We start from the raw sequence: 173298 nt of genomic DNA, 5'->3' as shown, positions 1-173298 counted from the left end.
CCACCCCCCAGGCCATGCGTTCGACAGGGGGAGAAAGTCATGCCAACTCCGGAGGCCGGGCGCCCCATTGCGGGGCCACGAAGAAGGTAATGGGGGGGGCTGTCGTGAACCCGGGGGAGCTGCTGGAGCGTTCGCTCGCGTACGCGCTGGGGAGCGTGGCCGTGGTGGGGGCCGCCGGACTCGGCCGGGCGACGCCCTGTGCCGGATGGGATCTGGGGGAGCTGCTCGAACATCTCGACGATTCCCTGGACGCCTTGCACGAGGGGCTGACCGGCGGGCGGATCGGACTGCTGCCGCAGAGCGACCGCGTGTGCGGCTTCCGTACGCGCGCGTGTGCGGTGCTCGGCGCCTGGGCGGCCGGCCCCCGTGATCTGGTCCACGTCGGAGAACGGCCGCTGGACGTACGGGTGATGGGCGCGGTCGGCGCCGTCGAGATCGCCGTGCACGGCTGGGACGTGGCGCGGTCCTGTGGACGGTCGCGGCCCTTCCCGGTCGCGCTCGCGGCCGAGTTGCTGCCCATCGCGCGGTGCGTGGTCACCGAGGAGGACCGCGGGGTGCGGTTCGCGGAGCCGGTCGCCGTCCCGTCCAGCGCGCCGCCCGACGCCCGGCTGCTGGCGTTCCTGGGGCGGCGCGATTCCTTTCCGGGATGAGTCCGCTGGGTTCTTCGGCGGCTAGGGCTCCCGGGCCGCCTGTCCCGACGGCCGCTGGCCCGCGCTCCGGGCGGGTCCACCGTTGTCGAGCGCCGGGGACCGGCCGGCGCCGGCCAGCATGCGCCGCATCGTCTCCGCGGCCCGGACGGACGCGGTGCCGCAGCAGTTGTTGAACAGGACGTGGAGCTGCTCGACCCGGTCGGCGAGCGAGCGCAACCGGGGCAGCCACTCGGCGAGTTCGTCCTCGCCGTACTCGTACCGGAAGCGGTCCTCCTTGCTCCCCGTCCCCCAGGCGGCGCTGCGACCGTGGAAGCGGACGACGGACAGCCGCGGTGAGGTGACGGGAGCCACGGGCGGGATCGAGGAGGGGAGCGTCTGGGTCATGTCGACGGCCACGGCGGACATGCCGTAGCGGGCGAGCAGCGCGCAGGTCACGTCCGCCCATTCCTTGCGCCACCAGCCGGGATGCCGGAACTCCACGGCGACCGGCCATCCGGCGGTCCGCTCGGCGCACTCCCGCAGGAACTCCCCGGCCCGCTGTCCGGGCCGGAACCACGGGGGGAACTGGAACAGCACGCTGCCGAGCCGTCCGGCCGCCCGGAGGGGCTCGATCCCCTCGGTGAACCGCGCCCACACCTCGTCCAGCACCGCCGGGTCACCGGGCTCGGCGGGCAGCCCGCCCGGCATCGCGGAACTCCGTGTCGGATGCCCGGTGAGCAGCGAGAACGCCTTCACGTCGAAGACGAAGCCCGGTGGCGTCCGCTCGGCCCACTGCCGGCTGTTGCGGGCGTCGGGCAACGCGTAGTACGCCGAGTCGACCTCGACGACCGGGAACTGCTCGGCGTAGTGCCGCAACCGTCCCTCGGCGTCCCGTCGCCCCGGCGGATACCAGCCGCTGCCGGTCAACGCCCGGTCCGTCCACGAACACGTGCCCACCAGGATCTCGCTCATGCGGTGCGGTTACCCGGGTTGTGCGATCCCATCCGGCGACTTTATAGTCGTAGTGACTATTAAAGGAACGGGGGGCGCGTGGACGCATACGACAAGTACGCCTACGAGCCCTTCGCCGTCACCGTCGATCTCGCCGTCCTCACCGTCGCCGAGGGCGCTCTGCACGTCCTGCTCGTGGAGCGCGGACAGGAGCCGTTCGCCGGCCACTGGGCCCTGCCCGGCGGCTTCGTGCAGCCCGGCGAGTCCGCCGAGACGGCCGCCCGGCGTGAACTCGCCGAGGAGACCGGGCTGTCGGATGTCTCCGGGCTGCACCTGGAGCAGCTGCGGACCTACAGCGAGCCCGACCGCGACCCCCGGATGCGCGTCGTGTCCGTCGCGTTCGCCGCGCTGCTGCCGGACCCGCCCGAGCCGCACGGCGGCAGCGACGCCGCGGACGCCCGCTGGGTGCCGTACGGCGCGGCGCGGCCGCTCGCCTTCGACCACGACCGGATCCTGGCCGACGCCCAGGAACGCGTCGGCGCCAAGCTCGAGTACACCTGCCTGGCCACCGCCTTCTGTGGGACGGAGTTCACGCTCGGCGAGCTGCAACAGGTCTACGAGACCGTGTGGGGCACCGCCCTCGACCGCCCCAACTTCCGGCGCAAGGTGCTCGCCACGCCCGGCTTCGTCGAACCGGTCCCGGGCGCCGCGCGACTGACCGGCGGCCGCGGCAAACCGGCCGCGCTCTACCGCGCGGGCACGGCCACGACGCTCCATCCGCCTCTGCTCCGAACGCCTCGGGAAGGACGTCCCGCATGACCGCCACGACCGTCAGGAAACGCGCCGCCACGGGAGCCCTGCTGGGGCTCGCCCTGGGGGACGCGCTGGGATTCCCGACCGAGTTCAACGACGTGCCGTCGATCCTCGCCAAGTGCGGGCCGTGGCGGGAGATGGAGCTGCCGAGGCCGGCGATCGTCACGGACGACACGCAGATGACGCTGGCGCTGGGGCGAGGGCTGCGCACGGCCATGGACCGCGGGCTGCTGGCGCCCAAGCGGATGGAGCGCCCGGTGCGCGAGGAGTTCGTGGACTGGTACCAGTCGCCGGAGAACAACCGCGCGCCGGGCCGGACCTGTCTCGTCGCCTGCAATCTGCTGAAGACCGAAGGGCGGCTGTGGCAGGACGCCAGCCAGATCCACTCCAAGGGCTGCGGCGCCAACATGCGTGTCGCCCCCGTCGGCCTAGCCCCGGGTCTGAGCGACGAACAGCGCTCCGGCGCCGCCCAGTTGCAGTCCGCGCTCACGCATGGGCACCCGACCGCGCTCGCCGCGTCCGACCTCACCGCGCACGCCGTACGGCTGCTCGCCCAGGGTGCCGAGCCGACCGGACTGGTCGGCCAGCTGCGGTCGTACGCCGTGGAGAACCGCACCCGGTACCACCACCGCTGGCTCGGCGACCTGTGGACCCGCAGCCAGGACCCGTCGCCCGAGCACTTCATCGCGCGCGGCTGGGACGAGTGCCTGGAGATCCTCGGGCGCCTTCAGGAGGCGGTCCGTTCGGTGTCCCCGGAGACCGATCCGTGTCTGGCGACCGGCGAGGGGTGGATCGCCGAGGAGGCGCTGGCGACCGGGCTGCTGTGCTTCCTGCTGTTCGTCGACGAGCCGGTGACGGCCCTGCGGCGGGCCGCCTGCACCGCCGGGGACTCCGACTCGATCGCCTGTCTGGCGGGGGCCTTCGCGGGGGCGTACCACGGGGCCGACGTATGGCCCGTCGAATGGGCGGACCGGATCGAGTACCAGAGCGAGTTGGCGACGCTCGGCGCCCTCTGGGACTAGGCCAGCCGGATCGAGTCGCCCTTGACCGTGATCTTCTTCTCGGCCAGCGGCTGGGTCGCCGGCGGGTTCTCCACCGAGCCGTCCGTGATGCTGAACTTGCTGCCGTGGCAGGTGCAGTTGATGGTGCCGCCGTCGACGTTGGCCACCGGGCACTGCTGGTGGGTGCAGATGTTGGTGAAGGCCTTGAACTCGCCTTCCTTCGGCTGGGTGACGACGGCCTTCTCGTCCTTGAAGATCTTGCCGCCGCCGACCGGGATCTCACCGGTCTTCGCCAGTTCCTGGCCGGCGGAGGCCTCGACGGTGTCGGACCCGGAGTCGCCCTCGTTGCCGTACTCGCCGCAGCCGACGGTGAACGCGGCGGCCCCCGTCGCCAGGAGGACCGTGCGTCGTGTCGGGCCGTGAGTCGTCATGTAGTCACTCCGAAGGTGCGGAAGAACCAGAGGGCGGAGGTCAGCCAGATGATCGTGAGCGCGGTGAAGACGAGCCCGCCGACGATCGGCAGCAGCCAGTTGGGGAGTCGCTCCGAGCGGAGCAGCAGCATCTTGGCACTGAACACTCCGAAGAAGAAACAACCCAGGAGAGAGTGCCAGAAAACGCGCGTTTCGTACGTCTGATAGCCCAACGCGTACAGACAGTGCACCGCCACCGGCACCGACACCAGGAACGCCACCCGGCCCGACCAGCGGTGCAGCACCCCTGACCAGCTCGGGCCCGGCAGCCTGCCGTACATCATCAGCGCCGAGAAGAACTGGACGACGGCGAAGAGGATCGCGACCGTCGCCATCCACGACTTCACCGCGCCCGTGCTGCTGAAACCGGCGAGGTTGAAGGCGGTCCCCGCCGGGTCGTGGACCTTGCCGTACACGCCGAGGGCGACCGCCACCGCGGCGGCGACCAGCGCGGGAACCAGATAGCGCGCCGGGCTCGGCTGCGGCTCGGCGGGCCGGGGAGAGGGGAATCCCTGGGTGGCGGCGTTCGGGTCGGCGGTCATGTCGGCTCCCTCGTACGGACTGGAGTTCAGGGGGTGACGGGGCGGGCCGTGAGCTGCTGTCCGTCGACCGTCACCACGCCGGTCTCCGGGTCGATCTCGGGTGCGGGGGAGGGCTTGCCGTCCTTCTTGAGGATGCCGACCTGGCTGCCGTCCTTCAGCACGATCCAGCCGCCGTCGAATTTCGCGTCGCGCACGGTGGCCGTCGCCCGGTACAGACCGGACGGCTTGATCGCCTTGTCGGCGGTGAAGGCGTAGTGCCCGCCGCCGATGTCGACCGTGCCGCTGATCCGCTTGCCCTCCTTGAGGGTGCCGTTCAGCTTCGAGCCGTCCTTGGCGGTGAGCTTCATGGTGCCGTCGTCCTCGACGTCACCCTTGAGCCACGACTCCTTGTCCCGGCCGTCGCAGAAGTACGCGATCGCCCGGCCGTCGCGCAGGGACACGGCGATCGCGGAGGAGTCGTCGTCGGTGCGGCCCGCGTAGTCGGCGTTCGGGACGGGCACCTTCGACGGCGAAGGGGAAGGGGACGGGGTTGTCCGCGTGGGGGCCGGACTCGGTGACGCCTTCGTGCTCGGCGACTCCCGCACCGAGGACGAGGTGGTCTTCTCGCCCGTCGTCGCATTCAGCGACAGCATGAACAGGCCTACCAGCAGACCCGCGAGAAGGGTGAACAGCGGTCCGGAACGCTTCATTACGGGCCTCCCCCGAGGCGAGCTTCCTGCCATGAGAGCGGACCCGGGGCCTTGAGTCCAGAGGCGCACGGGCGCGTTCTCACTACAAGTAGCGGAATAGGGCAATCTGGGTGACATTGGCAGAGTTCGGCGCCGGGTTCCCCCGGGCTCGGCCGACCTCGCGAAAGGCACGACCATGGCGGGTGACGACCTCGGCAGTCTTCTGGGAGGACTCCTCGGCTCGGGCAACGGTTCCAGCGGGAGCAACATCCTCGGCGCGCTGCTCTCCGCGCTCGGCAAACAGGGCGGCAACGGCAACAACCCGCTGGGCGGGCTGCTCGACACCCTCGCCAGGTCCGGCCTCGCCGAACAGAAGGACTCCTGGGTCGGCACCGGCGCCAACCAGCCCGTGACCGGCACGCAGATCCAGCACGCGCTGCCCGACGAGACCCTCCGGCAGGTCGCCGAGGAGTCGGGCGTCACCCCGGACAAGGCCGCGGACGAGCTGGCCCAGGTGCTGCCCCGGGTCGTGGACAAACTGACGCCGGACGGACAGGTGCCGGCCGGCCTCGACGAGCTCGCCAGGCAGCAGAACCTGTAGGTGTCTCAGCGGGCGGGCGGCGCACACCGGCCCGACGCGGGCTGACTAGGCTGGATGTACCAAGAGCCGTACATCAGCAAGGAGCAGAGCCGTGGCGGTACGAGCGGTCCGGGGCGCCGTCCAACTCGAACGGGACGAAGCCGGTCACATGGACGAGCAGGTCGGAGCGCTCCTCACCGCCGTCCTGGAGCGGAACGACCTCACCGCGGACGACCTGATCAGCATCTGGTTCACGGCCACTCCGGATCTGCACAGCGACTTCCCGGCGGCCGCGGCCCGCAAGCTCGGCATCGTGGACGTCCCGCTGATCTGCGCCCAGGAGCTCGACATCGAGGGCGCCATGCCCCGCGTCGTGCGGATCCTCGCGCACATAGAGTCCGACCGGTCCCGTACCGAGATCAACCACGTCTACCTGGGCACCGCGGCCGCCCTGCGCAAGGACATCGCCCAGTGAGAACCGCACTCGTCATCGGCACCGGCCTCATCGGCACGTCCGCCGCGCTGGCGCTGGTCAGCCGGGGCGTCCAGGTCCACCTGGCCGACCACGACCCCGAGCAGGCCCGCACCGCCGCCGCGCTCGGCGCCGGCACCGACGAGGAGCCCGAGGGGCCCGTCGACCTCGCGATCGTCGCCGCCCCGCCCGCCCATGTGGCCGCGGTGCTCGCCGACGCCATGCGCCGGGGCGTGGCCCGCGGCTACATCGACGTGGCGAGCGTCAAGGGCGGACCGCGCCGCGAGCTGGAGGCGCTCGGCGTCGACCTCGCCTCGTACATCGGCACGCACCCCATGTCCGGCCGCGAGAAGTCCGGCCCGCTGGCCGCGACCGGCGACCTCTTCGAGGGCCGCCCCTGGGTGCTGACGCCGACCCGGGACACCGACACCGAGGTGCTGAACCTCGCCCTGGAACTGGTCTCGCACTGCCGTGCCGTACCGGTCGTGATGGACGCCGACGCCCACGACCGCGCCGTCGCGCTGGTCTCCCACATGCCCCACCTGGTGTCGAGCATGGTCGCCGCGCGGCTGGAGAGCGCCGAGGAGGCCGCCGTACGACTGTGCGGCCAGGGCATCCGCGACGTGACCCGGATCGCCGCGTCCGACCCCCGGATGTGGATCGACATCCTCTCCGCGAACCCGGGGCCCGTCGCCGACCTGCTCACCGATGTCGGCGCCGACATCGAGGAGACGGTGCGGGCGCTGCGGTCCCTGCAGTCCTCCGACGAGGCCAAGCGCGGTGAGGGAGCCGTGGGTATCGAGGACGTGCTGCGGCGCGGGAACGCGGGCCAGGTGCGGGTACCCGGCAAGCACGGGTCCGCCCCGCGCACGTACGAGGTCGTGGCCGTCCTCATCGACGACCAGCCCGGTCAGCTGGCCCGTATCTTCGCGGACGCGGGACGGGCCGGGGTCAACATCGAGGACGTGCGCATCGAGCACGCGACCGGACAGCAGGCGGGTCTGGTGCAGCTGATGGTGGAGCCGCAGACCGCGCCGGTCCTGACGGCGGCACTGCGGGAGCGTGGCTGGGCCATCCGCCAGTAAAGAGGCCGCCGACGAGCCAGTACCCTTGTGCGGGGCCCCATCGCGCCCCGCACTCCCCACCACACCGCACCAGGAAGGTGTCCTCCCGTGGAAAACGGCGCCGCCCAGCCCGTGATCGTCGCCATCGACGGTCCCTCCGGCACCGGCAAGTCGAGCACGTCGAAGGCCGTCGCGGCGCAGCTCGGTCTGAGCTACCTGGACACCGGCGCCCAGTACCGGGCCATCACGTGGTGGATGGTGACCAACGGGATCGACATCGAGGACCCGACCGCGATCGCCGCGGTGGCCGGCAAGGCGGAGATCATCTCCGGCACCGACCCGGCCGACCCGACGATCACCGTCGACGGCACCGACGTCGCCGGGCCGATCCGCACCCAGGAGGTCACCTCCAAGGTCAGCGCGGTGAGCGCGGTGCCGGAGGTACGGGCGCGGATCACCGAGCTGCAGCGCTCGATCGCCGCCTCGGCGGAGCAGGGCATCGTCGTCGAGGGCCGCGACATCGGTACGACCGTGCTGCCCGACGCCGACCTCAAGATCTTCCTCACCGCGTCCCCGGAGGCGCGTGCCGCCCGCCGCAGCGGTGAGCTGAAGGGCGCGGACGTCAACGCCACCCGCGAGGCCCTGGTCAAGCGGGACGCGGCCGACTCCACCCGGAAGACCTCGCCGCTCGCCAAGGCCGAGGACGCGGTCGAGGTGGACACCACCGAGCTCTCGCTGACGCAGGTCATCGAGTGTGTCGTCACCCTCGTCGAGGAGAAGCGGGCCGGGAAGTGACCGTGCCTTCGGAGCGGGGTGCAGAGGTCGGGCGGCGCATCGGCGTCGGCCTGATGTACGGGCTGTGGAAGCCGCGCGTGCTGGGCGCCTGGAAGGTGCCCGCGACCGGCCCGGTGATCTACGCCGTCAACCACTCCCACGCCATCGACGGCCCGATGGTCATGGGCGTGGCGCCCCGGCCGACGCACTTCCTGATCAAGAAGGAAGCCTTCATCGGCCCCCTCGACCCGTTCCTTCTCGCCATCGGACAGGTCAAGGTCGACCGGTCGGGCACCGACCGCACGGCCATCACCCAGGCCCTGGACGTGCTCTCGGCCGGCGGGGTCCTCGGGATCTTCCCGGAGGGCACCCGGGGCGAGGGCGACTTCGCCGCGCTGCGCGCCGGGCTCGCGTACTTCGCCGTCCGCAGCGGCGCCGCGATCGTCCCGGTCGCCGTGCTGGGAAGTTCCGACCGGCCCGGCCGGTTGATAAAGGTGCTGCCTCCGTTGCGCAGCCGTGTCGACGTGGTCTTCGGTGACCCGTTCGAGGCGGGCGACGGCAGCGGGCGGCGTACCCGCAAGGCGCTCGACGAGGCGACCGAGCGCATCCAGAAGCAGCTCACCGCGCACCTGGAAAACGCGAGGCGCCTGACCGGGCGCTGAGCGACACTAAGTAGTGGATCAAACCGGAGAAACCGGGTGGTCCACCGATCACCACGATGAACGACGAGGTACGGACTTCATGAACGACCACATCCACTCCGACGGCTCGGGCGAGCAGCACGACCACGGAGCGCTTGGCGATGCCGAGTACGCGGAGTTCATGGAGCTCGCCGCGGAAGAGGGCTTCGATCTCGAGGACGTCGAGGGTGCGCTCGAGGAGGCCGGTCACGGGCCGCTGCCCGTGCTCGCCGTCGTCGGCCGCCCGAACGTCGGCAAGTCGACTCTGGTGAACCGCATCATCGGCCGCCGCGAGGCCGTCGTCGAGGACAAGCCCGGCGTCACCCGCGACCGCGTGACCTACGAGGCCGAGTGGGCGGGCCGCCGCTTCAAGGTCGTCGACACCGGCGGCTGGGAGCAGGACGTCCTCGGCATCGACGCCTCCGTGGCCGCGCAGGCCGAGTACGCGATCGAGGCCGCCGACGCGGTCGTCTTCGTCGTCGACGCCAAGGTCGGCGTCACCGACACCGACGAGGCCGTCGTCCGGCTGCTCCGCAAGGCCAACAAGCCCGTGGTGCTCTGCGCCAACAAGGTCGACGGCCAGAGCGGCGAGGCCGACGCCACCGCTCTGTGGTCCCTCGGCATCGGCGAGCCGCACCCGGTCTCCTCGCTGCACGGCCGCGGCACCGGCGACATGCTGGACGCCGTCCTGGAGGCACTGCCGGAGGCGCCTGAGCAGAGCTTCGGCACCGCTGTCGGCGGTCCGCGCCGCATCGCGCTCATCGGCCGCCCGAACGTCGGCAAGTCCTCCCTCCTGAACAAGGTGGCCAACGAGGAGCGCGTCGTCGTCAACGAGCTCGCGGGCACCACCCGTGACCCGGTCGACGAGCTCATCGAACTCGGCGGCGTCACCTGGAAGTTCGTCGACACGGCGGGCATCCGCAAGCGCGTCCACCTCCAGCAGGGCGCCGACTACTACGCCTCGCTGCGCACCGCGGCCGCCGTCGAGAAGGCCGAGGTCGCGGTCATCCTGATCGACGCCTCCGAGTCCATCTCGGTGCAGGACCAGCGCATCGTCACCATGGCGGTGGACGCGGGCCGCGCGATCGTCATCGCCTACAACAAGTGGGACACCCTCGACGAGGAGCGCCGCTACTACCTGGAGCGGGAGATCGAGACCGAGCTCGCCCAGGTCGCCTGGGCGCCCCGGGTCAATGTCTCGGCGCGCACCGGCCGTCACATGGAGAAGCTGGTCCCGGCGATCGAGACCGCCCTGGCCGGCTGGGAGACCCGTGTTCCGACGGGCCGCCTGAACGCCTTCCTCGGCGAACTGGTCGCCGCCCACCCGCACCCGGTGCGCGGCGGCAAGCAGCCCCGCATCCTCTTCGGTACCCAGGCCGGCACCAAGCCCCCGCGGTTCGTCCTCTTCGCCTCCGGCTTCATCGAGGCGGGCTACCGCCGCTTCATCGAGCGCCGGCTGCGCGAGGAGTTCAGCTTCGACGGCACCCCGATCCATATCTCGGTGCGGGTGCGCGAGAAGCGCGGCGCCAAGAAGAAGTAAGCGCGCAGACACAGGAAGGGCGGCCCCGACCGGGGCCGCCCTTCCTGTTCACCGCGTCACAAGCCGCGGCGCTGGCCGGGCGGCAGCGCCGGCACGTGCTGCACCATCGTGCCGTGCTGCCCGATCTGTCCGACGCGCTGCCACTGCGACTGCTGCTGCCCGACGCGGGCACTGTGCGCGCCCGCGCTGTAGGCGCTGTACGAGCTGCTGAACGACCCCGGCCGGTGGCCGCCGTACGTGTCCTGCGAAAGGTTCCCGAACGCGGTGAACCCCAGCTCCTCCTCGCCACTGCGGTCACCCGGCAGCGAGCGGAACGACTTGACGTACTCGGCGTAGAGCGCGTCGTAGATCGGCGTGGCCGATGGGCCGCACAGCGGGTCCGGAGTCGGCCGCGCGGACGGGATCGACTGGTAGGACTGGCGGCGGGGAACGTCGTAGGTGTGCACGTATGTCCAAACGACCCCGGGCATCATGAGATGCGGCTGCTTTCAGGGGCGCACGCACCGCGCCCCTTCGCCTCGGGCGTGCTCAGGTCCCGGCGAGAGGCATCGCGGAGGCGACCAGCTTGCCGTTGGCCGCGGCCTTGTCGATCGCGTCCCGCAGCAGGTCCTCGCGGGGCTGACGCCCGATCGATCCCACCGGCGCCGCGAACATCAGCACCTGCTGGTGCTTGTTCGCGGCGGCTCGCCAGCTCTCCGTGACCTGAAGCGGCTGATGCGCCTGCCACCACGCGACCGGCTGTCCACCGGTCGGTCCCGGCTGGAGGACCGCGTGCAGCTGGCCCATCGCCAGCAGCACCGACCACCCGTGCAGCACCGGCGGTACCTCCGTCAGCTGCGTCACCGGCATGAACCCCTGCTCGATGAGGAGCGGCAGGAAGTCGTCGCCGACGTCGGTCGCGCCGGGGCGCACGATGGGGGCCGTCGGTTCGACCACGAGCGCCGGGTGCAACTCCCCGGCGATCAGCACGAGTCCGCTGGTGACGCCGAGCACGGCCTGCTCGGGTACGGCCTTCGCGGGGTCCGGCTCGACATGGTCGCCGTTGATGGAGCGTACGGCTCCCTGGAGCTGCTCCTCGGTGACCTGGACGATCTGCGAGGGCAGACAGGTGGCGTGGGCGAAGGCGAGGACGGCGGTCTCGTCGCCGATGAACAGGACGGTGCTGGTGCGCTCCGCTTCGGAGTCGCCCGGGGTGCGGCAGGAGGTGCAGTCGTAACTGCCGGGGGCGTTCTCTCCGGCGAGCAGCCGGTCGGCCTCATCGTCGCCGATCTCGGCGCGGACCTCGTCGCTGACGTCGAGCATGCGCGGCACGGGTGACTCCCTCAGGAAGCGGTGCCCGGGTGGGTCCCGGGCTCATGAAGAAGACAACGGGCGATCTGTGGCGGGAGTCACGCTCCAGAGCGAACGGAATCGAACCATCCGGCGCACAGGGTCACGCAGGGACCGGAATCGGGCACTCAACGTCAATTCCCAGGAGAACCAGGGAAGTTGGTCGCGTGAAGTGGGTCACAGATCACGAGAGCGACTGGTCGACAAATCAGGAAATCAGCGAATGAAGTGGGTGGCCGAAAAAAGTTGCTACTCGGGGTAACGGCGAACTGGCCTGGAGTGACAAGCAATTGGTTGATACCGGGCGGTCGCCCTCTCTAGATTCCTCGGCCGTGTGCAACGAGCACCGCTCGGGTTCGTCCGCCGGCCGCACCAAAGCCAGCTCGCAGCACCAGCCTCCGGCGGACGGGGCGGAGCGCGACGACCCTGCCCCTGCGCAGGGAGCGCGCCCCGCCTTGGGGGACCCCGGGTCCTTCGAGAGGGAATTACATGTCCGAATGTGCCGATACCACCCGCGACAACGTTCGTAAGACGCGTACGACGGCGGTTCTCGCCGGGGCGGCCCTGCTCGCCCCTCTCGGACTGCTGGCCGCGACCGGCAACGCCGCGGCGGCGGACGGCGGAGTGTGGGACCGCATCGCCCAGTGCGAGAGCGGCGGCGACTGGCACATCAACACCGGCAACGGCTACTACGGCGGACTGCAGTTCTCCGCCTCCACCTGGCGCGCCTACGGCGGCAGCGCCTACGCGGCGACGGCGGACAGGGCGAGCAAGTCCCAGCAGATCGCCGTGGCCACCAAGGTCCAGCGCGCCCAGGGGTGGGGCGCCTGGCCCACCTGTTCCGCCCGGGCCGGGGCGTCCGGCAGCGCTCCCTCGGTCCCCTCCGGTTCGGCCACCACCAAGGCTGCCCCCTCCAAGCCGTCGAAGACGCCGGCACGTTCCCAGAGCCACTCGGACCGCAGCGCGTCCCGTGGCGACTACACCGTCCGCAAGGGCGACACGCTGAGCGGCATCGCCGCCCGGTTCGGGACCACCTGGCAGCGGATCCACGCCGCCAACAAGGCCGTCATCGGCGGCGATCCCGACATGATCGTGCCCGGGCAGCGTCTCGAGGTCTGAGCTGCTCCCCCCTTTCCGGGCACGGGGCCCCACCCGTTCGGTGCGCCGACCGGGTGGGGCCCCTGGGGTCTTCCGCCGCGTATCGACGGCCGTCCGCGCGGCACTGCTTAGCGTGGGCCGATGTACCGCATGCCGATCAAGCTCCTCCTCGCCGCCTGTCTGCTCGCCGGAGCGGCGCCCGCCCCGGCGTACGCGGCACCACCACCCCCGGCCCCCGGTCCGTCGCCCGTCTCCGTGCCGTACGACTGTGCCCGCGACGGGTGGCCCTGGAACTGTGTCGCGCTGTGCGAGAGCGGCGGGCGCTGGGACGCCGACACCGGCAACGGCTTCTACGGCGGACTGCAGTTCTGGCAGCCCACCTGGGAGGAGTTCGGCGGCCTGGCGTACGCCCCGCGCGCGGATCTCGCCACCCGTGAGCAGCAGATCGCCGTCGCCCAGGAGGTGCTGGCCGTGCAGGGCTGGGAGGCCTGGCCGGTCTGTGCGAAGCGGTACGGGCTCAAGGGCCGTATGCACACGGTGAAACCCGGCGACACGCTCTCGGCGATCGCCCGCGAGTACGGCGTCCAGGGCGGCTGGCGAGCGCTCCACCGGGCCAACAAGGAGATGATCGGCGACCACCCGGACCGGCTGAACGTGGGCACACTGCTGGTCGTCCCGAAGGGATCGAAGAGCGCTACCCGGGGCCCGGCCGTGTTCGGTCCGCCCCTGTCGGCGGGTCCAGTTCGGCCGCCTCTCCGCTGAACACGACCGTGCCGCGGCGCAGTTCGTACACGACGGCCGTCCGGCCGTGCAGGGCGGGCGGCAACCGCTGCTCGGCGACGACCACGCAGGCGTCGAGCCCCCTCAACAGGTCGTACGTGCGAGCCGCGACCATCGGCGACATGCCCTGCGTCGGTTCGTCGACGAGCACCACGCGCGCGCGTGCCAGCAGGGCACGGGAGAGGGCCAGCATGCGCTGCTCGCCACCGGAGAGGGTGCCCGCGCGGCGGGGGAGCAGCGCGGTGAGCTGGGGGTAGGCGTCCAGGGCCCGGTCGTACGACGGTGCGGCCAGTGCCAGGTTCTCGCGCACCGTGAGCGAGCCGAACACCGCCTGCCGCTCGGGGACCAGGCACAGGCCGCGCCGGGCGCGCTCGTGGGCGGGCACGCGGGTCACGTCGGTGCCGTCCCACACCACGGCGCCGCCGGACAGCGGCACGGTGCCCGCGAAGGCGCGCAGGGCGGTCGTACGGCCGCTGCCGTTGCGGCCCAGCAGGACGGTGAGGCCGGGACCCGGGGCGGCGAGGGTGACGCCGTGGAGGGCCTCCAGGGGGCCGTAGCGCACGCGCGCGTGGCGCAGGGAGAGGGTCATGGGGCGGCTGCCCGAGCGGTGTCCAGGACATGGTCGGGCGGGCCCGAGGCGACGATGCGGCCCGCCGTCATGACGTGCACGACGTCGGCGAGGTCGGCGACCAGGTCGAGGTCGTGCTCCACGACGAGGAGGGCCGTGCCGTCGGCGGCGAGGGCCTTCAGCACACGGGCCAGGGCGGTCACTTCCGCCGTGTCCAGGCCGGCGGCGGGCTCGTCGAGGAGGACGACCCGGGGGCTGCCGGCGAGGGCTCTGGCGAGCTCCACGCGACGCAGGGTGCCGGTGGGGAGGGCGGCGGCGGGGAGGTCTCGGAGCGGGCCGTCCAGGGTGAGGAGCCGGAGGGTTCGCTCCGCGGCGGCCGGGTCGGGGAGGCGGCCCTGTTCGGCGCCCACGTGAACGTTTTCGGCCACGGTCAACGAGGGGAAGACCGCGAGTTGCTGGAAAGTGCGGGCGATGCCGAGGCGGGTGCGGGCGTGCGCGGGGAGGCGGGTGATGTCCCGGGTGCCGAGGAGGATCCTGCCGCCGGTCGGGCGGAGCGTGCCGGCCAGGCAGTGGAACAGGGTGCTCTTGCCCGCGCCGTTGGGGCCGATGATCGCGGTGACGCTGCCTGGTGCGATGTCGAGGTCGACGCCGTCCAGGGCGGTGAAACCGCCGTAGCGGGCCTTGAGGCCGCGGGCTGTGAGCGTGGGTGCGGGTGGCCCCTGCGGGAGGGGAGCGCCATCGGCGGCTGCGGCACGCGTATCGGCGGCCGCCGGGCGTCCTGCCCGTGCCCTGCTCGCCGCTCCGGACAACACCCCCGCACGCACGGGGCGTTGCTCCACCGGCCGCAGCCTTCCCCGCACAAGCTCCCCGAGCGGGGTCAGCACCGCTCCCCGCCGCAACCGCAGCCTCCCCGCCGCCGTTCGCAACGCCTCGTACGGGCCGCCCGGGAAACGGCCGACCAGAACCGCGAGTACCCCGATCACGGCAGCCGCCATCCCGCCCCGCGCGCCCGCGTCCAGCCCCACCAGGAGCGCCGCCGCCAGCAGCGCGCCCAGCGTGCTGTCGGCGCCCAGGACCACCACGGCCGCGAACCACAGCAGCCCGCGGACGGGGTCGTAGGCGCCGGGGTCGAAGGCGCGCAGGCCCATGCCGAGCATGCCGCCGCCGAGGGCGGCCAGCGCGGCGCCCGCCACGAAGGCCAGGAGCTTGAGGGACGGGACCTGGACGCCCGCCGCCGACGCGCCCGCCTCGTGGTCGCGCATCGCCGCCAGCGCCCTGCCCGTACGGCCGGTGCGGAGCAGACGCGTCGCCAGCAGGGCCGCTGCCAGGAGCGCCAACTCCAGGACGTAGTAGGCACGGTCACCGTCGAAGCCCGCCGGGCGGCCCAGCGACAGCCCCGACGTGGCGTACGGCTGGGCGAAGACGAAGCGGCTCACCCCGACGCCCACCGCGAAGGTGGCCAGGGCCAGCGCCAGGCCCTGGCGGCTGATCGCGGGCCAGCCCGTCAGCAGGCCCAGGGGCGCCACCAGCACGACGGCCACCGCGAGCGCGGCCAGTTCGGGAAGGCGAGGCAGTCCGGGGAAGCGGCCCGCCGCCAGCAGCGCCGTGAACAGGGCGCCGAGGCCCGCGTACGCCGCCTGCCCCAGCGAGATCTGACCGCCGCGGCCCGTGACCACCACCAGCGACAGCAGCACCACGCCCAGCGCCGGCACCTGCACCGACGTCTGAAGATCCGAGCCCGCGAAGCCCAACGGCAGCAAGAACAGCACCACCGCCACGATCCACGCGCCCGGCGGAGTCGCCACGCGCGCGGTGGCCGTGCGCGGGAGGGCGTCGCGGGTGCCGATCCGCGGCAGTACGAGCGCCGCGACCAGCAGCGCCACCACGAACAGGTTCGCCCCCACCGCCTGGAGCAACGGCTCGCCCCAGCCCGACGGATGCAGCCGCGTCAGCTGGCTCTGCGCCACCCCGATGCCCAGCCCGACCACCACGGCGACCGGCAGACCGCGCATCCGTGCCGCCACCGCGACCGCCACGACCTCCATGACCAGCAGCGGCAGGCCGTACGGGTCCAGGCGTACGAAGGGCGCCAGCAGCACGCCCGTCAGGCCCGCCGTGAACGAGCCGAACGCCCAGCCCGCCGCGGCCACCCGGTCCGCGTCGATCCCGCCCAGCACGGCCAGTTGCCGGTCGTCCACCACGGCCCGCAGCTCCCGCCCGAAGCGCGTCCAGCGGATCACCGCCCCCACGCCCCCGGCCAGCACCAGCACCACGGCGAGCTGCCCCCACGGGTCCGCCGACACCAGCTCCGGGGCGTCGTCCCGCGCCCCCTGCCCCCACACCAGCGCCGCCCCGCCGACCAGCAGCACGAACACCCCGATGGACGCGACCAGCGTCTGCGCCGGGTCGCTGCCCAGGACCGACAGCGGACGGAAGACGAAACGCTCCAGCACCACGCCGAGGCCCGGCGCCAGGACCAGCAGCGTCAGCGTGGCCCCCGCCCACAGGGGCCAGCCCCACTCGACCACGCACTGCCGCAGCACGAACGCGCACACCATCGCGATCGCCCCGTGCGCGAAATTCAGCACCCCCGTCGCGCGGTACGTCACGATCAGGCCGATTCCGGTGAGCGCGGCCGCGCTGCCGACCGAGAGACCGGCGAGGGTGAGGTCGTACGTGAGGGACGACATCAGTCGGTTTCTTCGGCGGGCTCGCAGATGGGACAGGGCCCCAGCTCGCCGCTCGCCGCCAGCTTGGCGTCCACCGGCACGGCCTCCGCCTTTCCGGAGACCAGCGGACAGTCCGCGCGGTGCCACAGGGTGCCGCCCGGCACCATCAGGAGGTCCCCGCTGACGGCGATCGGCGCCGTGACCCGGCCGGGCTCCTCGGCGTCCGCGGGTTCCGTGGCCACCAGGAGGCCGTACAGCTCCTCCACGCGCAGCGCGGCGACCGTGTCGCGGCCGTGCGCGAGCAGCACCGCTCCGGCGATGATCAGCGCGGCGCCGGGGACCGTGCAGGAGGCCAGGTAGGGCAGCTGACGTTCGGCGTAGCGCTCGCCGGAGACGCCGTACCAGCCGATGACGCAGAGCACCGCACCCGCGGCGAGCGCGGCCCAGCCGGCCCACAGAACGGGGTGCACGGTCCGCAGTCGGCCTGTCCGCATCTCTGGCTCCCACGTGTCATGTGTCTGTCCATGTCAGCCAATGGCTTGCACTATGCCTTCTGGAAGCTGACCCTGAAAGCACCGGGCGCACATGGCCCGGACCGACACCCGGTGGTGAGCCAGATGGTTCTCGGGAGCGACCTCAGGCGGGGGAACGCACGGCGGGGGCGCGGCCCACGCCCGGCGGGACGGGGTACGGCGGCCCTGACCGCCCTGGTGCTCCTCCTCGCCCCGGCCTTCGTGGCCTGCAGCGACGACAGCGGCGGGAACGAGACCCCGTCCACGACCCCGACCCCGGAGACGACGACCAGCGCGCCGCAGACGAGCGCACCGGCCAGTGGGCCCGCCGACCGGGCGGCGGCCGAGAAGGAGGTCAAGGAGAACTGGGAGAAGTTCTTCGACCCGAAGACCTCCACGAAGGAGAAACAGGCCGTCCTGGAGAACGGCGAGGCGATGGGCCCGGTCATGGCCGCCTTCAGCGGCGACGAGCGCGGCGGACAGGTGGAAGCGCAGGTCACCGAGGTGGAGTTCACCTCACCGACCAAGGCGACCGTGACGTACACCCTCCTCATGAACGGCGCCACCGCCCTGCCGGACACCTCCGGGACGGCGGTCGAGGACGACGGCACCTGGAAGGTGTCCGTCAGCACGCTGTGCGCCCTGGTGGCCCTGAGCGGCAATGCGTCGGCGTCGGCCCTTCCGGGCTGTTGAGGCCGCGGCCGCGGTGCTGCTGCTCGCCCTGAGCGCGGCCTGCGGCAGCCGGCTGCCGGAGAGCGACTTCGAGCACGGGGAGCGGGCCGGTCCCGCACCGGACGGCACGCCGATCCGCGTCGGCGTCATCACCAGCGCCACCAGCCCGGTCGGCGGCGACACCTTCGTCGGCCCCCGCGACGGCGCCAAGGCCTGGTTCGACCGGCTCAACGCGCGCGGAGGCATCGACGGGCGCCGCGTCGAGGTCCGCGAGTGCGACGACGGCGGCAGCGGTGTCGGCAACAACACCTGTGTGCACCAGCTGATCGACGAGGACGAGGTGGTGGCCCTCGTCGCCACCACCGCCCTCGACTACGCGGGCGCCTCCCGCGTCTCGCACGCGCGCGTGCCCGACATCGGCGGCCAGCCCATCGGGGCCGCCTACGACACCTATCCGCACCTGTACGGCATCTACGGCAGTCTCGCGCCCCGCGACGGCACCACGGGGTGGAACGGCAAGCAGTACGGCGGCACGGAGGTCTACCGCTACTTCAAGCGGGAGCACGGGGCCCGTACGGCCGCCGTCGTCTCGTACAACCAGGCCGCCTCGGCCGCCTACGCCCGGCTCGTCGAGCGGGGGCTGGAGGCCGAGGGCTACGAGGTGGTGAGCGAGCAGGTCGACTTCGCGCTGCCCAACTTCCGTGCCGTCGCGGCCGATCTGAAGGAGCAGGGGGCGGACCTGGTCTTCGACGCCATCGACTCGCACGGCAACGCCCAGTTGTGCGAGGCGATGGACGACGCCGGTGTGCGGGTCACCGCCAAGGTCACCAATGTGCAGAACTGGAGCTCCACCGTCCCCGACGACTACAAGGACTCCCCGCGCTGCCGCAACGCCCTGTGGGCCACCGGGTCCAGCCGCAACCACGAGGACACGGACCAGGAGGCGGTACGGGAGTTCCGGGACGCCACCAAGGGGCTGGAGACGCACTCCCAGTGGCAGTTGGAGGGCTGGGCGGCCGCGATGTGGTTCACCGAGGCCGCCGAGTCGTGTGCGCGGGGCGGCGCCGGCGTCACGCGCGCGTGCGTGGACGCGTTCATGAACCGCAGCGAGGACTACACCGCCGACGGGCTGCTGGTCCCCGTCCGGTTCGAGCGGTCGGCCGGGCCACCGACGACCCGCAGGACGTGTCTGTCGGTGGCCCGGTGGCAGGACGGCAAAGGGTGGGTGTCGCAGGGCGACATGGACGACACCTGCTTCGACGTGCCGCAACTGCCCTACTGACCCGCCGTGCTCACCGCAGCGAGCCGAAGAACTCCCTGACGTCGCCGGCCAGCAGATCCGGGACCTCCAGGGCCGCGAAGTGGCCGCCGCGGTCGAACTCGGTCCAGCGCGCGAGGGTGTTGGCCTGCTCGGCCCAGCGGCGGATCGCCACGTCCTCGCCGAAGTTCGCCACCGCCGTGGGCACACCGGAGTTCGTGACCGGGAACCAGTCACCGACATGGCTGTTCTCGTAGTACATGCGCGCCGCCGAACCGGCCGTACCCGTCAGCCAGTACAGCATCACGTTGGTGAGCAGCGTGTCCCGGCCGATCGCGTCCTCGGGCAGCGCGGCCGAGGAGTGCGTCCACGCCTGGAACTTCTCCATGATCCAAGCGAGTTGGCCGACGGGGGAGTCGGTGAGGCCGTAGGAGAGGGTCTGCGGGCGGGTGGACTGGAGCGCGTTGTAGCCGAAGCCGTCGGTGGTGAACTCGGCGATGCTCGCCAGGCTCCGCGCCTCCCGGTCGGTGAGCCCCGCCCGGTCCTCCTCGCTCACCGGGCCGAGCGGGATGAAGCCGACCGACGCGGCGTTGACATGGACGCCGACGACCGACTCGGGGGCGACGCGGGCCAGCGCCGGGGAGATCAGCGCGCCCAGGTCGCCGCCCTGCGCGCCGTACCGCTCGTAGCCGAGCCGGCGCATCAGCTCGGCCCAGGCGCGGGCGACACGGTTGACGTTCCAGCCCTTCTCGCGGGTGGGGCCGGAGAAGCCGAAGCCCGGGATGGCGGGGATGACCAGGTGGTGGTCCTCGCTCAGCCGGTCGATCACGCCGAGGAACTCCACGATCGAGCCCGGCCAGCCGTGCGTCAGGATCAGCGGCAGCGCGTCCGGAGCGGACGAGCGGATGTGCAGGAAGTGCACCTGGGCGCCGTCGATCTCCGTGACGTACTGCGGGATCTCGTTGAGCGCCGCCTCGTGCTTGCGCCAGTCGTAGGCGCCCCGCCAGTAGGCCGCGAGGTCGCGGAGATACGGCAGTGAGGCGCCGTACTCCCAGCCCGCGTCCGGCAGTTCGTCCGGCCAGCGGGTCAGGTCCAGGCGGGTGTGCAGCTCGTCGAGCTGGGCCTGGGGGATGTCGATCCGGTAGCTGTGCACGCTGTTGTCTGCCATGAGTCCAAGGTAGGAACCCTTGCGGACAGCGACTGTCCGCAATGCCTGCCAGACTCGGATTCATGTTGGAGACCTCGGCACGACTCCTGCGCCTGCTCTCGCTGCTCCAGGCCCACCGCGACTGGTCCGGCGCCGATCTCGCCGACCGCCTCGGCGTCACCCCGCGCACCGTGCGCCGGGACGTCGACCGGCTGCGCGAGCTGGGCTATCCGGTCAACGCCAGCCCCGGCACCGGGGGCGGTTACCAGCTGGGCGCGGGTGCCGAGCTGCCGCCGCTGCTCCTGGACGACGACGAGGCGGTCGCCGTCGCCGTGGGGCTGCGCACGGCCGCCGGGCAGGGCATCGAGGGCATCGGAGAGACCTCCGTACGCGCCCTCGCCAAGCTGGAGCAGGTCCTGCCGAGCCGGCTGCGCCGTCGCGTGGGCGCCCTGAACGCCTTCACCGTGCCGATGCTGCGCGGCCCCCAGCCCTCCGCCGTGGATCCGGCCGTGCTCACCGAGCTCGCCCACCTCTGCCGGGACGCCGAGCGCCTGCGTTTCGCGTACCGCAGCCACAACGGCGACTCCACCCGCCGCACCGTCGAGCCGCACCGCCTGGTCTGCACCGAGCGGCGCTGGTACCTGGTCGCCTGGGACCTCGACCGCGACGACTGGCGGACCTTCCGTGTCGACCGCATCACCCCCAAGCCGCCGCACGGCCCCCGCTTCACCCCGCGCACACCCCCGGCCGAGGACCTGGCCGCGTTCGTCTCCCGGGGCGTCTCCACGCGCGCGTACGCGGCGCAGGCCGTCGTACGGCTCCTGGTGCCGCTGGAGGAGGCCGTCGAGCGCGTCTCGCCTTCCGCGGGGCAGCTGGAGGCCGACGGGCCGGACGCCTGCATCCTGCGCACCGGGGCCGCGAGCCTCGATGTGATGGTGATCCACGTGATGCTGATGGGCTTCGAGTTCGAGGTGCTGGAGCCCGCCGAGCTGACCGAGGCGATCAGGACCGCTCGGGACCGGCTTGCTCGCTCTTTGGCTCGGGCTGAGACGTCAGCGCCGCGTACTCGGGATGGTGCAGATCGAACGCCGGGGACTCGGAGCGGATCCGCGGCAGCGTCGTGAAGTTGTGCCGCGGGGGCGGGCAGGAGGTCGCCCACTCCAGGGAACGGCCGTAGCCCCAGGGGTCGTCGACCTCGACCTTCTCGCCGTACTTGGCGGTCTTCCAGACGTTGTAGAGGAACGGCAGCGTCGAGATGCCCAGCACGAACGCGCCGATCGTCGAGATCGTGTTGAGCGCGGTGAACCCGTCGGCGGCCAGATAGTCGGCGTACCGGCGCGGCATGCCCTCCGCGCCCAGCCAGTGCTGCACCAGGAACGTGGTGTGGAAGCCGACGAACAGCGTCCAGAACTGGATCTTGCCGAGCCGCTCGTCGAGCATCTTCCCGGTGAACTTGGGCCACCAGAAGTAGAAGCCGCCGAAGATCGCGAACACGACCGTGCCGAACACGACGTAGTGGAAGTGCGCGACGACGAAGTACGAGTCGGAGACATGGAAGTCCAGCGGCGGCGACGCCAGGATCACCCCGGTCAGACCGCCGAACAGGAACGTCACCAGGAAGCCGGTGGCCCACAGCATCGGGGTCTCGAAGGACAGCGAGCCCTTCAGCATGGTCCCGGTCCAGTTGAAGAACTTCACGCCGGTCGGCACCGCGATCAGAAAGCTCATGAACGAGAAGAAGGGGAGCAGCACCGCGCCCGTCACGAACATGTGGTGCGCCCACACGACCACGGACAGCCCGGTGATCGCCATCGTCGCCCCGACCAGCGTCAGATAGCCGAAGAGCGGCTTGCGGCTGAAGACCGGGAGGATCTCGGTGATGATGCCGAAGAACGGCAGCGCGATGATGTAGACCTCGGGATGGCCGAAGAACCAGAACAGGTGCTGCCACAGCAGCGCCCCGCCGTTGGCCGAGGCGAACACCTGGGAGCCGAACCGGCGGTCCGCCTCCAGACAGAGCAGGGCGGCCGCGAGCACCGGGAACGCCATCAGGATCAGGATCGACGTGAACAGCGTGTTCCAGGTGAAGATCGGCATCCGGAACATCGTCATGCCGGGGGCGCGCATCCCGATGATGGTGGTGATGAAGTTGACCGCACCGAGGATCGTGCCGAAGCCGGCCAGCGCGAGACCCATGATCCACAGGTCGGCGCCGATGCCGGGCGAGCGCTCCATGCTGTTGAGCGGCGCGTAGGCGAACCAGCCGAAGGCCGCGGGCCCGGACGGCACGAGCAGCGAGCCCAGCACGATCAGACCGCCGAAGAGGAACAGCCAGTACGACAGCATGTTCAGCCGTGGGAAGGCCACGTCGGGGGCACCGATCTGCAACGGCATCAGCTCGTTGGCGAAGCCCGCGAAGCTCGGGGTCGCGAAGAGCAGCAGCATGATCGTGCCGTGCATCGTGAACATCTGGTTGAACTGCTGGTTGTCGATGATCTGGAGCCCGGGCCGGGCGAGTTCGGCGCGCATCAGCATCGCCATGAGACCGCCGGCCAGGAAGAACACGAACGACGTGATCAGGTAGAGATGGCCGATCTTCTTGTGGTCGGTGGTGGTCAGCCAGTCGACGATCACCCGGCCGTGGCTCTTGCTCCGCACGGGTCGCACCGTCGTCTGCACGGTCTCGGTCCCCATCGCTCGCTCGCCCCTTCGCTCGTCGCGTCCCGGGTCCGCCGTCATGATGCTCGCGTCGTCGCGTACGGCGACAGGGGGCGTACGGGGATTCCGTGTCGGATCCGTGTTCTTCCTACGCGGTGTCAGCTCCCGCGACCCCCCACCGAATCGGAATGCAAAGGCTCCGACGGCAGGTCTTCCGGAGCTTTCCGTCCGGTTATTGGATGAGCCGCTCCGACACGCGGGAATTCCGTTTGATTGCGCGCGGAAGGCCTACGGAACCGCCCGTACGTGTGACGGAGTTCGACGGAAACTGCTGTCGGCATCCTGTGACAGAAGCGTGACCGGAGAGGGATCAGTGACCCACAGTGTCCTGGTTCCTGGCCCCACCCCGCGGACAGGGCCTAGCGTGGCCGTATGGCACCGATACCGACACCACCCGCCGAACCCCACGACAGTCCCGACGCGTACGTCGGTCTGGAGTCCGCCAGGGCTGAGCGACTCGCCCGCGAGAAGGGCTGGTCGAGCGTGCGCTCACTGCCACCGGGGGCGATCATCACGATGGAGTACCGCGCGGGGCGGCTGAACTTCGAGGTGAAGGACGGCCGCGTGGCCCGCGCCTGGAAGGGCTGACACCCGTCCTGGAACACGACGACGGCCCCGGTTCCCGCGCGGGAACCGGGGCCGTCGTGGCGGGGTGGGTGTGTGCGTACCGTCCCCGCTGTCCGTCGGCTAGCCGCCGGTCAGGGGGCGGGCCGCCGAGGTCGTGCCGCGTGCGACGCGGTCCGGGTGGGGTGGCCGGCGAGGGCCGGCCGGGGTGACCGGGGTGCGCTCCGAGCGGGTCGTGTGCGGGCCCGGTGCCAGATAGGCGGGGGTGCGGGCCGAGCGGGCCGCGGGCTCGTTCTGGGTGGCGGGGGTGCGCGGCTTGAGCGGCATCGGGACCTCGACGGGCTTGACGGCCGCGGGTGTGCTGCGGCGGGCCCGCCAGCGGTCGCGCAGGTCGAAGACGGCGGTCTCGGTCCGGGCGATCAGCGGCTCGCACCACGGCAGCGCCAGCAGGACCAGCAGCCCCGCGACCCAGCCGAGAACGACGTCGCTCAGCCAGTGCGTACCGAGGTAGACGGTGGCGAGGCCGACGCCGAGCGAGGTCACGGCGGAGACGGCGGAGAGCCATCTGCGGGCTCTCGGGGTGGAGGCCAGATAGGCCAGGATGCCCCAGGTCACCACGGCGTTCGCGGTGTGGCCGCTGGGAAATATATCGCCGCCCAGGCCCATCTCGTTCGCGCCGATGGTGGTCGCGTAGTGCGGGCCGAGCCGGCCCATGCCGAGCTTGGCGGCGCCCACGGTGATGTTCAGCAGGAGCAGCACGGCGCCCAGGGTGAGCAGCGGGCGCAGGGTGTGCTGCCGCCAGGAGCGCCAGCCCAGCCAGGCCGCGACCATCACCGCGGTCGGGCCGCGCTGGCCGAGCACCACGTAGTAGTCCACGAACCAGTGGATCTCCGCCCACTGCTGGTACGGCCGGAAGAACATGACCTGCCAGTCCAGCCGGACCAGCCACGATGTGTCGACCACGAGCCACACGATCGCCAGGTAGAAGGCGAGGCCTCCGGCGATCAGGGCGACCCGGTGCCGGGACATCCTGGGCACGTCAATGTGAGCCGGTCGTTCCGGCTCACGGTCCAGCCTCGCGAACACCCGGTCCAGACGGGTGAGGTTTCGTTCGGTACGCACTCAATCGACGTTACAGCGAGTGAGGTCCGACGCCCGTCGAATCCACGGCTTTGTGATGACGATGTGATGTGGGATTCCTCTCAGGGAGACGTTTATTTCCGAGGAATCCACTATCCGGCCCGGTTGCCCCCTTCAATTCCTTTGATCATTCCGGTTCCGGTTTATTGCCGCTTATGAATTCGTTCACCGAATCATGGGGCGGAATTCTCCCGGCGCTCATCGGGCCCCCGAGTCGATCATGGCGGTCCTGAGCCGTTCAGCCAGAACGCCCCGTACACGGCCGACGCGAGGGCGATACCGCACACCACCAGCACGGACCTCGACGTCCGCAGCCTGGCCAGGGCCAGGGCGAGGGGGAACAGCAGGGGGAAGGCGGGCAGCAGCAGGCGCGGTTTCGAGCCGAAGTAGCTCGACGCGCACAGCGCGAGCACGGTGACGACACCCGTGTACACCAGAAGCGGCAGTGGCTGACGCTGCCGTACGCCGACGACGTACAGCCACAGCACGAGCCCGACCCCGACGATCAGCCCCACCCCGGCGAGCGCCGACGGGAACGACGTGAACTTCTCGCCGACGAACCGGGCGAAGGCGTAGCCCCCGTCGAACCCGTTGCGCCAGCCCGCCTGGACGTCGAGATACCCGAGGGGGCCCTTGCCGGTGCGATGGCCGACCCAGAGGACGTAGGCGGCGGCACCGAGGGGGGCGATGAGCAGGGCGAGGGCGCCGGGGAGGGGGTGCGCGCCGGCCGCTGACCGCACGCCCGGGGCGCGCGGCGGGTGAGGGGCGTCGCCCGTTCCCGGGTCGCGCCGGTCGCTGTCCTCGGCCGCCGGTTCCGGGGCGCGTTCCCCGGCGTCCGCGCCGCCCGCCCGCGCCGCGCTTCGTCGCCGCTCGGACGAGGGACCGCCCGCGGCTGCCCGGTCCCGCCTGAACGCGACGATCGCCGTCACCCACACCGCCGCGACCACCGCGAGTCCCACCGGTCGGGTCAGGCCCGCGAGGGACGCCAGAACGCCCGCCGTCACCCAGCGGCCCGTCAGCACCGCGTACAGCGACCACGCGGCGAGGGCCGTGAACAGCGACTCGCTGTACGCCATCGACTGCACGATCCCGACCGGCAGCACCGCCCAGACGAGCACCGCGCAGACCCCGGCCCTGCGGCCGTACACATGGTCCGCCACCGCGAAGACGCCCCAGGCCGCCGCGAGCGAGGCGAGCAGGCTGACGACGAAGCCCGCGTCGGCGTGGGACAGCGGCGTCACCGCCGCGATGCCCCGCTCCAGCCACGGCAGCAGCGGGAAGAAGGCCAGATTCGAGTGGACGTCCCCGTTGGGCAGCCGCACCTCGTAGCCGTATCCCAGCTCGGCGACCCTCGTGTACCAGAGGGAGTCCCAGCGGGCCGTCAGCAGCGTGTACGCGCTCTTGTCGCGCGCGGCGCTCCACAGGACCAGGGCGAGCAGGCCCAGGGCACGGACGGCCGCGTACCCGAGGAGGGCCGGGGCCGCGCGGCGCAACGCGCTGTCGGGTGGCGCCGGGCGCGTCTCAAGATCGGTCACGGGTCCGATTATCGACCGCGCCCAGAACCGCACGGGCCGCCGGGGCGTGTCGGCGAGAGGACGGCGAAGAGGGGAGCGTGGCGTACGCCACACGTGTTCCGCGCGGAGTGTGAGAGGTCCACCACTTGGCCGACGCGTGAACTCGCGTACGCTGACGTGTCACTCGCCTTCGTTGCGCGGGCCGGAGATCACCGCTCCTCTCCGGCCGAGATCACGGGGAGTCCCCACCCCGTGTGCCCGCCGACCGCGAGGGAACATCTGGGAGGTACGTGCATGTCCGGGACGACCACGGCCGCCGCTGCGCTGCGCCGTCGGGCGGCCGGGGCCGGTGCCAACCGCTGGGTCGTCCTCGTCGTCCTCTGTGTGAGCCTGCTGTTGGTCGCGGTCGACGCGACCGTGCTGCACGTGGCGGTCCCCGCCGTCACCGAGGACCTCACGCCCGGCGCGATAGAACTGCTCTGGATCGTCGATGTCTACCCCCTCGTCTGCGCCTCGCTGCTGATCCTGTTCGGCACGCTCGGCGACCGCGTCGGCCGCAGACGGGTCCTTCTTCTCGGCTACGCCCTGTTCGGCGTCGCCTCCGGCATGGCAGCCCTCGCGGACACCGCCCAGGTGCTGATCGTGGCGCGGGCCCTGCTCGGCGTCGGCGGCGCGATGATCATGCCCGCCACGCTCTCGATCCTCCGCCAGGTTTTCCCCGACCGGCGTGAACGCGCCCTCGCCATCGGCATCTGGAGCGCGGTGGCCGCCGTGGGCGCCGCGGTCGGGCCGCTGCTCGGCGGCTTCCTCCTCGAGCACTTCTGGTGGGGCTCGGTCTTCCTCGTCAACATCCCGCTGATGCTGGTCAGCCTGCCGGTGGGCCGCCTCCTGCTGCCCGAGTCGAAGGGCACCGCCGACGGCCCCTGGGACGTGGTCGGCGCGCTGATGGCCGCGGCCGGACTGTTCGGCCTGGTCCTCGGCGTGAAGCGGCTCGGCAGCGGGGAACTCGACGGGATCACGGTGCTGCCGCTGGCCGTGGGCGCCGTCCTGCTGGTGCTCTTCGTACGACGGCAGAGACGGCGTACCCACCCGCTCGTCGACCTGCGGATGTTCTCGCGCCCCGCCTTCAGCACGTCCGTCGGCTGCATCGTGCTGGCCATGCTCGCGCTGGTGGGCCTGGAGCTGATCGCGGCGCAGTATCTGCAACTGGTGCTGGGGCTCTCCCCGCTCGAGACCGGGCTGCGGCTGCTGCCGCTCACCATCGCGGCGATGGCCTCCGGGCTCGCCGGTGCCCGGATGCTGCGGCGCTTCGGACCGCGTCGGATGGTCTGCTTCGGGTTCGTGTTGACGGCGGTCGCCGTACTGACGCTCATGGCGATGGGCGGCGAGGACAACGCGCCGCTGCTGCTCTTCGGCTTCGTCCTGCTGGGCTTCGGCCTGGAGACCACGCTCTTCGGGGCGTACGAGTCGATGCTGAGCGAGGCTCCGCCGGAGCAGGCGGGCGGGGCCGCGGCGATCGGCGAGACCTCGTACCAGCTGGGCGCCGGCATCGGCATCGCGCTCCTCGGCAGCGTGATGAACGCGGCGTACGCGCCCGGCCTGTCGTCGGTGCGGGGTGTCCCGGCGTCCGACTCGGCCGCGGCGGGGCATTCGCTCGGCGAGGCCTACGAGATCGCCGAGCGGCTCGGCGGCCCGGCCGGGGAGGCCCTGCGCCGCACCGCGCGGGACTGCTTCGTGCACGGGCTGCATGTGACGCTGCTGGTCAGCGCGGGTCTGCTGCTGCTCGGCGCGGTGATGGCGCTGCGACTGCCGCGGACCATGCAGTGCGAGCCGATGACGGTCGAGGTGCCCGCGCCCCGGGAAGTCGCCGAGGCCCGCGTCTCCGCCTGAGGTACTGGACGTGCGCGACACTGCACCCGTAACGTCGGCCGGAGAGTCCTAACTAGCGCTGCTAGTTTTCAGTTGCCGGAGGGTGCCCCATGTCCGCGTCCGCGAAGCTGCCCCCGTTCGATCCGGCCGACCCGCTCGGCCTCGACGACCTGCTGGACCCGGAGGACCTCGCCGTCCGGGACACCGTGCGGTCGTGGGCGGCGGACCGGGTGCTGCCCCACATCGCCGGGTGGTACGAGAGCGGCGAGCTGCCCGGCATCCGCGAACTCGCCCGTGAGCTGGGCGGGATCGGGGCGCTCGGGATGTCGCTCGACGGGTACGGGTGCGCCGGGGCCAGCGCCGTGCAGTACGGGCTCGCCTGTCTGGAGCTGGAGGCCGCCGACTCAGGGATCCGCTCCCTCGTCTCGGTGCAGGGCTCTCTCGCCATGTACGCCGTCCATCGGTTCGGCTCCGAGGAGCAGAAGCAGACCTGGCTGCCGCGGATGGCCGCCGGCGAGGTCATCGGGTGCTTCGGACTGACCGAGCCCGACCACGGGTCCGACCCCGCCGCGATGCGGACCTTCGCCAAGCGGGACGGCACGGACTGGGTGCTCAACGGGCGCAAGATGTGGATCACCAACGGGTCCGTCGCCGGGGTCGCCGTCGTGTGGGCGCAGACCGACGAGGGGATCCGCGGGTTCGTCGTACCGACCGACGTGGCCGGCTTCTCGGCACCCGAGATCAAGCACAAGTGGTCGCTGCGCGCCTCCGTCACCAGCGAACTCGTCCTCGACGACGTGCGGCTGCCCGCGGACGCGGTGCTGCCGGAGGTCGTCGGGCTCAAGGGGCCGCTCAGCTGTCTGTCGCACGCCCGCTACGGCATCGTCTGGGGTGCGATGGGGGCGGCGCGGTCCTGCTTCGAGGCGGCCGTGGACTACGCGAAGTCGCGGGAGCAGTTCGGGCGGCCGATCGGGGGCTTCCAGCTCACCCAGGCCAAACTCGCCGACATGGCGGTCGAACTGCACAAGGGGATTCTGCTCGCCCACCATCTGGGGCGGCGCATGGACGCCGGGCGCCTGCGTCCCGAGCAGGTCAGCTTCGGCAAGCTGAACAACGTACGGGAGGCGATCGAGATCTGCCGTACGTCGCGCACCATCCTCGGGGCCAACGGGATCTCCCTCGAATACCCCGTCATGCGGCACGCGACCAACCTGGAATCGGTGCTCACCTACGAGGGCACCGTCGAAATGCATCAGCTGGTACTGGGCAAGGCGCTCACCGGGCTCGACGCCTTCCGGTGAAAACCCTGCGCGGGGGCAGGGCCGGTGAGCGGCCCTGCCTCAGCTCTGGTTGAAGAAGCCGTCCGTGCGGTGCGCGGCCGGGTCGCCGTTCACGATCTCCGTGTTGGCGGGGGTCAGCAGGAACACGCGTGTGGACACGCGCTCGATCGAACCGCGCAGCCCGAAGATCAGGCCCGCGGCGAAGTCGACGACCCGCTTGGCGTCGCCCGCCTCCATGGCGGTGAGGTTCATGATGACGGGCACCCCGTCCCGGAAGAGCTCGCCGATGGCGCGCGCGTCCCGGAAGCTGTCCGGAGTGACCGTGCCGATGCGACGGCCCTTCTCCTCGGCGACGTCCGAGGCCACCTTGACCCGCGGGTCGGTGACCCAGGCATCCCCGGGCTCGGTTCCTTCGGAGTAGCCGTCGTCGTCGTAGTAACGCTCGTCATCGTTGTCGTCAACGAGGCCCAGCCAGGCACTCGCCTTGCGCACCGATCCCATGGACGCCTCCTCTCACAGCGGTCTTTCTCGCTTTACGTATCCCTATCGTCATCCATGATGCGGATGACGCGCCATGTGGATAGACGCCGCGCGGGGGGTTTGTGACGGTACTGGTGCACAGCGCATTCGTCGAGAGCCCGGGTTTCACAAGGGCCGTTCCCCATACGGCTGCTGACTGTGAGTGAAATATGATTCTTCACGGCGTATGGGTGACGGCCGGGGCGTACGGGTGAACGGCGGGGTCGATACGATGCCGCCGCTCAATGTCGCACTGACCACGGGGGATCGTCGTGTTCGGAATTGTCAGGCCCTGCCGCCATCGGCTCGGTGAAAGTCTCAAGACCCAGTGGATGGCGCATCTGTGCGGGCTGTGTCTCGCGCTGCGCAAGGATCACGGGCAGTTCGCGCGCATCGTCACCAACTACGACGGCCTGCTCATATCGGTTCTGACGGAGGCTCAGGCCGAGCGGGGGACTTCGGGGCGTCGTACGGCGGGCCCGTGCCCGCTGCGCGGCATGCGCACCGCCTCCGTCGCCGACGGCGAGGGCGCGCGGCTCTCGGCCGCCGTCTCGCTGGTGCTCGCCTCCGCCAAGGTCCGTGACCATGTCGCCGACGGGGACGGACTGCTGGCCCGCAAGCCGGTGGCGCTCGCCGCCCGCCGGGTCGCGTCGAGCTGGGGTGCGGCGGGGGCCCGTAGCGGGTCCGCCGTCGGGTTCGACACCGCCGTGCTCGTCGACGCGGTGGACCGCCAGCTCGGCATCGAGACCCTGGCCGGGCCCGGGACGCCGATCCTGACCGTCACCGAGCCGACCGAGACGGCCACCGCGGCGGCCTTCGCGCACACCGCGGTCCTCGCCGGGCGGCCGGGCAACGCCGAGCCGCTCGCCGAGGCGGGACGGCTCTTCGGGCGGCTCGCGCATCTGCTGGACGCCGTGGAGGACCGCGAGACCGACGCCGCATCGGGGGCGTGGAACCCGCTGACGGCCACCGGGACGCCCCTGGCGGAGGCGCGGCGGCTCGCGGACGACGCGGTGCACGGGATACGCCTCGCGCTGCGGGAAGCCGAGTTCGGCGACCAGAAGCTGGCGCATGTGCTGCTCGTGCATGAGCTGCGGACGTCCGTGGACCGGGTCTTCGGTTCGTCGTCCTGCGGGCACGGGGCCGGGTCGGCCGGGTTGTCGCACCCTTACGCGCCTCCCGGGCCGGGCGGGCCGGGAGTTCCGCCGCCCCCGGAGCCGCCTCGCCGGGACCGGCGTGGACTGCTCGCGGGGTGTGCGGTGTGGATGGGGCTGGCCTGTACGTGCCAGATGTGTTGCGGGGAGTTCGAGGACCCGTGGAGCGGCCAGCGTCGGGAAGGTCTGTGCAACCAGTGCGACTGCAGCGGGTGCAGTGACTGCTGCAGCTGCTGTGACTGTTGCGGGAACTGCTGCGATGGATGCGACTGCGGGTGTGACTGCGGCTGCTGATTCGCCGTAGGGCAAAGGGGGATATGAAGGCGCGAGGTGAGGGGAGGCGCGTGTGAAGGCGGGGAAGAGAATGTGAGAGGGCGCCCGGGAATCAGGGCGCGCAGGGGGTCAGCTCAACAGGAAGAGGACCACACGCGACCGAAGTCGATGTGGGAGCGCTTGACCAGCCACTGCTGTGGATGCATGGGGCAAGTGGAACAGGCATCCGGTTGTGCGTCAACCGACTTGAGACGTACGGCTCACAGTATGGACAGCCTTGACAGTGAGGGGAAACGCCCCCGTAGTCTCGAGGGGCGGCCCTGCTGAGGGGCTCGGCCGCGATCCGCGCCGCGCGGCGCGCTTGTGTGAAGGCACCCGTCCGAGTTCGAACGACTCGCTGCCACGGAGCCTTCACATGTCCTCCGACACCCTCTCCCCAACCACCGCCCGCCGGGACCCGGCTGACCGGCACCCTCATCAGGGGCACCTCCGATGACCCGGCACTCACTGGTGATCGTCGGCGCCGGGCCGCGAGGGGCCGGTCTGATCGAACGGATCGCGGCCAACGCGCCCGAGCTGTACGACGGCTCGGGCCTCGACATCCATCTCGTCGACCCGCATGCACCGGGTGCCGGGCGCATCTGGCGCGAGGCGCAGTCGCCGCTGCTGTGGATGAACTCGCACGCCGAGGACGTCACGATGTTCACCGACGACACGGTGGACATGGCCGGACCGGTGCGTCCCGGACCCACGCTGCACGAGTGGGCCGGCATCGACGGCACCACCTTCGCGGACCGGCAGCTCCAGGGCGGGTATCTGCGGTGGGTGCACGAGCAGGCGGTGGCCGCGCTGCCTCCGTCGGTGCGGGTGCACCACCATCCGCGGCGCGCCCTGCGGGTCGGCGGTTCGCGCGAGGGGCGCCAGCAGGTGTGGCTGGAGGGCCGCCCGGGCCCGCTCCTCGCCGACCTGGTCGTCCTCGCGCTCGGCCACCTCGACGCCGAACTCGACGACGAGCAAAGGTCGTTGGCCGCGTACGCGACGGAGCACGGCCTCGTCCACCTCCCGCCCGACTTCACCGCCGACAGTGACCTGTCCGCGCTCGCGCCCGGCTCGCACGTCCTCGTCCGCGGCTTCGGGCTCGCCTTCGTCGATCTGATGGTGCTGCTGACGGAGGGGCGGGGCGGGCGGTACGAGGGCGGCACCTACGTACCGTCCGGACGCGAGCCGGTGCTGTACGTCGGGTCGCGGCGCGGGGTGCCGTACCACTCGAAGATCGGCTACGACTGGACCGGTGAACGGCCCCCGCTGCCCCGGTTCTTCGGGCCCGCCGAGGTCGAGGACCTGCTCGCCCGGCCCGCGGGGTTCGACTTCCGCCGGGACGTGTGGCCGCTGGTGGAGAAGGAGCTGGGGTTCGCGCACTACCACCGGTTGTTCACGGTGCACGGGGAGCGGACCGCGATGTCCTGGGCCGACTTCGAGGAGAAGTACGCGGTCGGCGACCGCACGGATGTCGAGGCCCTCGTGGAGGCCGCCGTGCCCGACCCGGCCGACCAGCTGGACCTGGGCGCGCTGGACCGGCCGCTGGAAGGGGTGCGGTACGGGTCGTTCGAGGAGCTCCAGGAGGGGCTGCGCGGGTATGTCGAGCAGGATCTGAGCCGACGGCACGACCCTGCGTACAGCCAGGACCTGTCGGTCTTCCTCGGGCTGCTGTCCGTCTACGGCCAGTTGGTCCGGCTCGGGGGCACCGGACCCTGGTGGCACGGCTTCTTCAGCTATCTGGCGTCGGGGCCGCCCGGACCCCGGCTGCGGCAGTTGCAGGCCCTCTCGCGGGCGGGTGTCGTCAGGTTCCTCGGCGCGGACGTCTCGGTGGAGGCCCAGGACGGCGTCTTCCGGGCCACGAGCGCGAGTCTGCCCGGGTTCTCCGTCGAGACGCGCGCGCTGGTCGAGGCGCGGTTGCCCGAGCCGACGGTCGGACGGGCCCGTGACGCCCTGCTGCGGGAACTGCGGGAGGACGGGGCCGCCGAGACCCCGGAGGGGCTGCTCCGGGTGGACCCCGGTGACGGGCGGATCCTGGACGTGGCCGGCCGGCCGCATCCCCGGCGCTTCGCGCTCGGTCCCTTCACCGACGCCCGTACCTCCGGCGCCTTCACCCGGCCCCGCACCGGCGGCCCGGCGTTCCGCCAGAACGACGCCACGGCCAGGGCGGCACTCGAGTTCTTCGCCGCCCTCGCCGGACGCGCGGCCGCCTGAGACACCACCGGCCGCTCAAGACACCCCCCTACCCCAAGAGCTTTCTCCCGAAGGTGCTGTGATGTTGCATCTCTCCGCCGCTGTCGACCAGCCGTCGGCCCATGACGCCGGCTCCTACGTCGAACTGGCCCGGCTCGCCGAACACGGTGTCCTCGACTTCGTGACCCTGGACGACACCTTCGCCCGCCCCGGGCTCGACGCGCTCGCCGTCCTGTCCCGGGTGGCCCCGGTCACCGGCCGGATCGGACTCGTGCCGACCGTCACGACCACCCACACCGAGCCCTTCCATGTCCAGGCGGCCGTCGCGACCCTCGACTGGGTCAGCCGGGGCCGGGCCGGCTGGCGGCTCGACGTGTCGACCACCGAGGGCGAGGCCCGCCTCTTCGGCCGCCGGCACGCCGCCCCCGCCGACGCGCTGTGGCGGGAGGCCGGTGAAGTGGCCGACGTGGCAGCGAAGTTGTGGGACAGCTGGGAGGACGACGCCGAGATACGGGACGAGTCGACCGGCCGTTTCATCGACCGGGACAAGCTGCACCACGTCGACTTCGCGGGCACGGAGTTCTCGGTGCGGGGCCCCTCGATCGTGCCGCGCCCTCCGCAGGGCCACCCGGTCCGGGTGGTCGACGCCTCCGAGGGGCAGGCCCGGGACATCGCCGCCCGGTACGCGGACGTGGCCCTCGTACGGTCCGTGAGCGCCGCGCAGACCCGTGCCGTACGGAATCAACTGCGCGCCGCCGCGGCGAGGTTCGGGCGCGACCCCGACGCACTGCGGGTCCTCGCCGGGCTCGTCGTCGACCTCGGCGACGGGGAGCACGCGGCCGAACCGGGCCACGGCGGGGGCGGCCCCCGGCAGACCGCGCAGGGCCCGCTGTACCGCGGCGGTCCCGTCGACCTCGCGGACCTGATCGCCTCCTGGCACGGGGAGGGCGCCGTCGACGGCTTCCACCTCACGCCCGCCGAGCCACGCCGTGACCTGGAGCGGCTCGTCAACGGCACGGTGGCGCTGCTCCAGCACCGCGGACTGTTCCGCACCTTCTACCCGGGCAGCACGCTCCGGGAGCACCTGGGGCTGGCCCGGCCCGTCAACCAATACGCGGGGGAAGCGTCATGACCGAACGACCGCTCAAACAGATCCGTCTCGCGGTGCACTTCCCGGGCGTCAACAACGCCACCGTCTGGGCCGATCCGCGCTCGCGGTCCCAGATCGAGTTCTCCTCCTTCGAGCACCTGGCCCGCACGGCCGAGCGTGGTCTGTTCGACTTCTTCTTCCTCGCCGAGGGGCTGCGGCTGCGTGAGCACAAGGGCCGTATCCACGACCTGGACGTGGTGGGGCGCCCGGAGTCGATCACCGTGCTCAACGCGCTCGCCGCCGTCACGGAGAACCTGGGGCTCGCCGCCACCGTCAACGCGACCTTCAACGAGCCGTACGAACTCGCCCGCAGGCTGGCCTCGTTGGACCACCTCAGCGGGGGCCGGGCCGCCTGGAACGTGGTGACCTCCTCCGATTCCTTCACCGGGGAGAACTTCCGGCGCGGCGGCTTCCTCGACCGGGCCGACCGGTACACACGGGCGGCCGAATTCGTCGCCACCGCACGGGAGTTGTGGGACTCCTGGACACCGGACGGGCTGTCCCGGCCGTTCGCCCACCGCGGGCGGCACTTCGACATCGCGGGCGAGTTCACCGTGCCGCGCTCGCCGCAGGGACATCCGGTCGTCATCCAGGCCGGGGACTCGGACGAGGGGCGGGAGTTCGCCGCCGCCACGGCCGATGTGGTCTTCACGCGGCAGACCTCGCTGGAGGGCGGTCGCGCCTTCTACACCGATGTGAAGGGACGCCTGGCGAAGTACGGCCGTACCTTCGAGGACCTGAAGATCATGCCCGGGGTCGGTGTCGTCCTCGGCGACACCGCCGTGGAGGCGCAGGAGAGGGCAGCCGAGATCCGCCGGCAGCAGACCTCCCCGCAGACCGCGATCCTCACGCTGGAGCAGATCTGGGGCGTCGACCTCTCCTCGTACGACCCGGACGGCCCGCTCCCCGACATGGACCCGGTGGCCGAGCCGACGCTCACCCAGGGCCGGACCCGGCGCGGGAACACCCTCGAGATCGCGGAGAGGTGGCGGGCGCTGTCGAAGGAGAAGGGGCTGTCCATCCGGGAGACCGTGATCGAGGCGGGCGGCCGGCAGTCCTTCATCGGGACTCCGCAGGCGGTCGCCGCCGAGCTCGACGAGTTCGTGCAGCGCGATGCCGCCGACGGCTTCATCCTCGTCCCGCATCTCACCCCGGCCGGACTCGACGAGTTCGTGGACCGCGTGGTGCCGTTGCTCCAGGAACGCGGGGTGTTCCGTACCGAGTACAAGGGCACCACACTCCGCTCCCACCTCGGGCTCTCCGAACCGGCATGGAAGGGTTGATCACATGACGTCGGACGCGTTCGACGAGTGGAAGAAGTGGCACGAACACCGCGTCGAGACGGTCTCCGCGCCCTACGGACCGCTCTCGCTCACCGGGACGTACTGGCTGGAGGACCATCCGGACGGACGGCTTCCGACCGCTCCCGGGGCCTGGTCGGCCGACGGTGACGCGGTGCTGCTCAGGGCCGCCGAGGAGGACGGGCTGACCGTGGACGGGCGGCCCTTCGGCGGTGCGGTACGGCTCGGCGCCGACCCCGGACCGGTGGGCGCGAGCCGGGTCGCGTACGGCGGGCGGCGGCTGGTCGTGCTGGTGCGCGAGGGAGCGTGGGGCGTACGGGACTTCGACCCGGCCTCCGAGGCGCGGCGCGCGTTCCGCGGTGTCGCGGCCACGCCGTACGAGCCGCGCTGGTCGGTGCCGGGGCGCTTCACGCCGTACGGCGAACCGCGCAGCGTCCGCGTGGAGAACGCGGACGGACGGCGGCGCGGCCTCGGGCTGGGCGGAGAGCTGGCGTTCACCCTCGACGGACAGGAGTTCACGCTCCAGGTGACGGTCGAGGGGGACGGATCGCTGTGGGCGGTTTTCGGCGATGCGACGAGCGGATCCAGCAGTCACCGCTTCCGGTTCCTGCGGTCCGCCGCACCCGACGCCGAGGGGCGCACGACGGTCGACTTCAACCGCGCCCTGCTTCCGCCGTGTGCGTTCGCCGACCACTTCATCTGCCCCTTCCCGCCGCCGGGGAACAGGCTGGGCATCGCCGTCGAGGCGGGGGAGCGCACCCTGCTCCGAGGAGCGGCCGGCTCACGGGGAACGCATGGGTGGTTCAAAGATTGACGGCCGAAAGGCGCCCTTGCGGCTACCGGTCGTTCGGCCGAATACTCCCCCTCAGCGCTTGTCAGGGGCACGGCGTGTTCGGAATCCGGACATGTGGGCTTCTGGCTGCGCCTCACGGGCCCCGACCCCACGCGGGCCCCCAACCTCCCTGGGAGGGAACGAAAAGTGAGGATCAAGCGCACCACCCCCCGCAGCGGCATTACGAGACGGACCCGGCTGATCGCCGTATCCACCGGACTCGTGGCCGCCGCAGCGATCGCGATCCCCAACGCGAACGCCTCGGACGTGACCACCTTCAGCGCCAACGAGCTGAAGAGCGCCAACAGTTCGGTGCTCAAGGCCGATGTCCCCGGCACCGCCTGGGCCGTCGACAGTAAGACCAACCGTGTCGTCGTCACCGTCGACAGCACGGTCTCCAAGGCGGAGATCGCGAAGATCAAGCGGCAGGCCGGCGCCAACGCCGACGCGCTGACGATCAAGCGGACCCCGGGCAAGTTCAACAAGCTGATCTCCGGCGGCGACGCAATCTATGCGAGTAGCTGGCGTTGCTCCCTGGGCTTCAACGTCCGCAGCGGCAGTACCTACTACTTCCTGACCGCCGGCCACTGCACCGACGGTGCGGGCAACTGGTGGTCCAACTCCGGTCGTACGTCGCTGCTCGGCGCGACCGCCGGGTCCAGCTTCCCGACCAACGACTACGGCATCGTCCGGTACTCGTCCACCTACCCCGTGTCCTCGATCTCGGGCACTGTGGGCAGCCAGGACATCACCAGTGCCGCCACGCCCTCCGTCGGCACCACGGTGTACCGCCGCGGCTCCACCACCGGCACGCACAGCGGCCGGGTCACCGCCCTCAACGCAACCGTCAACTACGGTGGCGGCGACGTCGTGTACGGCATGATCCAGACCACGGTCTGCGCCGAGCCCGGCGACTCCGGCGGCCCGCTGTACGGCGGCACCGTCGCCTACGGTCTGACCTCCGGCGGCAGCGGCAACTGCTCCTCCGGCGGCACGACCTTCTTCCAGCCCGTCACCGAGGCCCTGAGCGCGTACGGCGTCAGCGTCTTCTAGGTCCCGGAACGGCCTGTATCGCAGCCAGCACCTGTGGTGAGCCCCCGCACACGCCTGCCGTGCGGGGGCTCGCTATTGTCGCCGTCAACACGGGGGAGAGGACCAGGGGTTGGAGTTCGACGACCGGCAACGGCGGGTGCGGCGCAGTCCGTTGTTGTTCGTGGCGCCGTTGGTGCTGCTGATCCTGCTGACGCTGGTGCTGCTGTGGGAGATCGTGCGGTCGAACATCACCGGCGACCTGGCCCGGCAGTGGCCCTGGCGGCTGCGGCTCATGGACATGAACCCGCTGGGCGCGCTGCTGGCGGTGGCGCTCGCCGCGGTGTTCGGGCGAGCCCAGTACGCGCGGACGGTGCGGCCCGCACTGGGCTGGAGTTCCTCCTGGACGGTCGGTGACCTCGGCCCGGACGAGCCCGGGTGGCATGTGGAAGTGGTGAACGGCGGCTCGCAGCACTCGGTGGTGGAGCGGGTGGACTACTGCTTCGTCCCGAGCGGCGGGGAGCCCACCGCGTGGACCGACCACGCCGGGGTGCTGGAGGAGCTCGCCGACCGGGGGTTCGTCCAGGGCAAGGACTACTACCTGCGGCTGACCGGCGCCGGGTTCCCCCTGGGCAACGGGGGAATGCGGGCGGGGGCGTACGGCCGTCGGTTCGTCGGCGAGATCGACCAGCTGCGCCTGCGGCTGCGCGTCACCGACGCCGTGGGGGACAGCCACGAGCGGGTCATGGACCTGATGCGGGGCGCCCGGATGGAGCGCCCCGGATCATGACGCAGGGCACAGCCAGTCCAGTACGGCGGGCAGCGCCTCGATCGCCCCGAAGTGACCGGCGTCCGGGTCCAGGACGGGACGGGCGCGCGGGACGCGGCCCAGGAGCCACTCGAAGTGGCCCACCGGGGAGAACCGGTCCTGGGCGCCGTGCCACAGCAGGACCGGCCGCGTGATGTCCGCCGGGTCGAAGCCCCAGTGGCTCAGCAGGGCGAGGGCGTCGTCGAGCCAGCCGTACGCCGAAGTGCGCAGCGCCTCGCGGTAGTTGCGCAGCAGCATGTCGCCGACGGCCGGCTGGGAGACGATCCGCCGGTCGGCGTCGGTGAGCCCGTCGCGGATGGTCACGAGCAGCTGGGCGGGGTCCTGGCGGACGGCGGCGGCCCGGGAGGCGAGCCGCTCCGCGAAGGCGAGGGTGTCGGTCAGCGCCAGGGTGTAGTCCTCGACGTTGGAGGCCGCCATGCCGTCGAACCAGCTCAGCCCCTCCGCGTCCGGTGGCGCGAGGGACACCAGCGCCGCCGCCCGCCGTACCCGCGCGGGCATCAGTGCCGCACAGGCCAGGGCGTGCGGGGCGCCGCCGGACCGCCCGAGCACGGAGAACTTCTCGAGCCCGAGCGCGTCGGCCAGATCGGCCACGTCCCGGGCCGCGTCGGCGACCCGGCGTCCCGGGTGCCGGTCCGAGTCGGCGTAGCCGGGACGGTCGTAGGCGATGAACCGCACCCACGGGTGCGTCTTGACCACGTCGGCGGGCACGACCCCGGACCGGCAGCCCGGGGTGCCGTGCAGCAGCACCACCGGTGTGCCGTCCCGGTCGCCGTACTCCTCGACCGTCAGCCACCTGCCGTCGCGCGTCTGTATGCCGTCGAGCACCTGTGTCCTCCGTCTCCCCATCGTGTACATCGCGGAGTTACCGTCGAAGTACACACCTTGAGCGCCTGAATCGGACCCTGGGGGCCGTCATGGTCGAGGAGCTGGTGGTAGCGGGAGTGACGCTCGCGTCCGCCGGAGCGGTGTACGTGATGGCGGCGGCACGGGTCGTCAAACAGTACGAACGGGGTGTGGTGTTCCGCCTCGGCAAGCTCCGGTCGGAAGTGCGCGGGCCCGGGTTCACGATGATCGTTCCGGGCATCGACAAGCTCCGGAAGGTCAATATGCAGATCGTGACGATGCCGGTGCCGGGGCAGGAGGGCATCACCCGGGACAACGTCACGGTGCGGGTGGACGCGGTCGTCTACTTCAAGGTGACCGCGCCGGCCGAGGCGATCGTGCGGGTGGAGGACTACCGGTTCGCGGTCGCGCAGATGGCGCAGACCTCGCTCAGGTCCATCATCGGCAAGAGCGAGCTGGACGATCTGCTGTCGGATCGGGAAAAGCTCAACCAGGGGCTGGAGTTGATGATCGACAGCCCCGCCGTGGAGTGGGGCGTCACCATCGACCGGGTCGAGATCAAGGACGTCTCCCTGCCCGAGACCATGAAGCGCTCCATGGCCCGGCAGGCCGAGGCCGACCGGGAGCGGCGGGCCCGGGTCATCAACGCCGACGCCGAACTCCAGGCGTCGAAGAAGCTCGCCGAGGCGGCCAAGGAGATGTCCGAGCAGCCGGCCGCGCTGCAACTGCGGCTGCTGCAGACGGTGGTGGCGGTGGCGGCAGAGAAGAACTCGACGCTGGTGCTGCCCTTCCCCGTCGAGCTGCTGCGGTTCCTGGAGAGGGCGGCGCCGGCGCCCGGGCCGGTGCAGCAACCGGTGCGTTCTGTGGAGGAGCAACCGGTGCAGGAGCAACTGCCGTCGCCCCAGCCTCGTCTGGATCCGGGCTCCGAGGGGTCGAATTCAGGACAGGACTAGACCTCACAGGCTGGTCATTGGTTACCCGCACGTAGTGTTTGCACTGCGAAGTCGCCTGGTGTGACTGTCCACGGTCAATCCGGAAGGGGCGTGCAACCGCGTTCTACGCGCGTCCGGAACTCAACCTTGTGCGCTCCCCGCCGGGTTCGAAAGAGTAAGGGCTCGTCAACCAGCCTTCCGGCCCGCAAGGTCCCCATAACCGACCGGGCCGACCCCCCACAGGAGGACCCGAGTTGCAGCACCGACGCATACCCAAGCGGCGGGCAGCCCTGGCAGGTGCGGGAATCACCGCACTGGTCGCCGCGGGCATCACCTTCCAGACTGCGAACGCCAGCGAGCCCGTGAAGAGCTCCGCCCCCGAGACCCTGTCGGTCGCGGCGGCCGGAAAGCTCGCCTCGACGCTCGGCAAGGACCTCGGAACCGCGGCGGCGGGAACGTATTACGACGCGAAGGCCAAGAACCTCGTCGTGAACGTCCTCAGCGAGACCGCGGCCGACACCGTCGAGGCGGCCGGCGCCCAGGCGCGGGTCGTGGCGAACTCCCTGGCCGAGCTGAAGAGCGCCCGCGGCACCCTCAAGCAGGACGCGACGATCCCGGGTACGTCCTGGGCGACCGACCCGACCACCAACAAGGTGGTCGTCACCGCCGACCGCACGGTCTCCGACGCGGAGTGGGCCAAGCTCACGAAGGTCGTCGACGGGCTCGGCGGCACGGCCGAACTCCAGCGCACGAAGGGGGAGTTCAAGCCCTTCGTCGCCGGCGGTGACGCGATCACCGGGGGCAGCGGGCGGTGCTCGCTCGGGTTCAACGTGGTCAAGGGCGGGGAGCCGTACTTCCTCACCGCCGGGCACTGCACCGAGTCCATCTCCACCTGGTCGGACTCGAGCGGGACCCAGATCGGCACGAACGAGGTGTCCAGCTTCCCGGACAACGACTACGGGCTGGTCAAGTACACCGCCGACGTCGACCACCCGAGCGAGGTGAACCTCTACAACGGGTCCTCGCAGGCGATCACGGGAGCCGCGGAGGCGACGGTCGGGCAGTCGGTCACGCGCAGCGGCTCCACGACCCAGGTGCACTCCGGGAAGGTCACGGGGCTGGACGCGACCGTGAACTACGGGAACGGTGACATCGTCAACGGGCTGATCCAGACGGACGTCTGCGCGGAGCCCGGGGACAGTGGTGGCTCGCTGTTCTCCGGAAGCAGCGCGATCGGGCTCACCTCGGGTGGCAGCGGTGACTGCACCTCCGGTGGGGAGACGTTCTTCCAGCCGGTGACCGAGGCGTTGTCGGCCACGGGGACGTCGATCGGCTGACGGTTCGTGGTGTGCGGAGTCCCGCCCCTTCGGGGGCGGGATTTTCGTTTCCCACCCGCACCGCCCGTGCGGGTTTCGTGGTCGGGTGCGGGTGGCCCTTTGGGGGGGGGCGTCGGCGGATGCGGGTCGACCGTGGCGGTCTGCTGCCGGCGGCGGGTGCGGGTTCGGTAACCGGCGGCCGCCCAGGCGTACTACGGCTTCCGAGTCGGCGGCAGTTCGCCCTCAGGCATCCTGCGCAGTCGCGCCGCGAGCCGGCAAAGGTTCGCCCTCGCGCTTCCTCCGCAGCCCCGCCATCCCCAGCGTCACCGCGATGCCGGCCGCCGCCCATGCCGAGAGCACCAGCAGGGAGGCGGTCGTGTCGTTGCCCTTGAAGTAGGCGATCGAGCGGGCCGTCCAGGTGCCCGCGCCCGGTGGCAGCGCCGGGCCGATCGTCTGCCAGAACGGCGGCAGCATGGGCAGCGGGAAGGCCCCGCCCGCGCTCGGGTTGCCCGCGATCACCACGAGCAGGATCGCGATGCCGATACCGATGATCCCGAAGATCGCCTGGAGGGCGAGGGTCGCCGCCCCCACCGCGAAGGTGACCAGCGCCCCGAGCCCCCAGAGGGCGAGCACGCTGCCCGGCAGCGCGTCCAGGATCGGCCCCACGATCACCGCGCCGCCCAGTCCGCCGACGATCGACACCAGTGCCATCACGATCAGCCGGATCACCGCGCGGCGCGGGTTGGCGGGCCGGGCGCCGGTGCTGATCGCCAGGATCGAGGCGCACAGATAGCCGCCGACGCACCAGCCGACGACCAGGTAGAAGGCCGAAAGGCCGTCGAAGTCCTGGGACGAGGCCGGCGCCACGTCCACCGTCTTGACGCTCCGTTTCTGAGGGGCCTCCAGGGCGGTGAGGTACCTCTCCAGGGTGGTGGCGAGGACGGTGCCGCCGCCGCTCGCGACGAGGAGCGTGTCGGTCGTCCCGGCCGGGTCGATGACCAGCGCCCCGTCGATGTCCCGGTTCAGGATCTGCTTCCGGGCCGTCGCCTCGTCGGCCACCGTGCGCGGGTCCAGGGGCGAGCCGGGCAGCTTCTCCATCCGGGCCACCGCCTGCTCGGCGGCGGCCCGCGGTGCGGCCACCCCGAACGGCACGTCCTTCGGCTTCGGATTGTGCAGCGCTCCCACATAGGAGGTGATGAACAGCAACTGGAGGGCGATCACTCCGATGACCAGCAGCGTGGCCCGCGGGGTGACCGCGTCCTTCACCTCGGCGAGAAAGCTGTTCTGTGTCATGTCCTCACAGTCCGAGGTGAGGGGCGTTTCCGCAGGTGGGGGGCGGCCGAACGGTTGTCGTACACATGTTCGGGATAGGGGGTATGGTGGGGGTGAGGCTGTTGGGAACTGATGTTCGAAAATGGAGGCGCGGGTGCCAGGGTTCACGCATCTGCACACCGTCTCCGGGTTCTCCCTGCGCTACGGCGCCTCCCACCCGGAGCGGCTGGCCGAGCGCGCCTTCGAGCGGGGCATGGACGCCCTTGCCCTCACCGACCGCGACACCCTCGCGGGCACGGTCCGCTTCGCCAAGGCCTGCGCGAAGGCAGGGGTCCGGCCGGTGTTCGGTGTGGAGCTGGCGGTGGAGGAGCACACGCCGGAGCCCGTACGGCAGGGTGATTCCGTGCGACCCGAAAAGCGCCGCGCGCCCGTGCGCGGAGGTGCCTTCATCGACGAGTCGACCCCCCGCGTCACCTTCCTCGCCCGGGACGGCGCCCACGGCTGGGCCGACCTGTGCCGGCTCGTCACGGCGGCACACTCCGAGAAAGGGGGCAAGGGCGCGGAGGGCACGACCCTGCTGCCCTGGACCGAGAACAAAGGGGACGGCCTGACCGTCCTGCTCGGCCCCGCCTCCGACGTCGGCCGTGCCCTCGCCGCCGGACGCCCCGACCGGGCGGCCCGGCTCCTGGCCCCCTGGCGCGAGACCTACGGCGACGCCCTCAGACTGGAGGCCGTCTGGCACGGCCGCGAGGGCACAGGGCCCGGCTCCCTGCGCCTCGCCGCCCGCACCGTCGGCTTCGCCGCGGAACAGCGGGTGCGTCCCGTGCTCAGCAACGCCGTCCGCTACGCCGACCCCGGCCAGGGCCCGGTCGCCGACGTCCTGGACGCCGCTCGTCGCCTGGTCCCCGTCGACCCGACGAAGGAGCTGGACTCCGGTGAGGCCTGGCTCAAGGACCCGTCCGCCATGCTGGCGGCGGCCGAGCGGATCGTGGAGGCCGCGGGCTTCAGACGCGACACCGCCCACCGGCTGCTGGAGCAGACCCGGGCGACGGCCGCCGAGTGTCTGGTCGACCCCGAGGACGACCTCGGCATCGGCACCGTCCACTTCCCCGAACCGCACCTCGTCGGCGCGAGCGGCCGCACCGCCCAGCGGACGCTCGCCTCACGGGCGGCGGCGGGGATGGTGCTGAAGGGGTACGCCGGTCAGCGCGCCTACTGGGAGCGGATGCACCGGGAGCTGGACATCATCGCCCACCACGGCTACGCCTCCTACTTCCTGACGGTCGCTCAAGTGGTGGACGACGTGAGGGACATGGGCATCCGGGTGGCCGCGCGCGGCTCCGGTGCCGGTTCCCTCGTCAACCACCTCCTCGGCATCGCCCACGCCGACCCGGTCGAACACGGGCTGCTGATGGAGCGGTTCCTGTCCAAGCGCCGGCTCGTGCTGCCCGACATCGACATCGACGTGGAGTCCGCCCGTCGCCTGGAGGTCTACCGCGCGATCATCGGCCGGTTCGGCACCGAGCGGGTGGCGACGGTCGCGATGCCGGAGACGTACCGGGTGCGGCACGCGATCCGGGACGTGGGCGCGGCCCTGTCCATGGACCCCGCCGACATCGACCGCATCGCCAAGTCGTTCCCGCACATCCGCGCCCGCGACGCCCGCGCGGCACTGGAGGAGCTGCCCGAACTGCGCGCGCTGGCAGGGGAGAAGGAGCGGTACGGACGGCTCTGGGAACTGACCGAGGCTCTCGACGCCCTCCCGCGCGGAGTCGCCATGCACCCGTGCGGGGTGCTCCTCTCGGACGCCTCCCTCCTCGCCCGTACGCCGGTCATGCCGACCAGTGGCGAGGGTCTGCCCATGTCGCAGTTCGACAAGGACGACGTCGAGGACCTCGGGCTGCTCAAGCTCGATGTGCTGGGCGTGCGGATGCAGTCGGCGATGGCGCACGCGGTCGCGGAGGTGGAGCGGGCGACGGGGGACCGGATCGACCTGGACGCCGTGCCACCGGGTGACCCGGCGACGTATCAACTCATCCGTTCCACCGAGACGCTGGGCTGCTTCCAGATCGAGTCGCCGGGCCAGCGGGACCTGGTCGGGCGGCTCCAGCCGGCCACCTTTCACGATCTCGTCGTCGACATCTCGCTCTTCAGGCCGGGTCCGGTCGCCGCCGACATGGTGCGGCCGTTCATCGAGGCGCGGCACGGACGGGCGCCCGTCAGGTATCCGCACCCGGATCTGGAGGAGCCGCTGAAGGGGACGTACGGGGTCGTCGTCTTCCACGAGCAGATCATCGACATCGTCGACATCATGACCGGGTGCGGTCGCGGCGAGGCGGACCGGGTGCGGCGCGGGCTGTCCGACCCGGAGTCGCAGGGGCGGATCCGGTTCTGGTTCGCGCAGCACGCGGCGGTGAACGGATACGACGCGGAAACGATTCAGCGGACCTGGGAGATCATCGAGGCCTTCGGTTCGTACGGCTTCTGCAAGGCGCACGCGGTCGCCTTCGCCGTACCGACGTACCAGTCGGCGTGGCTGAAGGCGCACCACCCGGCGGCCTTCTACGCGGGGCTGCTCACGCACGACCCCGGGATGTATCCGAAGCGGCTGCTGCTGGCGGACGCGCGGCGGCGCGGGGTGCCGATCCTGCCGTTGGACGTGAACCGGTCGGCGGTCGCCCACTGTATCGAACTGGTGTCTGAATACCCTGTGGTGTGGGGGCTCCGGCTCGCCCTCTCCGACGTGTACGGCATCAGCGAGGCCGAGGCGGCACGGATCGCGGACGGGCAGCCGTACGCCTCACTGCTGGACTTCTGGGAGCGGGCGCGCCCGAGCCGACCGCTCGCCCAAAGACTCGCCCAGGTGGGTGCGTTGGACTCCTTCGGCGCCAACCGGCGTGACCTTCAACTGCACTTGACCGAGCTGCACCGGGGCGCGCGAGGTGCGGGCGGCGGACAACTGCCCCTGGCCGGCGGACGGAAGACCGCGCCCGCCGGACTGCCGGACCTGTCCTCCGCCGAGAAGCTCAGCGCCGAGCTGGGTGTCCTGTCGATGGACGCCTCGCGCAACCTGATGGACGACCACCGGGAGTTCCTGGAGGAGTTGGGCGTGGTCGACGCACGGCGGCTGCGGGACGCGCGGCACGGTGAGACGGTCCTCGTCGCGGGCGCCAAGGCGGCCACCCAGACCCCGCCGATCCGGTCCGGCAAGCGGGTCATCTTCAGCACCCTCGACGACGGCACCGGCCTGGTCGACCTCGCCTTCTTCGACGACTCGCACGACGCCTGCGCCCACACCGTCTTCCATTCCTGGCTGCTGCTGGTGCGCGGGGTGGTGCAGCGCCGCGGCCCGCGCAGCCTCAGCGTGGTGGGCGCCGCCGCCTGGAACCTCGCCGAACTGGTCGAACTGCGCGCCGAGCACGGCCTCGACGCGGTCTCCGCCCGGCTGGCGGAGCCCATGCCGGAAGGGGCCGGTGATTCGACCGGCGGCCGGCGCATCCAGATGCCGACGGGATACGAACTGCATCCGTGGGCGGATCTGCGACCTGCGGGTCAAGAGCCTTCACAGGTAAGGAAGTTGTGGCACCAGAGTCCGGGGAGTGCGGGATGACCATCCTCTGCGTACGTTTCCAGCTGCCGCCGACGGGTGAGGCGGCCCTGCCGGGTCTGCTCGGGTTGCTGGAGGAGTTCACACCGGTCGTCGAGGCGCTGCCACCGGACGCGGCCCTGGCCGATCTGCGGGGCGCCGAACGGTACTTCGGGCGGGACGCCGTCGAACTGGCCTCGGTGATCCGGGTCCGCGCCCTCGCGCTGTACGGGGTCGACTGCGTGATCGGCGCGGGACCGGGCCGGATGCTGGCCCGGATGGCGATGAAGGACGCGCGGCCCGGACTGACCTGCGCGGTGACCGAGGAGGAGGGCGCGGACTTCCTCGCCGGGAAGCCCGTCGCCGCGCTCCCCGGCGTCGGGACGGCCACCGCCCGCACCCTGGGCGAGTACGGACTCGACACCCTCGGCCGGGTCGCCGCCGCACCCCTGTCCACGCTCCAGCGTCTGGTGGGCGCGCGGGTCGGCCGCGAACTGCGCGAGAAGGCGAGCGGAGTCGACCGCGGCCGGGTCGTCCCGAACGCGATCTCCCGCTCCCTGGCCGCCGAACGCCCCTTCACCCGCGACGAGTTGGACCCGGACCGGCACCGCCGCGGCCTGCTCTCCGCCGCCGATGAACTGGGCGCCCGACTGCGCGCCCTGGACAAGATCTGCGGCGCCCTCACCCTCACCGTCCGCTACGCCGACCGCTCGGCGACGACCCGCACCCGCACCCTGAAGGAACCCACCGCACACTCGGCCGCGCTGACCAGGACGGCCTACGAGATGTACGAGGCACTCGGCCTCCAGCGCGCCCGGGTCCGCGCGCTGGCCCTGCGCGCCGAGAGCCTCGGCCCCGCCGAACAGGCCTCCCACCAGCTCACCTTCGACCCCGCCGACGAGAAGCTGCGCCGCATCGAGGAGGTCGCGGACCGCGTGCGGGCCAAGTTCGGGCCGCACGCGGTGATGCCGGGGTCGCTGGCGGCGTGACATAAGGTGCGCGCATGACATGGCGGGGGCCGACGTATCGGACGGTGGGCGGGGAGAGGGTCGACGGGGTCTGGTGCCATGTGTGGCGCAGGCATCAGTTGGCGGACGTGTACGACGTGCACGATCTCGTCGTGTACGCGGACGGCGCGATCAAGTGCGAGGGAAGCGGTCTCGTCGACCTCGCCGGGCTGGAGCGCAGGCTGGCCAAGGGGATCATCGCGGTGCGGGACCCCGGGGCGCCGCCGCCCCCCGAGCCGCCGTCCAGGTGGGGCGCCCGGTACCCCGAGCCGCTCACCCCGGAGAACTTTCTCCTCGAAGTCGCCGACCGTATCGACGAGTTGAGCGGCAGGCCGACGGCGGCCCAGCGCTGCCACGAGGCGATCCGGCACTACCGGCGGGAGCCGACCGAGCTCAGCCGTGCGGCCCTCCGAACGGCATACCTGGCGATTCCGGCGCACCTTCGCGTCTACATCCTGGGCGACATGGAGCGCCAGGACCGCCCCCTGCGGATCCTGCTCACCGACGTGGGCGAGCCCGTGGACGGGGACGGCCCGGTGGTGACGGAGGTGATGCACCGGGACGTTCTCGAGTTCTTCGACGAGTACGACCACGGAGTCACGGAGCGGCCGCGACCGGTGTACGCGGACGACCCGGCGGGTGCCGTCCCGCCGCCCGTCGTTCTGCACGACGTCATCTACCCCCGGGGCCGGCCCGAGAAGCTCGACCTCTTCGTGCTGCGCAACGACTACCCCTCGGAGATCCACTTCGCCGGGGCCGCCCATCCCTCCGTGCACGAGGGCTACTGGGCCCTGGCCGAGAGCCACCGGGGCGACGACTGGCCCGAGGTACGCCTCGCCGTCATGGCCGGCCTGCTGCGCGCGAAGTTCACCCAGCACCCCGACCTCGCCGAGATCCTCCTCGCCACCGGCGACGCGACGATCAGTTACACCGGCCACAAGGAGTCCCCCTACTGGCGGGAGGCCGGCTCCCGCGGCGGCCGCAACTGGATCGGCCGGCTGCTGGAGCTGGTCCGCTCCGAGCTCAGTTGGCCCACGGGGGAGTGATGACCGTGCCGTCGGCCAGCGTCGCCTGAAGGCCGATGGACGTGGTGACCCAGGTGATGGCGGTCCGATCGGTCGGGTTCTCGACGCTCAGGGTCGCGCCGGGATTGATGATCAGGGTGTCACCTGCCGTGATGCGGTGGGTTTCGTCGTCGAGGGTGATCAGGAGTTCGCCGTCGAGGAGGTGGAAGATCTCCTCGCGGTTGACCGTGTGAGCGGGGGCTTTCGTCCCCGCCGGGATCTCGCCGCGCCAGGCGCACAGCTCCTTGCTTCCGGTGAGAGGAGTGGCGTACGAGACGAACCGGGCGCCGTGGATCTCGTGCGTGACGGCTTCGGACGAGCGGATGACAGGCATGGAGTGCCTCCGAATCGACAATCGGTAATTGGTCAAGCAGCTTGACTATATGGCTCTATAGTCAAGCTGCTTGACCAATCTGTCAAGGGTGTTTCAATGCATCCGTGCAGAACTCCGAAGCCCTCGCCCTGTCCGCCGCCCTGCTCGCCGCCGCGGGTGAGCTGACGCATCGCATCAATGACGGTGTCGTCGCGCGGGGGTTCGAGGCGCGGCCCATGTACGGGTTCGCCTTCACCCGGCTCGCCCCGGACGGGGCCACGGTCACCGACCTCGCCGTCCATCTGGGGGTGACGAAGCAGGCCGCCAGTCAGCTCGTCGAGGATCTCGTGCGCAAGGGGTACGTCGAGCGGCGGCCGCATCCCGATGACGCGCGGGCCAGGCTCGTCGTGCTGACCGAGCGGGGGTGGGCGTGCACCCGGGCCGCGGAGGAGGCGGCCGCGGAGGCCGTCGGGGCGTGGGTCGAACTGATCGGTGAGGGTGAAGTGCGGGCGTTGCGTAATCAATTGGCGCGTATCGCCCCCTATGGTCCCATCAGGCCTGCCTGGTGAGGGTTCATCGGTGAACGCGCTTGAGTCGCACTCGTCTCCGGTTAGCGCTGGAAGTTTTTACTGACGCGTAACTTCACAAGTGCACTACCCGTTCGTAACTTGACGAGTGAACAGCATCCTCGTGATCCGGATCACAGGGCGTAAGGCCATCGCAACTCCCTTGAGCCGCAAGGAGATCGCTCGATGCTGCCCTGGAAACGACTGCTCAGACCCCTGACCGCGCTGCTGCTGACCGCATCGGTCGCCCTCGTCCCCGCCGCCACCAGCGCCCATGCCGCCGACGCTCCCAGCCGAGGCTGGAACGACTTCTCCTGCAAGCCGTCCGCCGCCCACCCCCACCCCGTCGTCCTCGTGCACGGCACCTTCGCCAACTCCGTCGACAACTGGCTGGGCCTCGCGCCGTACCTGAAGAACCGCGGGTACTGCGTCTACTCCTTCGACTACGGCCAACTCCCCGGCGTCCCCGTCTTCCACGGACTCGGCCCCATCGACAAGTCGGCCGGGCAGCTGTCCGCCTTCGTCGACAAGGTCCTCGGCTCGACCGGCGCCGCCGAGACCGACCTCGTCGGCCACTCGCAGGGCGGCATGATGCCCCGCTACTACCTCAAGTTCCTCGGCGGAGCCGCGAAGGTGGACGCCCTCGTCGGCATCGCCCCCAGCAACCACGGCACCACGCTGAACGGCCTCACTCAGCTGCTGGACTACTTCCCCGGAGCCGGCGACCTCCTCTCGCAGAGCACCCCGGCCCTCGCCGACCAGACCGCCGGATCGCCCTTCCTCACCAAGCTCAACGAAGGCGGCGACACCGTCCCCGGCGTGACGTACACGGTCCTCGCCACCAAGTACGACGAGGTCGTCACGCCGTACCGCAGCCAGTTCCTCAACGGACCCGGCGTCAACAACGTGGTCGTCCAGGACCTGTGCCCGCTCGACCTCTCCGAACACGCGGCGATCGGACTGTTCGACCTGATCGCCTTCCACGAGGTCATCAACGCGCTCGACCCCGCGCACGCCACTCCGACCACCTGTGCGTCCGTCCTCGGATGACACCCGACCGGGGGCTGTCCGGCCTGAGCCGCCGGACAGCCCCCGCCCCCGTGGTGGCCTCAGCGGCCCTGTCGGCCACCGCTCGTCGCACGCCGGCGGACCGACCCGAAGAGGATCGCCGCACCCGCCGCGAGGACGGCCGCGCCGCCCATGGCGACATACGCCGTGCTGCTGTCGCCACCGGTCTCGGCGAGGTCCTCCGTGGCACCGGCCGCCCTCACCTCGTTCGCGGGCACGGCGGCGGTCGACTCCGACTCCGTCGCGGCCGGCTCCGCCGAGGTGTCGGCGTCCTGGTCACCGTGGCCGTGGTGCTCGACCGTCGACTCGTCCTCGCCCTCCTCGATCTGCTCCTCGGAAGGGGCGGACGCGCTCGGGGCCGGGGACGCGCTGCCCTGCGAACCGGACCCGGAGGAGCCGCCACTGCCGCCGAACGTCACGTCCGAGCAGGAGTAGAACGCCTCCGGGCTGTCCGAGCGCTGCCAGATCCCGTACAGCAGCTGCGCGCCGGAGCGCTCCGGGAGGGTGCCGGAGAACGTGTAGTAGCCGCCGGTCGCGGTCGGGTCGGTGGCCGTCGCCACCGGATTGTCCAGGTCCAGGTCGTCCCAGGCCAGCGGCTGCGCCGGGTCGTAGCCCTCCTTGGTGAGGTACACCTTGAAGGTGCCCTTGTGCGGGGCGGTGACGCGGTACTTGAAGGTGTACGGGCCACTGCTCACGCTCGTCGCCGGCCAGTCCGCGCGGGCCAGGTCGAGGCCCTTGAACTCGTCGCTGTTCGCGCTGCACAGCTTGCCGTCCGGGATCAGCGACTGGTGCCGACCGTTCGCGTCGCCGATGCGGATGCCGTTCCAGTCGTAGAGCGCCTGCGTGCCGCCGGCCGCGACCGCCGCCTTGCACGCGGCGGACTTCGGGCTCTCGGGACCCTCCGCGTAGCACTGCGCGACCCGGCTGACCGGGTCACCCATCGTGCCGTGCGCCGACGCGGGCGCGGCGGCCAGCGCGGTGAGGGCGAGCGGGGTCAGGCCGAGGGCGGCGACGAAGGCGGCCTTACGGCGTGCAGGCATGGGAGAACTCCTCGCAGCGGTTCTTGGGAATCCCGTGGGGACGATCAGCAAGCTAGCCCCAAGAAACCGCGGAATCGCCTGCTGGGAGCGGCTGACGGAGATCCTTATGGTGCCGTTAAGGGAGTGCTCAGACTGCGATCAGGTAGGTACCGTCGCGGCATGACCGACGAGGAGATCCGGCAGGCCGTCGCCGCCGACGTAGCGGCCGTGAAGAGCGTGACCGATGCGGCGTACCGCCACTACATCGAGCGCATCGGGGTGGTGCCGCAGCCCATGGAGCGGGACCACGCGGCGAGCGTGGCCGCGGGGCAGGTGTTCGTCACGGGGGAGCCCGTGAACGGGCTGGTGGTCGTCGAGGCACGTGAGGATCATCTGTACCTCGACAACATCGCCGTCCACCCCGACGCCCAGGGCACGGGCGTCGGCGGACGGCTGCTGCGGTTCGTGGACGCACACGCGCGTGCGCTGGGTCTTTCCGAGGTCAGGCTCTACACGAACGCGCTGATGTGGGAGAACCAGAAGATCTATCCGAAGTACGGATACGAGGTCCTGGAACGGCGAGTGGACGGGCCCTATGACCGCGTCCACTACCGCAAGCGACTGGACTGACACGTCTCATGCGCCGGCTCATGTCGGCGTCAGCCGTCCGGCCACCAGGTGCGCGCGATGTCCTTTCGCACCTCGGGGCGTCCGGCGGAGCCCTCTTCGGCCTCCTCACGGATCCGACGGCTGTCCGACTTCTTCAGGGGCTTCTGCACGGTTACTCGGCGCATGGCTGCCTCCTTCAGTGCCTACCGTGTTCCGCGTTCTCGCGGAGGTAGACCCTTTTGGGGAGAGTTACTCATCGGAGCGAATCTGTCAGTGGTGACCATCACGATTTCGACTGGCTTTCGAGTGGTGTTCCACCGCCGTCTGATTGTCAGTGCCGGGTGGCACGCTGTGGACCATGGCGAATCACAGGGAATTCGACACCGACACCGGTATGGATTGGGACGCGGAAGCCGCTTCCTTCGACGACGAACCGGATCACGGCCTGCGTGACCCCGAAGTGCGCGCCGCCTGGGCGGACCGGCTGCGCTCCTGGCTGCCCGGCCACGCCTGCGACATCCTCGACCTGGGCTGCGGCACCGGCAGCCTGTCGCTCCTCGCGGCCGAGCAGGGACACCACGTCACCGGCGTGGACAGCTCCCCGGCGATGGTGGACCTCGCCCGCGCCAAGCTCGCCGGACGTGACGCGGCGTTCCTGGTCGGTGACGCCGCGACACCGCCGGTGGGGGAGCAGCGCTTCGACGTCGTTCTCGTACGGCATGTGCTGTGGGCGCTGCCGGACCCCGGCCGCGCCCTGCGCCACTGGCGCGAGCTGCTGCGGCCGGGAGGCCGGCTGGTGCTGATCGAGGGCGTCTGGGGCGCGGTGAGCCCGACCGGGATACCGGCCGAGCGACTGACCGCCCTCCTGGAGTCCGTCGCCGCCCACGTGCGGGTCGAGCGGCTGTCCGGCGATCCCCGGCTGTGGGGCAGAGCCGTGACGGACGAGCGGTACGCGGTGGTGGCGGCCGTCTAGGCCAGCAGCGACTCCAGACCGCCGTCGACGGAGGCGAACGCCTCCAACTCGTCCAGAGCCGTCACCGCGGCGCCCGCCGCCTCGGGATCCCTCTCCGCCAGACCGCTCTCGGCGAACTCGTCCTCGTCCAGGCGCAGTACGTCCGTCCCGTCGGCGGAGCGCCACAGGTCCAGGTCGAGATCCTCCACGACGAGTTCGGCGCCGGAGCGGACGGCGGGACGGGTGACGTCGCAGTACCAGCCCTTGAGTGTGCCGTCGCCGGCGCGGACCTCCTTCACCGCGTACCAGCGGTCCCGCCAGTAGTGCTCCGTGAAGACGTCCCCGGGCTCGAAGCGGACGAAGCCGAAGTCACGGACGCCGTCGCCCGCCCAGGCGGCGCGGACCGTGACGTGGTTGCCGTCGTCGCCGACCAGCTCGGCCGGGTAACGGATCTTCGTGCGGCCTGCCTTGACCAGCACCACGTCCAACTGCTCCGTCGTCTCAGCCGAGTTCGCGGACATACCGAACCTCCGTGGCGCAGATCTCGTATCCGAACCATGTGTTGATGGCGATCATCGGGCCGTTCCCGGCGTCGTTGCCGGTGAACGCCTGGGTGAACCCCGCGGCGCGGGCGCGGTGCAGGGAGTCGTTCTTGGCGAGCTTGGCCAGGCCCTTGCCGCGGTGGGCGCGGGCCGTGCCGGTCATGGCGGTGCCGTAGCGGGTGCCGCCGTCGGTGCGGGCCAGGCTGAAGGCGGCGGGGCGGCCGTCGACCACGGCGACCGAGGTCAGCTCGGGGCTCATCAGCGGCTGCCGCCAGGTCTCCCGGAGCCACGCCTCGTAGTCCGTGAACTCGTAGTCGACATCGCTCGGTTCGTCCGCCAGCGTCTCCGAGTCCAACTCGAACAGCGGGCGCGGGTCGTCCGCGAAGTCGGCGCCGGTGCGCAGTTCGACGCCCGGCGGTGGGTCCTGGAGCGGGGGCAGGGTGCCGTTCGCCAGGTCCAGGCGGAGGAAGTGCGCGGAGCGGCTCGCGCGGTAGCCGTGCCGTTCGGCGAAGGCGCGGTTGCCCGGCCCGTCCAGGACCCAGGCGAACAGCCTCGTCGCACCGTGGGCCGCCAGATGCTCCTCGGCGGCGCGGACCAGCAGCGCGCCGGCGCCTCGGCGCGTCCGCTCCGGGTGGACGTACACGTTCACGTAGCCCTGACCGGGCTCCGGACTGTCGTGCACCAGGCCGACCTGGGCTGTGCCGATCACCTCGCCGTCCGCCTCCGCGAGGAGGGGACGGTAGTGGGCGTCGGGGTGTATCCGGGCGACGTCGTAGGCGAGGCCGTCGGGGGTCGACAGGACGAAGGGCATGGCGAGGTCGCGGACCCGGACGAAGTCCTCGAAGTCGGCCCGCACGTCGGGACGCAGGTCGCGCACGATCACAGTCATGTGGCCGGACGCTACGGGGCGGATGTGTCCCGCTGCCTCTTATTTTCCGGCGGGTGCGGGACAATCGACCCCGTGACCTTGAAGATCCACATCGACGACAGCGCGCCGCCGTACGAGCAGGTGCGGGCGCAGATCTCCGGACAGGCGCGGTCGGGGGCGCTGCCGGTCGGGTACCGGCTGCCGACGGTGCGCGGCCTGGCCGACACCCTGGGGCTCGCCGCGAACACCGTCGCCAAGGCGTACCGGGCGCTGGAGACGGACGGGGTGATCGAGACGCGGGGGCGCAACGGCACGTTCGTCGCGGCGGCGGGCTCCGCGGCGGAACGCGAACTGGCGTCGGCCGCGCAGGCCTACGCCGAGCGGGCTCGGCGCCTGGGGACGGGCGAACAGGCGGCACTCGACGCCGTACGGGATGCTCTGCGGGCCGTCCACGAGGGCTGAGAGAGGACTGACAGGGCCGGGAGACGACGGAGAGGGATCAGCGGAGGATCTTCTCGAACGTCCTCGCGTCCTCCACCGCCGCCCCGTTCGGGTCGTTGTTGAAGTACGCGTACACGTCCTCGCCCTCGGCCCACATGTCCCTCATCCGCCCCGCCCATGTCTCCAGCGACCGCCTGCCGTACCGCGGCCACTCCTTCGCACGCCCCTCGTGGAAGCGGACGTACCCCCAGTGCGCCGTCCGCCACAGCGGTGTCACAGGGCGGGCGCGTACGTCCGCCCAGCACAGGGCCGCACCCCGGGACTCCAGGACCCCGCGGGTCCGCGGCGTCCACCAGGACTCGTGCCGGGGCTCCACCGCCACCCGTGTCGACGAGGGGAAGCAGGCGAGGCAGGCGTCCAGCAGATCGGTGTCGGCCCGGAGCGTCGGGGGCAGCTGGAGGAGGACCGGGCCCAGACGGGCGCCCAGGCCCTCGGCGTGGGCCAGCAGACGGCGCACCGGCTCCTCGGGGTCCCGCAGGCGCTTGATGTGGGTGAGGTAGCGGCTCGCCTTGACCGCGATCACGAAGTCCCGCGGCACCCGGTCGCGCCACGACGCGAAGGTCTCCCGCGACGGCAGCCGGTAGAAGGCGTTGTTGATCTCGACCGTCGAGAACTGTCCCGCGTACTCCTCCAGCCAGAGGCGCATCGGGCACCCGGAGGGATACAGGACACCCCGCCAGTCCTTGTACTGCCACCCCGACGTGCCGACGAACAGGGTCATACGGCCATCAAAGCACTACAGGTACAGCCCCGCGTCCGCGTCGCCCCGGGGCTCCGGCAGTGTCGTCGGCGACGTGCCGCGGCGCAGCGCGTACAGCTCCGCCAGCGTCGCCCCCTCGCGGCCCACGCCCTCCTCCGTGCCCAGCCAGTCGATCGCCTCGCGGCGGGTCAGCGGGCCCACCTCGATGCGGGCCAGACAGCGGCCGGGGCGGACGACGGCCGGGTGCAGACGCTCCAGGTCCTCGTTGGTGGTGACACCGACCAGGACGTTGCGGCCCTGGCCCAGCAGGCCGTCGGTCAGGTTCAGCAGCCGTGACAGGGCCTGGCCCGCCGTGTGCTTGGCCTCGCCGCGGATCAGTTCGTCGCAGTCCTCCAGGAGCAGCAGCCGCCAGCGGCCCTTGCCCGTGGAGTCGTCCTCGCCGATCGCGATGTCCATCAGATAGCCGACGTCGGTGAAGAGCCGCTCGGGGTCCAGTACGCAGTCCACCTGGCACCAGTCCCGCCAGGACCGGGCCAGGGTCCGCAGCGCCGACGTCTTGCCGGTGCCCGGCGGGCCGTGCAGCAGGAGCAGCCGGCCCGCGATGCCCTCCGGGGTCGTGCCCATCAGGCTCTGCATCGCCTCCGCCACCGGCGCCGTGTAGTTCTCCCGCACCTCGTCCCAGGTGCCGGCCGCGATCTGCCGGGTCGTGCGGTGCGGGCCGCGGCGCGGTGAGTAGTACCAGAAGCCCATGTTCACGTTCTCGGGCTGCGGCTCGGGTTCGTCCGACGCGCCCTCGGTGGCCTGGTCGAGGACCTTCTGCGCGAGCTCGGCGCTGGTCGCCGTGACGGTGACGTCCGCGCCGCGGTTCCAGCGGGAGACCAGCAGGGTCCAGCCGTCGCCCTCCGCCAGGGTCGCGCTGCGGTCGTCGTCGCGGGCGATGCGCAGCACCCGGGCGTTGTCCGGGAGCAACGTCGCCCCGGACCGGACCCGGTCGATGTTCGCCGCGTGCGAGTACGGCTGCTCGCCCGTCGCGAAGCGGCCGAGGAACAGCGCGTCGACGACGTCGGACGGCGAGTCGCTGTCGTCGACGTTGAGCCGGATCGGCAGAGCGTCGTGCAGGTTGGCAGACATGCCCGCCATGATCCGGCACGAGGGCGTCGCATGCATCCGGTTTCCGCGTTGCGTCCGGTGTGTCGGGTGAGACCGTTTACGGGGCCTCCGTCCTGTTACAGAGCTGTGCATCTCAAAGCTCTGCCGTAGCTGTGGCCCCCCGATTACTGTTGCCCTTGATGGGACGTCATGGGTGGAATTCGGGGGCACGGCGGTGGCGGCTCACCGCACTGCTCGGAGTGGGTGCGGCGGCGCTGGCCCTGGTCGTGACCCTCCTCAACACGCTTCCCGGGAACAGCGCGAACACCGACGGCACCACACGCAACGGCAGCAAGGCGCACGGCACCCCCACCAGCACACCGGACGCGGAGAACCCCGAGGTGGGCTGGGGCTTCACCCACACCCAGTTCAGCGCCGACGAGGGCGCCGCCACCGCGGTCGAGCGGGTCGAGGGGCGGCTCGCGGACCTCGGCGGGCTGCCGCAGAACCAGCACGTCATGGGGTGGGGCGCGGACAACCCCGAGCCGGTCAAGGGGCGTTACGACTTCGAGGACATGGACCGCCGGATCGACTTCATCCGCGCCTCCGGCTCCACCCCGGTCGTCACCCTGTGCTGTGCCCCGGACTGGATGAAGGGCGGCGAGTCCGGCGTCGGCAACACCGACTGGAGCCAGTCCTCGCTGGAGACCGCGCCGGAGCCCGCGCACTTCGAGGACTACGCCGCGCTCGCCGCCACGGTCGCCAAGCGCTACCCGGATGTCCGGCACTTCATCGTCTGGAACGAGTTCAAGGGCTTCTGGAACGATGCCGAGGCCCGCTGGGACTACGAGGGCTACACCAAGCTCTACAACCTCGTCCACGAGGCGTTGAAGAAGGTCAACCCGCAGATCATGGTCGGCGGGCCGTATCTCGTGATGGACAGTCTCGACCCGCGCTCCGAGGACGCCTCGAAGACCTTCAAGGGCCCGTGGGGCGCCATGGACCAGCGGGTCCTCGACGCCTTCGACTACTGGAACAAGAACAAGGCCGGCGCCGACTTCGTGGTCGTGGACGGCTCCAGCTACACCAACGACGACGAGCTGCTGCCGGACGAGTTCGCGGCGACCGACAAGTTCACCGCGGTCAGCCGGTGGGTGCGCGAGCAGACCGGCGATCTGCCGCTGTGGTGGGCCGAGTACTACGTCGAACCCGCCGACAGCAGGGACGAGCGCGAGGGCTGGTCCGAGAACCGTCGTGTCGCCGTGCAGGCCGCCGGGATGATCGCGCTGGCCAAGGGCGGCACCACCTCCGCCTTCTACTGGAACCCGGAGAACGAGAACGGCACGGATTGCGCGGGCTGTCTCTGGACGCCGACCAGCGGCAAGGACGGCGGGCAGAAGCTGCCGATGTTCGATCTGGTCAGCCGGTTCGGCAAGGAGTTCCCGCCGGGCACGTCGTACCGGACGGTGTCCGTCGCCGCCGCCGACGTGCCGCATCTGCGGATCCTCGCCACCGACGACACGGTCCTGGTGGTCAACACCCTCGACCGGCAGATCAGCGCGAAGGTGGACGGCAAGACCTTCGACATGGCGGCCTACGAGGTCAAGTGGCTCACCCGCTGAGCCACGCAGAGGTCGAGTGGCTCACCCGCTGAGCCACTCGACCACCGTCACCGCAACCGCCCTCACTTCATCGTCATGAACCGCTGCACCAGCGAGGCCAGCAGCACCGCCAGCAGCGGCAGCGAGAACCAGAAGCTGCTCTGCAGCCACCGCAGCTGCCGCACACTCGGCCGGACCGCGACCCGGACCACCTCGCGTGCCGTCAGCAGCACGATCAGCGCCAGCGCCGCGAGGCCCCCGACCACCGACCAGGGCGTCCACGTCACCTGCGGCCCGATCGCACCCGGATCCGCCTTCGGCGCCTTGCCCGCGGGCTGCTTGGCCAGCGCGTACATGGTCACGTCCGCGTTGACGAAGACCTTCTTCAGCTCCGCCCGCTTGTCCAGGTTCCGGATCAGCCGTGGCTCCCACGTCTTCGAGTAGCCGACGTCCAGCTCCAGATACGTCACCTGACTGCGGTTGATCATCAGATACGAGTTCGGCCCCGCGTCACTGAGCGCCTTGACCAGGCTCGACACCAGCACCGGGTCGGTCGGCGCCAGCGTCGGCACATACTCGATCCTCTCCATGTCCCGGGCGCCCCACGGCATCGCCGGCGTCACGTTGTCGACCGTGTCGTTGCTCAGCCACAGCAGCCGTACCGTCGGATCGTCGTGGGCGTACACGTAGTCCATGGCGGCGACCTCGCCGGGCCGGATCCGCTCGAACGGCTCGTTGCCCCAACGGGCGATCAGGAAGCCGCCCATGAGGAGCAGACCCGCCATGAGGGCGGCCAGCGGAGCCAGGCTCACCCGGTCCTTGTCGCGTTCCTTCGCCGTGATCCCGGTGCGCGGGAACAGGGCGAGACCCATCAGCAGGGCGGCGCCGGGCAGGGCGAACATGAAGACCCGCAGCGCCATCTCACCGCCGTAGGACTGCATGCCGAAGCCCAGGAACGGCACGAAGGTCAGGACGAGCAGCGAGCGCTCCCGGTAGTGGTGGTCGCGCCGGCGCCACCAGCCCCAGCAGGCGAACGCCATCACACCGCCGGCCAGCAGCACGCGGGTGTAGAGGACGAGCTTGTGCGTCGAACTGCCGCCCTCGATCCGGCCGCCCACCGACGACTGCACATTGCCGCCGACGCCGCCGACCCCGCCGAACAGTTCGTCGAAGTGCCCGGACCAGTACGGCTCGGCCATGAAGCCCACCCACACGGCCACCATGACGGCGAACAGGATGGGCAGGCCGCGCAGTTCGGACTTGCCGATCAGCACGAGGACCGCCAGCAGGCCCAGCATCACGAACGGGGTGAGCTGGTGGGCCGGGACGCTCGCCGCGAACAGCCCTATGACGACCATCAGCAGCACGGCCCGCTGACGCCGGTTCGTCGGCTCGACCTCCGCCTCGCCGGGCCGCTTCTTCGTCCAGAGCACGCGCGGGGCGCGGAAGTAGACCAGCAGGAGCGCCGCGAACACCAGATACAGGAGATACGTGAAGCCCTGCGGGGAGAAGTAGTCCTGGCCGACCCAGCCGCTGAGCACGAACACCCACAGGCCGGTCCACTTGGCCCGCCAGCTCGCCCGCATCGAGCGGACCAGCAGGAACATCGGGGCCAGATAGAGGAGCTGGATGGCCAGCGGCCACCAGCGGATCACCTCGGTGAAGTCCGTGACCCCGCAGGCCTCGGCGACGAACGCGGCCGCCGCGAAGAAGCCCGGCCAGCTCCAGCGCGCGTCCAGGTCGGGCACGGCGGAGCCGGTCCGGTCGATGTAGTCGAGGAAGCCCAGATGCTGCCAGGCGGTCGCGAACCGGGGTTCCGTCTCGATCACCGCGGGCAGCGCGTGCAGCGACACGACCGTCGCCAGCAGGGTGATCAGCAGCAGCGCCTTGTGCTCACGGGCCAGCCACAGCAGCGAGGCGAAGGCCACGGCCAGCAGCGCGGCGCCGACCAGCGTGGGCAGCGGCAGCACGGAGACCAGCCCGAGCCCGCCCATCTCGTCGAGGTCCGTCTCGCCGAGGCGCAGCGCGGGCACCCAGTACAGCAGCAGCGCGGCGGTCAGCAGACTGCCCAGCACCACTCCGACGCGGCTTGGCTGAAGGCGCTCGCGCCACGACAGGAGCGGCGGCTCCTCGGACACCGGCACCTCTTCCCGTACGGGCGGCTCCTCCCGTACGACCGGACGGGCGGCCTCGAACGGGGCGTCCACCTCCACCTCGGACGAGGCCTCGGACGACGCCTCGGACGACGTCTGGACCGGTCCCAGCGACGCCTCGGATCCCGGTTCCCGCGCCTCCACCGGCAGCCCCACCTCGGGCAGCTTCGCCCAGGTCGGCCGGTGCGGCTCGGCATGCGGCCGGGGACGCACCACGGGCGTGCCCGTGGGCGGTGTGCCCGGACCCGGCCGCACATCCGGCCGGCGTTCCAGGTGGTCGAAGTCGACGTGGATGCCGAGGCCGAGCGTGTCCTGGTCGAGCGCCCAGGCGGGCCCGCGCCTGCGGACGCCCAGCGTCACGGTGGCCTCGCGTGCCCCCAGGTCGGCGAGGTCCCCGTCGGGCGCCGCGTCCTCGGGGACGGCACCCGCGGGCGAGGCCTTGAGGATCCTGTACAGCTTGGGTGCGGCGATCGCCACGATCACCGCGAGCGAGGAGATCTCCGCGACACCGGCGCCGGTCAGCCCCATACGGGGGAGCAGCACCAGGGTCAGTCCGAGCACCAAGGCGCACAACAGGCCCTGGAGCCACGCCAGTCCGGCGGTGCGGCTCTGTGCGCGCAGCACCGCGAAGTACGTCTCCATGACGACCCGCAGCACCGCGCCGATCGCGAACCAGCGCAGCAGCGGGGTCGCCGCGTCGGCGTAGCCCGAGCCGAAGACACCGAGGATCCAGGGCGCTCCGAAGAACAGGACCGCGCACACCGGCAGCATGATCCGGGCCATGCGCCTGAGCGCCGCGCGGGTGTTGGAGGCGAGCCGGCCCGGGTCGTGGGAGCCCTCGACCGTGAGGGAGGCGCCCATGTTGATGGCGAGCAGGTTGACCGTGCCGCCGATCGTGATGGTGATGTAGAAGTACGCGTTGTCCTCGGAGCTGACCTGTGCGGCGACGATCACCGGGACGAGGTAGACCACGGCGAGCGAGAACAGGGAGCCCGTGTAGTCGCCCGCGAGGAAGCGCCCGATCTCCTTCACCGACGGCGGTCGCGCGTGGTTCTCGGTCGCCTTCACATGCCGGGCCACGAGCCGCCGGAACACCAGCCAGCCCAGCGGCAGCACCGACACCGCGATGGCCGCGACCCACGACACGAACACACCCATGGTGGGGATCGCGGTGGCGAAGGCGACCAGCAGCACCAGCTTCACCGCGGAGAACACGGTGTTGCCGACCGGCACCCACAGCGCGCTGCGCAGCCCGGTCAGCACCCCGTCCTGGAGGGTCAGTACCGACCAGGCGACCACGGCGAGCACGAAGAAGAGGGCGTGCGAGGGGTCGTTGAGGAATCCGTACGAGGGCCCCCACAGGCCGAGGGTGAGCAGGAAGACGCCCGCGGCCAGCGCCACGACCACCGAACTGCCCGCGTAGGTACGGAAGATGAGCCGCCCGGTGGCCCGGCCCGCGACCGGAATGAAGCGGGCCAGGGCGCCGGTCAGGGTCACCGCGGTCAGTCCCGCGAGGAGCTTCATCGCGGCGATCGCGGCGGAGCCCTGGCCGACCGCGGACTCGGAGTAGTAGCGGGCCGCGGCCAGCCAGTAGCCGAGGCCGAGCACGGCGGAGATCCCCGTGTTCAGCATCAGGGCGTAGGCGTTGCGGAACAGCTGGCTGCCGCCCGGCGACCGGCCGAGCCCGGGCAGCCGGAAGCGGCGCCCCGGCTGCTCGGGAGCCTTGGTCGCGGGCTCGGTGGCCTCAGGGGTGGTCGTCGTGTCAGACACGGGAACGGATGGCCTTTCGGCGGACCTGTCGTGCTCTGCGGACCATGGCGTACCCCTTGGTGAACGCGCGGTCCCGGGCGAAGTTGCGGGCGATGGCCCGGCCTTCGATCAGCCGACGGAACTCCTCGGCGTCCGTGCCGCGGCGCACGGTGACCCGCAGCAGCGCGTACGGCCCCTGGCGGCGGCGGGCGAGCCCGTTGCCGACGGCGAGGGCCTGGGCGTACCCCGTCTCGCGGACCTTCTCGCGCACCCGGCGGCTGGAGTAGCCGTACGGGTAGGCGAACGAGGCCGGGACGGTGCCGAGTTGGTCCGTCACGATCTCCTTGCAGAGGATCAGCTCACGGCGCAGCGCGTCGTCGTCGAGCTGGTCCAGCTGCGGGTGGGTGTGGCTGTGCCCGCCGATCTCGACGCCCTGCGCGGCGAGTTCGCGGACCTGCGGCCAGTCCAGCATGGTGTCCAGGGCGTGGCCGTTGTCGTGCGGGCCGCGCAGCCACCCCGTGGACACGAACAGCGTGGCCGCGAAGCCGTGCTTGGCGAGCACGGGCAGGGCGTGCCGGTGCACACCCTCGTAGCCGTCGTCGAAGGTGACCAGGACGGGCCGCTCGGGCAGCGGACGGCCCGAGCGCCAGCTCGCCGCCAGCTGCGCGGTGGTGACCGGGGTGTGCCCCAGGTCGCCGACGATCTCCATCTGCCGGGCGAACGCCTCGGGGGTCACGGACAGTTCGCGGGTCGCCTCGTTCGGGTCGGTCGCGATCGCGTGGTACATGAGAATCGGCACACGTGCGTCACCCATGCGCGTCCCCCTCGATCCGCGCCACCCGGAACGTGGCGCCGCCCCTGCGGGCCCGGACACTGCCCACCACGTACCCACCGGCGGCCGTCAGCACCCCCGCGACGATCGCGCCCGCGCGGCCCGCGCCCCCCGGCCGGGCCAGCGCGGCGTCGCGCAGCCCGCGCACCACCCCGGCGGGCAGCACCCGGGTGGTGTACCGGCGTTCGGACTCGAGGCCCTTGTCCGCGCCGACACTTCGCGCCACCAGCGCCTTCGACAGTCCCTCGGCGTAGGAACGCGTGCGGAAGTACCCGAAGTGCTCACGCGCCTCGGGCACCCGGTGGTGGATCACCGCACGGTCGTCGATCAGCAGGACCGCGTCCGGTCTGGCCCGGGAGAGCCGGATGCACAGCTCGGTCTCCTCGCAGCCCAGCGGCCGCTTGTCGCCGTCCCGCCCGATACCGGTGGCGAAACCGCCGGCCGCGTCGAACGCCGTACGGCGGAACGAGGCGTTGCCGCCGAGCACGTTGCGGACGCGGACCAGGCCAGGCGGCAGCCCCTTGTACGTGCAGCCCACCACCCAGTCGAACTCCTCGGGGAACCAGGCGGGACGGCGCCCCGACGCCCAGATCGGCACCGTACGGCCGCCCACGGCCATCACTCGCGGATCGGCGTACCCCGCGGCGAAGTGGCGCAGCCAGTCCCGTTCGGCGACGGCGTCGTCGTCGAGGAAGGCGATCACCTCGCCGCGCGAGGCGGCGATCCCGGTGTTGCGGCCCGCGGACAGGCCGCGGGGACCCGCGTTGGCGAGCACCCGCACCGTGCCGGCTTCCTTGTACTCCTTGGCCAGCCGGTCCAGGAGCGCCGCGTTGTGGTCGACGACCAGCAGCGTCTCGCGTGCCGGGTACGACTGCGCCGCGACCGAGGAGACCGCCGCGAGGATGTCCTCCCAGCGGTCCTCGGTGTAGACGCAGATCACGACGGAGACGTCGGGACCGCTCAAGACACCTCTCCCCGGACCGAGTCGAGCATGGGGGAGTGATGGGCCTGGCGGCGCAGCTCACGCCGGTTGGAGCGTTCGCCGAGGATCACCTTGAGCACCCGGAACCCGTCGCGCACGGCCCGCAGATTGCTCGCGCCGTGGATGCGCAGGTACTCGTGGCTCGGTATCTCCTGGACCTTGAGGCCCGCCTTGACCACCCGGATGTTGATCAGGGTCTCGATCTCGAAGCCGGTGCAGTCGAGGTCGATCTTGTCGAGGCAGTGCCGCCAGAACGCGTTGTATCCGTAGCAGAGATCCGTGTAGCGGGCGCCGAACTTGCGGTTGACGATCGTGCACAGCGCCCAGTTGCCGAGCTTGCGGATGAAGGTCATGTCGTCCGTGCCGCCGCCGTTGGCGAAGCGGGACCCCTTCGCGAAGTCCGCGCCCGAGAGCAGGGCGGAGACATAGCTGAGGATCTCGTTGCCGTCGGCCGAGCCGTCCGCGTCGACCATCACGATGATGTCGCCGGTGCACGCCTCGAACCCGGTGATCAGCGCGTCGCCCTTGCCCTTGCCGCGCTGCTTGACGACTTTGACCTCAGGCCACAGCCCGCGGGCCACTTCGACGGTGTCGTCGGTGCTGTTCCCGTCCACCAGGACCACTTCGTGGATCCAGTCGGGCAGGGTCTTGAAGACGTACGGAAGATTCTCCGCCTCGTTCATGGCGGGAATCACGACACTCACCGGTGGCGCGATCGCCAGGTGAGTGGAGACAGGCCGGTACTTCGCGGCCGTGGACGGATCCTGGCCCGTGGTCGCCGAGCGCAGAACAGAGCTCATGAGTCTGGTTCCCTCTCGTCCGGCTGGACCGCCCGCCCCTGGGCGGCCCGGCTGTTGTCCGGTTCGAAAGGGGGGTTGTTTCACCCACGGCATGCCGAAAGGGATCTCCGAGCACGCCCGGGTGAGCTGGCAAAGCCGGCCGACGACAGAAAAGGCCGCCGGTCGCGCGGCACGACTCGGTCACCAGTACGGTCACCGAGCACGGCACCCCCCTACCGCGCACCGCCCCGGTCCGTCGCGGTCCTTGAGCCCTCCCCTAGTACCGCTGGGTGACGTTCCGATGCGGGTGAGATGTACGACGGTATTGACGATTGAACCCGTATGGCAAGACCTGGAACCAGGCCTCACGTTTTTGATGGTTTGACCGTTACGGAACCTATTGGCTCCGCGAGCGGATCCTTCCCATCCTCTTGAGAATCCGGTCCGCCGGCTCGAAGAGCTCCGGCCGTGACTGGACGGTGTTGCGCAGCGCCCGGACCGGGGCGCGGCGCGCCCTGTGCCCGAGTGCGACCGGGTGACGCCGGGTCACCCACCCCTCCGACACGGTGATCTCCCGTGTCTTCAGGGAGTCCTTGTACTCCTTCTGGCCCCGCCCCAGATCCAGGTACGCGATGCCGTCCGCGGCGGCCGCCTCCGCCATCCGCAGATGCAGGACCAGGCCCGGCGAGTACTTCGAGAACGCCGGGTCGTACGCCGGGAACCAGCAGGCCAGCACCCGTTCGGTACGCAGTCCGAAGTGCGCCGCGATCGGCTTGTCACCCGCGTACAGCACCGACAGGATCCCTGCGAACGGATCGGAACGGGTGTGGAACAGCCGCTCCACGAGATGGGTGATCCACTCGTGCGCGAAGCGGTCGCTGCGCCCGGTCCTGCGGTACTGCGCGGACTTCCAGCCCATCAGGGTGCGCAGAGCCGCCGGATCCCGCTCGTCGTGCACATAGCGCACCTCGCCGGCATCCCGGCCGAGCCGGCGCTCCTTGGCGAGCGTGGTCCTGGTGAACTTCGGCGCGTGGGAGCGCAGATGGGCCAGATAGGCCTCGTAGCCCTGGTCGACGTCCATGACCGGCGACGCGAAGCTGCCGGTGGCCCCGACCGCGAACGCCTCCTGGCCCTCCACCAGGTGGTCGAACTCCCATACGGCGAGCCCGCAGGCGCGCAGCAGCTCCTGCGCGTCCCACGCGAACCCGGGCCGGTGCACCAGACCCTGGGCGTCCGAGACCCCGAGTCCGACGGCCCGGCCCACCCCGGTGACACTTCTCTGGAACGGGAAGAACGCGGCGGGCTCCCCGCCCTCGCGCACCACCGCGATCCGCACACCCCGCCGGTACCGGCCCACCGAGAGCGCGAACTCGGGGGACAGGAACGGGTTCGCCAGCTCAGGCGATCCCTGGAGATGGGCCTTGGACTGCGACGACGTCCACGCCGCCCGGTCGGCGGCGCTGAGCTCGCCGGGGCGGTACACGCTGATGTCCACGTCAGAGAGTCCGTCCCGTCGTCGTACGGCCGCCTCGCCGCCGTACCCAGACCAGCAGGAGAAGAAGGGCGCTGATCGCGGTCACGGCCACGATCCCGCCGCGCCAGGACCAGCGGTGCGTGGCGAGCATGCCCTGCGCCACCAGCATGTTGACGACGACCGAGCCCGCGAGCGAGGCGAGCGCCCGGCCGAGCGGTTCGAGGCCGCGCAGCGCGGCGGCGATCGCCACGGTCGGTGCCATCAGCAGGAAGAACAGGGTGAACGGGCCGCGCAGCGGTGAGTCCGAGCCCACGAGCGCGAGGATCGCGCCGAACCCGCCGACAGCCGTCGCGGCACCCGCGAGCAGCGGCGAGAGGTCCCTCTCCGGTCCTGTCCGCGCCTGCTCGGTGTCCGTTGAAGATCTTTTGGCACGTATCGTCTGCATTGGCGACTTTGCCCCCCGAAGCGCCGGATGCGAGGCTTCAATGTCGCGCAGGGGCGCCGGGGCCGTCAAGACCGAAAAGGGCGCGTATCGCGGTTGGTACGGACAATGAGACAAGTGTTCCCCGGAGGCGGAAGTCGCCTCCGGGGAACGGCCGTTCAGGTGGTGCGGTGCGGGAGCGTCACGGGACGAGCTTCAGGAGCCGGTTCGGCGAACCGGTGCCCGGGCTGGTGACCACGTTGGTGGTGGCACCGCCGGTGAGGGCCGTGGCGACCTGGGCCGGGGTGGACGAGGTGTGGCCCGCCAGGTAGACGGCGGCAGCGCCCGCGACGTGCGGGGTGGCCATCGAGGTGCCGGAGATGGTGTTCGTCGCGGTGTCGCTGGTGTACCAGCCCGCCGTGATCGAGGAGCCCGGCGCGAAGATGTCCAGGACCGAGCCGTAGTTCGAGTAGCTGGCCCGGGCGTCGGTGCTGGTGGTGGCGCCGACGGTGATGGCCTCGGTGACCCGGGCCGGGGAGTACGAGGAGGCGTTGGCGCTGCTGTTGCCGGCCGCCACGGCGTAGGTCACGCCGCTGGCGATGGAGTTGCGCACAGCCGTGTCCAGGGCGGTCGAGGCGCCGCCGCCGAGCGACATGTTGGCGACGGAGGGGCCCGAGTGGTTGGCGGTCACCCAGTCGATGCCCGCGACCACACCCGCCGTGGTGCCGGAGCCGGCGTTGTCGAGCACCCGGACCGCCACGATCTTCGCCTTCTTGGCGACACCGTAGGTGGAACCCGCGATCGTGGTGGCCACATGGGTGCCGTGACCGTTGCCGTCGGAGGCGGTGGTGTCGCCGTCGACCGCGTCGTAGCCGTACGAGGCGCGACCGCTGATCTGCGCGTGGGTGATGCGCACACCGGTGTCGATGACGTAGGCCGTCACGCCGGCGCCCGCGGTGTCCGGGTAGGTGTAGGTGCCCGAGAGCGGAAGCGCGGCCTGGTCGATGCGGTCGAGGCCCCAGGGGGCGCTGGACTGGGTGGCGTCCACGTGGACGCGCTGGTTCTGCTCGACGGAGGCGACGGCCGGGTCCGCTGCGAGTCTCTTCGCCTCGGCCGCGGAGAGGGTGGCGGAGTAGCCGTTCAGGGCGGTGCCGAAGGTCTTCTTGACCGCGCCGCCGTACTCCTTGACGAGGTTCTTTCCGGCGGCCGAGGTCGACTTGAAGCCGGTGGAGCCCTTCTTCAACGTGACGATGTAGCTGTCCTTGATCGCCGTGGGGGAGTCGGCGGCAAGGACCTTGCCCTCGGCCGGAGCGGCCTCGGCGGGGAGGGTGGTGAGCCCGCCGACGAGGGCGGCGGTCGCCAGGCTGGTTATCGCGGCGAACCGGAACTTACGCAGTTGTGCCATGCGAGGGAGTCCTCCTCTTAGGCGACGCGCGTTTCGTGTGGGGCGCGCGTCCGTGGGGGGTGCGCGCGTGATCGCGCACACGACCCGGAACGTCGCGTTCCCGTCCCGGGCTGGAGTAAAGACTGGGTGATCTACGGGGGTAGATCAAGGGAGTTGAGGGGCTGTCAACAAATCTGTCATGTACGCGCAATCAAACACGCCATGAACATATGCGGGTGCGATGAGTAAGGACGGAAAAGTCTTGGCATGGACACTTCCCGTCAACACGCGTAGTTGCTACGACGGTTGAGGCAGAGATCCTGCTAAAGGGAGGTTCCATGAGACGTTCCCGATTTGCCGCTTACGTCACCACGCTCCTCCTCGCTGTCGGCGCCGCACTGGCGGGGGCACCCCCCGCGCAGGCCGCCACAGGCCCGTACGTGGCCCTCGGCGACTCCTACTCCTCGGGAGTGGGCGCCGGCAGCTACATCTCCTCCAGCGGCGACTGCAAGCGCAGCACGAAGGCGCACCCCTACCTCTGGGCCGCCGCCAACTCACCCTCGTCGTTCGCCTTCACGGCTTGCTCGGGCGCTCGAACGGGTGATGTTCTGGCGAACCAGCTGGCCCCGCTGAACAGCGCCACCGCTCTGGTCTCCATCAGCATCGGCGGCAACGACGCCGGCTTCTCCGACGTCATGACCACCTGTGTGCTCCAGTCCGACAGCTCCTGCCTGTCCCGCATCAACACCGCGAAGGCCTACGTCGACGCGACGCTGCCCGGCCGACTGGACAACGTCTACTCGGCGATCAGCACCCGCGCCCCGAACGCCCACGTCGTCGTCCTCGGCTACCCCCGCTTCTACAAGCTCGGCACCACCTGCGTCGGCCTCTCCGAGACCAAGCGGAAGGCGATCAACGACGCCGCCGACTACCTCGACACCGCCATCCAGAAACGCGCCGCGAACCACGGCTTCACCTGGGGCGACGTCCGCCCCACGTTCACCGGCCACGAGCTCTGCTCCGGCAGCTCCTGGCTGCACAGCCTCAACTGGCTCAACATCGGCGAGTCGTACCACCCCACCGCGGCCGGCCAGTCCGGCGGCTATCTGCCCGTACTGAACAGCGCGGCCTGACCCGTCACTCGGTAGGCGAAGGAGAAGGGGAGGAGGCCCCGTCCGTCGGGGTCTCCGTCTCGCACGTCACCGAGAACGGCACCGAGTTGGACGTCACGTGCTGCGGGTCCTGGACCTCGACACTGATGTCGCTCTCGAACGTCCCGCTGTCGTTGTTCGTCGTCGCGACCACCTTGTCCTGCTTGGAGGTGCCGCCGCCCGCCGGGAACGACAGGGTCTTCCAGCCGTTGTCCATGACATCGCCGTCCGACGACACCCAGCGGTAGCGCACCTCCGCCGGCACCCGGCTCACCGTGATCGTCGCCGTGAAGGCGGGCGCCTCGGCGTTCGGCGGCGGACAGGGCCCCTTGTACTCCGTGTTCGCCCCCGCGAGCGTGGCCTGGACGGTCACCTGCGGTGGAGCGCTCGTCGTGGTCCTGTCGGGGGTGGAAGGGGGCGGCGGCTCCTCGCTGTCCTCGTCCGTCTCGGTCGGCGTGCTCTCACCCGTCGACCGGCTCGTCTCGTTGTTCCCCTGGTTGCCCTCGTTGTCGTCGCCGTTCAGCAGGGCGTACGTCAGCCCCGCGATCGCGAACGCCAGAGCGGCGAGGCCCGCGATCAGGACCACCGCGGCACGGCGGTTGCGCTCGGGAGGCCCGGAGGACGCCCTGGTCGTCGCAGCGGCCGGCGTGGGGGAGGTGGGCGCGGTCGGGAAGGGCGACGTCGGCGGCTCCTCCCGGTAGCCGGCGACCGTCGGTGCGTACGGCCCGGGCGGTACGGGTTCGGCACGCGTGGTGCCCCCCGCCGCGATGAGCCGCAGGTCCTGCTCGGCGCGGTCGGCCGGCAGCCGCTCCGCCGGGTCCTTGCGCAGCAGGCCCTCGATGACAGGAGTGAGCGGACCGGCCCGGTACGGGGTCGGCAGCTCCTCGTCGACGATCGCGCGCAGGGTGCTCAGCGGGGTGTTCTGGCGGAACGGCGAGTTGCCCTCGACCGCCGCGTACAGCAGCACGCCCAGCGACCACAGGTCGGACTCGGGGCCCGGAGTACGTCCCAACGCCCTTTCCGGGGCGAGGAATTCGGGCGAGCCGATGACCTCGCCGGTCATCGTGAGCGCCGAGCTGCCCTCCACCTGGGCGATGCCGAAGTCGGTGAGCACCACGCGGCCGTCGTTCGACAGCAGCACGTTGGCCGGCTTCACGTCCCGGTGCAGCACCCCCGCCTCGTGCGCGGCCCGCAGCGCGGAGAGGACCTCGGCGCCGATGTGCGCGGCCCGCTGCGGGGGCAACGGGCCCTCCGCGTCCAGGACGTCGGCCAGCGAGACGCCGCGGACCAGCTCCATGACGATCCACGGGCGGCCGTCCTGCGTGGCCACGTCGTACACCGTCACCACGTTGCGGTTGGAGACCCGGGCCGCGGCCCACGCCTCGCGCTCCAGCCGGGCGTACAACCGCTCGACGTCCGAGACCGCGAGACCCGAGGGTGCCCGCACCTCCTTGACCGCGACCTCACGGTGCAGCACCTCGTCGCGGGCGCGCCACACGGTTCCCATGCCGCCCTCGCCGAGCGGGGACAGGAGGCGGTAGCGGCCCGCGATCAGACGTTCACTGCCCGGATCTTCGGACACGGGCGTCCCCCATTCGCAATTCCGCGTGACTTCGCGTCATTTCTCCCCAAAAGTAGCTCAGCCGAGTGCGGATGCCGCCCCCTTGAGCACCAATCCGGCCCCGAGCGTCACGACGAGGAGCGCCGACATCAGGGGTGCGGACCTGCGGACGAGCGCCGTCACCGGATGCGTGGTCCAGCGGGGACGCCGGTCCAGCAGCCGATTCATCCCGGTACCCAGCTTCACGACGGCGAACCCCGCCGCGGTGAGAGTGAGCGCGAGACCGACGCCGTACGCGACGACCAGGAGGAAGCCGAACCACGCCTGGCCGAGCGCCATCGCGCCGACGAGGACGACGACCGCGGAGGGGCTGGGGACCAGGCCACCGGCGAAGCCGAGGAGGATCGTGCCGCGGAGGGTGGGGGAGGTGGAGTGGGTGTGGGTGAAGCCGCCGTGGGTGTGCTCGACGGTGTGCGAAGGGGCGTGGGGGTGGGAGTGGGGGTGCGGGTGACTGTGGTCGTCGTCGTGGCCGTGGTCGTGCGAGTGATGCGGGTCGTCGTGCGGGTGGCCGGGGGTGTCGGTGGCGGAGTGGCTGTGCGCGGTGGCCAGGGCCAGTTGGCGCGCGGGGGCCGGGGCGGGCTCGTGCACATGGTCGTGCCCGTGTCCGCCGTCGTCGTGCCCGTGCTCGCCGTCGTGCCCGTGGTCATGTTCATGGGAGTGCCCGTGCGTATGGCCGTGGCCCCGCTCGTGCCTGCGGTGGTGCCAGGCCCGTCGTACGAGCGTCAGCCCCGCGCCCGTCACCAGCACCCCGCTCGCGATGCCCAGCCAGGTGATCACCGAGGGCGCCGCCCCCGAGCCCGCCGTGACCAGCAGGCCCAGGGCGACCACGCCGAGCGTGTGGGTCACCGTGACCGACGCGGCCAGGGGCATGACGTCCTTGAGGCGGGCCTTGCCGCCGCGGGCCGTCGCCACCGCCGCCATGAGGGTCTTGCCGTGGCCGGGGGCGAGCGCGTGCAGCGCGCCCAGGGCTATGGCGATGAACAGGGCCAGCGCGGCGAAGCCGAAGGTGAGGTCGTGGCGGGCCACCAGGGAGTCCAGCGCCCGGGTCCAGCGGTCGGCGCCGCGGGGCAGGACGGAGGCCGCCGGGGCGTTCGTCCGCTCCTCGGACAGGGCCGGGCCGCCGGGGCGTACGCGCAGGTCCGCCGTCGTGGTGTCGGCGGGCGAGGAGAGCAGCTCCTGCGGGTACTCGGTCAGTTCGCGGGAGAGCGACTTCGCCGGTACGTCCGAGGCCGTCAGCGTCATCCGGTCGCCGCGCGCGGTGATCTCCCGCCAGCCGGGCCCGGAGTCCGTACCCGCGCCACGGAAGCCGAGGGCGACCGTGGAGCTCTCGGGGAGCGGTGCCGTCAGCTCGCACTCCACACGCAGAGTGTCGAGCCCCGCCTGACCGGGCCGCACACGGGCCTTGCTGTCCTTGACCGTCAGGGCGGCGGTACGGCCGTCGACGGTGACCTCGCTGTCCCGTGCGGCCGTCTCGCACCGCTGTGCGGCCCAGCCGGCCATGCCCAGCTTCTCGATGTCCGGCTTCGCCTGGGTCGCCGGGATCTCCGCGAGGTCCTCGACGTGGTCGACGCGCAGCTGTCCCGGGGCGGCGACGAGACCGTCGTAGCGGTTGACCGTGAAGTTGCCCAGGGGGTGCGCGCTCGCGGCTCCCGTGGGAAGGAGTACGAGCACGCACGCGGCCGTGAGCACGGCCGCGCCGGAGGTGAACGGACGCAGGGACCTCACTTGGCCGCCTCCAGGTCCTTGAGCGCCTTGCGGGCCTCGCCGGCACCCAGGGTCGAGAACCCGGGGTTCAGCTTCAGGGCCGCCTCGAGATGGGTCCGGGCGTCCTTCTCGTGGCCCGTGGCGCGTTCGACGATGCCCCGGTGGTAGAGGAACGAGGCGTTGCGGTAGCCGGTCGCGGTGGCCCGGCGGGCGTACGGCAGGGCTTCCTCGTCCTCGCCGTTGACGTGCAGGGCCCAGGCCAGCGCGTCCGCCGTGTGCACGGTGTGCCGGCGGTCCCACTCGGCGCGGGCCGCGCGCAGCGCCGCCTTCTTGTCGCCGTGGTCGGCGGCGGCGAGCGCGGTGTCCAGGTCGGCGTTGACGCCGTTGGCGCGGGCGAGCGCCGTCCAGGCGTCGACCAGGGCGAACTGGTCGTCGGCCCTGTCCTGGTCGCCGCGCTCGGCGTACAGCTCGCCGAGCTCGACGAGCGGGCCCGGCAGCGGATAGCGGGCGACGACGTTCTCGAGCCCGCGGACCGCCTCCTTCTCGTCGCCGCTCGCGGCCTGCGCGCGGGCGCGGCCCTCGAGGGCGGGGAGGTAGTCCTCGTCGGCGGCCAGGGCCCGAGCGAAGTGATCGAGGGCCTCCTTGTACTCGCCCTGGTTCCAGGCGAGCTGGCCGAGCTGTGCGGCGACGTACGCCACGTCACCGGGGGTCGAGGCCGACGCGAAGGCCTGCTTCAGCACCCGCTTCGCCGTGGTCACGTCGCCGCGCAGCTCATGGACGTACGCGTACCGCGTGAAGACGGGGATCCCCGGCTTCCGGGAGTCCGCCGTGTCGGCGGCCTTCGCGGCGTCGGCGTAGCGGCCGAGCTCGACGAGGGCGTCGATACGGGAGGACAGGGCGCGTTCGTTGTAGGGGTTCTGCTTCAGCGTCCGGTCGGCGTACTTCAGGGCGTCCGCGAAGTCGTGCCGGGCCGCCGCGAGGGCGGCACGGCCGGCGAGGGCGGCTTCGTTGTCGGCCTTCAGTTCCAGCGACCGCTTCAGGGCCTTGTCGGCCTGCGGGTAACGGGAGGGGTCGCCCTTGGTGCGGGCCTGCTCGACATAGGCGAGCCCGAGGGTGGCCCAGCCGCCGAAGTCCTTCGGCTGGGAACGGAGATGGGCCTGGAGCGAGGAGATGCTCGCGTCCAGGTCCCCACTGGAGAGCATCGCCGGCGACATGGCACTCGGCGCGGCGGCGACGGTCGTACCGCCGTCGTCGCGCAGGGCACCGACGGCGAGGGAACCGGCGGTCAGGGCAATGGCCAGCAGAACGGCGGAACCGCCGAGTTGCACGGCACGCAGCCGTCCTCCGGAGGCCGTCGTCTCGCCGTCGTTCGTACCCGGGACCATTGCCCTCTCCTAGGGATCAGTTACGCGGATGTGCGGCGCGGCCCGCGCCGTGGGGGATGAGTACGAGCGGGCCGCGCCAGTTCGAAGCGGACGGTGGGAGCAGCGCCCCGTCTTTGAGGGGCGCGGGGAACCGCGCGAACAACCCCCACCGGCCCGCGGCTCGGATACGACCTAGTACGCCCGGGTCCGCATCCGACGCCACCACATGAGACCCGCACCGATAAGAGCGATGCCGGCCGCCCCGGCACCGGCCGACGCGGCGACCAGAGTGGTGTCGTCCATCCCGGTCGAGGAGCCGGCAGGCTGGAGCGCGTCGCCCAGCTGGTTACGGACGTCGTTCCCACCGCTCGTGCCCTTGGCCAGCTTCCCGCGGGACCCCGCGGTCGGGTTGGCCAGGTACGGGAAGGACTTGCCGAACTTCTTGTCGTTCTTGTCGACCGCGTCACCCAAGTCGTTCTTGGCACCGAGGAGTTCACCCTCGACGACCTGGAGCGCGGCGTCGAGCACGTCGTCGGAGAGCCGACGCCCGTTCGGGAAGCCCGCGTTGTCGCCGTCCAGCACACCGAGCCGCTTGGGATCGTGGGTCGGCTTGATGGACGTGTTGAGGCGCAGCTCCTCCGCCGCCCGCACGTGCGGCGGCTGGTTGAGGCCCTCGACGCCCTTCAGGAAGACGTCGACGAGGTCGTTGCGCGGCTCGTCGGGCGCGTCGATCTTGTAGATCGCCTCGATGAGCTTCGGCAGCTCCGGGTTGGTGACGTTCTGCAGGAACTGGCCGTCCTCCCAGGGCGCGGACGCGTTGAACTTGTCCTTGTCCTTGATGGGGTTGACGACCTCGTTGACCAGCGGCATGCCCAGGCGCGAGACCTGCGCGTAGTAGCCCTGCGCGTTCTTGCGCTGGGTCGTCGACCAGATGCCGACGATCGGCTGGTCCTTGGACTCCGTGATCATGTCCGTCGGCACCTGGAGGGCGACCGAGTTGACGTTGTAGCCCTTGAGGGTGTCACGGCCGACCTCGGAGAGGTTGCCGCCGTACAGCAGGTCGAAGACGCGCAGGTCCAGGAAGAACGGGTCGTCGGCCTGGCCGGCGAAGGTCGTCGAGCCGCCCGGCAGCTCGTGGATCGCTTCCTTGCGCAGCTTGTTGTAGTCCGGCATCGACGCCTTGCCGACGTTCGACGGTGCCACGGGCACGTCGTCGGCGACCTTGGTCTTCGACACCTCATGCTGGTTCTTCAGCTTGATGAGTTCGATGTCGTAGGTCTGCGTGACGTTGAGGTCGGGGTCGTCGAGGCTCTCGACGGGACCCGTGTTGTACAGGAACGTCTTGTCGTTCTTCACATGCGTCTTGAAGGTGTAGCGGAAGAGCAGCTCGCCCTGCGCGTCACCGTTGTTGTCGATGTGGATGTCGTACTGCGCGTCCTCGGCGAACGTGAAGAAGTTCGGTCCGCCGGCCGGATCCTCGAAGGGGATCCAGTTCGCGATGAGCGTCGTCGTGTCCGGCTTGTCCGGGCTGACGAAGGCGTACACGTCCGTGTTGTCGTACTGCGGGTCCCCGGAGATGAGCGGGGCCTCCCGGTGACTGGAGGCGTTGGCCGCCCCCGGTTCCAGCGCGGCCACACCGGCGGCTGCGAGCCCTCCGGCGGCCAGCGAAGCGCATATGAGGGTCGCGACGCTCCTGCGCCCCGCACCGCTCCTGGAGATAGGTGTCATGCCGTCCGTCCTCAGTCCCAACTTGCCTGACGAACGCTGATTCGGAGCGGTCGGCAGGGCGGATTGGTCGAATCCCAAACGTTCTTACGGCGGAATCGGGATCATGTTTCATCGAACGGCGACCCGCGTTTTCGGCCCGCTGATCCGTAACCCCATCCGGAGGTGGGTTCGTTGCGAATATCTCGGGGGGCCGGACGGCCCAGATGCGGTTTCGCGGGAGGGGGAGGCGACTTGGAGGCGGACGAGCTTCTGGTGCTCGTTGCGGGTGGGGACCAGAAGGCATTCGAGGAGTTGTACGGACTGGTCTCCGGGCCGGTCTTCGGGCTGGTGCGCCGGGTGGTCCGGGATCCGGCGCAGTCGGAGGAAGTGGCCCAGGAGGTACTGCTCGAACTCTGGCGGTCCGCCGCGAGGTTCGACCCCGGCCGGGGCAGCGCCCTGTCCTGGGTCCTCACCCTCGCCCACCGCCGGGCCGTCGACCGGGTGCGCAGCGCCCGCGCGGCCGGCGAGCGCGAGCTGCGGGAGGCCCGGCGGACGAACGGCCCCGCCTTCGACCACGTCACCGAGGAGGTCGAGGCCGGACTCGAACGCGAGTGGGTGCGCCGCTGTCTGGAACGGCTCACCGATCTCCAGCGCCAGTCCGTCACCCTCGCCTACTACGACGGCTACACGTACCGTGAAGTGGCCGAGCGGCTCTCGCTGCCGCTGGGCACCGTCAAGACCCGTATGCGCGACGGACTCACCCGGATGCGCGAGTGCCTGGGAGGTGTGGCGTGAGCCTCCTCGACAAACTGTTCCGCCGCGATGACCCGCACTCCCTGGCCGCGCCCTACGCGCTCGACGCCCTGGAGCCCGCCGAGCGGACCCGCTTCGAGAAGCACTTGAAGGACTGTCCGGTCTGCGCCGCCGAGGTCCGCGCCCTGACCGAGGACGCCGTGCGCCTCGCCTGGTCGACGGCCGTCCCGGCGCCGGCCGCGATGCGCGACCGGGTCCTGGCCGCCGTACGCACCACCGCGCAGGAACCGGTGCGCGCACAACCCCGGCGTGTGCACGAGCCACAGCTGCCGCCGCACGTCTGGGGCACACAGGCACCACCCGCGCGCACCCGTGCGCCCCGGGAGCGCCGCCCCCTCTTCGTGCCGTTCGCCACGGCCACGGCGGCCGCGGCCCTCGTGGTCGCCGCCCTGTTCGCCGTACAGGCGAACGACACCCGGGACCAGTTGAACGCCGAGCGGGTTCGGTCGAGTGAGATCGCCCACGTTCTCGCAGCTCCCGACGCCCGGGCGAGCACCGGCAAGGACGCACAGGGCCGCAGTATCGGAGTTGTCGCGTCCGCATCGGAGGGGAAAGCGGTCGTCACCCTCAGCGGATACGACGACATCCCGGCCGGCCGCGTGAACCAGTTGTGGCTCATGCGCCCCGGCGCGCAACCGCGCTCCCTCGGGCTCTTCGATGCCGACACGCCCTTGGTCACGTCCGGTCTCGACAAGTCCGCCACGTCACTGGCTGTAACCGTCGAGCCCGGCGGAGGATCGGCGCAGCCCACTACACAGCCAGTTGTCCAACTCGCCCTGAAATCGGTTGGATTCGGAGAGTAACCACGGAGGGGTCGTCAACGCCCTTACGGGGAAGGTGAATCCTGTGACCGCGATACACGAGTGCCCCCAGGGGGCGATAGGGTTACCCTGCCCGGGCCGGGTGGACTCGTACGGGTGGGGAGTGACATGGAACAGATAACAGTGCGCAGCAGGGCGAGGGTCCCTGCGATCACCTGCGGGAGCAGCGCGACCAGTTCGCGCCTCGACCGCCATCTCTCGGTGCTGGGCGGTCCTGTCGTCCCGCAGCGGGAGGCGGCCGAGGCGACTTCTCTGATGCGTGAGCTGACCGCCCGTGAGCCCGCGCAAGGCCGCAGCGACAGGGGTGCGCGCGTCCGTCGCGTCTCGCTCTTCGCTCCGCTGCGCCGACTGCGCCGGTCGCTGTTCGGCGGGCGCTAGCCCGACACGCTCAGGCGTTCTCGACCCGCGCCCGGCCGGCCGTACCGCCCCGGCGCCCTGCCGCGACCCCGTCGTCCGTCATCCCCACGGCACGCGGCAGCGCCAGGTACGTCCATCGGGCGCGGGTCCACCCTCCACCCCACCCCGCTCGAACTCACCGGCAGGGCCCGTCAGTCGGGTCGCGAACGCTCCCAAGTCACGTCCGGCGCCCACTGGTTCCGCCTGCCCTGTCTCAACGCTCCCCGCGCGCATACCGACGCACGGCGAGCGGTGCGCACACGGCGATCAGCACCGCACACCACGCGAGCGACCCGGCGACCGGATGAGCCACCGGCCAGGCAGCCCCCTCCGGAACCGGCGCGTTGCCGAAGAGGTCCCGTACGGCCGTGGTGACCGCGCTGATCGGGTTCCACTCGGCGAGCGTGCGCAGCCAGCCCGGCATGCCGTCGACGGGGATGTACGCGTTGGACAGCAGCGGCAGCATGAAGGTCGCACCGCCCAGCTGCCCGGCCGCCTCCTCGCTGCGTGAGGCGAGCCCCAGCAGGATGCCCACCCAGGTGGCGGCCAGCCGGAAGAGCAGCAGCAGACCGAACGCGCCCGCCGCCGCGAGCCACCCGCCCTCGACCCGCCAGCCCATCGCGAGCCCGACGAGAAGCAGCGGAACCAGCCCGACCGCCGTCACCAGCAGATCGGCGACCGCCTGGCCCGCGGGCACCGCCGAGCGGCTCATCGGCAGCGTGCGGAAGCGGTCCATCACCCCGCGATGGGAGTCCGCGGCAGCGGTGAACATCCCGGTCATGATCCCGTTCGCGACCGTGGCCACCAGCATCCCCGGCACCAGGAACGCGCGGTACTCCTCGCCCGGCATGGCCAGGGCGCTCCCGAAGACATAACCGAAGAACAGCAGGAAGACGATCGGCATCGTCTGCGTCATGACCGTGATCGCGGGAGCGTGCCGGACCTTCTGGAGATGACGGCCCAGGACCGCCGTTCCGTCGTGGATCACCGCGCTCATGCGGCGACCTCCTCTCGTGCGGTGAGGCGCAGGAACACCTCGTCGAGGGTGGGCGGGCGCAGACTCGCGTCGACGACGGGCACCCGGCCGGCGTCGAGTTCGCGGACGATGCGGGGGAGGGTGAGGCCGGGGTCGAGGACGACCGCGCCCGCGGTGCGCCGCTCGGCGTCGAGCACCGGACGGGCACCGGTCAGCTGGTCGAGGACCACGGCGGCCGCGTGCAGCGCGGGGGTGCCGCCGTCCTCGGCGACCACCACCTCGGCGTACCGTCCTGTCTGTGCCTTGAGCTCGGCGGGAGTGCCCTGGTGCGCGACCCGCCCCTCGTCGATCAGTACGACGCGGTCGGCCAGCCGGTCGGCCTCCTCCAGATACTGCGTGGTCAGCAGCACGGTGGTCCCCTCGCCCACCAACTCCCTTACGGCGTCCCAGATCTCGTTCCTGCTGTGCGGATCGAGCCCGGTCGTCGGCTCGTCCAGGAACAGCACGGCGGGCCGGGTGATGAGGCTCGCGGCGAGGTCGAGGCGGCGGCGCATGCCACCCGAGTAGGTGCGCGCGGGCCGGTCGGCGGCGTCGGTCAGTCCGAACCGCTCCAGCAGTTCGTCGGCGCGGGTCCGCGGGACGCGCAGCAGTCGCGCGAACAGCCGGAGGTTCTCGGCGCCGGTGAGGTCGCCGTCCACCGAGGCGTACTGCCCCGTGACCGCGATCCGGCGGCGGACCCGCGCGGCCTCGCGCACCACGTCGTGCCCGGCGACCCGTGCCGTCCCCGCGTCCGGCCTCAGCAGTGTGGTCAGCACCCGCACCGCGGTGGTCTTGCCCGCGCCGTTGGGTCCGAGCAGTCCGCAGACCGTGCCCTCCTCGACCGCGAGATCGAGTCCGCGCAGCGCGTGGACATCGCGGAAGCGGCGCTCCAGACCCTCACTAAGTACAGCGTACGTAGAAGTCATACGGCCACGCTACCTCACTACGTACGCTGTACGTAACTAAGATGGTGGCGAGGTGATGATCAATGGCGGGCCGAGCGGCCGAACCCGAGGTGATCTGGGCGCGCCCCGAGCGGACAGGCCGAGGCCCGAAACCGGCGTACAGCCGTGCGGACATCGCCGCGGCGGCGGTCCGGATCGCCGACGCGGACGGGCTGGACGCGGTGTCGATGCGGCGGGTGGCGGCCGAGATCGGCTGCGGCACGATGTCGCTCTACAACTACGTGCCGCGCAAGGAGGACCTGTACGAGCTGATGGTCGATCTGATCAGCGGCGAGTACGAGCTCCCTGCCGAGGGCGGTGGGGACTGGCGGGCGGACATGAGGGACTTCGCCCGGCAGGCGCTCGGCATCATGCGGCGCCATCCCTGGGTGGTGCGGGTGATGTCGACGGCGTACGCCATCAGCCCGAATGCGCTACGCGTTCTCGACCGGGTCCTGGCCTGTCTGGAGGGCCTCGACGTGCCGCCCGGCACCAAGCTGGAGCTGTTCGGGATGGTCAACGGGTCGGTCATGACGTTCGTCGCCAACGAGCAGGCGATCGCCGAGCGGTCGCGGTCCGTGCCGTGGTCGGCGGAGCAGGAGCAGGCGGTGCGGGGGGCGTACATGAGGGGACGCGTCGGGACGGGGGAGTATCCGCACCTGGCCGCGTTGTTCGCGCAGGGGATGGCTCCGCCGGACGATCCGGAGGGGATGTTCGACCGGATGCTGACCAGGCTGCTGGACTCCTTCGATCCGAAGAACTAGATCAAGCCCAACTGGCCTTCCGGGCCCTCCTCGTGATGGTCCAGCACCGAGGCCGGTCGACGTGCCGCGTCCGGTACCGGGAACACGCCCGCCTTGCGCAGGTCCGTCGCCGTGATCCGGGCCGTCACCGTCAACTCGGTCTGCCGCTGGGTCACTCCCGCGGTCAGTGCCAGGATCGTGATGAGTTCCAGCAGCTCCGACGTCCAGGTCTGGGGCCAGGTCGCCGGGCGGATGGCCGACAGGGTGCCCGGCTCCGCCTCCGCCGTCCTCGCCGTGAACCACTCCTCCAGGACGCGTACGCCGTTGACCTCGAAGTCCCAGGCCTCCGGGGGCACGGGGGAGATACGGCCCTCGTCGAGGTGGAGGGCCTCCTCGTCGCGGTCGTAGTGCAGGCCGAGAGGGCGGGACGGCAGCGGGGCGCGGACGTAGGGGCGGCGGCCGCCGGGGAGCTTGGGGCGGTCGCCGTCGCGGCGCATGAGCCTCCGGAGGCGGTGGCCCAGTTCGGTGCCGCGTGCCCAGAGTTCGGGGTCGTCGGTGAGGGGGACGGCGAGGTCCGGACGTACGGTCGCCAGGGTCCAGGCGAGGACGTCCGGCGGCGTCACGGAGCGTCCGAGCCGTTCGCCCAGATACTCCGGCAGACCCGGTGCCAGGTTGGGTTCCACCCCGTCCGGCCGCCGGTACAGGGGGCGGACGCGGCCGGGGCGGAGCAGCGGGAGCAGGGGCGTGGCGATCAGCACCGGGCCGGGACCGCCGGCGGTCTCCGCGACGAAGACCTGGTGCTCGTCCGCCACCCGCCACAGCTCGGGCCGGGCCGTGTCGATCAGTCGGTGGTCGGGGATCAGCCAGTGCTCGTCGAAGGGGGCGTGCAGGACGCGTACCGGCTCGGCGCAGGGCCCGGCCGCGCGGGCGAGCTTCTCCGTGCCTCCCGTCCGCCCCGGCAGCTGCCCCACCGCGGAACGCAGGGTGCGTGACCGCGTCGGCTCGAACAGGGCCTCCCGGTCCGGGCCCTCGGCCTTCAGCAGGGCGTCCCAGCGGGCTTTCAGGGATGCCGCGTCGGGGCCCGTCGGCCACGCCCGGCCGAGCCGCGGCGGTGCGACGGACCACGGCATGAGGTCCGCGAGCAGCGGAGCGTCGTCGTGCGTCACGCTGGGCATCGTACGACTTGGCGATGACACACGGGTCAGTTGGCTTCCAGGGTCACCGTGAAGGAGAAGCGGTCGCCCCGGTAGTGGATCACCGCCACGTCCAGTACTCGTCCCTCCCCGTCGTACGTCACACCCGTGTAGTGCAGGATCGGGCTCAGCAGCGGCACTTGGAGCAGCTGAGCCGTCTTCGGGTCCGCGAGACGCGCCTCCACCGTGTCCGTGATGCGGCTGATGTCCGCCCCGACGCCGTCCCGCAGCACCTTCGTCATCGGCCAGCGGACCAGGTCCTCCAGGTCGATGCGCGCGCCGAGTTCGGGGCGGATCCAGTTGCGGGCGTGGTTCGTCGGCTCGCCCGTCTTCTCGTCGCCCCGCAGGCGGTGGTACGTCGCCACCTCGCCCAGGTCCGGGAAGTACTCCGCGAGTTCGGGGGGAACGGGACCCCGGCCGTGGTCGAGCAGTTCTGTGACCATGCCCGACTGCTGGGCCACGATCGCGTCCACCGAGCCGAGCAGCCGGACCGGGGCGCCGCGCAGCGCGTCCGGCTCGATGAACGTGCCGCGCCTGCGATGGCGCGAGATCAGCCCCTCGTCCTCCAGCTCCTTCAGCGCCTGCCGCATGGTCAGCACGCTCACCCCGTAATGACCCGCCAGCTGCTCCTCGGTGGGCAGCCGCAACGGATCCTGCGGCGAGCGGCCGAGTATCGAGGCGCGCAGTGACTGCGAGACCTGGTACCAGAGCGGCAGCTTGCGGTTCAGGACGATCGAGTCCGGGGCGAAGGAGGTCACGGGGCTATCCGTACCGGTCGACGCCGATCAGTGCAACGGAGTGAGCCGAAGGGGCGCGCCGGTGTCGAGAGCGCGAGCGCGCGGAGGCCCGAAGGGTCGAGCACGGTCGTGGTCTCGACACCGGCTTTGGCGCCCCGTAGGCGAACGACGTCATGAAAGCGCGCGGAAGTGGCGTTCCAGCCCCTTCCACACGTCGTCGTAGTGCCGTTGCAGATGATCCGCCTGGGCCGCGTGCGCGGTCAGCGTCACCGGCCAGCGCGTCTCGAACATGAACGCGAGCCCGTCGTCGACCTTCTGGGGCTTGAGCTCTGCCGCGCTCGCCCGGTCGAACGTCTCCCGGTCCGGACCGTGCGCCGACATCATGTTGTGCAGCGAGCCGCCACCGGGCACGAAGCCCTCGGCCTTCGCGTCGTAGGCGCCCTCGATCAGGCCCATGTACTCGCTCATCACGTTCCGGTGGAAGTATGGCGGCCGGAACGTGTCCTCGCCGACCAGCCAGCGCGGCGCGAAGACGACGAAGTCCACGCCGGCCAGCCCCGGGGTGTCCGACGGAGACGTCAGCACCGTGAAGATCGACGGGTCGGGATGGTCGTACGAGATCGACCCGATGACGTTGAAGCGGCGCAGGTCGTAGACGTACGGCACGTGGTTGCCGTGCCAGGCGACCACGTCGAGCGGGGAGTGGTCGTAGACGGCCGTCCAGAGGTTGCCGCAGAACTTGTTGACCACCTCGACCGGGCCCTCGACGTCCTCGTAGGCGGCCACGGGGGCTTTGAAGTCACGGGCGTTGGCGAGGCCGTTGGCGCCGATCGGGCCGAGGTCGGGGAGCTGGAAGGGGGCGCCGTAGTTCTCGCAGACGTAGCCGCGGGCGGAGGGGTCGAGGAGTTCCACGCGGAAGCGGACGCCGCGCGGGATCAGGGCCACATGGCCGGGCTCGGCGTGCAGCAGGCCGAACTCCGTGCGCAGCAGCAGGCCGCCCTGTTCGGGGACGATCAGCAGCTCGCCGTCGGCGTCGCTGAAGACGCGGTCCATGGAGTCGGTGGCGTGGTAGACGTGCACGGCCATGCCGGTGCGCTGGGTGGTGTCGCCGTTGCCGCCCAGGGTCCACAGACCGGCCAGGAAGTCGGTGCCCTCCCTCGGATCCGGCAGCGGGTTCCAGCGCAGCCGGTTCGGGTCGGGCACGGACTCCGTGAACGGGGCCGAGCGGATCCAGCCGTTGTGGGTGTGGGTGAACGCCGGGTGCGCGGCCGAGGGGCGGATCCGGTACAGCCAGGAGCGGCGGTTGTGGGCCCGGGGCTCGGTGAACGCCGTGCCGCTGAGCTGCTCCGCGTAGAGGCCGAGGGGTGCGCGCTGTGGTGCGTTGCGCCCCTCGGGCAGTGCTCCGGGGACGGCCTCCGAGCTGTGCTCGTTGCCGAAACCGGAGAGGTAGGTCAGCCCTTCCGCGGTCTTCCGCGCTTCCCCGCTCATGATCGCTCCCTTGCGACTCTGATTCCTATGTATCACCGTAGGATTGCGGTTTCGTGGGCGCAAGGGGGCCGCGGGGGGTGCTTTCGACGGTGGGCCTCCTCATCAGGGAGGAGGAGAACCAGACTCAAGGGGGATTCGGCTTTCGGAACGTTGTTCTAGTCTCCCGGGCATGTCGTGGACGCGGACGCTGCCGGCCGCGCTCGCGGTCTGTGTCCTTCTGTGGGCCGGAACCGCGAGCTGCGGAGCCGATCATGCGCGGGAACAGCAGAACAGCGCGGTGTCGCCGTCGCCCGTGGGCAAGGTGCTCGACGACACCGACGAGGACGGGCGCCACTACCGCGAGGTGGACGACGAGAACGCGCCCGACGTGGACATCGAGGTGCAGCCGGACGGCGACGACAGCTGGGACGTGCGCCTGACCGTGCAGAACTTCCGCTTCTCCCCGTCCGGCACGAAGCCGAAGGCGGTCAAGGGCCGCGGCCTGGTGTACCTCTTCGTGGACGGCACCCTCGTCTCCCGGCTGCGCACCCCCGAGTGCCACATCCCCGCCGACCTCGTCCCCCGCGGCACGCACACCGTCACCGCACGGCTCCACGCCGACGACGGCACCGTGTGGGTCGTCGACGGCGACCCCGTCGAGAGCGCGGCCGACATCACGGCGTCGGGTGCCGAGGCCACCGCGGGACCGTCCGCACTGAGTGCACCGGCCAACCTTCTTCGTACAGGGGGGCGAGGTTCACCGGACCGCGGCGGAAAGGCATCATGAAGCCCGTGCCCGACGCGACATCGCTACGCCGAGCGCCCGTGCAGCGGCGCAGTGCCGAACGGCTGACCAGGATTCTCGACGCCTGCGCCGACCTGCTCGACGAGGTCGGCTACGACGACCTGAGCACCCGGGCCGTCGCCCAGCGCGCAGGCGTCCCCATCGGCTCCGTCTACCGCTTCTTCGGCAACAAGCGGCAGATGGCCGACGCCCTCGCCCAGCGCAACCTCGAACGGTTCACCGCCCGCGTCACCGAGCGCCTCAAAGAGGCCACGGGCGGCGGCTGGCGAGCCGCGATGGACGCGGTCCTCGACGAGTACCTCGCCATGAAACGCACCGCCCCCGGCTTCTCCCTCGTCGACTTCGGCAACCAGATCCCGGTCGGCGCACGCCACGCCGAACCGAACCACCGCGTCGCCGACCGCCTCACCGAGCTCCTCTCCGGATACATCGACCGCGAGCCGGACGAGGACCTGCGGCGCACCTTCCTGATAGCCGTGGAAACGGCCGACACCCTCGTCCACCTGGCCTTCCGGGTGGCTCCGGAGGGGGACGAGCGGGTCATCGGGGAGGCGCGGGAGATGTTGCGGGCTTATTTGGCGCGGGTGCTGGACTGACGGGGAACGTCCCACGCAGACAACGCCGTTGCTAAGGTGATCCGACCTGGGCCGGCGACAGGGGGACGCCATGACGCGGGTGGTCTGCATTCACGGTGTTGGCCAACAACACCTGGGGGAGCACCAGTTGGCCTCCGCCTGGCACTCCGCGCTCGCCGACGGTCTGCTGCGTGCGGACTCCTCGCTCACTCTGAAACCCGAGGATGTGCGCTGTGTCTTCTACGGCGACCTGTTCCGTCCGACCGGCCGTACCCTCGCAGTCGGCGACCCGCCCCTTGACGCCTCCGACATCGAGGACGGCTTCGAGATAGAACTGCTCCTCGCCTGGTGGGAAGAGGCGGCCCGCACGGACCCCGCCGTGCTGCCGCCGGACGCGAGAACCCTGGCGCGCACGCCACAGGTGGTCCAGCGCGCCCTGAATGCCCTCAGTCGCTCCCGGTTCTTCACAGGGGTCGCCCTGCGCACGCTCGTCCTCGACCTCAAGCAGGTCCGCGCCTACTTGTGCGACACCCACGTCCGGGACGCCGTCCAGTCCCGCGTCGCGGACGCCGTGGACGGGCGGACCCGGATGGTGGTGGCGCACTCCCTGGGCAGCGTCGTGGCCTACGAGGCCCTGTGCGCGCACCCCGAGTGGCCGGTGCGTGCCCTGCTGACAGCGGGCTCGCCCCTCGGCATCCGTAACCTGGTCTTCGACCGTCTGCGCACCGGCGAGAGCGGTGGACCGGGCCACTGGCCGGGTGGTGTCGCCGAGTGGACCAACCTCGCCGACGAGGGAGACGTCGTCGCGCTGGTGAAGGACCTGCGGCCATTGTTCGGCGAGCGTGTCCGCTGTCATCTGGTCCACAACGGGGCGCGGGCCCACGACGCCACGCGGTACCTGAACACGGCCGAGGCGGGCCGGGCGGTGACCGATGGCTGCCGCGTCCCCGGCTGAGACGCCGGTGCCCGACCCGGCACGCCGCTTTCTCATCGCCGCCGCCGTCACCGACGTGTCGGCCCACCCCGACGCCGAACGCGCCGAACTCGCCGACGACGTACGCCGGATCGAGGAACTCTTCCTCGACGAACTCGGCTACCGCCGGGGCGCCGACACCGGCCTCAACCCGACCCGCGAAGAGCTGCGCGCCGCACTGCGCGGCTTCGCCACCGCCCCCGACCGCCGCCCCGACGACCACGTCGTCGTGTACCTCGCCGCCCACGGAGTCACCGACCCCGACAACGGCAGCCACTACCTCCTCCTGCACGACAGCCGGACCGACGACCTGTATGGCACGGCCCTGCCCACGGAAGACCTGGTCGGTCAGCTCTGGCAGGGGACCGCCGTCGAGCGGTTGCTGGTGCTGATCGACGCCTGCTACGCCGAAGAGGGCGCCGACAAAGCACTGCGGGGCGCCCTGGACGCCCGCCGCTTCCGAGTGCCGGTGACCGAGCACGGAAACACCGGCCTGGTGCTGGTCTCCGCGTCCCGCCGCAAGGAGGAGGCCTACACGGGGGCGCTCTCGGCCGCCTTCGACCGGGCCGTACGCCGCCATGCCACCGTCGGGCACGCACCCGCCCACATCAGCCTCGAACAGGTCATGGCGGCCATCAGCGCCGACCCCGAGGTACCGCACGCCCAGCGCCCGGTCTGGTCCCTCGCGCACGCCACCGGTGACATCCCCGCCTTCCTGCCCAACCCTCGGTACATCCCCGACGCCGCCGGGCTGAAGCTGGAGGAGATCGACCGGATCGTGGCCGTCGCCGCCCGCGAGAAGGACGCCCGCGAACAGGACATGCGCGGCTTCTTCCTGCCCCGGGCGCGCGGTACCGACATGGCCACCGAGGGGGTCTGGGACTTCACCGGCAGACACGTCGCTCTGGGCGACATCACAACCTGGCTCGACCCGCGCCGAGCCGAGGAACGGCTGTGCGTGGTCACCGGCGACCCCGGCTCCGGCAAATCCTCGGTGCTCGGCATGGTCGCCGTGCTCACCCACCCCGAGCGCGCCGCCGCTGTGCCTCGCGACGGACTGCCGCCGCTGCTGCCCCGCCCCGGGGACGTCGACATCCGTGTGAACGCCGGCCACCTCTCCACCCGTCAGCTGCTGGACGCCCTCTCCGCCGCGGCCGGCTGCGCCGCCGACTCCCTCGGAGCGCTCTCCGCCCACCTCCAGACCAGAAGCAGACCTCTGGTCGTCCTCCTCGACTCCCTCGACGAGGCCCTCGCCCCCCACGAGACCGTCGACGAACTCCTTGCCCCGCTCACCGACCCCGAACGCCGCCTCCCGCTGCGCCTCCTGGTCGGCGCCCGCCCGCACATCGCCGACCGGCTGCCCGCCGACGCGCCGCGCGTCCACCTGGACTCCGAGCGGTACCGCGATCCCGGCGCCGTCCGCGCCTACGCCCGCAAACTCCTCGCCGCCCCCGGCTCCACTCTGCGCCGAGCCGCACCTCGTCTCCTCGACGCCATCGCCGAAGCCGTCGCCGAGGCCGCCGGACGCTCCTTCCTGGTCGCCCGCATCACCGCCCGCACCCTGGCCCGGGACCCGCACCCACCGGACCCGCGCGACCAGGAGTGGCGTGAGGCACTGCCCAGGCTGCCCGGCGAGGCCATGGAACGCGACCTCGTCCAGCGACTGGGCCCCCTCGCCGCCCGGGCTCGCGACCTCCTGCTGCCGCTGGCCTACGCCCAAGGCGCCGGTCTGCCCTGGGCGGGCGTCTGGCCGCGGCTGGCCTCGTCGCTCACCGACCGGGACTACGGGGACGAGGACGTCGTATGGCTGCGGCAGGCGGCCGGATCGTACGTCGTGGAGAGCGTGGAGGCCGGGGGGTCGGTGTACCGGGTGTATCACCGGGCGCTGATCGAGTATCTGCGGGAAGGGCGGGACGCGCAGGCGCTGCAGCGGACGATCACCCAGACGCTCCGGCAGGTGGAACATCCGTATGTGCGCAGGTACTTGGCGTTGCACGCGAGGGAGGGCGGAGTGCTCGACCCGCTGGTCCAGGACGCCGGGTTCGTGCTGAGTGCCGAACCGGGGCGACTGCTGGCTGCGCTGCCGGGGCTGCGGACGAGGGAGGGGCAGCGGGCCGGGCGGGCGGTGCGCGATCTGGAGGAGGAGCTGCTGGGTCGGGACGGGAGGGGGGCGGATCCGCAGGCGCGGGCCCTGTTGCGACTGGCGGCGGTGTGCCGTCGGGCCGATGTGCTGGCGGCCTCCTGCGACGATGGGGACGAGGGGCTGCCTTGGCGGGCACGGTGGGCGGCGTGGAATCCGGAGCAGGGACAGCGCCGGTACGACGGGGTCGGCTTCGGGCTGGGCAACGGGGTGGTGGTACCACGGGAGGACGGAGCGCGGTTCCTGGACCTCGCGCGGCGCACCGCGGTGTGGGTCGACCTGGACGACGGGGGCGAGGTGCGGGCGCACCAGGGGGCGGCCGAGTGGTACTCGTGGACGCTGACCGTCCTGCCCCAACTCAAGGAAGCCGTGGGTGCGTTGGACGCCGACCGGCACATCGGGTTGGAGAACGGCAGTGTGCGGACGCTTAACTACACGCGGGTGCTGCACATCTGGCAGGGCAACCAACGAAGCACATGGATGCTGCCGCCCGTCCCGGCCGTGGATCCCCGGGCCGAGCGAGAATTCCCGGATGTGCCGGAGCAGTTGGTGGTGCTCGCCGACTCGCACGGTGAACCATGGGCAGCCGCCCTGCGGATGCGGACCGGCCATCTGCTCCTCTACGGCCTCACCACTGTGCGACTTCATCGTCCCCTGACCCGGCGGGAGCGCGGTCCCCTGTGGAAGTACGAGCTGGAGGACTGGCAGAAGCGAGCCGATTGGCTGACAGCCGTTCCTGAGGTGGTGATGTCCCCGGCGGAGACGGGGACCCGCGTCACCACGTGCGCCGCGCCCCGCGGACTCGCCCAGGGGATACTGCTGCTGGGCCGCGACGACGGCCTCGTGGCGTACTTCTCGGTCCCGCTCCAGGAGAGTCAGGGGTCGACCGTCACCGGCCACGAGGGCGCCGTCACCCTCATCGACCAGGTCGACGGCCACCCGCTCGGCCGACTCCTGGTCACCGCGGGCGAGGACTGCACCGTACGGCTGTCGTCCCTCACCACGGGCGGACCCGTCAGAACCCTGCTGACGGATATCGCGCCCACCACCTCGCTGGCCGTACATCGCGTCGGACGGCAGTGGATCGTCGCGGCCGTGACCCAGGACGGACGCCTGCACCGCATCGACCTCGACAACGGTCGCCCGCTCGGCCTGCCCATCAGCGTGGACCGGGTCCGGGCCCGCGTGGCGGCCTTCGACCTCGGCCCCACGGCCTGTGTCTCCGTCCAGGGCAACGCGCGCGGTCTGCAGATCTACGACCTCGTGACCGGGGAGCGCGTGGGCGGCCAGGTGCTGGAGCACGCGGCTACGGCCCTGTGCCGGGCCGGCGACACGGTCTGCGTCGGCGGCTCGGACGGTGTCGTACGACTGTGGCCCACTCCCCACGCGGCGGACTCCACGCACGTCACCGCCCATGAGCGACAGGTCCTCGCGGTCGGGGAGGTCCGCGGCCCGACCGGCGGGTCCGCCCTGGTCAGCGTGGGGCAGGACTGGGTGATCCGCTGCTGGGACCTGGCGCGACCGCATGAGCTGTGGCGGCGGTGGCTGCCCGTGCCCGAACTCGGCCCGGGCGTTCAGGCGATCCTGCCGACCAGCTGCGCGGCTGTGGGCCACACTTCCGACGGCCGTGACTATGTCGCCGTCGGCGAGTACGCCGGACGCGTACGCATCCTCGTGCTGCGCGCCGGAATGCCGGTCGCGGAGCAGGAGTTCACCGTCGACGACACGCTCACCAAGCTCACCACGGGCCGGATACGAGACCGGGACGTTTTGGTCGCCGGCACCGGGACGGGCCGGATCGTTTGTTGGGACGTCGGCGCCGGGCGGATGTACGTGCACGGTCCGGACCCCGCCGAGGAGGTGTGGGCCACTGCCCTGGCCCTGGCCCCGGACGGCTCGGGGAGGCTGGCCCTGGGCGGGCTCGACGGCTCCGTGCGCGAGTGGTCCCTGCCGGCGTGCCGCCCCCTCGGCCCGGGCACCGTCGCCCACCGGGGCCACGTGCGAGCTCTCGCCTATACCGCTGAGGGGCTGGTCAGCGGCGGTGTCGACGGCCGGCTGATCACGCACGACGACGGCTGCGAGCAACGGCTGCCGCAGTCCGTCGCCACACTGCACCCGACGCAGGACGGGTTGCTGTGCGGTGACGACCGCGGTCACATCTGGTGGCTCAGGGAAGGGCTGGAGGGCCGCCGGGTCGTGGAGGCGCTCGACGCCGTACGGCCCGTGACGGCCGTCGCCGTCGTGCCCGCCGACGGACAGCCGGGAGGACTGGTGGTCGTGGCGGGCAGCGCGGACGGCTCGCTCCAGGCCCGGGAGGCGGAGCACGGCACGCTGGTGCGCCGGCTGCGGCCGGTCGGGGAACACGCGGTGACCTGGCTGGGCGCGGTGTCGGGGAGTCGGCCACGGCTTTTCGCCCGGAGCGAGGAGCGGCTGCTGCAGTACTGGGACTTCCGGCAGGACGGCATGCTCACCTCAGAAGGCCGACCGGTCTTCCTGCCCCTGAACCACGAGCGCCCCGAGGCGCGGCCGATGGTGGTTCCCGACCCGACCGGGGCGCAATCCCTGTTGTTGCTCGCGGCCGACTGGCCCAGGAACGACCGAGTTCTCGTCCTCGACGTCGATCGCGGCCCCCTGTCCCACCAGCCGTGTTCCGTCGGCGGGGAGAAGCGGACCTATTACGACGAGAACCCGCGAGCGGTGCACTGCGGGGGCAGGCTGATCGTCCTGTGGGCGCTCGATGCGGAGGTGCTCGGCGTGCTCGACACGACGACCCGTCGGTGGGCGCAACTGCGGGTGCCCAGCAGTTGGATCATCGGAGCTTTCGCTCTGCCCGGCCCCGAAGGCGAGGACCTGCTGCTGGTGAGTGACGTCGACGCGGTGACCCTGCCGTGGAACCGCCTTCGGGACCTTTTCGCGGCCCGTGGCGAGCGGCCGCGCCGTTTTCGAGAGGTCCGGTTCCGTGGCCACAGCCACTGGTACGGAGTCTCCGACTCCCCGGGCTTGCGAACCGAACACCCTCCGGCGTTCTACCCGGACTTCTGCGTTCTTCTCCCCGACCGACAGCGCTACGTCCTTGGTGACCGTGCCGACCTTGTCGTCGCCCACGCCCGCAGCGGCGCGATCCAGCGCCGTATCACCCTGCCCTCCCCTTGCACGGCCCTCGACACCGGCCCTCGGGGCGAGCTGATCGTCGGCACCGGCAACGGCCCGATCCTGTTCGACAGACTCGACTGACCCCCGCCCCACGCCCCCTCGCGGTTTTCCGACCGCACCCCCGCAAGGTCTCCCCTCCATGCCTACCGGTCGGTATCCTCGCCGGAACAGGCACCGTCGCCCCAGGAGGACCCGTGTCCCGCACCGCCCTGCGTATCTGCCCCCTGTGCGAGGCCACCTGCGGCCTGACGCTCACCATCGAGGGGACCCGGGTCACCGGCGCCCGCGGTGACCGGGACGATGTCTTCAGCAAGGGGTTCATCTGCCCCAAGGGCGCGTCCTTCGGCGCCGTCGACGGTGACCCCGACCGGCTGCGCACCCCGCTCGTACGCGAGGACGGTGAGCTGCGCGAGGCCACCTGGGAAGAGGCGTTCGACGCGGTGGCCGCGGGGCTGCGGCCGGTCGTCGAGCGGTACGGGCCGAACGCCGTGGGCGCCGTCCTCGGCAACCCCAACGTCCACACCATGGCCGGCGCCCTCTACCCGCCGGTCCTGCTCGCCGGCCTCGGCACCCGCAGCGTCTTCACCGCCTCGACGGTCGACCAGATGCCCAAGCACGTCTCCAGCGGGCTGCTCTTCGGAGACGCCAACGCGATCCCCGTGCCGGACCTGGACCACACCGACCATCTGCTGCTGATCGGCGCCAACCCCCTGGAGTCCAACGGCAGTCTGTGCACCGCCCCCGACTTTCCCGGCAAGCTCAAGGCGCTCAAGGCCCGCGGCGGCACCCTCACCGTCATCGACCCCCGCCGCACCCGCACCGCCAAGCTCGCCGACCGCCACCTCGCGATCCGCCCCGGTACGGACGCGCTGCTGCTGGCGGCGATGGCGTACGTGCTGTTCGAGGAAGACCTGGTGGACACCGGGGAGCTGGCCCCGCACCTCCTGGGGCTCGACGAACTCCCGCGAGAACTGCGCGACTTCACCCCCGAGGCCGTCGCCGGAGCCTGTGACATCGACGCCGGCACCATCCGCACCCTGGCCCGCGAACTCGCCGCCGCCCCCACCGCCGCCGTCTACGCCCGCATCGGCAGCTGCACGGTCCCGCACGGCACCCTCGCCAGCTGGCTGGTCGACGTACTGAACATCCTCACCGGCAACCTCGACCGCCCCGGCGGCGCGCTCTTTCCGCAGGCCGCCACCGACCGGACGCCCCGGCCCGCCGGACCGAGCCACGGCTTCGCGCTCGGCCGCTGGCACTCCCGGGTGAGCCGGCACCCCGAGGCGAAGGGCGAGCTGCCGATCTCCGCGCTCGCCGAGGAGATCGACACCGCGACCGAGGAGGGCGAGCCGATCCGGGCGCTCATCGCCGTCGCCTCCAACCCCGTGCTGTCCGTGCCCGACGGCGACCGGCTCGACAAGGCGCTCGACTCGCTCGACTTCATGGTCAGCGTCGACCCCTATCTCAACGAGACCTCGCGCCACGCCGACGTCGTCCTGCCGCCGCCCCCGCCCTCCCAGAGCCCGCACCACGACTTCGCCTTCAACACCCTCGCCGTCCGCAACCAGGTCCGCTACAACCGCCCCGCGGTCCCCCTGGAGCCCGGCCGGATGGCCGAGACCGAGATCCTGGCCCGGCTGGTCCTCGCCGCGACCGGTATGCACGGCGCCGACCCGTCGGCCGTCGACGACCTGGTCATCGGGCAGACCCTCGGCAAGGCGGTCAAGGAGCCGTGGTCCCCGGTGCACGGCCGCGACCCGAAGGAGCTCGCCGCGCAGCTCACCGGAGTCAGCGGCCCCGAGCGGCGGCTCGACATGATGCTGCGCCTCGGTCCGTACGGCGACGGGTTCGGCGTGCGACCGGACGGGCTGAGCCTGGAGCGGCTGCTGGCGCATCCGCACGGCATCGACCTCGGACCGCTCGCGTCGCGGCTGCCGCAGCCGCTGAAGACGCGCAGCGGCAAGGTCGAGCTGCTGGCACAGCCGATCGTCGACGATCTGCCGCGGCTGCGGCAGGCCCTGGCCGAGCGCCCCGAGGGGCTCGTCCTCGTCGGGCGCCGTCATCTGCGCTCCAACAACAGCTGGATGCACAACGTCCCCGCCCTCACCGGTGGTACCAACCGCTGCACCCTGCACATCCACCCCGAGGACGCCGAGCGGCTCGGGGTGGCGGACGGGGCGGCCGTCCGCGTGAAGGGGGCCGGGGGAGAGGTGACCGCCCCGGCCGAGGTCACCGACGGCGTGCGCCCGGGCGTGGTGAGCCTGCCGCACGGCTGGGGTCACGACCGGCCCGGCACCCGGCTCAACCACGCCCTGAAGGAGCCCGGTGTCAACGTCAACCAGCTCCTCGACGGCAGCCTGCTCGACCCCCTGTCGGGCAACGCGGTCCTCAACGGCTTCCCCGTAAATCTGGCCACCGTCGCGACCCTGTGAGCAGCGCAAAGCTGTGACCAGCAGTTTTGCGCTTATTGCTCGCATGTCAACGTCTTGTTAACGCCGCTTGACGAGTCCTAACGTCAACGCACTGCCGACTCCGGTGGGAGTTCAAGGGCGAACGTTAGGTATCCACTCATGCTGACCATCCTCGGCTTCGCCATGATCGCGACCTTCCTGGTCCTGATCATGATGAAGAAGATGTCGCCGATCGCGGCGCTCGTGCTGATCCCGGCACTGTTCTGTGTCTTCGTAGGGAAGGGCGCCCACCTCGGTGACTACGTCATCGACGGCGTCACCAGCCTCGCCCCCACCGCGGCGATGCTCATGTTCGCGATCGTCTACTTCGGTGTGATGATCGATGTCGGTCTCTTCGACCCGATCGTCCGGGGGATCCTGAAGTTCGCCAAGGCCGACCCGATGCGGATCGTGGTCGGTACGGCGATCCTCGCCGCGATCGTCTCGCTCGACGGCGACGGCTCGACCACCTTCATGATCACGGTCTCGGCGATGTACCCGCTGTACAAGCGCCTGAAGATGAGCCTGGTCGTGATGACCGGTGTGGCCGCCATGGCCAACGGCGTCATGAACACCCTGCCGTGGGGCGGCCCGACCGCCCGCGCCGCCACCGCGCTCAAGCTCGACGCCAGCGACATCTTCGTCCCGATGATCCCGGCCCTGCTCGTCGGCCTGCTGGGCGTCTTCGTCCTCTCGTACTTCCTGGGTCTGCGGGAGCGCAAGCGCCTGGGCGTGCTGACGCTGGGCGAGATCCTGGTGGAGGAGAAGGTCGAGGAGAAGGAGTCCGAGACGGTTCTCGTGGGCGCAGGTTCCGGCTCCGGCGCGTCCGGCACCGAGAAGGTCACCGGCGGTTCCGGCTCCGGCACCGACGCCGAGGATGACGACGACGAGGAGCGCTTCACGGTCCTCGACCCGAACCGCGCCACCCTGCGTCCCAAGCTGTACTGGTTCAACGCGCTGGTCACCGTCACCCTGCTCACCTCCATGATCATGGAGTGGCTGCCGATCCCGGTGCTGTTCATCCTCGGCGCCGCGCTCGTGCTCACCGTGAACTTCCCGCACATCCCCGACCAGAAGGCCCGGCTCGCCGCCCACGCCGACAACGTCCTGAACGTCTCCGGCATGGTCTTCGCCGCCGCCGTCTTCACGGGCGTCCTCCAGGGCACCGGCATGGTCGACCACATGGCCCGCTGGATGGTCGACGTCATCCCCGAGGGCATGGGCCCGCACATGGCCCTCGTCACCGGTCTGCTGAGCCTCCCGCTCACCTACTTCATGTCGAACGACGGCTTCTACTTCGGTGTCCTCCCGGTCCTCGCCGAGGCCGGCGCCGCGCACGGGGTCTCGCCGCTGGAGATGGCCCGCGCCTCCCTCGTCGGCCAGCCGCTGCACATGTCGAGCCCGCTCGTCCCGGCCGTCTACGTCCTCGTCGGCATGGCGAAGGTCGAGTTCGGCGACCACACCAGGTTCGTGGTGAAGTGGGCGGCGCTGACCTGCCTCCTCATCCTGGCGGCGGGGATCGTGTTCGGCATCATCTGACCTGGTCCACGGGGGACTTGAACCCGAGGACGTGCAACTGGGGCCCCGAAGCAGGGGACTCGAACCGGAGGACTTGAACATGGCGCCCGGTGGGAACCGCGGCTGGCTGCTCCGCCTCGTCATCGCCTTCAGCTTCGCGCAGGGGGCGGTGTCGATGGCCCGGCCCGCCGTCTCCTACCGGGCGCTGGCGTTGGGCGCGGACGAGCGGGCGATCGGCGTGATCGCGGGGGTCTACGCCCTGCTCCCGCTGTTCGCGGCCGTCCCCCTGGGGCGCCGTACCGACCACGGCCGGTGCGCGCCCCTGCTGCCGGTCGGCGTGGTCCTGATATCCGGCGGCTGTGCGCTGAGCGGCATGGCGAACTCCCTCTGGGTGATGGCCGTCTGGAGCGGCGTGATGGGCCTCGGCCACCTCTGCTTCGTGATCGGCGCCCAGTCCCTCGTCGCCCGCCAGTCCGCCCCGCACGAACAGGACCGCAACTTCGGCCACTTCACCATCGGCGCCTCCCTCGGCCAACTGGTCGGACCCGTCGCGGCGGGCGCGCTGATCGGCGGCCCGGACATGGCGGGCACGAGCGCCCTCGCGCTGATCGTGGCGGGGGCCGGGGGCGCGGTCGCACTCACCTCGCTGTGGCGCATAGAGCAGCGCGACACGGCGGCCAAGTCCCGTGCGGGACACGGTGATCGCGTCCCCGTCCAGCGCATCCTCCGGGCCCGGGGCGTGCCCGCCGGCATCTTCGTCAGCCTCGCCGTGCTCTCCGCGACCGACATCCTCACCGCCTACCTCCCGGTGGTCGGCGAACACCGCGGCATCGCGCCCTCCGTCATCGGTCTGCTGCTCAGCCTCCGCGCGGCGGCCACGATCGCCTGCCGGCTGGTGCTGACCCCGCTGCTGCGCCTGCTGGGCCGCTCGCTCCTGCTCACCGTCACGTGCCTGCTGGCGGCCCTGCTGTGCGCGGGCATCGCCCTGCCGGTGCCGGTGTGGGCGCTCGCCGTGATGCTCGCCGCACTCGGCTTCTGCCTCGGTGTCGGACAGCCGCTGTCCATGACGACGGTCGTCCAGGCGGCCCCCGACGGCGCCCGCTCCACGGCCCTCGCGCTACGGCTGACCGGCAACCGCCTGGGCCAGGTCGCCGCCCCCGCCACGGCGGGCCTGGTCGCGGGCGTGGCAGGCGTGGCGGCACCGTTCGTGATGCTGGGCGTGCTGTTGCTGCTCTCCTCGGGTGTCGCGCTGCGCTCACCGGCGAGGCCGGCCGCGGAGCCTGTCGCGCCCCGTCGGCCGGGGGTCGCCTTGGGCCGGACGAGCGATGACTGACGGGTCGTAAGGCGAGGCTCCGCCTTTTGATGAACGGGATGTGAAAGAGAGTCAGGTGAAGCGTGATTTGTACGACAATCACCTGACTCGGAGGACTTCGTATGCCCACCACGTCTCTCGCCCGCCGAGCCGGAGCGCGCACCGCCACGCTCGCGGCACTCACCGTCGCGCTCGGCCCGCTGTCCGGGATGGCCACGGCGGGTGCCGTGCCACTGGCGCCCGGAGACAACGGCACCGTCAAGATCCACACGGCGCCTTTCGGAAACGTAGCGCGCACGCCGTACGGCGACCCGCGCGACGAGCCGAAGGTCTGCAAGTTCTACATCGACGCCGCCAACTTCGACCAGGGCCAGGAGATCACCTGGAACATCGTGACCCAGCCGCCCGTCGCCAACGGTGCCACCCTCTCTGGTGAGATCGCGCTCCCGACCGGCGCCGGGCACACGCTGGACTACACGCTGCCCGACGGGCAGTACAAGCTCACCTGGAACATCACCGGTGGGTCGGGCGCGGGCAAGCACAAGGTGTTCAAGGTCGACTGCGTCACCCCGCCCGGCGGCCCCGGTGGTCCCGGCGGCGGCCCGGGCGGTCCGAACGGCGGCCCGCCCGCCGGTGGCGGCGGCATCGCGCGCGACCAGGCGTTCGCCCCGGTCGCCGGCGCCGCGGCCGTAGGTGTGGCCGCGGCCGGCGGGGTGGTGTGGTTCCGGCTCCGCCGTCGCCCGCATGGCGCGTAGTCGTCGACGCAGGCCCTGGCACCGGACGCGCGCCTACCGCCTGGCGAGAACGGTCGTGATGACCGTCTCGCTGGTGGCGGGCGGCGTCTGGTGGACCCAGGGCGAGGAGTCGGGCGGGGCGGTCGAGGCCGCCCGGCCCGGCCCCCCGGCGGCAGCGCCCGCCACCGTCCGGACCGACGCCCGGGGAGCCGCGCAACAGGCTCCGCGCGGCACCGGGGTGTCGGCCCCGCGAAGTCCGGACGTACCGCCGCCAGGCCAGGAGCGGGCCTCGCGGCGCCCGGACGCACCGCCGCGCACCGGGGAGCCGGCCCCGCCCCGCCCCGCCGCGCCGCGGCGGCCCCCGCCGAAGGCCGCCCCGCCCTCGCCACCCGCACCGCGGCCCCCGTCTCTGCCGCGCTCCCGCGCGACCCGTCTCGCCATCGACTTCCTCGATGTCGACGCCCCGGTCATGAGCCTGCGGCTCGACCGCCAACGGCGGCTGCCCGCACCTCCCGACGACGACGCGAACCGGGTGGGCTGGTACGAGGCCGGCCCGTCCCCCGGGCAGCAGGGCACCGCCGTCGCCGTCGGCCACCTGGACACCGACACCGGACCGGCCGTCTTCGCCGGCCTCGGCGAACTGCGGCGCGGCCGCCTGGTCGAGGTGACGCGCGCCGACGGACGGGTCGCCGTGTACGCCGTCGACGCCATCAAGTCCTACGAGAAGGACCGGTTCCCCAACCGCGAGGTGTACGGCAACCGGGGCCGCCCCGAACTGAGGCTGATCACCTGCGGCGGCAACTACGACCGCAGGACCGGATATTCGGGCAACGTGGTCGTCTTCGCCCACCTCGTCGAGACCCGCGAACCGCCCGCGTCCGCCGCCCGGCGCTGAATGCGAGCGTCCGTTTTCTCACTTGCTGGACGGCGCCGTCCGATCCTGCCCGTTCTCTTCCCCCCGGTGCGCACAATCCGTTAACTTCCGTGACCCACGAGCCCCGTTCGACTCGGGCGGGGCGTCCGACCATCGAGCATCAGCGCTCAGCCGGCCCTCGGGGACACCTGCCATGACACGCGCCATCTCGTTGCACGACGTGAGCAAGAGCTACACCCGGGGCGCCCGGGTGGTGGACCGGATGTCGCTGGACATCGAGCCCGGCGAATTCCTGGTCCTGCTCGGGCCCTCCGGCTGCGGCAAGTCCACCGTGCTGAGGATGATCGCGGGCCTCGAGGAGATCGACGAGGGCCGCCTGCTGCTCGACGGCGAGTACGCCAACGACCTGCCGCCGTCCGGCCGGAACATGGCGATGGTCTTCCAGAACTTCGCCCTGTACCCGAGCATGACCAGCCGCGACAACATCGGCTTCCCGCTGCGCTTCGAGGCCCCCGGCGCCGACCCCCGCCCCCGGGTCGACGCCACCGCCCGCATGCTGGGCATCGAGGAACTCCTGGACCGCTTCCCCGCCCAGCTCTCCGGCGGCGAACGCCAGCGCGTCGCCATGGGCCGGGCCATCGCCCGCCACCCCTCCGCGTTCCTGATGGACGAGCCGCTGTCCAACCTCGACGCGAAACTCCGCAACCATCTGCGCGCCGAGATATCCGCGCTCACCCGCGAGCTGGGCGTCACCACGATCTACGTCACCCACGACCAGTCCGAGGCCATGTCCCTCGGCGACCGGGTCGCTGTCATGCGCGGCGGCGTCCTGCAACAGGTCGGCACCCCGCGCTCGGTGTACGCGCTGCCCCGCAACGTCTTCGTCGCCGCCTTCATCGGCACCCCGCGCATCAACCTCCTGCGCGGGCTGGTGCGTGCCCCGCTCGGCGGCGCGATGACCATCAGCCTCGGCAAGCAGTTTCTGCGGCTGCCCGAACCGCTCTCCCTGGACCACCAGTTGCTCCGGGTCCAGCAGGGCCGGGAGGTCATCGTGGGGCTGCGCTCGGAGGCGGTCCGGATCGCCAAGCCGTCCGCCGCGCGACCCGGCGAGATGGCGCTCACCGGTCTCGTGGAGCACGTGGAGTTCCAGGGGCACGAGGTCCTCGTGCACTTCAACACCGGCTCCAGCCCCGCCGTCGTGCCGGACCTGGAAGCCCCGCGCCCCACCGCCCGCCCCACCCGGCGCCGCCGCCGCGAGAACGGTTCCCGCGTCCTCGACCGGCTCAGGGAACGCGCGGGCGCCCTGCGAGCGGGGCCGGTGGTCGTCCTCGACGAGCCGAGGGACAGCGCCCCCGTGGCACCCCCGGACGGCCGCCTCCCCGGCGACCTGATCGTCCGCACCACCCCCGACATCGACTTCCGCCACGGCATGCAGGTCCCCCTCCTCGTCGACCTCGCCCACCTCTTCGTCTTCGACCAGCACGGCGAACGCGTCTGCCCGGCCCCGGCGCGGCTGCCGGACCTGGAGGAGTGAGCGGAGAGAGCGCGGTGCCGTCGGCCGTTCCGCCGGACAGGCCTCGCGTCCGCCCCGCCCGGCGCGGCTCCCCGGTCCCGGGAAGCGAGGCCCGCCAGGCATGGGCGCATGAACGGGCGCTTCACCCGGACCCGGGCCGTCCTCACCGCCGTCGGTCTGCTGCTCGCCGTCGGTGCTCCCACCGCGTACGCCACCCTCGACGACGGGACACCGCGGCGCGGGGAGCCGTACATCGAGACCTCGCTCCTCTTCGACACCGAGCGGCCCGACGGCGGCCCGGCGGTCACCGACAAGCAGTTCATGGGCTTCGTCGACAAGGAGGTCACGCCCGACTTCCCGGACGGACTCACGGTGCAGACCGGTCGCGGGCAGTGGCGGGACGCCGACGGGACGATCGAGAAGGAGCGGTCCTACGAGCTGAACCTGCTCCATCCGGTCGCGCGGGCGGGGGCGAGCGACCGGAGGATCGAGGAGATCCGGCGGGCGTACGAGCAGGCTTTCGGCCAGGAGTCCGTGGGGAGGGTGGACGACAGGGCCCGGGTCGACTTCTGATGGCATGCGTCACGTACCGGGGCGTCTGGCGCGCGAAAACTATCGTCGCTAGTTTATGAGGCGGACTGAGCCGGACGACGACACGGCCCCGCCGGGAGGAAGCACCATGAAGGCACACGACGGCATGTACATCGACGGCGAGTGGCGGCCCGCCGCCGGCCGGGACGCGATCGAGGTCGTGAACCCGGTCGACGAGCAGGTGATCGGCCGGGTCCCGGCCGGCACCGCCGAGGACGTCGACACCGCCGTACGGGCCGCCCGTGCCGCCCTCCCGGCCTGGGCCGCGACGGCACCGGCCGAGCGGGCCGCCCGCCTGGCCGCCCTCCGGGACGTCCTGGTCGCCCGCAAGGACGAGATCGCCGAGACGGTCACCGCCGAACTGGGCTCGCCCCTGAAGTTCTCCGAGAACGTCCACGCCGCCGTCCCCCTCGCGGTCGCGGGCTCCTACGCCGAGCTGGCGGCGACCTACGCGTTCGAGGAGCAGGTCGGCAACTCGATCGTCCGCCAGGAGCCGATCGGTGTGGTGGGTGCGATCACGCCCTGGAACTACCCGCTGCACCAGATCGTCGCCAAGGTCGCCCCCGCTCTGGCGGCAGGCTGCACGGTCGTCCTGAAACCCGCCGAGGACACCCCGCTCGTCGCCCAGCTCTTCGCCGAGGCGGTTCACGAGGCCGGCGTGCCGGCGGGCGTCTTCAACCTCGTCACGGGCTTCGGCCCGGTCGCGGGACAGGCCCTCGCCGAGCACCCGGACGTCGACCTGGTCTCCTTCACCGGCTCCACGGCCGTCGGCAGGCAGATCGGCGCGACGGCCGGTGCCGCGATCAAGAAGGTCGCCCTGGAACTCGGGGGCAAGTCCGCCAACGTGATCCTGCCGAGCGCCGACCTCGCCAAGGCGGTCAACGTCGGCGTCGCCAACGTGATGTCCAACTCCGGCCAGACGTGCAGTGCCTGGACGCGGATGCTCGTCCACCGGGAGCAGTACGAGGAGGCGGTCGCACTCGCCGCCACCGCCGCCGCCAAGTACGGCGACCGCATCGGCCCGGTCGTCAACGCCAAGCAGCAGGCCCGCGTGCGGGGTTACATCGAGAAGGGTGTCGCGGAGGGCGCGCGACTCGTCGCCGGCGGCCCCGAATCCCCGCGTGAGCAGGGCTGCTTCGTGGCGCCCACGGTCTTCGCCGACGTCACGCCCGACATGACGATCGCGCAGGAGGAGATCTTCGGCCCGGTCCTGTCGATCCTGCGCTACGAGGACGAGGAGGACGCCCTGCGCATCGCCAACGGCACGGTGTACGGCCTCGCGGGCGCCGTCTGGGCCGGTGAGGAGGCGGAGGCGGTGGCCTTCGCGCGCCGGATGGACACCGGCCAGGTCGACATCAACGGGGGCCGCTTCAACCCCCTCGCCCCGTTCGGCGGTTACAAGCAGTCCGGCGTCGGCCGCGAGCTCGGCTCGCACGGTCTCGCCGAGTATCTCCAGACCAAGTCCCTCCAGTTCTAGGAGCCTTCACGTGGTTCGCGCAGCAGTCCTTCCCGCCGTGGGCGCTCCCCTGGAGGTCACCGACATCGAGCTCCCGGACCCCGGCCCCGGCCGGGTCCGCGTCCGGCTCGCCGCCGCCGGCGTCTGCCACTCCGACCTGTCCCTGTCCAACGGCACGATGCGGGTACCGGTCCCGGCCGTGCTCGGCCACGAGGGCGCGGGCACGGTGGTTGCCGTCGGCGAGGGCGTCACGGGCGTGGCGCCCGGCACCGACGTCGTCCTCAACTGGGCCCCGTCCTGCGGCAGTTGCCATGCCTGCTCGCTCGGCGAGGTCTGGCTGTGCGCCAACGCCCTCAACGGCACGGCGGACGTCTACGCCCGCACCGCCGACGGCACCGACCTCCACCCCGGTCTGAACGTCGCCGCGTTCGCCGAGGAGACGGTCGTCCCGGCCTCCTGCGTCCTGCCGCTCCCCGAGGGCATCCCCCTCACGGACGCGGCCCTCCTGGGCTGCGCGGTCCTCACCGGCTACGGCGCCGTCCACCACTCGGCACGGGTCCGCGAGGGCGAGACGGTCGCGGTGTACGGCGTCGGGGGAGTGGGCCTCGCCGCTCTCCAGGCGGCCCGGATCGCGGGCGCCGCGAAGATCGTCGCCGTCGATGTCTCCCCGGCGAAGGAGGAGCTGGCCCGCGAGGCCGGTGCCACCGACTACGTCGTCGCCTCCGAGGACACGGCCCGCGAGATCCGCGGCCTGACCGGCAAGCAGGGCGTCGACGTCGCCGTCGAGTGCGTCGGCCGCGCGACCACGATCCGCACCGCCTGGGACTCCACCCGGCGCGGCGGCCGTACGACGGTCGTCGGCATCGGCGGCAAGGACCAGCAGGTCACCTTCAACGCCCTGGAGCTCTTCCACTGGGGCCGCACCCTCTCCGGCTGCGTCTACGGCAACGCGAACCCGGCGGAGGATCTCCCGGTGCTCGCCGAGCACGTCCGCGCGGGCCGTCTGGACCTGGGCGCGCTGGTGACGGAGCGGATCGCCCTGGACGGCATCCCGGCGGCCTTCGAGAACATGCTCGCGGGCAAGGGCGGCAGGGCGCTGGTCGTCTTCTAGAGCGCCACATACCGGCCCCGACCTCAGGAGAGGCCGGGGCCGGCGGCATGCCCACCGGCCCCCTGAGTGCCCCGGGCAACCTTCCGGCGCAACCATTGCCTCCATACCGTCCGGTTAGTATGTTCGCCGCCAACGTCCCCACCGCACCCATCGGAGTGTGCACCGCATGGACATGGCCCCCTCCGCTCAGCCCATCACCCCGACCGCCCTCCCCACGGTCAACCGCCGCCGCGTCGCCACGGCGGCCGCGCTCGCCTCAGCCGTCGAGTGGTACGACTACTTCGTCTTCGGCATCGCCGCCGCCCTCGTCCTCGGCGACCTGTACTTCCCGGCGGGCAGCTCCACCGCCGGAGTCCTCGCCTCCTTCGCGACCTTCGCGGTCGGCTTCCTCGCCCGCCCGATCGGCGGCATCGTCGCCGGCCACCTCGGCGACAAGCGCGGCCGCAAGCCGATGCTGGTCCTCGCGCTCACCCTCATGGGCCTGGCGACCACGGGTATCGGCCTGCTGCCGACGTACGAGACGATCGGCGTCGCCGCGCCCGTCCTCCTCGTGACCCTCCGCGTCCTCCAAGGCGTCGCCGTCGGCGCGCAGTGGGGCGGCGCCATGCTGCTGGCCACCGAGTACGCCCCCGAGGGCAAGCGCGGCATCTACGGCAGCGTCGTCCAACTCGGCGTCCCCATCGGCGTGGTGACCGCCAACACGGTCTTCCTGCTGGCGGGCGCCTTCACCACGGACACCCAGTTCGCCGCCTGGGCCTGGCGAGTGCCCTTCCTCATCGGTCTGTTCGTGCTCGGCCTCGCCTGGTACATCCACGCCAAGGTCGAGGAGACCCCGGAATTCCGCGACGCGGAGAAGGCGTTGGCCGAGCAGGAGAAGTCGCAGCAGGGCTCCCCGCTGCGCACGATCATGCGCGACCACCTCGGCACGGTCCTCCTGGCCGGCGGCTCCTTCGCCGTGAACACCGCGACCTTCTACATCCTCATCACCGGCGTCCTCGACTACACGACCCGCGAACTGGACATGAAGAAGAGCGCGGTCCTCACCGTCTCCCTCTGCGTCAGCCTCACCCAGCTCGTCCTGATCCCGGCGGCCGCCGCGCTCTCCGACCGCTACGGCCGTATCCGGATCTACACGCTCGGCGCCGTGGGCATCGCCCTGTGGGCGATACCGCTCTTCCTCCTGATCGACACCGGCTCGCTGCTGTGGCTGGCGGTCGGCACGTTCGTCGCCAGCTGTTTCCTCAGCATCATGTACGGTCCCCAGGCCGCCCTGTTCGCCGAGCTGTTCACGCCGGAGATGCGGTACACCGGCGCCTCCCTCGGCTACCAGATAGCGGCGGTCTGCGGCGGCGGCCTGGCGCCCTTCCTGATGGTGCTGCTGCTGGAGACGACGGGCACGTCGATGTCGGTGTCCGCCTACATCATCGCGCTCTCGGTGATCGCCCTGGTCTCCATCAAGGTCCTCGCGGACCGGGCGCGTTCACGCTGATTCGGTGGCCTTCGCGGACCGTGGCCCGGCGGCCGCGGTCCGCGAACGCGAGACCGCGACACCCGCGAGACACAGCACCCCGCCCGCCAGCGTGAGCAGCCCCGGCACCTCGCCGAGCGCCAGCCAGGACATCAGCACGACGAGCGCGGGCACGGCGTAGGTGGTCGCGCCCATGCGTCCGGCCGTGGTGCGGGCCAGCGCGTAGGCCCAGGTCGTGAAGGCGAGCGCGGTCGGGAAGACGCCCAGATAGACCATGTTGAGGGTCGCCGGCACGGGCGCGTCAGCCGCCTCGTGGACCAGCTGCCCCGCGAACGGCAGACAGACCACGGCCCCGACGAGACAGCCGTACGTGGTCACCTGCAGTGCGCTCGCCGCACCGAGAGCGGGCTTCTGCGCCACGACCCCGCCGGCATACGCGACCGCGGCGAGCAGGCACAGCGCGACGCCGAGCACGGACGACTTTCCCTCACCCGACATGGACAGCCCCACCGCGACCGCTCCCGCGAACGACACCGCCATCCCCGCGAGCAGCCTCGGCGGCAGCGCGTCGCCGAGTATCCGTGCGCCGAGCAGGGCGATGAGGATGGGGCCGATGTTCACGACGAGAGCGGCGGTTCCGGCGTCCACCTGCTGCTCGCCCCAGTTCAGGGCGACCATGTAGACGCCGAACCAGAGGATGCCGGAGATCAGGATGCCGGGCCACGCGGCCCGGGCGGGCAACCCCTCTCGCCGTACGAGACAGATGGCGCCCAGCGTCAGGACTCCCGCCAGCAGTCGACCCAGCGCCAGCGCGCCCGGCGAGTACTCGGCTCCGGCGCTCCGGATGGAGACGAAGGCGGAGGCCCAGAGGAAGACGGTGACGGTCGCTGCGCCGGCGGCGAGGAGGTCGGGACGGCGGGGGTTCATCATGCTCCTGAGGTTAGGAAGGACGGAGAAGGGGAGCTCGCGGATTTCGGACAGGGTGCTGTCAGCGACCCAAGAGGCGCGGGGCTGTATCGATGTGCGGCTCCGCCGCGTGGGCGCGACCGGCCACGACGCACCCGCAGGTGCCCACCGATCGTCCGCGAACATCACTGCAACGCCGTCGCCTCGATTCCCAACAGCTCCGTCAGCGCCCGCTCACCCGACGGAGTCACCTTCACCGCCCGCTCGGAGCCGATCCGGACACACCAACCCACGTCCAACGCGTGCCGGCAGAGCGCCGCGCCCGCGACCCCCGCGAGGTGCGGCCGCCGTTCCGTCCAGTCGAGGCATGCTCGGGCCAGTGGGCGCCTGCCCTTGCGGTCGAGGGCGATGCCGACCTCGCCGAACCACTTCAACCCGGCCTCCGTCAATGCGAACCCGGTGTCCTGGCGCAGCAGTGCACGGGACGTCATCGCGTCCGTCACCGCGATGCCGAGCCGCCCCGCGAGGTGGTCGTAGCACGTACGCCCCCGCGCCATCGCCGACCCGGCGCTCGACTCCCGCAGATTCCGCGGCCGCACGGCGGAACCCGGCGCCACATGGGAGGCGAGTTCCTCGACCAGCTGAGCCACCCGCGCGTCCGCGAGCCGCACATAGCGGTGCCGCCCTTGCCGTTCCTCGGTCAGCAGCCCGCCGGCCACCAGCTTGCCCAGGTGCTCGCTCAGGGTCGACGCGGCAACCCCCGCGTGCCGCGCCAGCTCACTCGCGGTCCAGGCCCGGCCGTCGAGCAGCGCCAGCAGACAGGAGGCCCGTGTCTCGTCGGCGACGAGTGAGGCGAGCCGGGCCAGTTCCGCCGCCTGAGGATCTCTGGAGGTCATGCCTTCCAGCATGGGCCCCGGACACTTCGGCGCCCACCGAAGCGTGTTACTGGGCCCGCCTGACCTGCTCGTACTGCTGGACCAGCCCGTCGAGCAGTGCCGTGAGCCCGGTCTCGAAGGCCCGCTCGTCGATCTTCTCCTGCTGCTCGGCCAGGAGATGGGCCTGCCCGAGATGCGGATAGTCGGCGGGGTCGTAGGCGCTCTGGTCGTCGACGAAACCGCCGGCGAACGAACCCAGCGCGGAGCCCATGATGAAGTACCGCATCAGCGCACCGATGGAAGTGGCCTGCGCGGGCGGCCAGCCGGCGTCGACCATCGCGCCGTACACCGCGTCCGCGAGCCGCAGGCCGGCGGGCCGGCGCCCGGGACCCTGGGCCAGCACCGGGACGATGTTCGGATGGTCCCGCAGGGCCGTTCGATAGGACACGGCCCAGTCGTGCAGGGCGGTCCGCCACTCCCGTCCGTCCTCGAACATCGACAGGTCGACCTGCGAGCTGACCGAGTCGGCGACCGCTTCGAGGATCTCGTCCTTGGTGCGGAAGTGGTTGTAGAGGGAGGGCCCGCTGACTCCCAGCTCCGCGGCGAGCCGGCGTGTGGAGACGGCCGCGAGGCCCTCCGCGTCCACGAGCGCGCGTGCCGTCTCGACGATCCGGTCGGTGCTGAGGAGGGGCTTGCGCGGTCGGGCCATGGCGCACATAGTAGGGCTGCGACAAGAAACTAGCAGTGCTAATTTAAATGTACGGCTTTCAAGTGAGGTGATCTCGTGGTGAACCTGGGGCTCAGCGAGGAGCAGGAGGCCGTACGGCAGCTCGCCCGGGACTTCGTGGACCGCGAGATCGCCCCGCACGTCATCGCCTGGGACCGCGCCGAGGAGGTCGACCGCTCGATCGTGAAGAAGCTGGGCGAGGTCGGCTTCCTGGGTCTGACGATCGACGAGGAGTACGGCGGCTCGGGCGGTGACCACCTCGCGTACTGCCTGGTGACGGAGGAGCTGGGACGCGGCGACTCGTCGGTCCGCGGCATCGTGTCCGTCTCCCTCGGCCTGGTCGCCAAGACGATCGCGGCCTGGGGGAGCGAGGGCCAGAAGCGCCGGTGGCTGCCCGGCCTCACCTCGGGTGAGCAGGTCGGCTGCTTCGGCCTCACCGAACCGGGCACCGGCTCCGACGCGGGCAACCTCGCCACCCGTGCCGTGCGCGACGGCGACGACTACGTCATCAACGGCACGAAGATGTTCATCACCAACGGCACCTGGGCGGACGTCGTCCTCCTCTTCGCCCGCTCCACGGACGCCCCCGGCCACAAGGGCGTCTCCGCCTTCCTGGTCCCCACCGACACCCCCGGACTGACCCGCCGCACCATCCACGGCAAGCTCGGCCTGCGCGGCCAGGCGACGGCCGAACTGGTCCTGGAGGACGTCCGGGTCCCCGCGACCGCGATGCTCGCCATCGAGGGCAAGGGCTTCTCGGTCGCCATGTCGGCGCTCGCCAAGGGCCGGATGTCGGTCGCCGCGGGCTGCGTGGGCCTGGCGCAGGCGGCCCTGGATGCGGCGGTGAAGTACGCCGGCGAACGCGAACAGTTCGGCAAGTCGATCGCCCACCACCAGCTGGTCCAGGAACTGATCAGCGACATAGCCGTGGACGTCGACGCGGCACGCTTGCTGACCTGGCGGGTCGCCGACCTGATCGACCGGGGCGAGCCCTTCACCACCGAGTCCTCCAAGGCCAAACTGTTCGCCTCGGAGGCCGCGGTCCGGGCCGCCAACAACGCCCTCCAGGTCTTCGGCGGCTACGGCTACATCGACGAGTACCCGGCGGGCAAACTGCTCCGCGACGCCCGCGTGATGACCCTGTACGAGGGCACCAGCCAGATCCAGAAACTGGTCATCGGTCGCGCGCTGACCGGAGTCTCGGCCTTCTGAGTACGGGACCTGAGTACCTCGACGGATGTGGCCCGGCCTCCGCCCGCCCACACTCGACCCATGAGTGACACATCGGGCAAGCCCCAGAACACCGCCGCCTTCTACGGCCAGGCGGTCGCCTCCTTCGCCGTCGCCATGGCCGCCACGGCGATCGGCATCTTCAAGCTGGACGCCGACGCCTGGGTGCGGGCCTTCCTCGCGATCGCCGTCCTGTACCTGGTCACCTCCGCCTTCACCCTGGCCAAGGTCATCCGGGACCGGCAGGACGCCCAGGCCCGCGCATACAGCCCGTTCGAGAAGCTCTGAGCGGCCGGGCTAAGCGCTCGCTCAGCTTCGGCGGTATGGTGGTGCCTCTGTCAGTGGAGAGGGGCAAGCGATGGGTACGGCGGAGGACACGGCCGGCGGCGAGACGCAGGCGTGGGGCGAGGTCACGCCCGACGCGGCACGGAGACTGCTGGTCGCCGCGGTGGAGGCCTTCGCCGAGCGCGGGTATCACGCCACGACGACCCGGGACATCGCGGGCCGCGCGGGCATGAGCCCGGCAGCCCTCTACATCCACTACAAGACCAAGGAAGAGCTGCTCCACCGCATCAGCAGGATCGGCCACGCGAAGGCCCTGGAGATCCTGCGGACCGCGGCCCGCCGCGAGGGCACCGCGACCGAACGCCTCGCGGACGCGGTCGGCTCCTTCGTCCGCTGGCATGCGGGCGGCCGCACCACGGCCCGGGTCGTCCAGTACGAACTGGACTCCCTCGGCCCGGACGCCCGCGCCGAGATCCTCGCCCTGCGCCGCCAGTGCGACGCCGAGGTGCGCGGCATCATCGAGGACGGCGTGACCTCCGGCGAGTTCGACGTCCTGGACGTCAAGGGCACGACCCTCGCCGTCCTCTCCCTCTGCATCGACGTGGCCCGCTGGTTCACCGTCGACGGCCCCATGACGCCCGACGAGGTCGGCGCGCTCTACGCCGACCTCGTGCTGCGGATGGTGGGAGTGACCAAGTAGCCGCTCAGAGGTAGTAGCGCGAAACCGACTCGGCGACACACACCGGCTTGTCGCCGCCCTCGCGCTCGACACTGAAGGCGACGGTGACCTGGACGCCGCCGGCCACGTCGTCGACCCCGGTGATCACCGCGGTGGCCCGCAGTCGCGAGCCGACCGGCACGGGCGCGGGGAAACGCACCTTGTTGGTGCCGTAGTTGACGCCCATCTTCACGTTCTCGACCTTGATCAGCTGCGGCCCGAACAGCGGCAGCAGCGACAGGGTCAGATACCCGTGCGCGATGGTGGTCCCGAACGGTCCGGCGGCCGCCTTCTCGGGGTCGACATGGATCCACTGGTGATCGCCGGTGGCCTCGGCGAAAAGGTCGATCCGCTTCTGGTCGACGTCCAGCCAGTCGGTGTACCCCAGCTGCTCACCCACCGCGGCCTTCAGCTCGTCGGCCCCTGCGAACACCCTCGGCTCTGCCATGTCGCGCCTCCTCGTCCCGAACTCTAAGCGACTGCTTAGCATGGTCGGCCGCGGGGCCTGTGTCAACGGAGGCATGGGTAGGCTTCGAGGGGTGCCCCAGATTCCCGAGAAGATCCACGAACTCACGGTCGGCCAGCTCGCCGCCCGCAGCGGCGCCGCCGTCTCCGCCCTGCACTTCTACGAGTCCAAGGGCTTGATCACCAGCCGCCGCACCACCGGCAACCAACGCCGGTACCACCGCGACGCCCTCCGCCGGGTCGCCTTCGTCCGGGCCGCCCAACGCGTGGGCATCCCCCTCGCCACGATCCGCGAGGCCCTGGCCGAACTCCCCGAGGAACGCACGCCCACCCGAGAGGACTGGGCCCGCCTCTCCGAGGCCTGGCGCTCCGAGCTGGACGAACGCATCAAGCAGCTCAACCGCCTCCGGGACCACCTCACCGACTGCATCGGCTGCGGTTGCCTCTCCCTGGACACCTGCGTCCTGTCCAACCCGGACGACGCGTTCGGCCAACGCCAGGCAGGCTCCCGCCTGATGGTGGAACGCAAGCTGGACCACCAGGAGAACACGACCCGCTGCGGCTGACCCACACGGGACGCAACCCGGCCTTCGGACGCGGGAATGCGGTGGAGCGACCGGATCGGCCGCTGGTAACGTCGCGATCTTCGGCCGGCGGGACCGCCGCGCACGGAGTCCTGACGGGACGAACCATGTCCTCACCGACCCTCGACACCGCCCTCGCGCGCATATCCACGGTCTTCCGCGGCGCGTCGAGCCCCGACGAGACCGGCTGCGGCTACTGTCACGCCCCCGAGGAGACCGCGTATCTGCGTACGCCGGACATCCCCGTGCCCCTGGATGTCGTGCAGTACTACCTCTTCGAGGTCTCCGACCACTTCGACGACCACGCCGCCGTCATGCGCCGCCTCCTGCCGCAGGCGGCCCGCGCGATGGCCGACGGCACCCTGGGCGCGATCAACTACGGCGCCCACGGGCTGACCCGTGTGGACTGGCGCTCCTGGCCACCGGAGCAGGCCGCCGCGATCGACTCGTTCCTGCACGCCTGGTGGCAGGACGCCCTCGCCGCACCCGACCCGCCCTACGGCATCGATGACATCTTCGACACCTGCGCCACGATCGCCACAACGGTGACCCCGTTCCTCGACGACTGGCCCCGCACCCCGGTCGCCGACACCCACCTCGCCCACTGCGCCGACGTCTGGCTCTACGACCTGCTGTCCGACGCCTCCCCGTTCACCTGGTGGTACGACGACAGTGAGGAGACCGGCATCGCGGACCTGCGCACCTGGCTCTCCGGCCCCGGCGCCGCCCGCCTCCGCACCCAGGGCGAGCACGACCTGGCGACCCGGTCCGAACTCCTCGCCCTGCCCTACGACGACCGCTGGGCCCACCCGTACTGGACCAGCCCCGCAGCCACCAACTGAGCGTTGGAGGACGCGGGTTCCCCGTCCGGCAGGACCAGCGTGTCCTCCAGCCCGATCCGGGTCGCGAGCCGCAGCCGCCCGGCCAGCCGCAGCACCGGCCACGCACCGCCGTCCTCACCGTGCAGCAGCACCGGGCGGCCGTGCGCGGCCCCCACCTCGGCCAACAGCGCACGCGCCGTGTCCTGGGCGGTCTCCGGAGACCCGTCGGTCACCTCGGCCAGCACCCGCAGCACCCGGGGCCCGAGCGGCGACACGGCGAACCGCGAGGCCGCGTCCGTCCCGGACCAGATACCCGCCTCCACACCCACCCCCCGCTCGATGAGCGCGGCCGCCAGCTCCTCCGCCCCCGACTCATGCCAGTTGACGGAGGCGTGATCGGGAAGCACGGTCCAGTCCCGCACCCGCTCCAGCCGCCGCGCGGGATCGGGTTCCGTCCAGGCGCCCGTGGTCACCCCGACCGGCACCGGCACCCGCGCCCGTATGGCGTCGAGGGTCGCCGCGAGCACCCGGGGCGACAAGGTGTCGTCACCGCACGGGGACTTGGGATGGACATGGATGTCCGTGGCACCGGCCGCGACGGCCGCGGCCGCCGACTCGGCCAGGGCCTGCGGTGACAGCGGCACGACCGCGCCGTCGGCGGCACCTCGGGACCCGTTGAGACACACCTGGACCATGCCTCGATGGTGCCACTCGGAGGGCACCGGACAGCGACAGGGGCCCACTGGCCGCATCAGGGCCGTACCGCGGCGAACCGCTCGAAGAGGGGGTGCGGCATCCCCGGCGCACCCCCGGTCGCTCCGCTCGCTCAGGCGGACATCAGCAGCCGTCCGCGCCGGGACGCCGCCAGGGCCTCGGGCGTCAGCACCGGACGCGGCACCACGATCCCGCAGTCCGTGCACACCGGGCCCGAGGAGGGTTCGTGGGCCAGGTCGTACATCCAGGTCAGCCGCTCTCCGCTGCACACCGGGCACACCGAGCCCGGTTCACGCTCCAACGCGGAGATCAGCCTGCGCAGCACCTCGGCCAGCGGTTCACGGGGGTGGAGCCGCGGGTCGTCGCACCACGCGACGCCGAAACCGCCCCAGGTCAGCCGGTGCCAGTCGTCGACACTGCCCGGCCTGCGCAGCCCGTCGTGCTTCTCCTTCTTGCGCCGCTCGGCGAACTCGACCTCGTAGGCCAGCCAGACCGAACGCGCCTCCTCCAACTCGTCCAACGCGGCCACGAGCCGCGCCGGGTCGGGGGACCGGTCCTCAGGACCGAAACCGGCCCGGGAGCACAGATGGTCCCAGGTCGCCCTGTGCCCGTAGGGGGCAAAACGCTCCAGGCACTTACGCAATGAATAGCGTCGCAGCGCCAGATCGCATCGCGGATCTCGCACCTGTCTCGCCAGACTCCGGAAACCGGCCATCGCCCTGCACCTCCGTCACACCTGCACCTGTACTTCGGTCACTTCGGCGTCGTCGCTTCGGACGTCGCCGAATAGACGTATCGACACGCGATTCGGCTCCATCCGATTTCCGATGCCTCCCATCAGCCTCCGGACCGGCTACCAAAACTTGACGCATGTTCATCTTCAAACCCGGGGATACCGCCGGTAACGCCTGACTCAACTCCCTTCGGTAGGAGCCGCCATGCCTCGGCGTACCTCGCGCACCGCACTCGACAGACTGAGAACTCCCGGCAGGGTCACCGGGTTCCTGAAGACCGCTTCCGTATGCGCCCTGATCGCAGGTCTTTTGTCCCCGCTTGGTCAAGCGGCCGCGGCCGCCGAAGCGACGGCCGCCAACGACTACTGCGGCAGTCAGTGCTCCGACATCCTGCCGCCCGGTCAGAACGGCAACGCCACGCTTGCCCAGATCCTCCTGAACCAGGCCTTCGGCACCCAGCCCGAGCACGCCGAGGACCAGCTCGGCCCCTACGCCAACCTGGCCAAGGGGTATCCGTCGCTGACCAACGCCACGATCAACACCTTCTTCAACGACGCCTCCTTCGGCGTCCCGTCCGACCAAGTCGCCTCCACTCTCAATCCCGGTGGCCGCAGCGACGTGACGATCGTCCGCGACAAGAAGACGGGCGTGCCGCACATCACCGGTACCACCAGATACGGCACTGAATACGGAGCGGGCTATGCGGCGGCTCAGGACCGGCTGTGGCTCATGGATGTCTTCCGTCACGTCGGCCGCGGCCAGCTGACCACCTTCGCCGGTGGCGATCCCTCCAACCAGGGCCTCGAGCAGCAGTTCTGGCGCAACGCCCCCTACACCGAGGCCGATCTGCAGGCCCAGATCGACAACGCGGTCGCCAACGCCGGGGCCCGCGGCCAGCAGGCCCTCGCCGACGTCAACGCCTACGTCGCCGGCATCAACGCCTACATCGACGCCTCCGACAGCGGCCGCTACTTCCCGGGCGAGTACGTCCTGACCGGCCACAAGGACTCCGTCACCAACGCCGGCACCATCGAGCACTTCAAGGTCACCGACCTGGTCGCGCTGGCCTCGGTGATCGGCGCGCTGTTCGGCTCCGGAGGCGGCGGCGAGGTCAACAACGCGCTGTCCCTGCTCGCCGCGCAGGAGCAGTACGGCGTGACGGAGGGCACGAAGGTCTGGGAGTCCTTCCGCGAGCGCAACGACCCCGAGGCCGTTGTCACCGTCCACGACAAGAGCTTCCCGTACGCCACCAAGCCCGCCGACCCGCAGGGCGGGGCGCTGCCGGACGCCGGCTCGGTGACCACCGAGCCGCTGGTCCACGACCCCACGGGCACCGGCGCGGGGCAGAGCGCCACCGCGGCCGCCACCGCGGCGACCGCGACCGCTCTCAGCTCGGCCAAGCGCGGTATGTCCAACGCCCTTGTCGTCAGCGGCAAGCACACCGCCAGCGGCCACCCGGTCGCCGTGTTCGGCCCGCAGACCGGCTACTTCGCACCCCAGCTGCTCATGCTCCAGGAGATCCAGGGCCCGGGCCTCAGCGCCCGCGGTGCCTCCTTCGCGGGCCTGAGCATGTACGTCGAACTCGGCCGCGGCCAGGACTACGCGTGGAGCGCCACGACCTCCGGCCAGGACATCATCGACACCTACGCCGTCGAGCTGTGCCAGGACGACTACCACTACCTGTACCACGGCACCTGTACGGCGATGGAGAAGATCGAGCAGAAGAACTCCTGGGCCCCGACCACCGCCGACGACACCGCCGCGGGCTCCTACACGATGCGGGTCTGGCGCACGAAATACGGGCCCGTCGAGTACCGGGCGACGGTCGGCGGCAAGAAGGTCGCCTACACCACCCTGCGCTCGTCGTTCATGCGCGAGGCCGACTCGATCATCGGCTTCCAGATGCTGAACGACCCGGACTACGTGAAGAGCCCGGAGACCTTCCAGAGCGCGGTGCAGCACATCAACTACACCTTCAACTGGTTCTACGCCGACTCCACGCACACCGCGTACTACAACAGCGGCGACAACCCGGTGCGCGCCACCGGCGTCGACGCCGACTTCCCGGTGTGGGCGCGCTCGGCGTACGAGTGGCAGGGCTGGAACCCGACGACGAACGCGGCGGCCTACACGCCCGCCTCGGCCCACCCCAACTCCATCGACCAGGACTACTACATCTCCTGGAACAACAAACAGGCCGCCGACTACTCGACGGCGCCCTGGGGCGACGGGTCCGTGCACCGCGGCAACCTGCTCGAGGACCGGGTGAAGAAACTGGTCACCGCGGGCGGCGTGACCCGGGCCGCGCTGGTGAAGGCGATGGCCGACGCGGCCCTGGCCGACCTGCGCGCCGAGGACGTGCTGCCGGACCTGCTGAAGGTGATCAACAGCAGTACGGTCACCGACTCCACGGCCGCGGCCGCGGTGAGCAAGCTCCAGACCTGGCTCACGGCGGGCGGCAAGCGCACGGAGACGTCGGCGGGTTCGAAGGCGTACGCCGACGCCGACGCGATCCGCATCCTCGACGCGTGGTGGCCGCTGCTGGTGAAGGCCGAGTTCGAACCCGGACTCGGCACCGGCCTGTACACGGCCATGACCGCCAACCTGCCCGTCGACGAGGCCCCGTCCGCCGCGCACGGCCCGACCGGCGCGCACGCGGGCAGTTCCTTCCAGTACGGCTGGTGGTCCTACGTCGACAAGGACATCCGCGCGGTGCTCGGTGAGCCGGTGAAGGGCCCACTGGAGCGGAAGTACTGCGGCGGCGGCAGCCTGAGCGCCTGCCGGGACATCCTGATCAGCACCCTGAAGACGGCAGCCGGCAAGACCACGGCCCAGGTCTACCCCGGCGACGACCTGTGCGCGGCGGGCAACCAGTGGTGCGCCGACTCGATCGTCCAGCGCACCCTGGGCGGCATCAAGCACTACAACATCAGCTGGCAGAACCGGCCGACCTACCAGCAGGTCGTGGAGTTCACCTCACACAGGTGACCTGACAGCGGCGGCGGGTCAGTGGACACGGCCCGCCGCCAGCACCACCCGCGCCAGCTCCCGGTGCACGATGTCGCTGTGCGCCCCGGCGGGCGCCCCGCCACGCCTGACCACCTCGGACGCGTCGATGTTGACGCACCCCGAGGTGGGCAGCGTCGTCTGCAGCGCGTCGGCGAGCTTCCACGCACGCGTGCCCGGCACCGCCTGCACCCCGTCGAAGCCCATCGCGCCCCACTTGGCGCCCAGCATCCGCCCGACGTCCGCCCCGGCGGCCCCCCGCGCGTCCCCGGCCATCCGTGAGGCCAGCGGATACATCGTGCTCAGCGCGGCGTCGTGGCGGGAGAAGCAGCACACCAGCGGACCGTCGATCCGGTTCTGCTGACCCTGCAGCACCCCTCCCGCGCGCGTGTCGTGCGGCAGCCGGGACGCGAACGCGTAGTGGGAGAAGGCCCCTTGGAGCAGCGTCACGGACTTCACCGTGCGCACCCCCTCGGGCAGCCCGCGCAGCGCGAACGACACCAGACGCCCGCCGAAGCTGTGCCCGACCAGATGGACCCGCACCTCGGGCGCCTTCGCGGCGAGCTGCCCGATCACCCGCCCGAGACCGCGCTCGCCGACCGTTCCCGCGCGCCGCTTCATGGCGTAGTACGTCGCCTGCCGGAGCAGTTCGTGGGCGCCGTCCCAGGGGTTGGGGATGGTGAACCCCGCCGTCCCGTCCGTCGGTTCGCCATGCGCCAGCGCCCGCGCGAAGTCCTCGCAGACCGCTGTCACAGGCGCTGAGAACATGTCCGGCTCGCTCTGCGGCACCCCCTCGGCCAGGGTGTCCGCCCCGAACAGTGCCTGCGGTCCCGGCGGCACCAGCTCGACCAGCATCCGCACCAGCCGGCCGAACTCCTCCAACTCGGCCTCCTCGCGCGGCTGCTGGTCCAGCAGCCGCGTGATCTGCTCGACGATGGTCGCCCGGCCCGGGAACGTCTCCAGGAGGGCGTGCCGGGTGTCCTTGTCGAGCACCGGACGCCGGGCGCACTCGGCCGCCACGGAGCGCGGGAAGTCCGGGATCGGCTCGTCGCAGAACCGCATCGACGGCCACACCACACCCACGAACCCGAGGCGGGCGGTCGGGGCGAGCGCAGGGACCGGCTCGAAGAAGCGGCTGCAGAGCCGGGTCGCGCCGGAGCGGTCGCTGTTCCAGCCGTGCGCGAAGACGATCAGATCCCGGACCTTGCGCTCCGCCACACCGGCGATGAGCCGGTCCCGCCGCCTGCCGTCCGGATCGCCGTCCGCGTCGAAGGTCAGCTCCCAGTACGGACTCACACTCATCGCCGGATCCGCCATGACAGGCCCCCTTGTCCCCCGAAGTGGTGCGATGCGGTCGCATCGTCCTGCTGCGGGGCGAAGTTGGCCATAGTCAACGGCTCAACCGTCGGGGGATCATCTGTACAGGAGGTACTCCCTGCGGGTCGCCCGGAACGCCGCCAGTTCCTCCTGCCAGCCCGCCACGACCTCGTCGGGCCCGGCCCCCGCGTCGATCGCGGTACGCACCTGGGTGGAGCCCGTCAGCTTGTCGATCCAGTTGTCGGACCGCCAGGCGAAACCGCTCCACACCCGTTTCGCGGTCACCAGCAGGGCGATTCCGGTGCGCACGGGGTCGTAGACCGCCCGGTCGTGCACATGGATCTGCAGACCGCCGATGGTCCTGCCCTGGAACTTGGAGAACGTCGGCGCGAAGTACGCCTCCCGGAAGTGCACGCCCGGCAGCGCGAGTTCGCCCACGGCCGCGGCCCAGCGTCCGTCCACGCCCTCCGCGCCGAGCAGTTCGAAGGGCCGGGTGGTGCCGCGCCCCTCCGACAGGTTCGTGCCCTCGAAGAGACACGTCCCCGAGTACACCAACGCGGTGTCCGGGGTGGGCATGTTGGGGCTCGGCGGCACCCAGGGCAGTCCGGACGTGTCGTAGAACTCCGACCGCTTCCACCCGGTCATCAGGACGGTCTCCAGGGCCACCGGCGCGGTGAGGAACTCCCCGTTGAACAGCCGCGCCAGCTCCGCGACGGTCATGCCGTGCGCCTGGGAGACGGGCTGTCGACCCACGAAGGTGGCGAACTCCTTGTGCAGGACGGGGCCTTGGGCCGCGCGCCCGGTCACCGGGTTCGGCCGGTCCAGCACCACGAACCGCTTGCCCGCCAGCTGGGCGGCCTCCATGCAGTCGTACAGCGTCCAGATGTAGGTGTAGAAGCGGGCGCCCACGTCCTGGATGTCGAAGACGACGGTGTCGACGCCGGAGGCGGTGAAGATGTCGGCCAGGGGCCGGCCGCTCTTGAGGTACGTGTCGTACACGGGCAGTCCGGTCGCCGGGTCGTCGTAGCGGCCCTCGGATCCTCCTGCCTGGGCGGTGCCCCGGAAGCCGTGCTCGGGGCCGAAGACGGCGATCAGGTTCACACGGTCGTCGGCGTGCATGACGTCGACGATGTGGCGGGCGTCCCGGGTGATGCCGGTGGGGTTGGTGACGATGCCGACGCGTTGGCCGTCGAGCTGGGCGTAGCCGTTTGCGAGCAGTCGTTCGAAACCGGTGTGCAGACGCTTGGGATGTCGGGCCGCGGAGGCCGGGGGTGCGCTGGAGAATGCTGTTGCTGCCGTGGTCGCTGCGAGGAGAGCTCGTCTGGATAGGCGCATGGGGGGCACGGTATTGCTCTCGCAGGTTGTGTGGAAGGTACCGGTGCGTCGTGGCTTGTCGCGCCCACGCGGCGGAGCCGCACATCGATACAGCCCCGCCCCTGGGTGGGTGCGGTCACCCTTCCTTAATGACATACCGACTGGTTAGTCTGGCGATGCAGTCGAGCCGCGTCGAAGGAGACCGATGGTGGAAACCGTGCAAGGTGCTGGTGTCGTCGTCACGGGGGCCGGAGGGGGTATCGGGGCCGCCCTTGCCCGGCGGTTCGCCGCCGAGGGGGCCCGCGTCGTCGTCAATGACCTGGACGGTGATCGCGCCAAGGCCGTCGCCGAGGAGATCGGCGGAATCGCCCTGCCCGGCGACGCGTCCGCCGTCGTGGGCGAGGCCCGCGCCGCGCTCGGCGGCACCGTCGACGTCTACTGCGCCAACGCCGGCGTCGCCTTCGGCGGCCCCGACGTGGACGACCTCGCGGACGCCAGGGCCTGGGACCTGTCCTGGGACGTCAACGTCATGGCACACGTGCGTGCCGCTCACGAACTGCTCCCCGCCTGGCTGGAGCGGGGCAGCGGGCGGTTCGTGTCCACCGTGTCCGCCGCCGGGCTGCTCACCATGATCGGGGCGGCGCCCTACAGCGTCACCAAGCACGGGGCGTACGCCTTCGCCGAGTACCTGTCGCTGACCTACCGCCACCGGGGGATCAAGGTCCACGCCATCTGTCCGCAGGGCGTGCGCACGGACATGCTCTCGGCCACCGGCAGCGCGGGCGACCTGGTGCTCAAGCCGACGGCCGTGGAGCCCGAGGACGTCGCGGAGGCTCTCTTCAAGGGCATCGCCGAGGACCGCTTCCTGATCCTGCCGCACCCCGAGGTCGCCGAGTACTACCGGGTCCGGGCCGCCGACCCCGACCGCTGGCTGGGCAACATGAACCACCTCCAGCAGAAGTGGGAGGAGGCCCGGTGACCGAGTCCCTCTACGCCGCCCAGCCCTGGGTCGCCCTGCTCAACGAGGCCCAGCGTGCTCCCATGGCGCCCGACGACTCCCTCGTGCACGCCCTGCGCAGGGTCGTCGCCGAGGCGCCGGACCGCACGTTCCTCGCCTACTTCGACGGCCGCCTCACCTACCGCGAGATCGACGAGCTCAGCGACTCCGTCGCCGGGCACCTCGCCGCGCGCGGCCTGGAGCGCGGCGACCGGGTGGCGATCCTGCTGCAGAACTCCCCGCACTTCGTCATCGCCCTGCTGGGCGCGTGGAAGGCGGGCGCGACCGTCGTGCCCGTCAACCCCATGTACAAGTCGGGGGAGGTCACCCATGTCCTGCGGGACGGCGAGGTGGCCGCGCTGATCTGCTCCGACCGGGCCTGGGAGTCGTATCTGCGCGAGACGGCGGCGGACTCGCCGGTGAGGATCGTGCTGACCGGCTGCGAGCTGGACTTCCAGACCCGCGACGACGCGCGCGTGCTGGCCTTCGAGCGGCTGCCGCAGGCCGCCGACGCCGACGACCTGGCCGCCGTGGCCCGCGCGGGCCACAGGGCGCCCGAGGGCCGTGACCCGGACCCGTCCGGCATCGCGCTGATCAGCTACACCTCGGGTACCAGCGGGGCCCCCAAGGGCGCCACCAACACGCACGGCAACATCATGTGCAACGCCGAGCGGCAGCGCACGGGCCTGGCCCTGCCGGACGCGCCCGTGTACTACGCGCTGGCGCCGCTGTTCCACATCACCGGGATGGTGTGCCAGCTCGGTGCCTGTCTCAACAGCGCGGGCACGCTGGTGCTGACGTACCGCTTCGAGGCGGGGGTCGTGCTGGAGGCGTTCGCCGAGCACCGGCCGCACTACACGGTCGGCCCGTCGACGGCCTTCATGGCGCTCGCCGCCCACCCGGACGTCACCCGCGAGCACTTCTCCTCCTTCGTCAACATCTCCTCCGGCGGTGCCCCGCTGCCGCCCGCCCTGGTGGAGAAGTTCCGGGCGGGCTTCGGGCCGTACATCCGCAACGGCTACGGGCTCACCGAGTGCACCGCGCCCTGCGCCTCCGTGCCGCCCCAGCTGGAGGCGCCCGTCGACCCGGTGTCCGGGACGCTGGCCGTGGGCCTGCCGGGGCCCCAGACGGTCGTACGGATCGTCGACGACCGGGGCGCCGAGGTGCCCTTCGGCGAGCAGGGCGAGATCCTCGTGCGCGGCCCGCAGGTCGTGCCCGGCTACTGGCGCCGCCCCGAGGCCACCGCCGAGACCTTCCCGGACGGCGAGCTGCGCACCGGCGACATCGGCTTCATGGACGAGCAGGGCTGGCTCTACGTCGTCGACCGCAAGAAGGACATGATCAACGCGTCCGGCTTCAAGGTGTGGCCGCGCGAGGTCGAGGACGTGCTCTACACCCACCCGGCGGTGCGCGAGGCGGCCGTCGTCGGGGTGCCCGACGGGTATCGCGGTGAGACCGTCAAGGCGTACATCAGCCTGCGTCCGGGCGCCGACACGGACCCGGATGAACTCGCGGTGTACTGCAAGGAGAGACTGGCCGCCTACAAATACCCGAGGCAGGTGGAGATCCTGCCCGACCTGCCGAAGACGGCGAGTGGGAAGATCCTCCGGCGGGAACTGCGTTCCCGCAGGCAGAACGAGCAGTAGCGAACGGAAAAGCAGGAGGCGGCACAGTGCCAAGGACGACCGACGGAGACGGAACGCCCGTCCCGCAGCGGCTGCTGGCCGCCGCCACCCGGCTCTTCGCCGAGCGGGGCTACGACCGCACCTCCGTGCAGGAGATCGTCGAGGCGGCAGGCGTCACCAAGGGGGCGCTCTACCACTACTTCGGCTCGAAGGACGACCTCCTGCACGAGGTGTACGCGCGCGTGCTGCGCGTCCAGCAGGAGCGCCTCGACGCCTTCGCGAGCTCCGACGAGCCGATCGAGAAGCGGCTGCGCGGTGCCGCCGCGGACGTCGTCGTCACGACGATCGAGAACCTCGACGACGCGATGATCTTCTTCCGCTCCATGCACCATCTGAGCCCGGAGAAGAACAAGCAGGTGCGCGCCGAGCGCCGGCGCTACCACGAGCGGTTCCGCGCGCTCGTCGAGGAAGGGCAGGAGGCGGGCGTCTTCTCGAAGGCGACCCCGGCCGACCTGGTGGTGGACTACCACTTCGGCTCGGTCCACCACCTGTCGACCTGGTACCGCCCCGACGGCCCGATGAGCTCGCAGGAGGTCGCCGACCATCTGGCCGACCTGCTGTTGAGAGCCCTGCGCCCCTGACGCCGCTCCAGGCCTCCTGAGAGGGGCCCAGCCCGGCCTCCCTGGCCCAGGCCACCACCCTCTCGGTGACCGAGCCGCACATCTACAAGCGCTGGGACGCCCTGGGCGGCGCCGACGACCCGCTGGGCTGCCCGACCACCCGCACCAAGGACGTGTACCTGAACAACGTCTACGCCGGAAAGCGCCGGTACTTCGCCTACGGCACCGTCACCTGGTCGGTCTCCCGACAGGGGCGGAACATGGTCCTGGCCGCGTGGCAGGACGGCGGCTACGCCTACTTCAACCGGGGCACGACGAGCCCGTCCTGTTCGGCCACTCCTGCCGCCAGGGCTGGACGCTGAGCGCGACCGCGCAGCCCGGCTGACCATCACCTCGGGGAGCGGGCCGGCGGGGCGTGCACACCCCGTCGGCCCCTCGCCGTTCACAGGTACTTCTTCAGCTCCCGCCGCGCCAGCGACCGCTGGTGCACCTCGTCCGGCCCGTCGGCGATCATCAGCGTCCGGGCACCGGCGTACAGCTCGGCCAGCGGGAAGTCCTGGCTGACGCCGCCCGCGCCGTGCAGCTGGATCGCGCGGTCGATGATGTCGACCACCGCACGCGGCGTGGCGATCTTGATGGACTGGATCTCCGTGTGGGCGCCCCGGTTGCCGACGGTGTCCATCAGCCAGGCCGTCTTCAGCACGAGGAGCCGCAGCTGCTCGACGGTCACGCGCGCGTCGGCGATCCAGTTGTGCACCACGCCCTGCTGGGCCAGCGCCTTGCCGAAGGCCGCACGGGACACCGCCCGGCGGCACATCAGCTCGATCGCCCGCTCCGCCATGCCGATCAGCCGCATGCAGTGGTGGATCCGTCCCGGACCGAGGCGGGCCTGGGCGATGGCGAAGCCGCCGCCCTCCTCGCCGATCAGGTTCGACGCCGGCACGCGCGCGTGGTCGAAGACCACCTCGGCGTGGCCGCCGTGGGAGTGGTCCTCGTAGCCGAAGACCTGCATCGCCCGCTTCACCGTGACGCCCGGGGTGTCACGGGGGACCAGGATCATCGACTGCTGGCGGCGGATGTCCTCGCCGTCCGGGTCCGTCTTGCCCATCACGATGAAGATCTTGCAGTCCGGGTTCATCGCCCCGGAGATGTACCACTTGCGGCCCGTGACGACGTACTCGTCGCCCTCCCGCTCGATGTACGTGGTGATGTTGGTGGCGTCCGAGGAGGCCACCTCCGGCTCGGTCATCGCGAACGCCGAGCGGATCTCACCGGCAAGGAGCGGCTCCAGCCACTGCTTCTTCTGCTGCTCGTCACCGAACTGGGTGAGCACCTCCATGTTGCCGGTGTCCGGCGCCGCGCAGTTCAGCGCGGTCGGCGCGAGCTGCGGGGAGCGGCCGGTGATCTCGGCGAGCGGCGCGTACTGCAGGTTGGTCAGCCCGGCACCGTACTCGGAGTCGGGCAGGAAGAGGTTCCACAGGCCCTGCCTGCGCGCCTCGGCCTTCAACTCCTCCACCACGGCCGGGGTGTCCCACGGAGAGGCCAGCCGCGCGCGCTGCTCCTCGGCGACGGCCTCGGCGGGGTAGACGTGCTCGTCCATGAAGGCGAGCAGCTTGGCGCGCAGTTCCTCGGTGCGTGCGTCGAACGCGAAGTCCATGGCGGATCAGCCTTCCTGAAGGGTGGTCAGGCCGTGCGAGATGAAGACGGGGACGAGGTCGCCGATGCGGTCGAAGCCGTGGCCGACCGTCTGGCCCAGGGTGTAGCGGTAGTGGATGCCCTCGAGGATCACGGCGAGCTTGAACCAGGCGAACGCCGTGTACCAGGACACCTTGGAGACATCGCGACCCGACCTGGCCGCGTACCGCTCGATCAACTCGGCCGGATCCGGGTGCCCGGGGGCCGCGGCGGTGGTGGAGACGGGGGAGTCGGGCATGTCGAGCGGCATGCTGTACATGACCAGCAGACCGAGGTCGGTGAGCGGGTCGCCGAGGGTCGACATCTCCCAGTCGAGGATCGCCTTGATGCTGTCGTCGTCACCGATCAGCACGTTGTCGAGCCGGTAGTCGCCGTGGATCACGGTCGCCTCGGGGGACGTCGGCAGCTGCCGGCCGAGCGCCGCGTGCAGCTCGTCGATGCCGGCCAGCTCACGGTTGCGGGAGGCGTCCAGCTGCTTGCCCCAACGGCGCAGCTGACGGTCCAGGAAGCCCTCGGGGCGCCCGAAGTCCGCGAGACCCACCTCGGCAGGGTCCACCGCGTGCAGTTCGACGAGCGTGTCCACCAGGGACAGCACCGCGCCCCGGGTGCGCTCCGGGCCGAGCGGGACCAGCTGGTCGGCGGTGCGGTACGGAGTGCCCTCGACGAACTCCATGACGTAGAACGGCGACCCGAGCACCTCCTCGTCCTCGCACAGCAGCACGGGCCGCGGCACCGGGACGTTCGTGGGATGCAGCGCGCTGATCACCCGGTGCTCGCGCTTCATGTCGTGCGCGGTGGCCAGGACATGACCGAGCGGAGGCCGTCGTACGACCCACTTCGACGTACCGTCGGAGAGCGCGTAGGTGAGGTTCGACCGTCCGCCCTCGATCAGCCGGCCGGTCAGGGGGCCGTGGACCAGTCCGGGCCGCACGCGGTCGAGCAGGCCGCGCAGCCGGTCGAGGTCGAGTCCGGGCGGATGGTCGGGGCTCATGCATCGCTCCTACGGCAGACGAACGGTTCCCGACTCATGATGCCGACCGGTCGGTATGTCGTCCAGTGTGTAGTGCGAACGTGATCTGAGCCACCCTAGGGCGTCACCCTAGGCCGACAGCTCCCCGCGCGGTGCGCCGGGGAGCTGTCGGGGATGCTTCTCGGTCAGGCGATGTCAGGTCGCGGACCGGTCAGTGCCGGGTCAGTGGTCGTCCCAGTGGCCCTCGTGGCGGGCGTGCCGGTGACCGTCGTGCACATAGTCGACGTGGTCGCCGTGCAGCACGCTCTCGTGGCCGCAGTCGTCCCCGTGCGTGTGCTCGTGACCGTCATGGGTGACATGCCCGCCCGGCTCGCACTCGTCCCAGTGGCCGCCGTGCTCACGGTGCAGATGCCCGCCGTGCGCGTAGTCGACGTGGTCCCCGTGCGGCACCTCGGTGTGCCCGCAGTCGGGGCCGTGGGCGTGCGCGTGGGAGGCGTGTTCCTGGTGGAGGGTGGTCATGCTGCTCACCTTCGGAGATGTTGCCGATGCCGTCGGAAAGGCTGCCACGCGAACGCCGCATATCCGGGCATCCCGCTTGCGTGGCGTCCGAGTACCCCGGAGGGTCGGTGCCATGAAAGGCATCAGCTACTCACGCTACGGCGGACCCGAGGTGCTCGCATACGGGGAGGTGCGCGACCCCAAGGTCGGGGTCGACGCGGTGCTGGTCAAGGTCCGGGCGGCGGCGGTCAACCCGGTCGACTGGCATGCCCGCGAAGGGCACCTCGACCCGATCCTCGACCCCGTCTTCCCGGTGGTCCCCGGCTGGGACGTCTCCGGGGTCGTGGTCGGACTCGGCGTGTCCGTCACGGAGTTCGCGGTCGGCGACGAGGTCATCGGATACGTCCGTGAGGACTTCCTGTCCCGGGGCACCTTCGCCGAGTACGTGGCCGCCCCCGTCCGCACCCTCGCCCGCAAGCCCCGCAGCCTCTCCTTCGAGGAGGCGGCCGGCCTGCCGCTGGTGGGGCTCACCGCCTACCAGGTGCTGGTGAAGGCGCTCCAGGTCAAGCGCGGCGAGACGGTCCTGGTGCACGCGGCGGCGGGGGGTGTGGGCTCCGTCGCCGTACAGCTGGCCCGCCATTTCGGTGCCCGGGTCATCGGTACGGCGAGCGAGCGCAACCACGACTTCGTCCGCGGTCTCGGCGGTGAGCCCGTCGAGTACGGCGAGGGCCTGGCCGAGCGGGTGCGCGGGCTGGCTCCCGAGGGCGTGGACGCGGTGTTCGACACGATCGGCGGCGAGACCCTGACGGTCTCGGCGAACCTGCTGGCCCCCGAGGGCCGCCTGGTGTCCATCGCGGACGGGGAGGTGGTCGGCTACGGCGGCCGCTACTACTGGGTGCGCCCGGATGCCGAGGACCTCCGGCGGCTGTCCGAACTCGCGGATCAGGGCGTGGTGTCGGTGCATGTGTCGCGGACGTTCCCGCTGGAGCGGGCGGCGGAGGCGCAGCGGCTGAATCAGGAGGGGCGGACCCGGGGGAAGATCGTGGTGACGGTGGACTGGGAGGCCGAGGGGGAGGGTGCGGGCGAGACGGGCTAGCGGGAGCTAGAACACCAGAGCGGCCCCGCACGCGGCCATCGCCACGGTGCACAGGACCGCCGCCATGACATGGCGCGGGGCGATCGCGGAGGGGGCGTCGGCGGCGGCGAGGGCGCGGATACGGCGGTGCGCGAGCAGCAGGAAACCCAGCCAGAGCATGCAGGCCAGGGCGCAGGCGACGACGCCGGAGGCGGACGGGCCGCCGTGCAGCGCGGTCTTGACGGCGAGTACGGCGGCGACGGTGCCGGAGAGGGTCGTCCGGCGCCAGGCGAGCCGGGTGCGCTCGGGCTGGAGTCCGGGGTCCCGTTCCTCGGTGGCCGGGGTGCTCATCCCTCCCACCCGACGAGCACGACGAAGACCATCGCGACGGCGACGACCGCCACGACGACGCTCAGCACCGCCGGGAACCGCGACACGGGCAGATCCTCGCCCCGGCGCATCGCCCGCTCGCACCGCATCCAGTGATTGACCGCGCGCAACGAGCACAGCACCCCGGCCCCGAGCAGCGCGAGCGCCAGCCCGACCCGCCAGCCCCAGCGCAGATCCGGCAGGAACTGGTCCACCGCGAACCCGCCGCCGATGAGCGCGAGCGCGGTCCGCAGCCAGGCCAGAAAGGTGCGCTCATTGGCGAGCGAGAACCGGTAGTCGGGCGTCCTGCCGTCCTCCCGGATCGCCTCGGGCGCGAACCAGAGCCGGACGTTCCGTGCAAAATCGATCACGCCCTGGACCCTACCGGGCCGTCCGGCCGGGATCAGCCGGCCGCCCGGTGGGCCCGCAGCCGCTCGTACGCGTCCAGACCGTCCGGCACCCACTCCCACTGCGACAGCCGCCGCTCCACCTCGTCCTCGGGCAGGAAGTCGTGCCAGGCGACCTCCTCGGCCTGCGGATTCACCGGCAGATCGCAGCGCACCTCGTACACCGCCGACCACCAGGTCCGCCCGGCGCCGTCGTCGTACAGGAACTTGAAGAGGAACTCGGGGGAGGGGAGGCCGGAGACGCCCAGTTCCTCCTCCGCCTCCCGCAGCGCCGCGTCGTCGTAGGTCTCGCCCGCGCCGACCACTCCACCGACCCACATGTCGTACAGGGAGGGGAAGACCAGCTTGGTCGGGGTGCGGCGGTGGACGAAGAGGCGGCCCGCGGCGTCCCGGACCTGGATGAAGGCGCAGCGGTGCCGCAGACCCCGGGCGTACGCCGCACCGCGGGGGGACTGCCCGACGACCTGGTCGTTCTCGTCGACGATGTCGAGGATCTCGTCAGCGGAGCTCATGGGGTCCATCCAAGCAGGCCTGTCAGCGGGTCTCGGGGCCGGTCCCGGCAGGCCGACCGCAACGCCCCGAGGGGCGCGGGGGCTCGACGCAGGAGTGACCGACCCCGGCCTTCCCGGCGCCGTCAGTTCGGCTGGAGATCCCGCGCCCGCACCGGTCGCTCCGCCGTTCCGCACGGCATCGCCGGATGCAGCCCCAGCAGCACGATCCCGGCCACGACCGCGGCCAGCCCCGCCGCCTCCCACGCGAGCGCCCCCGTGTCGGTGCGCAGTCGGTCGCCCAGGAAGCCCACGCCGCAGATGATCCCGGCGAGGGGCTGGGCGGCGGTGAGGGCGGGGAGGGACATTCGCAGGGACGCCGTCTCGAAGGCGCTCTGGACCAGCACCAGGCCGGTCACGCCGAGCGCCAGCACCGCGTACGGCTGCCAGCCGGTGAGGACGTGCACGAGGCCGCCCTCGGAGAACCGCTCGCCGCTCACCCGCGTCAGCGCGTCCTGCACGCCGTACAGCAGTCCGGCCGCCACCGCGAGCAGCGCCGGTCCCGCGACCAGCCGGGAGCGCTTCGCGTACGTCGTCAGCAGCAGCGCGAGACCGATCATCGCGCCGATGATCAGCCAGTGCCGGAACGGGTCCGTGACCGCCGTACCGCCGCGCGGTTCGCCCGCCACGATGAACGCCGTCACGCCGCCGGCGAGGAGCAGCAGGCCCGCCCAGCCCTGGCGGCCCAGGGACTGCTTGGTCTGGTGGCGCGAGAGAGCCATCGCGAACAGCAGGTTCGTCGCCAGCAGGGGCTCCACCAGGGAGATCTCGCCCTGGCCCAGGGCGATGGCGCCGAGGACCATGCCGGCCACCATCAGGGCGATACCGCCGAGCCAGCGGGGGACCTTGACCAGGTCCAGGAGGAGGCGGGGCGAGAGGAAGTCGTTCAGAGGTGCCCGCTGAGCCACGTTCTGCTGGAGGACGAAACCGAAGCCCAGGCAGCAGGCGGCGCTCACGGCGAGAACCAGAACAAGAACCGACACGCTGCGTACCTCGATCACTGGGCCGGGCTACGGGGACGGGTCAGGGGCCGACTTTAGCGCCCTCGGGCCCGGCTTGCTCCCCGCAGTACCCGGAACCGGGCAGTTGACTCGGTCACCCCGTAGGACCTTCCCGCCATGGTGCGGGGGCGGGGCCCAGGGCGCCATGGCGTACGCCACACATGGGCCCGGCGACCTGCCGTTCGTGATCACAACTGCCCCTCCGGTCACAACAGTTGAACCGTGTAACACCCGTCCCAGCCTTGACGAGAAGCATTGGCTGCGGGTTTGCTGTCCGTGACCATCTGCCCACGCAACGAACTACGACGTCGAGCAACGTCGCGTGAGGAAGTCTCCGCGGTGTCTCCACCCCCACCACCACTGGGCCGCAGCCGAAGACGGGCGGCCCAGGCCTTCGACGCCGCCCTCGACGACGCCGAACTCGTCTCCGCCCGCGCCGCGTTGGCCCAGGGTCGCTGGCAGGCCGCCCGCTCCCTGATCGCCCAGTCCGGCGACGAGTGGGACCTGCGCGGCCACCGGGTGACCGTCCTCGCCCTGGAGCCGTACAGCGCCGCCTGGACCCGCGACTGGCTGCTCGCCGAACCCGAGTCCGCCGACGCCTCCGTCCTGCTGGCCCTCGCCCAGGTCCAGCGCGCCCTGCGCGGCAAGGAGAAGCCGGACCGCGCCCGCGAGGCCTGCCGGACCGCCGCCGAGCGCGCCCCCGCCGACCCCACCCCCTGGCTGGGCCTGCTCATGCTGGAACAGGGCACGGCCGGTGCCGGGAGCGCCGTGCGGATCTTCGAGGAGGTCCGCCGCCGCTACGCCGACCACCACCACGCCCACCATCTGATGGTCGCCCGGCTCGCCGAGCACCGCGCCGACGCCGGCCCGGACCCGCTGCACGAGGTCTACGACTTCGCCAACTGGGCCGCCGAACAGGCCCCCGCCGACTCCCCGCTCGCGATCCTCCCGGTCATCGCCCACGCCGAGCGCTACCGCGTCCTCGCCGGCGCCGGCCACGAGTCCCCCGACCCGGCCGCCTCCGGCCACTGGGTCGGCCGCCGGGCCCGCCAGGTGATGAAGGCCGCCTTCGACTGGTGGCTGGAGTGGGAGCACGAGGGCCACCCCCGCCGCCTCGTCGACCTCAACTTCCTCGCCCACGCCAAGGTCTGCGAGGGCCGGGGCGCCGAGGCCGCCGCCCTGTTCCACCGCATCGGCGAGCACCCCACCCCCGCCCCGTGGGCGTACCCCGACCGCGAACCCGCCTCAGCCTTCCGTGCCGCCCGCGACAGCGCGCTCGGCACGGTGTGACGCCCCCCTTCCCGAAAAGGACGGTCTCCCCGTGACAACGGACAGCTCGAGTACGAAAAGAACCGACGGCATCAGCACCTTCAAGGGCCAGGAGCGGGCCCTGCGCGCCGACCGCCTGGGTACCGGGGGCCTGCTGCTCTCCGTGCTCGCGGCGACCGCGCCCCTCATGGTGGTCGCGGGTGTCATGCCCACCACATTCGCGGTGATGGGCATCGTCGGACAGCCCCTGCTCTTCGTTCTCCTCGGTGTGATCCTCGTCCTGTTCGGCATCGGCTACGCCGAGATGAGCCGCCACGTCCACAACGCCGGCGCCTTCTACGCGTACATCTCCCGCGGCCTCGGCGGCACGGCCGGGGCCAGCGCGGCCCTGGTCGCCCTGGTCGCCTACAACGCCCTCCAGGTCGGCATCTACGGCATCTTCGGCTTCGAGGTCTCCGGCCTCTTCGCCACCTACGCCGAGGTGGAGGTCGCCTGGTGGATACCGGCCCTGGTGGCCGCACTCGCCGTCGGCGCGCTGGGCTGGCTGAAGATCGACGTCAACGCGAAGGTGCTCGGCGTCCTGCTGGTCATCGAGGTGGCCCTCGTCGTCATCTTCGACATCGCCGCCGTCGCCGACCCCGGCAAGGAGGGCCTGTCCCTGCACGCCTTCAACCCGGACACCCTCACCGGCGCGGGCGTCGGCACCGCCCTGTGCTTCTGCATCGCGGCCTTCCTCGGCTTCGAGCAGGCACCCGTCTACGCCGAGGAGACCAGCCGCCCGCACGTCCTGGTGCCCCGCGTGATGTTCCTGGCCGTCGGCGGGGTCGCCGTCTTCTTCGCGGTCAGCAGCTGGGCCCTCACCGTCGCCACCGGGCCCTCCGCGATCGTCGGCGAGTCGCAGAAGCAGAGCGCCGGACTGCTGTTCAACCTCACCGAGTCCCGCCTCGGCGGCACCTTCACCGACGTCCTGCACATCCTGTTCGTGACCGGCATGTTCGCCGCCATGCTCAGCTTCCACAACGTCGTCGCCCGCTACGCCTTCGCCATGGGCCGCGAGGGCCTGCTCCCCGCCGCCTTCGGCCGCACCACCGGCACCAGCGGTGCCCCCGGAACCGGGTCGCTGCTCCAGACGGCCGTCTCGGTGGTGATCGTCGCCGCCTTCGCGTTCGCCGACGACAAGCCGACCGGCGACCCCACCGAACCCGTCCTGCACCTGTTCACCTGGGGCGGCAACATCGGCGCCCTCGGGGTGATCCTGCTGATGGCGGCGGCCTCCTTCTCGGTCGTCGTCTTCTTCGTCCGCCGCGGCGCCGCCGGCACCCAGGCCTGGCGCCTGGCCACCTCCGCGGTCGCCGGCATCGCCCTGCTCGTCATCGCCGGCTACACCGTCAAGGACTTCGACGTCCTGGTCGGCGCCGGACCGGACTCCTCCCTGAGCTGGCTCCTGCCCGGCATCATCGGCCTCGCCCTGGTCGTCGGCCTGGCCCAGGGACTGTTCCTGCGCGCCCGCTCCCCCGAGGCCCACGCCCGCATCGGTCTGGGCAACGAGGCGTTCCAGCTGGACAAGGCGGCCTCTTCGTAAGAAGTGGTTACGGAAGTCTGACGGGCACCCGCGAACCCTGGTCCGCCAGGGCCCGCGGGTGTTCGAATGGTCAGGTGAACACCGGACAACCCGAGGAACAGGGCAGGCCCATCGGCCGCCGTGTCCTCCTCGGCACCCTCGGCCTGGGCGCCCTCGGCGTGGTCGCCGCGCCCACCCTGCAACGCGGCCTGGAGTCCTTCCTGGGCAGCGCGGCCGACAAGGACCCCACCGGCCTCACGGGCCTGCTCCCCAACGGCGGCGGCTTCCGCTACTACTCGGTCACCTCCTCCGTCCCCCACAAGAACGCCTCGACCTACCGCCTCAAGATCGACGGCCTCGTCGACCGCCCGGCCACCTACACCCTGTCCGACCTGCGGGCGATGCCCCAGACCCGGATGGTCAAGGACGTCCAGTGCGTCACCGGCTGGCGGGTCCCGGGCACCCCCTTCGAGGGCGTACGCCTCTCCCGGCTGCTCGACGCCGCCGGAGTACGGGCCAAGGCCACCGCGATCCGCTTCAGCTGCTTCGACGGCACCTACACCGAGAGCCTCACCCTCGACCAGGCCCGCCGCGCGGACGTCCTGGTCGCCCTGCGCATGCAGGACAAGGACCTCGGACACAGCCACGGCGGCCCGGTCCGCCTCTACGTCGCACCCATGTACTTCTACAAGTCCGCCAAGTGGCTCTCCGGCATCACCGTCACCGAGGACGTGGAGCCCGGCTACTGGGAGAAGCGCGGCTACGACGTCGACGCCTGGGTCGGCAAGTCGAACGGACGGGACGATGACCCTACGAGCTGAAGCCCCGCCGGAGACGCGCGTACGCCGCTTCGGCCGTTCCCAGCGCTGGGTGCACCGCACGACCGCGGCCCTGATGGGGGTCTGCGTGCTCACCGCCGCCTGTCTCTACATTCCCCAGCTCGCCGAGCTCGTCGGCCGCCGTGAGCTGGTCGTCCGCATCCACGAGTGGTCCGGCCTCGCCCTGCCGGTCCCCGTCCTGGCCAGCCTCGTCTCCCGGCACTTCCGCACCGACCTGCGCTTCCTGAACCGCTTCGGCCCGCACGACCGGATCTGGCTGCGTGCCGCCCTGCGCCGCGACAAGCGGCCCTCGGCCCGTCCGGCGGGCAAGTTCAACGCCGGGCAGAAGATCTACGCCTCCTGGATCGCCGGCGCGACGCTGGTGATGCTCGGCACCGGTCTGCTGATGTGGTTCACCCACCTCACCCCGATCCAGTGGCGCACCAGCGCGACCTTCGTCCACGACTGGCTGGCCCTGACCGTCGGTATCGTCCTCGCCGGCCACATCGGGATGGCGCTGGGGGACCCGGAGGCGCGGCGCGGCCTGCGGACGGGGACGGTGAGCCGGGAGTGGGCCGAGCGGGAACACTCCCTGTGGCGCCACTGACGTGGTGGGCGTCCCCGGCTCGGACGCCGTGGGCGCGGGCGCCACGACGGTGAACGCGTCCCGCGCCCGCACCTCGACACCCCCGAACCGGACGGCCACGTCCACGGCCCTCGGAAGGCCCTCCACCACCGGCACCACCGCGTTCAGCACCAGATGGTCACCCGCCTCGGAGGCGAGGACCGGCGGCCCGTCCAGCTCCCGGCCGTCGATGAACACCCGCCCGTTCCGCAGCAGTTCGGCATGGTCGAAGTACGTTCCGGCCAGCTCGACGCCGACGGTCTCCCCGGGCCGCGCCTGACCGTCGTCGCCCGGGTCGACCCCGGCGATCGCGTACGCGCACGCGGGCGGGCCACCGGAGGTGGCCGCGAGCCGTACGGTGGCGGCGGGATGCCGCCGGTGGAAGTCGAGCAGCCCGCCCAGCACGGTGTACCCGGCCCGTCCCTTGCAGGTGTCGGACTTCCCCGCGAGCGCGGCGAAGTCCCGCGACGCCGTCTCCCAGCTGCCGCCCTTGCCCTGTACGGCGAGACAGGCGGAGGCGAGCCCGCGCAGCAACCGCCACTCGTCGTCCGCCGGCTTCCCGGGGACGGCATCGAGGGCGGTCCGGCACTCGGTGGGGGCGCGGAGTCCGTCGTAGACGCTGGACGGGTCCGGTACGCCGTCGGCGTTCGGTGAGCCCGGACCCGGCGGCAGCCACGCGGGGATGTCGAGGGGGCTCTTGCTCGCGGAGGGAGCGGGAGTGGGTGCCGGGGTGGGCGAGGCGTCCGGGCTCCGCAGCGGCGCGGGAGTCGTGGTGGGGCTGTTCACGTGCCCGTCGGGCCTGGGCCGCGCCGGGACGACGGGGGAGGGGGAGCCGGTACGCCCCGCCGGCGCACGGCCCGAGGGACCGACCGTGACGATCGTTCCCCCGCCGTCGCCTCTGTCCGACGTGTCACTCCCGTCACCGGTGAAGGCCGCGGCGGCCACCGCCACCGTTCCGACGACGAGCAGCCCCGAGATACGCACCCCGAGGGAAACCGCCATGACGCCCCCCGACACGGTCGCCCCTGGGATGCCGTTCCCAGGGGCCTCCCATCATCGGGCCGACCGCGCCGACAGGGAAGCCGAAGAAGGGCGAAGCCGGGTGCAGGATCTTGCGAGCCGGTGAACCGCCGGTTCCGTTTACGCACCGGCGACCACAGGCGGCCCGGGAGCCCGGCACGACGCCGGGGAGCGGCCGGCCCGGTTCCGCTGCCGGCGGCGGACCGGGTCAGCCCGCGAAGTCCAGCAGCACCTTGCAGGACACGTTCCGGTCCGCGGCCAGCGCGAACGCCGACTCCGCCTCCCGGACCGGGACCACCGCGCTGACCAGACCGTCGAACGACGGCTCGGCCGCGAGCAGTTCCAGCGCCGCGTCGAACTCCCCGTCGAAACGGAACGCCCCCCGCAGCTCGATCTCCCGGCTCACGACCAGATTTCCGGCGAACGGCGACTGCCCCGGCGGCAGCATCCCGAGCTGGACGACCACACCCCCGCGCCGCACCAGCCGCAGACAGGTCTCCAGCCCGGCCGCGACCCCGGACGCCTCGACGGCCACGTCCACCTCGGACGGCCACCCGGCATCATCCGGATCGTCGGCCCGTACGACGGTGTCGGCGCCGGCGGTCTCCGCGTACCGCAGAGCCGCGGGCAGCAGATCCGTCACCGTCACCCGGGCCGCGCCGGCCGCCTTCGCCGCCGCGACCACCAGACAGCCGATGGGCCCGGCCCCGGTGACGAGCACATGCTTCCCCGCGACCGCCCCGGCCCGCCGCACCGCGTGCAGCGCGACGGACAGGGGCTCGGCGAGAGCCGCCCGGCGAAGGTCCAGCCCGTCCGGGAGCGGCCTCAACTGCTCTGCGGGCACCACCACTTGGGCCGCGAACCCGCCCTGGACGTGCGGAAAGCGGGCCGCGCTGCCGAGGTAGCGGGTGTCGCGGCAGACGTTGCGCCGACCGTCGGCACACTCCGGGCACACCCCGCAGGGAGTGGCGGGGTGCACCGCGACAGCCGTACCGGGAACCGGACCTGACGCTCCGGCACCGTACGAGAGGACCGTCCCGACCACCTCGTGGCCGAGCAGCATCGGCTCCCGCAGCCGGAAGTCCCCGACCCCGCCGTGCCGCCAGTAGTGGAGGTCGGAGCCGCAGACCCCGCCGTAGCGGACCGCGACCAGGGCCTGCCCCGGACCGGGCGAGGGTGCCGCCAACTCCTCGACCCGCAGATCGCCCTGCCCATGGATCACACAACCGAGAGTCATCACAGCACGCTTGTCATTCCGCCGTCGACGTACAGGATCTGCCCGCTGACGAAGTCCGCGGCGGGAGAGGCGAGGAAGAGCACCCCGCCCACCAGGTCCTGCGTACGGCCCCAGCGGCCGGCCGGGGTGCGGCGACGCACCCAGGAGCTGAACTCCTCGTCCTCGACGAGGGCTTGGGTCAGCTCGGTCTCGATGTAGCCGGGGCCGAGACCGTTGACCTGGACGCCCTGCGGACCCCAGTCGGCGCACATGCCCTTGGTGAGCATCTTCAGCGCGCCCTTGGTGGCCGCGTAGGGCGCGATGCCGGGGCGGGCCACCTCGCTCTGCAGCGAGCAGATGTTGACGATCTTGCCGTGGCCGCGTGCCGTCATCCGCCGGGCCGCTTCCCGGCCGACCAGGAACGCGCTGGTCAGGTTGGTGTCCAGGATGCGGTGCCAGTCGGAGTCGGTGAACTCCAGGAGCGGGGCGCGCAGTTGCATGCCCGCGTTGTTGACCAGGATGTCGAGCGGGCCGACCCGTTCCTCGACGTCCGCGATCCCGGCGGCCACCGAGGCGCCGTCGGTCACGTCGAACACGGCCGTGTGGACGCGGTCGCCGGGCAGTTCGGCGGCGGCCTTGGTGAGCCGCTCGCCGTCCCGCCCGTTGAGGACGACCGTGCAGCCGGCCTCCGCGAGACCCCGGGCCAGGGCGAGTCCGATGCCCCGGCTGGAGCCCGTGACCAGGGCGGTCCGGCCGCTGATGTCGAACAGAGGGTGACTCATCGTCGTACTCCCGTATCCCTAGATGATCAGCGAGAGCAGCAGGACGAGACCACCGGCGACCACCGAGATGATCGTCTCCATGACGGACCAGGTCTTGATGGTCTGGCCGACGGTCAGGCCGAAGTACTCCTTGACCAGCCAGAACCCGGCGTCGTTGACATGGCTGAAGAAGAGCGAGCCGGCGCCGATGGCGAGGACCAGCAGAGCCGCGTGGGTCGTCGACATGTCGGCGGCCAGCGGAGCCACGAGCCCCGCGGCCGACACGGTCGCCACCGTCGCCGAACCCGTCGCGAGCCGGATGGCCACCGCGATCAGCCAGGCCAGCAGCAGCGCCGGGATCGACCAGTCCTCGGAGATGTCCAGGATCATGGCGCCCACGCCGGTGTCGATCAGCGTCTGCTTGAAGCCGCCGCCCGCGCCGACGATCAGGAGGATGCCGGCGATGGGCGCGAGGCCCTTCTCGACCAGCGGCGTGAGGCGCTCCTTGCCGAACCCGGCGGGCCGCAGCAGCGTGAAGATGCCGAGGAGCACCGAGGCGAGCAGGGCGATCAGCGGCGAACCGATGACGTCGAAGACCCGCTGCGTGGTGTTCTCGGGGTCGTCGATGACGATGTCGACGAGCGCCTTGGAGAGCATCAGGATGACCGGCAGCAGGATCGTGACCAGCGTGGCGCCGAAACCGGGACGCTTCTCGAGGTCCTCGGACGGGCGCTGCGGGATCATCTTGTCCGGCGCCGGGACGTCCACCCAGCGGGCCGCGTACCGGGAGAACACCGGACCGGCGATGATCACCGTAGGGATCGCGACGAGCACGCCGAGCGCCAGCGTGACACCCAGGTCGGCCCCGATCGCGTCGATCGCGACCAGCGGGCCGGGGTGCGGCGGGACCAGGCCGTGCATCACGGACAGACCCGCGAGGGCCGGGATGCCGATGCGCATCAGCGAGTAGTTGCCGCGCTTGGCGACCATCAGCACGACCGGGATCAGCAGCACGACGCCGACCTCGAAGAACAGCGGCAGACCGATCACCGAGGCGATCAGCACCATCGCCCACGGCATCGAGCGGCCGCCCGCCTTGGCGAGGATGGTGTCGACGATCTGGTCGGCGCCGCCGGAGTCGGCGAGCATCTTGCCGAGGATCGCGCCGAGCGCGATCAGCACGCCCACGCCGGCGACGGTGGTGCCGAGACCGCCGGTGAAGCTGGCGATGACCTTGTCGAGCGGCGCTCCGGCGAACGCGCCCAGCGCCAGCGAGCCGATGGTCAGCGACAGGAACGCGTGGAGCTTGAACTTCGTGATGAGCACAACGATGACGGCGATGCCCGCCAGGACTGCGATGCCCAGCTGAGCGTGACCGGCCGAGGTGATGGGCTCGACCGGGTCCGCTGCCAGCAACTCGACGCTGAGTCTGGTCACGGGGGTTCCCTTGCAGGTACGGGGATGGGGGAGGGGGTCTTGCGCGGGGGGTTACGGGAGTTCGGTCAGGGCCTTCGCGGCCCGGCCGGTGATCTCCTCGGGGCTGCCGGTGACGTCCACCACGACTCCCGCCTCGTCCTCCTGCAGCGGCTGGAGGGTCGAGAACTGGGAGTCGAGCAGCGCGGTCGGCATGAAGTGCCCCTGCCGATGGGACATGCGGTCCTCGATGAGGGCGCGATCGCCCGCGAGGTGCACGAAGACGAGCCCGGGAGCGGCGGCGCGCAGCCGGTCGCGGTACGAGCGCTTCAGCGCCGAGCAGCTGACCACCCCGCCGAGTCCCGCCCGGCCGTCCGCCCAGTCGCCGATGGCGTCCAGCCAGGGCCACCGGTCCTCGTCGGTGAGCGGGGTGCCGGCCGTCATCTTGGCGATGTTGGCCGGCGGGTGGAAGTCGTCGCCCTCGGCGTAGGGGACGCCGAGACGGGCGGCGAGCAGCGGACCGATGGTGGTCTTGCCGGTGCCCGCGACGCCCATCACCACGACGACATGGGGGGTGTTCATCGCTGCCTCACTGTCTGCTGTCTTCATCGACACGTGGACGCCCTCGGGCGTCGACGCAACTGAAACGCATTAGGTACGACAAATTCAAGAGTCTGTGATGAATAAGTCTGACTTTTTGAGTCCGTGACCTGACGCGTACGCTGAGTGCATGAGCACATCGGGCCGGGGGCTGCACGGCCAAGTACTGGAATCCCTCGGCCCCGCGATCACCGCGGGCGAGTACCCGCCGGGCAGCGTTCTGCGCACGGACGAACTGGCCCAGCAGTTCGATGTGTCCCGCTCGGTGATGCGGGAGGCGGTCCGCGTCCTGGAGTCCATGCACCTGGTCGAGTCCCGCCGCCGCGTGGGCGTCACGGTCCGTCCGAAGGCGCAGTGGAACGTCTACGACCCGCAGGTCATCCGCTGGCGCCTGGCCGGTTCCGACCGCCCCCGGCAGCTGCGGTCACTGACGGTCCTGCGCTCCGCGCTCGAACCGGTCGCGGCGGGCCTTGCGGCGAAGAACGCCACGGCGGAGCAGTGCGCCGAACTCACCGAGTGCGCGCTGGGCATGGTCGCCCACTCACGGGGCCACCAGCTCGAGGGCTATCTGATCCACGACGTGGCCTTCCATCGCGTGATCCTCAACGCCTCCGGCAACGAGATGTTCGCCCGCCTCGGGGACGTCGTCGCCGAGGTCCTCGCCGGCCGCACCCATCACGAGGTCATGTTCGAGGACCCCGACCCGGCCGCCGTCACCCTGCACGTCCAGGTCGCCGAGGCGGTCCGCGCGGGCGACGCGGTCCGCGCGGAGACCCTGACCCGGGAGATCACGGTGGGGGCGCTTCAGGAGCTGGACATCCTCGCACCGTGACCGGGGGGAGACGGACGCGCGGACATCACTCCAGGAAGTCCCCGTCCACGTAGACCCACGCCCCGTCCACCCGCTCGAACCGGCTCCGCTCATGCAGCGATCCGCCCCGGAACGAGGCCCGGAAGGTCACCGTCCCCACGGAGTGGAACGCGGAGCCGTCACCGGTGCCCAGGATCTCCAGACCGGTCCACCGCATGCCCGCGTCGAAGTCGAGGCTCGCCGGCCGCGTCCGCGGATGCCAGCTCCGCAGCAGATAGGCGGCGTCCTGCTGGACGAAGGCGCAGTACCGGGACCGCATGAGCGCCTCGGCTGTCGGCGCGGCGGCGGCGCCGGAGTGATAGCGGCCGCAGCACTTGGCGTAGGGCTCGGGCAGGCCGCAGGGGCAGGTACGCGTGCTCATGGCCGTCATTCTCCCGGAACTAGCCGGCCGCCCGTGTCTCCGGCAGGGGCACCGACGGCAGCGCCGTCCCGTACACCCACGCCTGGAACACCTCGTCCAGCGGCTCGGCCGAGAAGCGCGAGGCGTGCGCGGTGAACGTCGTCGTGGTCACGGCCCCGCTCCGGTGCAGCCCCGCCCACCCCCGCAGCATGCGGAAGAAGGCCACGTCGCCCATCGCGCACCGCACCGCGTGCACGGTCAGCCCGCCCCGTTCGTAGAGCCGGTCGTCGAACATCGACTTGCGGCCCGGATCGGCCAGCTTCAGATCCTGCGGGAGCCCCGACAGCAACCGATGCGCGGCGGCGGCGAGTTGCTGGGCCGTCCGTCCGCCCGACCGCTCCGACCACAGCCACTCGGCGTACTTCGCGAACCCCTCGTTCAGCCAGATGTGCCGCCAGTCCGCGATGGACACGCTGTTGCCGAACCACTGGTGGGCCAGCTCGTGCGCGACCAGCCGCTCCGAACCCCGCGCCCCGTCCACGTGGTTGGCGCCGAACAGCGACAACCCCTGTGCCTCGACGGGGACATCGAGCTCCTCCTCCGTCACCACGACCGCGTACTCGTCGAAGGGGTAGGGGCCGAACAGCTCCTGGAACAGGTCCATCATCTGCGGCTGCCGCGCGAAGTCCCTGGAGAACTGCGGGAGCAGATGCGACGGAATGTGCCCGTGCTGCGGCACCCCGCCCAGCCCGGGGTCGCCCAGCAGCACCGTCTGGTACTTGCCGATCGACAGCCCCACCAGATAGCTGGACGTCGGCGCCGACTGCTCGTACACCCAGGTCGTCGTGGAGGCCTTCGTGGTACGGGTCAGCAGCCGCCCGCCCGCCACCACCGAGTACGCCGACGGCGTCGTGATCGAGATCTGGTACGACGCCTTGTCCGCGGGCCGGTCGTTGCACGGGTACCAGGACGGCGCCCCGACCGGCTGGCTCGCCACCAGCGCCCCGTCCTCCAGCTCCTCCCAGCCCAGGCCGCCCCACGGGCTGTTCACCGGCTTGGGATTGCCCGCCCACTGCACCTCGACCGTGAACGCGGCCCCGGGCCGGACCGGCTTCGCGGGCCGGATCCGCAGCTTGCCGCCACGGTGCGTGTAGTGCGGCTGCCGGCCGTCCACCCGCACCCGGCCGACCTTGAAGTCGGCCAGGTTCAGGAAGAACTCGCCCAGCGGCGACCGTCCCGCTATGGCGTTGATCCGGGCCGTGCCCGACAGCCGGTTCGGGCCCGGGCGGTAGTCCAGCGCGAGCTCGTACCGGTGCACCCGGTACCGCCCGTCACCGTTCTCCGGGAAATACGGGTCCGAACCCGCCGCCTGCTGAACCGCCACCGCTGTGTCTACTCCCTGTGCCATGCCACCACTCCGCTCGGGTGCACCGCTCTCCCGTGCCGAGTGGCCGGCGTTCAGGGACGCCATGCCTCGATCGGGTTGCCGAGCCAACGGGTGTCGTCGGGGACGGACTCCGCTGCCATGACGAGCGACGCGGGGCCCAGGGTCGTCCGGGCCCCGATCGTGCTGCCGGGCAGCACGATCCCGCCAGGACCCAGCGTCGCGCCCTCACGGAGGACCACAGTATCCGTCCGCAAGATCCGGTCGTGGAAGAGGTGCGTCTGGAGCACGCAGCCCCGGTTCACCGTCGCCGCGTCCTCCAGCGTCACCAGATCCGTCTCCGGCAGCCAGTAGCTCTCCACCCAGACGCCCTTGCCGATGCGCGCACCGAGCCCCCGCAGCCACGCCGTCATCAGCGGCGTACCGGGCACGGAACCGGCCAGCCACGGCACCGCCACGACCTCGACGAACGTGTCCGCGAGCTCGTTGCGCCACACGAAGCCGCTCCACAGCGGATGCTCCCCGCTGCGGTGCCGCCCCACGAGCAGCCACTTCGCGACGACGGACACCAGCCCGGCCACGGCACCCGCCGCGAGCAGCACCAGGCCCGCCAGCGCCCACGCCCACACACCCAGCGCGCACAGCGTCGCCACCGTCAGCACCCCGATCGCCGCCGAGCAGAACACCGGCACGATCCGGCACAGCTCGACCAGACCCCGTGCCCACAGCAGCCGCGCGGGCGGGTCGTACGTCCGGCTCTGGTCCCCGCCGGCGGCGGCCCGCGGCAGCTTCACCGGCGGCAGCCCCAGATACGAGCTGCCCTTCTTCGCCTTCTTCGGCGTCGCCGACAGCACCCCGACCAGCCCGCCGTCCGGCACGGACCGCCCCGGCGCGGTCATCCCCGAGTTCCCGAGGAAGGCCCGCCGCCCGATCTCCGCCCGCCCGATCCGCATCCAGCCGCCACCGAGCTCGTACGGCGCGGTCAGCGTGTCGTCGGCCAGGAACGCGCCCTCGCCGACGGTGGTCAGGCTCGGCAGGGCGAGCACGGTCGACACCTCCGCACCCCGCCCGATCCGCATCCCGAGCAGCCGCAGCCACACCGGCGTGACCAGCCCGGCGTACAGCGGGAAGAGGGTCTCGCGCGAGCGGTCCATCAGCTGCGTGACGGTCCACGCCTGCCACCCGACCCGGCTGTGGGTCGGGTGGGTGCCCTCCCGCAGCCGCAGGCTGAGCAGGCGTACGGCGACCAGGATCAGCAGCGCGTACGCCAGCCCGAAGGCGAGCGTCGCCGGTACGAGGGCCGCGGCCGCGCCCGCCAGGGGTGCGTCCGGCGTGAAGAACACACGACCGACCAGGAACGCGACCACTCCGGCCAGCACCGGCAGCGCGGTGAGCGCGAAGCCCGTCACGCCGTACATCACCCGCCAGTACGTGCCCTTGCGCGGCCGCTCCTTGGGCCAGTTCCGCTTGGCCTTGCCGAGCTTGACCGCGGGCGCGCCCGCCCAGCGCTGACCGGTGGGGATCTGCCCGGTGACCGCCGAACCCGGGGCCACCTCGGCCCGCTTGCCGACCCGCGCCCCCGGGAAGAGGATGCTGCGCGTCCCGACGACCGCGTGCGCGCCCACCTTGACCGGGCCGATCTCCAGCCGGTCGCCGTCCAGCCACCACCCGGACAGGTCCACCTCGGACTCGACGGCGGCACCGCGGCCCAGCTTGAGCATGCCGGTCACCGGCGGCAGCGAGTGCAGGTCGGCATCAGGGCCGATCTTGGCGCCCAGCGCCCGCGCGTACCGCTCCAGCCACGACCCGGTCAGCGAGGTCGCCCCGCTGAACTCCGCCAGCCGCTCGGCCGCCCACAGCCGCAGATGCACACCGCCACCGCGTGCGTACCGTCCCGGCCGCACACCCCGCAGCAGCAGCCGCGCCCCGCCCGCGGCGATCGCGAGCCGGCCGGGCGGGCTGAACAGCGCCAGCGCCGCCGCCCCCACCAGCCACCAGGAGGCGGTCGGCAGCCACGCATAGGGCAGTACGTTGCCCAGCGCGGCCAGAACCACGGTCCAGCGCAGCCCGAGCAGGGTGAACAGGGGGACCATGGCGAGGAGCTGGATCGCCTGGGCGCGCACCGGGACCGGGGCGACGATCCGCGCGGACCCGTCGTCCTGCGCCGACTTCTCCAGGTGCCGCGCCAGCTTCCGCAGCACGGGCTGCTGGTAGATGTCGAGGACGGCCGCGCTCGGGTAGCGGGTGCGCAGCCGTGTGGTGAGCTGGGCGGCGGCGAGGCTGCTGCCGCCGATCGCGAAGAAGTCGTCGCGCGCGCTCGACACGGGGATGCCGAGCACCTCGCTCCACTGCTCGGCGAGCCATGCCTCGGTGCCGTAGAGCTGCTCGGCGGGACCACTGGTCTCGAGGTTCTCCAGCGGCCACGGCAGGGCGGCACGGTCCACCTTGCCCGACGTCCGGGTCGGCAGTTCGTCGACCGGCGCCAGCAACGGCACCAGGGCCGCGGGCAGTTCGGCCCGCAGCTTCTCGACGGCCGTCGCCTGGTCCCAGCCGTCCTGCGTGACGACGTACCCGACGAGGAGCTGGTTGCCGCTGCGGGCGGTGCGCACGGCGGCGGCCGCTCCCGCGACCCCCGGCAACGCCTGGAGAGCGGCGTCGACCTCGCCGAGCTCGATACGACGCCCACCGAGCTTGATCTGCTCGTCGGCCCGCCCGAGGAATACCAGCCCCTCCGGATCCGCCTTGACGAGGTCACCGCTGCGGTACGCCCGGTCCCAGCCCAGCGACTCCAGCGGCGCGTACTTCTCCGCGTCCTTCTCGGCGTCCAGGTACCGGGCGAGCCCGACCCCGCCGATCACCAACTGCCCAGTGGCGCCCATCGGTACCGGCGTCCCGGACTCGTCGACGACGGCCAGCTCCCAGCCGTCCAGCGGCAGCCCGATCCGGATCGGCTCCTCGCCGCTCATCAGCGAGGCACAGGCCACCACGGTCGCCTCGGTCGGCCCGTACGTGTTCCAGACCTCGCGCCCCTCGGTCACCAGCCGCTGCACCAGCTCGGGCGGACAGGCCTCACCGCCGAAGATGAGCAGCCGCACGTCGTTGAGGGTCTCCGGCTCCCAGAGCGCGGCCAGCGTCGGCACCGTCGACACGACGGTGATCTCCTGCTCCACCAGCCAGGGCCCCAGATCGGCACCGCTCCTGACCTGCGCACGCGGCACCGGCACCAGACAGGCCCCGTACCGCCACGCCAGCCACATCTCCTCGCAGGACGCGTCGAAGGCGACCGACAGCCCCGCCATGACCCTGTCAGCCGGACCTATGGGGTCGTCCGTGAGGAACAGCGCGGCCTCGGCGTCCACGAACGCGGCGGCACTGCGGTGGCTGACGGCGACGCCCTTGGGCTTCCCGGTCGATCCGGAGGTGAAGATGATCCACGCGTCGTGCTCGACGCCGGGCCGCGCGGCGGGGAGCTCGCCGCGTCCGGTGACGGTCAGTTCGTGACCGGCTCCGACGACGGCCCGCACGTCCGCCTCCCCGAACACCAACTCGGCCCGCTCGTCCGGGTCCTCGGCGTCCACCGGGACGTAGGCGGCACCGGCGGCGAGCGCGGCGAGAATCGCGATGTAGAGGTCGTTGGTCCCGGACGGAACGCGGACCCCCACCCGGTCGCCGAGCCCGACCCCGGCGTCCGCGAGCCGGCGGCGCAGCCGCTCGACCTCCACGGCGAGCGCACGGTAGGTCAGGCAGGTCGTACCGTCGTCCAGCGCGGGCTCGTCCGGGTAGGACCGCACCGACGCGTCGAAGACGTCGACGAGGGTGCGCGGAGAGGCCGCGGGGCCCCCGGAGAAACGTGCCGTATCGCCGAACCGCTCGCGGATCTCGTCCTCGAGCAGGCCGAGAGCACTGCTCTCGTGTGTGGCTGCCATCGGTCCTCGCGTCTCGATCCCGGAAGCCCCGGGGCGCTGGCGGGCCCTCAGGTCTGCCTGGGGTTGTCCGGGTCCAGCTCCGTAACAAGCCGGAAATTTTAGTACGACGCTAGGTCCGTGCCCCGGGAGCGGCCACCGCAGGGGCCCGTCCGGGTGGCTGCCCGAACCGGCCGCACACGGTCTGACCTGCGGCTCCGGGCTCCGGACGAGACATGCCCCACATCGCCCAAGAGCTCCGGGAACAGGCCGAGTTGGCGCTTTTGTTTACCGGGTGTACGTCTCGAGTTCAGCTGTTGTTGGTGTGCCGTCAGCGTTGGTGATCAAGAAGGTGATCTTCTTCGGCGAGATCGGTGCCGGTGGTCGTGGGAAAAGCAAAAAACCCCTGATCAACAGGGGTTTCAGCTGGTGTCCGAGGGGGGACTTGAACCCCCACGCCCGATAAAGGGCACTAGCACCTCAAGCTAGCGCGTCTGCCATTCCGCCACCCGGACAAGGTGTCTGTCGCGCGGGGTTCCCCTCGCGGCGACAGAGGAAACATTACCAGGCTTTCGAGGTGCCCCGATCACCCCCTCGTCCCGGCGTGAACGGCGTGTGACGGGCCGGGTCCGCTCTTGGGCGCGGCCGGTCGGAGGGGGAGGATGAGGGGAACCACCAGCAGTGACAGCGGGAGGAACCAGCGTGAGCGGGACGGACACGACCAGGCACGTCACCGGCGAGGACGAGGTCGTGGACCTCTGCCGTGAGCTGATCCAGATCGACACCAGCAACTACGGCGACCACTCGGGCCCGGGCGAGCGCAAGGCGGCCGAGTACGTCGCCGAGAAGCTCGCGGAGGTGGGCCTCGAACCGCAGATCTTCGAGTCGCACCAGGGGCGCGCCTCCACGGTCGCCCGCATCGAGGGTGAGGACCCCTCCAAGCCGGCCCTGCTCATCCACGGGCACACCGACGTCGTACCGGCCAACGCGGCGGACTGGACCCACCACCCCTTCTCCGGCGAGATCGCCGACGGATGCGTGTGGGGGCGGGGCGCCGTCGACATGAAGGACATGGACGCGATGACCCTCGCGGTCGTCCGCGACCGGCTGCGCAGCGGCCGCAAGCCCCCGCGCGACATCGTCCTGGCCTTCCTCGCCGACGAGGAGGCGGGCGGCACGTACGGCGCCCGGTACCTCGTCGACAAGCACCCCGATCTCTTCGAGGGCGTCACCGAGGCGATCGGCGAGGTCGGCGGGTTCTCCTTCACCGTCAACGAGAACCTGCGGCTCTACCTGGTCGAGACCGCCCAGAAGGGCATGCACTGGATGCGGCTCACCGTGGACGGCACGGCCGGCCACGGTTCGATGACCAACAACGACAACGCGATCACCGAGCTGTGCGAGGCCGTCGGCCGGCTCGGGCGGCACAAGTGGCCGGTGCGGGTCACCAAGACCGTGCGGTCCTTCCTCGACGAGCTCTCCGACGCGCTCGGCACCGAGCTCGACCCCGAGAACATGGACGAGACCCTCGCCAAGCTCGGCGGCATCGCCAAGATGGTCGGCGCCACGCTGCGGAACTCGGCGGCGCCCACCATGCTCGGCGCCGGCTACAAGGTCAACGTCATCCCCGGCCAGGCCACCGCCCACGTCGACGGGCGCTTCCTGCCCGGCTACGAGGAGGAGTTCCTCGCCGACCTCGACCGCATCCTCGGTCCGCGCGTGCGCCGCGAGGACGTGCACGGCGACAAGGCCCTGGAGACCGACTTCGACGGCAGGCTCGTCGACGCCATGCAGGTCGCCCTGAGCGCCGAGGACCCGATCGCCCGCGCCGTGCCCTACATGCTCTCCGGCGGCACCGACGCCAAGTCCTTCGACGACCTCGGCATCCGCTGCTTCGGCTTCGCGCCGCTCCAGCTGCCGCCGGAGCTCGACTTCGCCGGGATGTTCCACGGCATCGACGAGCGCGTGCCCGTGGAGGGGCTCAAGTTCGGTGTGCGGGTGCTCGACCGGTTCATCGACGCGTCCTGACGGCGGCAGGCCGAGAATTGACGTCGCTATTCGACAGCCCGTGCGGAGACGAATGAGAAGAGTGAATGCACTCATAGGCTCGTAGCTTCATTACTCCCTCCTCGTTACAGGTGATGCGATCGGCAACACGAGATCGCTTTTGCCAACAAGGAGGAATAATGATCAAGAAGGTCGTCGCCGCTGCGGCTGCCACTGGTGGCCTGGTTCTCGCGGGTGCGGGCCTGGCCGTCGCCGACGCGGGTGCCCAGGGTGCTGCGGTGCACTCCCCGGGTGTCCTGTCCGGCAACGTCGTTCAGGTGCCCGTCCACGTCCCGGTGAACGTGTGCGGCAACACGATCTCCGTGATCGGTCTGCTGAACCCCGCCTTCGGCAACACCTGCATCAACAAGTGACATCGATCCGCTGAGGGTCGTTTGACACCCGCCGGCCCCGGAGCGCGCGCCATGCGCTCCGGGGCCGACCGGTCTTTTCACGAGCATTGCAGGTCGGAATCGAAAAGGCAGGGGGAATTCAGGAATGCGACAGGTCACCCGCAAAGGCCTGATGACCGTGGCGGCCGCGACCGGCGTGATCGCCGCCGCGGGCGGTGCCGCCCACGCCGACTCGGCCGCGAACGGATCGAGCTCGAACTCGCCCGGCGTGCTGTCGGGCAACACGGTGCAGGCGCCGGTGCACGCGCCGGTGAACGTCTGCGGCAACACCGTCGACGTGGTCGGGGTGCTCAACCCGGCCATGGGCAACAAGTGCGCCAACCACAGCGGATCGTCCGGCGGGTACGGCGACGACGGCGGGTACGGGGGTGGCTCCGGCGGCAGCGGTTCGTCGTCCGACGGTCACGCGAGCGGCTCGCCGGGCGTCGGCTCCGGCAACCACGTCGAGGCCCCGGTGCACGTCCCGGTGAACGTCTGCGGCAACAGCGTCGACATCATCGGGATCGGCAACCCCACCACGGGCAACGACTGCGCGAACGACGGCTCCGGCGGCGGGCACCCCGGCACACCCCCGGGCGGCGGTCAGACGCCCCCCGGCGGCCCGGACCAGCCCGGCAACCCCGGGCAGCCGAACAACCCGGGCAACCCCGTGGAGCCGGGCAACCCCATGGGGCCGGGCAACCCCGGATCCCCGGGCACACCGCCGTCCTCGGGTGGGCAGACGCCGGGCTCGCCGGGCGGCAACCACCCCGGTACGCAGACGGTCGCCCAGCCGCACGGCGAAACCCAGCTCGCCCACACGGGCAGCGACCTCCCGCTGGGGCTCACCCTGCCGGTCGGGGCGGGCGCGCTGCTGGCGGGCGCGGTGCTCTACCGCAAGGCACGGGCAGCCGCGTAGCGGACACGGCGCATGACGGAGCGGGCCCCGCATCGGCGGGGCCCGCTCCGTTTTCGTCGCGTCATCTCACCAGGTGGCACGAACCTGGCGGATGATCCTGCGGCGCAGCCGCACCCTGCGGCTTCCGTCACGCAGCAGGCTCAGGCGGTCCAACTCCCAGTGTCCGTACTCGGCATGGTCCGTCAGCAGTCGGGTGGCGTCCTTGCGGGAGACCCCGCGCGGCACGTACACGTCGACAAATTCGTATTCCGGCATCGCATCTATTGTGCGGGCTGGGGCCCGGTACGGATAGCGTCTGCACTATGTCTGATGCTGTGCAGCCCACCGCTGCCGAGGTACGTGCCGCCGCCGAGGCGGTCAAGACCGCGCTCGACCGCCACCTGGCCGCGGTCGAACGCCGGTCGGGGGAGGACGACCCGGCCGTGTACGAGGCGTTCAACGAGCTCGCCGCGGCCGCCGAGACGTACGACGAGCTGCTCTACGACCGCTACGACGAGGTCACCCCCTTCGAGATCCCCGGCACGGAGGACGCGCTTCCGCCGTACATCGGCCCCGAGGAGCCGCATGCGGTGAGCGTGCTGATCCGTCGTGACTACGCGGTGGCGGAGCCGCAGCGGCTGCTCGCCCAGGCGCAGCGGATCGAGGCGGCGGACTACGAGGACGGTGCGGAGGCCGCCGGCACGGTGCACGGAGCGTTGGGCATCCTGTTCGGAGAGTTCGAACCGGACGAGATCGCCTCCCGGCACAAGGAGTTCGGCCTGGAGGAGGGCGACTCCACGCTGTGGGTGACCGCGGCGGACGAGCAGGCGGATCCCGGTGAGTGGCTGGCGGGGCCGTTCGAGCAGATCGACGCGCAGCGGGTGGTGTGCCGGTTCGACGTCAGCGCGGTGTTCGACGACGAGATCGATGACGGCGATGTCGATGACGGCGAGGACGAGCTGGACGATCTCGACGCGGAGCTGGACGAGGACGAGGATCTGGAACGTCACGCTTAGCGCTGCGCTGCGCTGGGCTTGGGCGGCGGCGGTCGCGGAGGGTTTCCGTGGCCGCCGCCGTCGGCGTGTGCGGGGCGTGGTTGGTGCGGTCGCGCAGTTTCCCGCGCCCCTTGGGTGGGTCAGCCGGGCGTTGGTACCTGAGTGCCGAGCAGTACGGGCAGGCGGGTGGTGCGGGGCTTCGGTTGGATCTCGGCCACTGCCCTGGGGAGGGCCTGGTCCGCGCCCTGGACCACGGAGAGGTGGCGCTCTGCTCGGCTGAACGCCGTGTAGACCCACGGTCGGGTCAGGGCCTGGGTCGCGTCGCCCGGCAGGACCACGACGACCGCGGGCCAGCGGCCGCCGGCCGCCTGGTGGGCGGTGAGGGCCCAGCCGTGGCGTACGGACTCCTCGACACGGTCCTTCGGTACGACGACGGGTTCGCCGGCGCAGGAGAGATGGAGTCCCTCCGCGTCGGCCTTCACCACGCGGCCCGGCACGGTGCGGCCCGGCGTGGGGGAGTAGGCGACGCGATCACCGGGGTCGAAGCCGCCGAAGCGGCCGGGGCCGGGGTTGAGCCGCTCCTTGAGGGCCGCGTTGAGGGTGCGGGTGCCGGCCGCGCCGCCATGGCCCGGCGTGATCACCTGGGTCTCCTCGGGCGGAACACCGATCGCCCGCGGCACCGAGTCGGCGACCAGCTGCACGGTGCGGTGCACGGCCTCGCCCGCGTCCCGCGCCGGCACGATCACGACCTCCTTGCCGGGGGCCTCGACCTGGTTCAACTCGCCGATGCCGATACCGGAGACCAGCTCGCCGAGCGGGCCCGGGTCCGGCCGCCGGGAGGCGATCTGGGGGCAGACGCGCGCGGCGAGCAGATCACCGAACACCCGCCCCGGACCCGCCGACCACAGCACCGCCGGGTCCCCGGCCAGCACCAGCCGCGCCCCGTCCGGCAGCGACTCCGTCAGCAGCGCCGCGCTCTCCACGTCCAGCTGCGGCGCGTCGAGCACCACGAGGAGGTCGAGATCGAGCGCACCGTCGGCATCGCGGCCGGGGCCTTGGGCCCCGGAGAGGAGGCCCGTGACGGTGGTGGCGGTGTCGTCGGAGGCGAGGGCCGCGAAGCGGTCCCGTCCCAGCGGGCCGTGGGCTGTCGCCCAGGCACGCAGGCCGAGTTCACGGGCCGCGTGGAGCAGAGCCGCGGGTTCGGCCAGGGATGCCTCGCCGCCGGTGTGGAGGACCAGGCCGTGGCCCGCGACCGCGCGGATCAGTTCGCCGGCGGAGCCCTTGGCCGAGTCGGCGGCGCGCTCCCAGTCCTCGGCGGAACCGTCCTGCTTCGGTACGGAGTTGATCAGCCGGGCCAGTCCGTCGGCGAGGCTCTCCTCCGCCATCGCGTACCGCTCCAGGCCCACCAGGACGCGGACCGGGCGCTCCTCGCCCTCCTCCGGTTCTGGGGCCCGCGGATCGAGGGCGTCCTGGAAGACCAGCGCCTCGGCCTCCGTGAGGGTGCTCTGGACGGCCGCGTCGGCATCCGGCACCCCCTGCTTGCCCAACGCCGCCGTGAGCGTGGGAAGTTCGAGAGCCGTGTGCCCGGCCAGGGCCGCCTGCTCCAGCAGCCAGACGGTCACCGCCCGGCCCCGCCGCTCGTCGTCCGGACCGCACTCCGCGCCGAGCAGTGCCCGCGCGAACCCGTCGGCCTGCTCGGGCCGCACCCCGGCGACCCGCAGCAACTGCCAGGGGTCCTCGCGCAGTTGCTCGGCGGCGCCTTCGCCGAGCGCGGCGGCGACCTGCGGGACGAGGGCCTCGGGCGCACCGCCGTCGGCCAGTACCCGCCGGACGGACTCGACGGTCTGCGCCGCGGGAGCCGGGGGCGCGTCGGCCGTCACCGGCCGAGGACGCTGCAGGGGCTCGGGCGCGGGCCTGCGCGGCGGCTCGGGCTCGGCGAAGACGGTCGCGGCGGGCCTGTCCCCGCTCTCGACGGCCCGCACGGCGGCCAGCAGATCGGCGGCCTTCCCGCTGAGCTTGGCCCCGGCCTCGAGGGGGCCCTGCTTCTCGGCCTTGCGCCGGGCGATCCGCTCCCGCTCGAGCTTCTGCGCCGCGAGTTCAGCGGCGGCCTCGGACAGCTTCGCCGCGGCCTCGCCCTGCTCGCCGTCGGACGCCGAAGCCTCACCGGCCGCCTGGTCCGAGTCGCCCTCGGCGACCGCGGGCGCCTGGGCCCCGTCGTCCGCGACCGTCTCGGCGTCGACGGCGACCGCGTCCTTCGCGGTGTCCGGCGATTGCGGCTCGGTCTCCTCCGTGGGCTCCGGCTCCGTGCTCACAGCGTGCTCCAGTCGTGATCGGGATAGCGGTGCACGGGCGCCGACACATCGTCGAGCGCCCGGCAGATCTCGTCAGGAAGACTAAGGGCCTCCACTGACAATGCCGCCGTGAGCTGCTGCGCGTTGCGCGCGCCGACGATCGGGGCGGTCACGCCGGGCCGGTCGCGGACCCAGGCGAGGGCCACCTGGAGCGGGGTCACCGCGAGCCCGTCGGCGGCGGTCTGCACGGCGTCCACGATGTGCCCGGCCGTGTCGTCGAGGTACGGCGCGACGAAGGGGGCGAGGTGGTCCGAGGCGCCCCGCGAGTCGGCCGGCGTGGCGTTGCGGTACTTGCCCGTCAGCACTCCGCGGCCCAGCGGGGACGACGGGAGCAGTCCGATGCCCAGGTCCAGCGCGGCGGGCAGCACCTCGCGCTCGATGCCCCGCTGGAGCAGCGAGTACTCCAGCTGTGTCGCGGCCAGCCGGGTCCGGGTGCCCGGGGCCGCCAGCTGCCAGGTCGCGGCCTTGGCGAGCTGCCAGCCGCAGAAGTTGGAGACCCCGGCGTACCGCGCGCGGCCGCTGCTGACCGCGAGGTCGAGCGCCTGGAGGGTCTCCTCCAGCGGGGTGTCCGGGTCGTAGGCGTGGACCTGCCACACGTCGACGTAGTCCGTGCCGAGCCGGGCCAGCGAGGCGTCCAGCGCGGAGAGCAGGTGGCCGCGCGAGCCGTCGAAGCGCCGGTCCGGGTCGGGCACGCTGCCCGCCTTGGTGGAGATGACCAGATCCCGGCGCGGGATCAGCCCTTCTATGAGGCGTCCGAGCAGATACTCGGACTCCCCGTCGCCGTACACGTCCGCGGTGTCGACGAGGCTCCCGCCCGCTTCCCAGAACGTCTTCAAGAGGTCCGCGGCGTCGTGCTCGTCGGTGTCCCTGCCCCACGTGAGGGTTCCGAGTCCGATGCGGGACACACGCAGGCCGGTGCGGCCGAGATGCCTCTGCTCCATGAACGCCGACATTACTGGCCTGAACCAGCGGTGTGGGGGCCTGTGGACAACCAGTTTCCGTCAGCGACACCCGCGTTCATGTGGGCGGAAGAACACGGCCGCCAGCTGCCCCGATCCGCACACCCCGCGCTAAGGTCGGGAAACCAGGGACGTTACTGATGGGTAAGGGGAATCGGCCATGCAGCTCGGCATCAACCTCGGCTACTGGGGCGCCGGAATGGACGCGGACAATCTCGCCGTCGCCCAGGAGGCCGACCGACTCGGGTACGCCGTGTGCTGGGCCGCCGAGGCCTACGGCTCCGACGCGGCCACCGTGCTCAGCTGGGTCGCGGCGCAGACCGAGCGCATCGACGTCGGCTCGGCCATCTTCCAGATCCCGGCCCGCCAGCCGGCGATGACCGCGATGACCGCCGCCACCCTCGACTCGCTCTCCGGCGGCCGCTTCCGCCTCGGCCTCGGCGTCTCCGGGCCACAGGTCTCCGAGGGCTGGTACGGCGTCAAGTTCGACAAGCCGCTGGCACGCACGCGTGAGTACGTCGAGATCGTCCGCAAGGCGATGACGCGCGAGCGTCTGTCGTTCGAAGGGGAGCACTGGACGCTGCCGCTTCCCGGCGGCCCCGGCAAGCCGCTCAAGCTGACCGTGCACCCGGAGCGCGAGCACATCCCGCTGTACATCGCCGCGATCGGACCCAAGAACCTGGAGCAGACCGGCGAGATCGCCGACGGCGCGCTCCTCATCTTCCCGTCCGCCGAGCACCTGGAGGAGACGACGCTCAAGCACCTGCGCGCGGGACGCGCGAAGGCGGGCAAGACCCTCGACGGGTTCGACGTCCACCCGACGCTCCCGCTCGCCCTCGGCGAGGACAAGGACGTGGCCACCCTCGCCGACACCTTCCGCCCCTACACCGCGCTGTACGTCGGCGGCATGGGCAGCGCCAAGCAGAACTTCTACAACCAGCTCGCCCAGCGCATGGGCTACGAGGCGGCGGCCGCCGAGGTCCAGGAGAAGTACCTGTCCGGCGACAAGCAGGGCGCCGCGGCGGCCGTCCCGCACGACCTGATCGACAAGACGGCGCTGCTCGGCTCCGTGGACCGCATCGCGGACCGGATGAAGGAGTACGCGGCGGCGGGCGTCACCACGCTGAGCCTCGCCCCCGCGGGCTTCACGCTGGACGAGCGGATCACCGCGCTGCGGGCCGGGTCCGAGGCCCTGGAGCGGGCCGGACTCGCGTAACTCGCGCCGGAGGTTTCTGCGGCCGTGGTGGGGGCTCGGGGGTCTTCCCCGCCACGGCCGTCACGCAGAACAACGCGCCTGCGCCCGTGTGGTTACGCCCCTGTCGTGACGCGCGGGGTCCTCCTTTTGGCGGAGTTGTCCGACACAGCTGTTGCAGCACCCCTCGCGCCGCATTTGACTCGTTCTTTGCGGAATGCCGCGGAGTCCCGCAGAGAGGTGCCCACGATGCTTTCGGCCAAGAGTCTGTTCCAGGAGATCATCGACAACGACGAGTCCTTTCGTCTGTTCTGCTCCATCGCGGCCAGCGGGGAGTCACAGGGCGGCTGGGAGAACGCCCGCATCGCCGCGCTCGTCCCGGACGGCGAGCGCGCCCTCGCCCCCAAGATCGCCCGGCACGGCGCGGACGAGGACAAGCACGGGCGGATCTTCAACGCCCTGATGAAGAAGCGCGGCCTCGAGCCGGTCCCCGTACCGCCCGACACCGACTACACCATGCTCCTGGAGCACCACGGCATCGGTCTCGCCCACGACAAGCTCAAGGCCGACAAGCCACTGACCGTGCAGGACATCGTCACCTACCTCGCCCACAGCCGCGTCACCGAGCAGCGCGCCTCCGAGCAGATGGAACTGCTGCGCAAGCACTTCGCCGACCATCCCGACCTCGGCCGCGCCGTGAAGATGATCTCCAACGACGAGGACAACCACCTCGCCTACTGCCACGAGGAGCTGCTGCGCTTCGCCTCCGCGGGGCACGGCCGGGCCATCCAGCGCGCGCTGCGGGAGTGTGCGCTCGCCGAGATCCGCGTCTACCGCGACGTCAGCCTCGCGGTCATGGCCCACATGGGCCGCATCCTGGGCTGGCCGACCGCCAAGTCGGCCGTCCTCGCTGCGGGCATCCATGCCGTATACGCGTACGAACGCGCCGGGGGATGGCGCCGGATGGTCTCGCTGCGGCTGCCGGAGCGGCGCGACGCCCTCGGCGGACCGGCGCCCGCGGCCCCCGAGTTCGCCTGAGCCCGGCGCTACAGCCAGCCCCTTCGCTTGAACAGCCGGTACAGCAGCACCTCCAGGGCGGCCATGAGCGCGATCACTGCCGGATACGACCACACCCAGTGGAGTTCCGGCATGTGTTCGAAGTTCATGCCGTAGATCCCCGCGATCATCGTGGGGACCGCGGCCATGGCCGCCCACGCGGAGATCTTCCGCATGTCGTCGTTCTGACGGACGCTCATCTGCGCCAGATGCGCGGAGAGGACGTCCGACACCAGCCGGTCCAGGCCCTCCACGGACTCGTTCACGCGCGTGAGGTGGTCGTTGACGTCCCGGAAGAAGGGCCGCGCCTTCTCGTTGACGAACGGCACCCCCGAACCGAACTGCCCCACGGCGGCCAGCCGGGTCAGCGGCAGCGCCAGCGGGCCGGTCGCCCGGCGGAACTCCAGGATCTGCCGCTTGAAGGTGTAGATCCGCGACGCCGTGTGGCGCGAACCCCCGCCGTCCGGCGAGAAGACCTCCGCCTCCAGCTCCTCCAGGTCGGTCTGGAGCTCCGTCGCCACGTCCAGGTAATGGTCGACGACGGCGTCCGAGACCGCGTACAGCACCGCCGTGGGGCCCTTGACGAGCAGCTCCGGCTCCTTCTCCAGGCGCTGTCGTACCACCTTGAGCGGCGAGCCCTCACCGTGCCGGACGGTCACCACGAAGCCCTCGCCGATGAAGAGCATCACCTCGCCGGTGGAGACCCGGTCGCTCTCCGGCTCGTACACGACGGGCTTGAGGACGAGGAAGAGCGAGTCGTCGTAGACCTCCAGCTTGGGCCGCTGGTGGGCCTTCAGGGCATCCTCGACCGCCAGCGGGTGCAGCCCGAACTCCTGGGTGACGAGATCGAACTCGCGCTCCGAGGGCTCGTGCAGCCCGATCCAGACGAACCCGCCCGCGGCCCGCGCCTCGTCCAGGGCGTCGGACAGATCCTCGGGGCCCTCGGTGCGCTGCCCGTCCCGGTAGATGGCACAGTCGACGATCACGCTGCGTATTCTCCCGTCGCTCGCGATCCGCCGCACGGTGACATTTTCGCCTCCGGGGCGCTCCAGCCGGTGTCGAGAGCCCGACCGTGCTCGACCCTTCGGGCCTCCGCGCGCTCGACCTCTCGACACCGGCGCGCCCCTTCGGCTGGGCGCGTGCGCCTACGCTGGGCCGCATGCCCACGTTGATCCTCGTCCGCCACGGACGATCCACCGCCAACACCGAGGGACTGCTCGCCGGGTGGACGCCCGGGGTCGCCCTGGACGAACGCGGGGCCGCGCAGGCCGCCGCACTGCCCGGGCGGCTCGCCGGGCTGCCGATCTCCGAGATCGTCAGCAGCCCGCTCCAGCGCTGCCAGGAAACGATGCGGCCGCTCCTCGACGCCCGTCCCGAGCTGAACCCGCACACCGACGAGCGGATCGGCGAGTGCCACTACGGCGACTGGTCCGGCCGCAAGCTCGCCGAACTCATGGACGAGCCGCTGATGCAGGTCGTGCAGTCCCACCCGTCGGCGGCCGCGTTCCCCGGCGGCGAGTCGATGCGGGCGATGCAGACCCGCGCCGCCGAGGCCGTACGCGAGTGGAACGCGCGCGTGGAGCGCGACCACGGCGACGACGCCGTCTATCTCATGTGCTCGCACGGCGACATCATCAAGTCGCTCGTCGCGGACGCGCTCGGACTCCATCTCGACCTCTTCCAGCGGATCTCCGTAGAACCGTGTTCCATCACGGCGATTCGTTACACCCGTCTGCGGCCGTTTCTCGTGCGCCTTGGCGACACCGGCGATTTCGCCTCGCTCGCCCCGCGCGAGGAGCCTCCCGCCGGCGACGCCACGGTCGGTGGTGGTGCGGGCGCACCGTGATCGTCGGGCGCAGTAGGGTGAAGCGGTCGAAGCAGCGCCGTACCCACGATTCCAATGGAGACAGGACGTGTCCCGTCAGGTGTTCCTCTATGACCCACCGGAGCGTTTCGTGGCCGGCACGGTCGGACTGCCCGGGCGCCGGACGTTCTTCCTTCAGGCCTCCGCCGGCCCCCGGGTGACCAGCGTGGCCCTGGAGAAGACCCAGGTCGCCGCGCTCGCCGAGCGGATGGACGAGCTGCTGGACGAGGTCGTGCGCCGCAGCGGCGGCAGCGCCGCCGTCCCGGCCGTGGCACCCACCGAGGTGTCCGACGCCGCCCCGCTGGACACCCCCGTCGAGGAGGAGTTCCGCGTCGGCACCATGGCGCTGGCCTGGGACGGCGAGGAGCAGCGCATGATCGTCGAGGCGCAGGCCCTCGTGGAGCTCGACGCCGACACCGAGGAGGACCTCGCCGAGGCCGAGGAGCGGCTCCTCCAGGACGAGGAGAACGGCCCCCCGATGCTGCGGGTCCGGCTCACCGGCGCGCAGGCGAGAGCCTTCGCCAAGCGCGCCCTGGACGTCGTCAACGCCGGGCGGCCGCCGTGTCCGCTGTGCAGTCTCCCGCTCGACCCGGAAGGACACGTATGTCCGCGCCAGAACGGATACCGCCGCGGAGCGTGACCACGGCAGAGCTGCTCACCCGGGGTGAGCTGACGGTGCGCGGACAGATCCGCGAGGCCTCCAACGCGGTGCTGTACTGCGCCGTCTCGTACGAGGGGCAGGAAGTCGCGTGCGTCTACAAGCCCGTACGCGGTGAGCGCCCGCTGTGGGACTTCCCCGACGGCACCCTCGCCCAGCGTGAGGTCGCCGCGTACGAGGTCTGCGAGGCGACCGGCTGGGGGCTCGTACCGCCCACCGTGCTGCGTGACGGACCCTACGGCGAGGGCATGGTCCAGCTGTGGGTCGAGGCCGAACCGGGCCCCGAGCTGTTGGCGCTCGTCGACACGGAGGAGCCCGGGCCGGGCTGGAAGGCGATCGGGTTCGCCGAGGTCGGCGACGGGAAGACCGCGCTGCTGGTGCACGCCGACGACGAGCGGCTGCGCCGGCTGGCCGTGCTCGACGCAGTGATCAACAACGCGGACCGCAAGGGCGGCCATCTGCTGCCGGCCGGGGACCGCCTGTACGGCATCGACCACGGAGTGACCTTCAACACCGAGAACAAACTGCGCACCCTGCTGTGGGGCTGGGCGGGCGAGCCGCTGCCGGGCGAGGCCGTCGACGTGCTCAAAGGCCTCAGAGAAGCCCTGACGGGGGAGCTGGCCACCCGGCTGGCCGCCCTGATCACCCCGGCCGAACTGGACGCCACGCGCGCGCGTGTCGACGCCCTGCTGGCCACGGGGACGCACCCGGAGCCGAGCGGCGAGTGGCCGGCCATTCCCTGGCCGCCGGTCTAGGAGCAGACCGGCGGGTACCGCGCAAGACCGCCTTACCGGCCATCCGGCCCGGTCCGGTTCGTATACGGAACATCCGTCCGGTTAGGCTCATGACATGCATGCCTGGCCCGCTTCCGAGGTCCCCGCCCTGCCTGGTCAGGGCCGCGACCTGAGGATCCACGACACCGCGTCCGGTGGCTTGGTCTCCCTTGCCCCCGGTCCTGTCGCCCGTCTCTACGTCTGCGGCATCACGCCGTACGACGCGACCCACATGGGACACGCGGCGACCTACAACGCGTTCGACCTCGTTCAGCGCGTGTGGCTCGACACCAAGCGGCAGGTTCACTACGTCCAGAACGTCACCGACATCGACGACCCGCTCCTGGAGCGCGCCGAGCGGGACAGCGTCGACTGGGCCGCCCTCGCCGAGAAGGAGACCACCCTCTTCCGCGAGGACATGACCGCCCTGCGGATGCTGCCGCCGAAGCACTACATCGGCGCGGTCGAGGCGATACCCGGGATCGTCCCGCTCGTCGAACGGCTGCGGGACGCGGGCGCCGCGTACGAGCTCGAAGGGGACGTCTACTTCTCCGTCGAGTCCGACCCGAACTTCGGCAAGGTCTCCAACCTCGACGCCGCCGCCATGCGGCTGCTGTCCGCCGAGCGCGGCGGCGACCCGGACCGTCCGGGCAAGAAGAACCCGCTCGACCCGATGCTGTGGCTGGCCGCCCGTGAGGGCGAACCGAGCTGGGACGGCGGCTCGCTGGGCCGCGGCCGGCCCGGCTGGCACATCGAGTGCGTCGCCATCGCCCTGGACCACCTGGGCATGGGCTTCGACGTCCAGGGCGGCGGCTCCGACCTCGCCTTCCCGCACCACGAGATGGGCGCCTCGCACGCCCAGGTGCTCACCGGCGAATTCCCCATGGCCAAGGCGTACGTCCACGCCGGCATGGTCGCCCTGCACGGCGAGAAGATGTCCAAGTCCAAGGGCAACCTGGTCTTCGTCTCGAAGCTGCGCTACGACGGCGTCGACCCGGTCGCCATCCGGCTCGCCCTGCTGGCCCACCACTACCGGGCCGACTGGGAGTGGACCGACCAGGTGCTCGAAGACGCGGTCGCCCGGCTCGGACGGTGGCGTGCCGCCGTCTCCCGGCCCGACGGTCCGTCCGCCGACGCCCTCGTGGAGGAGATCCGCGAGGCCCTCGCCGCCGACCTCGACGCCCCCACCGCGCTGGCCGCCGTGGACCGCTGGGCGGCGCGGCAGCAGGAGCGGGGCGGTACGGACGAGGGCGCACCCGGCCTCGTGTCGCGGGCCGTGGACGCGCTGCTGGGCGTAGCGCTCTAGACAGAGCAGAACGCGAGGGCGCTTCCGTCACGTGGCCACGTGACGGAAGCGCCCTCTGTCGTGTCAGGCCGTCAGGTGCGGGTCAGAGCCGCTGGATCCTGACGCTGCGCAGCACGTTCGGGGACTGGGTGTCCCAGACGCCGATCACCTGGTGGCCGAAGGCGAAGGCCTCCTGGATCTGCTGCTGGATCTGCGGGATCGGGTTGTTGAGGACCCGGAACTGGTTGTTGATGCGCAGGAAGATCTGCCGCGGCTGGCCCTGGAGCGGCTGGATGATGTCGATGAAGCCGTTGGCCACACCGGCCGCCAGCGGCTGTGCCTGGACCTGCTGAGCGACCTGCTGGACCACTTGCTGCACGATCTGCTGGAGATGCTGCTGCACCTGCTGCTCGATCTGCTGCGCCTGCTGGTCCTGCTGCTGGCTCTGCTGGCCCTGCTGCTGACCCTGTTGGCTCTGCTGCTGCCCGAGCTGCTGGAGCAGCTGCTGGAACGGCTGCTGCTGGCCGAGCTGCTGGAGCTGCTCCAGCGAGCCGCCACCCATGCCGAACGGCTGTTGCTGCTGGCCCTGCTGGCCCTGCTGGCCCTGCTGGCCTTGTTGGCCCTGCTGGCCGTAGCCCTGCTGACCTTGTTGGCCCTGCTGCCCTTGCTGGCCGAAGCCCTGCTGCCCGAACGGCTGTTGCTGCTGGCCGTAGCCCTGCTGGCCGAACGGCTGCTGCTGCTGGTACGGCGAAGTGCTCGGGAACTGCTGTCCCTGCTGTTGTCCCAGTTGGCTCATCTGCGGGGTGGTGCTCATGCGGGTGCCACCTTCCCTTGTGATGGTGGGGATGTGTCGGCCGTCAGCCCGTGACGACCAGGCCGACGATCTCGTCGTCCGCGAACCACACGCGGACATCGGGGCGTCCCCCCGCGAACGCGGAGTGCACCGCCTGGCGGATCTCGGGGGACGGGTGGTTCAGGTTCCGCCAGCCGCCGGCCACGAACAGCCGGAGCCTGGGCGGGAGTTCGCGCGGATACGGCAGCAGCTCGTCCCAGTACCGCTCGGCCTGGCCGGAGCCGACCGCGTGCGGCAGCAGATGGGTCACCGCCGCCTTGACGTCGGGCCGGTTGCCGATCCGCTGGGAGGCGGGCCGGCCCGGCGCGTCCTGCTGGGGGGCCCCGGTGGCCCGCAGTACCGCGCGGGCACGCTCCGGGGACATCGGCGCCTGGGCGGCCGCCCTGAGCATCCCCTGGAGCGCGGCCAGGGCGCCGACCACCATCGGGGAGGCCGAGGAGGTCCCGGAGAACGTGTCCGTGTACCAGGCGATCTCCTCGGGCCCGCCCTGCAGGTCGCCGGGCTTGTCCCAGAAGCCGCCGGTGGTCGTGACCTCGCGTCCCCAGCCCTGGGCGTCCACGCGGGCACCGTAGTTGGAGAACGCGAGCCGTGACCGGTCCGGTCCGTGGTCGCGGCCGTGTGTGCCGGGCGGCGGGGCGCCCGCGCCGACCAGGACGGCACCGGAGGACCGGTTGGACGGGTTGAACGGGTTGCGCCACCACTCGGGGAACTCGTCGGGGCGGCGCTCGTAGACCGCGTCGTCGAGGGACTCGCCGCCGTTGCCGGCGGCCGCCACGACGAGGACGCCCTTGGCGGTGGCGTGGCGGACGGCCGCGAAGTCGTCCGGCCACCACTCCAGGGCGATGTAGCCGCGCTGGTCCTCGCGTTCGGCGAACTCCGACCGCGGTCCGGGCCGGTGGAGTTCGACGAGGACGATGTCGCCGGGGCCGAGCCGGTCCGCCGCCGCGTGGATCGCGGCCGCGGTACCGATGCCCTGGAAGGACGCGGCCGCGGTGGTCGCCTCCGGGACGATGCCGGTGACGCCGTGCTCGCCCTGGTCGCCGCCGATCACCCCGATCACGGCGGTGCCGTGGTTGCGCCAGGCGATGTCGGTCAGCGGGGTGCCGACCACGACACCGGCCAGCTTGGCGGCCAGGTCCTCATGGCCCAGCTGCCAGGAGCCCTCGACGTCGATCACGGTCACGCCCTGACCGGCACCGCCGGGCCGCTGCCAGGCCCAGTGCGCGTCGATCCCCTCGGGCGCCGGCCGCAGATAGCCCTGCCGGCTGCTGAAGTCCGGTGTGACCGGGGCGCCTTCCTTCAGTCGCCCGCTCTCCTCGCCGACCTGCTGGAGGGCGGCGGGTACGGCGCCGGGCTTCACGTACGCGGTGTCGACGCCCGGCAGCGCGGCGATCCGTGAGCGCAGTTCCTCGGCGCGGCTGCGGTCGCCGCGCACCCGGTAGAACAGCGCGAGGTCGGGCACGTTCTCGGAGCCCGGGACGGCCGACTGCTGTAACCTTTCTTCGCTTCCGAACAGCGGTTCAAGAGCGAGCTGTTCGTCGCTGAGGAACATGTTGAGGGCCGAGACGTCGGCGCCCGCCGCCGACCGAACGCCGTCGGCCTGGGCGCGCAGCCGGGCCTCGGGACGGGCGACGACGATCAGTTCCTGTTCGGCTCCTCGATAGCTGAATCCCGCTCCGTCGGGCCCCGGCCCGGACGTTCCCGGGCCCTGCGCCGGCTGTACCTGGTCGGTCATCGGGTTCCGCTCCCTTCGGTCCTTGCGGGTGCCTGGTTGCGGGTGGTGAGCCTCCGTGGGACAACCAAGCACTCCTACGGCCCCTCGTCCACCCCGTGTTCGCCAACTCAGTTTGAAAACAAGTTGAATTGGGTAACGTGTGCAATCCGTCCTGAAACAGATGTCACGGAGCAATCCGGCCAAAGACTGCGGAGGCGACGGTCATGTGATGGGGTGAGAGCGCCTGTTGACCGTTCGGCCGACCATCCCGTCGGCCCTTGGCAGAAGGACGCACAGTGGCACCCACAGACCGTTCCTTCGCACGTCGAAGACTCCTCACCACGACCGCGGCGCTGACGGGGGCAGCGCTGCTCGGCGGCACGGCCCACGCAGCAGAAAAGCCGAAGGGCGCCTGGCCCGACCAGTTCCCGCTGCCCGACGGCTTCCAGCCCGAGGGCATAGCCATCGGCACGAAACCCTTCGCGTACTTCGGCTCCCTCGCCGACGGCGACATCTACCGGGGGAACCTCGCCACCGGCCGGGGCTCCGTGATCAGCCAGGGCCTCGGCGCCGGGCACCCGACCGTCGGCCTGAAGATCGACCGGCACGGCCGTCGGCTGTTCCTCGCCGGCGGAGACAGCGGCGAGATCCGCACGGTGCACGTCCGCTCCGGCGAGATCGAGAAGGTGTACGCCACCGGCGGCACCTTCGTGAACGATGTGATCCTCACCCCGGGCGCCGCCTGGTTCACCGACTCGTTCAAGCCGCAGCTCTACAAGCTGACCCTCGGCAAGCACGGCGAGCCCCAAGGCGTCGAGACCGTCCCGCTGACCGGCGACTGGGTCCAGGGCGACGACTTCACCGCCAACGGCATCGAGCGCACCCCCGACGGCCGCGCCCTGCTCGTGGTGAACGCCTTCGCCGACGGCGGCACCCTCGAACGGGTCGACCCGCGCACCGGAGTCGCCCGAGCCGTCGACCTCGGCGGCTCCAAGATCCCCAACGGTGACGGCCTGTTGCTGCTTGGCAGGATCCTCTACGTCGTCCAGCAGCAGCAGAACGCGATCGATGTGTTCCGGCTGAACGCCGCCGGCACGAAGGGCACGGCGATCGTCAGGATCACCGACTCCCGGTTCCGTATCCCGACGACCGTCGCGGCCTGGGGCGAGAAGCTGTATCTGCCCAACGCCCGCTTCGACGTGGAACCGACGCCCGACACCGAGTACGACGTCGTGGCGGTACCGCAGGTGTGACCGTGAGGTGGGCGGTGCGAATCGCCCACCTCCGTCTCACTCCTCCGACGACTCCTCGTCGTCCGGTCCGCCGCCGCCCGCCTTCGGCGGCTTGGGCGGCCGCGTACGACCGCCGGGGTTGTCCCGCAGATACGTACCGTCGCCGCCCTCGGTCGCGTGTCCGCCCGGCGGGGTCGGACCGCCGCCGTCCCGTCTGCGCAGATACCGCTCGAACTCGCGGGCGATCGCCTCGCCCGTCGCCTCCGGCAGCTCCGCGGTGTCCCGGGCCTCCTCCAGCGTCTGCACGTACTCGGCGACCTCGGTGTCCTCGGCGGCCAGCTGGTCCACCCCCACCTGCCAGGCGCGCGCGTCCTCGGGCAGCTCGCCCAGCGGGATGCGAACGTCGATCAGGTCCTCGAGCCGGTTCAGCAGCGCCAGCGTCGCCTTCGGGTTCGGCGGCTGCGACACGTAGTGCGGTACGGCCGCCCAGAGGCTGACCGCCGGTACGCCCGCGTGCGTGCACGCTTCCTGGAGGACGCCGACGATGCCCGTGGGGCCCTCGTACTTGGTCTCCTCCAGGTCCATGCGCTGGGCCAGGTCCGGGTCGGACGTGGTCCCGCTGATCGGGACCGGACGTGTGTGCGGGGTGTCGCCGAGCAGGGCGCCCAGGATCACGACCAGCTCCACGCCCAACTCGTGGGCGAAGCCGAGGAGCTCGTTGCAGAACGAGCGCCAGCGCATGGACGGTTCGATACCTCGGACCAGTACGAGATCACGCGGCTTGTCGCCGCCGACGCGGACCACCGAGAGGCGGGTCGTCGGCCAGGTGATCTTCCGTACGCCGCCGTCCAGCCACACCGTGGGGCGGTTCACCTGGAAGTCGTAGTAGTCCTCGGCGTCCAGCGCCGCGAACACCTCGCCCTTCCACTCCTTGTCCAGATGCGCGACCGCGGTGGAGGCGGCGTCGCCGGCATCGTTCCAGCCCTCGAACGCGGCCACCATGACCGGGTCGATCAGCTCGGGAACCCCCTCGAGCTCGATCACCCAGTGCCTCCTTCCGACGTGCCCTCACGTACGCCCCAACCTTACGGCGTCCAACGGGGGCGTCCGCAGCCCCCTTGCACGGGGGAGTGAACGCATCACTGCCCCATTAGCCACCCCGGAACACCCTCCATTCCTCGGAGCTGTACCGGATCACCGTGCACGCCTGCCCCTCCAGCGGCTCGGTGACCCGGGTAGACGTCGGATGACCCGGCGAAGCCCGATGACCGGCGGGATGGTGCACTCACCCGTGTGGCCGTACGGCGGCGAGGGCGCCCGGCGCGGGGCTCGTGCGCGGCTCTCCCGCCCCTGCGGCACGGGCACGGAACGCCAGTTCAGAGCGAGGCGCGCAGCCACTGCTCCACGCTCGCGATGTGCACCGTCGCCCACGACCGGGCCGCCTCCGCGTCGCGATCCCGTAGCGCGGCGAGGATCATGCGGTGCTCGTGCAGGGTGCGGCTGACCGCGTCCTCCTGGGTCAGGCCTCGCCAGATCCTCGCCCGGGTCGTGGGGCCCGACAGGCCGTCGAGGAGGGAGCAGAGGACGGAGTTGCCGGAGCTCTGCACGATGCCGCGGTGGAAGTCGAGGTCGCAGGCGACCAGTTCCTCCACCGAGGGGGCGGAGCCCAGTTTGTCCAACTGGGCCGACAGGGCGTCCAGTTGCTGCTCGCTGATCCGCAGGGCCGCCATCGAGGTCGCGGCCGGTTCCAGGATGCGGCGGACGGCCAGGAACTCCAGGACCGTGTCGTCGCGGTGGAAGTCGACGACGAAACTCAGTGCCTCCAGAAGGAGTTGAGGGTCCAGGCTCGTCACATACGTGCCGTCGCCCTGCCGTACGTCCAGGATCCGGATCAGCGACAGGGCCCGCACGGCCTCCCGCAGGGAGTTGCGGGACAGCCCGAGCTCGGAGGCGAGCTCGCTCTCCTTGGGGAGCCGGTCGCCGGGGCGCAGGGCGCCCGAGACGATCATGCCCTTGATCTTCTCGATCGCCTCGTCGGTGACTGCCATGGCCGGCCTCCCAGTGGTTCCCGCATGCCCGTAAAGACATCCGATGTCTTACGCCATTATGGGGCCGGACCCGTCGATCGGGGTGCCAAACGCCCCGCTCAGACAAGGTCTTCCAGGTCGGCGATCACCGTACGCTCGTCCAGCGTCGTCAGCACCCGGTCCCGCAGGAGCACCCGTCCGTCGACGACGGTGTCCCGCACGTCCGCCGAGTGCGCCGCGTACGCGAGCGTCGACCACGGATCGTGCACGGGCCGCAGGTGGGGCGCGTCCAGGTCCAGCACCACGAGGTCGGCCCGCTTCCCGGCCTCCAGCGAGCCCAGCCGCTCCCCGAGCCCCAGCGCCCGCGCACCCTCGATCGTCGCCATGCGTACGGCCTGCTCGGCACCGACCGCCGTGGGGTCACCGCCCGCCTTGTGCAGCAGCGCCGCCTGCCGCACCGCCCCCAGCACATCCAGCGTGTTGGAGCTGACGGCCCCGTCCGTACCGAGCCCGACAGTCACCCCGGCGCTCAGCAGCCGCGGCACCGGCGCGATCCCGCAGCCCAGCTTCAGGTTGGACACCGGGCAGTGGGCGACCGACGTGCCGGTGCGGGCCAGCGCCACGATCTCCGGTCCGGTGAGGTCCACGGCGTGCGCGAGCAGCACATCCGGGCCCAGCAGACCGAGCGAGTCGAGCAACTCCACCGGACGCTTGCCGTACTTGACCTCGACGGTGGCGACCTCGGTCGCGTTCTCCGAGGCGTGGATGTGCAGCAGGGCCCCGAACTCCCGGGCCAGCGCGAAGATTTCGGTGAGCTGGTCCGGGCTCAGGGTGTACGTGGAGTGCGCGAAGAGGACCGGGCGGGTACCGGGGCGGGCCGCGCCGCGGGCCTCCAGGTCCCGGCGCGCCCAGTCCAGGCGGTCCTCGTAGGCGATGCCGTCGGGCGGGCCGGGCACGTCCATGAAGGTGGGCCCGGTGTGCAGCCGCCAGCCCGCCTCACGGGCCGCCTGCTCGGCCGCCTCGTGGAACCAGTACATGTCGAGCGCCGACGTCACCCCCGCCCGTACGCTCTCGGCGACCGCGAGGCGCACCGCCGCCGCCACGTTCCGCGGCGTCAGCAGCTCGGCCTCCCACTTCAGCACCCGCTCCAAAAAGCCCTGGAGGGTGACGTCGTCGGCGCGCCCGCGCAGCAGGGTCATCGCGAGGTGGGTGTGGGTGTTGACCAGCCCCGGGAGGACGAGACAGCCCGCGGCGTCGATGGACTCGGTGGCCGGGAAGCGCGCACGCAGCTCGTCGGCGCGCCCCACGGCGACGATCTCGCCCTCGTGGACGGCGACAGCCCCGTCCCGTACGACAGTTCCCTCGTCGTCCACGGTCAGGACGTCGCCGCCGTGGATCAGCAGGTCGATGCTCACGCCCGGTACTCCTCCGCCAGCAGCCGCAGCGCCTCCAGCGACACCACCGCACCCCGCTCGACGCCCGTCGCGACGACATCGCGGTGCGGGTCGTAGGCGCTGGCGCCCTCCTCGTCCACCAGCTCGTCCGCGTTCGCCCCGTCGATGACGAGGACGCCGCCCGCGACCAGCCCGCGCAGCGATGCCATGACCAGCAGCGCGGAGAGCTCCATCTCGATGGCGGCGAGGCCGGCGCCGTCGTAGGAGAAGAGCGGGAGGAGGCCGGGCTGGAACGCCGCCCGGGTCCAGACGATGCCGCGGTGGTGCGGGGCGTTCGCCTCGCGGGCCGCACGCTGGAGCGCGATGACCGCCTCGGGGGAGGAGACCGCGGGGTACTCGGGCGGGAGCAGCTGCTGGGTGACACCGTCGTCGCGGACGGCCGCCTCCGCGATGACGAGGTCGCCGTCGCCGATCCCGGGCTTCATCGCGCCCGCCGTACCGAACCGCAGGATGGTGTGGACTCCCGCGTCCGCGAGCTCCTGGAACAGCAGGATCGCGCCCGGACCGCCCACCCCGTGCGAGGCGACGACGACCGGCAGACCCTTCCAACTGCCGCTGAACGTACGGTATTCGCGGTGGTAAGAGACCTCCTCGGCCCCGTCGAGCAGCGCGGCGACGGCCGCGGCGCGCGCCGGGTCGCCGACGACGACCGCGTGGGCCGGCAGGCCGGTGCGGGGTATGCGGGTGATGGGCAGCAGGTCCTGCGTCATGCGGCGGCTCCGGTGGACGGACGGGTACGGCGACGGCGCGCCGTGGTGAGGAAGAGGGCGCCGAGCGTGACGACGTACGGCGCGGCGTCGGTCGCCTGCTGCGGCAGACCGAGGCCCTGGAGACGGAAGCCGGCCGCCTCGGCGAGGCCGAAGAGCAGCGCGGCCAGCAGCACCCCGAGGGGCAGGGCGCGGCCGAGCATCACGGCGACGACGGCGATCCAGCCGCGGCCCGCGGTCATGTTCTCGGTGAACAACGTGACGTTGCCGAGGGCGAGTTGGGCACCGGCGAGACCGCACAGGACGCCTGAGACCAGCACGGCCGCGTACTTGTACTTCGCCGGGCTCACCCCGAGCGTGGCCGCCGCGTCCGGTGCCTCGCCGACTCCGCGCAGGCGCAGTCCCCACACGTGCCGGGACAGCATCACCGCGGCCACCGCGACCGCCGCCCACGACAGGTAGGCGAGCGGGGTGAGGCCGCCGATCAGGGGGAGGCCGAGGAGGGACGGGTCGTCGAAGGTGCCCTGCACGCCGAAGACCGTACGGAGCAGGAAGCTCGTCAGGCCCACGGCCAGCAGGTTCATCGCGATACCGAGAACCACCGCGTCCCCGCGCAGGGTGACCGTCCCGACCGCGAGGATCAGCGAGTACGCCGCCGCGGCCAGCGCCGCCGCGAGCACTCCGAGCCAGGGGCTGCCGGTGAACCAGCTCGTGGCGACCGCGGTGAAGCAGCCCATCAGCATCATGCCCTCGAGGCCGATGTTGAAGACGCCCGCCCGTTCGCAGACGGCTCCGCCGAGCGCGGCCAGCAGGATCGGCGTCAGCGCGCGGAACGCCGACATGACGAGGTCGGAGTCGAAGAACATCACACGGCCTCCTTGGCCTTGACCTCGGCCTTGCGGCGCGGGAGACGCGGGAACGTCAGCCGGGCCGCGAGGAACACGATCACGATCGCCTGGAGCACCTGCGTCAGCTCACGCGGCACCTCGGTCGTCCGCTCCATCGCGAGACCGCCGACCGCGAGGACGGCGAAGAAGAACGACGCGATCACCGTACCGAGCGGTGCCGCCGTGGCCAGCAGGGCGGCGGTGAGGCCCGTCCAGGTGTAGCCGGGTGCGGTCAGCGAGCCGTCCACGAAACGGTACGGGAAGCTCAACACCCCGATGGCGCCCACGAGTCCGGCGATCGCCCCCGACACGGACATCAACTTCACTGTCAGGCCCCGGCGTTCGACACCGGCGTACGCGGAGAAGCGCGCGTTGAGACCGGTCATGCGTATCTCGTACCCGAAGGCGGTCCGCCGGTCCGTGAACCAGTACGCGGCCGCCGCGAGAACGACCAGAACCAGACCGAGGGTGACCGTGGAGTCACCGAAGGCGGGCAGCGCCACGCCGGCGGGCAGCGCCCGTGTCTGCGGCAGGCTGGAGCCGGGCTCCTTGAGCGGGTAGCGCGCCAGGTACGAGGCGAACGAAACCGCCGGGTAGCTCAGCAGCAGACTGCTGACCAGGAGCGGGACGCCGAAGTGGTTCTCGCACAGGGCGGCCAGCGTGGCGTACGCGGCACCCGCCGCCATGCCCGCGAGCAGCGCGAGGACGACGGTGAGGGGCGCCGGCAGCGGGGAGTACAGGCCGGTCACGGCGGCGGTGATGCCGCCGAGGACCATCTGGCCGTCGCCGCCGAGGTTGATGAGCCCGGCACGCAGCGGGATCGCCAGCGCGAGGGCCATGCCGAGCACGCTGGTGAGGGTGGTCAGCGTGGAGCCGATGCCGTCGGCGCCGAGCGAGCCGGTGAGGACCGCCTCGTACGCCGCTAGCGGGTCCGCGCCGGTGCCGACCAGGAAGAGCGCGCCGATGAGGACGCCGGCGAGCACGGAGAAGGTGATGGGGGAGCGCAGGGCTCCGGATATCCGGTTGTTCATGTCAGTCGACGGCCTCCACCGTGACCCGGGCGCCCGCCATCGCGAGGCCCAGCGTCCGTTCGTCCGCCTCGTCCTTGTCGTACGACGCCGTGATCCGGCCCTCGTACATCACCAGCACCCGGTCCGACAGGCCCCGGATCTCGCTCAGTTCGGCCGAGACGAGGAGGACGGCGTGGCCGGCGTCGCGGTAGGCGACGATCTGGTCGTGGATGTTCTGGATGGCGCCGATGTCGACACCGCGCGTGGGCTGCTCGACGAGCAACAGCGGGGCGTCGTGGGCGAGTTCGCGGCCGATCAGCAGCTTCTGGAGGTTGCCGCCGGACAGCGCGGAGGCGGGCACCTCGGGGCTCGACGCCTTGACGCCGAACCGCGCGATCAGCCGCCGCGCGTGCTCCCGGACGGCCGTCGGCGGCAGCAGGCCGCGGGAGGACAGGGACGTACGGTGGTGGCCCATCGCGAGGTTGTCGGCGACGGACGCCGCGGGCGCCGTACCGACCGCGTGCCGGTCCTCGGGGACGTACGCCAGGCCCTTGAGGCGGCGTTCGGTGGCGGAGGCGTGGGTGATGTCCTCGTTCTCGAGGGTCACCCGCCCGGCGGTGGTCGGCCGCAGACCCGCCAGCGCCTCGATCAGCTCGCTCTGGCCGTTGCCCGCGACGCCCGCGATGCCGACGATCTCGCCGGCGCGGACGGTGAGTCCGGCGCCGTGCACCCCGTCGGTGGCGAGACCGGTCACCTCCAGCACGGCGTCACCGGGTGTGCCCCGGGTGTGGACGCGGTCGAGTTCGACCGCGCGGCCGGTCATGGCCGCCGCGATCTCGTCGGCGGAGGTCTCCGAGGTGACCAGACGGGCGACCACCCTGCCGTCCCGCAGGACGGTCACGTGGTCGCTGACCTCCAGCACCTCGCGGAGCTTGTGCGTGACGAGGATCACCGTACGGCCCTGTGCGGCCAGCGACCTGAGCACCGCGAACAGGGCGTCGGCCTCGGCCGGTGTGAGCACCGCCGTCGGCTCGTCGAGGATCAGCGTGCGGGCGCCGCGGTGCACCAGCTTGAGGATCTCCACGCGCTGGCGCAGACCCACGGGCAGATCACCGACGCGCGCGTCGGGGTCCACGGCGAGGCCGTGCTCCTCGGCGAGTTCACGTACCCGGCGGCGGGCCGCGGCGCGGTCCACCAGGCCGAAGCGGCGCGGCTCGGCGGCGTAGACGACGTTCTCGGCAACCGTCAGCGAGTCGAACAGCTTGAAACTCTGGTGGACCATGCCGAGCCCGGCGGCCATCGCGTCGCCCGGGCTGGCGAAGTGCGCGTCACGGCCGCCGACACGGACCGAGCCCGTGTCGGCGCGCTCCATGCCGTACAGGATCGACATGAGCGTGGACTTGCCCGCGCCGTTCTCGCCCATCAGGGCGTGGATCTCGCCGTGGCGGACGGTCAGGTCGACGGAGTCGTTGGCGAGCGTGCCGGGAAACCGCTTGGTGATTCCCCGGAGCTCGACGGCCAGGCCCTCGGCGTCAGCCGGCGGCGGGGTCATCGACCTTCAGCTCTCCGGAGACGATCTGGTCGCGCAGCTCCTCGACCTTCGCGAGGACGTCCTTGTGGTCGGCGATCACGCACTTCGACGAGTCGACGCCGTCCTCCAGCCCGGTCAGGCTGATGCCGCCCTCCTTGAGGCCGTAGGAGACGGTGCCTGTCTTACCGGCCAGGACCGACTCGATGCCCTTCTCCACGGCGACGTCCGTGCGCTTGATCACGTTGTCGACGACCGTGCCCGGCGCCGAGACGCACTGGTTGACGTCGACGCCGTACGCGTAGGCGCCCTTGGCCTTCGCGGCCTCGAAGACGCCGTAGTTGCCGGCCGCGGCGGCCGCCATGATCTGGTCGTAGCCCTTGGAGAGCAGGGTGTTCGCCTGCTCCTTGGCACGCGCCGAGTCGTCGAAGGGGGACTGGCCGCCGACGAAGCGCGTCGACGTCTCGGTCTTGGCGGCGACCTTCTTGGCTCCGGCCGCGAACGGGTCGCTGTAGCGGCGGAACTGGGGTGTGTCGAGGACGTCGACCGCGCCGACCTTGCCCGACTCGGTGAGCAGACCGGCCTCGGCGCCCGCGAGGTACACGCCCTCGTGCTCGCGGAAGACCGCGCAGCTGACGTTCTTGAAGGTCTTGGCGGTGCAGGCGTCGATGATCAGGAACTGCTGCTTCGGGTTCTTCTGCGCCTGCTGCGCGACGAGGTCGGCGAACTCGAAGCCGACCAGCACGACGACGTCCGGCTTGGCGTCCACCGCGGCCTGCACGTTCTGCTGCTGGGAGGCGGTGTCCGTGGACTCGTAGACCTTCTGCGAGCCGTCGTGCTGCTTCGCCGCGTCCTTGACGCCGGTGACGGCGAGCTTGAGGAACTCGTTCTGACCGACCGCGTCGGGCGTGACGAGGGTGAAGGTCTTGCCGCTGCCGCCGCTCGCGCTGTCGGAGGCGTCGCTCTTCGCGGCGGCGTTGCAGGCGGTGGCCGCGGTGACCATGAGGGCGGTGGCGGCGGCGAGCTGCAGGGAACGGTGGTGTCTACGGGACATCGGGAGACCTTCCGGGTACGGCGAGGCACGCTCGGGCGGGAGCGGCGATGAGGTGAGAGGGGACGCTGGAACGGGGACGGGTCAGCGTCGACAGCCGTCACCGGCACACCGGCCGAAGTCGAGGAAACGGCGCTTGGTCAGCAGCACGGGCTTCCTCCTTCGTCTCGGTCTGCGGACTGATTGCCGGACAGTAGCATTCGTTTCCGGACACCTGCCCGACTGTCTCGAACTGTGGTTCTACCAGGTCATGTACCGTGGCCGGACACCACCGGAACAGCAGGAGTGTCCCGAAATGCCCCACGAATTGCGTGCCGTCGACTGGACCGGAGACGCCCTCGCCCTCATCGACCAGACACTGCTCCCGCACCGCAACGAGACGATGATTGTCCACGATGTGGACACTCTGGTCGACGCGATCCAGCGGCTCGTGGTGCGCGGCGCGCCCGCGATCGGTGCGGCCGGCGCGTACGGCGTCGCGCTCGCGCTGGTGCAGGGCGAGCGCGAGGGCTGGTCGGTGGACGAGGTGCGGGCCGCCGTCGCGCGCATCCGGGAGGCCCGGCCGACCGCCGTCAACCTGATGGTGTGCGTGGACCGCGTGATGACCCGCTTCGACGAGGGCCTCGACGCCGTGCTGGAGGAGGCCGTCGCCGTCCAGCGCGAGGACGTCGAGGCGAACCGGGCGATGGGCGCCCACGGCGCCGACTGGCTGCTCGAAATGGTGGGCGTGGAGCGGCCGTTGCGCATCCTGACCCACTGCAACACGGGCGCGCTGGCGACGGCCGGATGGGGCACGGCACTCGGCGTCATCCGCGAACTCCACGCGCGCGGACGCCTTGAAGTGGTCTATGCCGACGAGACGCGCCCCCTGCTCCAGGGATCCCGCCTCACCGCCTGGGAGTTGGTCCAGGAGGGCATACCGCACTACGTCCAGGCGGACGGCGCCGCCGCCGGCACCATCCTGCGCGGCCAGGTCGACGCGGCGATCGTCGGCGCGGACCGCATCGCCGCCAACGGCGACACCGCGAACAAGGTCGGCACGGTGGGCGTGGCGCTCGCCTGCGCGGACGCCGGGATCCCGTTCCTGGTGGCGGCGCCGACGACCACCGTGGACCTGTCGACCAAGACCGGCGACGAGATCCACATCGAACTGCGCGGCGAGGACGAGGTGTTGGAGTGGGGCGGGGTACGGACGGCTCCCGCCGACTCCCGCGGCCACAACCCCGCCTTCGACGTGACGCCTGGGCGGCTGGTGACGGGACTGGTGACGGAGCGGGGCGTACTGGAGGTGGCGTCCGGCCAACTGCCCGGCGATCACCTGCAGTAGAACCCGCGGCACGCGGAAGGGGACCCCCGAGCCCGGAGGTCCCCTTCGTCCCGGCACCGCTCAGCGCTGCGACAGCTCCAACTCCAGCAGCCACTCCACGACTTCGGTGTGGTGCCGCGCCTGACGGGGATCGGCGCCCCACACATACAGGCCGTGCCCCGCGACCACCACGGCCGGCATCCGCGGGTCGCGCGCCGCCTCCAGACGGTCCCCGAGCACCTTCATGTCCTGGCTGTTGGCGATGACCGGCAGCGTCACCTCGACGTCGTGCGCGGGCTGCCCGACGCCCTTGAGCATCTCCACGTCCTTGAAGACGATCCCGCCCGGCTCACGCCGGCCCATGGCCACGGAGGCGACCGTGTGGACGTGCACCACGGCCCCGGCCCCCGTCAGCGCGGCGACCCGCGCGTGCAACTCGGCCTCCGCGGACGGCTTGCCGCCCCGCACCGCGGCGCCCTGACCGTCCACCAACACCACGTCGGCAGGGGTCAGTTCACCCTTGTCGTGCCCGCTCGCGGTGACCGCGAGCCGCAGCGGTTCGCGGGTGAGCACGACGGACAGGTTGCCGGAGGTGCCCCGCATCCAGCCGAAGCCCGCGAAGCGCGCGGACTCGGCGGCGAGGACCGCCCCCGCCTCCTCCAGGTCCAGTTCGGTGATCTCGGCGGTCATACGGTGCTCCCGGTGGTGCTGATGGTGATCTCGTCGAACGCCCCCGCCTCGGCGTGGTCGCCGACGCCCTGCTCGTAGTACGGCTCCCCGGGCCGCCGGATGCCCACCGCGTGCCAGCCGGCCGCGCGGGCCGCGTCCAGCTCGCCGGGGCGGTCGGAGAGGAAGAGGAGCCGCGAGGGCTCGACGCCGGCCGACTGCGCGATACGGCGGTACGACTCCGGCTCCTGCTTGGGGCCCGCGCTCTCGGTGTCGTGGAGACCGGAGACGAGCGAGGTGAGGTCGCCCTCCGGGCTGTTCCTGAACCAGGCTTGCTGGGCGGACACCGAGCCTGACGAGTAGACGTACAGCCTCGTCCCCGCCGCGTGCCAGACACGCAGCCGCGGTACGACGTCGTCGTAGAAGTGCGAGACGAGGTCGCCGCGTGCGAAGCCCTCGGACCAGATGATCCCCTGGAGGGTCTTCAGCGGCGTGGCCTTGCGGTCCTCGTCGAGCCAGGCGTT

160 protein-coding genes, 1 tRNA gene and 1 pseudogene (1 of these 162 only partly in view) are annotated in these 173298 nt (G+C 71.4%); 84 read left to right on the top strand and 78 right to left on the bottom strand.

All coding sequences use genetic code 11. From position 1 onward, the window contains the following. Positions 1 to 104 precede the first annotated feature (104 nt). The gene (locus tag ACIOHP_RS20080) at positions 105 to 650 is read left to right on the top strand and encodes a TIGR03086 family metal-binding protein (RefSeq protein WP_361548806.1); all 546 of its coding nucleotides are present in this window, start codon (positions 105 to 107) and stop codon (positions 648 to 650) included. Between the two features lie 21 nt (positions 651 to 671). Here the strand turns inward: ACIOHP_RS20080 and ACIOHP_RS20075 are convergent, their stop codons facing one another. Beyond that, positions 672 to 1601, bottom strand: coding sequence for a DUF72 domain-containing protein (locus tag ACIOHP_RS20075; protein ID WP_401889148.1), 930 nt, complete (start codon positions 1599 to 1601; stop codon positions 672 to 674). Positions 1602 to 1679: 78 nt separating this feature from the next. On the opposite strand from ACIOHP_RS20075, the gene ACIOHP_RS20070 reads away from it, so the two are divergent. Together ACIOHP_RS20070 and ACIOHP_RS20065 are read left to right on the top strand one after the other, a co-directional pair. After that, positions 1680 to 2399, top strand: coding sequence for an NUDIX hydrolase (locus tag ACIOHP_RS20070; protein ID WP_401889145.1), 720 nt, complete (start codon positions 1680 to 1682; stop codon positions 2397 to 2399). Then, positions 2396 to 3415: an ADP-ribosylglycohydrolase family protein gene (locus tag ACIOHP_RS20065; RefSeq protein WP_361548811.1), complete on the top strand. Its 1020-nt coding sequence runs from the start codon at positions 2396 to 2398 to the stop codon at positions 3413 to 3415. The genes ACIOHP_RS20070 and ACIOHP_RS20065 overlap by 4 nt, the downstream gene beginning before the upstream one ends. Here the strand turns inward: ACIOHP_RS20065 and ACIOHP_RS20060 are convergent. From ACIOHP_RS20060 to ACIOHP_RS20050, 3 genes are read right to left on the bottom strand one after another with little or no spacing between them, the layout of a single operon-like run. Further along, entirely contained in the window at positions 3412 to 3825 is a 414-nt protein-coding gene (locus ACIOHP_RS20060) for a Rieske (2Fe-2S) protein (RefSeq protein ID WP_401889142.1), read from the bottom strand. The two genes, ACIOHP_RS20065 and ACIOHP_RS20060, sit on opposite strands and share 4 nt — an antisense overlap. After that, on the bottom strand, positions 3822 to 4406 hold the full coding sequence (locus tag ACIOHP_RS20055; RefSeq protein WP_401889140.1) for a DUF6529 family protein: 585 nt from the start codon (positions 4404 to 4406) through the stop codon (positions 3822 to 3824). Before ACIOHP_RS20055 ends, ACIOHP_RS20060 begins: the two co-directional genes overlap by 4 nt. A gap of 26 nt (positions 4407 to 4432) precedes the next feature. Next, entirely contained in the window at positions 4433 to 5095 is a 663-nt protein-coding gene (locus ACIOHP_RS20050; protein ID WP_361486591.1) for a hypothetical protein, read from the bottom strand. A gap of 175 nt (positions 5096 to 5270) precedes the next feature. Here ACIOHP_RS20050 and ACIOHP_RS20045 point away from each other — a divergent pair, with 175 nt between their 5' ends. The 6 genes from ACIOHP_RS20045 (at position 5271) to der (ending at position 10184) form a co-directional block, all read left to right on the top strand. Then, positions 5271 to 5675: a YidB family protein gene (locus ACIOHP_RS20045; RefSeq protein ID WP_401889137.1), complete on the top strand. Its 405-nt coding sequence runs from the start codon at positions 5271 to 5273 to the stop codon at positions 5673 to 5675. Positions 5676 to 5766: 91 nt separating this feature from the next. Next, on the top strand, positions 5767 to 6129 hold the full coding sequence (aroH, locus tag ACIOHP_RS20040; RefSeq protein WP_046256736.1) for a chorismate mutase: 363 nt from the start codon (positions 5767 to 5769) through the stop codon (positions 6127 to 6129). After that, positions 6126 to 7211, top strand: coding sequence for a prephenate dehydrogenase (locus ACIOHP_RS20035; protein WP_401889134.1), 1086 nt, complete (start codon positions 6126 to 6128; stop codon positions 7209 to 7211). The genes aroH and ACIOHP_RS20035 overlap by 4 nt, the downstream gene beginning before the upstream one ends. An 87-nt stretch (positions 7212 to 7298) precedes the next feature. Then, positions 7299 to 7985 carry a (d)CMP kinase gene (cmk, locus tag ACIOHP_RS20030; RefSeq protein ID WP_361548821.1) on the top strand — a complete coding sequence of 229 codons (687 nt, stop codon included), beginning with the start codon at positions 7299 to 7301 and terminating at the stop codon, positions 7983 to 7985. Between the two features lie 53 nt (positions 7986 to 8038). Then, the gene (locus ACIOHP_RS20025) at positions 8039 to 8626 is read left to right on the top strand and encodes a lysophospholipid acyltransferase family protein (protein ID WP_401889190.1); all 588 of its coding nucleotides are present in this window, start codon (positions 8039 to 8041) and stop codon (positions 8624 to 8626) included. A 79-nt stretch (positions 8627 to 8705) separates the two neighbouring features. After that, a complete protein-coding gene (gene der, locus ACIOHP_RS20020; RefSeq protein WP_361548823.1) occupies positions 8706 to 10184 on the top strand; it encodes a ribosome biogenesis GTPase Der in 1479 nt (492 codons plus the stop codon). Positions 10185 to 10240: 56 nt separating this feature from the next. Here the strand turns inward: der and ACIOHP_RS20015 are convergent, their stop codons facing one another. Both ACIOHP_RS20015 and ACIOHP_RS20010 read right to left on the bottom strand, forming a co-directional pair. Further along, a complete protein-coding gene (locus tag ACIOHP_RS20015) occupies positions 10241 to 10630 on the bottom strand; it encodes a hypothetical protein (protein ID WP_361548825.1) in 390 nt (129 codons plus the stop codon). 82 nt (positions 10631 to 10712) lie between these two features. Next, complete coding sequence (locus ACIOHP_RS20010) at positions 10713 to 11495, bottom strand: hypothetical protein (protein WP_361486603.1); 783 nt, start codon at positions 11493 to 11495, stop codon at positions 10713 to 10715. A gap of 507 nt (positions 11496 to 12002) precedes the next feature. Here ACIOHP_RS20010 and ACIOHP_RS20005 point away from each other — a divergent pair. Then, a complete protein-coding gene (locus tag ACIOHP_RS20005; RefSeq protein WP_401889129.1) occupies positions 12003 to 12632 on the top strand; it encodes a transglycosylase family protein in 630 nt (209 codons plus the stop codon). A 120-nt stretch (positions 12633 to 12752) separates the two neighbouring features. After that, positions 12753 to 13373 carry a transglycosylase family protein gene (locus ACIOHP_RS20000; protein WP_401889127.1) on the top strand — a complete coding sequence of 207 codons (621 nt, stop codon included), beginning with the start codon at positions 12753 to 12755 and terminating at the stop codon, positions 13371 to 13373. Here the strand turns inward: ACIOHP_RS20000 and ACIOHP_RS19995 are convergent. From ACIOHP_RS19995 to ACIOHP_RS19985, 3 genes are read right to left on the bottom strand one after another with little or no spacing between them, the layout of a single operon-like run. Further along, complete coding sequence (locus tag ACIOHP_RS19995; protein WP_401889125.1) at positions 13306 to 13980, bottom strand: ATP-binding cassette domain-containing protein; 675 nt, start codon at positions 13978 to 13980, stop codon at positions 13306 to 13308. The two genes, ACIOHP_RS20000 and ACIOHP_RS19995, sit on opposite strands and share 68 nt — an antisense overlap. Beyond that, the gene (locus ACIOHP_RS19990) at positions 13977 to 16649 is read right to left on the bottom strand and encodes an ATP-binding cassette domain-containing protein (RefSeq protein WP_401889122.1); all 2673 of its coding nucleotides are present in this window, start codon (positions 16647 to 16649) and stop codon (positions 13977 to 13979) included. Before ACIOHP_RS19990 ends, ACIOHP_RS19995 begins: the two co-directional genes overlap by 4 nt. Continuing rightward, positions 16649 to 17122, bottom strand: a complete 474-nt coding sequence (locus ACIOHP_RS19985; protein ID WP_401889119.1) for a hypothetical protein — start codon at positions 17120 to 17122, stop codon at positions 16649 to 16651. The genes ACIOHP_RS19990 and ACIOHP_RS19985 overlap by 1 nt, the downstream gene beginning before the upstream one ends. A 123-nt stretch (positions 17123 to 17245) precedes the next feature. On the opposite strand from ACIOHP_RS19985, the gene ACIOHP_RS19980 reads away from it, so the two are divergent. Beyond that, complete coding sequence (locus tag ACIOHP_RS19980; RefSeq protein WP_401889116.1) at positions 17246 to 17833, top strand: hypothetical protein; 588 nt, start codon at positions 17246 to 17248, stop codon at positions 17831 to 17833. Next, on the top strand, positions 17802 to 19094 hold the full coding sequence (locus ACIOHP_RS19975) for an ABC transporter substrate-binding protein (protein WP_401889113.1): 1293 nt from the start codon (positions 17802 to 17804) through the stop codon (positions 19092 to 19094). Before ACIOHP_RS19980 ends, ACIOHP_RS19975 begins: the two co-directional genes overlap by 32 nt. A 10-nt stretch (positions 19095 to 19104) precedes the next feature. Here ACIOHP_RS19975 and ACIOHP_RS19970 read toward each other — a convergent pair whose 3' ends face one another. After that, positions 19105 to 20238 carry an epoxide hydrolase family protein gene (locus ACIOHP_RS19970; RefSeq protein ID WP_401889111.1) on the bottom strand — a complete coding sequence of 378 codons (1134 nt, stop codon included), beginning with the start codon at positions 20236 to 20238 and terminating at the stop codon, positions 19105 to 19107. Between the two features lie 62 nt (positions 20239 to 20300). Between ACIOHP_RS19970 and ACIOHP_RS19965 the strand changes: the two genes are divergently transcribed. Continuing rightward, positions 20301 to 21341 carry a YafY family protein gene (locus tag ACIOHP_RS19965; protein ID WP_361548844.1) on the top strand — a complete coding sequence of 347 codons (1041 nt, stop codon included), beginning with the start codon at positions 20301 to 20303 and terminating at the stop codon, positions 21339 to 21341. A 43-nt stretch (positions 21342 to 21384) separates the two neighbouring features. Here ACIOHP_RS19965 and ctaD read toward each other — a convergent pair. After that, a pseudogene (gene ctaD / locus ACIOHP_RS19960) lies at positions 21385 to 22911 on the bottom strand (cytochrome c oxidase subunit I); the annotation flags it as partial. A gap of 396 nt (positions 22912 to 23307) precedes the next feature. Here ctaD and ACIOHP_RS19955 point away from each other — a divergent pair. After that, positions 23308 to 23523 carry an I78 family peptidase inhibitor gene (locus tag ACIOHP_RS19955; protein ID WP_046256722.1) on the top strand — a complete coding sequence of 72 codons (216 nt, stop codon included), beginning with the start codon at positions 23308 to 23310 and terminating at the stop codon, positions 23521 to 23523. 99 nt (positions 23524 to 23622) lie between these two features. Here ACIOHP_RS19955 and ACIOHP_RS19950 read toward each other — a convergent pair whose 3' ends face one another. Both ACIOHP_RS19950 and ACIOHP_RS19945 read right to left on the bottom strand, forming a co-directional pair. Further along, positions 23623 to 24621 carry a phosphatase PAP2 family protein gene (locus ACIOHP_RS19950; RefSeq protein ID WP_361486631.1) on the bottom strand — a complete coding sequence of 333 codons (999 nt, stop codon included), beginning with the start codon at positions 24619 to 24621 and terminating at the stop codon, positions 23623 to 23625. A gap of 236 nt (positions 24622 to 24857) precedes the next feature. Continuing rightward, positions 24858 to 26174 carry a mannosyltransferase family protein gene (locus ACIOHP_RS19945; RefSeq protein ID WP_401889107.1) on the bottom strand — a complete coding sequence of 439 codons (1317 nt, stop codon included), beginning with the start codon at positions 26172 to 26174 and terminating at the stop codon, positions 24858 to 24860. Between the two features lie 273 nt (positions 26175 to 26447). Here ACIOHP_RS19945 and ACIOHP_RS19940 point away from each other — a divergent pair, with 273 nt between their 5' ends. Both ACIOHP_RS19940 and ACIOHP_RS19935 read left to right on the top strand, forming a co-directional pair. Next, the gene (locus tag ACIOHP_RS19940; RefSeq protein ID WP_401889104.1) at positions 26448 to 28043 is read left to right on the top strand and encodes an MFS transporter; all 1596 of its coding nucleotides are present in this window, start codon (positions 26448 to 26450) and stop codon (positions 28041 to 28043) included. An 89-nt stretch (positions 28044 to 28132) separates the two neighbouring features. Further along, entirely contained in the window at positions 28133 to 29323 is a 1191-nt protein-coding gene (locus tag ACIOHP_RS19935) for an acyl-CoA dehydrogenase family protein (protein WP_361548851.1), read from the top strand. Positions 29324 to 29362: 39 nt separating this feature from the next. Here the strand turns inward: ACIOHP_RS19935 and ACIOHP_RS19930 are convergent, their stop codons facing one another. Next, entirely contained in the window at positions 29363 to 29803 is a 441-nt protein-coding gene (locus ACIOHP_RS19930) for a cell division protein SepF (RefSeq protein WP_037715589.1), read from the bottom strand. Between the two features lie 290 nt (positions 29804 to 30093). On the opposite strand from ACIOHP_RS19930, the gene ACIOHP_RS19925 reads away from it, so the two are divergent. From ACIOHP_RS19925 to ACIOHP_RS19895, 7 genes are all read left to right on the top strand, one after another. Beyond that, positions 30094 to 31269, top strand: coding sequence for a DUF5685 family protein (locus ACIOHP_RS19925; RefSeq protein WP_401889100.1), 1176 nt, complete (start codon positions 30094 to 30096; stop codon positions 31267 to 31269). A 471-nt stretch (positions 31270 to 31740) separates the two neighbouring features. Beyond that, complete coding sequence (locus ACIOHP_RS19920) at positions 31741 to 33498, top strand: FAD/NAD(P)-binding protein (protein WP_401889097.1); 1758 nt, start codon at positions 31741 to 31743, stop codon at positions 33496 to 33498. 61 nt (positions 33499 to 33559) lie between these two features. Then, positions 33560 to 34609 (top strand): LLM class flavin-dependent oxidoreductase, encoded by a 1050-nt coding sequence (locus ACIOHP_RS19915; protein ID WP_401889095.1) that lies wholly within the window; start codon positions 33560 to 33562, stop codon positions 34607 to 34609. Then, complete coding sequence (locus ACIOHP_RS19910; protein WP_401889093.1) at positions 34606 to 35910, top strand: NtaA/DmoA family FMN-dependent monooxygenase; 1305 nt, start codon at positions 34606 to 34608, stop codon at positions 35908 to 35910. Before ACIOHP_RS19915 ends, ACIOHP_RS19910 begins: the two co-directional genes overlap by 4 nt. A gap of 4 nt (positions 35911 to 35914) precedes the next feature. Beyond that, positions 35915 to 36742 (top strand): DUF1684 domain-containing protein, encoded by an 828-nt coding sequence (locus ACIOHP_RS19905; protein ID WP_401889090.1) that lies wholly within the window; start codon positions 35915 to 35917, stop codon positions 36740 to 36742. Between the two features lie 165 nt (positions 36743 to 36907). Further along, a complete protein-coding gene (locus ACIOHP_RS19900) occupies positions 36908 to 37813 on the top strand; it encodes a S1 family peptidase (RefSeq protein ID WP_401889087.1) in 906 nt (301 codons plus the stop codon). 109 nt (positions 37814 to 37922) lie between these two features. Then, the gene (locus tag ACIOHP_RS19895) at positions 37923 to 38579 is read left to right on the top strand and encodes a hypothetical protein (protein ID WP_401889084.1); all 657 of its coding nucleotides are present in this window, start codon (positions 37923 to 37925) and stop codon (positions 38577 to 38579) included. On the opposite strand, the gene ACIOHP_RS19890 is transcribed toward ACIOHP_RS19895, so the two are convergent. Then, entirely contained in the window at positions 38574 to 39443 is an 870-nt protein-coding gene (locus ACIOHP_RS19890; protein WP_401889081.1) for an alpha/beta fold hydrolase, read from the bottom strand. The two genes, ACIOHP_RS19895 and ACIOHP_RS19890, sit on opposite strands and share 6 nt — an antisense overlap. Before the next feature lie 89 nt (positions 39444 to 39532). On the opposite strand from ACIOHP_RS19890, the gene ACIOHP_RS19885 reads away from it, so the two are divergent. Both ACIOHP_RS19885 and ACIOHP_RS19880 read left to right on the top strand, forming a co-directional pair. Beyond that, on the top strand, positions 39533 to 40414 hold the full coding sequence (locus ACIOHP_RS19885) for a slipin family protein (protein WP_401889079.1): 882 nt from the start codon (positions 39533 to 39535) through the stop codon (positions 40412 to 40414). Positions 40415 to 40647: 233 nt separating this feature from the next. Next, a complete protein-coding gene (locus tag ACIOHP_RS19880) occupies positions 40648 to 41730 on the top strand; it encodes a S1 family peptidase (RefSeq protein ID WP_361548871.1) in 1083 nt (360 codons plus the stop codon). A gap of 222 nt (positions 41731 to 41952) precedes the next feature. On the opposite strand, the gene ACIOHP_RS19875 is transcribed toward ACIOHP_RS19880, so the two are convergent. Then, positions 41953 to 43002: a DUF3533 domain-containing protein gene (locus ACIOHP_RS19875; protein ID WP_401889076.1), complete on the bottom strand. Its 1050-nt coding sequence runs from the start codon at positions 43000 to 43002 to the stop codon at positions 41953 to 41955. Between the two features lie 133 nt (positions 43003 to 43135). Between ACIOHP_RS19875 and ACIOHP_RS19870 the strand changes: the two genes are divergently transcribed. From ACIOHP_RS19870 to ACIOHP_RS19860, 3 genes are read left to right on the top strand one after another with little or no spacing between them, the layout of a single operon-like run. Next, complete coding sequence (locus ACIOHP_RS19870) at positions 43136 to 46591, top strand: DNA polymerase III subunit alpha (protein WP_401889073.1); 3456 nt, start codon at positions 43136 to 43138, stop codon at positions 46589 to 46591. Next, entirely contained in the window at positions 46588 to 47556 is a 969-nt protein-coding gene (locus ACIOHP_RS19865; RefSeq protein WP_401889071.1) for a DNA polymerase thumb domain-containing protein, read from the top strand. The genes ACIOHP_RS19870 and ACIOHP_RS19865 overlap by 4 nt, the downstream gene beginning before the upstream one ends. A 14-nt stretch (positions 47557 to 47570) precedes the next feature. Continuing rightward, a complete protein-coding gene (locus ACIOHP_RS19860; protein WP_401889068.1) occupies positions 47571 to 48620 on the top strand; it encodes an NADAR domain-containing protein in 1050 nt (349 codons plus the stop codon). Here ACIOHP_RS19860 and ACIOHP_RS19855 read toward each other — a convergent pair. Then, positions 48598 to 48972, bottom strand: coding sequence for a cupin domain-containing protein (locus tag ACIOHP_RS19855; protein ID WP_401889065.1), 375 nt, complete (start codon positions 48970 to 48972; stop codon positions 48598 to 48600). The genes ACIOHP_RS19860 and ACIOHP_RS19855 overlap by 23 nt on opposite strands. Positions 48973 to 49076: 104 nt before the next feature. Here ACIOHP_RS19855 and ACIOHP_RS19850 point away from each other — a divergent pair, with 104 nt between their 5' ends. After that, entirely contained in the window at positions 49077 to 49520 is a 444-nt protein-coding gene (locus ACIOHP_RS19850; RefSeq protein ID WP_401889062.1) for a MarR family winged helix-turn-helix transcriptional regulator, read from the top strand. 183 nt (positions 49521 to 49703) lie between these two features. Continuing rightward, on the top strand, positions 49704 to 50567 hold the full coding sequence (locus ACIOHP_RS19845) for an esterase/lipase family protein (protein WP_401889059.1): 864 nt from the start codon (positions 49704 to 49706) through the stop codon (positions 50565 to 50567). Positions 50568 to 50626: 59 nt separating this feature from the next. On the opposite strand, the gene ACIOHP_RS19840 is transcribed toward ACIOHP_RS19845, so the two are convergent. After that, on the bottom strand, positions 50627 to 51625 hold the full coding sequence (locus ACIOHP_RS19840) for a lytic polysaccharide monooxygenase (protein WP_401889056.1): 999 nt from the start codon (positions 51623 to 51625) through the stop codon (positions 50627 to 50629). 159 nt (positions 51626 to 51784) lie between these two features. Between ACIOHP_RS19840 and ACIOHP_RS19835 the strand changes: the two genes are divergently transcribed. Then, positions 51785 to 52234 (top strand): GNAT family N-acetyltransferase, encoded by a 450-nt coding sequence (locus ACIOHP_RS19835; protein ID WP_401889053.1) that lies wholly within the window; start codon positions 51785 to 51787, stop codon positions 52232 to 52234. Positions 52235 to 52263: 29 nt separating this feature from the next. On the opposite strand, the gene ACIOHP_RS19830 is transcribed toward ACIOHP_RS19835, so the two are convergent. Beyond that, on the bottom strand, positions 52264 to 52398 hold the full coding sequence (locus ACIOHP_RS19830; RefSeq protein WP_401889051.1) for a hypothetical protein: 135 nt from the start codon (positions 52396 to 52398) through the stop codon (positions 52264 to 52266). A gap of 173 nt (positions 52399 to 52571) precedes the next feature. On the opposite strand from ACIOHP_RS19830, the gene ACIOHP_RS19825 reads away from it, so the two are divergent. After that, positions 52572 to 53186: a class I SAM-dependent methyltransferase gene (locus ACIOHP_RS19825; RefSeq protein ID WP_401889048.1), complete on the top strand. Its 615-nt coding sequence runs from the start codon at positions 52572 to 52574 to the stop codon at positions 53184 to 53186. On the opposite strand, the gene ACIOHP_RS19820 is transcribed toward ACIOHP_RS19825, so the two are convergent. Together ACIOHP_RS19820 and ACIOHP_RS19815 are read right to left on the bottom strand one after the other, a co-directional pair. Continuing rightward, positions 53183 to 53686, bottom strand: coding sequence for a DUF402 domain-containing protein (locus ACIOHP_RS19820; RefSeq protein WP_401889046.1), 504 nt, complete (start codon positions 53684 to 53686; stop codon positions 53183 to 53185). The two genes, ACIOHP_RS19825 and ACIOHP_RS19820, sit on opposite strands and share 4 nt — an antisense overlap. After that, the gene (locus tag ACIOHP_RS19815; RefSeq protein WP_401889043.1) at positions 53667 to 54596 is read right to left on the bottom strand and encodes a GNAT family N-acetyltransferase; all 930 of its coding nucleotides are present in this window, start codon (positions 54594 to 54596) and stop codon (positions 53667 to 53669) included. The genes ACIOHP_RS19820 and ACIOHP_RS19815 overlap by 20 nt, the downstream gene beginning before the upstream one ends. Before the next feature lie 72 nt (positions 54597 to 54668). On the opposite strand from ACIOHP_RS19815, the gene ACIOHP_RS19810 reads away from it, so the two are divergent. Then, positions 54669 to 55037 carry a GntR family transcriptional regulator gene (locus ACIOHP_RS19810; protein ID WP_401889041.1) on the top strand — a complete coding sequence of 123 codons (369 nt, stop codon included), beginning with the start codon at positions 54669 to 54671 and terminating at the stop codon, positions 55035 to 55037. Positions 55038 to 55074: 37 nt separating this feature from the next. On the opposite strand, the gene ACIOHP_RS19805 is transcribed toward ACIOHP_RS19810, so the two are convergent. Together ACIOHP_RS19805 and ACIOHP_RS19800 are read right to left on the bottom strand one after the other, a co-directional pair. Continuing rightward, positions 55075 to 55797: a DUF72 domain-containing protein gene (locus ACIOHP_RS19805; protein WP_401889038.1), complete on the bottom strand. Its 723-nt coding sequence runs from the start codon at positions 55795 to 55797 to the stop codon at positions 55075 to 55077. 15 nt (positions 55798 to 55812) lie between these two features. Continuing rightward, positions 55813 to 56907, bottom strand: a complete 1095-nt coding sequence (locus tag ACIOHP_RS19800) for a DUF5925 domain-containing protein (protein WP_401889035.1) — start codon at positions 56905 to 56907, stop codon at positions 55813 to 55815. A gap of 158 nt (positions 56908 to 57065) precedes the next feature. Here ACIOHP_RS19800 and ACIOHP_RS19795 point away from each other — a divergent pair, with 158 nt between their 5' ends. Beyond that, positions 57066 to 58487: a xylan 1,4-beta-xylosidase gene (locus ACIOHP_RS19795; RefSeq protein WP_401889032.1), complete on the top strand. Its 1422-nt coding sequence runs from the start codon at positions 57066 to 57068 to the stop codon at positions 58485 to 58487. Positions 58488 to 58549: 62 nt separating this feature from the next. On the opposite strand, the gene ACIOHP_RS19790 is transcribed toward ACIOHP_RS19795, so the two are convergent. The 7 genes from ACIOHP_RS19790 to ACIOHP_RS19760 form a co-directional block, all read right to left on the bottom strand. Continuing rightward, positions 58550 to 62389: a lipopolysaccharide biosynthesis protein gene (locus ACIOHP_RS19790; RefSeq protein WP_401889030.1), complete on the bottom strand. Its 3840-nt coding sequence runs from the start codon at positions 62387 to 62389 to the stop codon at positions 58550 to 58552. Beyond that, complete coding sequence (locus ACIOHP_RS19785; protein ID WP_401889027.1) at positions 62382 to 63182, bottom strand: polysaccharide deacetylase family protein; 801 nt, start codon at positions 63180 to 63182, stop codon at positions 62382 to 62384. Before ACIOHP_RS19785 ends, ACIOHP_RS19790 begins: the two co-directional genes overlap by 8 nt. Next, positions 63175 to 64164 (bottom strand): glycosyltransferase, encoded by a 990-nt coding sequence (locus tag ACIOHP_RS19780; protein WP_401889025.1) that lies wholly within the window; start codon positions 64162 to 64164, stop codon positions 63175 to 63177. The genes ACIOHP_RS19785 and ACIOHP_RS19780 overlap by 8 nt, the downstream gene beginning before the upstream one ends. Then, positions 64161 to 64982, bottom strand: coding sequence for a glycosyltransferase family 2 protein (locus tag ACIOHP_RS19775; RefSeq protein WP_361548910.1), 822 nt, complete (start codon positions 64980 to 64982; stop codon positions 64161 to 64163). Before ACIOHP_RS19775 ends, ACIOHP_RS19780 begins: the two co-directional genes overlap by 4 nt. 376 nt (positions 64983 to 65358) lie before the next feature. Continuing rightward, positions 65359 to 66456: a GNAT family N-acetyltransferase gene (locus ACIOHP_RS19770; protein WP_361548912.1), complete on the bottom strand. Its 1098-nt coding sequence runs from the start codon at positions 66454 to 66456 to the stop codon at positions 65359 to 65361. A 1-nt stretch (position 66457) separates the two neighbouring features. Further along, on the bottom strand, positions 66458 to 66880 hold the full coding sequence (locus ACIOHP_RS19765) for a hypothetical protein (RefSeq protein ID WP_361548914.1): 423 nt from the start codon (positions 66878 to 66880) through the stop codon (positions 66458 to 66460). A 178-nt stretch (positions 66881 to 67058) separates the two neighbouring features. Continuing rightward, positions 67059 to 68261, bottom strand: coding sequence for a S8 family peptidase (locus ACIOHP_RS19760; protein ID WP_361548916.1), 1203 nt, complete (start codon positions 68259 to 68261; stop codon positions 67059 to 67061). 317 nt (positions 68262 to 68578) lie between these two features. On the opposite strand from ACIOHP_RS19760, the gene ACIOHP_RS19755 reads away from it, so the two are divergent. Then, complete coding sequence (locus ACIOHP_RS19755) at positions 68579 to 69373, top strand: SGNH/GDSL hydrolase family protein (RefSeq protein WP_361548918.1); 795 nt, start codon at positions 68579 to 68581, stop codon at positions 69371 to 69373. A gap of 4 nt (positions 69374 to 69377) precedes the next feature. Here ACIOHP_RS19755 and ACIOHP_RS19750 read toward each other — a convergent pair whose 3' ends face one another. The 4 genes from ACIOHP_RS19750 to ACIOHP_RS19735 form a co-directional block, all read right to left on the bottom strand. After that, a complete protein-coding gene (locus tag ACIOHP_RS19750) occupies positions 69378 to 70973 on the bottom strand; it encodes a protein kinase (protein ID WP_401889020.1) in 1596 nt (531 codons plus the stop codon). 57 nt (positions 70974 to 71030) lie between these two features. Continuing rightward, a complete protein-coding gene (locus ACIOHP_RS19745; RefSeq protein ID WP_401889017.1) occupies positions 71031 to 72737 on the bottom strand; it encodes a sulfite exporter TauE/SafE family protein in 1707 nt (568 codons plus the stop codon). After that, the gene (locus tag ACIOHP_RS19740; protein ID WP_361548924.1) at positions 72734 to 74101 is read right to left on the bottom strand and encodes a tetratricopeptide repeat protein; all 1368 of its coding nucleotides are present in this window, start codon (positions 74099 to 74101) and stop codon (positions 72734 to 72736) included. The genes ACIOHP_RS19745 and ACIOHP_RS19740 overlap by 4 nt, the downstream gene beginning before the upstream one ends. 171 nt (positions 74102 to 74272) lie before the next feature. Continuing rightward, positions 74273 to 75808, bottom strand: a complete 1536-nt coding sequence (locus ACIOHP_RS19735; protein WP_401889015.1) for a DUF4331 domain-containing protein — start codon at positions 75806 to 75808, stop codon at positions 74273 to 74275. Between the two features lie 231 nt (positions 75809 to 76039). Between ACIOHP_RS19735 and ACIOHP_RS19730 the strand changes: the two genes are divergently transcribed. From ACIOHP_RS19730 to ACIOHP_RS19720, 3 genes are all read left to right on the top strand, one after another. After that, complete coding sequence (locus tag ACIOHP_RS19730; protein ID WP_361486729.1) at positions 76040 to 76582, top strand: sigma-70 family RNA polymerase sigma factor; 543 nt, start codon at positions 76040 to 76042, stop codon at positions 76580 to 76582. Then, a complete protein-coding gene (locus ACIOHP_RS19725; RefSeq protein ID WP_401889012.1) occupies positions 76579 to 77403 on the top strand; it encodes an anti-sigma factor domain-containing protein in 825 nt (274 codons plus the stop codon). Before ACIOHP_RS19730 ends, ACIOHP_RS19725 begins: the two co-directional genes overlap by 4 nt. A gap of 126 nt (positions 77404 to 77529) precedes the next feature. Continuing rightward, complete coding sequence (locus ACIOHP_RS19720; protein WP_307032799.1) at positions 77530 to 77799, top strand: hypothetical protein; 270 nt, start codon at positions 77530 to 77532, stop codon at positions 77797 to 77799. Positions 77800 to 78031: 232 nt separating this feature from the next. Here ACIOHP_RS19720 and ACIOHP_RS19715 read toward each other — a convergent pair whose 3' ends face one another. Next, positions 78032 to 78814 carry an ABC transporter permease gene (locus ACIOHP_RS19715; protein ID WP_401889009.1) on the bottom strand — a complete coding sequence of 261 codons (783 nt, stop codon included), beginning with the start codon at positions 78812 to 78814 and terminating at the stop codon, positions 78032 to 78034. Beyond that, positions 78811 to 79758, bottom strand: a complete 948-nt coding sequence (locus tag ACIOHP_RS19710) for an ATP-binding cassette domain-containing protein (RefSeq protein WP_401889007.1) — start codon at positions 79756 to 79758, stop codon at positions 78811 to 78813. The genes ACIOHP_RS19715 and ACIOHP_RS19710 overlap by 4 nt, the downstream gene beginning before the upstream one ends. Positions 79759 to 79820: 62 nt before the next feature. On the opposite strand from ACIOHP_RS19710, the gene ACIOHP_RS19705 reads away from it, so the two are divergent. Beyond that, positions 79821 to 80540: a TetR/AcrR family transcriptional regulator gene (locus ACIOHP_RS19705; protein WP_401889004.1), complete on the top strand. Its 720-nt coding sequence runs from the start codon at positions 79821 to 79823 to the stop codon at positions 80538 to 80540. Here the strand turns inward: ACIOHP_RS19705 and ACIOHP_RS19700 are convergent. The 3 genes from ACIOHP_RS19700 to hmgA form a co-directional block, all read right to left on the bottom strand. Continuing rightward, positions 80537 to 81694, bottom strand: a complete 1158-nt coding sequence (locus ACIOHP_RS19700) for a type ISP restriction/modification enzyme (protein WP_401889001.1) — start codon at positions 81692 to 81694, stop codon at positions 80537 to 80539. The genes ACIOHP_RS19705 and ACIOHP_RS19700 overlap by 4 nt on opposite strands. Before the next feature lie 26 nt (positions 81695 to 81720). Beyond that, complete coding sequence (locus ACIOHP_RS19695; protein WP_401888998.1) at positions 81721 to 82470, bottom strand: GntR family transcriptional regulator; 750 nt, start codon at positions 82468 to 82470, stop codon at positions 81721 to 81723. Positions 82471 to 82620: 150 nt separating this feature from the next. Then, entirely contained in the window at positions 82621 to 83937 is a 1317-nt protein-coding gene (hmgA, locus tag ACIOHP_RS19690; RefSeq protein ID WP_401888995.1) for a homogentisate 1,2-dioxygenase, read from the bottom strand. A gap of 169 nt (positions 83938 to 84106) precedes the next feature. Between hmgA and ACIOHP_RS19685 the strand changes: the two genes are divergently transcribed. From ACIOHP_RS19685 to ACIOHP_RS19620, 14 genes are all read left to right on the top strand, one after another. Beyond that, positions 84107 to 84703, top strand: a complete 597-nt coding sequence (locus tag ACIOHP_RS19685; protein ID WP_401888992.1) for a hypothetical protein — start codon at positions 84107 to 84109, stop codon at positions 84701 to 84703. Continuing rightward, on the top strand, positions 84700 to 85317 hold the full coding sequence (locus ACIOHP_RS19680; RefSeq protein ID WP_361548943.1) for a TetR/AcrR family transcriptional regulator: 618 nt from the start codon (positions 84700 to 84702) through the stop codon (positions 85315 to 85317). The genes ACIOHP_RS19685 and ACIOHP_RS19680 overlap by 4 nt, the downstream gene beginning before the upstream one ends. A gap of 70 nt (positions 85318 to 85387) precedes the next feature. After that, positions 85388 to 86251 carry a hypothetical protein gene (locus ACIOHP_RS19675; RefSeq protein WP_401888989.1) on the top strand — a complete coding sequence of 288 codons (864 nt, stop codon included), beginning with the start codon at positions 85388 to 85390 and terminating at the stop codon, positions 86249 to 86251. Beyond that, on the top strand, positions 86229 to 91643 hold the full coding sequence (locus ACIOHP_RS19670) for a caspase family protein (protein WP_401888987.1): 5415 nt from the start codon (positions 86229 to 86231) through the stop codon (positions 91641 to 91643). Before ACIOHP_RS19675 ends, ACIOHP_RS19670 begins: the two co-directional genes overlap by 23 nt. Before the next feature lie 113 nt (positions 91644 to 91756). Further along, entirely contained in the window at positions 91757 to 93994 is a 2238-nt protein-coding gene (locus ACIOHP_RS19665; protein ID WP_401888984.1) for a molybdopterin oxidoreductase family protein, read from the top strand. A gap of 138 nt (positions 93995 to 94132) precedes the next feature. Then, positions 94133 to 95551, top strand: a complete 1419-nt coding sequence (locus ACIOHP_RS19660; RefSeq protein ID WP_361548951.1) for a citrate:proton symporter — start codon at positions 94133 to 94135, stop codon at positions 95549 to 95551. A gap of 79 nt (positions 95552 to 95630) precedes the next feature. After that, positions 95631 to 96863, top strand: coding sequence for an MFS transporter (locus ACIOHP_RS19655; protein WP_401888981.1), 1233 nt, complete (start codon positions 95631 to 95633; stop codon positions 96861 to 96863). Between the two features lie 101 nt (positions 96864 to 96964). Then, on the top strand, positions 96965 to 97597 hold the full coding sequence (locus ACIOHP_RS19650; protein ID WP_401888979.1) for a hypothetical protein: 633 nt from the start codon (positions 96965 to 96967) through the stop codon (positions 97595 to 97597). Continuing rightward, positions 97587 to 98471 carry a class F sortase gene (locus tag ACIOHP_RS19645; RefSeq protein ID WP_401888976.1) on the top strand — a complete coding sequence of 295 codons (885 nt, stop codon included), beginning with the start codon at positions 97587 to 97589 and terminating at the stop codon, positions 98469 to 98471. Before ACIOHP_RS19650 ends, ACIOHP_RS19645 begins: the two co-directional genes overlap by 11 nt. A gap of 172 nt (positions 98472 to 98643) precedes the next feature. Further along, complete coding sequence (locus tag ACIOHP_RS19640) at positions 98644 to 99984, top strand: ABC transporter ATP-binding protein (RefSeq protein ID WP_401888974.1); 1341 nt, start codon at positions 98644 to 98646, stop codon at positions 99982 to 99984. 108 nt (positions 99985 to 100092) lie between these two features. Beyond that, positions 100093 to 100536, top strand: a complete 444-nt coding sequence (locus ACIOHP_RS19635) for a DUF3574 domain-containing protein (RefSeq protein ID WP_401888971.1) — start codon at positions 100093 to 100095, stop codon at positions 100534 to 100536. Positions 100537 to 100642: 106 nt separating this feature from the next. Beyond that, the gene (locus ACIOHP_RS19630) at positions 100643 to 102031 is read left to right on the top strand and encodes an aldehyde dehydrogenase family protein (RefSeq protein WP_401888968.1); all 1389 of its coding nucleotides are present in this window, start codon (positions 100643 to 100645) and stop codon (positions 102029 to 102031) included. A gap of 10 nt (positions 102032 to 102041) precedes the next feature. After that, on the top strand, positions 102042 to 103121 hold the full coding sequence (locus ACIOHP_RS19625) for a Zn-dependent alcohol dehydrogenase (protein WP_401888965.1): 1080 nt from the start codon (positions 102042 to 102044) through the stop codon (positions 103119 to 103121). A 166-nt stretch (positions 103122 to 103287) separates the two neighbouring features. Next, on the top strand, positions 103288 to 104610 hold the full coding sequence (locus ACIOHP_RS19620) for an MFS transporter (protein ID WP_401888962.1): 1323 nt from the start codon (positions 103288 to 103290) through the stop codon (positions 104608 to 104610). On the opposite strand, the gene ACIOHP_RS19615 is transcribed toward ACIOHP_RS19620, so the two are convergent. From ACIOHP_RS19615 to ACIOHP_RS19605, 3 genes are all read right to left on the bottom strand, one after another. Next, on the bottom strand, positions 104602 to 105516 hold the full coding sequence (locus tag ACIOHP_RS19615) for a DMT family transporter (RefSeq protein WP_401889187.1): 915 nt from the start codon (positions 105514 to 105516) through the stop codon (positions 104602 to 104604). The genes ACIOHP_RS19620 and ACIOHP_RS19615 overlap by 9 nt on opposite strands. A gap of 164 nt (positions 105517 to 105680) precedes the next feature. Further along, positions 105681 to 106403, bottom strand: a complete 723-nt coding sequence (locus ACIOHP_RS19610; protein WP_401888959.1) for an ArsR/SmtB family transcription factor — start codon at positions 106401 to 106403, stop codon at positions 105681 to 105683. Positions 106404 to 106437: 34 nt separating this feature from the next. Further along, on the bottom strand, positions 106438 to 107079 hold the full coding sequence (locus ACIOHP_RS19605) for a TetR/AcrR family transcriptional regulator (RefSeq protein ID WP_401888956.1): 642 nt from the start codon (positions 107077 to 107079) through the stop codon (positions 106438 to 106440). Between the two features lie 78 nt (positions 107080 to 107157). On the opposite strand from ACIOHP_RS19605, the gene ACIOHP_RS19600 reads away from it, so the two are divergent. From ACIOHP_RS19600 to ACIOHP_RS19590, 3 genes are all read left to right on the top strand, one after another. Beyond that, positions 107158 to 108309, top strand: coding sequence for an acyl-CoA dehydrogenase family protein (locus tag ACIOHP_RS19600; RefSeq protein WP_401889184.1), 1152 nt, complete (start codon positions 107158 to 107160; stop codon positions 108307 to 108309). A 60-nt stretch (positions 108310 to 108369) separates the two neighbouring features. Continuing rightward, positions 108370 to 108615, top strand: a complete 246-nt coding sequence (locus tag ACIOHP_RS19595; protein WP_361548973.1) for a YiaA/YiaB family inner membrane protein — start codon at positions 108370 to 108372, stop codon at positions 108613 to 108615. A gap of 70 nt (positions 108616 to 108685) precedes the next feature. Beyond that, a complete protein-coding gene (locus ACIOHP_RS19590) occupies positions 108686 to 109312 on the top strand; it encodes a TetR/AcrR family transcriptional regulator (RefSeq protein WP_327716131.1) in 627 nt (208 codons plus the stop codon). Positions 109313 to 109316: 4 nt separating this feature from the next. Here the strand turns inward: ACIOHP_RS19590 and ACIOHP_RS19585 are convergent, their stop codons facing one another. Beyond that, complete coding sequence (locus ACIOHP_RS19585) at positions 109317 to 109778, bottom strand: MaoC family dehydratase (protein ID WP_307032840.1); 462 nt, start codon at positions 109776 to 109778, stop codon at positions 109317 to 109319. Between the two features lie 91 nt (positions 109779 to 109869). On the opposite strand from ACIOHP_RS19585, the gene soxR reads away from it, so the two are divergent. Next, entirely contained in the window at positions 109870 to 110361 is a 492-nt protein-coding gene (soxR, locus tag ACIOHP_RS19580; RefSeq protein WP_401888952.1) for a redox-sensitive transcriptional activator SoxR, read from the top strand. A 125-nt stretch (positions 110362 to 110486) separates the two neighbouring features. Continuing rightward, entirely contained in the window at positions 110487 to 111221 is a 735-nt protein-coding gene (locus ACIOHP_RS19575; protein ID WP_401888949.1) for a hypothetical protein, read from the top strand. Here ACIOHP_RS19575 and ACIOHP_RS19570 read toward each other — a convergent pair. Further along, positions 111167 to 111895 carry a 3-keto-5-aminohexanoate cleavage protein gene (locus tag ACIOHP_RS19570; protein ID WP_401888945.1) on the bottom strand — a complete coding sequence of 243 codons (729 nt, stop codon included), beginning with the start codon at positions 111893 to 111895 and terminating at the stop codon, positions 111167 to 111169. The two genes, ACIOHP_RS19575 and ACIOHP_RS19570, sit on opposite strands and share 55 nt — an antisense overlap. Before the next feature lie 131 nt (positions 111896 to 112026). Beyond that, entirely contained in the window at positions 112027 to 112629 is a 603-nt protein-coding gene (locus ACIOHP_RS19565; protein ID WP_361548982.1) for a hypothetical protein, read from the bottom strand. Positions 112630 to 112852: 223 nt separating this feature from the next. Here ACIOHP_RS19565 and ACIOHP_RS19560 point away from each other — a divergent pair, with 223 nt between their 5' ends. Beyond that, positions 112853 to 115636, top strand: coding sequence for a penicillin acylase family protein (locus tag ACIOHP_RS19560; protein WP_401888942.1), 2784 nt, complete (start codon positions 112853 to 112855; stop codon positions 115634 to 115636). A gap of 18 nt (positions 115637 to 115654) precedes the next feature. On the opposite strand, the gene ACIOHP_RS19555 is transcribed toward ACIOHP_RS19560, so the two are convergent. Further along, entirely contained in the window at positions 115655 to 116971 is a 1317-nt protein-coding gene (locus ACIOHP_RS19555) for a serine-threonine protein kinase (RefSeq protein ID WP_401888939.1), read from the bottom strand. 96 nt (positions 116972 to 117067) lie between these two features. Next, positions 117068 to 118306, bottom strand: coding sequence for an exo-beta-N-acetylmuramidase NamZ domain-containing protein (locus ACIOHP_RS19550; RefSeq protein ID WP_401888936.1), 1239 nt, complete (start codon positions 118304 to 118306; stop codon positions 117068 to 117070). Positions 118307 to 118490: 184 nt separating this feature from the next. Here ACIOHP_RS19550 and ACIOHP_RS19545 point away from each other — a divergent pair, with 184 nt between their 5' ends. The 4 genes from ACIOHP_RS19545 (at position 118491) to ACIOHP_RS19530 (ending at position 121889) form a co-directional block, all read left to right on the top strand. Continuing rightward, positions 118491 to 119264, top strand: coding sequence for an SDR family oxidoreductase (locus tag ACIOHP_RS19545; RefSeq protein WP_401888934.1), 774 nt, complete (start codon positions 118491 to 118493; stop codon positions 119262 to 119264). Beyond that, complete coding sequence (locus ACIOHP_RS19540; protein ID WP_401888931.1) at positions 119261 to 120928, top strand: class I adenylate-forming enzyme family protein; 1668 nt, start codon at positions 119261 to 119263, stop codon at positions 120926 to 120928. The genes ACIOHP_RS19545 and ACIOHP_RS19540 overlap by 4 nt, the downstream gene beginning before the upstream one ends. A gap of 26 nt (positions 120929 to 120954) precedes the next feature. Next, positions 120955 to 121548, top strand: a complete 594-nt coding sequence (locus tag ACIOHP_RS19535) for a TetR/AcrR family transcriptional regulator (protein WP_365408887.1) — start codon at positions 120955 to 120957, stop codon at positions 121546 to 121548. 65 nt (positions 121549 to 121613) lie between these two features. Beyond that, a complete protein-coding gene (locus tag ACIOHP_RS19530; RefSeq protein ID WP_401888928.1) occupies positions 121614 to 121889 on the top strand; it encodes a hypothetical protein in 276 nt (91 codons plus the stop codon). 80 nt (positions 121890 to 121969) lie between these two features. Here the strand turns inward: ACIOHP_RS19530 and ACIOHP_RS19525 are convergent, their stop codons facing one another. From ACIOHP_RS19525 to ACIOHP_RS19515, 3 genes are all read right to left on the bottom strand, one after another. Then, positions 121970 to 123184, bottom strand: coding sequence for an acyl-CoA dehydrogenase (locus tag ACIOHP_RS19525; RefSeq protein WP_361486816.1), 1215 nt, complete (start codon positions 123182 to 123184; stop codon positions 121970 to 121972). Between the two features lie 6 nt (positions 123185 to 123190). Further along, positions 123191 to 124213: a phosphotransferase family protein gene (locus tag ACIOHP_RS19520; RefSeq protein WP_401888925.1), complete on the bottom strand. Its 1023-nt coding sequence runs from the start codon at positions 124211 to 124213 to the stop codon at positions 123191 to 123193. A 201-nt stretch (positions 124214 to 124414) separates the two neighbouring features. After that, positions 124415 to 124711: a hypothetical protein gene (locus ACIOHP_RS19515; RefSeq protein ID WP_361549002.1), complete on the bottom strand. Its 297-nt coding sequence runs from the start codon at positions 124709 to 124711 to the stop codon at positions 124415 to 124417. A 112-nt stretch (positions 124712 to 124823) separates the two neighbouring features. Between ACIOHP_RS19515 and ACIOHP_RS19510 the strand changes: the two genes are divergently transcribed. Next, entirely contained in the window at positions 124824 to 125786 is a 963-nt protein-coding gene (locus ACIOHP_RS19510) for an NADP-dependent oxidoreductase (protein WP_401888922.1), read from the top strand. Between the two features lie 6 nt (positions 125787 to 125792). Here the strand turns inward: ACIOHP_RS19510 and ACIOHP_RS19505 are convergent, their stop codons facing one another. The 4 genes from ACIOHP_RS19505 to ACIOHP_RS19490 form a co-directional block, all read right to left on the bottom strand. Continuing rightward, positions 125793 to 126116, bottom strand: a complete 324-nt coding sequence (locus ACIOHP_RS19505; RefSeq protein ID WP_401888919.1) for a DUF202 domain-containing protein — start codon at positions 126114 to 126116, stop codon at positions 125793 to 125795. Then, the gene (locus ACIOHP_RS19500) at positions 126113 to 126505 is read right to left on the bottom strand and encodes a YidH family protein (protein ID WP_046256647.1); all 393 of its coding nucleotides are present in this window, start codon (positions 126503 to 126505) and stop codon (positions 126113 to 126115) included. Before ACIOHP_RS19500 ends, ACIOHP_RS19505 begins: the two co-directional genes overlap by 4 nt. Positions 126506 to 126537: 32 nt before the next feature. Further along, positions 126538 to 127053: an NUDIX hydrolase gene (locus ACIOHP_RS19495; protein WP_401888917.1), complete on the bottom strand. Its 516-nt coding sequence runs from the start codon at positions 127051 to 127053 to the stop codon at positions 126538 to 126540. A gap of 122 nt (positions 127054 to 127175) precedes the next feature. Continuing rightward, on the bottom strand, positions 127176 to 128072 hold the full coding sequence (locus ACIOHP_RS19490) for a DMT family transporter (RefSeq protein ID WP_361549012.1): 897 nt from the start codon (positions 128070 to 128072) through the stop codon (positions 127176 to 127178). A 357-nt stretch (positions 128073 to 128429) separates the two neighbouring features. Between ACIOHP_RS19490 and ACIOHP_RS19485 the strand changes: the two genes are divergently transcribed. The 5 genes from ACIOHP_RS19485 to ACIOHP_RS19465 all read left to right on the top strand — a co-directional run bounded on the left by ACIOHP_RS19485 (position 128430) and on the right by ACIOHP_RS19465 (position 133017). Continuing rightward, complete coding sequence (locus ACIOHP_RS19485; RefSeq protein WP_361549014.1) at positions 128430 to 129380, top strand: hypothetical protein; 951 nt, start codon at positions 128430 to 128432, stop codon at positions 129378 to 129380. Positions 129381 to 129411: 31 nt separating this feature from the next. After that, positions 129412 to 130941: an APC family permease gene (locus ACIOHP_RS19480; RefSeq protein ID WP_361549016.1), complete on the top strand. Its 1530-nt coding sequence runs from the start codon at positions 129412 to 129414 to the stop codon at positions 130939 to 130941. 74 nt (positions 130942 to 131015) lie between these two features. Then, positions 131016 to 131741: a molybdopterin-dependent oxidoreductase gene (locus ACIOHP_RS19475; protein WP_361549018.1), complete on the top strand. Its 726-nt coding sequence runs from the start codon at positions 131016 to 131018 to the stop codon at positions 131739 to 131741. Continuing rightward, positions 131725 to 132345: a cytochrome b/b6 domain-containing protein gene (locus ACIOHP_RS19470; protein ID WP_401888913.1), complete on the top strand. Its 621-nt coding sequence runs from the start codon at positions 131725 to 131727 to the stop codon at positions 132343 to 132345. Before ACIOHP_RS19475 ends, ACIOHP_RS19470 begins: the two co-directional genes overlap by 17 nt. A 240-nt stretch (positions 132346 to 132585) precedes the next feature. Continuing rightward, positions 132586 to 133017: a hypothetical protein gene (locus ACIOHP_RS19465; RefSeq protein ID WP_401888910.1), complete on the top strand. Its 432-nt coding sequence runs from the start codon at positions 132586 to 132588 to the stop codon at positions 133015 to 133017. A gap of 574 nt (positions 133018 to 133591) precedes the next feature. On the opposite strand, the gene ACIOHP_RS19460 is transcribed toward ACIOHP_RS19465, so the two are convergent. The 4 genes from ACIOHP_RS19460 to ACIOHP_RS19445 are packed head-to-tail and all read right to left on the bottom strand — an operon-like array spanning position 133592 to position 137355. Then, on the bottom strand, positions 133592 to 134620 hold the full coding sequence (locus tag ACIOHP_RS19460) for an L-idonate 5-dehydrogenase (RefSeq protein WP_401888907.1): 1029 nt from the start codon (positions 134618 to 134620) through the stop codon (positions 133592 to 133594). Next, complete coding sequence (locus ACIOHP_RS19455; RefSeq protein ID WP_267016329.1) at positions 134620 to 135381, bottom strand: glucose 1-dehydrogenase; 762 nt, start codon at positions 135379 to 135381, stop codon at positions 134620 to 134622. The genes ACIOHP_RS19460 and ACIOHP_RS19455 overlap by 1 nt, the downstream gene beginning before the upstream one ends. An 18-nt stretch (positions 135382 to 135399) precedes the next feature. Continuing rightward, complete coding sequence (locus ACIOHP_RS19450; protein ID WP_401888904.1) at positions 135400 to 136797, bottom strand: GntP family permease; 1398 nt, start codon at positions 136795 to 136797, stop codon at positions 135400 to 135402. Between the two features lie 51 nt (positions 136798 to 136848). Further along, complete coding sequence (locus ACIOHP_RS19445; RefSeq protein WP_361549028.1) at positions 136849 to 137355, bottom strand: gluconokinase; 507 nt, start codon at positions 137353 to 137355, stop codon at positions 136849 to 136851. 148 nt (positions 137356 to 137503) lie between these two features. Here ACIOHP_RS19445 and ACIOHP_RS19440 point away from each other — a divergent pair, with 148 nt between their 5' ends. Then, the gene (locus ACIOHP_RS19440; protein ID WP_361549030.1) at positions 137504 to 138205 is read left to right on the top strand and encodes a FadR/GntR family transcriptional regulator; all 702 of its coding nucleotides are present in this window, start codon (positions 137504 to 137506) and stop codon (positions 138203 to 138205) included. A gap of 25 nt (positions 138206 to 138230) precedes the next feature. On the opposite strand, the gene ACIOHP_RS19435 is transcribed toward ACIOHP_RS19440, so the two are convergent. From ACIOHP_RS19435 to ACIOHP_RS19420, 4 genes are all read right to left on the bottom strand, one after another. Then, on the bottom strand, positions 138231 to 138614 hold the full coding sequence (locus ACIOHP_RS19435; protein WP_401888900.1) for a YchJ family protein: 384 nt from the start codon (positions 138612 to 138614) through the stop codon (positions 138231 to 138233). Positions 138615 to 138624: 10 nt separating this feature from the next. Continuing rightward, positions 138625 to 139968 carry a M1 family metallopeptidase gene (locus ACIOHP_RS19430; RefSeq protein WP_361549114.1) on the bottom strand — a complete coding sequence of 448 codons (1344 nt, stop codon included), beginning with the start codon at positions 139966 to 139968 and terminating at the stop codon, positions 138625 to 138627. Positions 139969 to 140042: 74 nt separating this feature from the next. Further along, positions 140043 to 143894 carry a Pls/PosA family non-ribosomal peptide synthetase gene (locus tag ACIOHP_RS19425; RefSeq protein WP_401888897.1) on the bottom strand — a complete coding sequence of 1284 codons (3852 nt, stop codon included), beginning with the start codon at positions 143892 to 143894 and terminating at the stop codon, positions 140043 to 140045. A 403-nt stretch (positions 143895 to 144297) separates the two neighbouring features. Further along, positions 144298 to 144385, bottom strand: a tRNA-Leu gene (locus ACIOHP_RS19420). Between the two features lie 187 nt (positions 144386 to 144572). On the opposite strand from ACIOHP_RS19420, the gene ACIOHP_RS19415 reads away from it, so the two are divergent. The 3 genes from ACIOHP_RS19415 (at position 144573) to ACIOHP_RS19405 (ending at position 147227) form a co-directional block, all read left to right on the top strand. Beyond that, positions 144573 to 145898, top strand: coding sequence for a M20/M25/M40 family metallo-hydrolase (locus ACIOHP_RS19415; protein ID WP_401888894.1), 1326 nt, complete (start codon positions 144573 to 144575; stop codon positions 145896 to 145898). Between the two features lie 158 nt (positions 145899 to 146056). Beyond that, on the top strand, positions 146057 to 146290 hold the full coding sequence (gene chpH / locus ACIOHP_RS19410) for a chaplin ChpH (RefSeq protein WP_093774589.1): 234 nt from the start codon (positions 146057 to 146059) through the stop codon (positions 146288 to 146290). A 124-nt stretch (positions 146291 to 146414) separates the two neighbouring features. Next, on the top strand, positions 146415 to 147227 hold the full coding sequence (locus ACIOHP_RS19405; RefSeq protein ID WP_401888891.1) for a chaplin family protein: 813 nt from the start codon (positions 146415 to 146417) through the stop codon (positions 147225 to 147227). Positions 147228 to 147293: 66 nt separating this feature from the next. Here ACIOHP_RS19405 and ACIOHP_RS19400 read toward each other — a convergent pair whose 3' ends face one another. After that, positions 147294 to 147482, bottom strand: a complete 189-nt coding sequence (locus ACIOHP_RS19400; RefSeq protein ID WP_005485166.1) for a DUF5703 family protein — start codon at positions 147480 to 147482, stop codon at positions 147294 to 147296. A gap of 47 nt (positions 147483 to 147529) precedes the next feature. Between ACIOHP_RS19400 and ACIOHP_RS19395 the strand changes: the two genes are divergently transcribed. After that, the gene (locus tag ACIOHP_RS19395; protein ID WP_401888888.1) at positions 147530 to 148222 is read left to right on the top strand and encodes a hypothetical protein; all 693 of its coding nucleotides are present in this window, start codon (positions 147530 to 147532) and stop codon (positions 148220 to 148222) included. Positions 148223 to 148341: 119 nt separating this feature from the next. Here ACIOHP_RS19395 and ACIOHP_RS19390 read toward each other — a convergent pair whose 3' ends face one another. Further along, positions 148342 to 150513: a helix-hairpin-helix domain-containing protein gene (locus ACIOHP_RS19390; protein WP_401888886.1), complete on the bottom strand. Its 2172-nt coding sequence runs from the start codon at positions 150511 to 150513 to the stop codon at positions 148342 to 148344. Then, positions 150510 to 151493 (bottom strand): aldo/keto reductase, encoded by a 984-nt coding sequence (locus ACIOHP_RS19385; RefSeq protein ID WP_361486871.1) that lies wholly within the window; start codon positions 151491 to 151493, stop codon positions 150510 to 150512. The genes ACIOHP_RS19390 and ACIOHP_RS19385 overlap by 4 nt, the downstream gene beginning before the upstream one ends. A 178-nt stretch (positions 151494 to 151671) precedes the next feature. Here ACIOHP_RS19385 and ACIOHP_RS19380 point away from each other — a divergent pair, with 178 nt between their 5' ends. Beyond that, positions 151672 to 152727 carry an LLM class F420-dependent oxidoreductase gene (locus ACIOHP_RS19380; protein ID WP_401888883.1) on the top strand — a complete coding sequence of 352 codons (1056 nt, stop codon included), beginning with the start codon at positions 151672 to 151674 and terminating at the stop codon, positions 152725 to 152727. Between the two features lie 225 nt (positions 152728 to 152952). Then, positions 152953 to 153741, top strand: a complete 789-nt coding sequence (locus ACIOHP_RS19375) for a ferritin-like domain-containing protein (RefSeq protein ID WP_401888881.1) — start codon at positions 152953 to 152955, stop codon at positions 153739 to 153741. 8 nt (positions 153742 to 153749) lie between these two features. Here the strand turns inward: ACIOHP_RS19375 and corA are convergent, their stop codons facing one another. Next, positions 153750 to 154745, bottom strand: coding sequence for a magnesium/cobalt transporter CorA (gene corA / locus ACIOHP_RS19370; RefSeq protein ID WP_401888878.1), 996 nt, complete (start codon positions 154743 to 154745; stop codon positions 153750 to 153752). Positions 154746 to 154918: 173 nt separating this feature from the next. Here corA and ACIOHP_RS19365 point away from each other — a divergent pair, with 173 nt between their 5' ends. From ACIOHP_RS19365 to mshC, 4 genes are all read left to right on the top strand, one after another. After that, entirely contained in the window at positions 154919 to 155605 is a 687-nt protein-coding gene (locus ACIOHP_RS19365) for a histidine phosphatase family protein (RefSeq protein WP_361486881.1), read from the top strand. Between the two features lie 67 nt (positions 155606 to 155672). Continuing rightward, positions 155673 to 156263, top strand: coding sequence for a DUF3090 domain-containing protein (locus tag ACIOHP_RS19360; protein ID WP_327716091.1), 591 nt, complete (start codon positions 155673 to 155675; stop codon positions 156261 to 156263). Next, on the top strand, positions 156227 to 157036 hold the full coding sequence (locus ACIOHP_RS19355; RefSeq protein ID WP_361549050.1) for an SCO1664 family protein: 810 nt from the start codon (positions 156227 to 156229) through the stop codon (positions 157034 to 157036). Before ACIOHP_RS19360 ends, ACIOHP_RS19355 begins: the two co-directional genes overlap by 37 nt. A gap of 94 nt (positions 157037 to 157130) precedes the next feature. Further along, a complete protein-coding gene (gene mshC, locus ACIOHP_RS19350) occupies positions 157131 to 158360 on the top strand; it encodes a cysteine--1-D-myo-inosityl 2-amino-2-deoxy-alpha-D-glucopyranoside ligase (RefSeq protein ID WP_401888873.1) in 1230 nt (409 codons plus the stop codon). Positions 158361 to 158442: 82 nt separating this feature from the next. On the opposite strand, the gene ACIOHP_RS19345 is transcribed toward mshC, so the two are convergent. Continuing rightward, positions 158443 to 158709 (bottom strand): hypothetical protein, encoded by a 267-nt coding sequence (locus ACIOHP_RS19345; protein WP_234441497.1) that lies wholly within the window; start codon positions 158707 to 158709, stop codon positions 158443 to 158445. On the opposite strand from ACIOHP_RS19345, the gene ACIOHP_RS19340 reads away from it, so the two are divergent. Further along, positions 158710 to 159207 (top strand): hypothetical protein, encoded by a 498-nt coding sequence (locus ACIOHP_RS19340; RefSeq protein ID WP_401888871.1) that lies wholly within the window; start codon positions 158710 to 158712, stop codon positions 159205 to 159207. On the opposite strand, the gene ACIOHP_RS19335 is transcribed toward ACIOHP_RS19340, so the two are convergent. Next, entirely contained in the window at positions 159197 to 160927 is a 1731-nt protein-coding gene (locus tag ACIOHP_RS19335) for a S8 family peptidase (protein WP_361549056.1), read from the bottom strand. The genes ACIOHP_RS19340 and ACIOHP_RS19335 overlap by 11 nt on opposite strands. A gap of 275 nt (positions 160928 to 161202) precedes the next feature. On the opposite strand from ACIOHP_RS19335, the gene ACIOHP_RS19330 reads away from it, so the two are divergent. Beyond that, positions 161203 to 162159: a superoxide dismutase gene (locus ACIOHP_RS19330; protein ID WP_401888868.1), complete on the top strand. Its 957-nt coding sequence runs from the start codon at positions 161203 to 161205 to the stop codon at positions 162157 to 162159. Positions 162160 to 162195: 36 nt separating this feature from the next. Here the strand turns inward: ACIOHP_RS19330 and ACIOHP_RS19325 are convergent, their stop codons facing one another. From ACIOHP_RS19325 to ACIOHP_RS19290, 8 genes are all read right to left on the bottom strand, one after another. After that, positions 162196 to 163182 carry a PAC2 family protein gene (locus ACIOHP_RS19325; RefSeq protein ID WP_361549060.1) on the bottom strand — a complete coding sequence of 329 codons (987 nt, stop codon included), beginning with the start codon at positions 163180 to 163182 and terminating at the stop codon, positions 162196 to 162198. A gap of 332 nt (positions 163183 to 163514) precedes the next feature. Then, the gene (locus ACIOHP_RS19320; RefSeq protein WP_307032937.1) at positions 163515 to 164186 is read right to left on the bottom strand and encodes a FadR/GntR family transcriptional regulator; all 672 of its coding nucleotides are present in this window, start codon (positions 164184 to 164186) and stop codon (positions 163515 to 163517) included. A gap of 98 nt (positions 164187 to 164284) precedes the next feature. Next, the gene (locus ACIOHP_RS19315; protein WP_401888865.1) at positions 164285 to 165580 is read right to left on the bottom strand and encodes an amidohydrolase; all 1296 of its coding nucleotides are present in this window, start codon (positions 165578 to 165580) and stop codon (positions 164285 to 164287) included. Next, complete coding sequence (locus ACIOHP_RS19310; protein WP_401888863.1) at positions 165577 to 166329, bottom strand: nucleoside phosphorylase; 753 nt, start codon at positions 166327 to 166329, stop codon at positions 165577 to 165579. Before ACIOHP_RS19310 ends, ACIOHP_RS19315 begins: the two co-directional genes overlap by 4 nt. Further along, positions 166326 to 167192: an ABC transporter permease gene (locus ACIOHP_RS19305; RefSeq protein WP_401888860.1), complete on the bottom strand. Its 867-nt coding sequence runs from the start codon at positions 167190 to 167192 to the stop codon at positions 166326 to 166328. The genes ACIOHP_RS19310 and ACIOHP_RS19305 overlap by 4 nt, the downstream gene beginning before the upstream one ends. Beyond that, a complete protein-coding gene (locus ACIOHP_RS19300) occupies positions 167192 to 168244 on the bottom strand; it encodes an ABC transporter permease (protein ID WP_401888857.1) in 1053 nt (350 codons plus the stop codon). Before ACIOHP_RS19300 ends, ACIOHP_RS19305 begins: the two co-directional genes overlap by 1 nt. A 1-nt stretch (position 168245) precedes the next feature. Beyond that, the gene (locus ACIOHP_RS19295) at positions 168246 to 169775 is read right to left on the bottom strand and encodes an ABC transporter ATP-binding protein (RefSeq protein ID WP_401888854.1); all 1530 of its coding nucleotides are present in this window, start codon (positions 169773 to 169775) and stop codon (positions 168246 to 168248) included. After that, on the bottom strand, positions 169756 to 170805 hold the full coding sequence (locus tag ACIOHP_RS19290; protein WP_401888851.1) for a BMP family ABC transporter substrate-binding protein: 1050 nt from the start codon (positions 170803 to 170805) through the stop codon (positions 169756 to 169758). Before ACIOHP_RS19290 ends, ACIOHP_RS19295 begins: the two co-directional genes overlap by 20 nt. A gap of 292 nt (positions 170806 to 171097) precedes the next feature. On the opposite strand from ACIOHP_RS19290, the gene mtnA reads away from it, so the two are divergent. Next, positions 171098 to 172129: an S-methyl-5-thioribose-1-phosphate isomerase gene (gene mtnA, locus ACIOHP_RS19285; protein WP_401888848.1), complete on the top strand. Its 1032-nt coding sequence runs from the start codon at positions 171098 to 171100 to the stop codon at positions 172127 to 172129. 60 nt (positions 172130 to 172189) lie between these two features. On the opposite strand, the gene mtnB is transcribed toward mtnA, so the two are convergent. Both mtnB and mtnC read right to left on the bottom strand, forming a co-directional pair. Next, on the bottom strand, positions 172190 to 172798 hold the full coding sequence (mtnB, locus tag ACIOHP_RS19280; protein ID WP_361549075.1) for a methylthioribulose 1-phosphate dehydratase: 609 nt from the start codon (positions 172796 to 172798) through the stop codon (positions 172190 to 172192). Then, on the bottom strand, positions 172795 to 173298 hold the 3' portion of the coding sequence (gene mtnC, locus ACIOHP_RS19275) for an acireductone synthase (RefSeq protein ID WP_401888845.1). Its footprint extends 231 nt past the window's final position; the window shows 504 of its 735 coding nt (coding positions 232-735); its start codon lies beyond the right edge, outside the window; it ends in the stop codon at positions 172795 to 172797. The genes mtnB and mtnC overlap by 4 nt, the downstream gene beginning before the upstream one ends.

Source organism: Streptomyces sp. NPDC087859 (assembly GCF_044742595.1).
Lineage (GTDB): Bacteria > Actinomycetota > Actinomycetes > Streptomycetales > Streptomycetaceae > Streptomyces > Streptomyces canus_F.
The sequence above is the reverse complement of the archived record's forward strand: the minus strand, read 5'-3'. Positions and strand labels throughout refer to the sequence as shown.

What these genes read in the sequence shown, in the direction of transcription:
- ACIOHP_RS20075 (WP_401889148.1), bottom strand. Translation starts at nt 1,601, where the DNA reads ATGAGCGAGATCCTGGTGGGCACGTGTTCGTGGACGGACCGGGCGTTG.
- ACIOHP_RS20065 (WP_361548811.1), top strand. Translation starts at nt 2,396, where the DNA reads ATGACCGCCACGACCGTCAGGAAACGCGCCGCCACGGGAGCCCTGCTG.
- ACIOHP_RS20060 (WP_401889142.1), bottom strand. Translation starts at nt 3,825, where the DNA reads ATGACGACTCACGGCCCGACACGACGCACGGTCCTCCTGGCGACGGGG.
- ACIOHP_RS20055 (WP_401889140.1), bottom strand. Translation starts at nt 4,406, where the DNA reads ATGACCGCCGACCCGAACGCCGCCACCCAGGGATTCCCCTCTCCCCGG.
- ACIOHP_RS20050 (WP_361486591.1), bottom strand. Translation starts at nt 5,095, where the DNA reads ATGAAGCGTTCCGGACCGCTGTTCACCCTTCTCGCGGGTCTGCTGGTA.
- ACIOHP_RS20045 (WP_401889137.1), top strand. Translation starts at nt 5,271, where the DNA reads ATGGCGGGTGACGACCTCGGCAGTCTTCTGGGAGGACTCCTCGGCTCG.
- ACIOHP_RS20025 (WP_401889190.1), top strand. Translation starts at nt 8,039, where the DNA reads ATGTACGGGCTGTGGAAGCCGCGCGTGCTGGGCGCCTGGAAGGTGCCC.
- der (WP_361548823.1), top strand. Translation starts at nt 8,706, where the DNA reads ATGAACGACCACATCCACTCCGACGGCTCGGGCGAGCAGCACGACCAC.
- ACIOHP_RS20005 (WP_401889129.1), top strand. Translation starts at nt 12,003, where the DNA reads ATGTCCGAATGTGCCGATACCACCCGCGACAACGTTCGTAAGACGCGT.
- ACIOHP_RS20000 (WP_401889127.1), top strand. Translation starts at nt 12,753, where the DNA reads ATGTACCGCATGCCGATCAAGCTCCTCCTCGCCGCCTGTCTGCTCGCC.
- ACIOHP_RS19995 (WP_401889125.1), bottom strand. Translation starts at nt 13,980, where the DNA reads ATGACCCTCTCCCTGCGCCACGCGCGCGTGCGCTACGGCCCCCTGGAG.
- ACIOHP_RS19990 (WP_401889122.1), bottom strand. Translation starts at nt 16,649, where the DNA reads ATGTCGTCCCTCACGTACGACCTCACCCTCGCCGGTCTCTCGGTCGGC.
- ACIOHP_RS19985 (WP_401889119.1), bottom strand. Translation starts at nt 17,122, where the DNA reads ATGCGGACAGGCCGACTGCGGACCGTGCACCCCGTTCTGTGGGCCGGC.
- ACIOHP_RS19980 (WP_401889116.1), top strand. Translation starts at nt 17,246, where the DNA reads ATGGTTCTCGGGAGCGACCTCAGGCGGGGGAACGCACGGCGGGGGCGC.
- ACIOHP_RS19975 (WP_401889113.1), top strand. Translation starts at nt 17,802, where the DNA reads ATGCGTCGGCGTCGGCCCTTCCGGGCTGTTGAGGCCGCGGCCGCGGTG.
- ACIOHP_RS19970 (WP_401889111.1), bottom strand. Translation starts at nt 20,238, where the DNA reads ATGGCAGACAACAGCGTGCACAGCTACCGGATCGACATCCCCCAGGCC.
- ACIOHP_RS19965 (WP_361548844.1), top strand. Translation starts at nt 20,301, where the DNA reads ATGTTGGAGACCTCGGCACGACTCCTGCGCCTGCTCTCGCTGCTCCAG.
- ACIOHP_RS19955 (WP_046256722.1), top strand. Translation starts at nt 23,308, where the DNA reads ATGGCACCGATACCGACACCACCCGCCGAACCCCACGACAGTCCCGAC.
- ACIOHP_RS19940 (WP_401889104.1), top strand. Translation starts at nt 26,448, where the DNA reads ATGTCCGGGACGACCACGGCCGCCGCTGCGCTGCGCCGTCGGGCGGCC.
- ACIOHP_RS19935 (WP_361548851.1), top strand. Translation starts at nt 28,133, where the DNA reads ATGTCCGCGTCCGCGAAGCTGCCCCCGTTCGATCCGGCCGACCCGCTC.
- ACIOHP_RS19930 (WP_037715589.1), bottom strand. Translation starts at nt 29,803, where the DNA reads ATGGGATCGGTGCGCAAGGCGAGTGCCTGGCTGGGCCTCGTTGACGAC.
- ACIOHP_RS19920 (WP_401889097.1), top strand. Translation starts at nt 31,741, where the DNA reads ATGACCCGGCACTCACTGGTGATCGTCGGCGCCGGGCCGCGAGGGGCC.
- ACIOHP_RS19915 (WP_401889095.1), top strand. Translation starts at nt 33,560, where the DNA reads ATGTTGCATCTCTCCGCCGCTGTCGACCAGCCGTCGGCCCATGACGCC.
- ACIOHP_RS19910 (WP_401889093.1), top strand. Translation starts at nt 34,606, where the DNA reads ATGACCGAACGACCGCTCAAACAGATCCGTCTCGCGGTGCACTTCCCG.
- ACIOHP_RS19905 (WP_401889090.1), top strand. Translation starts at nt 35,915, where the DNA reads ATGACGTCGGACGCGTTCGACGAGTGGAAGAAGTGGCACGAACACCGC.
- ACIOHP_RS19885 (WP_401889079.1), top strand. Translation starts at nt 39,533, where the DNA reads ATGGTCGAGGAGCTGGTGGTAGCGGGAGTGACGCTCGCGTCCGCCGGA.
- ACIOHP_RS19875 (WP_401889076.1), bottom strand. Translation starts at nt 43,002, where the DNA reads ATGACACAGAACAGCTTTCTCGCCGAGGTGAAGGACGCGGTCACCCCG.
- ACIOHP_RS19865 (WP_401889071.1), top strand. Translation starts at nt 46,588, where the DNA reads ATGACCATCCTCTGCGTACGTTTCCAGCTGCCGCCGACGGGTGAGGCG.
- ACIOHP_RS19860 (WP_401889068.1), top strand. Translation starts at nt 47,571, where the DNA reads ATGACATGGCGGGGGCCGACGTATCGGACGGTGGGCGGGGAGAGGGTC.
- ACIOHP_RS19855 (WP_401889065.1), bottom strand. Translation starts at nt 48,972, where the DNA reads ATGCCTGTCATCCGCTCGTCCGAAGCCGTCACGCACGAGATCCACGGC.
- ACIOHP_RS19845 (WP_401889059.1), top strand. Translation starts at nt 49,704, where the DNA reads ATGCTGCCCTGGAAACGACTGCTCAGACCCCTGACCGCGCTGCTGCTG.
- ACIOHP_RS19840 (WP_401889056.1), bottom strand. Translation starts at nt 51,625, where the DNA reads ATGCCTGCACGCCGTAAGGCCGCCTTCGTCGCCGCCCTCGGCCTGACC.
- ACIOHP_RS19835 (WP_401889053.1), top strand. Translation starts at nt 51,785, where the DNA reads ATGACCGACGAGGAGATCCGGCAGGCCGTCGCCGCCGACGTAGCGGCC.
- ACIOHP_RS19830 (WP_401889051.1), bottom strand. Translation starts at nt 52,398, where the DNA reads ATGCGCCGAGTAACCGTGCAGAAGCCCCTGAAGAAGTCGGACAGCCGT.
- ACIOHP_RS19825 (WP_401889048.1), top strand. Translation starts at nt 52,572, where the DNA reads ATGGCGAATCACAGGGAATTCGACACCGACACCGGTATGGATTGGGAC.
- ACIOHP_RS19820 (WP_401889046.1), bottom strand. Translation starts at nt 53,686, where the DNA reads ATGTCCGCGAACTCGGCTGAGACGACGGAGCAGTTGGACGTGGTGCTG.
- ACIOHP_RS19815 (WP_401889043.1), bottom strand. Translation starts at nt 54,596, where the DNA reads ATGACTGTGATCGTGCGCGACCTGCGTCCCGACGTGCGGGCCGACTTC.
- ACIOHP_RS19805 (WP_401889038.1), bottom strand. Translation starts at nt 55,797, where the DNA reads ATGACCCTGTTCGTCGGCACGTCGGGGTGGCAGTACAAGGACTGGCGG.
- ACIOHP_RS19800 (WP_401889035.1), bottom strand. Translation starts at nt 56,907, where the DNA reads ATGTCTGCCAACCTGCACGACGCTCTGCCGATCCGGCTCAACGTCGAC.
- ACIOHP_RS19795 (WP_401889032.1), top strand. Translation starts at nt 57,066, where the DNA reads ATGGGACGTCATGGGTGGAATTCGGGGGCACGGCGGTGGCGGCTCACC.
- ACIOHP_RS19785 (WP_401889027.1), bottom strand. Translation starts at nt 63,182, where the DNA reads ATGGGTGACGCACGTGTGCCGATTCTCATGTACCACGCGATCGCGACC.
- ACIOHP_RS19775 (WP_361548910.1), bottom strand. Translation starts at nt 64,982, where the DNA reads ATGAGCTCTGTTCTGCGCTCGGCGACCACGGGCCAGGATCCGTCCACG.
- ACIOHP_RS19765 (WP_361548914.1), bottom strand. Translation starts at nt 66,880, where the DNA reads ATGCAGACGATACGTGCCAAAAGATCTTCAACGGACACCGAGCAGGCG.
- ACIOHP_RS19760 (WP_361548916.1), bottom strand. Translation starts at nt 68,261, where the DNA reads ATGGCACAACTGCGTAAGTTCCGGTTCGCCGCGATAACCAGCCTGGCG.
- ACIOHP_RS19755 (WP_361548918.1), top strand. Translation starts at nt 68,579, where the DNA reads ATGAGACGTTCCCGATTTGCCGCTTACGTCACCACGCTCCTCCTCGCT.
- ACIOHP_RS19740 (WP_361548924.1), bottom strand. Translation starts at nt 74,101, where the DNA reads ATGGTCCCGGGTACGAACGACGGCGAGACGACGGCCTCCGGAGGACGG.
- ACIOHP_RS19735 (WP_401889015.1), bottom strand. Translation starts at nt 75,808, where the DNA reads ATGACACCTATCTCCAGGAGCGGTGCGGGGCGCAGGAGCGTCGCGACC.
- ACIOHP_RS19720 (WP_307032799.1), top strand. Translation starts at nt 77,530, where the DNA reads ATGGAACAGATAACAGTGCGCAGCAGGGCGAGGGTCCCTGCGATCACC.
- ACIOHP_RS19715 (WP_401889009.1), bottom strand. Translation starts at nt 78,814, where the DNA reads ATGAGCGCGGTGATCCACGACGGAACGGCGGTCCTGGGCCGTCATCTC.
- ACIOHP_RS19710 (WP_401889007.1), bottom strand. Translation starts at nt 79,758, where the DNA reads ATGACTTCTACGTACGCTGTACTTAGTGAGGGTCTGGAGCGCCGCTTC.
- ACIOHP_RS19705 (WP_401889004.1), top strand. Translation starts at nt 79,821, where the DNA reads ATGGCGGGCCGAGCGGCCGAACCCGAGGTGATCTGGGCGCGCCCCGAG.
- ACIOHP_RS19700 (WP_401889001.1), bottom strand. Translation starts at nt 81,694, where the DNA reads ATGCCCAGCGTGACGCACGACGACGCTCCGCTGCTCGCGGACCTCATG.
- hmgA (WP_401888995.1), bottom strand. Translation starts at nt 83,937, where the DNA reads ATGAGCGGGGAAGCGCGGAAGACCGCGGAAGGGCTGACCTACCTCTCC.
- ACIOHP_RS19685 (WP_401888992.1), top strand. Translation starts at nt 84,107, where the DNA reads ATGTCGTGGACGCGGACGCTGCCGGCCGCGCTCGCGGTCTGTGTCCTT.
- ACIOHP_RS19680 (WP_361548943.1), top strand. Translation starts at nt 84,700, where the DNA reads ATGAAGCCCGTGCCCGACGCGACATCGCTACGCCGAGCGCCCGTGCAG.
- ACIOHP_RS19675 (WP_401888989.1), top strand. Translation starts at nt 85,388, where the DNA reads ATGACGCGGGTGGTCTGCATTCACGGTGTTGGCCAACAACACCTGGGG.
- ACIOHP_RS19670 (WP_401888987.1), top strand. Translation starts at nt 86,229, where the DNA reads ATGGCTGCCGCGTCCCCGGCTGAGACGCCGGTGCCCGACCCGGCACGC.
- ACIOHP_RS19660 (WP_361548951.1), top strand. Translation starts at nt 94,133, where the DNA reads ATGCTGACCATCCTCGGCTTCGCCATGATCGCGACCTTCCTGGTCCTG.
- ACIOHP_RS19655 (WP_401888981.1), top strand. Translation starts at nt 95,631, where the DNA reads ATGGCGCCCGGTGGGAACCGCGGCTGGCTGCTCCGCCTCGTCATCGCC.
- ACIOHP_RS19650 (WP_401888979.1), top strand. Translation starts at nt 96,965, where the DNA reads ATGCCCACCACGTCTCTCGCCCGCCGAGCCGGAGCGCGCACCGCCACG.
- ACIOHP_RS19645 (WP_401888976.1), top strand. Translation starts at nt 97,587, where the DNA reads ATGGCGCGTAGTCGTCGACGCAGGCCCTGGCACCGGACGCGCGCCTAC.
- ACIOHP_RS19640 (WP_401888974.1), top strand. Translation starts at nt 98,644, where the DNA reads ATGACACGCGCCATCTCGTTGCACGACGTGAGCAAGAGCTACACCCGG.
- ACIOHP_RS19635 (WP_401888971.1), top strand. Translation starts at nt 100,093, where the DNA reads ATGAACGGGCGCTTCACCCGGACCCGGGCCGTCCTCACCGCCGTCGGT.
- ACIOHP_RS19630 (WP_401888968.1), top strand. Translation starts at nt 100,643, where the DNA reads ATGAAGGCACACGACGGCATGTACATCGACGGCGAGTGGCGGCCCGCC.
- ACIOHP_RS19620 (WP_401888962.1), top strand. Translation starts at nt 103,288, where the DNA reads ATGGACATGGCCCCCTCCGCTCAGCCCATCACCCCGACCGCCCTCCCC.
- ACIOHP_RS19615 (WP_401889187.1), bottom strand. Translation starts at nt 105,516, where the DNA reads ATGAACCCCCGCCGTCCCGACCTCCTCGCCGCCGGCGCAGCGACCGTC.
- ACIOHP_RS19610 (WP_401888959.1), bottom strand. Translation starts at nt 106,403, where the DNA reads ATGCTGGAAGGCATGACCTCCAGAGATCCTCAGGCGGCGGAACTGGCC.
- ACIOHP_RS19605 (WP_401888956.1), bottom strand. Translation starts at nt 107,079, where the DNA reads ATGGCCCGACCGCGCAAGCCCCTCCTCAGCACCGACCGGATCGTCGAG.
- ACIOHP_RS19595 (WP_361548973.1), top strand. Translation starts at nt 108,370, where the DNA reads ATGAGTGACACATCGGGCAAGCCCCAGAACACCGCCGCCTTCTACGGC.
- ACIOHP_RS19590 (WP_327716131.1), top strand. Translation starts at nt 108,686, where the DNA reads ATGGGTACGGCGGAGGACACGGCCGGCGGCGAGACGCAGGCGTGGGGC.
- ACIOHP_RS19585 (WP_307032840.1), bottom strand. Translation starts at nt 109,778, where the DNA reads ATGGCAGAGCCGAGGGTGTTCGCAGGGGCCGACGAGCTGAAGGCCGCG.
- ACIOHP_RS19575 (WP_401888949.1), top strand. Translation starts at nt 110,487, where the DNA reads ATGTCCTCACCGACCCTCGACACCGCCCTCGCGCGCATATCCACGGTC.
- ACIOHP_RS19570 (WP_401888945.1), bottom strand. Translation starts at nt 111,895, where the DNA reads ATGGTCCAGGTGTGTCTCAACGGGTCCCGAGGTGCCGCCGACGGCGCG.
- ACIOHP_RS19565 (WP_361548982.1), bottom strand. Translation starts at nt 112,629, where the DNA reads ATGGCCGGTTTCCGGAGTCTGGCGAGACAGGTGCGAGATCCGCGATGC.
- ACIOHP_RS19560 (WP_401888942.1), top strand. Translation starts at nt 112,853, where the DNA reads ATGCCTCGGCGTACCTCGCGCACCGCACTCGACAGACTGAGAACTCCC.
- ACIOHP_RS19555 (WP_401888939.1), bottom strand. Translation starts at nt 116,971, where the DNA reads ATGGCGGATCCGGCGATGAGTGTGAGTCCGTACTGGGAGCTGACCTTC.
- ACIOHP_RS19550 (WP_401888936.1), bottom strand. Translation starts at nt 118,306, where the DNA reads ATGCGCCTATCCAGACGAGCTCTCCTCGCAGCGACCACGGCAGCAACA.
- ACIOHP_RS19545 (WP_401888934.1), top strand. Translation starts at nt 118,491, where the DNA reads ATGGTGGAAACCGTGCAAGGTGCTGGTGTCGTCGTCACGGGGGCCGGA.
- ACIOHP_RS19525 (WP_361486816.1), bottom strand. Translation starts at nt 123,184, where the DNA reads ATGGACTTCGCGTTCGACGCACGCACCGAGGAACTGCGCGCCAAGCTG.
- ACIOHP_RS19520 (WP_401888925.1), bottom strand. Translation starts at nt 124,213, where the DNA reads ATGAGCCCCGACCATCCGCCCGGACTCGACCTCGACCGGCTGCGCGGC.
- ACIOHP_RS19515 (WP_361549002.1), bottom strand. Translation starts at nt 124,711, where the DNA reads ATGACCACCCTCCACCAGGAACACGCCTCCCACGCGCACGCCCACGGC.
- ACIOHP_RS19510 (WP_401888922.1), top strand. Translation starts at nt 124,824, where the DNA reads ATGAAAGGCATCAGCTACTCACGCTACGGCGGACCCGAGGTGCTCGCA.
- ACIOHP_RS19505 (WP_401888919.1), bottom strand. Translation starts at nt 126,116, where the DNA reads ATGAGCACCCCGGCCACCGAGGAACGGGACCCCGGACTCCAGCCCGAG.
- ACIOHP_RS19495 (WP_401888917.1), bottom strand. Translation starts at nt 127,053, where the DNA reads ATGAGCTCCGCTGACGAGATCCTCGACATCGTCGACGAGAACGACCAG.
- ACIOHP_RS19470 (WP_401888913.1), top strand. Translation starts at nt 131,725, where the DNA reads ATGACCCTACGAGCTGAAGCCCCGCCGGAGACGCGCGTACGCCGCTTC.
- ACIOHP_RS19465 (WP_401888910.1), top strand. Translation starts at nt 132,586, where the DNA reads ATGGTCGAAGTACGTTCCGGCCAGCTCGACGCCGACGGTCTCCCCGGG.
- ACIOHP_RS19460 (WP_401888907.1), bottom strand. Translation starts at nt 134,620, where the DNA reads ATGACTCTCGGTTGTGTGATCCATGGGCAGGGCGATCTGCGGGTCGAG.
- ACIOHP_RS19455 (WP_267016329.1), bottom strand. Translation starts at nt 135,381, where the DNA reads ATGAGTCACCCTCTGTTCGACATCAGCGGCCGGACCGCCCTGGTCACG.
- ACIOHP_RS19445 (WP_361549028.1), bottom strand. Translation starts at nt 137,355, where the DNA reads ATGAACACCCCCCATGTCGTCGTGGTGATGGGCGTCGCGGGCACCGGC.
- ACIOHP_RS19440 (WP_361549030.1), top strand. Translation starts at nt 137,504, where the DNA reads ATGAGCACATCGGGCCGGGGGCTGCACGGCCAAGTACTGGAATCCCTC.
- ACIOHP_RS19435 (WP_401888900.1), bottom strand. Translation starts at nt 138,614, where the DNA reads ATGACGGCCATGAGCACGCGTACCTGCCCCTGCGGCCTGCCCGAGCCC.
- ACIOHP_RS19425 (WP_401888897.1), bottom strand. Translation starts at nt 143,894, where the DNA reads ATGGCAGCCACACACGAGAGCAGTGCTCTCGGCCTGCTCGAGGACGAG.
- chpH (WP_093774589.1), top strand. Translation starts at nt 146,057, where the DNA reads ATGATCAAGAAGGTCGTCGCCGCTGCGGCTGCCACTGGTGGCCTGGTT.
- ACIOHP_RS19405 (WP_401888891.1), top strand. Translation starts at nt 146,415, where the DNA reads ATGCGACAGGTCACCCGCAAAGGCCTGATGACCGTGGCGGCCGCGACC.
- ACIOHP_RS19400 (WP_005485166.1), bottom strand. Translation starts at nt 147,482, where the DNA reads ATGCCGGAATACGAATTTGTCGACGTGTACGTGCCGCGCGGGGTCTCC.
- ACIOHP_RS19395 (WP_401888888.1), top strand. Translation starts at nt 147,530, where the DNA reads ATGTCTGATGCTGTGCAGCCCACCGCTGCCGAGGTACGTGCCGCCGCC.
- ACIOHP_RS19385 (WP_361486871.1), bottom strand. Translation starts at nt 151,493, where the DNA reads ATGGAGCAGAGGCATCTCGGCCGCACCGGCCTGCGTGTGTCCCGCATC.
- ACIOHP_RS19380 (WP_401888883.1), top strand. Translation starts at nt 151,672, where the DNA reads ATGCAGCTCGGCATCAACCTCGGCTACTGGGGCGCCGGAATGGACGCG.
- ACIOHP_RS19375 (WP_401888881.1), top strand. Translation starts at nt 152,953, where the DNA reads ATGCTTTCGGCCAAGAGTCTGTTCCAGGAGATCATCGACAACGACGAG.
- ACIOHP_RS19365 (WP_361486881.1), top strand. Translation starts at nt 154,919, where the DNA reads ATGCCCACGTTGATCCTCGTCCGCCACGGACGATCCACCGCCAACACC.
- ACIOHP_RS19355 (WP_361549050.1), top strand. Translation starts at nt 156,227, where the DNA reads ATGTCCGCGCCAGAACGGATACCGCCGCGGAGCGTGACCACGGCAGAG.
- mshC (WP_401888873.1), top strand. Translation starts at nt 157,131, where the DNA reads ATGCATGCCTGGCCCGCTTCCGAGGTCCCCGCCCTGCCTGGTCAGGGC.
- ACIOHP_RS19335 (WP_361549056.1), bottom strand. Translation starts at nt 160,927, where the DNA reads ATGACCGACCAGGTACAGCCGGCGCAGGGCCCGGGAACGTCCGGGCCG.
- ACIOHP_RS19320 (WP_307032937.1), bottom strand. Translation starts at nt 164,186, where the DNA reads ATGGCAGTCACCGACGAGGCGATCGAGAAGATCAAGGGCATGATCGTC.
- ACIOHP_RS19310 (WP_401888863.1), bottom strand. Translation starts at nt 166,329, where the DNA reads ATGACGCAGGACCTGCTGCCCATCACCCGCATACCCCGCACCGGCCTG.
- ACIOHP_RS19305 (WP_401888860.1), bottom strand. Translation starts at nt 167,192, where the DNA reads ATGTTCTTCGACTCCGACCTCGTCATGTCGGCGTTCCGCGCGCTGACG.
- ACIOHP_RS19300 (WP_401888857.1), bottom strand. Translation starts at nt 168,244, where the DNA reads ATGAACAACCGGATATCCGGAGCCCTGCGCTCCCCCATCACCTTCTCC.
- ACIOHP_RS19295 (WP_401888854.1), bottom strand. Translation starts at nt 169,775, where the DNA reads ATGACCCCGCCGCCGGCTGACGCCGAGGGCCTGGCCGTCGAGCTCCGG.
- ACIOHP_RS19290 (WP_401888851.1), bottom strand. Translation starts at nt 170,805, where the DNA reads ATGTCCCGTAGACACCACCGTTCCCTGCAGCTCGCCGCCGCCACCGCC.
- mtnA (WP_401888848.1), top strand. Translation starts at nt 171,098, where the DNA reads ATGCCCCACGAATTGCGTGCCGTCGACTGGACCGGAGACGCCCTCGCC.
- mtnB (WP_361549075.1), bottom strand. Translation starts at nt 172,798, where the DNA reads ATGACCGCCGAGATCACCGAACTGGACCTGGAGGAGGCGGGGGCGGTC.